Annotated in this window: 174 protein-coding genes, 3 tRNA genes and 2 pseudogenes; 66 read left to right on the top strand and 113 right to left on the bottom strand. The window is 74.2% G+C overall.

Annotation, left to right across the window (positions count from 1 at the left end):
- Positions 1 to 271, top strand: a 271-nt coding sequence (locus tag MY526_RS04095) for a hypothetical protein (RefSeq protein WP_436703298.1), incomplete at its 5' end; no start/stop codon positions are given.
- 29 nt (positions 272 to 300) lie between these two features.
- On the opposite strand, the gene MY526_RS04090 is transcribed toward MY526_RS04095, so the two are convergent.
- From MY526_RS04090 to MY526_RS04080, 3 genes are all read right to left on the bottom strand, one after another.
- Positions 301 to 663: a DUF3263 domain-containing protein gene (locus MY526_RS04090; RefSeq protein ID WP_436689339.1), complete on the bottom strand. Its 363-nt coding sequence runs from the start codon at positions 661 to 663 to the stop codon at positions 301 to 303.
- Positions 664 to 776: 113 nt separating this feature from the next.
- A complete protein-coding gene (rarD, locus tag MY526_RS04085) occupies positions 777 to 1,694 on the bottom strand; it encodes an EamA family transporter RarD (RefSeq protein WP_436689338.1) in 918 nt (305 codons plus the stop codon).
- Positions 1,695 to 1,759: 65 nt separating this feature from the next.
- On the bottom strand, positions 1,760 to 2,191 hold the full coding sequence (locus MY526_RS04080; protein ID WP_436689336.1) for a CBS domain-containing protein: 432 nt from the start codon (positions 2,189 to 2,191) through the stop codon (positions 1,760 to 1,762).
- 88 nt (positions 2,192 to 2,279) lie between these two features.
- On the opposite strand from MY526_RS04080, the gene MY526_RS04075 reads away from it, so the two are divergent.
- On the top strand, positions 2,280 to 2,693 hold the full coding sequence (locus MY526_RS04075) for a DUF5313 family protein (protein ID WP_436689334.1): 414 nt from the start codon (positions 2,280 to 2,282) through the stop codon (positions 2,691 to 2,693).
- A gap of 4 nt (positions 2,694 to 2,697) precedes the next feature.
- Here MY526_RS04075 and MY526_RS04070 read toward each other — a convergent pair whose 3' ends face one another.
- From MY526_RS04070 to MY526_RS04045, 6 genes are all read right to left on the bottom strand, one after another.
- Entirely contained in the window at positions 2,698 to 2,907 is a 210-nt protein-coding gene (locus MY526_RS04070; protein WP_436689332.1) for a dodecin, read from the bottom strand.
- A gap of 122 nt (positions 2,908 to 3,029) precedes the next feature.
- Positions 3,030 to 3,105, bottom strand: a tRNA-Thr gene (locus MY526_RS04065).
- A gap of 100 nt (positions 3,106 to 3,205) precedes the next feature.
- On the bottom strand, positions 3,206 to 3,577 hold the full coding sequence (locus MY526_RS04060; RefSeq protein WP_436703297.1) for a hypothetical protein: 372 nt from the start codon (positions 3,575 to 3,577) through the stop codon (positions 3,206 to 3,208).
- Between the two features lie 188 nt (positions 3,578 to 3,765).
- Positions 3,766 to 6,339 carry a polynucleotide kinase-phosphatase gene (locus MY526_RS04055; protein WP_436703296.1) on the bottom strand — a complete coding sequence of 858 codons (2,574 nt, stop codon included), beginning with the start codon at positions 6,337 to 6,339 and terminating at the stop codon, positions 3,766 to 3,768.
- Positions 6,336 to 7,793, bottom strand: coding sequence for a 3' terminal RNA ribose 2'-O-methyltransferase Hen1 (locus MY526_RS04050; protein WP_436703295.1), 1,458 nt, complete (start codon positions 7,791 to 7,793; stop codon positions 6,336 to 6,338). Before MY526_RS04050 ends, MY526_RS04055 begins: the two co-directional genes overlap by 4 nt.
- Before the next feature lie 134 nt (positions 7,794 to 7,927).
- Entirely contained in the window at positions 7,928 to 8,554 is a 627-nt protein-coding gene (locus tag MY526_RS04045) for a hypothetical protein (RefSeq protein ID WP_436689326.1), read from the bottom strand.
- A 189-nt stretch (positions 8,555 to 8,743) separates the two neighbouring features.
- Here MY526_RS04045 and MY526_RS04040 point away from each other — a divergent pair, with 189 nt between their 5' ends.
- The 4 genes from MY526_RS04040 to MY526_RS04025 all read left to right on the top strand — a co-directional run bounded on the left by MY526_RS04040 (position 8,744) and on the right by MY526_RS04025 (position 13,283).
- Positions 8,744 to 9,643 carry a universal stress protein gene (locus MY526_RS04040; protein ID WP_436689324.1) on the top strand — a complete coding sequence of 300 codons (900 nt, stop codon included), beginning with the start codon at positions 8,744 to 8,746 and terminating at the stop codon, positions 9,641 to 9,643.
- 36 nt (positions 9,644 to 9,679) lie between these two features.
- Positions 9,680 to 10,456, top strand: coding sequence for an ABC transporter permease (locus tag MY526_RS04035; protein WP_436703294.1), 777 nt, complete (start codon positions 9,680 to 9,682; stop codon positions 10,454 to 10,456).
- 105 nt (positions 10,457 to 10,561) lie between these two features.
- On the top strand, positions 10,562 to 11,956 hold the full coding sequence (locus MY526_RS04030; RefSeq protein WP_436703293.1) for a trypsin-like peptidase domain-containing protein: 1,395 nt from the start codon (positions 10,562 to 10,564) through the stop codon (positions 11,954 to 11,956).
- Between the two features lie 46 nt (positions 11,957 to 12,002).
- Entirely contained in the window at positions 12,003 to 13,283 is a 1,281-nt protein-coding gene (locus MY526_RS04025) for a DUF445 domain-containing protein (RefSeq protein ID WP_436689318.1), read from the top strand.
- 18 nt (positions 13,284 to 13,301) lie between these two features.
- Here MY526_RS04025 and rlmB read toward each other — a convergent pair whose 3' ends face one another.
- From rlmB to MY526_RS04000, 5 genes are read right to left on the bottom strand one after another with little or no spacing between them, the layout of a single operon-like run.
- On the bottom strand, positions 13,302 to 14,279 hold the full coding sequence (rlmB, locus tag MY526_RS04020) for a 23S rRNA (guanosine(2251)-2'-O)-methyltransferase RlmB (RefSeq protein ID WP_436689316.1): 978 nt from the start codon (positions 14,277 to 14,279) through the stop codon (positions 13,302 to 13,304).
- Positions 14,261 to 15,661 carry a cysteine--tRNA ligase gene (cysS, locus tag MY526_RS04015; RefSeq protein ID WP_436703292.1) on the bottom strand — a complete coding sequence of 467 codons (1,401 nt, stop codon included), beginning with the start codon at positions 15,659 to 15,661 and terminating at the stop codon, positions 14,261 to 14,263. Before cysS ends, rlmB begins: the two co-directional genes overlap by 19 nt.
- 26 nt (positions 15,662 to 15,687) lie before the next feature.
- Complete coding sequence (gene ispF, locus MY526_RS04010; protein ID WP_436703291.1) at positions 15,688 to 16,185, bottom strand: 2-C-methyl-D-erythritol 2,4-cyclodiphosphate synthase; 498 nt, start codon at positions 16,183 to 16,185, stop codon at positions 15,688 to 15,690.
- Positions 16,182 to 16,856 (bottom strand): 2-C-methyl-D-erythritol 4-phosphate cytidylyltransferase, encoded by a 675-nt coding sequence (gene ispD, locus MY526_RS04005; protein WP_436703290.1) that lies wholly within the window; start codon positions 16,854 to 16,856, stop codon positions 16,182 to 16,184. Before ispD ends, ispF begins: the two co-directional genes overlap by 4 nt.
- A gap of 41 nt (positions 16,857 to 16,897) precedes the next feature.
- Positions 16,898 to 17,380: a CarD family transcriptional regulator gene (locus MY526_RS04000; RefSeq protein ID WP_091929357.1), complete on the bottom strand. Its 483-nt coding sequence runs from the start codon at positions 17,378 to 17,380 to the stop codon at positions 16,898 to 16,900.
- A gap of 131 nt (positions 17,381 to 17,511) precedes the next feature.
- On the opposite strand from MY526_RS04000, the gene MY526_RS03995 reads away from it, so the two are divergent.
- Entirely contained in the window at positions 17,512 to 18,360 is an 849-nt protein-coding gene (locus MY526_RS03995) for a UbiA family prenyltransferase (protein ID WP_436703289.1), read from the top strand.
- Between the two features lie 20 nt (positions 18,361 to 18,380).
- Here the strand turns inward: MY526_RS03995 and MY526_RS03990 are convergent, their stop codons facing one another.
- Positions 18,381 to 19,274, bottom strand: coding sequence for a hypothetical protein (locus MY526_RS03990; RefSeq protein WP_436703288.1), 894 nt, complete (start codon positions 19,272 to 19,274; stop codon positions 18,381 to 18,383).
- A gap of 10 nt (positions 19,275 to 19,284) precedes the next feature.
- The gene (locus tag MY526_RS03985; RefSeq protein ID WP_436703287.1) at positions 19,285 to 19,878 is read right to left on the bottom strand and encodes an RNA polymerase sigma factor; all 594 of its coding nucleotides are present in this window, start codon (positions 19,876 to 19,878) and stop codon (positions 19,285 to 19,287) included.
- Positions 19,879 to 20,084: 206 nt separating this feature from the next.
- Between MY526_RS03985 and MY526_RS03980 the strand changes: the two genes are divergently transcribed.
- From MY526_RS03980 to disA, 3 genes are all read left to right on the top strand, one after another.
- The gene (locus MY526_RS03980) at positions 20,085 to 20,798 is read left to right on the top strand and encodes a hypothetical protein (protein ID WP_436689303.1); all 714 of its coding nucleotides are present in this window, start codon (positions 20,085 to 20,087) and stop codon (positions 20,796 to 20,798) included.
- A 59-nt stretch (positions 20,799 to 20,857) separates the two neighbouring features.
- Complete coding sequence (radA, locus tag MY526_RS03975; RefSeq protein ID WP_436689302.1) at positions 20,858 to 22,225, top strand: DNA repair protein RadA; 1,368 nt, start codon at positions 20,858 to 20,860, stop codon at positions 22,223 to 22,225.
- 106 nt (positions 22,226 to 22,331) lie between these two features.
- On the top strand, positions 22,332 to 23,417 hold the full coding sequence (gene disA / locus MY526_RS03970) for a DNA integrity scanning diadenylate cyclase DisA (protein ID WP_436703286.1): 1,086 nt from the start codon (positions 22,332 to 22,334) through the stop codon (positions 23,415 to 23,417).
- Between the two features lie 94 nt (positions 23,418 to 23,511).
- On the opposite strand, the gene MY526_RS03965 is transcribed toward disA, so the two are convergent.
- A complete protein-coding gene (locus MY526_RS03965; protein WP_436689298.1) occupies positions 23,512 to 24,192 on the bottom strand; it encodes a MucR family transcriptional regulator in 681 nt (226 codons plus the stop codon).
- A gap of 77 nt (positions 24,193 to 24,269) precedes the next feature.
- Between MY526_RS03965 and MY526_RS03960 the strand changes: the two genes are divergently transcribed.
- A complete protein-coding gene (locus tag MY526_RS03960) occupies positions 24,270 to 25,169 on the top strand; it encodes an A/G-specific adenine glycosylase (protein WP_436689296.1) in 900 nt (299 codons plus the stop codon).
- 191 nt (positions 25,170 to 25,360) lie between these two features.
- Here the strand turns inward: MY526_RS03960 and MY526_RS03955 are convergent, their stop codons facing one another.
- The 9 genes from MY526_RS03955 to MY526_RS03915 form a co-directional block, all read right to left on the bottom strand.
- Positions 25,361 to 27,898 carry an ATP-dependent Clp protease ATP-binding subunit gene (locus tag MY526_RS03955; protein WP_436689294.1) on the bottom strand — a complete coding sequence of 846 codons (2,538 nt, stop codon included), beginning with the start codon at positions 27,896 to 27,898 and terminating at the stop codon, positions 25,361 to 25,363.
- Positions 27,899 to 28,268: 370 nt separating this feature from the next.
- Complete coding sequence (locus MY526_RS03950; protein ID WP_436689292.1) at positions 28,269 to 28,622, bottom strand: histone-like nucleoid-structuring protein Lsr2; 354 nt, start codon at positions 28,620 to 28,622, stop codon at positions 28,269 to 28,271.
- A gap of 149 nt (positions 28,623 to 28,771) precedes the next feature.
- Positions 28,772 to 30,280 carry a lysine--tRNA ligase gene (gene lysS, locus MY526_RS03945; RefSeq protein WP_436703285.1) on the bottom strand — a complete coding sequence of 503 codons (1,509 nt, stop codon included), beginning with the start codon at positions 30,278 to 30,280 and terminating at the stop codon, positions 28,772 to 28,774.
- Between the two features lie 11 nt (positions 30,281 to 30,291).
- Complete coding sequence (locus tag MY526_RS03940) at positions 30,292 to 31,098, bottom strand: type III pantothenate kinase (protein WP_436689288.1); 807 nt, start codon at positions 31,096 to 31,098, stop codon at positions 30,292 to 30,294.
- A 2-nt stretch (positions 31,099 to 31,100) separates the two neighbouring features.
- Complete coding sequence (gene nadC, locus MY526_RS03935) at positions 31,101 to 32,015, bottom strand: carboxylating nicotinate-nucleotide diphosphorylase (protein WP_436703284.1); 915 nt, start codon at positions 32,013 to 32,015, stop codon at positions 31,101 to 31,103.
- On the bottom strand, positions 32,009 to 33,682 hold the full coding sequence (locus tag MY526_RS03930; RefSeq protein WP_436689284.1) for an L-aspartate oxidase: 1,674 nt from the start codon (positions 33,680 to 33,682) through the stop codon (positions 32,009 to 32,011). The genes nadC and MY526_RS03930 overlap by 7 nt, the downstream gene beginning before the upstream one ends.
- Complete coding sequence (gene panD / locus MY526_RS03925) at positions 33,679 to 34,098, bottom strand: aspartate 1-decarboxylase (RefSeq protein ID WP_436689282.1); 420 nt, start codon at positions 34,096 to 34,098, stop codon at positions 33,679 to 33,681. Before panD ends, MY526_RS03930 begins: the two co-directional genes overlap by 4 nt.
- Positions 34,095 to 34,970 carry a pantoate--beta-alanine ligase gene (gene panC, locus MY526_RS03920; protein ID WP_436703283.1) on the bottom strand — a complete coding sequence of 292 codons (876 nt, stop codon included), beginning with the start codon at positions 34,968 to 34,970 and terminating at the stop codon, positions 34,095 to 34,097. The genes panD and panC overlap by 4 nt, the downstream gene beginning before the upstream one ends.
- A complete protein-coding gene (locus tag MY526_RS03915) occupies positions 34,967 to 35,917 on the bottom strand; it encodes a Rossmann-like and DUF2520 domain-containing protein (RefSeq protein ID WP_436689278.1) in 951 nt (316 codons plus the stop codon). Before MY526_RS03915 ends, panC begins: the two co-directional genes overlap by 4 nt.
- Positions 35,918 to 36,181: 264 nt before the next feature.
- On the opposite strand from MY526_RS03915, the gene MY526_RS03910 reads away from it, so the two are divergent.
- Complete coding sequence (locus MY526_RS03910) at positions 36,182 to 36,934, top strand: SDR family oxidoreductase (RefSeq protein ID WP_436703282.1); 753 nt, start codon at positions 36,182 to 36,184, stop codon at positions 36,932 to 36,934.
- Positions 36,935 to 36,940: 6 nt separating this feature from the next.
- Here the strand turns inward: MY526_RS03910 and MY526_RS03905 are convergent, their stop codons facing one another.
- From MY526_RS03905 to MY526_RS03890, 4 genes are all read right to left on the bottom strand, one after another.
- Complete coding sequence (locus MY526_RS03905; RefSeq protein ID WP_436703281.1) at positions 36,941 to 38,224, bottom strand: hypothetical protein; 1,284 nt, start codon at positions 38,222 to 38,224, stop codon at positions 36,941 to 36,943.
- A 133-nt stretch (positions 38,225 to 38,357) separates the two neighbouring features.
- Entirely contained in the window at positions 38,358 to 39,377 is a 1,020-nt protein-coding gene (locus MY526_RS03900; protein WP_436703280.1) for a glycine betaine ABC transporter substrate-binding protein, read from the bottom strand.
- A gap of 186 nt (positions 39,378 to 39,563) precedes the next feature.
- On the bottom strand, positions 39,564 to 40,295 hold the full coding sequence (locus tag MY526_RS03895) for an ABC transporter permease (RefSeq protein WP_436703279.1): 732 nt from the start codon (positions 40,293 to 40,295) through the stop codon (positions 39,564 to 39,566).
- Positions 40,292 to 41,011 (bottom strand): ABC transporter permease, encoded by a 720-nt coding sequence (locus MY526_RS03890; RefSeq protein ID WP_436703278.1) that lies wholly within the window; start codon positions 41,009 to 41,011, stop codon positions 40,292 to 40,294. The genes MY526_RS03895 and MY526_RS03890 overlap by 4 nt, the downstream gene beginning before the upstream one ends.
- A gap of 3 nt (positions 41,012 to 41,014) precedes the next feature.
- Between MY526_RS03890 and MY526_RS03885 the strand changes: the two genes are divergently transcribed.
- Complete coding sequence (locus tag MY526_RS03885) at positions 41,015 to 42,193, top strand: ABC transporter ATP-binding protein (protein WP_436689267.1); 1,179 nt, start codon at positions 41,015 to 41,017, stop codon at positions 42,191 to 42,193.
- A 30-nt stretch (positions 42,194 to 42,223) separates the two neighbouring features.
- On the opposite strand, the gene MY526_RS03880 is transcribed toward MY526_RS03885, so the two are convergent.
- The 10 genes from MY526_RS03880 to dacB all read right to left on the bottom strand — a co-directional run bounded on the left by MY526_RS03880 (position 42,224) and on the right by dacB (position 51,441).
- Positions 42,224 to 42,721 (bottom strand): DUF3180 domain-containing protein, encoded by a 498-nt coding sequence (locus MY526_RS03880; RefSeq protein WP_436689265.1) that lies wholly within the window; start codon positions 42,719 to 42,721, stop codon positions 42,224 to 42,226.
- A 5-nt stretch (positions 42,722 to 42,726) separates the two neighbouring features.
- A complete protein-coding gene (gene folK / locus MY526_RS03875; protein ID WP_436689263.1) occupies positions 42,727 to 43,233 on the bottom strand; it encodes a 2-amino-4-hydroxy-6-hydroxymethyldihydropteridine diphosphokinase in 507 nt (168 codons plus the stop codon).
- Entirely contained in the window at positions 43,230 to 43,604 is a 375-nt protein-coding gene (gene folB / locus MY526_RS03870) for a dihydroneopterin aldolase (RefSeq protein ID WP_436689261.1), read from the bottom strand. The genes folK and folB overlap by 4 nt, the downstream gene beginning before the upstream one ends.
- Complete coding sequence (folP, locus tag MY526_RS03865) at positions 43,597 to 44,454, bottom strand: dihydropteroate synthase (protein ID WP_436703277.1); 858 nt, start codon at positions 44,452 to 44,454, stop codon at positions 43,597 to 43,599. The genes folB and folP overlap by 8 nt, the downstream gene beginning before the upstream one ends.
- Complete coding sequence (folE, locus tag MY526_RS03860) at positions 44,451 to 45,071, bottom strand: GTP cyclohydrolase I FolE (protein WP_436689257.1); 621 nt, start codon at positions 45,069 to 45,071, stop codon at positions 44,451 to 44,453. The genes folP and folE overlap by 4 nt, the downstream gene beginning before the upstream one ends.
- Positions 45,068 to 47,056, bottom strand: a complete 1,989-nt coding sequence (gene ftsH, locus MY526_RS03855) for an ATP-dependent zinc metalloprotease FtsH (RefSeq protein ID WP_436689255.1) — start codon at positions 47,054 to 47,056, stop codon at positions 45,068 to 45,070. Before ftsH ends, folE begins: the two co-directional genes overlap by 4 nt.
- 216 nt (positions 47,057 to 47,272) lie before the next feature.
- Positions 47,273 to 47,857, bottom strand: a complete 585-nt coding sequence (hpt, locus tag MY526_RS03850; protein ID WP_436689253.1) for a hypoxanthine phosphoribosyltransferase — start codon at positions 47,855 to 47,857, stop codon at positions 47,273 to 47,275.
- Complete coding sequence (tilS, locus tag MY526_RS03845; RefSeq protein ID WP_436689251.1) at positions 47,854 to 48,876, bottom strand: tRNA lysidine(34) synthetase TilS; 1,023 nt, start codon at positions 48,874 to 48,876, stop codon at positions 47,854 to 47,856. The genes hpt and tilS overlap by 4 nt, the downstream gene beginning before the upstream one ends.
- Positions 48,877 to 48,886: 10 nt before the next feature.
- Positions 48,887 to 49,972, bottom strand: a complete 1,086-nt coding sequence (locus MY526_RS03840; RefSeq protein ID WP_436689249.1) for a zinc-dependent metalloprotease — start codon at positions 49,970 to 49,972, stop codon at positions 48,887 to 48,889.
- 41 nt (positions 49,973 to 50,013) lie between these two features.
- Positions 50,014 to 51,441 (bottom strand): D-alanyl-D-alanine carboxypeptidase/D-alanyl-D-alanine endopeptidase, encoded by a 1,428-nt coding sequence (gene dacB, locus MY526_RS03835; protein WP_436689247.1) that lies wholly within the window; start codon positions 51,439 to 51,441, stop codon positions 50,014 to 50,016.
- A gap of 55 nt (positions 51,442 to 51,496) precedes the next feature.
- On the opposite strand from dacB, the gene MY526_RS03830 reads away from it, so the two are divergent.
- Positions 51,497 to 51,988 (top strand): inorganic diphosphatase, encoded by a 492-nt coding sequence (locus tag MY526_RS03830; RefSeq protein ID WP_436689246.1) that lies wholly within the window; start codon positions 51,497 to 51,499, stop codon positions 51,986 to 51,988.
- 97 nt (positions 51,989 to 52,085) lie between these two features.
- Here MY526_RS03830 and MY526_RS03825 read toward each other — a convergent pair whose 3' ends face one another.
- The 4 genes from MY526_RS03825 to tmk all read right to left on the bottom strand — a co-directional run bounded on the left by MY526_RS03825 (position 52,086) and on the right by tmk (position 54,966).
- Positions 52,086 to 52,832: an SAM-dependent methyltransferase gene (locus tag MY526_RS03825; protein WP_436689244.1), complete on the bottom strand. Its 747-nt coding sequence runs from the start codon at positions 52,830 to 52,832 to the stop codon at positions 52,086 to 52,088.
- 111 nt (positions 52,833 to 52,943) lie between these two features.
- A tRNA-Thr gene (locus MY526_RS03820) sits at positions 52,944 to 53,016 on the bottom strand.
- 91 nt (positions 53,017 to 53,107) lie between these two features.
- On the bottom strand, positions 53,108 to 54,286 hold the full coding sequence (locus MY526_RS03815) for a DNA polymerase III subunit delta' (protein WP_436689242.1): 1,179 nt from the start codon (positions 54,284 to 54,286) through the stop codon (positions 53,108 to 53,110).
- Positions 54,283 to 54,966 carry a dTMP kinase gene (gene tmk / locus MY526_RS03810; protein WP_436689240.1) on the bottom strand — a complete coding sequence of 228 codons (684 nt, stop codon included), beginning with the start codon at positions 54,964 to 54,966 and terminating at the stop codon, positions 54,283 to 54,285. Before tmk ends, MY526_RS03815 begins: the two co-directional genes overlap by 4 nt.
- A gap of 164 nt (positions 54,967 to 55,130) precedes the next feature.
- On the opposite strand from tmk, the gene MY526_RS03805 reads away from it, so the two are divergent.
- Together MY526_RS03805 and MY526_RS03800 are read left to right on the top strand one after the other, a co-directional pair.
- A complete protein-coding gene (locus tag MY526_RS03805; protein WP_436689238.1) occupies positions 55,131 to 55,559 on the top strand; it encodes a hypothetical protein in 429 nt (142 codons plus the stop codon).
- Entirely contained in the window at positions 55,556 to 55,882 is a 327-nt protein-coding gene (locus tag MY526_RS03800) for a winged helix-turn-helix domain-containing protein (protein ID WP_436689236.1), read from the top strand. Before MY526_RS03805 ends, MY526_RS03800 begins: the two co-directional genes overlap by 4 nt.
- On the opposite strand, the gene MY526_RS03795 is transcribed toward MY526_RS03800, so the two are convergent.
- The 5 genes from MY526_RS03795 to MY526_RS03775 all read right to left on the bottom strand — a co-directional run bounded on the left by MY526_RS03795 (position 55,861) and on the right by MY526_RS03775 (position 63,983).
- Positions 55,861 to 56,625, bottom strand: a complete 765-nt coding sequence (locus MY526_RS03795) for a class I SAM-dependent methyltransferase (protein WP_436689234.1) — start codon at positions 56,623 to 56,625, stop codon at positions 55,861 to 55,863. The genes MY526_RS03800 and MY526_RS03795 overlap by 22 nt on opposite strands.
- A 7-nt stretch (positions 56,626 to 56,632) precedes the next feature.
- Positions 56,633 to 59,533, bottom strand: coding sequence for a type I DNA topoisomerase (topA, locus tag MY526_RS03790; protein ID WP_436689232.1), 2,901 nt, complete (start codon positions 59,531 to 59,533; stop codon positions 56,633 to 56,635).
- A 195-nt stretch (positions 59,534 to 59,728) separates the two neighbouring features.
- Positions 59,729 to 61,237, bottom strand: coding sequence for an alpha/beta hydrolase (locus MY526_RS03785; RefSeq protein ID WP_436689230.1), 1,509 nt, complete (start codon positions 61,235 to 61,237; stop codon positions 59,729 to 59,731).
- Positions 61,234 to 61,551: a hypothetical protein gene (locus MY526_RS03780; protein ID WP_436689228.1), complete on the bottom strand. Its 318-nt coding sequence runs from the start codon at positions 61,549 to 61,551 to the stop codon at positions 61,234 to 61,236. The genes MY526_RS03785 and MY526_RS03780 overlap by 4 nt, the downstream gene beginning before the upstream one ends.
- Positions 61,552 to 61,718: 167 nt before the next feature.
- Positions 61,719 to 63,983, bottom strand: a complete 2,265-nt coding sequence (locus MY526_RS03775) for a sodium-translocating pyrophosphatase (RefSeq protein ID WP_436689226.1) — start codon at positions 63,981 to 63,983, stop codon at positions 61,719 to 61,721.
- Positions 63,984 to 64,176: 193 nt separating this feature from the next.
- Between MY526_RS03775 and MY526_RS03770 the strand changes: the two genes are divergently transcribed.
- Positions 64,177 to 66,711 (top strand): DEAD/DEAH box helicase, encoded by a 2,535-nt coding sequence (locus MY526_RS03770; RefSeq protein ID WP_436689224.1) that lies wholly within the window; start codon positions 64,177 to 64,179, stop codon positions 66,709 to 66,711.
- Here the strand turns inward: MY526_RS03770 and MY526_RS03765 are convergent.
- The 3 genes from MY526_RS03765 to MY526_RS03755 all read right to left on the bottom strand — a co-directional run bounded on the left by MY526_RS03765 (position 66,708) and on the right by MY526_RS03755 (position 67,659).
- Positions 66,708 to 67,103, bottom strand: coding sequence for an Rv3654c family TadE-like protein (locus MY526_RS03765; RefSeq protein WP_436689222.1), 396 nt, complete (start codon positions 67,101 to 67,103; stop codon positions 66,708 to 66,710). The genes MY526_RS03770 and MY526_RS03765 overlap by 4 nt on opposite strands.
- Entirely contained in the window at positions 67,100 to 67,477 is a 378-nt protein-coding gene (locus MY526_RS03760) for a TadE family type IV pilus minor pilin (RefSeq protein ID WP_436689220.1), read from the bottom strand. Before MY526_RS03760 ends, MY526_RS03765 begins: the two co-directional genes overlap by 4 nt.
- Before the next feature lie 68 nt (positions 67,478 to 67,545).
- Positions 67,546 to 67,659 (bottom strand): DUF4244 domain-containing protein, encoded by a 114-nt coding sequence (locus MY526_RS03755; RefSeq protein WP_436703299.1) that lies wholly within the window; start codon positions 67,657 to 67,659, stop codon positions 67,546 to 67,548.
- A 365-nt stretch (positions 67,660 to 68,024) separates the two neighbouring features.
- Here MY526_RS03755 and MY526_RS03750 point away from each other — a divergent pair, with 365 nt between their 5' ends.
- The 4 genes from MY526_RS03750 to MY526_RS03735 all read left to right on the top strand — a co-directional run bounded on the left by MY526_RS03750 (position 68,025) and on the right by MY526_RS03735 (position 74,343).
- Positions 68,025 to 69,299 carry a type I restriction-modification system subunit M gene (locus MY526_RS03750; RefSeq protein ID WP_436703276.1) on the top strand — a complete coding sequence of 425 codons (1,275 nt, stop codon included), beginning with the start codon at positions 68,025 to 68,027 and terminating at the stop codon, positions 69,297 to 69,299.
- Positions 69,300 to 69,320: 21 nt separating this feature from the next.
- A complete protein-coding gene (locus MY526_RS03745; protein WP_436703275.1) occupies positions 69,321 to 69,992 on the top strand; it encodes a hypothetical protein in 672 nt (223 codons plus the stop codon).
- Positions 69,993 to 70,105: 113 nt separating this feature from the next.
- The gene (locus MY526_RS03740) at positions 70,106 to 71,380 is read left to right on the top strand and encodes a restriction endonuclease subunit S (protein ID WP_436703274.1); all 1,275 of its coding nucleotides are present in this window, start codon (positions 70,106 to 70,108) and stop codon (positions 71,378 to 71,380) included.
- Positions 71,377 to 74,343 carry a type I restriction endonuclease subunit R gene (locus MY526_RS03735; protein WP_436703273.1) on the top strand — a complete coding sequence of 989 codons (2,967 nt, stop codon included), beginning with the start codon at positions 71,377 to 71,379 and terminating at the stop codon, positions 74,341 to 74,343. Before MY526_RS03740 ends, MY526_RS03735 begins: the two co-directional genes overlap by 4 nt.
- A 154-nt stretch (positions 74,344 to 74,497) precedes the next feature.
- Here the strand turns inward: MY526_RS03735 and MY526_RS03730 are convergent, their stop codons facing one another.
- From MY526_RS03730 to ssd, 8 genes are all read right to left on the bottom strand, one after another.
- Positions 74,498 to 74,944, bottom strand: a complete 447-nt coding sequence (locus MY526_RS03730) for a hypothetical protein (RefSeq protein WP_436703272.1) — start codon at positions 74,942 to 74,944, stop codon at positions 74,498 to 74,500.
- A gap of 146 nt (positions 74,945 to 75,090) precedes the next feature.
- On the bottom strand, positions 75,091 to 77,583 hold the full coding sequence (locus MY526_RS03725; RefSeq protein ID WP_436703271.1) for a tyrosine-type recombinase/integrase: 2,493 nt from the start codon (positions 77,581 to 77,583) through the stop codon (positions 75,091 to 75,093).
- Complete coding sequence (locus MY526_RS03720) at positions 77,580 to 78,707, bottom strand: tyrosine-type recombinase/integrase (RefSeq protein ID WP_436703270.1); 1,128 nt, start codon at positions 78,705 to 78,707, stop codon at positions 77,580 to 77,582. Before MY526_RS03720 ends, MY526_RS03725 begins: the two co-directional genes overlap by 4 nt.
- Positions 78,708 to 78,715: 8 nt before the next feature.
- The gene (locus tag MY526_RS03715) at positions 78,716 to 79,060 is read right to left on the bottom strand and encodes a DUF4244 domain-containing protein (RefSeq protein ID WP_436703269.1); all 345 of its coding nucleotides are present in this window, start codon (positions 79,058 to 79,060) and stop codon (positions 78,716 to 78,718) included.
- A 38-nt stretch (positions 79,061 to 79,098) separates the two neighbouring features.
- Positions 79,099 to 79,827, bottom strand: a complete 729-nt coding sequence (locus MY526_RS03710) for a type II secretion system F family protein (RefSeq protein WP_436689216.1) — start codon at positions 79,825 to 79,827, stop codon at positions 79,099 to 79,101.
- Positions 79,824 to 80,612 (bottom strand): type II secretion system F family protein, encoded by a 789-nt coding sequence (locus MY526_RS03705; RefSeq protein ID WP_436703268.1) that lies wholly within the window; start codon positions 80,610 to 80,612, stop codon positions 79,824 to 79,826. The genes MY526_RS03710 and MY526_RS03705 overlap by 4 nt, the downstream gene beginning before the upstream one ends.
- Positions 80,609 to 81,760, bottom strand: a complete 1,152-nt coding sequence (locus MY526_RS03700) for a TadA family conjugal transfer-associated ATPase (protein WP_436703267.1) — start codon at positions 81,758 to 81,760, stop codon at positions 80,609 to 80,611. The genes MY526_RS03705 and MY526_RS03700 overlap by 4 nt, the downstream gene beginning before the upstream one ends.
- The gene (gene ssd / locus MY526_RS03695) at positions 81,757 to 82,851 is read right to left on the bottom strand and encodes a septum site-determining protein Ssd (protein WP_436689210.1); all 1,095 of its coding nucleotides are present in this window, start codon (positions 82,849 to 82,851) and stop codon (positions 81,757 to 81,759) included. The genes MY526_RS03700 and ssd overlap by 4 nt, the downstream gene beginning before the upstream one ends.
- Positions 82,852 to 82,977: 126 nt before the next feature.
- On the opposite strand from ssd, the gene MY526_RS03690 reads away from it, so the two are divergent.
- Positions 82,978 to 83,820, top strand: a complete 843-nt coding sequence (locus tag MY526_RS03690; RefSeq protein WP_436689208.1) for an HAD family hydrolase — start codon at positions 82,978 to 82,980, stop codon at positions 83,818 to 83,820.
- A 130-nt stretch (positions 83,821 to 83,950) separates the two neighbouring features.
- Here the strand turns inward: MY526_RS03690 and MY526_RS03685 are convergent, their stop codons facing one another.
- Positions 83,951 to 84,736 carry an oxidoreductase gene (locus tag MY526_RS03685; protein WP_436689206.1) on the bottom strand — a complete coding sequence of 262 codons (786 nt, stop codon included), beginning with the start codon at positions 84,734 to 84,736 and terminating at the stop codon, positions 83,951 to 83,953.
- Positions 84,737 to 84,799: 63 nt separating this feature from the next.
- Between MY526_RS03685 and MY526_RS03680 the strand changes: the two genes are divergently transcribed.
- Together MY526_RS03680 and MY526_RS03675 are read left to right on the top strand one after the other, a co-directional pair.
- Positions 84,800 to 85,351: a histidine phosphatase family protein gene (locus MY526_RS03680; RefSeq protein WP_436689204.1), complete on the top strand. Its 552-nt coding sequence runs from the start codon at positions 84,800 to 84,802 to the stop codon at positions 85,349 to 85,351.
- Positions 85,352 to 85,456: 105 nt separating this feature from the next.
- Positions 85,457 to 86,182 (top strand): adenosylcobinamide-GDP ribazoletransferase, encoded by a 726-nt coding sequence (locus MY526_RS03675; RefSeq protein WP_436703266.1) that lies wholly within the window; start codon positions 85,457 to 85,459, stop codon positions 86,180 to 86,182.
- Between the two features lie 306 nt (positions 86,183 to 86,488).
- On the opposite strand, the gene MY526_RS03670 is transcribed toward MY526_RS03675, so the two are convergent.
- The gene (locus MY526_RS03670) at positions 86,489 to 87,118 is read right to left on the bottom strand and encodes a TetR/AcrR family transcriptional regulator (protein WP_436689198.1); all 630 of its coding nucleotides are present in this window, start codon (positions 87,116 to 87,118) and stop codon (positions 86,489 to 86,491) included.
- A gap of 60 nt (positions 87,119 to 87,178) precedes the next feature.
- Here MY526_RS03670 and MY526_RS03665 point away from each other — a divergent pair, with 60 nt between their 5' ends.
- Positions 87,179 to 87,898 carry a hemerythrin domain-containing protein gene (locus MY526_RS03665; protein WP_436703265.1) on the top strand — a complete coding sequence of 240 codons (720 nt, stop codon included), beginning with the start codon at positions 87,179 to 87,181 and terminating at the stop codon, positions 87,896 to 87,898.
- A 134-nt stretch (positions 87,899 to 88,032) separates the two neighbouring features.
- Here the strand turns inward: MY526_RS03665 and MY526_RS03660 are convergent.
- Positions 88,033 to 88,344, bottom strand: a pseudogene (locus tag MY526_RS03660) (substrate-binding domain-containing protein); the annotation flags it as partial.
- Positions 88,345 to 88,588: 244 nt separating this feature from the next.
- Complete coding sequence (locus MY526_RS03655; RefSeq protein WP_436689194.1) at positions 88,589 to 88,918, bottom strand: tetratricopeptide repeat protein; 330 nt, start codon at positions 88,916 to 88,918, stop codon at positions 88,589 to 88,591.
- A gap of 101 nt (positions 88,919 to 89,019) precedes the next feature.
- Here MY526_RS03655 and MY526_RS03650 point away from each other — a divergent pair, with 101 nt between their 5' ends.
- From MY526_RS03650 to MY526_RS03640, 3 genes are all read left to right on the top strand, one after another.
- A complete protein-coding gene (locus MY526_RS03650) occupies positions 89,020 to 89,694 on the top strand; it encodes a DUF4383 domain-containing protein (RefSeq protein ID WP_436689192.1) in 675 nt (224 codons plus the stop codon).
- A 190-nt stretch (positions 89,695 to 89,884) separates the two neighbouring features.
- A complete protein-coding gene (mftD, locus tag MY526_RS03645) occupies positions 89,885 to 91,054 on the top strand; it encodes a pre-mycofactocin synthase MftD (RefSeq protein WP_436689190.1) in 1,170 nt (389 codons plus the stop codon).
- Between the two features lie 59 nt (positions 91,055 to 91,113).
- Entirely contained in the window at positions 91,114 to 92,340 is a 1,227-nt protein-coding gene (locus MY526_RS03640) for an MFS transporter (protein WP_436703264.1), read from the top strand.
- A gap of 3 nt (positions 92,341 to 92,343) precedes the next feature.
- On the opposite strand, the gene MY526_RS03635 is transcribed toward MY526_RS03640, so the two are convergent.
- Together MY526_RS03635 and MY526_RS03630 are read right to left on the bottom strand one after the other, a co-directional pair.
- Positions 92,344 to 92,955 carry a flavodoxin family protein gene (locus tag MY526_RS03635; RefSeq protein ID WP_436689186.1) on the bottom strand — a complete coding sequence of 204 codons (612 nt, stop codon included), beginning with the start codon at positions 92,953 to 92,955 and terminating at the stop codon, positions 92,344 to 92,346.
- A 30-nt stretch (positions 92,956 to 92,985) separates the two neighbouring features.
- On the bottom strand, positions 92,986 to 93,630 hold the full coding sequence (locus MY526_RS03630; RefSeq protein WP_436689184.1) for an HAD hydrolase-like protein: 645 nt from the start codon (positions 93,628 to 93,630) through the stop codon (positions 92,986 to 92,988).
- Between the two features lie 96 nt (positions 93,631 to 93,726).
- Here MY526_RS03630 and MY526_RS03625 point away from each other — a divergent pair, with 96 nt between their 5' ends.
- Positions 93,727 to 94,119: a hypothetical protein gene (locus MY526_RS03625; RefSeq protein ID WP_436703263.1), complete on the top strand. Its 393-nt coding sequence runs from the start codon at positions 93,727 to 93,729 to the stop codon at positions 94,117 to 94,119.
- Between the two features lie 14 nt (positions 94,120 to 94,133).
- Here the strand turns inward: MY526_RS03625 and def are convergent, their stop codons facing one another.
- Both def and MY526_RS03615 read right to left on the bottom strand, forming a co-directional pair.
- On the bottom strand, positions 94,134 to 94,691 hold the full coding sequence (gene def, locus MY526_RS03620) for a peptide deformylase (RefSeq protein ID WP_436703262.1): 558 nt from the start codon (positions 94,689 to 94,691) through the stop codon (positions 94,134 to 94,136).
- A gap of 78 nt (positions 94,692 to 94,769) precedes the next feature.
- Positions 94,770 to 95,051: a hypothetical protein gene (locus tag MY526_RS03615; RefSeq protein WP_436703261.1), complete on the bottom strand. Its 282-nt coding sequence runs from the start codon at positions 95,049 to 95,051 to the stop codon at positions 94,770 to 94,772.
- Positions 95,052 to 95,112: 61 nt separating this feature from the next.
- Here MY526_RS03615 and MY526_RS03610 point away from each other — a divergent pair, with 61 nt between their 5' ends.
- The 3 genes from MY526_RS03610 to MY526_RS03600 all read left to right on the top strand — a co-directional run bounded on the left by MY526_RS03610 (position 95,113) and on the right by MY526_RS03600 (position 98,296).
- The gene (locus MY526_RS03610) at positions 95,113 to 96,564 is read left to right on the top strand and encodes a PLP-dependent aminotransferase family protein (RefSeq protein WP_436689177.1); all 1,452 of its coding nucleotides are present in this window, start codon (positions 95,113 to 95,115) and stop codon (positions 96,562 to 96,564) included.
- Between the two features lie 224 nt (positions 96,565 to 96,788).
- Positions 96,789 to 97,526 (top strand): ANTAR domain-containing protein, encoded by a 738-nt coding sequence (locus tag MY526_RS03605; RefSeq protein WP_436689175.1) that lies wholly within the window; start codon positions 96,789 to 96,791, stop codon positions 97,524 to 97,526.
- Between the two features lie 104 nt (positions 97,527 to 97,630).
- Positions 97,631 to 98,296 carry a lysophospholipid acyltransferase family protein gene (locus tag MY526_RS03600; protein ID WP_436689173.1) on the top strand — a complete coding sequence of 222 codons (666 nt, stop codon included), beginning with the start codon at positions 97,631 to 97,633 and terminating at the stop codon, positions 98,294 to 98,296.
- 7 nt (positions 98,297 to 98,303) lie between these two features.
- On the opposite strand, the gene MY526_RS03595 is transcribed toward MY526_RS03600, so the two are convergent.
- Positions 98,304 to 98,690, bottom strand: coding sequence for an acyl-CoA thioesterase (locus MY526_RS03595; RefSeq protein WP_436703260.1), 387 nt, complete (start codon positions 98,688 to 98,690; stop codon positions 98,304 to 98,306).
- A gap of 34 nt (positions 98,691 to 98,724) precedes the next feature.
- Here MY526_RS03595 and MY526_RS03590 point away from each other — a divergent pair, with 34 nt between their 5' ends.
- Both MY526_RS03590 and MY526_RS03585 read left to right on the top strand, forming a co-directional pair.
- Positions 98,725 to 99,315, top strand: coding sequence for an MSMEG_1061 family FMN-dependent PPOX-type flavoprotein (locus MY526_RS03590; RefSeq protein ID WP_436703259.1), 591 nt, complete (start codon positions 98,725 to 98,727; stop codon positions 99,313 to 99,315).
- Positions 99,316 to 99,346: 31 nt separating this feature from the next.
- Positions 99,347 to 99,772 (top strand): VOC family protein, encoded by a 426-nt coding sequence (locus tag MY526_RS03585; RefSeq protein ID WP_436689167.1) that lies wholly within the window; start codon positions 99,347 to 99,349, stop codon positions 99,770 to 99,772.
- A gap of 49 nt (positions 99,773 to 99,821) precedes the next feature.
- Here the strand turns inward: MY526_RS03585 and MY526_RS03580 are convergent, their stop codons facing one another.
- Complete coding sequence (locus tag MY526_RS03580) at positions 99,822 to 100,019, bottom strand: hypothetical protein (protein ID WP_436689165.1); 198 nt, start codon at positions 100,017 to 100,019, stop codon at positions 99,822 to 99,824.
- Positions 100,020 to 100,199: 180 nt separating this feature from the next.
- On the opposite strand from MY526_RS03580, the gene MY526_RS03575 reads away from it, so the two are divergent.
- Together MY526_RS03575 and MY526_RS03570 are read left to right on the top strand one after the other, a co-directional pair.
- Entirely contained in the window at positions 100,200 to 100,736 is a 537-nt protein-coding gene (locus MY526_RS03575; RefSeq protein WP_436703258.1) for a type II toxin-antitoxin system PemK/MazF family toxin, read from the top strand.
- A 79-nt stretch (positions 100,737 to 100,815) separates the two neighbouring features.
- Positions 100,816 to 101,547, top strand: a complete 732-nt coding sequence (locus MY526_RS03570; protein ID WP_436689161.1) for a class I SAM-dependent methyltransferase — start codon at positions 100,816 to 100,818, stop codon at positions 101,545 to 101,547.
- 4 nt (positions 101,548 to 101,551) lie between these two features.
- Here the strand turns inward: MY526_RS03570 and MY526_RS03565 are convergent, their stop codons facing one another.
- From MY526_RS03565 to MY526_RS03545, 5 genes are all read right to left on the bottom strand, one after another.
- A complete protein-coding gene (locus tag MY526_RS03565) occupies positions 101,552 to 101,815 on the bottom strand; it encodes a hypothetical protein (RefSeq protein ID WP_436689159.1) in 264 nt (87 codons plus the stop codon).
- A 64-nt stretch (positions 101,816 to 101,879) separates the two neighbouring features.
- Positions 101,880 to 102,926 (bottom strand): LLM class flavin-dependent oxidoreductase, encoded by a 1,047-nt coding sequence (locus tag MY526_RS03560; protein ID WP_436689157.1) that lies wholly within the window; start codon positions 102,924 to 102,926, stop codon positions 101,880 to 101,882.
- A gap of 63 nt (positions 102,927 to 102,989) precedes the next feature.
- A complete protein-coding gene (locus tag MY526_RS03555; RefSeq protein WP_436689155.1) occupies positions 102,990 to 104,051 on the bottom strand; it encodes an AbrB family transcriptional regulator in 1,062 nt (353 codons plus the stop codon).
- A gap of 48 nt (positions 104,052 to 104,099) precedes the next feature.
- Positions 104,100 to 104,393, bottom strand: a complete 294-nt coding sequence (locus tag MY526_RS03550; RefSeq protein WP_436689153.1) for a transcriptional regulator — start codon at positions 104,391 to 104,393, stop codon at positions 104,100 to 104,102.
- Positions 104,390 to 104,854 (bottom strand): hypothetical protein, encoded by a 465-nt coding sequence (locus MY526_RS03545; protein ID WP_436703257.1) that lies wholly within the window; start codon positions 104,852 to 104,854, stop codon positions 104,390 to 104,392. Before MY526_RS03545 ends, MY526_RS03550 begins: the two co-directional genes overlap by 4 nt.
- Positions 104,855 to 105,048: 194 nt before the next feature.
- Here MY526_RS03545 and cobA point away from each other — a divergent pair, with 194 nt between their 5' ends.
- Complete coding sequence (cobA, locus tag MY526_RS03540; RefSeq protein WP_436689149.1) at positions 105,049 to 106,302, top strand: uroporphyrinogen-III C-methyltransferase; 1,254 nt, start codon at positions 105,049 to 105,051, stop codon at positions 106,300 to 106,302.
- On the opposite strand, the gene MY526_RS03535 is transcribed toward cobA, so the two are convergent.
- Positions 106,292 to 106,861 (bottom strand): hypothetical protein, encoded by a 570-nt coding sequence (locus MY526_RS03535; protein WP_436703256.1) that lies wholly within the window; start codon positions 106,859 to 106,861, stop codon positions 106,292 to 106,294. The two genes, cobA and MY526_RS03535, sit on opposite strands and share 11 nt — an antisense overlap.
- 84 nt (positions 106,862 to 106,945) lie before the next feature.
- Between MY526_RS03535 and MY526_RS03530 the strand changes: the two genes are divergently transcribed.
- The 3 genes from MY526_RS03530 to MY526_RS03520 are packed head-to-tail and all read left to right on the top strand — an operon-like array spanning position 106,946 to position 108,986.
- On the top strand, positions 106,946 to 107,869 hold the full coding sequence (locus tag MY526_RS03530) for an ABC transporter ATP-binding protein (RefSeq protein ID WP_436689146.1): 924 nt from the start codon (positions 106,946 to 106,948) through the stop codon (positions 107,867 to 107,869).
- Positions 107,866 to 108,723: an ABC transporter permease gene (locus tag MY526_RS03525; RefSeq protein ID WP_436689144.1), complete on the top strand. Its 858-nt coding sequence runs from the start codon at positions 107,866 to 107,868 to the stop codon at positions 108,721 to 108,723. The genes MY526_RS03530 and MY526_RS03525 overlap by 4 nt, the downstream gene beginning before the upstream one ends.
- Positions 108,720 to 108,986 carry a helix-turn-helix transcriptional regulator gene (locus MY526_RS03520; RefSeq protein ID WP_436689142.1) on the top strand — a complete coding sequence of 89 codons (267 nt, stop codon included), beginning with the start codon at positions 108,720 to 108,722 and terminating at the stop codon, positions 108,984 to 108,986. Before MY526_RS03525 ends, MY526_RS03520 begins: the two co-directional genes overlap by 4 nt.
- Before the next feature lie 39 nt (positions 108,987 to 109,025).
- Here the strand turns inward: MY526_RS03520 and ygiD are convergent, their stop codons facing one another.
- Together ygiD and soxR are read right to left on the bottom strand one after the other, a co-directional pair.
- Complete coding sequence (ygiD, locus tag MY526_RS03515) at positions 109,026 to 109,877, bottom strand: 4,5-DOPA dioxygenase extradiol (RefSeq protein ID WP_436703255.1); 852 nt, start codon at positions 109,875 to 109,877, stop codon at positions 109,026 to 109,028.
- 94 nt (positions 109,878 to 109,971) lie between these two features.
- Complete coding sequence (soxR, locus tag MY526_RS03510; protein WP_436689138.1) at positions 109,972 to 110,442, bottom strand: redox-sensitive transcriptional activator SoxR; 471 nt, start codon at positions 110,440 to 110,442, stop codon at positions 109,972 to 109,974.
- A gap of 70 nt (positions 110,443 to 110,512) precedes the next feature.
- Between soxR and MY526_RS03505 the strand changes: the two genes are divergently transcribed.
- Entirely contained in the window at positions 110,513 to 111,205 is a 693-nt protein-coding gene (locus MY526_RS03505; RefSeq protein ID WP_436703254.1) for an SDR family NAD(P)-dependent oxidoreductase, read from the top strand.
- Entirely contained in the window at positions 111,202 to 112,221 is a 1,020-nt protein-coding gene (locus MY526_RS03500) for an S-adenosylmethionine:tRNA ribosyltransferase-isomerase (protein ID WP_436689135.1), read from the top strand. Before MY526_RS03505 ends, MY526_RS03500 begins: the two co-directional genes overlap by 4 nt.
- Before the next feature lie 3 nt (positions 112,222 to 112,224).
- Here the strand turns inward: MY526_RS03500 and MY526_RS03495 are convergent, their stop codons facing one another.
- Positions 112,225 to 112,932: a (2Fe-2S)-binding protein gene (locus MY526_RS03495; RefSeq protein ID WP_436689133.1), complete on the bottom strand. Its 708-nt coding sequence runs from the start codon at positions 112,930 to 112,932 to the stop codon at positions 112,225 to 112,227.
- A 116-nt stretch (positions 112,933 to 113,048) separates the two neighbouring features.
- Here MY526_RS03495 and acs point away from each other — a divergent pair, with 116 nt between their 5' ends.
- From acs to MY526_RS03480, 3 genes are all read left to right on the top strand, one after another.
- Positions 113,049 to 114,998, top strand: a complete 1,950-nt coding sequence (gene acs, locus MY526_RS03490) for an acetate--CoA ligase (RefSeq protein ID WP_436689131.1) — start codon at positions 113,049 to 113,051, stop codon at positions 114,996 to 114,998.
- Between the two features lie 199 nt (positions 114,999 to 115,197).
- A complete protein-coding gene (locus tag MY526_RS03485; protein ID WP_436689129.1) occupies positions 115,198 to 115,701 on the top strand; it encodes a phage holin family protein in 504 nt (167 codons plus the stop codon).
- A gap of 28 nt (positions 115,702 to 115,729) precedes the next feature.
- Positions 115,730 to 116,659: an alpha/beta fold hydrolase gene (locus tag MY526_RS03480; protein WP_436689127.1), complete on the top strand. Its 930-nt coding sequence runs from the start codon at positions 115,730 to 115,732 to the stop codon at positions 116,657 to 116,659.
- Between the two features lie 132 nt (positions 116,660 to 116,791).
- Here the strand turns inward: MY526_RS03480 and MY526_RS03475 are convergent, their stop codons facing one another.
- From MY526_RS03475 to nth, 5 genes are read right to left on the bottom strand one after another with little or no spacing between them, the layout of a single operon-like run.
- A complete protein-coding gene (locus MY526_RS03475) occupies positions 116,792 to 117,973 on the bottom strand; it encodes a MarP family serine protease (protein WP_436689125.1) in 1,182 nt (393 codons plus the stop codon).
- A 3-nt stretch (positions 117,974 to 117,976) separates the two neighbouring features.
- A complete protein-coding gene (locus tag MY526_RS03470) occupies positions 117,977 to 118,423 on the bottom strand; it encodes a plastocyanin/azurin family copper-binding protein (RefSeq protein ID WP_436689123.1) in 447 nt (148 codons plus the stop codon).
- Positions 118,420 to 119,178: an NUDIX hydrolase gene (locus MY526_RS03465; RefSeq protein ID WP_436689121.1), complete on the bottom strand. Its 759-nt coding sequence runs from the start codon at positions 119,176 to 119,178 to the stop codon at positions 118,420 to 118,422. The genes MY526_RS03470 and MY526_RS03465 overlap by 4 nt, the downstream gene beginning before the upstream one ends.
- Positions 119,175 to 119,756, bottom strand: coding sequence for a TlpA family protein disulfide reductase (locus tag MY526_RS03460; protein WP_436689119.1), 582 nt, complete (start codon positions 119,754 to 119,756; stop codon positions 119,175 to 119,177). The genes MY526_RS03465 and MY526_RS03460 overlap by 4 nt, the downstream gene beginning before the upstream one ends.
- Complete coding sequence (gene nth, locus MY526_RS03455) at positions 119,753 to 120,538, bottom strand: endonuclease III (protein ID WP_436689117.1); 786 nt, start codon at positions 120,536 to 120,538, stop codon at positions 119,753 to 119,755. Before nth ends, MY526_RS03460 begins: the two co-directional genes overlap by 4 nt.
- A gap of 173 nt (positions 120,539 to 120,711) precedes the next feature.
- Between nth and MY526_RS03450 the strand changes: the two genes are divergently transcribed.
- Complete coding sequence (locus MY526_RS03450) at positions 120,712 to 120,954, top strand: hypothetical protein (protein ID WP_436689116.1); 243 nt, start codon at positions 120,712 to 120,714, stop codon at positions 120,952 to 120,954.
- 208 nt (positions 120,955 to 121,162) lie between these two features.
- A complete protein-coding gene (locus MY526_RS03445; protein ID WP_436689114.1) occupies positions 121,163 to 121,837 on the top strand; it encodes a Crp/Fnr family transcriptional regulator in 675 nt (224 codons plus the stop codon).
- A 159-nt stretch (positions 121,838 to 121,996) separates the two neighbouring features.
- Here the strand turns inward: MY526_RS03445 and MY526_RS03440 are convergent, their stop codons facing one another.
- Genes MY526_RS03440 through MY526_RS03430 form a run of 3 tightly spaced genes read right to left on the bottom strand, consistent with a single transcriptional unit; the run spans position 121,997 to position 123,445 of the window.
- Positions 121,997 to 122,794: an NUDIX hydrolase gene (locus MY526_RS03440; RefSeq protein WP_436689112.1), complete on the bottom strand. Its 798-nt coding sequence runs from the start codon at positions 122,792 to 122,794 to the stop codon at positions 121,997 to 121,999.
- Positions 122,791 to 123,264, bottom strand: coding sequence for a RidA family protein (locus MY526_RS03435; RefSeq protein ID WP_436689110.1), 474 nt, complete (start codon positions 123,262 to 123,264; stop codon positions 122,791 to 122,793). The genes MY526_RS03440 and MY526_RS03435 overlap by 4 nt, the downstream gene beginning before the upstream one ends.
- A gap of 7 nt (positions 123,265 to 123,271) precedes the next feature.
- A complete protein-coding gene (locus MY526_RS03430; RefSeq protein WP_436689108.1) occupies positions 123,272 to 123,445 on the bottom strand; it encodes a hypothetical protein in 174 nt (57 codons plus the stop codon).
- Between the two features lie 360 nt (positions 123,446 to 123,805).
- Here MY526_RS03430 and MY526_RS03425 point away from each other — a divergent pair, with 360 nt between their 5' ends.
- Genes MY526_RS03425 through MY526_RS03415 form a run of 3 tightly spaced genes read left to right on the top strand, consistent with a single transcriptional unit; the run spans position 123,806 to position 128,438 of the window.
- Positions 123,806 to 124,798 (top strand): ArsA-related P-loop ATPase, encoded by a 993-nt coding sequence (locus tag MY526_RS03425; protein ID WP_436689106.1) that lies wholly within the window; start codon positions 123,806 to 123,808, stop codon positions 124,796 to 124,798.
- On the top strand, positions 124,795 to 126,060 hold the full coding sequence (locus tag MY526_RS03420) for an ArsA family ATPase (protein WP_436689104.1): 1,266 nt from the start codon (positions 124,795 to 124,797) through the stop codon (positions 126,058 to 126,060). The genes MY526_RS03425 and MY526_RS03420 overlap by 4 nt, the downstream gene beginning before the upstream one ends.
- 41 nt (positions 126,061 to 126,101) lie before the next feature.
- Positions 126,102 to 128,438 (top strand): penicillin-binding protein, encoded by a 2,337-nt coding sequence (locus MY526_RS03415; protein WP_436689102.1) that lies wholly within the window; start codon positions 126,102 to 126,104, stop codon positions 128,436 to 128,438.
- A gap of 12 nt (positions 128,439 to 128,450) precedes the next feature.
- Here the strand turns inward: MY526_RS03415 and MY526_RS03410 are convergent, their stop codons facing one another.
- On the bottom strand, positions 128,451 to 128,903 hold the full coding sequence (locus MY526_RS03410) for a GatB/YqeY domain-containing protein (RefSeq protein ID WP_436689100.1): 453 nt from the start codon (positions 128,901 to 128,903) through the stop codon (positions 128,451 to 128,453).
- A gap of 54 nt (positions 128,904 to 128,957) precedes the next feature.
- On the opposite strand from MY526_RS03410, the gene MY526_RS03405 reads away from it, so the two are divergent.
- The 5 genes from MY526_RS03405 (at position 128,958) to MY526_RS03385 (ending at position 134,370) form a co-directional block, all read left to right on the top strand.
- Entirely contained in the window at positions 128,958 to 129,869 is a 912-nt protein-coding gene (locus MY526_RS03405) for a metallophosphoesterase (protein WP_436689098.1), read from the top strand.
- A 31-nt stretch (positions 129,870 to 129,900) separates the two neighbouring features.
- Positions 129,901 to 129,974: transfer RNA gene (locus MY526_RS03400), tRNA-Pro, on the top strand.
- 83 nt (positions 129,975 to 130,057) lie between these two features.
- Positions 130,058 to 131,365, top strand: coding sequence for a hemolysin family protein (locus MY526_RS03395; RefSeq protein ID WP_436689097.1), 1,308 nt, complete (start codon positions 130,058 to 130,060; stop codon positions 131,363 to 131,365).
- A complete protein-coding gene (locus tag MY526_RS03390) occupies positions 131,362 to 132,441 on the top strand; it encodes a hemolysin family protein (RefSeq protein ID WP_436703253.1) in 1,080 nt (359 codons plus the stop codon). Before MY526_RS03395 ends, MY526_RS03390 begins: the two co-directional genes overlap by 4 nt.
- Positions 132,442 to 132,522: 81 nt before the next feature.
- The gene (locus MY526_RS03385; RefSeq protein ID WP_436703252.1) at positions 132,523 to 134,370 is read left to right on the top strand and encodes a prolyl oligopeptidase family serine peptidase; all 1,848 of its coding nucleotides are present in this window, start codon (positions 132,523 to 132,525) and stop codon (positions 134,368 to 134,370) included.
- Between the two features lie 39 nt (positions 134,371 to 134,409).
- Here MY526_RS03385 and MY526_RS03380 read toward each other — a convergent pair whose 3' ends face one another.
- Both MY526_RS03380 and MY526_RS03375 read right to left on the bottom strand, forming a co-directional pair.
- Positions 134,410 to 135,462, bottom strand: coding sequence for an aspartate-semialdehyde dehydrogenase (locus tag MY526_RS03380; protein WP_436689091.1), 1,053 nt, complete (start codon positions 135,460 to 135,462; stop codon positions 134,410 to 134,412).
- A complete protein-coding gene (locus tag MY526_RS03375; RefSeq protein ID WP_436703251.1) occupies positions 135,459 to 136,727 on the bottom strand; it encodes an aspartate kinase in 1,269 nt (422 codons plus the stop codon). Before MY526_RS03375 ends, MY526_RS03380 begins: the two co-directional genes overlap by 4 nt.
- A 72-nt stretch (positions 136,728 to 136,799) precedes the next feature.
- Between MY526_RS03375 and MY526_RS03370 the strand changes: the two genes are divergently transcribed.
- The 4 genes from MY526_RS03370 to MY526_RS03355 all read left to right on the top strand — a co-directional run bounded on the left by MY526_RS03370 (position 136,800) and on the right by MY526_RS03355 (position 141,913).
- A complete protein-coding gene (locus MY526_RS03370; RefSeq protein ID WP_436689087.1) occupies positions 136,800 to 138,392 on the top strand; it encodes a phospholipase D family protein in 1,593 nt (530 codons plus the stop codon).
- A gap of 208 nt (positions 138,393 to 138,600) precedes the next feature.
- The gene (locus tag MY526_RS03365; RefSeq protein WP_436703250.1) at positions 138,601 to 139,236 is read left to right on the top strand and encodes a helix-turn-helix domain-containing protein; all 636 of its coding nucleotides are present in this window, start codon (positions 138,601 to 138,603) and stop codon (positions 139,234 to 139,236) included.
- A gap of 161 nt (positions 139,237 to 139,397) precedes the next feature.
- Complete coding sequence (gene leuA, locus MY526_RS03360; RefSeq protein ID WP_436703249.1) at positions 139,398 to 141,143, top strand: 2-isopropylmalate synthase; 1,746 nt, start codon at positions 139,398 to 139,400, stop codon at positions 141,141 to 141,143.
- A 29-nt stretch (positions 141,144 to 141,172) separates the two neighbouring features.
- Positions 141,173 to 141,913 (top strand): VOC family protein, encoded by a 741-nt coding sequence (locus tag MY526_RS03355; RefSeq protein ID WP_436703248.1) that lies wholly within the window; start codon positions 141,173 to 141,175, stop codon positions 141,911 to 141,913.
- A gap of 21 nt (positions 141,914 to 141,934) precedes the next feature.
- Here the strand turns inward: MY526_RS03355 and mnhG are convergent, their stop codons facing one another.
- The 8 genes from mnhG to MY526_RS03315 all read right to left on the bottom strand — a co-directional run bounded on the left by mnhG (position 141,935) and on the right by MY526_RS03315 (position 150,222).
- Positions 141,935 to 142,360 (bottom strand): monovalent cation/H(+) antiporter subunit G, encoded by a 426-nt coding sequence (gene mnhG / locus MY526_RS03350; protein WP_436689079.1) that lies wholly within the window; start codon positions 142,358 to 142,360, stop codon positions 141,935 to 141,937.
- A complete protein-coding gene (locus tag MY526_RS03345; RefSeq protein ID WP_436703247.1) occupies positions 142,357 to 142,686 on the bottom strand; it encodes a monovalent cation/H+ antiporter complex subunit F in 330 nt (109 codons plus the stop codon). The genes mnhG and MY526_RS03345 overlap by 4 nt, the downstream gene beginning before the upstream one ends.
- The gene (locus MY526_RS03340) at positions 142,683 to 143,255 is read right to left on the bottom strand and encodes a Na+/H+ antiporter subunit E (protein WP_436689074.1); all 573 of its coding nucleotides are present in this window, start codon (positions 143,253 to 143,255) and stop codon (positions 142,683 to 142,685) included. Before MY526_RS03340 ends, MY526_RS03345 begins: the two co-directional genes overlap by 4 nt.
- A complete protein-coding gene (locus MY526_RS03335; RefSeq protein WP_436689073.1) occupies positions 143,252 to 144,937 on the bottom strand; it encodes a Na+/H+ antiporter subunit D in 1,686 nt (561 codons plus the stop codon). Before MY526_RS03335 ends, MY526_RS03340 begins: the two co-directional genes overlap by 4 nt.
- On the bottom strand, positions 144,934 to 145,431 hold the full coding sequence (locus MY526_RS03330; protein ID WP_436689071.1) for a Na(+)/H(+) antiporter subunit C: 498 nt from the start codon (positions 145,429 to 145,431) through the stop codon (positions 144,934 to 144,936). Before MY526_RS03330 ends, MY526_RS03335 begins: the two co-directional genes overlap by 4 nt.
- The gene (locus MY526_RS03325) at positions 145,428 to 148,307 is read right to left on the bottom strand and encodes a Na+/H+ antiporter subunit A (protein ID WP_436703246.1); all 2,880 of its coding nucleotides are present in this window, start codon (positions 148,305 to 148,307) and stop codon (positions 145,428 to 145,430) included. Before MY526_RS03325 ends, MY526_RS03330 begins: the two co-directional genes overlap by 4 nt.
- A 74-nt stretch (positions 148,308 to 148,381) precedes the next feature.
- On the bottom strand, positions 148,382 to 149,041 hold the full coding sequence (locus MY526_RS03320) for a response regulator (RefSeq protein ID WP_436703245.1): 660 nt from the start codon (positions 149,039 to 149,041) through the stop codon (positions 148,382 to 148,384).
- Positions 149,038 to 150,222 carry a sensor histidine kinase gene (locus MY526_RS03315; protein WP_436703244.1) on the bottom strand — a complete coding sequence of 395 codons (1,185 nt, stop codon included), beginning with the start codon at positions 150,220 to 150,222 and terminating at the stop codon, positions 149,038 to 149,040. Before MY526_RS03315 ends, MY526_RS03320 begins: the two co-directional genes overlap by 4 nt.
- Positions 150,223 to 150,410: 188 nt before the next feature.
- On the opposite strand from MY526_RS03315, the gene MY526_RS03310 reads away from it, so the two are divergent.
- A complete protein-coding gene (locus tag MY526_RS03310; protein ID WP_436703243.1) occupies positions 150,411 to 151,112 on the top strand; it encodes a hypothetical protein in 702 nt (233 codons plus the stop codon).
- 154 nt (positions 151,113 to 151,266) lie between these two features.
- On the opposite strand, the gene MY526_RS03305 is transcribed toward MY526_RS03310, so the two are convergent.
- The 6 genes from MY526_RS03305 to MY526_RS03280 all read right to left on the bottom strand — a co-directional run bounded on the left by MY526_RS03305 (position 151,267) and on the right by MY526_RS03280 (position 158,506).
- Positions 151,267 to 153,087: an ABC-F family ATP-binding cassette domain-containing protein gene (locus MY526_RS03305; protein ID WP_436703242.1), complete on the bottom strand. Its 1,821-nt coding sequence runs from the start codon at positions 153,085 to 153,087 to the stop codon at positions 151,267 to 151,269.
- Positions 153,088 to 153,199: 112 nt separating this feature from the next.
- Positions 153,200 to 154,114: a transglutaminase family protein gene (locus MY526_RS03300; protein WP_436703241.1), complete on the bottom strand. Its 915-nt coding sequence runs from the start codon at positions 154,112 to 154,114 to the stop codon at positions 153,200 to 153,202.
- Positions 154,111 to 155,061 carry an alpha-E domain-containing protein gene (locus tag MY526_RS03295; protein ID WP_436689057.1) on the bottom strand — a complete coding sequence of 317 codons (951 nt, stop codon included), beginning with the start codon at positions 155,059 to 155,061 and terminating at the stop codon, positions 154,111 to 154,113. The genes MY526_RS03300 and MY526_RS03295 overlap by 4 nt, the downstream gene beginning before the upstream one ends.
- Complete coding sequence (locus tag MY526_RS03290; RefSeq protein ID WP_436703240.1) at positions 155,055 to 156,680, bottom strand: circularly permuted type 2 ATP-grasp protein; 1,626 nt, start codon at positions 156,678 to 156,680, stop codon at positions 155,055 to 155,057. Before MY526_RS03290 ends, MY526_RS03295 begins: the two co-directional genes overlap by 7 nt.
- 45 nt (positions 156,681 to 156,725) lie before the next feature.
- Positions 156,726 to 157,490 (bottom strand): class I SAM-dependent methyltransferase, encoded by a 765-nt coding sequence (locus tag MY526_RS03285; RefSeq protein ID WP_436689053.1) that lies wholly within the window; start codon positions 157,488 to 157,490, stop codon positions 156,726 to 156,728.
- A complete protein-coding gene (locus MY526_RS03280) occupies positions 157,487 to 158,506 on the bottom strand; it encodes a methylenetetrahydrofolate reductase C-terminal domain-containing protein (protein WP_436703239.1) in 1,020 nt (339 codons plus the stop codon). The genes MY526_RS03285 and MY526_RS03280 overlap by 4 nt, the downstream gene beginning before the upstream one ends.
- Before the next feature lie 119 nt (positions 158,507 to 158,625).
- On the opposite strand from MY526_RS03280, the gene MY526_RS03275 reads away from it, so the two are divergent.
- From MY526_RS03275 to MY526_RS03265, 3 genes are read left to right on the top strand one after another with little or no spacing between them, the layout of a single operon-like run.
- Positions 158,626 to 159,621 carry a pirin family protein gene (locus tag MY526_RS03275; RefSeq protein WP_436689049.1) on the top strand — a complete coding sequence of 332 codons (996 nt, stop codon included), beginning with the start codon at positions 158,626 to 158,628 and terminating at the stop codon, positions 159,619 to 159,621.
- Positions 159,622 to 159,659: 38 nt separating this feature from the next.
- Entirely contained in the window at positions 159,660 to 160,628 is a 969-nt protein-coding gene (locus MY526_RS03270) for a pirin family protein (RefSeq protein ID WP_436689047.1), read from the top strand.
- Positions 160,628 to 161,056, top strand: a complete 429-nt coding sequence (locus MY526_RS03265) for a PPOX class F420-dependent oxidoreductase (protein ID WP_436689045.1) — start codon at positions 160,628 to 160,630, stop codon at positions 161,054 to 161,056. Before MY526_RS03270 ends, MY526_RS03265 begins: the two co-directional genes overlap by 1 nt.
- Positions 161,057 to 161,107: 51 nt before the next feature.
- Here MY526_RS03265 and MY526_RS03260 read toward each other — a convergent pair whose 3' ends face one another.
- The gene (locus MY526_RS03260) at positions 161,108 to 161,887 is read right to left on the bottom strand and encodes a VOC family protein (RefSeq protein WP_436703238.1); all 780 of its coding nucleotides are present in this window, start codon (positions 161,885 to 161,887) and stop codon (positions 161,108 to 161,110) included.
- 93 nt (positions 161,888 to 161,980) lie between these two features.
- The gene (locus tag MY526_RS03255; protein ID WP_436689041.1) at positions 161,981 to 164,026 is read right to left on the bottom strand and encodes a TPM domain-containing protein; all 2,046 of its coding nucleotides are present in this window, start codon (positions 164,024 to 164,026) and stop codon (positions 161,981 to 161,983) included.
- Between the two features lie 103 nt (positions 164,027 to 164,129).
- Between MY526_RS03255 and MY526_RS03250 the strand changes: the two genes are divergently transcribed.
- Positions 164,130 to 164,486, top strand: a complete 357-nt coding sequence (locus MY526_RS03250; RefSeq protein ID WP_436689039.1) for a Rieske (2Fe-2S) protein — start codon at positions 164,130 to 164,132, stop codon at positions 164,484 to 164,486.
- A 59-nt stretch (positions 164,487 to 164,545) separates the two neighbouring features.
- Here MY526_RS03250 and MY526_RS03245 read toward each other — a convergent pair whose 3' ends face one another.
- The 6 genes from MY526_RS03245 to MY526_RS03220 form a co-directional block, all read right to left on the bottom strand.
- Positions 164,546 to 166,237: a dipeptide ABC transporter ATP-binding protein gene (locus tag MY526_RS03245; RefSeq protein WP_436689037.1), complete on the bottom strand. Its 1,692-nt coding sequence runs from the start codon at positions 166,235 to 166,237 to the stop codon at positions 164,546 to 164,548.
- On the bottom strand, positions 166,234 to 167,301 hold the full coding sequence (locus tag MY526_RS03240) for an ABC transporter permease (RefSeq protein WP_436689035.1): 1,068 nt from the start codon (positions 167,299 to 167,301) through the stop codon (positions 166,234 to 166,236). The genes MY526_RS03245 and MY526_RS03240 overlap by 4 nt, the downstream gene beginning before the upstream one ends.
- A complete protein-coding gene (locus MY526_RS03235; protein ID WP_436689033.1) occupies positions 167,301 to 168,398 on the bottom strand; it encodes an ABC transporter permease in 1,098 nt (365 codons plus the stop codon). The genes MY526_RS03240 and MY526_RS03235 overlap by 1 nt, the downstream gene beginning before the upstream one ends.
- Before the next feature lie 110 nt (positions 168,399 to 168,508).
- Positions 168,509 to 170,152 carry an ABC transporter substrate-binding protein gene (locus MY526_RS03230; RefSeq protein WP_436703237.1) on the bottom strand — a complete coding sequence of 548 codons (1,644 nt, stop codon included), beginning with the start codon at positions 170,150 to 170,152 and terminating at the stop codon, positions 168,509 to 168,511.
- 188 nt (positions 170,153 to 170,340) lie between these two features.
- Entirely contained in the window at positions 170,341 to 170,940 is a 600-nt protein-coding gene (gene recR, locus MY526_RS03225; RefSeq protein WP_436689029.1) for a recombination mediator RecR, read from the bottom strand.
- 34 nt (positions 170,941 to 170,974) lie between these two features.
- Positions 170,975 to 171,310: a YbaB/EbfC family nucleoid-associated protein gene (locus MY526_RS03220; RefSeq protein WP_436689027.1), complete on the bottom strand. Its 336-nt coding sequence runs from the start codon at positions 171,308 to 171,310 to the stop codon at positions 170,975 to 170,977.
- Positions 171,311 to 171,453: 143 nt separating this feature from the next.
- Between MY526_RS03220 and MY526_RS03215 the strand changes: the two genes are divergently transcribed.
- Positions 171,454 to 171,822 carry a metalloregulator ArsR/SmtB family transcription factor gene (locus MY526_RS03215; protein ID WP_436689025.1) on the top strand — a complete coding sequence of 123 codons (369 nt, stop codon included), beginning with the start codon at positions 171,454 to 171,456 and terminating at the stop codon, positions 171,820 to 171,822.
- Positions 171,819 to 172,304 carry an SRPBCC family protein gene (locus MY526_RS03210; protein ID WP_436703236.1) on the top strand — a complete coding sequence of 162 codons (486 nt, stop codon included), beginning with the start codon at positions 171,819 to 171,821 and terminating at the stop codon, positions 172,302 to 172,304. The genes MY526_RS03215 and MY526_RS03210 overlap by 4 nt, the downstream gene beginning before the upstream one ends.
- Before the next feature lie 6 nt (positions 172,305 to 172,310).
- On the opposite strand, the pseudogene MY526_RS03205 reads toward MY526_RS03210, so the two are convergent.
- Positions 172,311 to 172,969, bottom strand: a pseudogene (locus MY526_RS03205) (DNA polymerase III subunit gamma/tau); the annotation flags it as partial.

Raw genomic sequence — 172,969 nt, 5'->3', positions numbered from 1 at the left:
GTCGCGGCGCGGCCGGTGCGGCGACACGGGCACCGCCGGGAGCTGCGACCCGCGGGCCGGCCGGGCGGGCGGGGCCCGGCGGGACCTGGCGCCGGCCGGGGTCCGCCGCCGCCTCCAGCAGACCGTCGCGGCGACGGTCGGCACGGCTGCGGCCCGGCGTGGTCGGGTGGTCGCTCAGATCCGGGTCGGCGAGGGCGGGCGCCGGACCGTCGGTGCGGCGGCGTCCATGCGGAACCGGGGCGGTCCCCCGGTCCGGTACGTCACTGCCTGACGCGGCATGCCTGCCCACGGTGACCAAATCTAGACGCCGCGGCCCCGGTTGCCCAGTGATTGGGAGGAACGCCGCTGTCCTCGTGCCGCGCGCAACCGGCGCAGCCGCCGGACGAGCAACGGGTCGGCCTCCAGCGCGGCGGGTCGGTCGACGAGCGCGTTGAGGACCTGGTAGTAGCGGGTCGGCGGGAGGCCGAAGCGGTCACGGATCGCCGTCTCCTTGGCGCCGGGCCGCCGCCACCACTGCCGCTCGAAGGCGAGCATCTCGTGCTCGCGCCGGGTGAGGCCGCCGGCGGGGACCGGCGCCACCTCCGTCGCGTGCGGTGCGGGGTCGGGCGGAGGGAGCACCTCGCCCCCCGGCGGGGAGACCGCGGGAGCTGGTTCGGCAGGCATCGGACGTCCTTCTCTGTGGTGCGGAGGACCCGACCGTAGCCCCGCCCACCGACATCCGCGGGCGCCCGCGCGACGAGGGGACGGCGTGCCGTGACGCGGGGATGACGTGCCGTCTAGACCGGTGCGGGCGCAGCCTCCGCCGCCCGCCGCCGCGCCCCGGCGCGGGCCTGTCGGAGGCTGTCGGCGGTGAACACCGCCAGGGCGACCCAGACGATGACGAATCCGGCGAGGCGGGCCGGCGGCATCGGCTCGTGGTAGACGAAGACGCCGATCGCCAGCTGCATGAGGGGGGTGATGTACTGCAGCAGGCCGACGGTCGACAGCGGGATCCGGCGGGTCGCGGCGGCGAACAGCAGCAGCGGGATCGCGGTCGCGATCCCGGAGCTCATCAGCAGCAGCAGGTGCCCGGTCCCGGCGTTGCCGGCGGTCCCCTCGCCCTGCGCGTGCAGCACGGCGACCACCACGGCCGCGGGGACGGCGACCAGCGCCGTCTCGACGAACAGGCCGGGCGCGGCCTCGACCCGGACCAGCTTCTTCATCAGGCCGTAGAGACCGAAGCTGACCGCCAGCGCCAGCGCGATCCAGGGCGGTCGGCCGTAGTCCACGGTGAGCACGGCGACGGCGACCGCGGCGATGCCGACCGCGGTCCACTGCAGGGGGCGCAGCCGCTCGCTGAAGACCACCACCCCCAGCAGCACGCTCACCAGCGGGTTGATGAAGTAGCCGAGCGAGGTCTCCACCACGTGCCCGGAGTTGACCGCGTAGACGAACACCAGCCAGTTGACCGCGATGAGCAACGCGGCGCCGAGCAGGACCAGCAGCGCGCGGCGGTCGGTGAGCACGGCACGGACGTGCGACCAGCGGCGGACGACGGTCAGCAGCCCCGCGACGAAGACCAGCGACCACAGCACCCGGTGGGCCACGATCTCCAGCCCGCCGGCCGGCTCCAGCAGAGGGAAGTAGAGCGGGAACAGCCCCCACATGCCGTAGGCGGCGAGCCCGGAGACGACCCCCGCACGCCGCTCGTCCACGGCCGCACCGTACGCCCGGCGGGACCGGCCTCGTCGACCGGACCGTGAGCCGGGCTCACGACCTGTCAGACGGTCTGGATGTAGTCGACGAGCTTCGCCCGCTCCTCCTCCAGCTCGTCGAGCCGGGCCTTGACGACGTCGCCGATCGAGACGATGCCGACCAGGACGCCGCCGTCCACCACCGGCACGTGGCGGACGCGGTGGTCGGTCATGGTGCGGGCCAGGTCCTCCACCCCCGACGACGGGACGCAGGTGTGCACGTCGGCGGTCATGAGGCTGGACACGGGATCGGTGAGCAGTTCGGCGCCCCGGTCGTGCAGGGCGCGGACGACGTCCCGCTCGGAGACGATGCCCTCGACGGTCTTCCCGTCGCCGGACACGACGAGGGCACCGACGCGGTGCTCGGCCAGCAACGCCAGCGCCTCGCGGACGCTGGCCGAGGCCTCCACGGTGGCGACCTCCGAGCCCTTGCGACGCAGCACCTGGCGGATGTGCACGAGACCTCCCTGACCTGCTGGACGCGAGGTTGGAGTGTGCTCCCGATCGCCTCTGCCGGGCAACGCCGCGGCGGCCTACCGTCGTGGTGTGCCGACCACCCGGTCCGCCCGCCGCCGGCCCACGCCGCTGCAGTGGGTGCGCTACGCGCTCGGCGGGGGGTTGCCCGCCGAGCTCTCGCCGTGGGTGCTGGCCGACACGACCGAGCGGGGCTGGATCCGCCGGCACCTGACCCGCGCCGTCGTCCAGCTCCTGCCCGTGCTGGTGCTCTGCGTGGTCGTGGTGCCGGTCCCGCTGGTCTACCGGCTGTCGGTCGCCGTCGGCGGTCTGCTGATGGCGCTGATCTTCTCGATCGCCTTCATGACCGAGACCATCGAGCACCGGGTGGCCAAGGCCGGCTACCCCGCGGGGACCGCCGCCCGGCTGCGCGAGGAGCGCGCCGAGCGGGAGGCCCTCGAGCGCCGGTCGCCCTATCGCCAGGGCGGCGCCGGCAGCTTCGACTGAGGGCTCAGTCCTCGACCCGGAACCCGATCGACACGCGCACCTGGAAGTAGGCGACGTCGCCGTCGGCGACCATCCCGCGGATCTCCTTGGCCTCGAACCACTCGATGTGGCGCACCGTCTGCGCTGCCTTGCGGATCGCGGTGCGGATCGCGTCGTCGACGCTCGTCGCGCTGCTGCCGACGATCTCGCTGAGCCTGTACACGTGGTCGCTCACGGCTGCCTCCCGGCCCTGCCACCTCGGTCCGACCCCGGGCCGCCGGTGCGGCCGGGCGCTCGAACGCTAGCGACGGCGCGGCATCGCCACCACGCGAGCGGTCCGACGCCGGGAACCGCCCGTGGAGCCGACGGGGGGACTCGAACCCCCAACCGCCCGATTACAAGTCGGGTGCGCTACCAGTTGCGCCACGCCGGCGGGACATGGGGGACCAGCCCCGGCACAAGGATAGGGACAACGCAGGGACGACCCGCGGCTCCCTCGACGATGCGCGGTGGGTCGGGTGTTCGGACGGCCCCTACCCGCGCCGCCGCGCCAGGGAGGTGTCGTAGTTCGACGCGCCGAAGAAGGTCCCGTTCCCGACCGCGCTGCGCTGGGACGCCGGCCACCGGTCCGCCGCGTCGGGTGGGATCCGGCCGAACCGCTTCAGCACGACTCCGTAGGCCTCGGCTGCGTTGGGCCAGAAGTCGCCGGAGCCGACGTCCGCGTACAGGACGCCGTCGGCTTCCACCAACTCCAGGTCAGCCGCCTGCAGCAGGTACGGCATGTGGCGCATCACCCGGGGATTGGCCACGAGCACGTTCCGCAGCTCCCGCTCGACCGTCTCGGCGAGGGAGTCGTCCGGGTAGGCGAAGGTCAGCGAGGCGTAGTCGCCGTCGAAGACCGCCACGCGGTGCGGGCGGTCCCCTCCGTCATCGTCGCCTCCGCTCGCGCCCCGGGTACCCGACGAGCAGATCATCCCCCGCCGCAGCACCCCGGTGACGCGTTCGGAGTTCGCCTTGCGGTGTCGTGCGCGCTCTTGCGGCCGTGCGGCACCGCAGAGGCGACGCCGACACCGCACGTGCGTGCGCGGAGACGTCAGAGGCGCGGGTCCACCGGCTCGGACTCCAGCGCCAGGACGGCGAAGACGCACTCGTGCAGCCGCCACAGCGGCTCCCCCCGGGCCAGCCGCTCCAGCCCCTCCATGCCGAGCGCGTACTCCCGGAGGGCGAGTCCGCGCTTGCGGCCGAGCGAGCGCTCCCGCAGCCGGTCCAGGTGCTGCGGCTCGGTGTAGTCCGGGCCGTAGATCAGCCGCAGGTACTCGCGCCCGCGGACCTTCAGGCCGGGCTGCACCACACCGCCGCGGCCGCGGGTCAGGTTGGCCGCGGGCTTGACGACCATCCCCTCGCCGCCGGCCGCGGTCATCTCCTCCCACCACGCGGTCGCCGTGCTCTCGCCGGCCGGGTCGGTGACGTCGACGGTGAGCCAGCGGGTCCCGCGGACCAGCTCGGGGTCGGCGTCGACGAGGCGGTCGGCGATGGCCAGGTGCCAGGCGTGCGGCCGGTCGGCGTACGTGGCTCCGGTGGAGGCGAGCAGCTGGAAGGGCGCGAAGGAGACGCCGGTCAATCCGTCGGTCGGCCAGCAGTAGCGCCGGTACACCGCCGTGAACGCCTCGGCGTCGTCGGCTCGCCGCCGCTGGCGGTCGAGCACCTCCGCCACGTCCAGGCCCCGCCCGGCCGCCTGCTCCAGGGCGGCGAGAGCGGCGGGGAGCGCCGTCCGCGCGGCGGCCCCCACCGCGGCGTACTGGCTGCGGATCAGGTCGCCGGCCTTGACCGACCACGGCAGCAGCTCGGCGTCGAGCAGCAGCCAGTCGGCGCCGAGCTCCTCGAACACGCGGGCCTCCTCGGCGGCGGCAGCGAGCCGGGCCAGGAACGCGGCGGTGAGCTCGGGGCCGAGGAACGACCGGCCGGTGCGGGTGTGCAGCACCCCCGGCACCTCCTCGGCGGATCCCGGCCGGCGGACGAGGGCGACCGCCCGGGAGCCCATGTGCTTCTCCTGGCAGACGACCTCGGCCACGCCCTCACCGCGGAAGTAGGCGAACGCCTCGGCCGGGTGCTCGAGCAGACCCGGCCGGGTCGAGGTGGCCGAGGGGCTCATCGTCGGCGGCAGGTAGAGCAGCTGCTCCGGCGCCACGGCGAACCGGCTCATCACCTCGATCGCCGCCGCGGCGTTCTCCTCGCGCACCGTCACCCGGCCGGCGAGCCGGGTCTCCACGACCCGCTTGCCGAGCACGTCACCGACGTCGAGGACGTCGTCGCGCCGCCGCGCCTCGGCCGGCGGGGCGGCGTCCCCCTCGGGCAGGAACGGGCGGGCCGGCTCGTAGTAGGTCTCCTTCGCCGCGACGCCGACCAGCTCGCGCTCGGGATAGCGCAGCGCGGTGAGCCGACCGCCGAACACGCAGCCGGTGTCGAGGCAGAGGGTGTTGTTGACCCACTCCGGCGTGGGGACCGGGGTGTGCCCGTAGAGCACCATCGCGCGGCCGCGGTACTCGGTCGCCCACGGGTAGCGCACCGGCAGGCCGAACTCGTCGGTCTCCCCGGTCGTCTCGCCGTAGAGCGCGAAGTCCCGCACCCGGGCGCTCGACCGGCCCTGCAGCGACTCCTTGAGCCCGGCGTGCGCGACGACCAGCGCTCCGCCGTCCAGGACGTAGTGACTGACCAGGCCGTGGCAGAACTCCTCGACCTGACGCCGGAAGTCGTCGTCCTCCGCCTCGAGCTGGGCCAGCGTGCGCTCCAGGCCGTGGGTGCGCTGCACGTTCCGCCCGCGCAGGGCACGCACGAGTTTGTTCTCGTGGTTGCCCGGCACGCACAGCGCGTGTCCGGCGGAGACCATGCCCATGACCAGGCGCAGCACGCCGGGTGAGTCCGGCCCGCGGTCGACCAGGTCACCGACGAAGACCACGCGGCGCCCGGCCGGGTGCTCGGCGTCCACGGCACGTCCGCGCTCGTCCCGGCGCAGGTCGTAGCCGAGCTCGCCGAGCAGCTCCTCGAGTTCGGTGCGGCAGCCGTGCACGTCGCCCACCACGTCGAACGGGCCGGCGTCCTCGCGCCGGTCGTTGTACTGCTTCTCGTAGGTGATGACTGCGCGCTCGATCTCCTCCGTGCTCATCAGCAGGTGCACCTTGCGGAAGCCCTCGCGGCCCAGGCCACGCAGGCCGCGCCGCAGGTCGGACCTCTGCCGCCGGATCACCGCGGGTGAGAGGTCCCGGTCCGGCCGGGCGGCGTTGCGGGCCAGGCACTCCCCCTCCGGCACGTCGAGCACGATCGCCACGGGCAGCACGTCGTGCTCGCGCGCCAGCCGCACCAGGGAGGCGCGGTCCTCGGACTTGACGTTGGTGGCGTCCACGACCGTGAGCCGGCCCGCGGCCAGCCGGATGCCGGCGATGTGGTGCAGCAGGTCGAAGGCCGCCGGCGTCGCCGACTGGTCGTTCTCGTCGTCGGCCACCAGGCCGCGGCAGAAGTCGCTGGAGAGCACCTGGGTCGGCCGGAAGTGCCGGCGCGCGAAGGTGCTCTTGCCCGAGCCGCTGACCCCGACCAGCACGACCAGGGCCAGGTCGGGCACGACGACGGTGCGCGGCTCGGCGGCCGGGCGCTCCCCGGTCGCGGTGGTCACGCGGCCACCTCCGTTCCCGCTGCGCGGCTGAAGACGGCCATCTGCGTGGGCGTGCCGACCTCCGGGTCCTGCTCGCCGACGCCGAGCAGCCGGACGGCGTACCCGCGCCGGTCGCCGACGGCGGCCGCCCAGTCGGCGAACTGCTGCCGGGTCCACTCGAACCGGTGGTCCCGGTGCCGGAACGTGCCGGCCGGCAGGCTCTCGAAGCGGACGTTGTACTCGACGTTGGGCGTGGTGACGACGACGGTCGCCGGGGCCGCGGCGGCGAAGACGGCGTGCTCGAGCGCCGGCAGCCGGTCGAGGTCGAGGTGCTCGATGACCTCCATCAGCACCGCCGCGTCGTAGCCCCGCAGGCGGGCATCGGTGTAGGTCAGGCCGCTCTGCAGCAGCCCGATCCGCGCGCGCTGCCGCTCGGGCAGCCGGTCCAGCCGGAGCCGCCGGGCGGCCACCTCCAGCGCCCGGGCGCTGACGTCGACGCCGAGGACCTCGGTGAACGCCGGTTCGGCCAGCAGCGCGTGGAGGAGCGCACCGGCGCCACAGCCGAGGTCGACGACCCGCCGGGCGCCGGCCGAACGAAGCGCGGACAGCACCGCCCCGTGCCGCTGCAGGGCCAGGGGCACCGGCCGGTCGGCCGCATCCTCGCCGTCCGTGCCATGCGGGCCGCCGGCAGCCGCGCGCGGCGGCGCCATAGCGTCGTCCAGGTCCTCGGCCTCGGCGTCGTCCACCTCGGCGAGCCGCTCGATCGCGCGGCGGGTCAGCGCGGTCCGGTGACCCAGGTACCGGCGCGTGATCAGGTCCCGCTCGGGGTGGGTGGCCAGCCAGCCGTTTCCGGCTCGCAGCAGCTTCTCGATCTCGTCGGATCCGATCCAGTAGTGCTTCGCGTCGTCGAGCACCGGCAGCGCCACGTAGAGGTGGTTGAGCGCGTCCGCCAGCCGCAGCTCACCGCTGAGCCGCAGCTCCACGTACCGGGAGTCGCCCCACTCCGGGAGCGTCTCGTCCAGCGGCACCGCCGTCGCATCGACCCGCCAGCCCAGCGGCGCGAAGAACCGGTGCGCCATCTCCCTCCCGCCGCGGCACGACAGCGCGGGGATGTGCACCTCCAAGGGGAGAGCGACGTCGACCAACTCCGGCCGCTCCTTGCTCACCCCTCGGCGGGCGCTGGAGAACGCCTTGCCGAGCGCCACCGCCAGCAGGCTCGACGCCGCGTACGGGCGGTCGTTGACGTACTGGGCGAGTGCGCCGTCATCTCCGCCGGCCCGGGCGGTGCGCACCAGGCCGATCGGGTCGACGTCGAGCAGCAGGGCAACGGTGCAGCGGTGCTCGTCCGCCTCCGGGTAGAACACGTGCGCCGTGCCGGTCGACACCTCCACCTGCTGCGCCCGCGCGGGGTTCTTGTGCAGCAGGAAGCCGAGGTCCGTCGCGGGCACGTGCGTGGTGGACAGGGTGACGAGCACGCCGAAGTGTCACGGAGCGACGGCGCGGAGTCGACCACCTTTCGCCGACCGCGTCGGCGCCGTCGACCGTCGCCGCGTCCGCGGTCGTCGCCTGGGGCCGCTCCGGCGCGTACGCCTTATGACCCGTCCCGGGCTCAGGCGGCCGGGTCCCCGTGGCGCAGGTGTCCGGCCGGGTCGCTGCCGGGCAGCGGGACGCCGCTCAGCCACCGCGCGAACCCGGCCGGGTCGCGGCGCTCCAGCTCGTCGAGGGTCTCCTGGCGGCGGACCACGATCGCGTGCCGGGTGCGCGCGTCCAGCCGGCCGGCCAGCGCCTCGGTGCTGTGCACCCACTCGCGGCCCAGGTCTCCGTTGCCCATCGTCGACACCGGAGGCAGCGGCCCGGCCGGCGGCTGCGGCACGGGCCGGACCGACGGCGTCCGCCCTGTGCGCACGGACCAGGCCGCCAGCACGGCCGCGACCCCCGCGGCCGCCACGAGCAGGGTCAGCATGGCTCCCCCGAGGGCGGTGGTGCCCGACAGCACGAGCAGCACCGTCACGGTCCCCACCGCCGCCTTCCACGCGGCGTCCACCGTCGCGCTCCGCTGGGGCCGGGCGGACTCCCGGGCGATGCCCCCGGCGAGGGCGCCGGCGACGACGCCGGCCAGGCCGATGGCGACCAGCCCGCTGGGCGGCAGGGCCAGGCCGCCGAGGACGGCCAGGGCGGCGGCGGCGAGGAGGCCGATCCCCAGCAGGAGTCGGGCGAACGGTCCGCGGTGGGGCACGGGGCAGCCTCCAGGGAAGTTCCGGACACGGGGGGCCGGGCCGCTGCCGAGCGGCGGCGGCCGTTCCGTCCCTACCCCGGCCCCGGCCTCCTTGCACACACCGTGGTCAGCGGGGGTCTTCCCTGCGGCGGCCCGGGGTAGGACGCTCGGAGGAGACACACGGGGGACGACCCAGTTCCGGAGGTGCCCGTGTCAACGACGACCCCCACGCCTGCCAGCACGCTGTCCCAGCGCCAGCCGGAGGACGGCGATCCGCCCGTCCTGCCTGTCGTGGTCGGCGCCGACGGCAGCGAGTGCGGGCTGCGAGCCGTCCGGTGGGCAGCCGAGGAGGCCGCGCGCCGCGCAGCGCCACTGAGGATCGTGCACGCCTCGACCAACGTCGGGCGCAAGCGCGATGCCGGGGGGTCGTCGTCGGAGCAGGCCCGCGGGATGACCGCGACGGCGTACACGGTCGCCAAGCACACCGCGCCGACGGTGCCGGCGTCGACCGAGGTCGTCGGCGGCGACCCCGTCACCGCGCTGCTCCAGGCCGCCGAGAACGCGCAGCTGGTCGTCCTCGGCATCTCCACCACCGGAGCCGCCGACGAGATGGTCCTGGCCTCGGTGGCCCAGAAGGTCGCGGCGCGCTCGCCGCGGCCGGTCGTCGTCGTGCCCCGGCCGCAGCGCACCACCGGCGGCACCCGGCCGCACGTCGCCCTCCTCGGCCTCGGGGAACCGGGCGACGACGAGCCGGTGGCCACCTTCGCCGCCGCAGAGGCGATGCGCGCGAGCGTGCCGCTGACCGTGCTGCACAGCCGGCCGGACGACGCCTCGGACTGGACGGCGGACGAGCAGGCGTGGTCGGAGCGCTTCCCCGACCTGCGGGTGACCCACCAGCCGCTGCCCCACGCCACCGGCGGCCGGGTGCTGGCCGCGGCCTGCCCGACCCCGCTGCTCTCGCTCAGCGCCGGCCACGGCGGCCTGCTGCACCGCCCCATGGACGCGATGCACCGCTGGCTCCTCCGCCACAACACCTCGCCGATGGCCTTCCTGCCTCCGGCGGACCGGATGCCCCGCGAGTCGCGGGAGGGCAGCAGCGCCATGGGGTGATCGGCGCCCGGCGGGCCCTCGGCAGGATCGGCGCCCGTGGGTTCCTCCGTCGTCGACCTCGGTCCACGCCTGGCCGCCGTCCTTGCGGTGCTCACCGCCCTGGCGGCGGTGGGCGGCCGGCTGTCCGGCCTCGGGCAGGACCGCCCGGTCGTCGTCGCGGCCCTGCGGGCGACCGTGCAGCTGGCCGTCGTCTCGGCGCTGCTGCTGGCGGTCGTGCGGTCGCTCCCGCTGTCGGTGGCGTTCGTCCTGCTGATGGTGGGGGTGGCGGCGGCCACGGCGGCCGGGCGGGTGACGGGGCTGCCGGTCCGGGCCGCCGGCGCGCCCCGGCGGGTGGCCGCCGCGGCCCTGCCGGTGCTGGCCGGAGCGGTGCCGGTCGTGGCGCTGGTGCTGGCCAGCGGGGCGGTACCGCTGCGCGGTGAGGCGGTCATCCCGGTCGCGGGCATCCTGGTGGGCGGGGCCATGACGGCGACGTCCCTGGCCGGGCGCCGGCTGCGCGAGGAGCTGACCGGACGGCGCGGCGAGGTCGAGGCCGCGCTCGCCCTGGGGCTCCAGCGGCGGGACGCCGTCCTGGAGGTCGCCCGTCCGGCCGCGGCGACCGCGCTCGTCCCGGGGCTGGACCAGACCCGCACCGTCGGCCTGGTCACGCTCCCCGGCGCCTTCGTCGGCGTGCTGCTCGGCGGCGGCAGCCCGCTCGAGGCGGGAGCCGCCCAGTTGCTCGTGCTCATCGGCCTGCTCGCCACCCAGGTCACCGCCGTGTGGGCGGTCACCGAGCTGATCGCGCGGGGCCGGCTCCTCCCCGACGTCCCCTGCTAGGGCGTCCAGGGACCTCACAGCGAGCCCCCAGCACCGCGCCAGCGGGCCGGATGACAGTGGTCGGCGTGGGCAGCGGACCGTTGCCCGTGGAGGAGGACTCGAACAGTGAGTGAGCACGGCATCCCCCGCCCGGCGCCCGGCACGTGGGCGCCCCCGCCGGCGTGGCAGCACCCCGTCCCCGGCCAGCCGGCCGGTGAGCACCCGACCGCGACCCAGCCCGCCGCGGGCCCGTACGCGGCACCATCGGACACCGCGGAGCAGCCGCACGTCGGCCAGCAGCCGTACGCCACCGCGCAGCAGCCGTTCCCCGGCGCCGCGGACCACGCGCAGTCGTTCCCGGGCTCCCCCGGGTCCGCGCCGTTCACCCCGGCACCGCCCGTGCCGCAGCCGGGCCGGCGGTCCGGCCGGCTCCGCATCGGCGTGGCCGGGCTGCTCGCCGGCGCGCTCATCGGCGGTGGCGCCGGTGCGGGCGTCGTCGTGCTGGCCGACGGGTCGGACGCCGCCGGCGGTGGGACGGTCGCCACGCAGAACGTGACCATCACCAACCCGGAGACGGCCACCGCCGTCACCGCCGCGGCGGCCAAGGCGGCCCCCAGCGTGGTGACCGTGTACGTCACCGGCGCCTCGGGGGCGGGCAGCGGCTCGGGCGTCGTCCTCACCGAGGACGGCTACGTCCTCACCAACAACCACGTGGTGAGCCTCGACGGCGCCGGCGGCTCGACGACCGTGTCGGTGCGCACCAGCGACGGCACGCTGCACGACGCGACCGTCGTCGGGACCGGCGCCGTCTACGACATCGCGGTGCTGAAGCTCGACGACGCCTCCGGCCTCACCCCCGCCACCTTCGCCGACTCCGACGACGTCCAGGTCGGCGACCTGGCGGTCGCCATCGGCGCCCCGCTCGGCCTGTCCGACACCGTGACCGACGGGATCATCAGCGCCACCGGCCGGGCTGTGGCCACCGGCTCCACCGAGGGCGACGCCACGGTGATCGACGCGCTGCAGACCGACGCGGCCATCAACCCCGGCAACTCCGGCGGCGCCCTCGTCGACGGCGCCGGCCAGGTCGTCGGCATCAACACCGCGATCGCGACGGTGGCCGCGGGCGGCCCCGGCGGGCAGTCCGAGAGCGGCAGCATCGGCGTCGGCTTCGCCATCCCGGGCAACACTGCCCAGCGGATCGCCAAGGAGATCATCGAGAGCGGGTCGGCCCGGACCACCTACCTCGGGGTCAGCGCGCAGACCGCCGCCGCCGACGACAACGCCGAGATCGGCACCGGGGCGGAGGTCGTGCAGGTGCAGCCCGGCACCCCCGCGGCGGACGCCGGGCTCCAGGTCGGCGACGTCGTCACCGCCGTCGGCGACCGGGTGGTGACCACCTCGGCGGAGCTGACCGCCGCCGTCCGGAGCGCCACGCCCGGCGACGCGGTGACCGTCAGCGTGCGGCGCGGCGGGGAGACCACGCAGGTGGAGGTCACGCTGGGCAGCACCACCGGCTGACCCGGCCGTGCGGGCCGATGTCGGCGGGGTGCCTAGGCTGGGTCGGGTGCCGGCACCCCGCCCGACCGCGCCCCTCGCCAGCTCGCTGGACGACCCGGCGCGGGCCCGCGACCTCGCGCGGATGAAGCGGCTGGCGACCGGCCTGTTCGCGGTCGCCGGCGCCGTCTTCCTCGGCTGCGTGCTCCTCGGGCCGGACGCCGGCGCGTGGGTGGGCTACGTGCGGGCCACCGCCGAGGCCTCGATGGTCGGGGCGCTGGCCGACTGGTTCGCCGTCACCGCCCTCTTCCGGCACCCCCTGGGGCTGCCGATCCCGCACACCGCGATCATCCCGCGCAAGAAGGACCAGATCGGCGCCAGCCTCGGCAGCTTCGTGGAGGAGAACTTCCTCACCCGCGCGGTGGTCGAGGAGAAGCTGGCCACCATCGACGTCCCCGGCCGGCTCGGCGCCTTCCTGGCCGCGCCGGGGCGGGCCGAGCGGCTGGCGGGTGACGCCTCCGGGGTCCTGCACTCGGTCGCCGACCTGCTCCGCGACGAGGACCTGCAGCCGGCCGTCGCGGCCCTGGTGGACCGCAAGCTGCACGCCACCCCGGCCGCACCGGTGGTGGCGCGGGCCCTGGAGCTGGTCGTCGACGGCGAGCGGCACCAGGAGGTGCTGTCGGCGGCGCTGCGCGGGCTGGCCCACTTCCTCGAGGACAACCGGGTCGTGTTCCGGGCCCAGCTCGGCGACGCCTCGCCGGCCTGGGTGCCCGACTGGGTCGACGACCGGGTCTTCGACCGCGCCTTCTCCGCGGTGCAGCACTTCCTCGAGGAGGTCGGCGAGGATCCGCGGCACGAGCTGCGCCGGGTCTACGACGCCCGGCTGCGCACCTACGTGCACGCGCTGCGGACCGACCCGGCCACCGCGGCCCGCGTGGAGGAGCTGAAGAAGGAGCTGCTCGAGCACCCCGCCGTGCGGACCTGGTCGGGCTCGCTCTGGAGCAACCTGAAGAACGGCGTGCTCGCCGCGGCCGCCGACCCGGACTCCGCGCTGCGCACCCGCGTCACCGTGCTCATCCGGGACGTCGCGACGATGCTGCAGACCGACCCGCGGGTGCGCGAGCTCGTGCAGCGGCACGCGCGCAGCACCGCCGGTCACCTGGTCGAGCGGTTCTCCGGCGACCTGGCCGACCTGGTCGGCGGCACGGTCGCCCGCTGGGACACCGAGGAGACCAGCCGGCGGATCGAGCTGCAGGTGGGGCGCGATCTGCAGTGGATCCGGGTCAACGGCACCGTCGTCGGCGGGCTGGCCGGCCTGCTGATCTACACCGTCGCCCAACTGCTCGGCTGACGGAGAACCCGCCCGGCGTCAGCGGCGCGCGGCCGCGGCCTGGTACAGCGCGATGCCCGCCGCGACGCTCACGTTGAGCGACTCGGTGTCCCGCGCGATCGGGATGCGGACGACGACGTCGCAGCGCTCCCGCACCAGCCGGGAGAGCCCCGCTCCCTCCGCGCCCACCACCAGCGCGACGGGGTCGGCGAAGCCGTCGAAGTCGTGCACGTCGACGTCGCCGTCCCCGGCCAGGCCGACGGTCATCAGCCCGGCGTCCTGGTAGCCGGCCAGCGCCCGCGCCAGGTTCACCGCGCGGGCGACTGGCAGCCGGGCCGCCGCGCCCGCGCTGGTGCGCCACGCCGAGGCGGTCATGCCGACGGCCCGCCGCTGCGGCACGACGACGCCGTGCGCGTCGAACGCGGCGGCCGAGCGGACGACGGCGCCCAGGTTGCGAGGGTCGGTGACGCCGTCCATCGCCACGACCAGCGGGGGCCGGCCCGAGTCGTGGGCCAGGTCCAGCAGGTCCTCGGGGTGGGCGTACTGGTAGGGCGGCACCTGGAGCCCGATCCCCTGGTGCAGCGCGCCTCCGGACATCCGGTCGAACTCGGCCTTGCCGACCTCCAGCAGCGGCAGGCCGCGGTCGTTGGCCAGGTGCAGCGCCTCGGTGATCCGCTCGTCGGTGGTCCCCCGGGTGTCGCCGGTGACCACGTAGAGGGCCGTCGCCGGGATCTGCGCGCGCAGCGCCTCCACGACCGGGTTGCGCCCGAGCAGCAGCTCCGGGGTCTCGTCGGCGCGCTGGCGGCTGCGGTCGCGCTCGGTCCGCCGCCGGGCATCGGCCTGCGCCCGCCGCTGCGCCGGGTGGCCCGGGCGCATCTCGGCCGGTGGCGTGGCGCCGCGTCCGGCGAGCGCCCGGCGGCCCTTGCCTCCGGTGCCGGCGCTCGCGCCCTTCTTGCCGGCGCCGCTGGTGCGGCCCCGTCGCTGGCTGTTGCCGGCCATCAGCGGCTCAGCTCCCATCGGGGTCCGTTCGGGGTGTCCTCGACCTGGACGCCGAGGGCGCCCAGCCGGTCGCGGATCGTGTCGGCCGCGGCGAAGTCCTTGCGGGCGCGGGCGGCCTGCCGCTGCTCCAGCGCCAGCGCGACGAGCCCGCCGGTCACCGCGCTCAGCCGGTCGTCGGTGCCGGCGGCCCAGCGCGGGTCGAGCGGGTCCAGGCCCAGCACGCCGAGCATGGCCCGCACCGAGCCCAGCGCCGCGGCCGCGCCGTCGTCGTCGCCCGCCGCCAGGGCGGAGTTGCCCTGCCGCACCGCCTCGTGGACGACGGCCACCGCGGCGGGCGTGCCGAGGTCGTCGTCGAGGGCGGCGACGAACTCGGGCGCGAGGTCGGGCTTCCCGGCGTCCGGTCCGAGCCGCTCGGCGGCGCGCTTCACGAACGACTCCAGCCGCCGGTAGGCGACGCCGGCCTCGTCCAGTGCGGCGTCGGTGAACTCCACCGTCGACCGGTAGTGCGGAGCGACCAGGTAGTAGCGCAGCTCCACCGGCCGCACCCGCTTGACCACCTCGTCGACCAGCGCGGTGTTGCCCAGCGACTTGCTCATCTTCTCGCCGCCGAGGGTCACCCAGCCGTTGTGCAGCCAGTAGCGCGCGAACCCGTCGCCTGCCGCCTGCGACTGCGCGCGCTCGTTCTCGTGGTGCGGGAAGCGCAGGTCCAGCCCGCCGCCGTGCACGTCGAACTCGGCGCCGAGGTAGCGCCCGGCCATGGCGGAGCACTCCAGGTGCCACCCGGGCCGGCCGCGGCCCCACGGGGTGGCCCACGACGCGGTCTCCGGCTCGCCGGCCTTGGCCGCCTTCCACAGCGCGAAGTCGCGGGGGTCGCGCTTGCGCTCGTCGCTGTCGGTGTCGGCCGCCGGCTCGAGGTTCTCCAGCCGCTGCCCGGTGAGCTCTCCGTAGCCGGCGAACGAGCGGACGTCGAAGTAGACGTCGCCGTCGGCCGTGTAGGCGTGCCCCCGCTCGATCAGGCGGTCCATCAGCGCGACCATGTCCGGCACGTGACCGGTGGCCCGGGGCTCGTAGGTGGGCGGCAGCACCCCGAGGACGTCGTAGGCACGGGTCACGGCCAGCTCGTTCGCGTACGCCCAGGCCCACCACGGGACGCCGGCGTCGGCGGCCTTGGCCAGGATCTTGTCGTCGATGTCGGTGACGTTGCGGACGTAGGTCACCTCCAGCCCGCTCGCGGTCAGCCAGCGGCGCAGCACGTCGAAGGCGAGCGCGGACCGCACGTGGCCGACGTGCGGGGGGCCCTGCACGGTGAGCCCGCAGACGTACACGGAGGCCTGGCCGGCACGCAGGGGCGTGAAGTCGCGGACCGCGCGGGCGGCCGTGTCGTACAGGCGGAGGCTCACCGCCAGGAGTCTACGGAGGGCGGCGCTCAGCCCTGCTCGGCGTGCGCCGCGGCCGTCCGCACGACCAGCGCCGTCGCCATCGCCGCCCGGCCCTCGCCGCGGCCGGTGAGACCGAGGCCGTCGGTCGTGGTGGCGGTGACGCTGACCGGGGCGCCCAGGGCGGCCGACAGGACCGCCTCGGCCTCGGTCCGGCGCGGGCCGACCTTCGGAGTGGCGCCGACCAGCTGCACGGCGGCGTTGCCCACCTGCCAGCCGGCCGCGGTCAGCACCTCGCGGACGTGCTCGAGCACCGCCGCGCCGCGCGCCCCGGCCCAGCGCGGCTCGTCGGTGCCGAGCAGCCCGCCGATGTCGCCGAGCCCGGCGGCGGACAGGACCGCGTCGGTGAGCGCGTGCGCGACGACGTCGCCGTCGGAGTGGCCGGCGCAGCCGTCGACGCCCGGCCACTCCAGCCCGGCGAGCCAGCAGGGGCGCCCGGCCTCGATCGGGTGGACGTCCACGCCGATGCCGACCCTGGGCGGGCTCACCCGCGGACCTGCAGCTCCGCCAGCGCGAGGTCGTGCGCGACGGTCACTTTGGCCGACCGCTCGTCGCCGGCCACGGTCGTCACCGGGATCCCGGCGGCGCGGACCACAGCGGCGTCGTCGGTGAGCTCGGCGCCGGCCGGGAGCCGGTCGTAGGCGTCGACGAGAGCGGAGCGGCCGAACCCCTGCGGCGTCTGGACCCGGCGCAGCGTCTCGCGGGCCAGCGTGCCGGTGAGGACGCCGTCGTCGCCCACGGTGACCGTGGTGTCGACGACCGGCAGGACCGGCACGACGGCGCCGGCGCCGTCGGCGAGCGCGGCGAGCACCCGGGCGACGACGTCGGGCGGGGTCAGCGGCCGGGCGGCGTCGTGCACGAGGACGGCGTCGGGCGCGGGGCGGGCGGGATCGGTCACCGCGGCCAGCGCGGCCCGGACCGACGCCGTGCGGGTCGCGCCGCCCACGACGAGCCGCACGTCGGGCGGGAGCACCGAGCCGAAGGCGCCGAGCTCCGCCGCCGGGACCGCGACGACGACCTCGGCCACCCCGCCGTCGCGGAGGGTGTCGACCGCCCAGCAGACCAGCGGACGGCCGGCCAGCGGGACCAGTGCCTTGGGTCGTTCCGCCCCCAGACGCAGACCACTCCCGGCCGCTGCGACGATGCCGACAGCGTGCACGGGAGTGGTCTGGACGTGCGGGAGAGGTGCCGAGCCGGAACTCAGCTGGCGAGGACCTCGTCGAGGAGGACCTCGGCCTTGTCCTCGTTGGTGCCCTCGGCGAGCGCGAGCTCGCTGACGAGGATCTGGCGGGCCTTGGAGAGCATGCGCTTCTCGCCGGCGGAGAGACCCCGGTCCTTGTCGCGGCGCCACAGGTCGCGGACGACCTCGGCGACCTTGTTCACGTCACCGGACGCGAGCTTCTCGAGGTTCGCCTTGTAGCGGCGCGACCAGTTGGTCGGCTCCTCGGTGTGCGGGGCGCGCAGGACCTCGAAGACCCTGTTCAGCCCCTCCTGACCGACGACGTCACGGACGCCCACGATCTCTGCGTTGTCAGCCGGCACGCGCACGGTCAGATCGCCCTGGGCGACCTTGAGCACGAGGTAGGCCTTCTCTTCACCCTTGATGGTCCGCTTCTCGATCGCCTCGATGAGCGCGGCACCGTGGTGCGGGTAGACAACGGTCTCGCCGACAGTGAAGCCCATGTGTGTGTGACCCCTTTCGCTGTCCACAGGTTACCACGGCAGACTGACGAACGGTTCTGCCCGGATTCGTAAATCCGCAGGTCAGCGGCCACATGAAGTAGTCGGGAGGGGTTGACACCAGCGTGGTCGATGTGCCTGCACACCCCTCCCGCCCGGCCGCCACGGCCCGCGCGCTGGTGCTCGCGACGCACCCCGGACCGACGGTGGCGGTGACCGTCGTGGCGACCCTGCTGGCCGTCGCGGCGGGGACACCGGCGGACCGCGTGGCGCTGGTGGCCGCGGCCGTCCTCGCAGGTCAGGCATCGATCGGGTGGAGCAACGACTGGCTCGACGCCGACCGCGACCGGGCCGTCGCGCGCGCCGACAAGCCGGTCGTCCAGGGCGCGGTCGCCCCCTCGCTGCTGCGGACGCTCGCCCTCGGCTCGGCGGCCGCGGCCGTCGTCCTGTCGCTCGTGCTCGGTGTCGTCCCCGGCGTGCTGCTGCTCGTCCTGGTCGCCAGCGGCTGGGCATACAACGCGGGCCTGAAGCGCACCGCCGTGTCCGTCGTGCCGTACGTGACCGGGTTCGGGGCGCTGCCCGCCGGCGTGGTCGCCGCCGCCCCGGGTGCACCGGTCGCGCCCTGGTGGCTCGTGGCGGCCGGTGGCGCGCTGGGCGCCGCGGCACACTTCGCGAACGTCGCCCCCGACATCGAGGACGACCTCGCCACCGGCGTCCGCGGGCTGCCGCACCGACTGGGCGCCCGGGCGTCGGCCGTCACCGGGGCGGCGCTTCTCGGGTCGACCTCGCTCCTGCTCGTGCTCGGCCCCGCCGGCCCGCCGACGGCAGCCGGCTGGGCCGGGCTCGCGCTGGCCGTGCCGGCCGTCGCGGTCGCTGCCCTCGCCGGCACCGCCCGCTTCCGCCGGGCGGCGTTCCCGGCCGTGATGCTCCTGACCGTCCTGGACGTCGTGCTGCTGCTGGCGGGCGGGGCCGCGGTCACCTGAGCGCGGCCCAGCCCGGCGGGTCACTTCCGGCCGTTGCCGTTCCCGTCGCCGTTGCCGTTCCCGGGCCGGCTGTCCGAGACCGCCGGGGCCTCCGCGACCGGCTCCTCGGCCGCGGGCTCCTGCACGACCGGCGCCGGCACGGGCGCGGGGGCGGCCTCGCGGGCCTCGCGGCGCTGCTGGTTGCGCTGGTGCGCCTGGGCGCTGACGGTGCCGCCGTCGACCCAGCCCTCGCGGGCGCCCTCGCTCACCCAGTCGCCGTGCGACTGGCCCTCGTCGGGGCCCTCCTGCCAGGCCTGCTGCGGCGTCAGCTCGGGAGTCGGCGTCACCACCGGCTCGTCGGGCGTCCCGACGGGCGCCTCGGACGGCGTCTCGGAGGGCGTCCCGGACGGCGTCCCGGCGGTGCTGCCGCCCGGGACGTCGGTGTCCGTGCCGTCGCCGGCACCGGGGTCCGTGCTCGTGAGCGGGTCGGGGTCGACCGTCGGGTCGGGATCGACGTCCTCCTGCGTCACGGGGGACTCGACGACCGGAGTCGTCTGGTCCTGGGAGGTGACGACGCCGGCGGTCGTGGCGCCGGCGAGCGCGACGACGACGACACCGGTGCCGGCGGCGGCCTTGGCCAGTGCGCCGGCACCGATGATCTTGGCGACGAGGGTGGAGAGCAGCATGCGTGGCCTCTTCCGTGAGGTCCGGGCGGGGAGCCCGGCCGTCCCGCGGGACGGTTCCTGGTGGGTGGTGAGGAGACCGGTCGCCAGCAGTTCGGCCAGGGCCGCGTTCGGCCGCCCGGGGGCGGCGCCCTCGCCCCGCACCGCGTCGGTGAACGCGGCCAGGCCGGAGGCGCCGTCGGGTACGGGACGGCCGGCGAGGGCGGCCTCGAAGGCCACCTCCGCGGCGCGGGCGTCAGCTGGACCGGTCATCTCGTCCTCGTCATCGCCGCAGGGCCGGAAAAGGGTGCGCGCCGGCCGCCACCCCTTCGGGGGAACCGTTCTCGAGCGCCGTCCGCAGGCTCGCCAGCCCGCGGCGCTGCAGGGCCTTGACCGAGCCCACCGAGCGCCCCAGCACCTGCGCGACCTGCTCGACGGTCAGGTCGGCGAGGATCCGGAGGAGCAGCACCGCGCGCTGGTCGGCGGGCAGGAGACCGCACAGCCGGTGGACGTCGTCGGTGCCGAGCCGGACCAGTGCGTCGTCCTCGGTGTCGCCACCCGGTCGCGTGGTGAGCGGCCCGTCGTCGTCGGTGACCTGTGGGCGGCGTCCCCGCCGCCGCCAGTCGTCGACCAGCCGGCGGTGCGCGATCGTGAAGACCCACGCGCGCAGCGCCTCCTCGTCGCCCCGGAACCCGCCGAGCCCGGTGAGGACGCCGATGAAGGTCTCGCTGGCCAGGTCGTCGGGCTCGGCCGAACCGTGCAGCCGCAGGTACCCGGTGACCGACGGGGCGAGGTCGCGGTAGAGCACCTCGAACGCCCAGGCGGCACCGGCCTGGGCCGCGGCCAGGACGTCGTCGAACGGCAGCCCCGTCCGCATCCGGTCTCCCCTCGCCGCGCTCCGCCGTCCCCTTGGCATCGGCAGGAGCGGGCCCGGACCGGACCGCGGTCACCCGGTCGGGGGTGGGTCCCGGCGTGGGCACGGTGTCCCCCGGCCTCCGGGCGGTCCCATCGGGCGGGCGTTAGGCTCCCCCCGACTCGGGCCATCGACGTGCGGTGGCCGCACGTCCCTGGAGGTCGACGGCTGTGAACCGCGCACTGCGCGCCGCCACTGTGGGTGTCCTGCTCGTGAGCCCCCTCGCGCTGGGCGCGTGCAGCGCCGGGCAGGTCTCCCAGACGGCGACCCAGAACCGGGACAAGGTCGGCGCCGAGGCCGCGATCGGCGACATCACCCTGCGCGCGATCACGCTCGAGTACCCCGACGAGGGTCGCTACGACCGGGGCGACGACGCCGCTCTGAACATGGCCGTCATCAACAGCGGCACCGAGGAGGACACGCTCGTCGGCATCGAGGGCGAGTTCTTCGACGGCGTGGTCGTCACCGGCCAGGCCACCCCCTCCCCCGCCGCGCCCGCCTCGCCGTCGGCGACGCCGCCCGGGACGGCACCGGTGCCGCCCACCACGCCGGCCACCCCCACCACCACGCCGGCCACCCCCACCACCGCGGCGGCCAGCTCGACGGTCGACATCCCGGTCCCGGCCCGGTCCACCGTCTTCCTGGGCGGCGCCGACGGGCCCACCGTGGAGCTGTCCGACCTCTCCGAGGTGCTGACCGCCGGCCAGACGGTCGAGCTCACCCTGACCTTCGAGCTGGCCGGCGAGGTCACCGTGTCGGCGATGGTCGCCAACCCCGACCGGGTGCTGCCGCGCGAGGAGGGCTTCGACTTCCACACGGAGGAGGAGTCCGAGGAGCAGGACACCGAGGTCGCCGGCGGGGGCAACCCCGAGTCCGGCGGCTGAGCGCGACGCCTCCCCCTGGGTTGCCCGGAACCGTCGTACCGGGCGGTTAGCGTCGCCGCGTGCCCCCCGCAGGAGTGAAGTCCGCCCGGCCCGCCCACCGCTGCACCGAGTGCGGCCACGCCTCGGCCAAGTGGGTGGGCCGCTGCCCGGAGTGCCAGGCCTGGGGCACCCTGCAGGAGGTCGGCGTGCCGGCGTCGCCGCTGCGGGCCGTGGCCGCCGGCCCGGTCAGCGCGCCGGCCGTCCCGATCGCCCAGGTCGAGCTCGGAGGCGCCCGCGCCGTGCCGACCGGCATCGAGGAGTTCGACCGCGTGCTCGGCGGCGGGCTGGTGCCGGGCGCCGTGCTGCTGGTCGCCGGTGAGCCGGGCGTGGGCAAGTCGACGCTGCTGCTCGAGGTCGCCCACCGGGTGGCGGCCGTGAACGGCCCGGCCCTGGTCGTCTCCGGCGAGGAGTCCGCCGCGCAGGTGCGGCTGCGGGCCGAGCGGATCGGCGCGCTGCACGAGCGCCTCTACCTGGCCGCCGAGACCGACCTGTCGGCCGTCCTCGCCCACGTCGAGCAGGTCGCCCCGTCGCTGCTGGTGCTCGACAGCGTGCAGACCGTCCGCTCCCCCGCCGTCGACGGCACCGACGGCGGCGCCACCCAGGTGCGGGCCGTCGCCAGCGCGCTGACCGGGGTGGCCAAGAGCCGCGGGATGACCACGATCCTGGTCGGGCACGTCACCAAGGACGGCGCCATCGCGGGGCCGCGCGCCCTCGAGCACCTCGTCGACGTCGTCGTCTCCTTCGACGGGGAGCGCCACTCCACGCTGCGACTGGTCCGGGCCACCAAGAACCGGTTCGGGCCTGCCGACGAGATCGGCTGCTTCGAGATCGGCGACCGCGGCGTCGTCGGCGTGCCCGACGCCTCGCACCTGTTCGTCTCCCGCCGCACCGCACCGGTCCCGGGCAGCTGCGTCACGGTCACCCTGGAGGGCAGCCGCCCGCTGCTGGCCGAGGTCCAGGCGCTCGTGGCCGGCACCGGAGGGGGCGGCTCGCCCCGGCGGGCGGTGAGCGGGCTGGACTCCCAGCGTGTGGCGATGGTCAACGCCGTCGTCGAGCGGCGCGGCGGGGTGCGGCTGGCCGACGCCGACGTCTTCGCCGCCTCGGTCGGCGGGGTGCGCATCGGCGAGCCGGCGGCCGACCTGGCGCTGGCCCTCGCGATCGCCTCGGCCGCCAAGGACATCCCGCTCCCGCAGGGGCTGGTCGCGCTCGGCGAGGTCGGGCTGTCCGGTGAGATCCGGCGGGTCGGCGGCACCGGGCGCCGGCTGTCCGAGGCGGCCCGCCAGGGCTACAAGGTCGCCCTCGTCCCCGAGGACTCCGGCAAGGCGCCCCGGGGCATGCGGTTGATCGAGGTCTCCGACCTCGGGGCCGCGTTCGCCCGGCTGTTCTGAGCGCGCCGCACCAGACCCGGGACGGTGAGCCGACTCACCGCCGCCCGCCACCAGGTTCGGCTCCACGTAGACTCAGCCGCCACGACACCGACCGTCAGGAGCACTCGTGCCCCCCGCTGTGGACCCCGAGATCGCGCTCCGCGATCTGCTCGGCCGCATCGCCCCGGGGACCGCACTGCGTGACGGTCTGGAACGCATCCTGGCCGGGCGGACCGGCGCCCTCATCGTGCTCGGCTACGACCGGGTGGTCGAGTCCATCTGCACCGGCGGCTTCGCCCTCGACGTCGCCCTCTCGGCGACCCGGCTGCGCGAGCTGGCCAAGATGGACGGCGCCGTCATCGTCTCCTACGACGGGACGCGGATCGTCCGCGCGGGCGTCCACCTGATGCCCGACCCGACCGTGCCGACCGAGGAGTCGGGCACCCGGCACCGCACCGCCGAGCGCGTCGCGATCCAGAGCGGCTTCCCGGTCATCTCGGTCAGCCAGTCGATGCACATCATCAGCGACTACGTCGCCGGCCGCCGGTACACCCTCGAGCACCCGACGACCATCCTCGCCCGGGCCAACCAGGCCCTGGCGGCGCTGGAGCGGTACAAGCTGCGGCTCGACGAGGTGGCCAGCACCCTCTCGGCGCTGGAGATCGAGGACCTCGTCACGATCCGCGACGCGATGAGCGTCAGCCAGCGGCTGGAGATGGTCCGCCGGATCGCGGACGAGATCGAGGGCTTCGTCGTCGAGCTGGGCACCGACGGACGGCTGCTGGCACTCCAGCTCGACGAGATGCTGGCCGGCGTCGAGGAGGACCGCGGCCTCCTGGTCCGCGACTACCTGCCCGGCGGTGCCCGGCGCCCCCGCACGATCGAGCAGGTCCTCACCGACCTGCGCGCGCTGTCGGCCACCGAGCTGCTCGACCTCTCCGCGGTGTCCCGCTGCTACGGCCTGCCCACCTCGGCCGACGCGCTGGACTCGCCCGTGAGCCCCCGTGGCTACCGGCTGCTGGCCCGCGTGCCGCGGCTGCCCGCCGGCATCATCGAGCGCCTGGTCGACCACTTCGGGGGCCTGCAGAAGCTGCTCGCCGCCACCATCGAGGACCTCCTGGCCGTCGAGGGCGTCGGCGAGGCCCGGGCCCGGGGCATCCGGGAGGGCCTGTCCCGCCTGGCCGAGACCTCGATCCTCGACCGCTACAGCTGATCGGCCTCCTCCAGGGGCCTGGCCGCTTGCAGGGGCCTGGCCCCCTGCAGGGGCCCACCGCGAGCCTGCGAGCGGTGGGGGCAGGGGTCCTTCGTCAGACGACGGCGAACGGGGCGTCCGGGCTGACCTTGGTGTCCAGCCGCCCCCGGACGACGTACTGCCCCGGGGCCAGCGGCTCGCGGTCGGCGGTGCAGGACGGCTCGCTGATGAGCCCGCCCCAGACCAGCGGGAAGGCGACCGACTCCCCCGGGGCGAGGGTGCGGGTGTCGCTGCTCGCCTCCGGGAAGCAGTCGTTGCTGCCCCACAGCCGGGTGCCGGCGCCGTCGAGCAGGAGGATCTCCTGCAGGCCCTTGTCCAGGGTCCGCACGCACGGCACCGCCGAGACGTTCGTGACCACCAGCTCGAAGGTCGGCTTGCCGCCCACCGGCGCACTGCCGGGCGTCCGCACCTCCAGGCCGATCAGGTCGTCGCCGCACGGACCGCCCGGGACAGGGCCGGCCGGCTCGGGGGCGGGAGCGGCCGGCTCCGGGGTGACGGGCAGCGTCGGCGTCTGGACGCTGGCCAGCGACGGGACCACCTGCTCGAGCGCCGGCGGCTCGGCCGGTTCGGTCGGCTCGGCCGACGCCGCGGCCGCCGTCGAGCCCGCGGTGCTCCCGGTCGACGCGGCCACCACCAGCCAGGTGCCACCGCCCAGGACGGCCACGACCAGGGCCAGCACCAGGACGCGCCGCCGCCAGTAGACGCCCGCGGGCAGGGGGCCGACCGGGTGCAACACGCCGAGAACGGTAGTGCGCCGCGGACGGCCGACCTGCGGCGGCACGCCGTCCCCGGTGGACGGCACACTGGGTCCCCGTGAACAGCTCCGCCCGCCCAGCCCCGGCCCCGAGGGACGACGTCGGCGAGGTCCTCGTCGACTGGTTCACCACCGCCGCCCGCGACCTGCCGTGGCGCCGTCCGGAGGTGGACCCGTGGGCGGTGCTCGTCAGCGAGGTGATGCTGCAGCAGACCCCGGTGGCCCGCGTCGAGCCGGTGTGGCGGGCCTGGATGGACCGCTGGCCCACGCCGGCCGCGCTGGCGGCGGCCTCACCCGCCGAGGTCATCCGGGCGTGGGGCAAGCTCGGCTACCCGCGGCGGGCACTGCGGCTGCGCGAGGCCGCCGTCGCGCTCACCGAGCGGCACGGCGGTGCGGTGCCGGCCGACGTCGCGACCCTGGAGGCGCTGCCCGGCATCGGCACGTACACCGCCCGGGCCGTCGCGTGCTTCGGCCACGGGCAGCCGCAGCCGGTCGTCGACACCAACGTGCGGCGGGTGGTGGCGCGGCTGGTGCACGGCCGGGCCGAGGCGGGCACCGCGCGGGCCGCCGACCTGACCGACGTCGCCGCGCTGGCCCCGGCCGATCCGGCCCGGGCGGTGCGGTTCTCGGTGGCGGTCATGGAACTGGGCGCGCTGGTCTGCGTGGCCCGGACGCCGCGCTGCGCGGTCTGCCCGGTGCGGGAGGACTGCGCGTGGCGGCTGGCCGGCGCACCGGCGTCCGTCGGTGCGCCGCGCAGGGTGCAGAAGTTCGCCGGGACCGACCGGCAGGTGCGGGGGCGGCTGCTCGACGTCCTGCGGGCCGCTTCCGGCCCGGTGACGGCTCCCGAGCTGGACGACGCCTGGGACGACGCGGCCCAGCGGTCCCGGTGCCTGGACTCGCTGCTGGTCGACGGCCTGGTCGAGCAGACCCCCGACGGCCGGTTCCGCCTCCCCCACTGACCGCCTCGGCACGAGGCAGAGGAAGCAACACCCACGTCAGGGACCCCTCGACGCGGGTAGAGCTTCCTATGCCTCGTGAGCCTGTTCCTCGGGTGCCCCGGGCGGGTGCGGGCACGACGAAGGGGCCGCCCCCGCTCGCGATGAGCGGGGACGGCCCTTGTGCGGCCCCGTCCTCGGGACGGAGCCCTCGTTCAGTCGGCGGACGTCCCGGTCGCCGGCGGCTCCTCGTCGCCCACCGACAGCGCGACCGGCGGGGTGTCGGGGAGGTCGATCGGCTTGGTCTCGCCGCGGAAGGTGAACTTCTGCGCCGCGCCCTCCGCCTCGTCGACGTCCACCACGATGATCTGACCCGCGGTCAGCTCGCCGTAGAGGATCTTCTCCGACAGCGCGTCCTCGATCTCGCGCTGGATGGTGCGGCGCAGCGGCCGCGCACCCAGCACCGGGTCGAACCCGCGGGTGGCCAGCAGCTTCTTGGCCTCGGTGGTCACCTCGAGGGACATGTCCTTGTTCGCCAGCTGGCCCTCCACGCGGGCGAGCATGAGGTCGACGATCTGGATGATCTCGGCCTCGGTCAGCTGGTGGAACACCACGATGTCGTCGATGCGGTTGAGGAACTCAGGCCGGAAGTGCTGCTTGAGCTCGTCGTTCACCCGCGCCTTCATGCGCTCGTAGTTGGACTGGGTGTCGTTCCCGGCCTGGAAGCCGAGGCCGACCGCCTTGGAGATGTCCCGCGTCCCGAGGTTGGTCGTGAGGATCAGGATCGTGTTCTTGAAGTCCACGATCCGGCCCTGACCGTCGGTGAGCCGGCCGTCCTCGAGCACCTGCAGGAGCGTGTTGAACACGTCCGCGTGCGCCTTCTCGATCTCGTCGAAGAGGACCACCGAGAACGGCTTGCGCCGCACCTTCTCGGTCAGCTGGCCGCCCTCGTCGTAGCCGACGTAGCCGGGAGGGGCACCGACCAGCCGCGACACGGTGAACCGGTCGTGGAACTCGCCCATGTCGATCTGGATGAGCGCGTCGTCCTCACCGAAGAGGAAGCTCGCCAGCGCCTTCGCCAGCTCGGTCTTACCGACACCCGAGGGGCCGGCGAAGATGAACGAGCCACCGGGACGGCGCGGGTCCTTGAGACCCGCCCGCGTCCGCCGGATCGCCTGGCTGACGCTCTTGATGGCCTCTTCCTGGCCGATGATCCGCTTGTGGAGCTCGTCCTCCATGCGCAGGAGGCGGGTGGTCTCCTCCTCCGTCAGCTTGAAGACGGGGATGCCGGTCCAGTTGGCCAGCACCTCGGCGATCTGCTCGTCGTCGACCTCGGCGACGACGTCCATGTCGCCGGCCTTCCACTGCTTCTCGCGCTCGCTCTTCTCGGCGAGGAGGGTCTTCTCCTTGTCGCGCAGCGACGCGGCCTTCTCGAAGTCCTGCGCGTCGATCGCCGACTCCTTCTCGCGGCGGATGGCCGCGATCCGGTCGTCGAACTCGCGCAGGTCCGGCGGGGCGGTCATCCGCTTGATCCGCATGCGGGCGCCGGCCTCGTCGATCAGGTCGATCGCCTTGTCCGGCAGGAAGCGGTCGGAGATGTAGCGGTCGGCCAGCGTCGCGGCGGCCACGAGGGCGCCGTCGGTGATGCTGATCCGGTGGTGCGCCTCGTAGCGGTCGCGCAGGCCCTTGAGGATCTCGATCGTGTGGGTGAGCGTCGGCTCCCCCACCTGGATCGGCTGGAAGCGGCGCTCGAGCGCGGCGTCCTTCTCCAGGTGCTTGCGGTACTCGTCGAGCGTGGTGGCACCGATGGTCTGCAGCTCACCGCGGGCCAGCATCGGCTTGAGGATGCTGGCGGCGTCGATCGCGCCCTCGGCGGCACCCGCCCCGACGAGGGTGTGGATCTCGTCGATGAACAGGATGATGTCGCCGCGGGTGCGGATCTCCTTGAGGACCTTCTTCAGCCGCTCCTCGAAGTCACCGCGGTAGCGGGAACCGGCGACGAGCGCGCCGAGGTCCAGCGTGTAGAGCTGCTTGTCCTTCAGCGTCTCGGGGACCTCGCCCTTGACGATCGCCTGGGCCAGGCCCTCGACGACGGCGGTCTTGCCGACGCCGGGCTCGCCGATGAGGACGGGGTTGTTCTTGGTCCGCCGCGACAGGACCTGCATGACCCGCTCGATCTCCTTGGCCCGCCCGATGACCGGGTCGAGCTTGGAGTCGCGCGCGGCCTGGGTCAGGTTGCGGCCGAACTGGTCGAGCACCAGCGAGGTCGACGGCGTGCCCTCGGCGGGGCCGCCGGCGGCGGCCGGCTCCTTGCCCTGGTAGCCGGACAGCAGCTGGATGACCTGCTGGCGGACCCGGTTGAGGTCGGCGCCCAGCTTCACGAGGACCTGGGCGGCGACGCCCTCACCCTCGCGGATCAGGCCGAGCAGGATGTGCTCGGTGCCGATGTAGTTGTGGCCGAGCTGCAGCGCCTCGCGCAGCGACAGCTCGAGCACCTTCTTGGCCCGCGGGGTGAAGGGGATGTGCCCGGACGGGGCCTGCTGGCCCTGGCCGATGATCTCCTCCACCTGCTGCCGGACACCCTCCAGCGAGATGCCCAGGGACTCGAGAGCCTTGGCGGCGACACCCTCACCCTCGTGGATCAGGCCCAGGAGGATGTGCTCGGTGCCGATGTAGTTGTGGTTGAGCATCCGGGCCTCTTCCTGGGCCAGGACGACCACGCGGCGGGCTCGGTCGGTGAACCGTTCGAACATCTGCTGCTTCTCCTCTGACCGGCTGGTCCGGCACTGCCCTCCCCGTGGTGGAGAGGAGCACCCGACGTCCGTCGGCGCACGGGGCACCGGTCTTTCCACTGTAGTCGCGGACTCCGACCCTCCGTCGGCGCGAGACCGTGCGGTGGAGCAGGAGCTGCCCGGTCCAACCGATCGTGACCGAACGGTGTTCCGGCGCGGTTACGCCGTGAGCGGACGGAGTGGCGAGTGACTCGTGTGACCGGAGGTGCGCCCGCGCCGCCCCGTGGGACGACGACGGCCCGGCACCTCAGTGAGGTACCGGGCCGCCAGGCCCCGTCCGGGCGCTCACCCTGAGCCAGCGAAGGGGTGAGCCCCCGGACGGGGTCCTTCTTCAGTGCGCGGCCTCGTAGGCCTCGACGACGCTGGCCGGGATGCGCCCGCGGTCGCTCACCGCGTGACCGTTCTTCCGGGCCCAGTCGCGGATCGCGCCGGCCTGCTCGCGGTCCATCCGGCCACCACCGGTGGCGCGGGAGCGCCCGCCGCCGGAGGCCCGCCCGCCGCCGGCGCGGCCGACCTTCCGAGCCGCCTGCACGTAACGAGAGAATGCGTTCCGCATCTCCTCGGCGTTGTTCTCCGAGAGGTCGATCTCGTAGTTCGTACCGTCGAGCGAGAAACTCACCGTCTCGTCGGCCGGAACGTTCTCGTCGAGGTCGTCACTGAGGATCACCTGGACCTTGCGAGCCATTCCTGTTCCCACTCCTCACCGCGCCCCGGATTCCGGGGCGGTTAGTCAGTCACCGCAGAAGGCGAGTTCCTCTGCCACTCGCGACCATAGTGCATTCGGCGCGATTTTCGGAACACCGCACCTAATGGGGTGAAACGGGTCGGGTCGGTTCAGGAGGGAGAAAGCGGGCGGACGAGCGGGAAGAGGATGGTCTCGCGGATCCCCAATCCGGTGAGCGTCATCATGAGCCGGTCCATGCCCATGCCCATCCCGCCGGTCGGCGGCATTCCGTACTCGAGTGCCTCGAGGAAGTCCTCGTCGAAGGCCATGGCCTCGGGGTCACCGGCGGCGGCGAGCGCGGCCTGCGCGGTGAAGCGCTCCCGCTGCGCGACCGGGTCGACGAGTTCCGAGTAGGCCGTGGCGCGCTCGACGCCGGCGATGTACAGGTCCCACTTCTCGGCCAGCCCCGGCGTCGACCGGTGCGCCCGGGTCAGCGGCGAGGTGTCCAGCGGGTAGTCGATCACGAACGTGGGCGACTGGAGGGAGTCCTGGACCAGCGCCTCGAACAGCTCCTCGACCACCTTGCCGGCGATCCAGGCGGGGTCCACGCCGATCTCGTGCCGCCCGGCGATCTCCCGCAGCCGCTCGACGGGCGTCTCCGGCGTCACCTCCTCGCCGACGGCGTCCGACACCGCCGTGTAGAGCGGGATCTGCGGCCACTCCCCCGACAGGTCGATCTCGGTGCCGTCGTTGTGCCGGGCCACGTGGTCCCCGAACAGCGCCGCACAGCATTCCTGGGTGAGCTCGCGGGTGAGGGTCGCCATCACCTGGTAGTCGGCGTAGGCCTGATAGGTCTCCAGCATCGCGAACTCCGGCGAGTGGGTGCTGTCGGCGCCCTCGTTGCGGAAGTTGCGGTTGATCTCGAAGACCCGGTCCAGCCCGCCGACGATGCAGCGCTTGAGGAACAGCTCCGGGGCGATCCGCATGTACAGGTCGAGGTCGAAGGCGTTCATGTGCGTGCGGAACGGTCGCGCGGCGGCACCCCCGTGCACCGTCTGCAGCATCGGCGTCTCCACCTCGAGGAAGCCGCGGGAGGCCAGCCCGGTGCGCAGCGTCGACATGACGGCGGCCCGCTGGCGCACCGTGCGGCGGGCCTCGTCGCGGACGATGAGGTCGACGTACCGGCGGCGGACCCGGAGCTCCTCGCTCATCGGCTTGTGCGCGACCGGCAGCGGGCGCAGTGCCTTGGCGGTCAGCTGCCAGGAGTCGGCGAACACCGACAGCTCCCCGCGCCGCGACGTCCCGACCTCGCCGGTGACCAGCACGTGGTCGCCGAGGTCGACGTCGGACTTCCAGGCGGCGAGGGACTCCTCGCCCACCCGGTCGCGGGAGAGCATGACCTGCAGCTCGGCCTCCCCCTCGCGGAGGGTGGCGAAGCAGAGCTTGCCGGTGTTGCGGCTGAACAGCACCCGCCCGGTGACCCCCACCTGCACGCCGGTCATGGTGTCCGGGGGCAGGTCCGGGTGCTCGGCGCGGACGTCGGCCAGCGTGGCGGTGCGGGCGACGGTGACTGGGTAGGGGTCGACCCCCGCCGCGCGGAGCCGGTCGAGCTTGGCCCGCCGCACCCGGAGCTGTTCGGGGAGTTCGTCGACGTCGTCAGCCACGGGTGCCTCACTCACGGACACCGAGCCTACGGGGAGGCCGGACGGCGTCCCGCGGCCTGCTGCCGGTCGAAGGCCAGCCGCAGCCCGTGCACCGTGAGGTCCGGCTCGCGCTCCCCGATCGTCCGGCAGCTGTCGGCGACCAGCGGCGCCAGGCCCCCGGTGGCGACGACGACGGGCGCCGCCCCGAACTGGGCGACCAGCTCGGCGGCGATCCGCCCCACCAGCCCGTCGACCAGGCCGGCGAAGCCCAGCACCAGGCCGGACTGCAGCGCCGCGACGGTGTTCTTGCCGATCGCCTGCGTCGGCACGGTGAGCTCCACCGAGCGCAGCTGCGCCGCCCGGCTGGCCAGCGCCTCGAGGCTGACCTCCACGCCCGGGGCGAGCGCCCCGCCGAGGAACTGCCCGGCCGGGCCGACGGCGTCGACGTTGGTGGAGGTGCCGAAGTCCACGACCACGACCGGTCGCGCCCCACCGTCGGGCGCGCGGCCGAACAGCTCGTGCGCGGCCAGCGCGGTGACCACCCGGTCGGCGCCGACCTCGCGGGGGTTGTCCACGTGCAGCGGGACGCCGGTGCGCACGCCCGGTCCGATGAGCACGACCGGCACCTCGAGGGAGTCCAGCAGCTGGCGCAGCGCGGGCAGCAGCGCGGGGACCGTGGAGCAGGCACAGACCCCGGTGACGACGGTGTCCTGGAGCAGCCCGCGCCACAGCAGCCGCAGCTCGTCGGCGGTGGCCCGGGGGGAGGTGGTGACCCGCCAGCACCCCACGCGCCGGTCGCCGTCGAAGGTGGCGAGGACGGTCTGGCTGTTGCCGACGTCGACGGTGAGCAGCACGGTCAGGCCCGCAGGTCCAGCGCCAGGTCGAGGATGGGGGCGGAGTGGGTGAGCGCGCCGACCGACAGGTAGTCCACGCCGGTCTCGGCCACGGCGCGGGCGACCTCCAGCGTGAGCCCGCCGGTGGCCTCCAGCTCGGCGCGGCCGGCGACCAGCGCGACCACCTCGCGCAGCGCCGCCGGGGCCATGTTGTCGCAGAGCAGGAAGTCCGCGCCGGCCTCGACCGCCTCCACCGCCTGCTCCGGCACGTCCACCTCCACCTGTACCGCGACCCGCGGCGCCCGCTCGCGGACGGCTGCCACGGCGGCGGCCACCGAGCCGGCGGCGGCCACGTGGTTGTCCTTGACCATGGCCACGTCGTAGAGGCCCATCCGCTTGTTGGACCCACCGCCGCAGCGGACGGCGTACTTCTCCAGCGGCCGCAGCCCCGGCGTGGTCTTGCGGGTGTCCAGCACCACGGCTCGGGTCCCTGCGACCGCGTCGACCCACCGGCGGGTCAGCGTGGCGACGCCGCTGGCCCGGCTGGCGATGTTCAGGGCGCTGCGCTCGGCGGCGAGCAGGGCGCGCACCGGTCCCCGGACGGTCAGCAGCACGTCGCCGCGGGTGACCCGGTCGCCGTCGGAGGCGCCCGCGGTGAGCGTCGCGCCCGGGGCCAGCCGGGTGAACACCCGGGCGGCCACCGGCAGGCCGGCGACCACGCCGTCGGCGCGGGCGACCAGGTCCGCGGTGCCCATCTGGCCGGGCGGCACCGTGGCGGCGCTGGTCACGTCGTGGGCCACGGCGAGGTCGGGGGCGCCGGGCAGCGGCGCGCCGCCGGTGAGGTCCTCCGCGAGGGTGCGCTCGACCAGCTCCTCGACCCAGGCCTCGGTCAGCCCGGTGCCGGCGAGGTCCCGCGGGTCGGTCGCCGAGGTCACCACGGCTGCACCACCGGCGTGCTCACCGGGCGGCGGGTCGTCCGCAGCTGCCCGCCGTCGTCGAGCCGGACGTCGAGGTGCACGCGCCATGCCTCCTCGGTCTCCGGGTGGTCCTCCCGCCAGTGGCACCCGCGGGTCTCCTCGCGGGCAGTGGCCGCCACGGTGACCGCGCTGGCGACGGTGAGCAGGTCGGTGGCCTCCCAGCCGGCCACGCCCGGCGGGGCGTCGCCGAGCCCGGCCGCCAGCGCGGCCAGCGCCGCCGTCGCCTCGTCCAGCCCGGCGCCGCTGCGCAGCGCGCCGACGCGGGCGGACATCGTGTCGGTGACCTGCCGGCGACCGTCCGGGTCGAGCAGCCCCGACGCCGACGGCGGCACGGCTGCGCCCGCCAACGGCGGCGGCAGCGAGCCGGCCAGCTGCTCCCCGATGCGGGCGGCGAACACCAGGCCCTCCAGCAGCGAGTTCGACGCCAGCCGGTTGGCGCCGTGCACGCCGGTGCAGGCCGCCTCGCCGCAGGCGTACAGCCCGGGCACCGTCGTCCGGCCGGCGAGGTCGGTGACCAGACCGCCCGAGGCGTAGTGCGCGGCCGGGGTGACCGGGATGAGGTCGGTGACCGGGTCGATGCCCGCGGCTCGGCAGCTGGCGGTGATCGTCGGGAACCGCTCGACGAGGTGCGGGACCTCGCGGGCGTCGAGCCAGACGTGCCGGACGCCGTCGCGCAGCTGCACGCGGGTGATGGCCTTGGCCACGACGTCGCGCGGGGCCAGCTCGGCCAGCGGGTGCACGCCGAGCATGAACCGCTCCCCCGCGCCGTCGCGCAGCACCGCGCCCTCGCCCCGCAGCGCCTCGCTCACCAGCGGCTGCTGGCCGCGGACGTCGGGGCCCAGGTACAGCGAGGTGGGGTGGAACTGGACGAACTCGAGGTCGGTGGCGACCGCGCCGGCGCGCAGGCCCAGCGCCACGCCGTCCCCCGTGGAGACCTCGGGGTTGGTGGTGGCCGCGAAGACCTGGCCCATCCCGCCGGTGGCCAGGACGACGGCGCGGGCGCGCACCGCACCGACGCCGTCCGCGCTGCCCTCGCCGAGCACGTGCAGGGTGACGCCGGCGGCCCGGCCCGCGGCGTCGGTCAGCAGGTCCAGCACCATCGCGTGCTCGACGAGGGTCACCTCCGGGTCGGCCCGGACGGCGTCCTGCAGCGCCCGCTGCACCTCGAAGCCGGTGGCGTCGCCGCCGGCGTGCACGATCCGGTCGGCCGAGTGCCCGCCCTCGCGGGTGAGCAGCAGCCGGCCGGAGGGGTCGCGGTCGAAGGCGGCTCCCCAGTCCATCAGCTGGCGCAGCCGCCCGGGGCCCTCGTGGACCAGCACGGAGACCGCGTCCGGCTCGCACAGCCCGACCCCTGCGACCTCGGTGTCCCGGGCGTGCGCCTCGGGGGTGTCCGCGGGGTCGAGGACGGCGGCGATCCCGCCCTGCGCCCAGCGGGTCGACCCGGCGTCCACCCGGACCTTGGTGACGACGGCGACCGACAGCCCGGCCGCCCGGGCGTGCAGCGCGACGCACAGGCCGGCGACGCCGGAGCCGACGACGCAGACGTCGGCGGAGAGCTCCCAGCCGGGTGAGGGCGCCGCCAGGCGCAGTGGGAGCCCGGTCGTGCGGTCGGCCGCCAGCGTGGTCACCGGGCGATCGTGTCGCCCCGGACCTGGCCCTGGACACCCGGGGACGGCGCGGCCGGGTCGCCGCCGAGCTCGACGATCCGGTTGGCGCCGTCGACGTGCACGACCTTCGGGATGTAGCTCTTGGCCTCGGTCTCGTCCATGACCCCGTAGCTGATCATGATGACGAGGTCGCCGGGGTGCACCAGGTGCGCGGCGGCCCCGTTGATGCCGATCACGCCGGTGCCCCGCTCGCCGGGGATGACGTAGGTCTCCAGCCGGGCGCCGTTGGTGACGTCGACGATCGCGACCTGCTCACCGGGCAGCAGGTCGGCGGCGTCGAGGAGGTCCTCGTCGATGGTCACCGAGCCCACGTAGTGCAGATCGGCCTGGGTGACCGTCGCGCGGTGGATCTTGGACTTGAGCATCGTGCGCATCATCGGTCTGCTCCCAGCAGGACGGGGACGTTGTCCAGGAGTCGGGTGCTGCCGGCGCGGGCCGCGACCAGCAGGCGGGCCGGACCGGCGGCGGGCACCGGGCCGAGGTCGGGGTCGGTGAGCTCGAGGTAGTCGGGGACCAGCTCGGGGGCGGTGTCCAGCACGGCGCGGGCGGCCGCGAGGACGGCGTCGGCGCCCCGCGGCCCGGCCGCCGCACCCGCGCGCAGCGCTCGCGACAACGCGGCGGCGGTGGCCCGCTGTTCCGGGTCGAGGTAGCGGTTCCGCGAGGAGAGCGCCAGGCCGTCGTCCTCCCGGACGGTGGGCACGCCGACGACCTCGACCCCGAGAGCCAGCTCGCGGGCCATCGCCCGGATGAGGGTCAGCTGCTGGTAGTCCTTCTCGCCGAAGAGGGCCAGGTCGGGGCGGACCAGGCCGAACAGCTTGGCGACGACGGTCAGCACGCCGGCGAAGTGCCCGGGGCGGACGGTGCCCTCCAGCACGTCGCCCAGCGGGCCGGGTGCGACCGTCACGCCGGCCGCGCCGGGCGGGTACACCTCGTCGACCCCCGGGTGGAAGACGACGTCGGCGCCCTCCTCGGCGAGTGCGGCGAGATCGGCGTCCCAGGTGCGGGGGTAGCGGTCGAAGTCCTCGCCCGGTCCGAACTGGGTCGGGTTGACGAAGACCGAGACGACGACGCTGCCGGCCCGCTGCCGGGCGGCGCGGACCAGCGTGCGGTGGCCCTCGTGCAGCGCGCCCATGGTCGGCACGAGCGCCACGGGGCCGGGCAGCCCCGCCCGCAGCCGGACCAGCTCGGCGGCGGACTCGGCGACGGTGGGGCTGCCCGGCAGCGTCCGGGTGGGGGATCCCACGGTCACCGCGATCCCGCCGGGTCGGCGTCGCGCGCGGCCTGCAGCAGCTCGACCAGGGGGGCGCCCTCGTGCCGCTTGAGCCGCCCCGACGCCAGCGCGCGCTCGGAGGTGCGCTGGGCCATCGCGACGTAGGCGCCCACCGACTGCGGCGCCCGCTCGGTGAGCACCTCCAGGTGGCTGCGCACGGTGCCGACGTCCCCGCGACTGACCGGGCCGGTGAGCCCGCGGTCGCCGCGGCGCAGCCCGTTGTCCAGGGCGGCGGTGAGCAGCGGTCCGAGGACCTGGGCGGGGTCGGAGACGCCGGCCGTCCGCAGCAGGTCGGCGGCCTCGGCGACCAGCGTGACCAGGTGGTTGGCGCCGGTCACCAGCGCCGCGTGGTACAGCCGCCGGTCGGACTCGGCCACGAAGAACGGCTCGCCGCCCATCTCCAGCACCAGCGTCTCGGCGACCGGCCGGTGCTCCGGGGCGCTGGTGACGCCGAACGGGGCGCCGGCCAGGCGGTCGACGTCCTCGGGGGCACCGGTGAAGGTCATCGCCGGGTGCAGGGCCAGGGGCAGCACGCCGGCCCGCGCGGCGGGCTCGAGGACGGCCAGGCCGTGCGCCCCAGAGGTGTGGAAGGCCAGCTGGCCGGCCCGCCAGCCGCCGGTCTCGGCGAGGCCGGCGACCAGGCCGGCGAGGGTGTCGTCGGGGACCGCGAGGACCACGAGGTCGGCGGCCGCGACCACCTCGTCGGTGTGGAGCAGCGGCACGCCGGGCAGCAGGCGGGCGGCGCGCTCGGCGGAGGCGGCGGAGAGGCCGGCGGCGGCGACCACGTCGTGGCCGGCGGCGGTGAGGGCGGCGCCCAGGACGGCGCCGACACGTCCGGCGCCGACGACGCCGACGCGGAGACGGGCGGGAGCGGAGTCCGCCGGGCGGAGGCCGGCAGCGCGGGGCGTCCTGCGGACAGCAGGCATCGGTGCACCTCTCGTTCCAGTCCCTCGCGGGTACCGGACTGTCAGGTCCCGGCCCCTCCCTCGGAGGCCGGCGGGTCGTGCCGGTGGTGCGGGTCGTGCTGTGGCGCCGGCGCCGCTGCGACCAGTTGTGTCACGCGGGTGAAGCGCCGAAGGCGAGTGTGTGACCGGCCGGCGGCCGGTGCAACGGCTGGGACCTGTGGGGTGCGTCACCGCGGGCCGCCCCTACGGTGTGCGGCGGCACCGGACGACAGCAGGAGGAGACGCGTGGGCAGCCTCGAGGGACGCACCGCACTGGTCACCGGCGCCAGCCGGGGCATCGGACTGGCGATCGCGAAGAGCCTGGTGGACCGCGGGGCGCGCGTCGTCGTGACCGCCCGCAAGGCCGAGGCGCTGGCCGAGGCGGTGACCGCACTGGGCGGCCCCGAGGTGGCCGTCGCGGTGGCGGGCAACGCCGGTGACGCCGAGCACCGGGCCGAGGCGGTGCGCACCGCCGTCGACACGTTCGGCAGCCTGGACATGCTGGTCGGCAACGTCGGGATCAACCCGCTCTACGGTCCGATGGTGGAGCTGCCGCTGGACGGGTTCCGCAAGATCCTCGACACCAACGTGGTCTCCACCCTCGGGCTGGTCCAGGAGGCCTGGCGGGCGTGGATGGCCGAGCACGGGGGCTCGGTGCTCGTCGTGGCGTCGGTGGCCGGGCTCAAGGCCTCGCCGATGATCGGCGCCTACGGGGTGAGCAAGGCCGCCCTGATCAACCTGGTCACCCAGCTCGCCGTGGAGCTCGGCCCGAAGGTGCGGGTCAACGCCGTCGCCCCGGCGGTGGTCAAGACCCGCTTCGCCACGGCGCTGTACGAGGGCCGCGAGGCGGAGGTGTCCGCGCAGTACCCGGTGGGCCGGCTCGGGGTGCCCGAGGACGTCGGCGAGGCGGCGGCCTACCTGCTCGGGGACACCGCCGGCTGGGTGACCGGCCAGACGCTCGTGCTCGACGGCGGCTCGCTGTCCCGCGGTCCGGCCTGAAGCAGGTCAGCCGTTCCGGCCGAGGACCCGCGACAGGACGTCGTCGGACTCGTCGTCGTCCCGGTAGCGGCGCCGCCGCCGACCTCCGGACGACGGGCTGACCCCGCCCTCGGCGAGGATCTCCGCCAGTCGCGAGGAGCCCTCCCCGGGCTCGGCCACGGGCGAGGGGGCCGGCTCCGCGAGCGCCGACCACGAGGGCACGGGCGGGCGCTCGCGCTGGGCGACCGGGCGCTGCTCGGTGGGCTGGTCCACCGGGGCCGCCCGGAACGGGTCGTCGGTGTGGCGACGGCGCGGCTCCAGCGTCACCTCCGGGGCCGCGGGCGCCTCCGGCTCCACCAGGGAGCGCTGGGCCAGCCAGTCCCGCGGCGGCGGCGGCGTCGCGGCGTAGGCGGGCTCGGGCCGGGGCTCCTCGGCGGGGAGCGCCGTGAACTGCCGCGTCCCCCCGGTGAGGTCGTCGAGGGACACGGCCGGCGCGGCGGCGGTCAGCTCGGCCGACGGCTCGCCCCAGCTGACCGCCTCGATGGTGCGGGTGGCCGGGGACTCCGCCGTCGACGGGCCGGTGCGGGTCGACTGGGTGCGCAGCATGATCCGCTCGATCAGCATCTCGCCGGAGAGCTGCTCGGTCAGCTCGGCGCGCAGCCGGCCGACGTCGGCGCGCAGCTCGGCCAGCTGGGCGAGGTCGCCGCGCAGTTCCTGGAGCTGGGCCAGGCCGGCCCGCAGCTCGGCGAGCCCGGCGAGGTCGCGCCGGAGCGCGGGGACCTCCGCGAGCTCCCCGCGCAACTCGGCGACCTCGGCGAGCCGGCCGCGCAGTCCGGCGACGTCGGCGACGTCGCGGCGCAGGTCGGCGACCTGCCCGAGCTCGCCGCGGAGGGCCGCCAACTCGGCCCGCATCGCCCGCTCGGCCTCCCGGCGCGCGTCGTTCTCCCGCCGCTGCTCGGTCTCCCGGCGGGCCGCGGCCTCGCGCTCGCGCTCGGCGGCGGCCCGCTCGCGCTCGGCGGCTCGCTCGGCGGCGGCCGTCCGGGTGGCCGCCCGGTCGTCGGCGACCCGGCCGACGTCGTCCCGGTCGGCGCCGTTCCCCGGCCCGCGGCGGCTCGCGGCCAGCGCGGCCAGCACGAACGCCCAGGCCGCGCCCACCACGGCCAGCCGAAGGACCTGCGGGTCGTCGGTGACGAACACGACCACCGTGGCACCGACGGCCAGCAGGAACCCGACGACCAGCCCGACGGTGCGCAGGACCGACGAGCCGGCGGACCCGTGGCCGGCCATCGCGTCGTCCCGGTCCCTCGGCATGGAGTCCAGGGTAACGGTGGGAGACCTCCCGATCACGTCGTGAAACGGGAGTCGCCCGGCACGTCGCGACTTGGGACGGCCCCCTGCAGGGTCCCGCCGCGAGCTTGCGAGCGGTGGGGGGCAGGGGGTCCTCCTACTGTGCCAGGGCCCCGTCGGAGCTGAAGACCAGTCCGATGGAGACCTCGCCCTGCTGCAGCGCCGCCTTGGTCAGCGGGCCACCGGCGTCCAGCGCGCTGAACTCGGCGAACTGCAGGCCGTAGGTCTCCTCGAGGCCCGACTGGCAGAACGGCCGGTCCGGGCACTCGGCGGGGCCGCCGAGGACCAGCGAGCCGTCGCCGCAGGCGTCGGCCAGCTCCGACAGCGTGCTGACCCCCAGCTCGTCGGCGAGGGCCTGGGTGACGGCGAAGGCGTTCTGGTCGGCGGCCTCCGACGGCTGCCCGAACACCAGCCCGACCTGCTCGGCCAGCGGCTGCAGCGCGCTCACCGTCGCCTGCACGTCGCCGCTGGCCACGGGCTCGGCGTCGGGGCCGTTGACCTGGCGGTTGAGGAACTCCGTCGCCGTCGACAGGTACTCGGGGAAGACCTGGATGTCCGAGCCGGAGATGAGCGCGGGGAGGTAGAGCTCCCGGTTGCCGACCTCGCGCACGGAGGCGTCGAAGCCCGCGGCCGTGAGGACGCCGGCGTAGACGTTGGCCAGGACCGTCGACTCGGTGAAGTTGGCCCCGCCGACGGCGACGGTGCCGCTGCCCTGCTCGAGCCCCTCGGTCACGCCGCTCTCCTCGACCCAGCCGGCGGCGACGTCCTCGGCGGTCTGCCGGTCCACGTCGACGGCGGCGTTGAGCTCGATGAGGTCCTCGGTCGTGAGCGCCGCCGAGACCGCGTCGAGGGCCGCCACGAGCGCCGGGTTGGCCTGCGCGGTCGCGACGTTCACCGCGGGGACGACGTTGTCGGCGTTCTGCAGCTGCTGGTCGTCCTCGAGGACGACCAACTGGTCGCCGGCGACCGGGGCGCAGGCGTCGCCGGAGGCGCTGGCGGCCCCCTCGCCGCTGCCGCCCCCGCCGTTGCCCGAGGAGCCGGACTCGCCGCAGGCGGTCGCGGTGAGCAGCACCGCCGCCAGGGCGAGGGGAGGGAGGATCCGGATACGGCTGCGCATGTCGCCCGCCTTCTGTGTCCCGTGCGGCCGGCCGGCCGCGACGCGTGTCTGGCGGGAGGGACCCCGCGCGGGACATGCAACCCCGCGGCCGCGCCCGGGGCCACGCCCGGGGCACAGCTGTTGCCCGGTTGTTACGGACGGCCCCCTGCGGGGTCCCGCCGCGAGCCTGCGAGCAGGGGTCCTTCCTCAGAGCGGGACGCCGGACGCGGTCGGCTCCGGCTGCCCGGCCGGCCCCCGGCGGACGACGAGCAGCGGGAGCCGGCGCGGGCCCGGCGTCACCGCCCAGGACACGACCACCAGCACCAGCTCGGTGAGCAGCGCGAGCAGGGCCACGAGCAGCGCGCCGGCGAGGATCTGGCCGAGGTCCTGCTGGCCGTACCCGAGGTTGATGATCTGGCCCAGGCCGCCGCCGCCGACCAGCGCCGCGAGGGTCGCCGTCGCGACCACCTGCACCGCCGACGTCCGGACGCCGGTCATGACCAGCGGCAGGGCCAGCGGGAACTCGACCCGGCCGAGCATCTGGCGGCCGCTCATGCCCATCGCGCGGGCGGCCTCACGCACGTCGCGGTCGACCTCGCGGAAGCCGACGAAGGTGTTGGTGAGCATCGGCGGGACGGCGAAGACGGCGAGGGCGACGGCGGTCGCGGTGTCGCCGAAGCCGATCGGCGTCACGGCGAAGACGGTGAGCAGCGCCAGGGTCGGCACCGCGCGGCTGACGTTGGAGAGGACGACGATCGCGCCGGCGCCGCGGCCGGTGCGGCCCAGGAGCACCCCGGCCGGGATGGCGACGACGGCGGCGGCCAGCACCGCGGCGGCCGAGACGGCGAGGTGCGCGGCCAGCAGGTCGAGGATGCCGCCCCGCCGGGTCCAGTTCAGCGGGTCGTTGAGGTAGACGAGGGCGTCGCCGAACGCGCTCACGCCCGCGCCGCCCTCGTCCACGGCGTCAGCAGCCGCTCGACCCCGGCGAGCAGCACGTCGGCGATCAGCGCCAGCAGCACGCACCCGACGGCGCCGGTGACGATCTCGGCGCGGTAGAAGTTCGCGTTGAACCCGCCCACGATCAGTTGCCCCAGCCCCCCGTTGCCGGTGATCACCCCCACGGTGACCAGGGCGACGGTGGAGACGGTGGCGATCCGCAGCCCGGCCATGAAGGCCGGCAGGGCCAGCGGCAGGTCCACCCGCAGGAACAGCCGCGCGGACCCGTACCCCATGCCGCGGGCCGCCTCGCGGACGTCGGCGGGTACCGACGCCAGCCCGGCGAGGAAGTTCCGCACCAGGATGACCAGCGTGTAGAGCGTCAGCCCGAGGAGCACCGTGGTGGCCGACAGCGGCCCGGTGACCGGCGCGAGTAACGAGAACATCGCCAGCGACGGGATCGTGTAGACCACCGACGACAGGCCCAGCACCGGCCCCGACAGCAGCCGCGTGCGCCGGGCGAGCAGCGCCAGCGGCAGCGCGATCAGCGCCCCGAGCAGCACCGCGCCCACGGTGAGCCTGACGTGCTGGCCCAGGTGGCCCACAATGGTGTCCCAGTTGTCGGTCACGTACGACGGGTCGAACCAGGGGTTCGGCGCCTCGTCCGCCGCGAGCACGTCGCGGTCGCTCGCCGCGCTCAGCGCACCCAGGGAGGCCACGTCGTGGACGCTACTGCCGCTCGCCCCGCACCGATCACGAGGCACCCGGCGGGGGCGGACGGGGAGGGCGCCGCCCGGGAGATCCGCCTGGAGGGGGTCAGCAAGGTCTACCCGGACGGGACGGTCGGGGTCGCCGAGCTGGACCTCACCTTCGCGGCCGGCGAGCTGACGGTGCTGGTCGGGCCCTCCGGCTGCGGCAAGACGACGACGATGAAGATGATCAACCGGATCATCGAGCCCTCGACCGGACGCATCCTGATCGGCGGGGAGGACGTCACCCGCGTCGACGCCGACCAGCTGCGCCGCCGGATCGGCTACGTCATCCAGAGCGTGGGGCTGTTCCCCCACCAGACGGTGCGCACCAACGTCGGCACCGTGCCCCGCCTGCTCGGCTGGGACAAGCGGCGCACCCGCGACCGCGTCGACGAGCTGCTGTCGACGGTCGGCCTCGATCCCGCCGTCCACGGGGACCGGTACCCCGCCCAGCTCTCCGGCGGGCAGCGGCAGCGGGCCGGGGTGGCGCGGGCGCTGGCCGCCGACCCCGCCGTCCTCCTGATGGACGAGCCGTTCTCCGCCGTCGACCCGGTGGTGCGCGAGCGGCTGCAGGCGGAGTTCCTGCGGCTGCAGGAGACGGTGCGCAAGACGATCGTCTTCGTCACCCACGACATCGAGGAGGCGGTGCGGCTCGGCGACCGCATCGCGGTGATGAGCGCCGGTGGCCGGGTGGAGCAGTTCGCGCCTCCCGCCGAGCTGCTGGGCCGGCCGGCCAACGACGTGGTGGCCGACTTCGTCGGCGCCGACCGCGGGCTCAAGCGGCTGGCGGTGACCGCCGTCGAGCCGGCCGACCTCGAGCAGCCGCCGGTGCTGGGCGTCTCCGACCGGCTGGCCGACGCCGGAGCCCTGCTGGACCGCTGCGGTGCCGACTGGGGAGTCGTGCTCGACGGGTCCGGCCGGCCGGCCGGGTGGCTGCCGGCCGCGCGGGCCGCGGGCGGCGGGACGGTGGCCTCGGCGGCCACCGCCGGCGGGGACACGGTGCCGGTGGGCGCGACGCTGAAGACGGCCCTCGCGACGATGCTGCGCTCCGACGCCGGCTGGGTCGCGGTGGTGGACGGCGAGCGCTACCTCGGCGTCCTCACCCCCGACGGCGTGCACGCCGCGCTGCGCCGCTCGATCGGCCGCTGACGAGGGCCGACGTGGCCACGTCGGCCCTGCTCAGCCGCGGGCGGCAGCGGGCGGTTCGTCGTCCGGGCCGGCCGGCGGGACCCGGCAGACCGACTCCAGCCACAGGGCGGCCACCACCAGCGCGGCCGCGCAGCCGACGCCGACGACGGCGGTGACCGTGTCGCCACCGGCTGCCTGCAGCCGCCCGACCGACGGCGCGACGTACGCCAGGACACCGAGCCAGATGCCCACGAAGACCGCCCCGACGTAGGCGCTGGCCTGGGCCAGCACGGCCAGCCGGGCGACCAGCATCGGCTCGACCGGGCGCACCGGGGCCGTGCCGCGCTCGGCCGGCGGACGGCGGTCCCGCTGGGCGGCCAGCCGGGCGCGCAGCGTGCGGGCACCCAGCAGCTCGGCGACGGCCAGCACGCCCAGCGGCACCGGCAGCCACCAGCGCAGCGCGGGGAGGGAGCCGTAGGTCGCGCGCACCACCAGCCAGGCCGCCACCGCCACCCCGGCGGCCAGGACGGCGAGGTCGCGCCTGCTCACCGGTCTCACTGCAGGTGCTCCCAGCGGACGACGGCGTCGACGTCCCCGGGCGGAAGCGCGGCGACCAGGTCGGCGACCCGGCCCCGTCCGGGCAGCGCCGCGGTCGGGTCGAGACTCAGCCACGGCACGAGGACGAACGCCCGCTCGTGGGCCCGCGGGTGCGGCAGCGTCAGGACCGGGTCGTCGGAGAGCACCGGCTGCCCGTCCTCCCCCGTGACCGCGACGACGTCGACGTCCAGCGTGCGCGCCCCCCACCGGACCTCGCGGGTCCGCCCGGCGGCCTGCTCCAGCTCGTGCGCGCGGGCCAGCCACCCCGCGGCGTCGACCGGGCCGCGCACGATGACGACGGCGTTGAGGTACGGCCTCTGCTCGACCGGGCCCCACGGCGGGGTCTCGTAGAGCGTCGAGCGGGCCACGAGCACGCCGTCGTCCCCCAGCGCGGTGATCGCCCCGCGGAGGGCGCCGGCGCGGTCGCCCAGGTTGGCGCCCAGCGAGAGGACCGCACGCGTCATGTGCGCTGCCGCCGGATGGCCACGGTGACGTCGTCGAAGGGCACCCCGAGGTCGGCCTCGGGCTTGTGCACGGTGATCTCGACGGCGTCGACCAGCGGGTCGGCCAGACAGGTGTCGGCCAGCCGCTGGGCGAGGGTCTCCAGCAGGTCGACCGGCTCGCCGGTCAGGACGGCGTGCAGCCGCTTCGCCAGCTCGGCGTAGTTCACCGTCTTCGCCAGGTCGTCGCCGACGGCAGCAGGTGCGGTGTCCAGCTCCAGGACCGCGTCGACGCGGAAGGTCTGGCCCTTCTCCCGCTCGACGGCGTAGACGCCGTGGTGGGCGTGCGCGGTGAGCCCGCGGACGGCGATGCGGTCGGGACGGGAACTAGGCACGGCGGTTCCTCTCCCGCCGCGCGGTCTGGACGGCGGCGACGGTGCGGACGGCGTCGACCGAGGCGGCCGCATCGTGCACCCGCACGCCCCAGGCTCCGGTCTCGGCGGCGAGCACGGTCGTGGCCAGGGTGGCGGCGTCGCGCTGCTCGGCGGGGCGCACCGCGCCGTCGGCGTCGGCCAGCAGCCGGCCGAGGAAGGTCTTGCGGGAGGCGCCGACGAGCACCGGCAGGCCGAGGTCGACCAGCCGGTCCAGCCCGGCCAGCAGCGCCCAGTTGTGCTCGGCGCGCTTGGCGAACCCGAGGCCGGGGTCCAGGACGAGCTGCTCGGGGGCCACCCCGGCGGCGACGACGTCCTCCACCCGGGCGGTCAGCTCGGCGCGGACCTCGGTGACCACGTCGCCGTAGCGGGCGGCGGCGTACATCTCGCGGCTGTGGCCGCGCCAGTGCATCAGCACCCACGGCACGCCGGCGTCGGCGACCAGCTTGGCCATGCCGTCGTCGGCCAGCCCGCCGCTGACGTCGTTGACCAGCACCGCACCGGCGGCGATCGCGGCCTCGGCGACCTCGGCGCGGGTGGTGTCGACGCTGACCCGGACGCCCGCCGCGGCCAGCTCGGCGACCACCGGCACCACGCGGCGGCACTCCTCGTCGGCGTCGACGCGGTCCGCGCCCGGCCGGGTGGACTCGCCGCCGACGTCCACGTAGTCGGCACCGGCGGCGTGCATCGCCAGGCCGTGCGCCACCGCCGAGGCCGCGTCGGCGAAGCAGCCGCCGTCGGAGAAGGAGTCGGGCGTGACGTTGAGGACGCCCATCACGACGCAGCGTCCGGGGGTGGGCAGGCGGGTGGTCACCGGCCCAGCACGAGGCTCATCGCCTCGCTGCGCGTCGCCGGGTTGTCCCGGAAGATGCCCCGCACCGCGGAGGTCACGGTCGTCGAGCCCGGCTTGCGGATGCCCCGCATGGCCATGCACAGGTGCTCGGCCTCGATGACCACCAGCGCGCCGCGCGGCTTCAGGACGTCGGCCAGCGCGTCGGCGATCTGACTGGTCATCCGCTCCTGCACCTGCGGACGGCGGGCGTAGACCTCGACCAGCCGGGCCAGCTTCGACAGCCCGGTCACCTTGCCGTCGTCGCCGGGGATGTAGCCGATGTGCGCGACCCCGTGGAAGGGCACCAGGTGGTGCTCGCAGGTGGAGTACATCGGGATGTCCTTGACCAGGACCATCTCGTCGTGGTCCTCGTCGAAGGTCGTGGCGAGGATGTCCGCCGGGTCCTGCCAGAGGCCGGCGAAGGTCTCGGCGTAGGCGCGGGCCACCCGGCGCGGGGTGTCCTGGAGGCCGGGGCGGTCCGGGTCCTCGCCCACCGCGATGAGCAGCTCCCGGACCGCTGCGGCGGCCCGCTCCTGGTCGACCCCGGCGTGCCGGGCCGACAGCAGCACGTCGTCCGGCTCGGCCGGCACCTCGCTCACCGCTGCACCGGCGCGCCGACGTCCCCCACCGCGGTGGAACCGCCCTTGAGCAGGCCGTTGCCGTTCTGCGCCGCGCGCTCGGCGGGCGTGAGCACCGGCGGCTGGTCGGACGGCGTCCGCTTGCCGAAGCCGTTGTAGGGCGCCAGGGAGGGCCGCTTGGTGACCGGCTCGCAGATGCGGGCCATGTCCTCCTTGGAGAGGGTCTCCTTCTCCATCAGCTCGAGCACCAGCTGGTCCAGCACGGCGCGGTACTCGACCAGGATCTCCCACGCCTCGTCGTGCGCGGCCTCGATGAGCGCCCGGATCTCGGCGTCGATGTCGGCGGCGACGGCGTCGGAGTAGTCCGGCCTGGTGTGCATGTCCCGGCCCAGGAAGGGCTCGGCGTCGTTGCTGCCGTACTTCACCGCGCCGAGCTTGGCGCTCATGCCGTACTGGGTGACCATCGCCCGGGCCAGCGTGGTGGCCTTCTCGATGTCGTTGCCGGCACCGGTGGTCGGCTCGTGGAAGACCAGCTCCTCGGCGGCCCGCCCGCCCAGGGCGTAGGCGAGGGTGTCGATCATCTCCGACCGGGTCTGGGTGTACTTGTCCTCGGTCGGCAGCACCAGCGTGTGCCCGAGCGAGCGGCCGCGCGGCAGGATCGTCACCTTGTGGACCGGGTCCAGGTTGGGCAGCGCGTGCGCCACGAGCGCGTGGCCGCCCTCGTGGTAGGCGGTGACCTTCTTCTCCTTCTCGCTCATCGCCCGGGTCTTGCGCTCGGGACCGGCGATGACGCGGTCGATCGCCTCCTCCAGGGTGGCGTCGGTGATCATCGTGCCGTTGTTGCGGGCGGTGAGCAGCGCGCCCTCGTTGAGCACGTTGGCGAGGTCGGCGCCGGTGAAGCCCGGCGTCCGGCGGGCGAGGGTCTCGAGGTCGACGTCGGGCGCGAGCGGCTTGCCCTTGGCGTGGACGGCGAGGATCGCCTTGCGCCCGAGGAGGTCGGGCCGGTCGACGGCGATCTGCCGGTCGAAGCGGCCCGGGCGCAGCAGCGCGGGGTCGAGGATGTCCGGCCGGTTGGTGGCGGCGATCATGATGACGCCGCCCTTGACGTCGAAGCCGTCCATCTCGACGAGCATCTGGTTGAGGGTCTGCTCGCGCTCGTCGTGCCCGCCGCCCATGCCGGCGCCGCGGTGCCGCCCGACGGCGTCGATCTCGTCGACGAAGATGATCGCCGGGGCGTTCTGCTTGGCCTGCTCGAACAGGTCGCGGACCCGGCTGGCGCCGACACCGACGAACATCTCGACGAAGTCCGAGCCGGAGATCGAGAAGAACGGCACCCCGGCCTCGCCGGCGACCGCGCGGGCCAGCAGGGTCTTGCCGGTGCCGGGCGGGCCGAACAGCAGCACGCCCTTGGGGATCTTGGCGCCGACGGCCTGGAACTTGACCGGATTGGCCAGGAAGTCCTTGATCTCGTGCAGTTCCTCGATCGCCTCGTCGGCGCCGGCGACGTCGGCGAACGTCGTCTTCGGGGTGTCCTTGCTGACCACCTTGGCCTTGGACTTGCCGAAGGCCATGACGCCGCGGCCGCCGCCCTGCATGGAGTTGAACAGCCAGAACAGCAGCAGCAGGAGGATCACGAACGGCAGGAAGCTGATCAGGATGCTGACCAGGACGCTGTCCTGCGTGACGTTGGTGTCGAAGTCGACGCCGTCACCGCTGTCGAGACCCGACACGAGGTCGAAGACGTCGTCGGAGGCGCCGAGCGGGTAGGACGCGGTGACCTTGTCGCTGCCCGCGACCGGGTTGCGCAGGTCGAGGTCGAGCGTCTGTTCCTTGTCGTTGATCGTGACCTGGTCGACGTTGCCGCTGGTGATCTGCTCCAGGGCCGTCGCGGTGCTGACCTCCTGGTAGCCACCGTTGCCACGGAACAGCGAGGAGAACGCCAACGCCAGGAGGACGACGAGGACGACCCAGAACCACACGGAGCGGAAGATCTTCTTGCGTTCCATACACCGATGCCGGGCGGCCGGAGTTCCGGCCTGGCCCGTCGACCCTCCTGATCGTCCGGGGGACGCGCCGCGCGACCCGGGCGGGCACCCCGGCGCTCGGGCAGCGTCGTTGCGATCGACGGTACACCGGGCAGCCTGCACGACAGCTGTGCAACGACCGGGTCTCACCTGACAACACCCGGGCGGGTGGACCGCCCCCGCCCGGGTCAGCCGGCGTCAGGCATAGACCTCCCGGCGCAGCGTCGCGATGTAGGGCAGGTCGCGATAGCGCTCGGCGTAGTCCAGGCCGTAACCGACGACGAACTCGTTGGGGATGTCGAAGCCGATGTAGCGGACCGGCACGTCGACCTTCACCGCGTCGGGCTTGCGCAGCAGCGCGCACACCTCGAGGGACGCCGGGCGCCGGCTGCCGAGGTTCTTGAGCAGCCAGGACAGCGTCAGCCCCGAGTCGATGATGTCCTCGAGCACGAGCACGTGCAGGTCGCTGATGTCGCGGTCGAGGTCCTTGAGGATGCGGACGACGCCGGAGGAGCTGGTCGACGACCCGTACGAGGAGACCGCCATGAACTCCATCTGGGTGGGAAGCCGCAGCGCCCGGGCGAAGTCGCTCATGAACAGCACCGCGCCCTTGAGGACGCCGACCAGGAGCACCTCGCGGCCCTCGTAGTCCGCCTCGACCTGGCGGGCCAGCTCGGCGATCTTGGCCTCGATCTGCTCCTCGCCGATCAGCACGTGGTCGATGTCGGGGCCGTAGCCGTGGTGGTTGTCGGAGTCTCCGGCAGCGCTCGCGGGCTCACTCACGCGTCCTCCTCGCGGGTTGCTGGTGCGTCCCCGGGTCGGGGGCCCCGCGCGTCAGGGGGCACGAACCCCAGCCTGCCAGACGCCCGGACCACGCCCGCGCCACCGGGGAGGTCCACCCGGCCCTGTCCCCGCCAGCGGGTCAGGAGCGCGTCGACGGCGGCCAGGTGCACCGCCTGCAGGTCGGCCACGCCCTCCCGCCGCAGCCAGCCCCGGAGCACCCGCCGCCGCAGCGCCGCGGGCAGCCCGGCCAGCGGGTCCGCCGGGAGGCTGTCGGCGCCGGCCAGCCGGGACAGCTCGGCCGCGGCCAGGGCGTCGAGGGCGTCGAGGTCCTCCCGGAGCATCGCGGCGGTGCGGGCCAGGGCCGGCGCCACCCCGCCGCCCAGCACCTCCTCCATCAGCGGCAGCACCTCCGACCGCAGCCGCACCCGGGTGTAGGCCGGGTCGGCGTTCCACGGGTCGTCCCACACCGGCAGGGCCTGGGCGGCGCAGGCGGCGCGGGTGGTCTCCCGGCGGACGCCGAGCAGCGGCCGCCACCAGGTCACGGGCCCGTCCACCCGGAGCTCGACCATGCCGGCCACGCTGCGCGGACCGGACCCCCGCCCCAGACCGAGCAGCACCGACTCGGCCTGGTCGTCGAGGGTGTGACCCAGGGCGACGCGGGCGCCGTGCTCGGCGGCCGCCGCGCCGAGCGCCGCGTACCGGGCGGTGCGGGCGGCCGCCTCGGGACCGCCGGTCCGCTCGACCCGCACGGTGCGCACGGTGACCGGGTCGAGGCCGAGGCCGGTCAGCAGCGCGGCGGTGGCGGCGGCACGCTCGGCCGAGCCGGGCTGCAGGCCGTGGTCGACGGTCACCGCCCCGGCGGGGACGCCGGCCCGCGGCGCCTCGAAGGCGACCGCGGCGGCCAGGGCGAGGGAGTCCGCTCCCCCGCTGACCGCCACCAGCACCGGCCCGGACCCCGCGGTCAGGTCGGGGCGCACCGCGCTGCGGACGCGGGCGACGGCGCGGTGCGGGCCGGGCACGGTCCCGGCGTCAGGCGGGGATGGCCGGGCGCCCGTGCACCCGCTCGACCCACCGGACGGGGTCGGTGAGCTCCTCGATGCGCGGCAGCGTCTCCGGTCCCGACCACACCCGGTTGAAGCCCTCCATGCCGACGAGGTCGACGACCCCGCCGACGAAGTGCCGGCCGTCGGCGTACTGCTTCATCTTCTGCTCCAGGCCCAGCAGCCGGCGCAGCACGCGGTCGAGCGGGCCCCGGCCCTTGCGCCGCTGGGCGAACCGCTTGCGCAGCGTCTTCACCGACGGGACGACGTCCGGCCCGACGCCGTCCATGACGAACTCCGCGTGGCCCTCCACCAGGCTCATCACCGCGGTGACGCGGTCGAGGACGGCGCGCTGGGCGGGGTCCTGGATGAGCGCCATCAGGCCGCTGTCGTCGCCGCCGTCGGTGCCGCGGACGGCGTCGCCGACGCTGCGCAGCACGTCGCGCAGCCGGTCGCGCAGCACGTCGGGGGTCAGGTCGGTGGCCTCGACGAACTCGGCGACCTGCCCCTCCAGGTGGTCGCGCAGCCACGGCACGGCGGTGAACTGCAACTGGTGGGTGACCTCGTGCAGGCAGACCCACAGCCGGAAGTCGGTGGGGTCGACGCCCAGCCGGCGCTCGGCGTCGACGATGTTCGGGGCGACCAGCAGCAGCCGGCCGCCGGTGCCGAAGACCTCGTACTGGCCCAGCACCCGGGAGGAGAGGAAGGCCAGGATGCCGCCGGCCTGCACGCCGGTGGCACGCGAGCCGATCGCGGTGGCCAGCGGGCCGGGCCGGGAGTCCTGCTTGGCGGCCAGCGCCTCGACCAGCGGGTCCAGGAGGGCCGCCATGCCGGCGGTGTTGGCGTCCACCCAACCGGGCCGGTCGACGACGGCGACCTCCGGTGCCGGGCCGCCGGGGACCGCGCGCAGGCCGGTCAGCCCCTCGACGTGGGAGACGGCGGCGGCGGCCGCCTCGTGCAGTTCGCGGACGACGGCGGCGGCATCCTCCCGCGTCGTCTCCGGGCCGGGGCCGACCAGACGGCGGGCCGTGCGTCCGGCGAGGTCCCAGTCGACCATCGAGGAGGCGCTGCTCATCGCCTCACCGTACGCGGAAGCGGCCTACCCGCGCCGTGGGTTCAGCGGCAGCCGCACCCGGCCAGCGCAGCGGCGACGTCGTCCAGCGCCGCCTCGGCGGCCGCGCCGTTGGCCGGGGCGCCGTCGGCGAGCACCGCGAAGACCAGGAGCCGGCCGTCGAGGGTGACCACGGTGCCGGCCAGGCCGTGCACGCCGAGCAGGGTGCCGGTCTTCGCCCGGACGACGCCCGGCGCGGTGGCCGGGTCGTCGTCACCGCGCTCGGCCAGGGTGCCGTCGTAGCCGGCGACCGCCAGCCCGGACAGGACCGCGGACGCCTCGGGCAGCGAGCCGTCGGCGGCACCGGTCAGCAGGTCGGCGAGCAGCGCGACGGGGAGGCGGTCCTCCATCGACAGGCCGCTGCCGTCGGACAGCTGCACCCCGGTGACGTCGAGGCCGGCGTCGGCCAGCGCGTCGGTGACCGCCTGCGCCGCGCCCTCGAAGGTGGCGGGCTGGTCGCGGGCGATCGCGACGTGCCGGGCCAGCGCCTCGGCCAGGACGTTGTCCGACTGCGACAGCGTCTGCTCCACCAGCCGGGCGACCGGCGCCGACGACACGGTGCCGAGCACCTGGGCCCCCTCCGGGGCTGTCGCGAGGGCCACCGGGACCCCGGGGACGCCGAGGGCGGTGGCCAGCGCGGCGCCGGCGTCGGTGCCCGGCTGGCCGCTGCGCGCGGGGTCACCCGAGCGCACGCGGGCGCCGTCGACGGCGGTGGCGGTGATCGGCGCGGCGTAGCTGGAGGGCGCGTCGCCGGCGCCCCACCCGGAAGCGGTGAGCGGGCCCTCGAACAGCGAGTTGTCGACGACGACCCGGGTGACCGGGGTGCCGGCCGGCAGCGCCGACTCCACCTGGGCCGCGAGGTCGGCGAGGGTGGGCGCGCCCGGGTAGGTCAGCGACGGCACGGTCCGCGAGAGGGTGGGGTCGCCACCGCCGACGAGGACCACCTCGCCGGGCGTGGTGCCCTCGACGACCGTCGTCTCGAGGGTGGCCTCCGGCCCGAGGGTGGTCAGCGCCGCGACGGAGGTGAGCAGTTTCGCGGTGGAGGCGGGGACCGCCGGCGTCGCGGCGTCCTGCGCGAGCAGCACCTCGCCGCCGGCGACGTCGACGACGCCGGCGGAGACGCCGGTGCCGAGGGCGGGTGAGGAGAGCAGCGGCGCCAGCTCGGCGGCGAGGGCGTCGGCGTCGGGGGCGGGGGCCTGCGACGTCAGGCCGACGAGCACGGGCGGGGCGACGTCCACCTCCGGCAGCTCGGCGGCGGCGACGGCCTGCTCGGTGGCGTCTCCGTCGTCCCCGGAGCCGCCGGGGCCGACGAGGAACCAGGCCCCGGCGGCGACGACGAGCAGCACCGCGAGGGCGCTCAGGACGAGGCGCCGACGGAGCCGCGAGTACTTCGGCGTGACGGTCGTCGACCCGTGCGACGCGATGGTGCCCACCCCCCGGAACGACCTCCGGCGGTCGGCCGGGGTCCGGTGAGCCACACTACGACCCGTGCAGTTCGACGTGACGGTAGAGATCCCGAAGGGCCAGCGGAACAAGTACGAGCTGGACCATGCCACCGGACGCATCCGCTTGGACCGGATGCTCTTCACCTCCACCCGCTATCCGGCCGACTACGGCTACATCGAGAACACCCTGGGACAGGACGGCGACCCGCTCGACGCCCTGGTCCTCCTGGATGAGCCCACCTTCCCCGGGTGCCTCATCACCTGCCGCGCCATCGGCATGTTCCGGATGACCGACGAGAAAGGCGGGGACGACAAGGTCCTCACCGTTCCGGCGACGGACCCGCGGATGGCGCACCTCGTGGACATCAGCGACGTCTCGGAGTTCGACCGGCTGGAGATCCAGCACTTCTTCGAGACCTACAAGGACCTCGAGCCGGGCAAGTCCGTCGAGGGGGCCGAGTGGGTCGGCCGCGACGAGGCCGAGGCCGAGATCCTGGCCTCCCTGGAGCGCGCCAAGGACGAACCACACCACTGAGAGAGGACCCCGTCCCACCCACCCTTCGCAGGCTCGGGGCGGGACCCGGGACGGGGCCGGATGAGGCCTCGTCCCGGGTGCACCGCCTTCGGTGTCCTCAGCGCCGGAGGTCGTGCAGGACGACGGTGGCGAAGCCCAGCTGGCCGCGGTACCCGGCCAGCCACTCCCGGCGGTGCGTGCGGGCCATCTCCAGGGCGGCCTCCCGGTCGGCGCCGGCGGCCTCGTCCAGGGCCCAGCCGGTCAGCGCACCGGTCCAGCACCACTCGTACTCGTCCCACTCGGCCGTCGTGCTCAGGTGCCCGTAGCCGGGCTCGTACCCCTGGCGGGCGATCTCCGCGGACAGCCCGGCGAGGTCGGGCAGCTCGCCGGGCTCGGCGCCGATGCCGGCCAGCGCCTCCGGCGTGGGGCCGGCCTCCCAGAAGCCGTCGCCGAGCAGCACCCGGCCGCCGGGGCGCAGGTGGTCGCGCAGCGCGGTCAGCGCGCCGGGCAGGCCGCCGAACACGTGGGCGGCCCCGACGCAGAGGACGACGTCGAACGCGCCGCCGGTCCAGGTGGCGGCGTCGGCCTCGGCGAACTCCACCCGGTCGGCGAGCCCGCGGGCGGCAGCCCGCTCCCGGGCCTCGGCCAGCGCCGGTGCCGACAGGTCGACGCCGACCCCGCGCACCCCGGGGTGCGCCTCGAGCAGCCGCAGCAGCCACTCCCCGAAGCCGCAGCCGAGGTCGAGCACGCGGGCGCCGTCGGGCGGTGCGAGCCGCTCGAGCAGCAGGCGGACGGCGTCATCGGCGATCGGGGCGGCGACGGGGTGCCAGCGGTGCGCGATCGCGCTGGCCAGGGCTCGGTCCACCGCGGCATCCTGCTGTGCCGCGGGCGTCGGCGTCACGTGCACTGCGCCGCAGCGGATCGCGCCCGGGACGACGGCGGGCCCGTCCTGGTGGACGGGCCCGGTGTCGGTGTGAGCCGCCTGTCGGAATCGAACCGACGACCTTCTCATTACGAGTGAGATGCTCTACCGACTGAGCTAAGGCGGCGGACGTGCGGCACACAGCCTACGACACCGCCGTCGGCCGGCCGTCCCGGCCCCGTCCAGGGCACCGACCCGAGCCTGGACGGTGTCCTCGATCAGCCCGGGAGCCGCAGGGCCACGGTCAGCGCCTCGACGGCGATCTGCGGCTTCACGTTCTGCTCCAGCGCCACCCGGCAGGCCAGGACGGCGTCGATGCGCCGCAGCGCCCCCTCGGCCCCGATCCGCCGCCCCAGCTCCTCGGCGTCGGCCCGCCGGTCGGGGTGCGCCAGCGTGGGCTGCTCGCCGACGCCCGCCTCCCGGTACGCGGCCAGCACGAGCGCGTCACGGTACAGCGCGGCGAGGTCGACCAGGGCGCGGTCGAGGGAGTCCCGGCCCAGCCGCGTGGCCCGGGATTTCTGCCGCTTCTCCAGTTCCTTGAGCTGGCCGGCGCCGCGGCTGGCCGCGGCCACCCCGGGCCCGCGGGCCCCGACGCCGAGGCTCTGCTTGACCGCCTCGGTCTCCACGCCGTCGAGCTCGGCGCTGGTCCGGTCGGACTCCTCCTTGGCCGCACCCACGAGGTCGTCGGCGGCGTTGAGGCAGGCGGCCAGCGAGACCAGCGCGAGCGGGACGTCGAGCACCGCCTTGCGCGCCAGCCGGGCGTCCTCGTCGCGGGCGAGGTGCCGGGCCCGGCCGACGTGCCCGCCCGCCGCCGCGGCCGACCAGGCGGCCAGGGCCGGGTCGATCCCGTCGCGCTGGACCAGGACGTCGGCGACGGCGTCCACCGGCGGCGTCCGCAGGTTCACCACGCGGCAGCGCGAACGGACGGTCACCGGCACGTCGTCGGGGTGCAGGCTGGGGGCGCACAGCAGGAAGACGGTGCGGGCCGGCGGCTCCTCCAGCATCTTGAGCACGGTGTTGGACGCCTGCTCGGTCATCCGGTCGGCGTCCTCGACCAGCACCACCTGCCACCGCCCCTGGGACGGCGCCCGCCCCGCCATGCGGACCATCTCGCGCACGTCGGCCACGCCGAGGGACAGCCCCTCGGGCACGACCGTCTGCACGTCGGCGTGGGTGCCGGCGAGCACCGTGCGGCAGGCGTGGCAGGTGCCGTCGCCGCCGTCGGGGCACTGCAGGGCGGCGGCGAACGCCCGTGCGGCCACCGAGCGGCCCGAGCCCGGCGGGCCGGTGAACAGCCAGGCGTGGGTCATCGCGGCGGGCTCGGCCACCGCGGCGCGCAGCTCGGCGACGACCGCCGGCTGGCCGATCACCTGCGCCCAGACGCCGTCCCCGCTCACAAGTCCCTCTCCAGCAGCGCGCTCACCCGGGCGCGGACGTCGGCGGCGAGCTCCTCGACGCCGCGGGTCGCGTCGAGCACCAGGTAGTGCTCGGGATCGCCGCCGGCGAGGGTGCGGAACGTCGCGCGCACCCGCTGGTGGAACTCCAGCGACTCGGACTCCAGCCGGTCGGCGACCGCCCGGCCGCGGGCGCGGGCCAGACCGGTCTCCGGCGGGAGGTCCAGCAGGACGGTGAGGTCGGGCCGCAGCCCCTCGGTGGCCCACCGCGAGATCGCCGCGACGTCGTCGAGCGGGATGGTGCGGCCGGCGCCCTGGTAGGCCAGGGAGCTGTCGATGTACCGGTCGGTGACGACGACCTCGCCGGCGGCGAGCGCCGGGCGGAGGACGGCGGCGGCGTGCTGGGCACGGTCGGCGGCGTAGAGCAGTGCCTCGGCGCGGGCCGCCAGGCCGGTGTGCGCCCGGTCGAGGACGATCGACCGGACGGCGGCCCCCGCGGGCGTCCCGCCCGGCTCGAAGGTGGCCCGCGCGGCCCGCCCCTCCGCGGTGAGCCACTGGCAGAGCCGCCGCACCTGGGTGGACTTGCCGGCACCCTCGCCACCCTCGAAGGCGATGAACAGGCCGGGCCGGACGGCCGCTCCCCCGGTCGGGACGGGCAGGTCGAGCGGGCCGTCGTCGGACACGGGGATCGGAGGCTCCCAGGCGTTCGGTGGGTGGCGGTGCGGGCGCCACGGTACCGGGCTCGACGGACGATCCCGGGCGCCCGCGGGCTCGACGTGGCAACTACTTGACGATTGGGAAAGTACTTGCCAGTTTCCCGCCACCGCCGCTCCGGAGAGGGAAGCCGATGACCGTCCCCACGCCCCAGACCGCCGCCGCTCTGCTCGCCGAGGCCGCGGCCGCCGACGCCCGCGTCCGCCGGGAGGCCAGCCCCGCGTCGTCCGGTTTCCTCGCCACCCTCGGCTGCGCCAGCGCCGGCTTCTTCCTCGCCCCGCCGGTGGCCGACGGCGACCGCGGCGTGCTGGCCGCCGCCGCGGTCTTCGCGCTCGCCGTGCTGGGTGCCGCCGTCGCGCTGGTCTCCGGGCTGCGCTCCACCCGGCACGGTTTCGGCCGCCGCTTCGGGCTCACCATGGGCGCCTGGTCGGCGGTGTTCGCGGTGGGGCTCACGGTCGGGACGACGACGGACCTCGCGCGCAGCTGGGCCTTCCGGGCGCCGGCCGCGCTGCTGGTCGTGCTGCCCTGCCTCGTCGGGGCGTGGCGGGAACTGCCCCGGTGAGCGACGCGCCGGGCGGCCACCCGCGGCACGCGCTGGACGAGGTGATCCACGCGCCGGTGCGCTTCTCGGTGATGGCCACGCTGGCCTCGGCCGAGGAGGCGGAGTTCGGCTTCGTGCGGGACGGCGTCCAGGTGAGCGACTCGCTGCTGTCCAAGACCGTCAGCGCGCTGGAGAGAGCCGGCTACGTCGAGGTGCGCAAGGGCTACGTGGGCAAGCGGCCGCGCACCTGGCTGCGGCTCAGCCGCAGGGGCCGCGAGGCGTTCGCGGCGCACGTGGCGGCCCTGCGCGCGATCGCCGACGGTCAGCCGGGAGTGAGGCGGTAGGCGTCCGTGCGGTAGGGCAGGTCGACCAGGTCCCGGCCGCGGGTGTCGGGGTGGGTGGCCAGCACCTCGCGCACCCGGTCCAGGAACTCCGTCCGGTGGGCGTCGTCCATCGTGGCCACGTAGCTGCGGGTGGCGATGCCGGCCACCACCTGCTCCGAGGTGAGCCGCTGGACGACGGCGGACCGGAACCGCTCCACGCGAGCGTCCAGGGACGCGGCCAGGTCGTGGACGACCGCCTGGTCCGCCTCGTGGTCGCGGGACTCGGCCACCAGGACCGCCCCGAGCGCCCCCACCCAGGGCACCTGCTCGTCGCGGGTGTTCCAGACCAGCCCGACGACGCCGCCCGGCCGCAGCACGCGGCGCATCTCCGCCGCGGCCGGCTGCGGCTGGAACCAGTGCGCGGCCTGACCCGCCACCACCGCGTCGACGCTCCCGTCGGGCAGGGGGATCTCCTCAGCGCCGCCGGCCAGCGCCTCGACGTCCGCGTGCCGCGCCTGCAGCTCGGCCAGCATCTCCTCGGCCGGGTCCACCGCCACGACCTCGTGGCCCGCCGCCAGTACGACGCCGGTCAGCAGGCCGGTGCCGGCACCGAGGTCGAGGACCCGCAGCGGCCGGTCGCCGAGCAGGAACCCGACGGCGTCGGCCGGGTAGCCCGGCCGCAGTGCCGCGTAGCCCGCCGCGACCGAGCCGAACGAGCGTCGCCGCTCCTGCCAGGTCCCCGGGTCGAGGTCGCCGGTCGGCACGGGGACCTCAGCCGGCGGGGACCGCGTCGGTGCCGGCGGCCGTCTTCTTGGCGGTCTTCTTCGCGGCGGTGGCCTTGGTGGCCGTCGTCTTCTTGGCGGCGGTCTTCTTCGCCCCCGTCGCCTTTGCGGCGGTGGTCGTCTTCTTCGCCGCCGCCTTCTTCGTGGTGGCCTTCTTCGTCGTCGGGTTGGCGCGCCGGTCCGCGAGCAGCTCGGCCGCCCGCTCGAGCGTGATGCTCTCGACGTCGTCGCCCTTGCGCAGGCTCGCGTTGGTCTCGCCGTCGGTGACGTAGGGACCGAAGCGTCCCTCCCGCACGGTGATCGCGCCCTCACTGACCGGGTCGGGGCCCAGTTCCTTGAGCGGGGCCGCGGCGGCCCGGCGGCCCCGCTGCTTGGGCTGGGCGAAGATGGCCAGCGCCTCGTCGAGGGTGACGGTGAAGAGCCGGTCCTCGCTCTCCAGGGAGCGGGAGTCGGTGCCCTTCTTCAGGTACGGCCCGTAGCGGCCGTTGAGCGCCTGGATCTCCTCGCCGTCCGGCGCCGCGCCGACCGTGCGCGGCAGCGTGAGCAGCTTGACCGCGTCGTCGAGGGTGACCGTCTCCGGCGACATCGACGAGAACAGGCTCGCCGTGCTCGGCGCCTCCTTGCTCCCCTCCGGCACGACCGTGGTGACGTACGGGCCGTAGCGGCCGGCCTTCACCACGACCGGCAGCCCGGACTCCGGGTGGGTGCCGAGCTCGCGGTCGCTCGACGGCGCGGCGAGCAGCTCCTCGACCTTGTCCTGGACCAGCTCGTCGGGGGCGAGGTCCTCGGGCAGGCTGACCCGGGGGCCGTCCTCGCCCCCGACCTGCAGGTAGGGGCCGTAGCGGCCGACCCGCACGAGGACCGGCTCCCCGCCGGGACCGGTGGCGCGCAGCGGGATGGAGTTGACCCCGCGGGCGTCGATCTCCTCCAGCCGCTGGCCGATGACCTGCTTGAGGCCGCCGGACTTGGCGATCCCGCCGGCGTGCCGGCCCTCGCCACCGAAGTAGAACTCGGTGAGCCAGTCGACCCGCTGCAGGGTGCCGCCGGCGATCTCGTCCAGCTCCTCCTCCAGCGAGGCGGTGAAGTCGTAGTCGACGAGCTGGGCGAAGTGCTGCTCCAGGAGGTTCACCACGGCGAACGCGATGAACGTGGGGACGAGCGCGTTGCCCTTCTTCCACACGTACCCGCGGTCCTGGATGGTCTGCATGATGGAGGCGTAGGTCGACGGCCGGCCGATGCCGAGCTCCTCGAGCCGGGCGACCAGGCTCGGCTCGGTGTACCGGGACGGCGGCGTCGTCGAGTGGCCCTTGGCCTCGAGCGCCTGGGTGGCCAGCTGCTGGCCCCGCTCGACCCGGGGCAGCCGGCGCTCCGCGTCGTCGGTGCCGGGGTCGTCGTCGCCGGCCGCACCCTCGTCGCGGGACTCGACGTAGGCCCGCAGGAAGCCGGGGAAGGTGATCGTGCGCCCGCTGGCGGTGAACTCGACGGCCTCGTCGGTGCTGCTGCGCCCGGCCAGCCGGATGCTCACGGTCTGACCCACGGCGTCGGCCATCTGCGAGGCGACCGTGCGCTGCCAGATCAGCTCGTAGAGCCGGAACTCGTCGCGAGCGAGCTGACCGGCGAGCTGACCGGGCGTGCGGAAGCTGTCCCCGGCGGGGCGGATGGCCTCGTGCGCCTCCTGCGCGCCCTTGGCCTTGCTCTTGTAGCGCCGGGCCTCCGCGGGCACGAACGCGTCGCCGTAGAGCTGGCGGGCTTGGGTCCGTGCGGCGTTGATCGCCTCGTCGGAGAGGTTGGTCGAGTCGGTCCGCATGTAGGTGATGTGGCCGTTCTCGTACAGCCGCTGGGCCACCCGCATGACCTGCGCCGAGGACCAGCCGAGCTTCCGGCCGGCCTCCATCTGCAACGTCGAGGTGGTGAACGGCGCGTACGGACGACGCCGGTAGGGCTTCTCGTCGACCCGGCTGACGGTGACCTGACCGCCCTCGAGCCGAGCGGCCAGCCCGCGGGCCCCGGCCTCGTCGAGGTGGACGACGTCGCCGGAGACCCGGCCGGTGGCGGGGTCGAAGTCGCGGCCGGTGGCGACCCGGCTGTCGTCGACGCTGACCAGCCGGGCGCGCAGGGTCGTGGGCTCACCCTCGTCCGCGCCGCGCTGTTCGGTGACGGCGAAGGTGCCCTCCAACGACCAGTAGTCGGCCGATCGGAAGGCCATCCGCTCGCGCTCGCGCTCCACGACGATGCGGGTCGCGACCGACTGCACGCGGCCGGCCGACAGCTTGGGCAGGACCTTCTTCCACAGCACGGGGCTGACCTCGTAGCCGTAGAGCCGGTCGAGGATGCGGCGGGTCTCCTGCGCGTCGACCAGGGCGGTGTCGAGCTCGCGCGGGTTGGCGACCGCCCGGGCGATCGCCTCGGGCGTGATCTCGTGGAAGACCATGCGGCGCACCGGCACCCGGGGCTTCAGGGTGTCCACGAGGTGCCACGCGATGGCCTCGCCCTCGCGGTCCTCATCGGTGGCGAGGTAGACCTCGCTGGCCTCCTTCACCAGCTGCTTGAGCCGGCTGACCTGCTGCCTGCGGTCGGGGCTGACGACGTAGAGCGGCTCGAACGCGTTGTCGACGTCCACCCCGAGCCGGGCCCAGGAGGCGCCCTTGTGCTCGGCCGGCACGTCGGCGGCGTTGCGCGGGAGGTCCCGGATGTGCCCGACGCTGGCCTCGACGACGTAGCCGCTGCCCAGGTAACCGGCGATCTTCCCGGCCTTGGTCGGGGACTCCACGATGACCAGTGGCCGCCCGCCCCCGGTCGCGGCGGGGCGACGGCGGGCAGGGGTGCTCGTGCCACCGGCCGTTCGGGCGGCGGTCGGGCTGCCGTTCTTCACGGTCTTCGTGGGGGCCACGGTGCTCCTGTCGGTGCTGCTCGGTGCGGGCGCCGGGAGGCCGGCGCCGGATGGCGCGGTCGCGGCGCGTACGCCCTCGGCGACGCCACGGTAGGCCACGACTCCGACGAGGAGGCGTTCGGCGACCCACCGTGGGCGTGCCGTCACCCGCTCCAATGGCCCGGCGAGGCCCCGTGTTCCCAGGGCCCGGCGTCGTCAGTCCGGTGGCCGGGGACCGGCGACCACCTCCCCGATCGCCGCCAGGGTCGGGAAGTGCTCGGCGTAGTACTCACTGTGCGTCATCACCCACTCGGTCGGCAGCTCGATGGCCCCGAACCCGTCGTCCCACGTCGGATACCTGCCGTGCCAGTCCACCCAGCCGATCGGGTCCAACCCGGCTGACGCCTCGTACACCTCGGCGGCCTCCAGGCTCCCGGCGTCCCCGTTCATGCCCGGGCTCCCGTTGAGGACCACCGCATCGGCGGCCAGCTCCCCGGGCGCCGCGGCGGCCTGCTCCACCACCGTCGTCCCGTAGCTGTGCGCGCTGACGACGACGCGCGCCGGATCGGTGGCGCGGGCGGTGGCGAGACCGTCCAGGGCACGGTCGAGTGCGCGACCGCCCTCCCGGCTCGCTGACGTGCCGACCGCACCGAGAACTCCCGGCGGCCGGTAACCGAACCAGGCCACGCCGGCCACGGTGAGCCCTGGCTCGGCAGCGCGGGCGGCGTCGGCCACCGCGTCGGCGTTCTCCACCAGGTCGTCGAGGTCGTCCTGCGGCTCGTTCAGGATGCCCGGGACCAGGAGCGCGACCGAGTCGGCGGTGTCGACGTCCCCCAGTGCGAGCCCGACCAGCCCCTCCGACGGCCGGAGCTCGTACAGCTGGACGGACTCGCCCTGCTCCTCCCGCTCGGTGAGCTCCGCCGCGACCGAGACGGCGACGGGGTGCCCCGCCGCCGAGGAGTCGGCGAGGACCTCCTCGAGGCGCAGCCGGTTCGCCCGGTCGCGGGCCCAGGCGGGCAGTCCCTCCAGACCGCCCGCGAGCACCGGGGTGCGCTCGATGACGGTCTCCCGTTCGGCCGTGGACAGGCCGGCCCACCAGGCGGCCACCTCGCCGGGCGGGCGGTTCAGCACCAGCGTCGCCGGCGGTGCGGACGGCGGGGGAACGAGGTCGGCGAGGGCGGCGAAGGTCGCGGGGCCGGAGGGCCCGCCGATCCCCGGCCCGGTCAGCGCGTCGGCCGCGGCGGTCGCGGCCAGGCCGGCCCGCGCCGCGGCGTCCAGGGCCTCGGCCGCCAGCTCCTGGGCGCGCCAGACCGCTGCGGTCTGGTCGGCGTCGAGACCGGCCGCTGCCGCGCCCAGCGGCGGGATCGCGACGAGCCGCCCGGTCCCGTCGAGGACCACCGGTACCGCCGCGGCTGCCGCCAGTGCCCGCTCCGCGGAGTCCTGCGCCGCGTCGGCCTCGGTGAGCAGCCGGTGGGCCTGCTCGAGCGACTCCGTCAGCGCCGTGGTGACCGCGGTGGCCACCGTGGACACCTCGACGAGGGCGGTCCCCGCGGCCTGCGCGGCCGGGCCGTACCAGCACTCCGCGTCGGTGAGCGACCGGCCGACGGACTCCATTCGGGCCCGCCAGGAGGGCAGCCGGTCGGCGACGGTGACGAGGGTCGAGACGGCGCCGCGCAACCGCGGGACGTCCCAGCCGGCGACCTCGGTCAGCGGCGGAGCGCTCATCGCGGCGCCGTCCCGCGCCGGCTCTCGAGCACGCGGTCGGCGAGGACCGCGTCGGTCATCCGGTAGGAGGCGACCGCCTCGTGCAGCGTCGTGGCCAGCCGGCCGGTGTGCCCGGCCACGAGGTCGAGCACACCGCCCCAGCCGGAGCCCGCGGCGCCCGCCTGCTCCCCCGTCTCGCCGGTGACCGCCGTCCCCAGGGAGACGGCGGTCGACCGGCAGAGCTGGGCGTCCTCGCCCAGCTCCGCCGCGAGCAGCGTCAGCTCGACGGCCAGCGTGTCGATGGCGTCGAGCTGCGCGGTGATGGTCACGGACACGGAGACCTCCCGGCGTCGTGCCGGGCCACGGTGGACCGGCGCGGCCGGACGCTAGGCGGCCGGCCCGACGGCTCGCCGGTGCTCGTCCACAGCCGGCACCGCCGTCCACAGACCACCGCCGCCGTCCTCCGGCCGGCGGGGACCGGCCGGAGGATCGGGGCGTGCGCTCAGGGAACGCTGGTGGTCAGGGAGGTGCTGGGGTTGTCCGCCCCGGCCCCGCCCACGACGACCGACCGCCGCTTGGAGACGATGACGGCGCCCACGATGATCAGGGTCGCCACGACCGCGATGACGATCCGCAGGGTCGTGTTCTGGTCCTCCCCCACCGACATGCCGACGATGGCCGGCGCGATCAACAGGGCGACCAGGTTCATGACCTTGATCAGCGGGTTGATGGCCGGACCGGCGGTGTCCTTGAACGGGTCGCCGACGGTGTCGCCGATGACCGTGGCGGCGTGCGCCTCGCTGCCCTTCCCGCCGTAGGCGCCGTCCTCGACCATCTTCTTGGCGTTGTCCCAGGCACCGCCGGAGTTGGCGAGGAAAACGGCCATGAGGGTGCCTGCCGCGATGGCGCCGACGAGGTAGGCCGCCAGCGGCCCGAACCCGAGACCGAACCCGACGGCCACCGGTGCGAGCACCGCCAGGAGCCCGGGGGTGGCGAGCTCGCGCAGGGAGTCCTTCGTGCAGATGTCGACCACGGCGCTGTAGTCGGGCCGCTCGGTGTAGTCCATGATCCCGGGCCGGGTCCGGAACTGCTCCCGCACCTCGAAGACCACCCGGCCGGCGGCGCGGGAGACCGCGCTGATCGCCAGGCCGGAGAAGAAGAAGACGACGGCCGCACCGAGCAGGGCCCCCACGATGTTGTTCGGGTTCACCAGGCTGAAGGCGGAACCCAGGGTGTCCCCGGCCTCGTCGAGCGCGACGCCGATCTGGGCGTTGTAGGAGCCGAACAGCGCGGTGGCCGCGAGCACGGCCGTGGCGATCGCGATGCCCTTGGTGATGGCCTTGGTGGTGTTGCCGACCGCGTCGAGGTCGGTGAGCACCCGGGCGCCCTCCTCGTCGATGTCGCCCGACATCTCCGCGATGCCCTGCGCGTTGTCGCTGACCGGGCCGAAGGTGTCCATCGAGACGATGACGCCGGCCGTGGTCAGCAGGCCGCAGCCGGCCAGCGCGACCGCGTACAGCGCGGCGCCGCCGCCGACCAGGAACGCCGCGTACACCGCGCCGCCGATGAGCAGCGCCGCGTAGACCGCGGACTCCAGGCCGAGCGAGATCCCCGAGAGGATGACGGTGGCCGGGCCGGTCAGCGAGCTGCGCCCGACGTCCTGAACGGGCTTGCGCGCCGTCTCGGTGAAGTAGCCGGTGAGCAGCTGGATCGCCGCGGCGAGCACGATGCCGACGAGCACGGCGACGAAGCCGAGGACCTGCGGGCTGACGACCGTGTCGGGGACGTCGGCGACGCTGGGCAGCACGGTGAAGGCGGCGGCCGCGACCAGGACCAACGAGACGACGGCGGAGGTGAAGAAGCCGCGGTTGATCGGCGCCAGGCCGTTGGCGTCGTTCTTGCCGGGGTTGCTGGCGAGGATCCCGACGACCGAGGCGATCACGCCGATGGCGGCGACCACCAGCGGGAAGACCATCCCGACCGCTCCGAAGAAGACCTGGCCCAGGATCAGCGCCGCGACGAGCGTGACGGCGTAGGACTCGAAGAGGTCGGCGGCCATCCCCGCGCAGTCGCCCACGTTGTCGCCCACGTTGTCGGCGATGGTGGCCGCGTTGCGGGGATCGTCCTCCGGGATGCCGGCCTCGACCTTGCCGACCAGGTCGGCACCGACGTCGGCGGCCTTGGTGAAGATGCCGCCGCCGACACGCATGAACATGGCCAGCAGGGCCCCACCGAAGCCGAAGCCCTCCAGCACGACCGGCGCGGTCTCGTCGAACAGCAGCAGCGCGAGGGCGGCGCCGAACAGGCCGAGGCCGACGGTGATCATCCCGCAGACCCCGCCCGTGCGGTACGCGATGCGGAAGGCCGGCCGGTAGCCGCCGGTGCGGGCCGCCGCGGCCACCCGGACGTTGCCGCGGGTGGCCAGTGTCATCCCGATGAACCCGACCATCGCCGAGAAGAGCGCCCCGACCAGGAAGAACAGCGCGCGACCCACCCGGGTGCCCCACCCTCCCTCGTGGACCGGCAGCACGAGCAGCAGGACGAAGACGATGATGGCGAAGACGGCGAGCGTGCGGAACTGTCTGCGCAGATAGGCCGCCGCACCCTCCTGTACCGCCCGCGCGATGTCGCGCATCGTCGTGGTGCCTTGGTCGGCCGCCATGACGGCGCGGACCAGGTAGGCGGCGAAGGCGAGGGCGGCGATCGAGATGGCGAGGACGATCGTCACCAGTACGACGTCCCCGCCGGAGAGTGCACTGTCCGGCATGTGTTTCCTCCCAAGCGGTCGGCTGCCCCCGGCACGTGCTCCGGTCGGCGGAGGTCCTGTCCGGGCGCACGGATTCGTTCCGTGTGCCCGAGCGTCGCGTGAGTGTAAGGGGAATCACACGCCGCACAGGTAGCCCGACCGTCCGCTCTCGATCGGGCGCCCACGGGTTGCCCGGAGGTGTGACAGTGGAGGGGTGACCACGCTCCACCCGGTCCGGTCGGCTCCCCCTCCCGGCACGGACCCTGGTCCAGGGGGTGGCATCCTCCCCGGCGGCGACCTGCTCGCCGCCGTCCTCGCCGGCACGCCGGAGGAGGAGCAACCGGTCACCCACGTCCACCGGCTGGCGGTGCGGGAGAGCCGCACCCTGCCGTGGCCGGAGTGGGTGGGACCCGCGCTGCGGGCACGGCTGGAGGCCAACGGCGTCGCGTCTCCGTACCGGCACCAGGTGGAGGCCGCGCAGCTCGCGCACGACGGCCGGAACGTGGTCGTGGCGACCGGGACGGCGTCGGGCAAGTCCCTGGCCTACCAGCTGCCGGCGCTGACCCGGCTGAGCGAGGACCCCCGCGCCTGCGTGCTGTACCTCGCGCCGACCAAGGCCCTGGCCCGGGACCAGCTCGCCTCGGTGGCCGCGCTGGCCGACCCGACGGTGCGTCCCGCCGCGTACGACGGCGACACCCCGATGGAGGAGCGCGAGTGGGTCCGGCGGCACTCGCGCTGGATCGTCACCAACCCCGACATGCTGCACCGCGGTGTCCTGCCGGCTCACCAGAAGTGGTCGAGCACCCTGCGCCGGCTGGCCTACGTGGTGGTCGACGAGTGCCACTCGTACCGAGGGGTGTTCGGCTCGCACGTCGGTCACGTCCTGCGCCGGCTGCGACGGATCTGCCGCCGCTACGGCGCCGAGCCGGTGTTCCTGCTGGCCTCGGCCACCGTCGCGGAGCCGGCCGCCGCCGCCTCCCGGCTGGTGGGCGCCCCGGTGGTCGCCGTGACCGAGGACGGCTCGCCGCGGCCGGGCGCCACCTTCGCCCTCTGGGAACCTCCGTTGACCGAGCGCACCGGGGAGCACGGCGCGCCCCTGCGCCGCTCGGCGGCCGCGGACGCCGCGACGCTGCTGGCCGACCTGGTCGAGCGCAACGCGCGGACGCTGGCGTTCGTCCGGTCCCGCCGCAGCGCCGAGTCCGTCGCCGAGCAGGCCCGCCGGATCCTGCTCGACCGCGGCCGCGGCGACCTGGCCCGCCGGGTTGACTCCTACCGCGGCGGGTACCTGCCGGAGGAGCGCCGGGAGCTGGAACGGGCGCTGTCGGCCGGTGAGCTGCTCGGCGTCGCGACGACCAACGCCCTGGAACTGGGCATCGACATCGCGGGCCTGGACGCCGTCGTGCTCGCCGGCTATCCCGGGACGCTGGCCTCCCTGTGGCAGCAGGCCGGCCGCGCCGGGCGCGCGCAGCGGGAGTCGCTGGTCGTCTTCGTCGCCCGCGACGACCCGCTGGACCACTACCTGGCCCACCACCCGCGGGCGGTGTTCGGGCGGCCGGTGGAGGCCACGGTCACCGACCCCACCAACCCCTACGTGCTCGGGCCCCAGCTGTGCTGCGCCGCCGCGGAGCTGCCGCTGGTGCCCGACGACCTCGCCGACTTCGGCGGGCCCGCCGCCGAGGCACGGGTCGAGGAACTGGTCGCCGATGGGCTGCTGCGGCGGCGCCCGACGGGCTGGTACTGGGCCGGCCGGGGGCGCCCGGACGTCGACATCCGAGGCAGCGGCCTGGAGCCGGTGACGATCATCGAAGGCGCCACCGGGCGGCTGCTGGGCACCGTCGACGGCGACGCCGCCCACGCGACGGTGCACACCGGCGCCCTCTACGTGCACCGCGGCGAGACCTACGTCGTCGACGAGTTCAGCGTGGACGACGCGATCGCCGTGGTGCACCCGGAGAGCCCCGAGTGGACGACGGTCGCCCGGGACGTCACCGACCTGTCGATCGTCTCCACCGACAGCTCGCGGCGGCTGGGGACCCTCACCGCGCACACCGGCGTCGTCGACGTGACCAACCAGGTGGTGGCCTACCAGCGCCGGCGGCTGGGCACCGGCGAGGTGCTGGCGGAGTTCCCGCTCGACCTGCCGGCGCGACAGCTGCGCACCCGCGCGGTCTGGCTCGCGCTCGACGAGCAGGCGGTGGCCCGCGCGGAGGTGGACGAGGTCGGGCTGCCCGGCTCGTTGCACGCGGCCGAGCACGCCGCGATCGGCATCCTCCCGCTCCTGGCGACCTGCGACCGCTGGGACCTCGGCGGCGTCTCCACCGCCCTGCACCCCGACACCGGTGCGGCGACGATCGTCGTCTATGACGGCCACCCCGGGGGCGCCGGCTTCGCCGACCGGGGCTTCGCCGTGCTCCGGCGCTGGCTGCAGGCGACCCGGGCGACGGTCGCCAGCTGTGAGTGTGAGAGCGGCTGCCCCTCCTGCGTCCAGTCACCCAAGTGCGGCAACGGCAACGACCCGTTGGACAAGGCGGGGGCGGTGCGCGTGCTGGACGTCGTCCTCGACGAACTGGCCGCCGCCGAGGCGTCGACGGGGGCACAGCCCGTGGAGCTCGGCGAGCCCGAGCCCGAGCCCGCGAGCGGGCCAGGTGCGGCGGACGTCCCCGGCCCGGTCTCCCGGGACAGCCGTGCTGCGGCGGGCGGGCAACCGGCCCCCGTACCCCCACACACGGAGGACGACCTCGTCTTCTAGGGCCCACCGGAGCCTGCGAGAACCGACGGCGGGACCGGACCGGCCCGGGCCCGGGCGTCCGCCCGGTGCACGCCGAGGGGCCCGAGGGCGACCGGGACCTCGACGGCGACCGAGACGACGGCCCCCGCGTCGACGGAGCACGCGGTGAGGTGTGCACCGTTGGCCGTCGCGACCTGCGCCGCCACGCTGCACGCTGCGGAATCCCCCCGGACGGCCCGCTCGGCCGCTGCCAGTGCTGCCAGGTCGGCGGCGGACGTGGCCCGGTGCCGCGCGACGACGGCCCCTCCGACCAGGACGGCGGCGACCCCGATGGCCGCGAGGACCCCGGACAGGGCGACGACCCAGACGGTCGCCGAACCGCGCTCCGGGTCGGTCCCGGTCGCGTCGGTCATCCGTCGTCCCCGTTCGGGACCGCTGCCCGGCCGGCCGCAGCATCCACCTCCGTGCCCGGCTCCCGTTGGGCCGTCGCGGAGGCCGACACCCGCACCCGGAGCGGCACGGGCCCGAGCGGCGCGACGTCGGCGGCCACGGTGACGACGACCGTCGACCCGGCCGCCGCGGTGGTGACCGCCGCGCCGTCGGGTGCGGCCCGGCCGGCGACGGCGATCACGACCGCCGCCTCCTCGCCCCGGGCGGCGGCGCGGGCGCCCTCCCGAGCCGCGTCCACGCACCGGAGCTGGGCGCCGACGACGGTGACCGCGGCGACCGCGCCGGCGAGGACGAGCAGGAGCACGGGGAGCACGACCGCCGTCTCCGCCGTGACCATGCCCGCCTCGGGGCCACCCCGGGCCCGCCCCGGTCGCGCTCGGCGGGCCCGGCCGATCGGCGTCACGGTCAGGAGAGGGTGGCCAGCGCGGATGCGACCAGCTCGCTGAGCCCGTCCACGACCGAACCCCCGGTGACCACCCGGTAGAGCACGGCGGCGAACGCGCAGGCAGCGACGGTTATCTGCGGGAAGGCGCGTGGTCAGCCGCTGTCACTGTAGACACTGAGGTCGGCGCGGGCCAGGGCGGCAGTCTCCAACCACGACTGCGCCGGCCCTCGGATGGCACCGCGAGGCGCACCGCGTGCTCCGGCGCGACGTTCAGCGAGACGACGTAGGCCTGGGGCAGTTGATGAGGGTGTGGTGCAGAGCTGGAGTCCCGACGAGGGGTGAGCGCGGCGCAGGGGGCCGTTGCCGCGCTGACCCAGAGACTGGCGGCACGGAGTCCGGCGATCGCTGTCCGACACGCAGGTCTCCGATCAGACCGTCAGAAGGATCAGTCAGACTCATACTGCGCCCCGCACCGCATCACCACACAAGGAATGGCTGAATGAGCCCCACTGCGAACACTCAGAAGATCGCCTCCTTCATCTGGGGCATCGCCGACGATGTACTGCGGGACCTGTATGTGCGGGGCAAGTACCGCGACGTGATTCTCCCCTTTACTGTGCTACGTCGCCTCGACGCCGTACTTGAGCCCACGAAGCGCAAGGTCCTTGAGCTCAAGCAGGTTCTCGACGCCGAGGGCATCGTCGATCAGGACCACGCGCTTCGCGCGGAGGCTGGCCAAGCGTTCTGGAACACCTCGCCGTTCACGTTGCGTGAGTTGCGAGGGCGTTCTTCGCAGGCTCGCCTGCGGCAAGACTTCGAAGCGTACCTGGACGGATTCAGCCCTAACGTCCAGCGCATCATCGAAAACTTCGAGGTTCGCCAACAGATCCCAAGGCTCGCTAAGGCGGACGTCCTCGGCTCCGTGATCGAGAAGTTCCTAGATCCGGGAATCGATCTCAGCCCCGCCGGCCTGGATAACCACGCGATGGGGACCGTCTTCGAAGAACTCGTGCGCCGCTTCAACGAGGCGAACAATGAGGAAGCAGGTGAGCACTGGACGCCACGCGACGCGGTCCGACTCATGACCCGCCTCGTCTTTGACCCGATCGCCGATGACATCCCCGACGGCTTGTACACACTATATGACGGCGCCATGGGTACTGGCGGAATGTTGACCGTCGCCGAAGAGACTCTGCAAGGGTTGGCCAAGGCCAGCGGCAAGCGGGTCACCACAAACCTGTTCGGGCAGGAGATCAACGCCGAGACCTACGCCATCGCAGTCGCCGACCTTCTGCTCAAGGGCGAAGGCGCCAACGCGGATGGACTGCGCGGCGGGCCGGAGTACTCGACCCTGTCGAACGACGCGTTCGCTGGGCGCACATTCGACTTCATGCTGTCGAATCCCCCGTACGGCAAGAGTTGGAAGACGGACCTGGATCGAATGGGAGGCAAGGCGGGGATTATGGACCCGCGCTTCATTGTCGACCACGGCGGTGACGCTCAATACAGCCTCATCACGCGCTCCAGCGACGGGCAGATGCTCTTCCTGGCCAACATGGTTTCGAAGATGAAGAAGAGCACACCGTTGGGCAGTCGGATCGCCCAGGTGCACAATGGCTCATCGCTGTTCACGGGTGACGCGGGCCAGGGTGAGTCGAACATCCGCCGGTGGATCATCGAGAAGGATCTGCTAGAAGCGATCGTCGCCCTGCCGCTCAACATGTTCTACAACACCGGCATCGCTACCTACATCTGGGTTCTCACCAATCGCTAGCCCGCCCATCGACAGGGCAAGGTGCAGCTCATTGACGCGACAGAGTGGTACACGCCCCTCCGCAAGAACCTAGGCGATAAGAGCCGCGAACTAGGGCCAGATGACATCGACCGTGTTGTCCGCACGTTCCTTGACTTCGAGACCGGATCTGATAGGGGCGAGCGGTCCAAAGTTTTCAAGAACGAGGACTTCGGCTACTACAAGGTTCAGGTGGAACGACCTCTACGCCTCGCCGGCGTCGACTCAAGCAGTGTCTACACCACCGCTCAGCTCAACCAGCTACTCAAAGACGGAGCAAAACGCGACCCGGACGCCGACCCCATCATGACCAAGGTGCACCCAAAAGGCACAGTCGCCGATCCCCACCGCGGTCGGTTCGAGGTGCCGCTTCGTGGACAGATGCGAGTGGTTTCCTATGCGCCCGATCCTGAACTGCGCGACGCGGAGCAGGTCCCACTGCTCGAGCCTGCCGGAGATTGCCGCGACGGCATCGAGGCCTTCATCCGCCGTGAAGTGCTGCCCTTCGCGCCGGACGCATGGATCGACGACTCGAAGACCAAGGTGGGCTACGAGATTAGTTTCACCAAGCACTTCTACAAGCCGACCCCCCTGCGCACCCTCGAAGAGATTCGCGCAGACATCCGCGCCCTCGAAGTGGTGTCCGACAATCTGATCGCCGAGATCGCTCGCTGATGTTCCAGGGTCTTGAGCCATATCGGGAGTACGCAACCCTCACCGAGTCACCCTGGCTTGCCCACGTTCCGAGCCACTGGGCCACGCCGCGCATGAAGAACGTGCTACGCGAGATGAGTGACAAGGGGCACCCCGACGAGCCCTTGCTGACTGCAACGCAATCCCATGGCGTCATCCTCAAGGAGCAGTATGCGACTCGCACGGTCGAGGCGACTAAGGCGTTAGAGACTCTTAAACTTGTGCGAGTCGACGACTTCGTCATCAGCCTTCGATCGTTCCAAGGCGGGATCGAGCGAGCGCACGCTCGCGGAATCATAAGTCCTGCCTACACGATTCTGCGCGCCATCCGTGAGGTAGACCGTGACTACCTCACGCTTCTCTTCAAGACACAACCCTTCATCGACGCGTTGCGACTTGCCGTGACTGGAATCCGCGAGGGGCAGAACGTCGAATATCCGCGCCTCGCGCGGCAGCACATACCCGTGCCTCCGCCGCGAGAGCAGGAAGCGATCGTCGCATATCTCGCTCACGCCCAGGAGCGGATCACGAAGGCGATCGTCGCAAAGCGTCGGCTCGTCGCCCTCCTGGAGGAGCAAAAGCGGGCGATCGTCAACCACTTTGTCACACGAGGAACCAACCCCAGTCCTCACCTCGTCGACTCGGGCATTCCGTGGATCGGAGCCATCCCTGCACACTGGGAGCTCAGCCCCGCTCGGTACCTATTCCGGCCGGTTACGCGCCAGGTGGCAACGAGCTCACTCCCACAGCTTTCACTCACCCGATTCGCCGGCCTCATACGAAGCGGAACGGGAGGGTCGAACACAAAGGCTGCTGAGGGAGGAGGGAATCTGCAAGAGTGCGAGTGGGGAGACTTTGTACTGAACAAGTATCGCGCGCACATGGGTCTCTTCAGGTGGTGTCGGGAGCCGGGACTCGTTACGCGCAACTACACCGTCTTGGTGCCGAGCGAGCGTGTCGACCGGGACTACTTCGAGTACCTCTTCCTAGACCCTGTGTTCGCAGATGGACTCCGGATCAACGCCCGCGGTGTTGGCGATGGCATGAGTCCTCTGTACACATCGACCCTTATGTCGATGAAGATGCCACTCCCTGCCCTGGATGAGCAGAGAAGCATCGCGAATCGGATCTCTTCGGAGACGGCTCGGATAGATAGCGAGATGGGGCTGGTCCGACGCGAGATCCAGCTCCTTGAGGAGTTCAAGGTCCGCCTTGTGGCCGACGTGGTGACGGGGCGGGTGGATGTGCGCAGGATCGCTGCCAGGCTGCCCGCAATTGATGTGGCGCAGGCGTTAGCCGCGGGGGCTGGCGCCACGGACGATGACGATGAGGTCGAGCACGCCATGGAGAACGACCAGGAGGATTCGTGAACCAGGCCCCCCTGATGGACGAGGAGAGCCTGGAGGCCTTGATCGTCAGGCAGATGGTCCAGGTCGGTTGGATGCAGGGTGTCGCGTCTGACTTCAACGCGAGCTACGGACTCGACGTGAAACACCTTGCTGCGTTCCTGCTTGAGACTCAACCAGCGGTCGCAGAAGCGGTAGGCCTCGGCGAAGCCTGGGATTCAGAGAGCCCGATGCGCACCAAGTTCCTTGCCAAGTTGCAGGGTGAGATTACGAAGCATGGAATCGTACATGTCCTTCGGCACGGCTTCGGGCACGGCGCTGTTCCGCACATTGACTTCTACTACCCAACGCCCACCCAAGGCAACGCGATGGCCGCCGCCCGGCATCAAGCGAACCGATGGGTCGTAACTAGACAGGTCCACTATTCCCCTGTCGACACGGGCAAGTCAGTCGACCTTGTCGCCTTCGTCAACGGTCTGCCCGTGGCAACGTTCGAGCTGAAGAACTACATCACAAAGCAGACGGTGGCCGACGCGATCGAGCAATACCAGCTGACCCGCGACCCGAAGGAGCTGCTCTTCGCTCCTCGCAGGTGTGTGGCGCACTTCGCCGTTGATGACCAGCGCGTGAGGTTCTGTGCCGAGTTGTCTGGCCCCAAGTCATGGTTCCTGCCGTTCGACCGCGGCTATAAGGATGGGGCCGGTAACGGTCCTAATCCAAACGGGATGATAACGGACTACCTGTGGCGCGAGATCCTGGCGCCGTCATCACTGGCCGACATCATCGAGAACTACGCCCAGGTCGTCACGCGTAAGGATGCGAAGACGGGAAGAAGGTCGCAGACGACCATCTTCCCTCGCTACCACCAACTAGACGTCGTGCGCCGACTTCTTGCGGACGTCGCAGCCAAGGGTGTTGGTCACCGCTATTTGATCCAACACTCAGCGGGCTCTGGGAAGTCCAACTCGATTGCATGGCTGGCACACCAGTTGACAGAGCTTCAGTACAACGGGCGCTCCGCGGTCGACTCAGTGCTTGTCGTTACCGATCGGCGGGTGCTGGACGGGCAGATCAAGGAGACAATCAAGTCCTTCACGCAGGTCGGGTCCACTCTGGCGCACGCCGAGCACGCAAGTGACCTGAAGGCGGCAATTGAGCACGGCAAGAGGATCATCATCACGACGGTGCAGAAGTTCCCCTACATTGTGGGGAGCCTAGGGGCCGATCACCGGGAGCGGAAATTCGCGGTCATCATCGACGAGGCGCACTCATCGCAGACCGGTAAGGCCGCCGCCGCACTGTCGGGATCGCTCTCGGCACACGGCGAGAAGGATGAGGACGAGACCGGCGAAGACATCCTGCTTCGCTTGGCCGAACAGAAGAAGCTGCCAGCCAACGCATCATACTTCGCTTTCACCGCTACACCGAAGAACAAGACGCTGGAAATGTTCGGCGAGCCTATCCCCGGTGAAACGCGCAAGCGACCTATCCACTCATACACCATGAAACAGGCGATCCAGGAGAAGTTCATCCTTGACGTATTGGCAGGGTATGTGCCTGTCAACAGCTATTACAAGCTTGTCAAGACAGTGGAGGACGACCCGGAGTTCGACGTCAACAGGGCCGGTAAGAAACTCCGCGCCTTCGTCGAGGGTCACGAGACGGCCATACGTAAGAAGGCCGAGATCATGGTCGACCACTTCCATGCCCAGGTCATCGGGAAGCACAAAATCGGCGGCAAGGCCCGGGCGATGGTGGTGACCAAGACTATTGCTCGCGCGATCGACTACTATGAGGCGGTCCGCGACTACCTCGTCGAACGAGGTAGTCCGTACAAGGCGATCGTTGCGTTTTCGGACTTTGAGCGGGACGGAAAGAAGGTAACCGAGGCCGACTACAACGGCTTCCCCGGCAAGGACATACCGGACCGGATCCAGGAGGACCCGTTCCGAATCCTGATCGTGGCGGACAAGTATCAGACCGGGTACGACGAGCCACTCCTGCACACGATGTACGTCGATAAGCCGCTTTCGGGGGTGCTTGCTGTGCAGACCTTATCCCGGCTGAACCGAGCAGTTCCGGGCAAGACGGACACGGCTGTGCTCGACTTCGCGAACACTGCCGACCAGATTGAGGCCGCTTTCGCGGATTACTACCGCACCACCATATTGGCGGGGGAGACAGACCCCGACAAGTTGCACGAACTCCAAGCGGCGCTCGCGCAGTCTGGCGTGTACGGGTCAGAGCACGTGGATCGCTTCATCGAACTGTTCCTAGGAGATGCCGATCGATCGCAGCTGGATCCCATCCTCGACCACTGCGCGGCGGTGTACATCGAGCAGTTGGACGAAGACGGCCAGATTGAGTTCAAGAGCATGGCCAAGGCGTTCTTGCGTACTTACTCGTTCCTGTCGCTCGTTCTGCCCTTCACGAACGTCGGATGGGAGAAGCTGTCCATCTTCCTGGGGCTGCTCATCCCTAAGCTGCCGGCGCCCAAGGAGGTCGATCTCGCGGCCGGCATCCTGGAGACGATCGACATGGACTCCTACCGCATCGAGAAGCGTGAGGAGATAAAGATCGTTCTCGCAGACGAAGAGGGCGAGCTGGCTCCGGTTCCGACCGGGGGCATCGGGCACATCGCGGACCCGGAGCTTGAGCGGCTCTCGGCTATCCTGGACCAGTTCAATGATCTGTTTGGGAACATCAACTGGCAGGACGTCGACCGCATCCGTGAACGTATCGCGACGGAGATCCCGAGCAAGGTTCTTGCCGATGAGGACTACGCAAACGCGCGGGCGAACAACGATGCTGACAACGCCAGGCTCGCCCTCGATCAAGCGCTGCAGAAGGTAATGCAGGGGATGCTTCGAGACGAGACGCAGTTGTTCAAGCAGTTCGTTGACAACCCCGACTTCAAGGCGTGGCTTACTGACGCCATCTTCAAGACCACCTATAAGAGGCCGCCGGACCGCGATTCGCCGGCCTGATTGAACCTCGTTTCGAGGCTCGTGCAGGATCGACGGCGCCCAGCGCCGACGGTCGTAGCTGAGGCGGCCCTCGTAGGCCTTCGCGCGCTGCGGCGGGCTGTCGACATCGAAATCTACTGCAGACGACTGGATCCGCCGTACCTTCCAACCCGCCTCACGTAGGGTCGGAGGATCCTCCCGCGTTCGCCTGGCGAATGACCTTCTTCATCGCCGCGCGTGCCGCTGTCAGATCTGCCTGCAACTCTGCGATTTCGTCCTGCTGCTGACGGGATTGAAGTCTTGCAGCGTCTAGATCGCGCTGCAGGCTGTGGTTTCGTTCGCTCAGGCCCTCAATGCGAGTGACCAAGTCGTCGTGGGAGGTGGTGTCCAACTTGCTGCCCAATTGAAGCCGGAGCCGCGCCTTGAGATGGTCTCTCTCCTTACGGGTCTCGCGAAGTTCGGCTCGTGTCAGCGCGAGGTCGTTGAGCAAGCTCTGCCGAGATACGGACGGTTGCGCTGCAGGCGCTGGAGGTGATGGGGCTGGGCCATGCGCAACCTGCTCTCGCATAGCGCCCTCGATCGCCTCCCGGAGGCCGGGGGCCTTGACCAGCCAGATCGACACCTGCGCTTCCCGTGCGACGCCCGCGAAAGTGATGGGCACGCCGTGGGATACCTGGCGGTCAAGCGCGGCCAAGACGCGGGTCCGCTTGCCGGCGCTGTCGGCTCGGCGGGCAGCTGTGAGAGCCGCTGCATTGCCCGGCCTCGGATTCATGGGTCCTCCCTGTGCCGCTCGGCGACGGTAAGGGGAAGCATCTGCCGTCCCTTGCCCTCGCCCGCGCGAGCCTTACGCAGTACCACCGTGGCCTGCTCGATCTCGACTCGTTCTTCGTGGGGAAGCCGGGCGAGGTCGGCAGCGATGCGCTCCAAGACCGTCTTGTAGCCCTCGATCTGCGCCGCGAGATTGTCAATGACGAATTGACTCGCTTCCATGGCCAGTGCTTCCTCGTGGTTCACCCTCAGGCGGGCGATCTCGTCCTCGACGGCTGCGCGATAAGACGGATCGGGCCGGTAGAACCCGCAGCCAGCGCACTGGAAGCGAATTGGGCAGGACTGGCCGCCCGCGGCAACGTTGCGGGGCTCAGTGCAGTTGCCATAGGGGACGGCGACGCTCTGCAGCTCGTAGCTCGCACCTGCCGCTCCTGGGGTCGGGTTCCCGTAGCGGTCGCGCGCGTGCTTCGCCACGACCTTCTGGGCCTGGCGCTTCCTCTTCGAGGAAACTTGGTAGTACGTCTGGGTCGTCTGCAGGTCCTTGTGATCCATCAGGTCACGCAGGGTTTCGGGGTCCACGCCCGCGTCTGCGTGGCGCTGGGCGTACGAGTGCCGTAGCGCGTAGGGGAAGATAAGGGCCTTGTCGAACGGGACCCCGTCCCCGCTCGGGTCGATCAACTCGCTCAGGAGCGTTGGAACCTGCCGCAACCACACCCGCCAAGTGTTGGAGATGGTTCCAGGCCACAGGTGGTGCAATTGCGCTCTCGTTGTGGCTGCCGGAAAGAGCCACCTGGCGTGTGCCTCAGGCAACTCGACTGCCTCGATTGCAGCCCTCCACCGGAGGATGTTCTCTGCCTCGGATTGTCGGATGGGCAGTCGTCTTCCCATCCGCTTAGCTTTGTGGTTGTCGTATATGAGCCAGTAGCCGCCGGCGTCCTGACTGATGCATTCGCGTCTTAAGGCGGCAATCTCGAGCGGCCGGCGCCCCGTGTCACGGAGTATGCGATAGATCGTCTGGTGCATGTGTTGAACGAGGTGTGGGGGAAGCGTCCCGTGCGGGATTCCAACGCCGAGCCAATCCAGGTGCTTGTCGAGCTGGTCGATGACGCTCTCTGGCAGGGACTTTCCGATGTTGTCCTCGTCTTGCTCAGGCTCCTTGATGTTGTGGATGTTGAGCCGTGCGAAGGAGCCGGGAAGAGTCTTGAGGCTGTCGGTTCGACGCCCGTAGTCGACAAGTGCGACGAAGGAGGCGAACCTCTGCGACCGCATTCGAGCGGTGTAGAGTGTGCCGTCCTTTTTCGTCATGGCAACAAATGCTTGAAAGACGAGACTCATGTCAGCGGCGGTGAGAACCGCGGGGTCGTTGCCGCCGTCGGCTCGACTTCCTAGTACGTGTGACGCCACGGACGCGGCACGGACCATCTCGCGGAGGGCGGGGCTATGAGGTCGGACAACTCGACCCCAGTCGAGCGCCAGCTCGCGTAGCCACGGCTGCCGGATTCCACCGAAGTCGAGGGTCCCCTGGTTTACCCTCCGCCCGTAACCGATGTTTCGCGGAAGCCCAACTTCTACGAGATCCCACCGTTCGGATGCAGTGGGGTCGACGCCGCGGAAAGCCCGGTGACCACGCTGAATCAGGGCGCTCAGAGTGCTCCACACTGCGCGCTCATTCGCCGTTGGGAGCTGGCCGTCGGTCACTGCACGGGTCAGACGGTCATCCAGACAGGTCTGGACGACGGAGAGCATGGCGACGATCCCCCGTAGCGCGGTCGGGTCGAGCGGTCGGTTGTTGGAATCCCGCTCAGCCAGTGCGTACAGGGGTTCTGCACGGACCTGAGGGTGCAGCGTTCTCAACGAGAACATGTGAGCGCCGAGGAAGGGAGTCCCCCTCGCGATGAAGTTCGTGAGACTCAGATCCGGGTCCCGCCCCAGGTCACGCTTCCATCGCCCCCGGTGGTAGGCGCAGAGCACGTAGGTGTTCTCGCTCGTGTTCGGGCACCCGGCCACCCGACAGGAGGGTGCTGGCGGTAGCGGCTCTTGCGCGAGCAGCCAGTCAGCGAAGACGGCGCCTTGACGGGCCTTCCGTCTCCACCTGGCGTAGTGCCGGCGGCACACTTCCAGTGCGTGCCGCCCTCGGGTGCACCCTTCGACGAGGCATGTTCCCGTTCGCTGCGTCGGACGGCGGCCCTCATAGCTGGACCGGTGGATGGCGTCGAAGGCTTCGTCGGTGAGGCCGCTCTTTCGCTTCGCCTTGCCGCAGGAAGTGCAGCGGGTCATGGCCCCCACGATGGCGTCACAGTCTGGCGTGAGGCAGCGAAATGCTCGGGTCATTGGGTTGTCCAGATCCCCGATGAACAGCAGCGTGTCCGAATCCCACTCACCCGGGCGCCAAGGTGTCGATGTGTGCTCCGCGAGCCAGGCTTGCCAGCCCGTCTCGACCTTGGGCGCGGCCCCGTCGTTCGGGAAGAGAGCAACCGTCTCGGCGCGAATCATGAGCGGGTCCTGGCGGCCTTCTCAACGGCGGCGCGCATCTCGGTACTTGACACGTCGCGGTACATCGACATGGAGTGCGGGGACATGTGTCCAAGAATCCGCTGAACAACATCCCGGTCTACCCCGTTGCGGAGCCAATTGGTCGCTGCCGTGTGGCGTAGCGCATGTGGGTGGACGCGGACGCCGCTTCGCTTCTGCAGCGACTGAAATAGATCTCGCACGTTGCTGTAGGACACTGCCGCGCCGCGGGGTTCTCGGTAGAGGTTCACCAACACCATGTCGTTGGCCTCGGCCTCCGCAACTCGATCCCTTTCCGCTTGGTACACGGCGTAGAGCCCCACCAGGTCGGCGGTTACAGGGACGTGTCGGGCTTTGCGCGACTTGGCGAGCGCCCCGTTCGGGTTGCGCCGCCGGCGAACGTGGACATGTGCCCCCGTGACGGCACAACCAAGAGAGCGGGAGTCGGGGAGAAGGTGCATGTCCTCCCGCCGCAATCCCAACGCCTCGCCGATGCGCAGGCCGGTCTCAAGGAGGAGGTGGAACAGAAAGCGATCACGAACGTTGTGGATGACACCAACGATGGCGTCGACGTCAGCGTCGTCGAGCACATGGATCGGCCGCTCGACGGTGTTGGCCCTAAGAAGACGGGCGCGAACAATCGGAGGGGAGCTGCTCTCGCCCAGGGGCATCCCCTGCGGCAGGAGGTGGAGGGATCGGGGCTCCGAAAGCTGGTTCGCCGTAGCCTCTGGAATACGGCCGCTGCGTGCGCAGTGCCGCAGGAATCCGCACAACGCTATCAAGTGCTGATCCACCGTCTTGCCCACTATGAGCTGTGGTTCGTGTCGCTTCGAACCTGGCCTCGCGGTTGCTTGAAGGGCTCGCTTATACCTGATCAGGTCCTTCAGAGATATCGTCCGGTAGTCGACGTGCTCGTCGGCGCACCAGCTCAGGAAGCGGGCGATCCGACCGGCGTAGGCCCGCTGAGTGTTGATCGAGTGGCCAGCAGCTGAGAGCGCCGTTAGGTAGTGCACACCATCCTCATGCAGACCCCAGTCCTCGTCGATGACCACCCACGAGACGTCGCCAGATGAGTGCACCGCTCGCTCCGCGCTGTACCTGACCACACGGCCTCCTATGACTGCACCTGTTGGATAGCAGCACCCACTGACACAACGCGGGGATCAGCTCCAGTGCCCACAGCTCTGATCCGCCCGCAGATAACGACGGTGCCCACCGCGTACTCGGCAGTGCTCATCCCGGCCTCACCGGTGGCGCGGACACGGGCCCAGCGGGCCCGCAACCAGCCGGCGTGCGGAGTCGCCCCCTCGGTGGCCGCGGAGCTGTCGGGCAGTGCCAGGGAGTCGGGCTGGGGCGCGGCGTTGCTGGTCACGGTGCCTCCTCGTTCTCGGCCCGCCGTCCGGGCCGTCGCCTCCGACCCTCGCGGTGGGCGCTCCGCACCTCCATGAGCCGGCGGCATCTGTGGATCCCGCGACCGCCTGTGGACCGCGGACCGGCTCAGCCGAAGACGTCGGCCGCGATGCCGAGGACGAGGGGCACCACACCGAGGCAGAGGAAGGCCGGCAGGAAGCAGGCCCCGAGCGGGGCCAGCACCCACACACCGGCCCGGCGCACGGCGGCGTCGGCGCGGCTGCGCGCCTCCGCGCGGAGGTCGGCGGCGAGCGCCTGCACCGCGGGCACCACCGCGGACCCGGACTCCCCCGCCCGCACCAGCACCCGGCCCAGCCCATCGAGGTCGGCAGGGACGTCGGACCACGCGCGCGACGGTGGCGCTCCCATCCGGTAGAGGGCGGCGACCGTCGCCAGGGCGGGTCCCGGAGCGCCGGGGAGCACCGAGGCCACGGCGGCGACGGCTCCGCCCACGGGCATCCCCGCCCTCAGGCAGACGGCGAGCAGGTCACAGGCCACCGGCAGGTCCGCGGATGACCCGACGCCGGCCGACCGTTCGTCCCCGCCTCGGCGCAGCAGGCGCTCGATGCCCGCGGCGACCACGGCCGCGGTCACCGCTCCCAGGAGCCCACCCACCAGGAGCCCGGTCGCGACCCCCGCCGTGCCGGCGAGCGCCCAGCGGCGGCGGGGGCCGACATCGGCGCCTCCCGCGGGAGGACCCGCCTCCGCCACCTGCGGCACGGAGAGGCGCCGCACGCGGCGGAGGACCAGCGTCCGCCGAGGCGGCCAGACCAGCACCGCCGCCGCCAGGAGCAGTGCGGCGGCGTGCCCGCTCACCGCACGGCCCGGCTGACGAGACGGTCCGACCAGGCCAGGCCCGCGACCTCCAACCCCACCCCGGCCACGAGCAGCACCTGACCGGTCCCCGTCGTCGTGAGCACGCGCCACGGGTCCGCGCCGACCCCACCGCCCATCGCCAGCGCGAGCAGGGGGAGTCCGGCCAGCAGCACCGTGCTCGCCCGGGACCCCGCCGTGGCCGCCCGGAGGTCCAGCCGGTACCGGCGGCGGGCCCGCAGGTCGTCCTCCACCGCTCCGACGACGGCCGCCAGGGAACAGCCGGAGCGCTGGCTGAGCAGGGTCGCCGCCGAGACACGCTCCAGGGCATCGCCCAGGAGCCCGGCGTCCGCCGGCGCCGGGGCCGTGGGTGCGCGGACGGCGCGGGCCAGGGCCCTCCCGCTGTCGGCGTCCGCGCAGGCGGTCACGGCCGCCGCCGTCGCACCCTCCAGCGACCGGCCGCTGCGCAGCTCGGCAGCGAGGGCACCGAGCGCCTCGGCCAGCGCCAGCACGCGCGCTTCCTCCCGGTTGCCGGCGCGGCGTCGTTCTCCGGCCCGCGCCGCCAGGGACGCGACCACCCCGGCGAGCCCGGCGACCAGCGGGGTGCTGAGGAGGGCGCCTCCGGCCGCCGCCGCGACCCCGCACAGCAGGGGCACCGACGCGGCAGGCACCGACCACGGCGTGCGCCACCGGGGGCGCACGCTCGCCACGCGCCGCGCACGGAGCAGCGCCCGGTTCCCCGGCCACGTCACCAGGGCGGCACCGAGCAGGAGCAGTGCGGCGGTCACCCCGACGCTCCGGACACATGGTCCAGCAGCGCGGCCAGCCGGTCCGCGCCGGGACACGCGCCACCGTCTGCGCGCCAGCCGGCCTCGACGACGACCAGCTCCCCGGATCGGCGGACCACACCGATCTCCTCGACCCGCCGTCCGGACGGCGTCCGGCGCAGGTGCACGACGACGGCCAGCGCCGCGGCCGCCTGGCTGTGCACGGCCAGGCGGTCGAGACCGGCGGCGACACCGAGCGCCTCCAGCCGGGCCGGCACCTCGGCCGGCCGGTTGGCGTGCAGGGTGCCGCAGCCGCCGTCGTGGCCGGTGTTCAGCGCGGCGAGCAGATCGGTGACCTCGGCACCGCGCACCTCGCCCACCACCAGCCGGTCCGGGCGCATGCGCAGGGCCTGCCGCACCAGGTCGCGCAGGGTCACCTCGCCCACCGACTCCACGTTCGGCGGCCGCGTCGAGAGCCGGACGACGTGCGGGTGCGCGGGGGCCAGTTCCGGCGCGTCCTCGCACAGCACCAACCGCTCGCCCGCAGGGACGACGCCGAGCAGCGCGGACAGCAGCGTCGTCTTGCCCGACCCGGTGCCTCCGGTGACGAGGAAGGCGTGCCGGCCGGCGATGAGGGCGTGCAGCAGGGTCGCGCTGCTGCCGGGGAGGGTGCCACGCTCGGCCAGGTCGCCCAGGGACAGCGAGGCCCGGCGCAGCACCCGCAGGGACAGGCAGGTCCCGCTCCCCGACACCGGCGGCAGCACCGCGTGCAGCCGGGTGCCGTCGGGCAGCCCGACGTCGACCCACGGAGCTGCGTCGTCGAGCCGCCGCCCGGCCGCGGCTGCCAGCCGGACGGCGAGCCGGCGCACGGCGTCCTCGTCGGCGAACCGGACATCGCTGCGCTCGAGGCCTCCGCCGCGGTCGACCCACACCTCCTCGGGCCCGTTGACCAGCACGTCGGTGACCCCGGGCGCACGCAGCAGTACTTCGAGCGGTCCGGCGCCGGCCAGCTCGTCGACGGTGTCCCGCACCGCCCGCAGCACGTCGTCGTCACCGAGCAGACCGCCGGACTCCTCGCGCACCAGTGCGGCGACCGAGGCTCGGGTCGGCACTCCCGGCTCGAGCGCGAGGCGGGCACGGACCCGGTCGACCAGGGGCGGTCCGCTCACGCCGCGACCCCGGCCGTCCGGGAGACCTGCGCCAGCACCCGGCGGGCCACCGCTCCCAGCGGGGAGCGCGCACCGACACCGGGCGGCTCGCCACGCTCGCCGCGGGGAACCGCGCTCCGGTCGTGACCGAGCTCCGCGAGCACCGGCAGCCCCGCCACGTCGGCGACCTCGTCGACCGACAGCCCTCCGGTGACGCGACGGACGACGAGCTGCGCCCCCGCCCACGCCGCGGGGCGACCGTCCAGGCCGGGACCGCCCAGGAGGCGGGCCACCGACGCGGCCCGCAGCCGTCCCGGGACGACGAGCACCGCGAGGTCGGCCTCGGCCAGCACCGGATCGGCGAGCTCGGGACGGGCCGCGCGGGGCAGGTCCACGACGACCGGCCACCCGCCGGCTCGGCCGGCCTCGACCACCGACTGCAGCGCCTCCGCGGGGACGTCGTCCGGTACCGAGCGGGAGGCCGCCAGGACGGAGACGCCGCAGACCTCGGGCAGGGCGGCCATGAGGGCGTCGCCGGCGACGCGACCGCGCAGCCCGGCGAGCTCCGGCCAGCGCGGCCCCTCGGTGTGCTCCGCGCCGAGGAGCAGGTCCAGTCCACCGCCCCAGCCATCGGCGTCGACGAGCAGCGCTCCGTCGTCGGCGGCCGCGGCCAGCGCAACCGCCGCGGCCACGGTGCTGGCCCCCGCGCCGCCACAGCTGCCCCCGACGACGACCAGCGCCCCCCGGTCGACCGGGGAGCGCAGCGCCGCGGCGACCCGCGCCACCAGCCACCCCTCGTCGTCGGGCAGGACCGCCACCCGCTCGGCGCCCAGCTCCACCGCCGCCGCCCATGCACCGGGCGGCGGCTCGCCGGGAGCGACCACGACGACGCCCGGGCGCCGGGGCAGCGCCCGGACGGCGGCGGCCGCGAGGACGTCGGTACCGAGCAGGACCAGCGGCGCGTCGCGGTGGGCCCGGCGCAGTGCGGGCCCACCGGAGGGCACCTCGGGCTCGGCACCGGCGGCGGCCAGCAGCCGCAGGAGGTCGTCGAGGAGCTCCTCGTCGGCGGCGACGACGAGCGGGCGGTGCGGGAGGGGACGGAGAGCTGCCACCGCCCCAGCGCACAGTCATCGCCCCCGGTGGCGGGAGGGGCGCACGGGATCTGTGGACAACCCGAACGGGTGTGGACAGGAAGCGATCCCCGTCACCGTCGCCCTGTCCACTTACAGTCGTGAACCGTGACCCGCGCAGCGGCGTTCTTCGACCTGGACAAGACGGTCATCGCCAAGTCCAGCACCCTGGCCTTCGGCCGGCCGTTCTTCCAGGGCGGGCTGATCAACCGCCGCGCCGTGCTCAAGGGCGCCTACGCCCAGTTCGTCTTCTCCCTGTCCGGCGCCGACGCCCAGCAGATGGAGCGGATGCGCGCGCAGATCACGCAGATGTGCACCGGCTGGGACGTCACCACGGTGCACGAGATCGTCCGCGAGACGCTGCACGACATCGTCGACCCGCTGATCTACGCCGAGGCCGCCGACCTGATCGAGGAGCACCGGGCGGCGGGCCGGGAGATCGTGATCGTCTCCAGCAGCGGTGCGGAGATGGTGGAACCGATCGGCGAGCTGCTGGGGGCCGATCGGGTGGTCGCCACGCGCATGGTGACCGTCGAGGGACGCTACACCGGGGAGATCGACTTCTACGCGTACGGGGAGAACAAGGCGGTCGCGGTCCGCGAGGTGGCCGCCGAGAACGGCTACGACGTGGCCGACTGCTACGCGTACAGCGACTCGATCACCGACCTGCCGATGCTGTCGGAGGTCGGCCACCCGACGGCGGTGAACCCCGACCGAGGGCTGCGCAAGGCCGCCGTCGAGCGCGGCTGGCCGGTTCTGGAGTTCACCCGGCCGGTGTCCATGCGTTCGCGGTTCGCCGTGTCCTCGGCGCCGGTGGTGACCGGCGCGGCGATGGGCGTCGGTGCCGCGGTGGTCGGGCTGGCCTGGTACGCCCGGCGGCGCGCCCTCCGCGAGGGCGCTGCCGGTCCCTCCACCCCACTCCCCGGCCGGCGTCGGCGCCGCGGCGCCTGACGAGCCGACCGGCGCCGCGGCGCCTGACCAGCCGACGGCCGCCGCGATGCCTGACGCGGGCGCCGCTTCGCCCGGCCACCGCGGCTCACGGTCACCACCGGCCGGTCCCACCGCGGACCCGCGGACGAGGTCAGCCGCGGAGCAGGCTCTCGCAGATCGCCAGGCCCTCCACGGCGCCGTGCTCGGTGGCACGGCAGCAGTGCACCAGCCATCTCGCCACGCCCTCCGGCCGTCCGGAGGCGTACCCGGCCAGCGCCGCCGCGTACGCCTCCCGCCCCAGCTCGACGAAGCCCACCTCGGGCACCGACACCGCCTTGGGGTCCAGCCCGCGGGCGATGCCGGTCAGCCGGGCCGCCGCCCGCGCCACGATCCCGTCGGCGACGCCGAACGGCGCCAGCGCCGCCAGCTCGCCGTGGACGAGCGCGGCGAGGACCACTGCAGGCACCTCGGTCGTCCCGGTGACGAGGGAGAACAGCCCGCTCAACCGCGGGCCGGCGTGCTGGGCCGGCCGGCCGAGGGCGGCCCGGTCGGTGAGGTCCGCCGCGGCCAGTACGTGCAGCCGGGCCAGCACCTGCCCCGGTGCCCGTGACCAGGTGTCGACCATCGACCCCAGCGCCACCGAACTGCGCAGCGCGCCCTGCACGACCGGGTCGTCCACCTGCCCGGCGCGCAGGCCGGACAGGGGCACGTCGACCCCCTCCAGCGCGGCCGAGGCGCGCGCGCCTCGCAGCGCGGACTCCGCACTCACGCCCGCGGACTCGCGCCGCAGCACCCGGTGGCCGAGCAGCCGGTCGATTCCGCTGCGGGCGGCCAGGGCCGCGTCCCGGACGCCGGGCAGGTCCAGCAGCGGCATCAGCGGGTCGGGGGCGCCCGGACGGGCGGGCCGGGCGGCGCCGGGGCGGACGGGGATGGTCACGACCACGACGGTACGAGGGAGCCGGCGGTGACCCGCGGCAGGCTGGCTACCCTCGCTCCCACCATGGCCCGGCCGCTGACCCTGCTCCTCGTCCGCCACGGGCAGAGCGAGTGGAACGCCGCGGGCCTGATGCAGGGGCAGACGGCCCACGTGCCCCTGACCGACCTCGGGCACGCGCAGGCCTCGGCGGCGGCCCGGGAGCTGCGGGACCTGCGGCCGGGCGTCCTCGTCTCCAGCGACCTGCGGCGCGCCGTGCAGACCGCCGAGCACTGTGCCCGCGCGACCGGTCTGCCCTTCACCACGACCGCCGCGCTGCGCGAGCAGGCCTACGGGGTGCTCGAGGGCCGCCCGTCCCGCGACCTGTGGGACGTCGTCGACTGGGACGACCCGCACTGGGCGGCCGACGGCGGGGAGAGCCTCGCGGAGCTGCACGGCCGGGTCGCGGCGTACCTGGAACACCTGTGCGCCGAGCCGCCGGCGGACGTCGTCGCGCTGGTCACCCACGGCGACACGATCCGGGCCGTGCAGGCGGTCGCCACGGGGCTGGGCCCCGACGCACTGCCGGCGGTCACGCCGCACAACGGCAGCGTGACCCGGCTCGAGGTCCAGCTGTGAGGCCCACCGGATGACACGGGCCCGGGCCGACCGGGGAGCCGCCGGAGCCCGCGACGGAACGGCCGCCCGCCGGTGAGGTGGACGGGTCCGCTCGAGGCCGCCGCGATGCTGACGGTCCTGCCGGTCCCGGCTCGCGCGGCGGCGGGGACCCGGGGCGTGCTGCCGTGGGCTCCCCTCGTGGGCCTGCTGCTCGGCGGCGTCGCCACCGGGGTGGCCGTGGCGGGCGCACACCTGGTCGGCCCGCTGGTGGGCGCGGTGCTGGGGGTGGCGACCCTGGCGGCACTCACCCGCGGACTGCACCTGGACGGCCTCGCCGACACCGCAGACGGGCTGGGCCCGCTGCGCGGGCGGGAGCGGGCACTGCAGGTCATGCACCAGGGGGACGTCGGTCCGTTCGGCGTCGTGACCCTGGTCCTGGCCGTGCTGCTGCAGGTCTCGTGCGCGGCCGTGCTGCTGGCCGACGACCACGGGTGGCTCGGGCTCTGGACGTCGGTGCTCACCGCCCGGATCGCGATGGCGCGCACCGGCCTGCGGGGGGTCGCGCCGGCGGAGGGTTCCGCGCTGGGCCGCGCGGTCGCCGGCACCGTGTCCGGGCGGTGGTTCGGCGGCTGCCTCGTGGTCTGCGTCGTCCTCATCGGGGTCGCGGCCGCCGGCGACCCGGTGCTCGCCGGTCAGCTCCTCGGCGGCGCCGCAGCGGGCCTGGCCACAGCCGAACTCCTCCTGCGCCGGGCGCGGACCCGCCTCGGCGGGGTCACCGGCGACGTCATGGGCGCGATGGGCGAGACGACGGCCACGGTCACCCTACTGGTGGCCGCGGCCGTCGTCCCCTGATCGTCAGCGGCGGCGGAGCAGCCCGCTCAGCATCCCGCTGATCCCGGAGGCGGCGGTGGTGGGTCGTCCGCGACCGGTCGACCGGGCCGTCGTGCGGCCGAAGCCGCGGCTGGTCGAGGCCCGCCCGGCGGCCGACCGGCCCGTCGTCGCGCGTCCGGCGGTGCGCCCCGTCTTCCGCCCGGCGGCGCCGCCGCCACGCGCGGCGCTGCGTGCAGTGTTCTCTGCCGTGCCCATCAGTCGTCCGAGGATGCTCATGCCGAGGGGTTACCCGGGCCCGGCTGGTCGATGCACGCGTTCGACGGCAGGTCAGCGCAGCAGCAGCCGCCGCACCGACCCGACGAGCCAGTCGACGTACTCCTCGAGGCTCCAGCCGCGGACGCCGATGAGCGCGTCGGACAGCTCGTGGGTGAACACCGCCCACCAGATGTCGGTGGCGCGGTCGACGTCCAGGTCGGGCCGCAGCCAGGCGGCGAGGGCCTCGACCAGCGCCCGGTTGTCCTGGTAGCGGCGGCGCCCGTACTCGGTCCACGCGGCGGCGATCTCCGGATCGGCGGCCGCGGCGGCGGCGAAGACCGCCAGCATGGGGGCGGTCAGCGGCACGTAGCGCAGCGCGATCTCCCGCAGCGCCGCGAGCTTCTCCTCGAGCTCGGGGGCGCCGAAGAACCGCTGGAACCGCTCGCGGGCCAGCAAGGGAGCGTCCTCGTCGTCCCCGGCGACGGAGCGGTCGACGCAGGCGAGGAGCAGCGCCGCCTTGCCGCCCTGCGCGAACACGGTCGGCACGGAGACGCCGGCGGCCGCCGCGACGTCCCGCATGGTCGTCCCGACGTACCCGCACTCGAGGAAACAGCGGCCCGCCGCGTCGAGCACCGCGATCCGCGTCTGCTCGGCCTGCTGGGCCCGCAGCGCTGAGCGGTAGACCCTCTTGCCCTCCGTCACAGGTTCACCATAGCATCGCTTTATTCGTTTTATTGTCACTCAGCTCAAAGGAGAGCACCCGTGACCGCCACCGCCTCCGTCGACCAGCTGCTGCTCCCCGGCCAGGCCGCCGCCCCCGACGGGCCGATCGACCTGGCCGCGATGTACCTGATGCACCGCGCCTTCCGGCGCGACCTGGACGCCTTCACGAGGGTCACCGCCGACGTCCCCGTGGCCGACCGGCGACGCTGGCGGCTCGTGGCCCGCCGCTTCGGGCTGTTCGCCAGCGTGCTGCACAAGCACCACACCGGTGAGGACGCCGGCCTGTGGCCGCTGCTGGCCGAGCGCGGTGCGGACCGGGCCGTGCTCGACGCCCTCGAGGAGGAGCACGCCGTCGTCGACCCGTTGCTCGCCGCGTGCCGCACCCACCTCACTGCGCTCGCCCGCGGGCAAGCCGGGGAGGACGCCCGCCGGGCGCTGACCGACCGGACCGCCGAGCTGCGCGACGCGCTCTGTGCACACCTCGCGCACGAGGAGCGCGACGGGATGGCGCTGGTGCAGGCCCACCTCACGCAGGAGGACTGGGACCGGCTCGACCACGAGGTGTTCGCCAAGGAGTACCGGCCGCACGAGATCCCCGCCGTGCTCGGCTGGGTGGTCTCGGGCCTCACCGACGAGCAGGTCCGCCGGCTGCCCGGGGCCACGCCGCTGCTGATCCGCGCCGGCCGGCTCATGGCCCGCCGGCTGGAGCGCGGGGACGCACGCGTCTTCGGCGCCGCGCCCGGCCGCACCACCGCCTGAGCGGCCCGCGGATCACGCCCGCGGCGGCGGCCCGGACGAGCCGCGCACCACGAGCCCGGTCGGCAGCACCGTGACCGTCTCGGCCGCTGCCCGCGGAGCAGGTCCGGCAGCGCACCGGCGGCCACCTCGCCCTTGCGCCGGTGCGGCTGCGCCACCGTGGTCAGGCCCAGCCGGACGGCGGGCTCGGCGTCGTCGACGCCCACGACGGTGAGGTCGGACGGCACCCGCAGGCCCAGCCGGGACGCCGTCCGCAGCGCGCCCTCCGCCGGCCGGTCGCTGAGGCAGAGCAGGGCCGTCGGCCGGGGCATGTGCGCCAGGACGGCGGCCACGCCCGCCTCTCCATCCTCGACGGTGCTGCCGGTGCCCTCGGCGACCGGGACGCCGGACCGGTCGACCCCGGCCGCCTCGGCCGCCGCCCGGTAGCCGGCCAGCCGGTCCCGGGTCACCGCGTAGGTGGCCGCCTCCTGCGCGGGCAGGTCCACCAGCCGGCGCTCGGCCCGCCGGGTCAGCCCGAACGCGACCACGCCCAGGCCCCGGTGCCCCAGCCCGCCCTTACGACGGAGGAGAGCGGTCTGCTCCTTGCCGGCACGCCGCTGGGCTGGGCCACCGCGGCCGCGGGCGCGGCGGTCGCCGTCGTCCTCCGGCGTCACGAGCGGACGCGCTCGTGACGCCGAGAGGTGCCGGGGAGGCTCAGTCGGCGCCGAGGGCGTCGGCCATCCGGTGGTGCGGCACCGCCTCGTCGGCCCGGCTCTGCCGCTCCAGCGTCCGCGCGAGCGCCCGACGCGCCCACCCGTTGGCCGGGGCGAGCTCGACCAGCCGGCCCAGCGCCTCCTCGGCGCGGCCGAGCTGCGCGGAACCGAAGTAGGCGCGGGCCAGGAGCTCGAGCGCCGCCTGGTTCGCCGGCTCCGCCTCGACGACGGGCACCAGCACCTTGGCCGCCTCGATCGGCTGCCCCATGGAGAGGAACAGGTCGGCGCGGAGGAACTCGGAGTGCAGGTCCATATCGAACGGGCGGGTCATGCCCCGGTCAACGACGGCGGGCCCGGTGACCTTCCCGCATCCGGACGCCGCACCCAGGCCGAAGAGCAGGCACCAGCACCCCTCCCGCGAGGAGCGTCCCGATGGTCCTGCGTCCCCACTCCCGGCAGCGGACGACGAGCGCGACGCCCGACCCAGGTGCGCGCGTCCTGGTCGTGCACCGGATCGGCGCCGTCGTCGTCGGGCTGGTCATCGCCACCTTCGGCCTGCTCGGCTTCGCCGGCGGGCTGCCCTTCTTCTCCACCGAGGGGGAGCCGATCCTCGGGCTGTCGTCCAACGGCCTGCTGTCGGCGGTCTCCGTCGTCACCGCGCTGGTGCTGTTCGCCGCCGCCGCGCACGGGCCGCGGATCGCCTCGACGGTGATGATCGTCGTCGGGTCGCTGTTCCTCGTCTCGGCGCTGGCCAACCTGGCGGTGATGCGGACGAGCTACAACCTCCTGGCCTTCGAGTTCCCCAACGTGGTCTTCTCCGTCGTCGCGGGGCTCGTGCTGCTGCTGCTCGGGGCCTACGGCCGGGTCAGCGGCAACCTGCCGCCCGAGAGCCCCTACGCCCGCGCGCAGGAGCCCGTCGACGTCGCCGACGAGCGCCCCTCGACCGAGGCCGAGCACGCCGCCGAGCGGGCGATGCGGGACGCCGAGGTGGCCGTCGTCCAGCACACCGCCACCGGCGACCAGCGCCGCCGCGTCGAGGCGATGGCGCTCGTCTCCGGCCGGGCCGAGCGGCGCCGGATCTGGATGTCCTTCGACGCACCCGGCTGACGGCGGGGGGCGCGGCGGGGGGCGCGGCGGGTCCCGGGGCCCGCCGCCGGCGCCCCGTCGTCCCTTCCGCGGACGAGAAGCCGCGCGTGACACTCAGTGCCACCTCCTGGCACCATGTCGCGGGACGTGGCGGGCGTCACCGGCGCAGACCGGTCCCGCCGCCGGTGAGCAGCGAGTCGCGGAGGACGTCATGGCGAGCACGAAGGACTGGTTCGAGACCGTCGAGGAGGCCCAGCACCGCGCGAAGAAGCGGTTGCCGCGGTCGGTCTACCTGGCGCTGGTCGCCGGAACGGAGAAGGGCCTGACGGCGAACGACAACGTCGCCGCCTTCGACGAGATCACCTGGCGCCCGCACGTGGCCGACCTGGCCGCCAAGCGCGAGACGGCGACCACGGTCATGGGCCAGGAGGTCTCCATGCCGGTGCTCGTCTCGCCCACCGGCGTCCAGGCCGTGCACCCCGACGGCGAGGTCGCCGTCGCGCGGGCCGCGGCCGCCGAGGACGTCGCGATGGGCCTGTCCTCCTTCGCCAGCAAGCCGGTGGAGGAGGTCGGCGCCGCGCACGAGAAGATGCTGTTCCAGATGTACTGGGTCGGCTCGCGGGAGACGATCCTCGCCCGCGCCGAGCGGGCCCGCGCCGCGGGTGCCAAGGGACTGATCATGACGCTGGACTGGTCGTTCGCGTCCCGCCGCGACTGGGGCAGCCCGCCGATCCCGGAGAAGATCGACGTCAAGAACGCGCTGAAGTTCGCGCCCGAGGTGCTGCGCAAGCCGCGCTGGCTGGCCACCTACCTGCGCACCGGTGCGATCCCCGAGCTGAGCGTCCCGAACCTCGCCCTCGAGGGGCAGGAGCCGCCCAACTTCTTCGGCGCCTACGGCGAGTGGATGGGCACCGCCCTCCCGCGCTGGGAGGACGTCGCCTGGCTGCGGGAGCAGTGGGGCGGGCCGTTCATGCTCAAGGGCATCACCCGGGTGGACGACGCCCGCCGGGCGGTCGACGCCGGCGTGAGCGCGATCTCGGTCTCCACCCACGGCGGCAACAACCTCGACAGCACCCCCGGCGCGATCCGCTCGCTGCCGGCGATCGCCGAGGCCGTCGGTGACCAGGTCGAGGTGCTCATGGACGGCGGGGTGCGGCGCGGCGGCGACGTCGTCAAGGCGATGGCGCTGGGTGCCAAGGCCGTGATGATCGGCCGCGCCTACCTGTGGGGCATGGCCGCCAACGGGGAGCGCGGCGTGCAGAACGTGCTGTCGATCCTCCGGCAGGGCATCGACGAGGCGCTGCTCGGCCTGGGCAAGTCCTCGGTGCACGACCTCAGCCGCGAGGACGTCGTCCTGCCGGCGGGCTTCACGCGCAGCTGACCCGGGCGACCCGCCGGGCGGCGGGAATGACCCCGCGGCGGGAGGGCTTGCTCGTGGTCGTGCCCTCCCGCCGCCTGCGCCCGACCGCAGCCTTCTGGTCGGCGGCCACGCTGCTGGTCCTGGTCCTCGCCGCGTCGGGGGTGCCCTCGCCGCTGTACCGCGTCTACCAGGAGCGGTTCGGCTTCTCGGCCGGGGTGCTGACGACGGTCTTCGGCATCTACGCGATCGCGCTGCTGGCGGCCCTGCTGGTGGTCGGCCGGCTGTCCGACCACGTGGGGCGGCGCCCGGTGCTCGTCGTCGGCCTGCTCCTCCAGGTCGTCTCCGGCGTGCTGTTCCTGGCGGCCGACGGCGTGGGGTGGCTGCTGGTCGCCCGCGTGGTGCAGGGGCTGTCCGTCGGCACGCTGACCGGCACGCTGGGCGCGATGCTGCTCGACCTGCAGCGCCGCGACCGGCCGCTGGCCGCGATGCTCAACAGCGCCTCGCCGACGATCGGCCTGTCCATCGGGGCGGTCGGCGCCGGCGTCCTCGTCGAGTACACCGGCGAACCGACCCGCTGGGTGTTCGCCCCGCTCGTGCTGGCCTTCCTCGTCGCCACCGCCGCCGTCGCGGTCCTCCCGGAGACCTCACCGCGGATCCCGGGGTCGCTGGCGTCCCTGCGCCCGCAGGTGGGAGTACCGCGCGCGCACCGGGCTCCCTTCCTCGTCGCTCTCCCCTGCCTGGTCGCCACGTGGGCCCTGGGCGGGCTCTACCTCTCCCTCGGCCCGTCGCTGGCGGTCGGCGTGTTCGGCGTCGAGGGCCACCTCGTCGGCAGCCTGCTGATCCTGGCGATGCAGGGCAGCGGCGCGATCGGCTCGATCAGCATGTGGCAGGTGCTGCCGCACCGGTCGATGCTCACCGGGGCGCTGCTGTTCGCGGTCGGGGTCGGCATCACGATCACCGCGCTGGCCACCGGTTCCCTGACCCTGTTCTTCGTCGCCTCGGCGGTCTCCGGCTTCGGCTTCGGGGTGGGGTTCCTCGGCGCGCTCGGCACGATCACCGCCGGTGTCGCGCCCAGCGACCGGGCGGGGCTGCTCTCCAGCGTCTACGTCGCGGGGTACCTGGCGTTCAGCGTCCCGGCGGTCGTCGCGGGCATCGCCGTCGGGCACGTGGGACTGCGGCAGACCGCCGAGGTCTACGGCGCGGTGCTGATCGTCCTGACGCTGATCGCGGTGGCCGGGCTGCTGCGGCGGCGGCGCGTGGTGCGGCAGGAGACCGCCGTGGAGCAGGCCGAGCCGGTCGCCGCCTGACCCTCAGCCGTAGGGGTTGGCTTTGAGCAGCCGGGCCAGGTGCGCGGTGTTGGCCGCCAGCGTGGCGGTCGTGGACGCCACGGCCTCCGGCGTCTCCTCCAGGTCGATGTAGTCGGTGCCGCCCATGGCCTGGTCGTTCCAGTAGGTCCCGGCCTGCGACGGGATGGTGAAGCCGACGTCGTCCAGCGCCTGGAACAGGTCGGCGATGATCTTGTGCGCGCCGTCCTCGTTGCCCACGACGGCGGCCGCGGCGACCTTGCCCGCGACCAGCGGCCGGCCGGAGTCGTCGGTCTCCGACAGCTCGGCGTCGAGCCGTTCGAGGACGCGCTGGGCGACGCTGCTCATGTGCCCCATCCACGTCGGCGTGGCCACCACGAGGATGTCGGCCGCCATGATCTGCGCGCGGATCGCCGGCCACGCGTCGCCGTCGCCCATGTCCAGCTCGACACCCGGCTGCACGTCGTGGTCGACGACGCGGACGACCTCGCCGGTGACGCCGTGCCCGCCGAGCGCCTCCAGTACCTGGCGGGCCATGAGGTCACTGCTGGACGGCGCCGGGGACGGCTTGAGGCTGCACACCAGGGCGACGGCACGGAGGGGCGGGTCGTCGGTCACGACCGGCCCATGCCCGCCCCGCCTGCGGGTTCACACATGCACGAGGGCGGCGGGCACCTCTGCCGGGGTCGCGACGACGACCGCCGCGCCGGCCGCCGCCAGCTCGCCGTCCTCCGCCGGACCCCAGCCGGCCCCGATGCACGGCAGCCCGTGCGCGGCGGCGCCGAGCACGTCGTGCGCGCGGTCGCCGACGAGCACCGGCGCCCGGCCGTGCGGGTGGGCGGCCAGCGCGGCACCGACCACCTGGTCCTTGTGGCGCACCGCCCCGTCCAGCGTCGCCCCGTGGACGCTCGCGAACGCGGCCAGCAGGCCGGTGTGCTCCAGCACCCGGACGGCGAACGGCTCGGGCTTGCTCGTGGCCACCGCCAGCGTCGCGCCGCCGGCCCCCAGGACCGCCAGCAACTCGTCGACGCCGTCGTGGACGGTGACGTCGAGCAGGGCGCCGGCGGTGTAGTGCGCGCGGTACGCGGCGACCGCCCGCGGGACGTCGCCCGGCGGCACGCCGAGCACCAGCGCGAAGCCGTCCTGCAGCGGCGGCCCGACCATCCCGCGGAGCTGGCCGGGCGTGGGCGGGGGCAGCCCGAGCTCCGCGGCCGCGTGCCGCACGGAGGCCCAGATGCCGGGCGTGGAGTCGACCAGCGTGCCGTCGAGATCGAAGAGGACGAGGCGATTCACAGAGAACCCCCAGCTCCGGGGGCTGGCGCCACCCATACGCAGGTGCTGCAATCTTCAAGCACCAGCCGCCGAACCGCCCGAGCCCCGGAGGCCCCGATGACCCGGACCCGCGACGCAGCCGTCGCCAGCCAGACGTCGACCATCCGGCTCGCGCAGGCCGCGGCCGTGCTCTCCGTGCTCGTCGTGCTCTGGCAGTTCTTCTCCGCCGGCCGGCTCCTGGAGGGCGCGGACGCCCTCGGCGGGCACGGCGGCGGGGCGATCGTCCTGCACGTGGCCACCGGGCTCCTGCTGGTCGTCGCCGTCCTGTACGGGCGGCAGTCAGGGCTCTGGTGGCCCGCCGGCCTGGCCGCGGCCGTCTTCGTGCTGACCTTCGTGCAGGGCGCACTCGGCAGCTCCGGCAACATCGCCGCACACGTGCCGGTCGCCGTGGTCGTCACCATCGGCATCGTGTGGCTCACCGCCTGGGCGTTCTGGCCCACCTCGATCTGAGTTCCCCCGACCGGTCAGGCCGGCAGGTCCCCGCCGGGGCCGGCCGCCTCGGCCAGCAGCCGCTCGCGCTGCTCCTCGGGGAGCTTGTCGACGTAGACGGTGCCGTCGAGGTGGTCGACCTCGTGCTGCAGACAGCGCGAAGCCATCCCCGTCGCCTCGATGGACACCGGGGAGCCCGCCGCGTCGACGCCGTCCACGCGTGCCCGGAAGGCCCGCGGCAACTCGGCGTAGGGCCCCGGCACCGACAGGCAGCCCTCCTCGGTGACCTCCTCCGCCGGCTCCCCCTCGTGCGGCTCGAGCACGGTCAGCCGCGGGTTCACCACGTAGCCGACGACGTCCTCCCCCGCCGCGTCGGGACAGTCGATCACGAAGACGCGTGCGTCGACACCGATCTGGTTGGCCGCCAGGCCGACCCCGTCCGCGGCCTCCATCGAGGCGAACATGTCGAGGACGAGGTGCCGCAACTCCTTGCCGAACTCGGTCACCGGCGCGCACGACCGGTGCAGCACCGGGTCGCTCCCGTAGGTCACGATCGGCCGGGCAGTGCCGGAGTACCGGCCGGGCAGGCGCATGACCGCCGATCCTAGGGACGACGGGCCGCGCCGTCCGGCTCGGGGACGGCGCGGCCCGCCCGGTCGGCTGCCGGCCGGTCAGCGCGCGGGCGAGGTCCGCCGCACTCCCCGGACGAGCCGGACTCCCCGGGCGAGTCGTGCCGGCGGGCGCGCGGTCCCGGGGCGGGCCCGGCGCGGCACCCGGTGCAGCGCGCCGCGCGGCGCGGACAGGACGGGGAAGCCGGACGGGTCGGTCCGGAGGTGACTGGCCGGGGGGTCGGCCGGGCCGCGGCCTCCGCGGACGGCGGTCACCAGGGTGGCCACCGACAGGCCGGCCACCGCGAGCAGGACGAGCAGGACGAGCGCACCACCTGGAGTCATGCCGCAAGAGTGGCAGCACGAAGGCTGGCAGAAAGCAGTCCACTGCGGCATGGTGGACCGCATGCCACCGCGACCGGACCAGTCCACCTGGGCACGCGAACTGGCCACCCTGGTCGGGCCGGTCGAGGCGGTGCCGGGTCCGCGGTATGCCGGTCTGGCCCGGCGGATCCGCGAGCTGGTCACCACCGGCACCCTGCCCAGCGGCACGCGGCTGCCCGCCGAGCGGGAACTGGCCGCAGCGCTGGGGGCCAGCCGGGTCACCGTCGCCTCGGCCTACCGGCTGCTGCGCGCCGAGGGGTTCGCCGTCACCCGGCACGGCTCCGGCACCGTGACCGAGCTGCCGGCCGCGACCAGTGCCTGGGGGGCGCCGGTCACCGACCCGGAGCTGCTCGACCTCGCGCACGCGGCCCCGGAGGCGGTGCCCGACCTGCTCGACGCCTACCGGCAGGCCGTGGCCGCCCTGCCCGGGCAGGTCGCCGGTCACGGCTACGCGCCCAGCGGCCTGCCGGAGCTGCGGGCGGCGATCGCCGACCGGTTCACCGCCCGCGGCCTGCCCACCGACCCCGACCAGGTGGTCGTCACCGCGGGCACCGGCGACGCCACCTCGATCGTCTTCCAGACGCTGCTGCAGCCCGGCGACCGCGTCCTCGTCGAGCACCCGACCTATCCCGGCGCACTCGGCATGGTCGACGCCGCCGGGGGCCGCTGCGTCCCGGCACCGGTCGACCCGGACGACCCCGACGCCCTGGTCACCTCCGCCGCGCTGGTCACCCGCCAGAGCAGCTCCCGGATGGCCTTCCTCATGCCCGACTTCTCCAACCCGTCGGGCGCCCGGCTGTCGGCGGCGGGGCGGCGCCGGTTGTCGGCAACGCTCTGGCAGCACGGCGTCCTGGCCGTCGTCGACGAGGTGACCGCGGAGCTGCACCTGGACGGCGGCCCCCTCCCGCCGTTCGCCGCCGGGCTGCCCGACGCGGCCACGGTGACCGTCGGCGGGCTGTCCAAGGCCGTGTGGGGCGGTCTGCGGATCGGCTGGCTGCGCACCGACGCGGCGCTGGCCGCCCAGCTGGGTGCCTCGCTGGGCCGGCGGCAGCTGTCGGTGGGCGTCGTCGACCAGCTGGCGGCCGTCGTGCTGATGGCACGCCTGGACGCGATCCTCGAGGAGCGGCGCCGGGTGCTGCGGGAGCGTCGCGAGGCGCTGCTCGCCGAGCTGGCCGTCGCGCTCCCGGGGTGGACCGCCCGCCGGCCGGCCGGCGGGCTGTCGGTGTGGTGCGAGCTGCCGCCCGGGACCAGTTCGGCCGCCCTGACCGCGGCCGCCGCGCCGCACGGACTGGTGCTGGCGGAGGGGCGGGCGTTCGGGACGGGGCACGCGTTCGACGACCGCCTGCGGCTGCCGTTCACCCTGCCGCCGGACCGGCTGCGGACCGCGGTGCGGCTGCTGGCCGGGGTGGCCGCGGGGCTGCCCAGCCGCGGCTCGGGGCACCTGGCCCCCGCCCGCCCGGCCACCGTCGTCTGAGCGGTGCGTCCGACGCACCGGGGTGCCGCGCGCGGACAGCGGGTGGCGACGCGACGCGGCGTGCAATCGCGTCGTCGCTGGGCGTGCGCCCCCGCGACCGACGACGTACCGTCCCCTGAACGGAGCGGCCGGTGGTCCCGCCACCGCCGGCGTACCGCAGAGGTCGAGCACCCGGCCTGCGGCGCCCGAGCCGGGTCCGCCCGGAGGCACCCCGTGGAGTCGAGATGACGACGCCTTCCCCCACCCTCGCCCGGCCGGCTCCTCCCGCGAGCCACCCGTCGGTCGCCGCTCCCCGGCCGGCACCGGCCGGCCGCCGCCTGGCCGGGCGGTACCGGTACGACCGGCGCACCGGCACCTGGACCTGGTCGCCCGAGATGTCCGCGCTGCTCGGGCTCGGCCGGGGCGGCTCGCACCCCTGCACCGAACTGCTGGTGCGGTCGCTGCACACCGCCGACCGCGCCCGGACGCTCGAGTCGATCGCCACCGCGTGCACCAGCGGGCTCCCCTTCGCCCTGCGCGTGCGGCTGTGCAGCCGCGGTGGCATCGAGCGCACCGCCGTCCTCGTCGGTGAACCGGTGGTCGACGCCGTCGGGACCGTCGACGCCCTCGAGGGCCTGTTCGTCGAGGTGCCCCCCGACGTCCACCGTGGCGCGCCGACCGCGCCCCCGGGCCGGGACGACGGCGACCTCGTGCAGGCGCTGGAGACCGAGGTGTCCCAGCTGCGCACCGCGATGAGCAGCCGGGCGGCGATCGAGCAGGCGAAGGGCATCCTCATGCTGCTCACCGGCTGCGGCGACCAGGTGGCCTTCGAGACGCTGGCGCACATCTCCAGCAACTGTCACCGCAAGGTGCGCGACGTCGCCGTGACGATCGTCGAGTCCGCCTGCGGCCGGGCGCCGCTGCCCGACGACATCCGCGGGCTGATCCGGGACGTGTGCCCGCCCACACCGCGGATGCACTGAGCCCGGATGCCCTGGGTCACAGCACCGGGGCCCGGGCGCACGGGAGAATGCCGCTGCCGCCGGCGCCCGCCGGCGGCCCCCCGACCCGAGAGGGGAAGCGCGGCGTGCTCTACCTCGTCGTCCGGTTCCTGCTGCGCCCGCTGTTCCGGATCGTGCTGCGCACGCACGTCACCGGGCGGCAGAACGTCCCGGCGACCGGCCCGTTCATCCTGGCCAGCAACCACCTGTCGTTCATCGACAGCATGGTCATCCCGCTCTCCGCCCCGCGCCGGGTCGGCTACCTGGCCAAGGCCGAGTACTTCACCGGGTCAGGCGTGACCGGCTGGCTCACCCGGACGCTGTTCACCGCGCTCGGGGCGCTGCCCGTCGAGCGGCAGACGCACCGGGCCGCGCAGGAGGCGCTCGACACCGCGCTGGGCGTGCTGCGGGAGGGCGGCGGCTTCGGCATCTACCCCGAGGGCACCCGGTCCCGGGACGGCCGGCTGGCCCGGGGCAAGACCGGGGTGGCCTGGCTGGCGCTGACCGCCGACTGCCCCGTGGTCCCGGTCGCGGTGGCCGGCACCGACAAGGTCCAGCCGGTCGGCTCGCGGTGGCCCCGCCCGCACAAGGTGTCGGTCACCTTCGGCAAGCCGCTGACGTTCGACGAGTACCGGGGCATGGCGGGCAACGGCCGGGCCCGGCGCGCGGTGACCGACCAGATCATGGAGGCCATCGCCGACCTCTCCGGTCAGGAGAAGTCCGGCTGGGGCCGGCCGAGCGAGGCCGCCTGAGCGGCCCTCAGGCGGCCAGCCGCGCCCGGACGTCGTCCGGCCAGGGGGTGGAGCGCCCGTTGGTGATGGCGACGTAGGTGGTCCGGACGACGCAGCACACCCGGTCGCCCACCCGCACGGTGAACCGCGCCGTCACGCTCGTGCGGCCCACCTGCTCGGTCTCGGCGTCCACCGTCACGGTGTCGCCCCAGCGGGCCGAGGCGGACCACTCCAGCGAGCTGGCCTTGACCAGCGGGTCGATGCGGCGCTCGACCAGCTCCTCCCAGGACAGGCCCATCGAGGCCCACCACCCGTTGGACGCCTCGTCGGCCCAGGTCAGGTAGTGGGCGTTGAAGACGACGCCCTGCTGGTCGCACTCGACGTACCGGACCGGGGCGCTCCACTGTGCGGGCACGGTGCTGCACGGTAGCCGGGATACCGTCGTCGGCATGGACGGCGTACTGGAGAGGTACCGCGACCCCTCGCAGCTGGTGCAGGACAAGGTCATCGACCACCTCGACCGCCACTGCCGGGCGTTCGTGGAGCTCGCACCGTTCGCGACGCTGTCCACGGCGTCCCCCGACGGCTGGCCGGACGTGTCGCCGCGCGGAGGTGACCCGGGCTTCGTGAAGGTGCTCGACCAGCACCGGCTGGCGCTGCCCGACCGGCCGGGCAACAACCGGGTGGACAGCCTGCGGAACGTGGCGGGCAACCCCCGGGTGGCGCTGCTGTTCCTCGTGCCGGGCATCGAGGAGACGCTGCGCGTCTACGGCACCGCCGAGCTGGCCGCGCCGGAGGACCTCGGGGTGGACCTCACCGAGTTCGGCCGCGCCCCGCGATCGGTCCTCGTGGTGACGGTGGCCTGGGCCTACTTCCAGTGCGCGAAGTCGGTGATGCGCTCGGGCCTCTGGGACCCGGCGCGGCAGGTCGAGCGCTCGGCGTTCGCCCCGATGCGCGAGGTCTTCGGCGACCACTGCCGGCTCACCACGCCGCTGCCCGACGACGCGGTCATGCGGGCGGGCCTGGCCGAGGAGCTCTGAGACCGTCGGTGGGCCGTCCTAGGGTGCGGCCATGGCGACCGACGTCCAGATCGTGATCGACAGCGCCGACCCGCACGGGCTGGCCGACTGGTGGGCCGAGGCGCTCGGCTGGCAGGTGGAGGCGCAGGAGGAGGCGTTCATCCGCCGGATGGTGGAGTCGGGCGCGGCGACCGAGGCCGACACCACCACCCACCGGGGCGCGCTGGTGTGGAAGACGGGGGCGGCGGTCACCTCGCCGGACCCGGGCCGGCCGCGGGTGCTCTTCCAGCTGGTCCCGGAGGCGAAGACGGTGAAGAACCGGGTGCACCTCGACCTGCACGTGGGACCCGAGCGCCGGGACGCCGAGGTGACGCGGCTGGTCGGCATGGGCGCGACCGAGCAGTACCGGGAGTCGCAGGGGCCGTTCACCTGGGCGACGCTCACCGACCCGGAGGGCAACGAGTTCTGCGTCGCCTAGTCGCCCCCTGCAGGGGCGCTCCGCGAGCGGTCGGGCAGGGGGTCCTTCGTCAGCTGGCACGGAGGTCCCGGGCGAGCTTGCGGTAGGCGACGGTGCGTTCCGCGAGCGCCCGCCGACGGTCCTGCCGGCTGCGCCGGTCGGTTCCGAGGTAGCGGGCGTCCTCCACCAGTTGGAAGGCCGCGAGCACGCTGGCCTTCACCTCACGGGGCCACGGTGCCGCGGGCAGGACCGGCTCGGCCGAGGTCATGGGAGACCCCCCTCTCCCGGGAGGGCCACTCCTGACCGCCCCGTGCGCTCATCGTTGCCCCCCCATCGGCAGTTCGAAGCTTCTTCGTGACGGATTGGTACCTGTGTGTCACATGCGACGCATGGTGTTCACCACCGGCCCCCGCGCGGCCGCCCAACGGACGTTCCGTACCGTGCCGCCATGGCAGGTCCCGGGCTCGGCCGACGTCTCTCCGGACTGCTGCGCGCGGCGCTGCAGCCGACCGCACGGGCGAGCCGGTCACCGGTCCGCCGGGCGGCGCCGGCAGCAGCGCCCGCACCCGGAGGCGTGCGGGATCTCACCGGCGGGCTGGCCGGCGTCGAGCTGGCCTACCGGCCGCAGGACGACGACCGGCCCGACCCCGGCGAGGTCGTCTGGGCCTGGGTGCCCTTCGACGAGGGCGACGGCCGGGGCAAGGACCGGCCGGTGCTGGTGATCGGGCGGCGCGGGGCCGACCTGGTCGGGCTGATGCTCTCCAGCCAGGACCACGACCGGGATGCCGCCGACGAGGCCCAGTTCGGCCGCGTGTGGATGGACGTCGGCACCGGTGCGTGGGACGCCCGAAGCCGGCCCAGCGAGGCCCGGCTGGACCGGCTCCTGCTGCTGCCGCCGGGCTCCGCCCGCCGCGAGGGCGCCGCGCTCGCGCGGGGGCGGTTCGACGAGGTCGTCGCCGCCGTCCGGTCGCAGCACGGCCGCTGACGACGGGCTCCGTCGGCCCACTCCGTCGACCCCCGATGCGGTCGACCGGACCGGCACCGGCGGGCCATGCTCCCCCGTGATGGACGCCGCCGAGGTCTTCTGGGCCCTGCACCGCGACCTGCCGCGGGAGGGGGTCGGCTCCGACGCGACCACCCGCAGGCTGCTCGACCTCGCCCGCCCGCTGCCACCGGAACCGCGGGTCCTCGACATCGGCTGCGGCCCCGGGCGGGCGTCCCTCGTCCTCGCCGGGTCCGGCGCCCGGGTCATCGCCCTGGACCTGCACGAGCCGTTCCTCCGCCGGGCGCGGACGGCGGCCGACGCGGCCGGGCTCGGCGACCGGATCGCCGTCGAGCGCGCGTCGATGACCGCGCTCCCCCACCCCGACGGCGCGTTCGACCTGCTGTGGTGCGAGGGCGCCGCCTACCTGATGGGGGTGGACGCGGCGATGCGCGAGTGGCGCCGGCTGCTCCCGGCCGGGGGTGTCCTGGTGCTCACCGACGCGGTGTGGACCACGGCTGCGCCGTCCCCGGAGGCCGCCGCGTTCTGGGCCGGGTACCCCGCGATGCGCGACGAGGCGGCGACCGTCGCCGCCGCCGACGCCGCGGGCTACGCCGTCCTCGCCACCCACCTGCTCCCGGACGCCGACTGGGAGGACGAGTACCACCGGCCGCTGGAGGCGGCCATCGACGCCTGGCCCGACCCCGACGAGGCGACGTCCGCCGCGCTGGCGGCCGTGCGCACCGAGATCGAGGTGCGCCGCGCCCACCCCGGCGAGTTCGGCTACGCCGGGGTCGTGCTGCGGCGCCGGTGACGGGTCAGTCGGCGACCGAGCGGTCCCGGACCGACGGGGAGGGCCGCACCGTGTACACACCGGCCGAGCCGCTCAGCGTGGTCAGGTCGTAGCGGTGCACCACCTTGGGGCCGCCGTGGAGGTGCACGTGGGTGATGGTGGGCAGCGGCTCACCGTGCCGGGCCTCGCGGATCTCCACCCGCCCGTCCAGCGGGCCACCCACGAACAGCAGGACGGCGTCTTGCGTGCCGGCGTCCGTGCCGGTCGTCTCCTCGGACAGCTCCCTCACCTCCCTGCACCCCGGGCCAGGGTAGGCGCGTCCCGGGACGGAGGGGGACCCCACGGACGGCCGGTCAGACCGTCGCCTTCGACCGCGACGCCAGCTCGGCCCGCACGATCGGGGCGACCTCGGTGCCCAGCAGCTCGATCGAGCGCAGCACCTCCCGGTGCGGTGCCGCGCCCAGCGAGGACTGCACGAGGAACCGGTCGTGACCGAAGACCTCGTGCTGGAACAGGATCTTCTCGGCCACCTGCTGGGGGCTGCCCACGACCACCGCGCCGTGCAGGCCGGCGAGCGCGTCGAAGTCCGCGCGGGTCATCGCGCCCCAGCCCCGCTCGCGGCCGAGCCGGGTCATGACCTCGGCGTAGGTGTCGTAGAAGCTGTCGGCGGCGGCCTGCGAGGTGTCGGCGACGAAGCCGTGCGAGTTGATCGAGACCGGCAGCGGACCGTGCCCGTACTGCGCCGCCGCCCGGCGGTGCAGCTGCGCGAGCGGCGCGAACCGGGCCGGCTCGCCGCCGATGATGGCCAGGGCCAGCGGGAGTCCGAGCGCTCCGGCGCGCACCACCGACTGCGGGTTGCCCCCGACCGCGACCCACACCGGCAGCGGGTCCTGCACCGGGCGGGGGAAGACCGGCTGGTCGACCAGTCCCGCGCGGTGCCGGCCGGACCAGGTCACCCTCGTCGAGTCGCGCAGCTGCAGCAGCAGGTCCAGCTTCTCGGCGAAGAGCTCGTCGTAGTCGTCGAGGTCGTACCCGAACAGCGGGAACGACTCGATGAACGAACCCCGCCCGGCCATGATCTCGGCCCGGCCGTGCGAGAGCAGGTCGACGGTGGCGAACTGCTGGAACACCCGCACCGGGTCCTCGGAGGAGAGCACGGTGACGGCGCTGGACAGCCGGATGCGGGAGGTGCGGACGGCGGCCGCGGCGAGCACGGTGGCCGGCGAGCTGACCGCGTAGTCGGGCCGGTGGTGCTCGCCGACGCCGAAGACGTCGAGGCCCACCTGGTCGGCGAGCGCGATCTCCTCCAGCAGGTTCGCCAGCCGCCGCTCCGGGCTGATCGTCGTCCCGGTGCGCGGGTCCGAGAGGACGTCGCCGAACGTGTAGACCCCGAGCTGCACTGCCACTCCCTCGCCGCCGACCAGTTGAACGCACAACGACCCACGGTCACCCGTGGATTCCCGTCAGGCCGAGCGGCGCAGCCACCGCGCCAGCAGCGGCGCGGACAGCAGCATCACGAACAGCCGCAGCACCTGGACGGCGAGGACGAAGGTGGCGTCCGCGCCGCCGTCGCGGGCCGTGGCCAGCACCGCGTAGAGGCCGCCCGGCGTGGTGGCGAGGTAGGCGTCGAGGGCGCTGGCCCCGGTCGTGGCGGTGAGCACGGCGCCCAGCCCGGCGCAGGCGGCGATCAGCCCGAGGATGATCGCCAGCGCGAGGGGCAGCGCCCGCCCGATGGTGCGCAGGCTGTCCCGGGTGAAGTTCAGCCCGACGGCCAGGCCGATCGCCAGGAACGCGGCCAGCTCGAGCGCCACCGGCACCTGCGCGCCGCCGGACAGCCCGCTCAGGTCGAGCCCGGCCGCGATCAGCATCGGCCCCAGCAGCGCCGGCACCGGGATCCGGAGCAGCCGGGCCAGGGGGATGCCGGCGAGCACGCTGACCGCGGCATACAGCAGTCCGGCCGGCCACCCGGGTCCGGCCTCGGCGACCGTCGTCCCGCCGGATCCCGGCTCGGCACCGAACAGCGCCGTCGCCACCACCGGCATGAGCACGACGATGATCAGCACCCGCAGGTACTGGAGGACGGCGACCATCCGGTCGTCGGCGCCCAGCTCGCGGGACATCGCGGTGATCCCGGACGCGCCCCCGGCGATCATCGCGAACGCGCCGGTGACCGGCGTGATCCCCGGCTGCAACCGCATGAGCAGCCCGGCCAGCACGGTCAGCGCCAGCGTGCCGACGACGACCAGGAGCACCGGCAGCCAGTCCCGGCCGATCGCGGCGAGGGTGTCGACGTCGACCAGAGCCCCGACGGAGACGCCGATGAGGGCCTGCGCCGCCATCATCCCCGGCCGCGGGACGACCAGCCGCCGGCGGCCGGCCAGGCCGCGCACCAGGCCGGCGAGCAGGCCGCCGAACAGCGAGGGCGAGGGCAGGTCGAGGGCGTCGAAGACCACCGTGGCCACGAGGGCGCCGGCGACGACGAGCACCCCGTCGACCAGCCGGGCGATCCGCCCCTCCCCGCCCACGCGCACCACTCTGCCGGGCGTCGTCCCGCGCAGGCGCACGCGGGTCGTTCAGGCGCCGGTGATCCGCCGCAGCTCCGCGACGTGCGCGTCGAACGCGGCCCGGCCGGCCCGGGTGAGGGCGAGGCTGGTGCGCAGCCGGGAGGCGCGGGTCGCCTTGCGCACCGTCACGTAGCCCGCCTCCTCCAGCTGCCGGACGTGCTTGGAGAGGACCGAGTCGCTCACGCCGACCTCGTCCCGCACCGCGGCGAAGTCCATCGTGTCGACGGCGGCGAGCAGGCCGCAGATCTGCAGCCGCGGCGGCGGGTGGATGACCGCGTCGAAGCGCGGGGCGACCGCGGTCACGCCTGGCCCCGGAGCTCGGCGACGTAGATCCGGGTCCACCACCGGCTGGTCAGGGCGACACCCACCCCGAGGACGATCCCCGCCACCACCATCGCGCCGCGGATCCCGAGGAGGAACTCGGCCAGGGCGCCACCGGCGAACACGACCGCGTAGAGGACCGTGAACGCCCGGATCGCCTTCCGCGTCGGTCCCGGGCGGTGGCCGCTCAGCCACAGCCCGGTGCGTCGCTGGTAGACCGCCACCAGGCCGAGGCACCCGGCCATGAAGAGCACGAGCGCGACCGTGATCCAGACGGCGCTGCGCGTGGCGTAGGAGCTGATGAACCCGGCCATCAGCACCCCGAGGGCGACGTCGTACCACCAGGGCTGCACCACCCGGTCGGCGAGCGCGGCGCGGCGGTCCGCGAGGGCGGCCAGGTCTGCCCGGGCGGCGGCGGTGTCGAGCGCCTCGTTGCTTTCCACATCGGAAAGTGTGACCCGCCACTTTCCGATCCGTCAAGTGACGCGGCCGCGGCACCTCGCGCGCGGCGGCGGCGGGCCCGCTGCGATCCTGGAGCGGATCGCCCCCGCGCCACCGACGTCGCGGCTCGTGCCCCGCCTCCCCGAGGAGATCCGCTGAGCACCGACCCGACCCGGCTCCGTCGCGCGGAGCCGACGTGAACGCGACCCCCGTCGACCCCGCCAGCGGGGTGGTCTACCCCGTCGGTCTGCGCCTGTTCGACCGGCTCGTGGTCGTCGTCGGCGGGGGGCAGGTGGCCCACCGGCGCGTCGCCGGACTGCTGGAGGCGCGCGCCCGGGTGACCGTCGTCAGCCCGGACGTGACGCCCGCACTGGAGGCCCTGGTCGAGCCCGGGTCGGTGACGTGGGTGCGCCGCCGGTACCGGACCGGTGACCTGGACGGCGCCTGGTACGCGGTGGCCGCCACCGACGACCCCGCGGTCAACGCCGCGGTCACCGCCGAGGCCGAGCGGTCGCGGGTGTTCTGCGCCCGCGCCGACGACCGCTCGGCGTCCAGCGCCTGGACCCCGGCCGTGGGCCGTCTGGGCGACCTCGTCGTCGGCGTGCACGGCGGCGGGGACCCGCAGCGCTCGGTGGGTGTCCGCGACGCGGTCGTCGCCGGGCTCACCGACGGCACCATCCGCGACGTGGCCGGTCGCACGCCGGCCGGCGGGCACCGCGGCGGCGTCGTGCTCGTCGGCGGCGGGCCGGGCGACCCCGGCCTGGTCACCGTCAGGGGGCAGCAGGCGGTGGCGCAGGCCGACGTCGTGGTCGCCGACCACCTCGCGCCGCAGTTCCTGCTGGCCTCGCTGCCGTCCGACGTCCTGGTCATCGACGCCTCGAAGCTGCCCCGCGGCCGCTCCATGGCGCAGGAGGAGATCAACGAGCTGCTGGTCGAGCACGCCCGGGCCGGGAAGCGGGTGGTGCGGCTCAAGGGCGGCGACCCGTTCGTCTTCGGCCGGGGCATGGAGGAGGTGGAGGCCTGCGTCGCCGCCGGCGTGCCGGTCGAGGTGGTGCCCGGGGTGACCAGCGCGATCGGCGTCCCCGCACTGGCCGGCATCCCGGTCACCCACCGCGGGCTGACCCACGAGTTCGTCGTCGTCTCCGGCCACGTGCCCCCCGGCCACCCGGCCTCGCTGGTCGACTGGCCGGCGCTGGGGCGGCTGCGCGGCACCCTGGTCGTGCTCATGGGCGTGGACACCGCGCCGGCCATCGCCGCGGCGCTGGTGCAGCACGGGCGCCCCGCCGACACCCCGGTCGCCGTCATCGCCGACGGGTCGACCGCGACCCAGCGCACCGTGCGCACCACCCTGGCCGGGCTGGCGCAGGCCCTGGCCGACGAGGAGATCCGGCCGCCGGCGGTCTGGGTCGCCGGCGAGGTCGTCGGCCTCGCGGCCGCCCTCAGGCGCTGAGCACGCGCGACCGCAGCTCCCGCACCGCGGCAACGGGGTCGTCGGCGGAGAAGGCCACGGTGGCCACCGGCCGGGGCTGCCCGGCCACCTGAACCGGCGGGTCGAACCGCAGCTCGACGTCGGTGTCCCCCATGAAGGAGACGGCCAGCCGGTCGCCCTCGAGGACCGTGGTGCGGCGGTGGCCGCCCCGGTGGCGCCGTCCGGCGGACACCAACGACGCCAGCGGCACGACGATCCGGTCGGAGTGGGCGAAGCGCAGCACCAGCTGGTCGCGCTGGAGCAGGTGGGGGTTCTGGGCCAGCGCGAGCACGAACCCGGCGAACCACACGAGCGCGCACACGCCCACGCCGAACAGCAGCCAGCGGACCACGGGCCACGGGGTGATGACGTGGACGACGACGACCTCGAGCACCCCGAGGACGGCGAGCACGGGGACGACCGGGCCGGTGCGCCCGGCGTAGGAGATCGCCACGTCACCCGGACCGACGTCCCGCCGGTGCCGCACGCCCCGCCACAGGGCCCTGAGGATTCCGGCCTGCGACCGCAACACCTGGCGCATCGTCCCGCTCCCGTCCGAAGCACTTGTCGTGCAGATGTAGCAGTTCTACTGTCTCGACCGCACCAGCGCTACGAGGAGGTGGCGATGTCCGTCGAACCGGACACCGACCCGGTCGTGCAGGTCCGGGGCCTGCGGATGGCCTACGGCCCGCACGAGGTCCTGACCGGCGTGGACCTCGCCGTCCACCGCGGCGAGGTGGTCTGCCTGCTCGGGCCCAACGGCGCCGGCAAGACGACGACGATCGAGGTCCTCGAGGGCTTCCGGCTGCCGTCGGCCGGGGAGGTCCGGGTGCTCGGCACCGATCCGGCGCGCGCCGGCCACGAGTGGCGGGCCCGCGTCGGCGTCGTCCTGCAGTCCTGGCGCGACCACGCCCGGTGGACACCGCGCAAGCTGCTCACCCAGCTCGGCGGCTTCTACCGGCCCTACGCGACGCCGGAGCACCCCCGGCCCCACGACGTCGACTGGCTGCTGGACACCGTGGGCCTCGGCGACGACGCCGACCGGAAGATCGCCACGCTCTCGGGCGGGCGGCGACGCCGGCTGGACGTCGCCGTCGGCATCATCGGCCGGCCCGAGCTGCTGTTCCTCGACGAGCCCACCGCCGGCTTCGACCCGCAGGCGCGCCGCGACTTCCACGACCTCGTGCACCGGCTGTCGGACCTGGAGGGCACGAGCATCCTGCTCACCACGCACGACCTCGCCGAGGCCGAGCGGCTGGCCGACCGCATCCTCATCCTCGCCGGCGGGCGGATCGTCGCCGACGGCAGCGCCGAGCAGCTGACCCGGCAGGTGGCCGGCACCAGCGAGGTGCGGTGGACCTGCCGCGGCGAGCGCTTCGTGCACGCGACCGACGACGCCACGCCGTTCGTCCGGCAGCTGTTCGAACAGCACGGCGACGAGGTCGCCGACCTCGAGGTGCACCGCGCCGGCCTCGAGGACACCTACATCGCCATGGTCGCCCGGCACGAGTCCGGCGGCCGCACCGAGCTCGTGGAGGTGGCCCGGTGACCGGCAGCACCCCGTACGCCGTCCGGCTCGGCGTCCAGCGGGGCTGGACGGAGTTCCTGCTCAGCCTGCGCAGCCCCCAGGACCAGGGCTTCTACCTGCTCACCGGGCTGGCCACCCTGCTCTACCTGTGGTTCAACCGCGACACCGAGGTCGAGGGGACGTCGCTGCTCTACCCCTCGGTCGCGCTCCCGAGCATCCTGGCCGCCCTCGCCGCGTTCGGCGTGGTCATCGGCCCGGCCTTCGCGCTGGCCATGGAGCGCGAGGACGGCACCCTGCTGCGGCACAAGGCGCTGCCGCACGGCATGGAGGGCTACGTCACCGGCCAGGTGGTCTACCACTCCCTCGGCCTGCTGCCGATGCTCCTGGTCATCCTTCTTCCCAGCGCGCTGCTGTTCGAGGACGTCATGCCCAGCGGGCTCGGCGGGTGGCTCACCGTCGCCTGGGTGCTCGCGCTCGGCCTGCTGGCCACGTTGCCGCTCGGGATGATCCTGGGCTCGGTGGTGCCGGGCACCCAGAAGGTCGGCACCTGGGGGATGCTGCCGGTCATCGTGGTCACCGCGATCTCCGGCATCTTCTTCCCGATCCAGGCGCTGTGGGGCTGGGTGCAGGTGGTGGCGCAGGCCTTCCCGGTCTACTGGATCGGCCTGGGGATGCGCTCGGCCTTCCTGCCGGACGCGGCGGCCGCGAGCGAGCTCGGCGGCTCCTGGCGCACCGGCCAGGTGGTGCTCGTGCTGGCCGCGTGGGCCATCGCCGGACTGCTCCTGACGCCGGTGGTGCTCCGGCGGATGGCCCGCCGGCAGTCCGGCTCCCAGGTCGCCGCGGCCCGTGACGCGGCCCTGCAGTGGGTGCGGTGAGCGCCGACCGGGGCGGGGACGCGGTCTACAACCGGATCGCGCTGCTGCGGGCCGAGCAGGGCGTGACCCGCCGGGAACTGGCCGACGCCCTCGGCGTGCACTACCAGACCGTGGGCTACCTGGAGCGCGGCGAGTACAACCCCAGCCTGTACCTGGCCCTGCGCATCGCCGAGTTCTTCGGGCTGCCGGTGGAGGTGGTCTTCTCGACCACCCCGTTCCCGAGGATCAGCGACGCCGCCCGGTCGTCGTCCGAGGCGAGCTGAGGGGAACCGGACTTCCTCTGAGCACTGCCGGCCCCTCTGTCAGATGTTGGCGCCGTCCGGCGGCGGCTCGTCGGGCAGCGGCGCGGCGAAGCCCGCCCCGTCGGAGGCCGGCGGGGTCATGCCGACGGTGTAGGCGGTCATCGACAGCGAGCCGTAGGCGTACCCGTCGACCAGCACGTCCGCGGTCGTGCCGGTCGCCCCGGCCACCCCGGCGAGGTAGAGCAGCGGCAGGAAGTGGTCCGGCGTCGGGACGGCGAGGTCGAAGTCGCGGTGCCCGTCGAGCCTGGCCACCTCGGTGGGGTCGAGCTGCATGAGCTCGCGCGCCTCCTCGTCGAACCGGCGCGCCCAGTCGAAGCCGGCGTCGGGCAGCGCCCGGCTGACCCCGCCGAGGTTGTGGACGACGTTGCCGCTGCCGATCACCAGCACGCCGTCCTCCCGCAGCGGCGCCAGCGACGCGCCCAGCTGCAGATGGTAGTCGAACCCCTTGAGCGCGTTGATCGACAGCTGCACGACGGGGATGTCGGCGTCGGGGAAGGCGTGCCGCAGCACCGACCAGGTGCCGTGGTCGATGCCCCAGCTGTCGACGTCGGCGCCGACCCACGTGGGGCGGACGACGTCGGCGATCTCCTCGTACAGCTCCGGCAGGCCCGGCGCGTCGTAGCGGACGTCGAACAGCTCCCGGGGGAACCCGAAGAAGTCGTGGATGGTCCGCGGGCTGGGCATCGCCGTCACCGCGGTCGCGTGCACGTACCAGTGCGCCGAGACCACGAGGATCGCCCGCGGCCGTGGCACCGATCGGCCGAACGCCCTCCACGCCTGCGTGTAGCGGTTCTCCTCGAGGGCGTTCATCGGGTTGCCGTGACCGATGAACGCGGCGGGCATGACCGGCATGCGGCCCCTCCCCTCGTCGACAGCGACCCGCCGATCATCTCCCGCCCCCCTGCCGGAAGCGAGACCGCGCGGGTCACCAGGCGCGCGGTGCGGGTCAGCCCGCGTTCGACGTCGGCGGGACCCGCCGCAGCGTCGGCGACAGCCAGCGCGCCCCGGGCCCCTCCCAGCCGGCGACGTCCCCGGGGTTCGACAGCCGGCAGCGGGTCAGCGACAGGCAGCCGCAGCCGATGCAGGACGACAGCCCGTCCCGCAGCTGGACCAGGGCCGCGATCTGCTCGTCGAGCCGGTCCCGCCAGCCCTGCGAGAGCCGGGCCCAGTCCCGGGCCGACGGCGTCCGGCCCTCGGGCAGCGCCGCCAGCGCGTCCCGGATCTCCGGGAGGGACAGCCCCACGTTCTGCGCCGCCCGGATGAACGCCAGCCGGCGCAGCACGCTGCGCGGGAACCGGCGGGCTCCCCCGGCGGTGCGGGACGCCGTCACCAGGCCCTGCGCCTCGTAGTACCGCAACGCCGACGCCGCGACGCCCGAGCGCTCGGCCACCTGGCCGATGGTCAGCAGGTCCGTCATCGCGCCTCCTCGCCCTGAAGTGAACTCGAACGCTTGACCTCAAGTCAACTAGAGGTTGCACGGTGGCGTCATGAGCACCCCGACCGCGCTCGTCACCGGAGCGTCCCGCGGCCTCGGCGCCGCCCTCACCGAGGCCCTCGACCGGCGTGGCTGGCGGCTGGTCGTCGACGGCCGCGACCCCGACCGGCTCGCCGCAACCGTCGCCGCCCTCCCCCGGCCGGACCTCGTCACCGCGATCCCGGGGGACGTCGCCGACCCGGCCCACCGGGCGGCCCTCGCCGCCGCCGTCCCCGACCGCCTCGACCTGCTGGTCAACAACGCCAGCGACCTCGGCCCCACCCCGCTGCCCCGGCTGGCCGACCTCCCGCCGGAGGCGCTGGCACGGGTCCTCGCGGTCAACACCGTCGCGCCGCTGGCGCTGCTGCAGGCGGTGCTCCCCGCGCTCGAGCGGGCCGGGGGCCGGGTGCTCGACATCAGCAGCGACGCCGCCGTCGAGGCCTACCCGGGCTGGGGCGGGTACGGCGCGAGCAAGGCCGCCCTCGACCAGCTGACCGCCGTCCTCGCCGTCGAGCTCCCGGACCTGCGGGTCTACGCCGTCGACCCGGGCGACATGGCCACCGACATGCACCGGGCGGCCGATCCCGACGCCACCGGCCTGCCGGACCCGCGGACCGTCGTCCCCGCGCTGCTCCGGCTGGTCGACGGCGACCTGCCCAGCGGCCGCTACCGCGCCGCCGACCTCGCGGTGGAGGTGTCCCGGTGAGCACCCTCGCCATGGGCAGCGAGGCAACCGCACCGCCGGAGCGGCGCGGCGTGGCCCGCGACGGCGTCCGGCTGATGGTGGTCCGGCCGGACCGGATCGGGCACGCCGTCTTCCGCGACCTCCCCGACCTGCTGACGCCCGGCGACCTCGTCGTGGTGAACACCTCGGCGACGCTGCCGGCGCGGCTCGACGTCCGGCGCGCCGACGGCACCCTGGCCCCGCTGCACGTGTCGACCGCGCTGGACGACGGCGACTGGGTGGTCGAGCTGCGCCGTCCGGACAACGACGGGCCCGACCGCGGCGTGGAGCCCGGCACCGAGCTGGCCCTCCCCGGCGGGGTCCGGCTCCGGATGCTCGCCGGCTTCCCCGACCCGGCCCGGCCCTCGCGGCTGTGGCGTGCACGGCCGGAGCCGGAGGTGGCCGCCGCCGCGCACCTGCAGCGGCACGGCAGCCCGATCCGCTACGGCTACCTCGGCGCCGCCGTCCCGCTGTCGGACGCGCAGAACGTCTACGCCACCGAGCCCGGCAGCGCAGAGAACGCCAGCGCCGGGCGGCCGTTCACCGAGCGGCTGCTGGTGCGGCTCATGGCCCGCGGGGTGCCCGTCGTGCCGGTCGTGCTGCACGCCGGCGTCTCCAGCCCCGAGCTGCACGAACCGCCGGCGCCGGAGCGGTTCGCCGTCCCGGAGGGAACCGCGCGGCTGGTGACCGGCACCCGGGCGGCCGGCCGCCGGGTCGTCGCCGTCGGGACGACCGTCACCCGGGCCCTGGAGACCGCGACCGGCGAGGACGGCGTCACGCGGGCCGCCGCGGGCTGGACCGACCTGGTGCTCGGCCCGGAGCGCCCGGCCCGCGCGGTCACCGGCCTGGTGACGGGGCTGCACGCCCCCGACGCCAGCCACCTGCTGCTGCTGGAGGCGGTCGCCGGCCGCCGGCTGGTGGAGGAGGCCTACGCCGCCGCGGTGGCCGGCGGGTACCTCTGGCACGAGTTCGGCGACACGATGCTGTTCCTGCCCTGACGGTCAGGAGAGGCGGGCGGCGGCCCCTTCGAGCAGCGCCAGCCGCTCGGCGGCGGGGCGGCGCGGGCAGGAGGTGCACAGCTGCTGGCCGGGCAGCCGGTACAGCTGGCAGCACGACACCCGCCGGACGAAGCGGACGCCGCCGACGTCCACGTACCGCGGCGCGGGCAGCGGGCCCCCGACGGCCGCCGCGAGCGGGCCGGCCGGCGCCGTCGCCCGCTCCACCTCGCCCAGCGCCCGGCCCAGGGCCAGCAGCCGCTCGGCCAGCGCGTCGGCGGCCACCGCCCACAGCGGCCGCGGCCGCATCCCCCCGGCCGCGGCGACCGCCCCCACCACCGCCGTCAGCGTCGACCGCAGCTCGGCGGCGAGGTCCCCGCCCGCCGCGGCGGAGGTGGCCGCCACGAGCAGGCCCCCGGGCCGCGCCGACAGCGCGAGGTCGGCCAGCCGCGCCGACAGCGGCCGGCCGGTGACCAGCCCGGCCAGCGGCGGGGTGAGCAGCACCGTCGAGGCCGAGTACCACCAGACGGTCGCCAGCACCCACCGGTCCCCGCCCCGGTGCCGCACCCGGAGCTCGGCCAGGCGGGCCGCGGTCCAGTCCGGGTCGGCGAGCAGCGCCGCGGGGACGACCTGCGCGGACGCCGGTGCCAGCAGGCCGAGCGCGGCCGCTCCGGGCACCCGCGCGACCACCTGCGCCTGCGGCTGTCCGGTCACCGGCCCAGTCTCGTCCGCGGGCGGGCGCCCGGGGCAGACGAAGACCGGCCCGGGCCCATACGGTGTGGCGGGGAGCACGTCGCGTCGTCGCGACGCCGAGAACGGGAGGAACCCGCATGAGCGAGTCGACCGAGGTGGAGGGCCGGCGGTTCCCGGTGCCGGAGCAGCTGGCCGGGCAGGCCAACGCGGGTCCCGACGTCTACGAGCAGGCGTCGCGCGACCGGCTGGCGTTCTGGGCCCAGCAGGCCGAGCGGCTCAGCTGGAGCCGGAGGTGGGACGAGGTCCTCGACTGGTCCAACCCGCCGTTCGCCAAGTGGTTCGTCGGCGGCAAGCTCAACGTCGCCTACAACTGCGTCGACCGGCACGTGGAGGCCGGCCACGGCGAGCAGGTCGCCTACCACTGGGAGGGCGAGCCCGGCGACACCCGCACCATCACCTACGCGCAACTCAAGGACGAGGTCTGCAAGGCGGCCAACGCCCTCACCGAGCTCGGCGTGCAGGCCGGTGACCGGGTCGCCATCTACATGCCGATGATCCCGGAGACGGTGATCGCGATGCTCGCCTGCGCCCGGATCGGCGCGGTGCACATGGTGGTCTTCGGCGGCTTCTCCGCCGACGCGCTGGCCAGCCGGATCACCGACGCCGGCGCGCAGGTGGTGATCACCTCCGACGGCGGCTACCGGCGCGGCGCCCCCAGCGCGCTCAAGCCCGCCGTCGACGACGCCGTCGGCCGGGTGGAGGGCGTGCGGCACGTGCTCGTCGTGCGGCGCACCGAGCAGGACGTGGCGTGGACCGAGGGCCGCGACCTGTGGTGGCACGACGTGGTCGAGCGCCAGTCCGCCGAGCACACCCCCGAGTCGTTCGACGCCGAGCACCCGCTCTACATCATGTACACGTCGGGGACGACGGCGAAGCCGAAGGGCATCCTGCACACCAGCGGCGGCTACCTCGCGCAGGTCGCCTACACCCACTGGGCCACCTTCGACCTCAAGCCCGACACCGATGTCTACTGGACCGCCGCCGACGTCGGGTGGGTCACCGGCCACAGCTACATCGTCTACGGGCCGCTGGCCAACCGGGCCACCTCGGTCATGTACGAGGGGACGCCGGAGACCCCGCACCGCGGTCGCTGGTTCGAGCTGATCCAGAAGTACGGCGTGACGATCCTGTACACCGCGCCGACGGTGATCCGCACCTTCATGAAGTGGGGCGAGGACATCCCGGCCGGGTTCGACCTGTCCAGCCTGCGGCTGCTCGGGTCGGTGGGCGAGCCGATCAACCCCGAGGCCTGGCTCTGGTACCACGAGCACATCGGCGGCGGCCGCTGCCCGATCGTGGACACCTGGTGGCAGACCGAGACCGGCGCGCACATGATCACCCCGCTGCCCGGCGTCACGAATCTCAAGCCCGGCTCGGCGCAGACGCCGTTCCCCGGCATCTCGGCCAAGGTCGTCGACGACGAGGGCAACGAGCTCGGCGACGACACCACCGGCCTGCTGGTGCTCACCGAGCCCTGGCCGTCGATGCTGCGCACCATCTGGGGCGACGACGACCGCTACGTCGACACCTACTGGTCGAGGTTCGGCAAGGACGTCTACTTCGCCGGGGACGGCGCCAAGAAGGACGCCGACGGCGACATCTGGCTGCTCGGCCGGGTGGACGACGTCATGAACGTCTCCGGCCACCGGATCTCGACCACCGAGGTGGAGTCCTCCCTGGTCGCGCACCCGGCGGTGGCCGAGGCGGCGGTCGTCGGCGCCAGCGACCCCACCACCGGCCAGGGCATCGTCGCCTTCGTCATCCTGCGCGGAACGGCCGAGGACTCCGGCGACGACCTCGTCCAGACGCTGCGCACCCACGTGGCCAAGGACATCGGCCCGATCGCCAAGCCCCGCCAGATCATGGTGGTGCAGGAGCTGCCGAAGACCCGCTCGGGCAAGATCATGCGGCGGCTGCTGCGCGACGTGGCCGAGAACCGCGAGCTGGGCGACGTCACCACGCTCACCGACTCCTCGGTGATGAACCTGATCAAGGACAAGCTGCCGACGTCGTCCTCCGAGGACTGAACCGGGCAAAGGAAGCTCTACCCACGTCCAGCGCCCTCCGACGTGGGTAGAGCTTCCTTTGCCTCGCGCGGCGGTCGGGCTCCGCGGCGTCTCCGTTCGGGGGACGCGGGGACGCGCTCCCGGCGATCATGAGGCACGATCACCCCAACCCGCGTCCGCGCGGGGGACGTCCGACAGCCCAGCTCAGGAGGGAGCCCTCGTGGCCCACAGCGCATCGTCGACCCCGGCCCAGGGCCGGCCCGCCGGCGCGGAGGAGCCCTCGATCGGCGTGCTCGTGCAGAGCGCCATGGCCGACGTGTCCACGCTGATCCGCAGCGAGATCGAGTTGGCCAAGGCCGAGGTCGGGAAGTCGGCGAAGAAGGCCGGCATCGGCGTCGGCGCGTTCGGCGCCGCCGGTGTCCTGCTCGGCATCTCCCTGGTCTTCCTCTTCATCACCATCGCCGAGTTCCTCACCTGGCTGGGCCTCCAGCGCTGGATCTCCTACCTGATCGTCTGGGCGTTCTACGTCCTGCTCGCCGCGATCGCCGCCCTGGTCGGCCGCGCGCAGCTCAAGAAGATCGAGAAGCCGGAGCGGACGCTCGAGACGCTGCGCGAGCTGCCCGAGGTCGTGCGCCGCGAGGCCCCCGGCGAGCGCCGCCGCGAGGTCCCGACGGTGGCCAACGGCCGGGTGCAGCTGCGCGGCAGCGACAACTACACCGTCTGACCGGGCCCACCGGCCCGGGCCCGCGCCGGTGAGCGCCCCCGAGGACGAGCCGCCGGACGCCACCAGCGTCCTGCTGCCCGGTCCCTGGACCCACCGCGACATCTCCGCCAACGGCGTCCGGCTGCACGTCGCCGAGGCGGGCGACGGTCCGCTGGTGCTGCTGCTGCACGGCTTCCCCGAGTTCTGGTGGAGCTGGCGGGCCCAGCTGCCCGCGCTGGCCGCGGCCGGCTTCCACGCCGTCGCCCCCGACCTGCGCGGCTACGGGGGCAGCGACAAGCCGCCACGCGGATACGACCTGCCGACGGCGGCCTCCGACGTCGCCGCCCTGGTGCGCGCCCTGGGCGAGCGGGACGCCGTCGTCGTCGGGCACGACTGGGGTGGGCTGGTGGCCTGGTCGGTGGCCGCCCTGCACCCGCGCAGCGTGCGCCGGCTGGCCGTGCTGTCGATGGCCCACCCCCGGCAGCTGCGGGCGGCGCTGCGGGACCGCACCCAGCGTCGGGCCCTCCGGCACGTGGTCGGCTTCCAGCTGCCCCGGCTGCCCGAGCGGCGCCTGACCCGTGCCGACGACGACCCGGTGGCCGAGCTGATGCGCCGCTGGGCCGGCCCCGACTGGACCTCCACCGTCGACTTCGCGCAGGCCGTGGAGCGCTACCGCTCGGCCGCCCGCATCCCGCAGGCCGCCTACGGGTCGATGGAGTACTTCCGCTGGGCCGGGCGCTCTCAGCTGCGCCCCGACGGGTGGCGCTACGCCCGCCGGATGGCCGCCCCGGTGACCGCACCGACGCTGCAGCTGCACGGCGACCTGGACCGCTGCGTCCTGCCGTCGTCCGCCCGCGGCTCGGGCCGCTACGTGGCCGGCGCCTACCAGTGGCGGGAGCTGCCCGGGGTGGGGCACTTCCCGCACGAGGAGACCGCCGACGAGGTCAGCCGCACCCTGGTCGCCTGGGCCGCCGGCTGATCCTGTCGATCCGGCCCGGACTCGTGGGTCGGACGGTGGCCCCCCTGCAGGGGCCCGCCGCGAGCTCGCGAGCGGTGGGGGGCAGGGGGGTCCTCTTAATCGCAAGCTCGGGGCGGCGCCCTGGACGGAGGCTCACTCGCAGGCGCCGGTGGACGCCGCCGCGGTGGCGGTCTGACCCAGCCGGGCGGCGTCCTCGACCTCGTCGAGGGTCAGCGCGTAGCCGGTCTGCGGGTCGTCGATCGCGGAGGCGAAGACGACGCCCAGGACCTGGCCCTGGGTGTCGAACAGCGGTCCGCCCGAGTTGCCCGACCGCACGTCGCCGAACAGGGCGTAGACGTCGCGGACGACGGTCGTGGTGTCGCGGAAGTCCGGGCCGCTGATGTCGCCGCGGTCACGCACCCGCGCCGCCCCGATGAACAGGTCCCCGCCGCCGGGGTAGCCCATGATGATCGCGTCGTCGCCGGACTCGGCGTCCTCGGCCGCGAAGGTCAGCGGGACCTGCGGCAGCCCCGGGACGGCGAGCACCGCGATGTCGGTCGCCTCGTCGACGTACACCGGCGTGGCCTCGTACTCCTCGCCCTCGGCGGAGACGACGACGTCGGTGACGCCGGCCAGCACGTGCGCGTTGGTCATCACCCGCTGCGGGGCGTAGACGAAGCCCGAGCCGTCGATCTGCCGCGAGCAGGACGGCGCCACCCCGCTGATCTGGACCACCGAGCCCTGCACCGAGGTCACCACCGGACCGGCCGCCAGGGTGGGGTCCGGCGAGGGGACGTCGGGGACGTCGGTGGGGGTGAGCGGGTCGAGGACGTCGGGCAGGCCGCGCCGGTCGATCGCCTCCCGGAGGGAGTCGTAGACCGACCGGACGCTCTCGGGCACGCTCCGGTCGACCGCCTGCACCAGCGCCGACTGCCGCACCTGCCCGGCGACCTGCGGGAACGGCGCGGTCGCGAGCGGGGTGGCCACCATCCAGGCGACCAGCAGCACCGCCGCCGCCGAGAGGACCGCCCCGGCCACGGCGTCGACGATCTTCACCGGCTCCCAGGTGATCTTGCGGCGCACCGCCCGCCCGACCGCCCCGGCCAGCACCTGCCCCAGCAGCGCCCCGGCGAGGACGACGACCAGCGCGGCGAACACCCGGGTCACCGGCGAACCGTCGACGCGGTCGGCGACCGGGCCCGACAGCTGGGCGCCGAGCACGGCCCCGCCGAAGAAGCCGAAGAACGACGCTGCGGAGACGATCAGCCCCTGGCGGAAGCCGGAGAACGCGAACGACAGGGCCAGGACGATGAGGACGAGGTCGACGATCGACACGGCTCAGCCCTGCACCGTCATCGTGCCGGTCTGGCCCAGCTGGAGGTGGAAGGTGCAGTCGAAGAGGTAGTCGCCGGGCGCGCCCACGTCGAACTCGATGGTGCGGCTCTCCCCCGGCTGCAGCAGCGGGATCTCCTCGGCGATCGGCTGGGGCAGCGCCTCGGGCCGGAACCGCAGGTTGTGCACCATCTGCTCGGCGGCGTTCTCGACGGTCAGCCGCACCCGGCCCGGGGCGACGGTGAAGGTGGCGGGCACGAAGACGTAGTCGTCCTGCGTCCGCAGGGTGACCTCCTGGACGCCGTCGGCTGCCGTGGTGACGGTGCCCGGTGCGGTGCCCTCCGGTGCGGCCGATGCGGGCGCCGCCTCCTCGCCGCACCCGGCCAGAACGCCGGCCAGCACCACCGCGGCGACCAGCGCCCCGCCCCGTCGCCGCACTCCCTGCCCCCTCATCGCGGGGGAACCGTACGCGTCGGAGGGCCGTCCGGTGGTGGGTCGGCGACCGTCGGCGCGGCGGCCTCCTCCTCCTCGGCCGGCTCGAAGGTGCCCGGCAGCCGGGGCCGCCGCACGCCGAGCGCCGGCAGTGACCGCACGTCGTCGGTGTCCCAGGGGCGGGCCAGTCCCGCGGCCTCGAGGATCGCGTCGAGCAGGGCCGCGGTGAACCCCCAGACCACCATGCCGGCCACCCCGAACGCCGGGCCGACGTAGCCCGACGGGTGCCGGGTGCGGAACCGGTTGGCCGGGTCGGCGAGGTCGGCCAGCGGCACCCGGGCGACCCGGGCGACCTCCCGGGGGTCGCCGACGGTCACGTCCCGCGGGTCGTCCCACCACCCCACCACCGGAACCACGAGGTTGTCCGACGGGCCGAGGAACAGCTCGGGCAGGGTGGCCAGCACCCGCACGCCGTCGGGGTCGATGCCGGCCTCCTCCTCGGCCTCCCGCAGCGCGGTGCCCACCGGGTACTCGTCGCCGGGGTCGACGCCGCCGCCGGGGAAGGCCGGCTGGCCGGCGTGCGTGCGCAGGTGCGCGGACTTCTCGATGAGCAGCACGTCGGCCCCGCGCGGGCCCTTGCCGAAGAGGATGAGCACCGCCGAGCGGCGGGCGGTCGCCGTCGGCCGGGGCATGCGGTGCTGCAGCGGCAGGTCCGCGCCGGCGTCGAGCAGCCGGTGCAGGTACTCCGGCAGGTCGTCGTCCGCCGGCGCCGTCACAGCGCCACCCCGAGGTGCTCGGCGACCAGGCCGCGCAGCTCCTCGTAGGAGGTGACCGGGCGCAGCTGCAGGTGGGCGATCGAGCCGTCGGCGCGCAGGAGATAGGTGTAGGGCAGCCCGCGCAGGCCCTGCTCGATGGCCAGCTCGCCCTCCTCGTCCACGCCGGTCGGCATCGTGATGCCCGCATCGGCGGCGAAGGAGAGCCCGTTGCTCGCGGGGTCCTGGCTGACCAGCCCGACGACGCGCAGCCGGTCGCCGGCGGCGTCGGCCAGCTGCTGCACCAGGGGCAGCTCCTCCCGGCAGGGCCCGCACCAGCTGGCCCAGAGGTTGACGACGGTGGGCACGCCCTGGGCCCGGCCGAAGGCGAGCCGGCCGCCGCCGAGGCAGTCCACGGTCACGTCGGCCAGAACCTCGCCGCCGGCGGCCGGCTCGACGGGCTGGGGCTCGCACGGCGCGGTGGTGTTCTCCACGGCGGGCTCGACGGGGCCCGCGGCACCGTCCGGGCCGTCGCCGGCGCCGCACCCGGCGAGCGCCGCGACGAGGAGGGCGGCGCCCACCACGCGGCCGCGGGCGGTCATTCGGTGTCGGAGGCGGCCGGCGTCTTCACCAGCGTCAGCGCGACCTCCGGGTCGGTGGGGCCGATGCCGTAGGAGGGGCACCAGCGGGCCAGGCCGCACGCCCCGCAGGCCGCCTTCTTGGCGTGGCAGACCCGCCGGCCGTGGAAGATCACCCGGTGGCTGAACATCGTCCACTCCCGCTTGGGGATCAGCTCGGCGATCTCGGCCTCGACCTTGACCGGGTCCTCCTCGGCGGTCCAGCCGAAGCGCCGGACCAGCCGGCCGAAGTGGGTGTCGACGGTCAGCCCCGGGACGTCGAAGGCGTTGCCGAGGACGACGTTGGCCGTCTTGCGCCCGACCCCCGGCAGCGTTACCAGGTCGGCCATGCGGCCCGGCACCTCGCCGTCGAACCGCTCGACCAGCGCGCGGGCCAGGCCGAGGGCCGAGTTGGCCTTGGCACGGAAGAAGCCGGTGGGCTTGAGGATCTCCTCCAGGTCGGCCCGGTCGGCGCCGGCGAGGGCGGGGGCGTCGGGGTACTTGGCGAACAGCACCGGGGTGACGCGGTTGACCATCTTGTCGGTGGTCTGCGCCGACAGGACGGTGGCGACCAGCAGCTCGAAGGCGTTGGTGAAGTCCAGCTCGCAGTGCGCGTCGGGGTGGATCTCGGCCAGCTCGCGCGCCATCCGCCGTGCCCTGCGGGTGCGGGCCAGCGGGGTCTCCTCCGGGTCGAACGGCGAGCCGCCACGGGCGGCGGCACGGCGCGCGTGCGGGGGGACCGGGCGTGCGTAGGCGGGCGAGGACACGCGGTCGAGGGTAGGCGGACCCGCTGACGGGCCGTGCCATCATCGCTGCCGCCGCCGGTGGGCATCGACGCCGCGGGACGGGGTACACAGGAGTGCGTGCGGGAACCGGCCGGCCGGTCCCGCCCCCGAGACGACGACACCGCGCTCCGGACGTCGAGATGGAGGAGGTACCGGTGGTCGCCCTCATCGTCATCCTGTTCCCACCGCTGCTCATCGCCTTCCTGCTGGTGATGGAGCGGGTCGAGGAGCCGCTGCGGCGCCCGACCGGCCCGCGCGAGGTGGCCGAGTTCCTCTCGACCGCCAGCCCCGGCGAGGTCGACACCCTCGCCACCTCCGGCATCCGCCGGGCGATGGCCCGCTGGCGCCGGCGGCGGCACGCGCGCGTGCTGCAGGAGGCCGAACCGCCGATCGTCTGAGCGGCGGCGTTCCGCGCCCCTCGCACGCCGCGGTGGGGGTCGGCGGACCGACGCCGTCCTCCCCCCTTCGGGGCGGGGCACCTCCCACCGATCGGGTGACTATCCGCACAGGCCCCTAGACTCACCCCGGACAGCGCCGCCGAGGCGTGCGCTGCACCGGGAGCGGCCGGCAGTCGGCGCTCTCTGCGGTCGTGCGAGAGGACGCGTAGTGGACGAGGTGCTGGGTCAGTCCGGGCTCTTCCAGGGGCTGTCGGCAGACGCCGTGGACCCGGTCGCCAGCCGGCTGGAGACGGTGACGCTCCCGCGGGGCCGAGTGGTCTTCAACGAGGGCGAGCCGGGCGACAGCCTCTACATCGTCATGTCCGGCAAGATCAAGCTCTCCCGCCGGTCCCCGGACGGCCGGGAGAACGTGCTGGCCGTGATGGGCCCCTCCGACCAGTTCGGTGAGCTGTCGGTCTTCGACCCGGGCCCGCGCACCGCGACGGCGACGGCGGTCACCGACGTCAAGCTGGCGCGGATGCCGCAGTCGGTGCTCCGCCCGTGGATCGAGGCGCACCCCGAGGTCGGCGAGCGGCTGCTGCACGTGCTGGCCCGCCGGCTGCGCCGCACCAACGACTCGGTCGCGGACCTGATCTTCACCGACGTCCCCGGCCGGGTGGCCAAGGCGCTGCTGCAGATGGCCGACCGGTTCGGCAGCCGCGAGGGCGAGGGCCTGCGCGTGAAGCACGACCTCACCCAGGAGGAGCTGGCCCAGCTGGTCGGCGCCTCCCGCGAGACGGTCAACAAGGCGCTGGCCGACTTCGTGCACCGCGGCTGGATCCAGCTGCAGGGCAAGTCGGTCGTCGTCCTCGACGAGGAGCGTCTGCGCCGCCGCGCACGCTGAGAGCCGCTCGACGGGGGCCCCGCACCGGTCGGTGCGGGGCCCCCCGCGGTTCCGGGGGTCACCGGAGCCGCCGTGCACCCCCCGCAGCCGCCCCACACCGCGGCTCCGCGCCGTGAGGGGTGTTGCGTGCGACGGCTCAGCGCGGTGGGACCCGCAGGCTCAGGACGGAAGCGGCACGACGAGCCGGATCCGGGTGCCGTCGGGCAGCACCGCCCAGCGGCCGTCCGGCAGGTCCTCGAAGGTCGGGCTGATCGGCTGCAGCGGCTCCGGCGGGGAGCCGGCCAGCACCGCGGCGACGTCGGCGAAGGGCGCCAGCTGGCCGAGCGTGTGGATGGTCGGCGGCAACATCGGCCGGGTGCCGCCGCGCATCTCGGTCAGCGCGGCCTCCGGCGTCAGCCAGCTCGCCTCGTCGGCCTCGCCGGTGACGTGCCGGGCCTCCTGCCCGACCGGCAGCGCGGCGACGAAGAACTTGGTGTCGTAGCGCCGCGGCTCCACCGGCGGCGTGACCCAGTGCGCGAAGGGCCGCAGCAGGTCCGACCGCAGCGCCAGCCCGCGGTCGGCCAGCAGCTCGGCGAGGGACAGCTCGCGGGTCAGCAGCGCCTGGCGCTGCGCCTCCCACTCGTCACCGGACACGTCCGGCACCACATCGTTGCCGTCCGCGGACCCGGCCAGCAGGACGCCGGCCTCCTCGAACGTCTCGCGGACCGCGGCGCAGACCAGCTCGCGGGCCATCCGCTCGTCGCAGCCGAACGCCTCGGCCCACCGGGCGGGTGGCGGGCCGGCCCAGGCGGTCTCGACGTCGCCGTCCCGCGGGTCCACACCGCCGCCGGGGTAGGCGGTCATGCCGCCGGCGAAGGGCATCCCCTTCGTGCGGCGCAGCAGGTAGATCTCCAGTCCGGGCGTGCCGTCCCGCAGCAGCAGCACCGTCGCCGCCTGCTTCGGCTCGGCCGCGCTCACCGCAGCTCGACGGTGAGCTCGACCTCGACCGGGGCACCGAGCGGCAGCTCCGCGACGCCGACCGCGCTGCGGGCGTGCCGGCCGGCGTCGCCGAAGATGCGGCCGAGCAGCTCGCTGGCCCCGTTGACCACCCGCGGCTGGCCGGTGAAGCCCTCGGCACTGGCCACGTAGCCGACCACGCGGACGATGCGGGCGACCGAGTCCAGGCCGACCAGGTCGTCGATGGCGGCCAGGGCGTTGAGGGCGCAGACCTTGGCGTCGTACGCGGCCTCCTCCGGGTCCACCGAGCCGCCGACCTTGCCGGTGCGGCGCAGGCCGCCGTCGACGAACGGGAGCTGGCCGGAGGTGTACACCAGCTGCCCGCTGCGCACCGCCGGCACGTAGGCGGCCACCGGCGGGGCCACGACCGGCAGGCGGATGCCGAGCTCGGCCAGCCGGGCGTGCCAGCCCTGGGTCTGCGGGGCGGTCACGACGGCCTCAGCCCGCGGGGCGCTTGAGGTACGCGACCGGCTGGTCGGAGCCGGCCGGGCCGGGGAGCACGGTCACGAGCTCCCACCCGTCGACGCCCCAGGAGTCGAGGATCGCCTTGGTGTTGTGGATCAGCAGCGGGATCGTGGCGTACTCCCACTTGACGCGGGCCGGTTCGCTCATGGCGCGACGCTAGCGCAGCCCGCCGCCGCGTCCCCGGCCCTCCTGCGAGGCGTGGGGAGGACGGGGTCCGTCCAGGCCCTCGGCCCCGTCCCGGGTCCCGCCCCCGAGCCTGCGAGGGGGTGCGGCCGACGGGGTCCCGCCCAGGCCCTCGGCCCCGTCCCGGGTCCCGCCCCCGAGCCTGCGAGGGGGTGGGGAGGACGGGGTCCCGCCCAGGCCCTCGGCCCCGTCTCGGGTCCCGCCCCCGAGCCTGCGAGGGGGTGGGGAGGACGGGGTCCCGCCCAGGCCCTCGGCCCCGTCTCGGGTCCCGCCCCCGAGCCTGCGAGGGGGTGGGGAGGACGGGGTCCTTCTAGGCTGAGCTCCGTGGCCTCCGAACCCTTTCCCGTGCGCTGCCACGTCGTGACCGGGAAGGGCGGGACGGGCAAGACCACGGTCGCCGCCGCACTCGCACTGGCCCTGGCCGCCGACGGGCGGCACGTGCTGCTGGTCGAGACGGAGGGCCGGCAGGGCATCGCGCAGCTGTTCGACACCCCACCGCTGCCCTACGAGGAGCGGCGGGTCGCCGTCACCCGCGGCGGGGGCGAGGTCAAGGCGCTGGCGATCGACGTCGAGGAGGCGCTCCTCGAGTACCTCGAGATGTTCTACAACCTCAAGCGGGCCGGCCGGGCGCTGCGCAAGATGGGCGCCATCGACTTCGCCACGACGATCGCCCCGGGCCTGCGCGACGTGCTGCTGACCGGCAAGATCAAGGAGGCGGTCACCCGCCGACGCGACGGCCGGCGGGTCTACGACGCCGTCGTCGTCGACGCCCCGCCGACCGGCCGGATCACCCGCTTCCTCAACGTGACCGGGGAGATGGCCGGCCTGGCCCGCTCCGGCCCGATCAAGACCCAGAGCGACGGCGTCATGGCCGTGCTCAAGTCCCCGCAGACCGCGGTGCACCTGGTGACCCTGCTCGAGGACATGCCGGTGCAGGAGACCGCCGACGCGATCGCCGAGCTGACCGCCGCCGGGCTGCCGGTCGGCTCGGTGATCGTGAACATGGCGACCGAGCCGCTGCTGCCCGAGGACGACCTGGTCCGCGCCGCCGAGGGCGGGCTGACGGGCGCGGAGCTGTTGCCCGCCCTCGCCGCGGCGCACGTGCACGACGGGACGGCGCTGGCCGAGGCGCTGGCCGCCGAGGCGGTCGAGCACGCCCGGCGCTGGGCGGCCCAGGACGAGCTGCGCGACGAGGTCGAGGAGCTCGGCCGGCCGACGGTCGAGCTGCCGCTGCTGCCCGGCCCGATCGACCTCGGCGCGCTCTTCGAGCTCGCCGACCGGATCGGGGACCACCTGCGCGAGGAGGTGGCCGCATGAGCGCCGCGGAGGGTACGGCGACGCCGGCCGGCCGGGCGCACCGCCACCACGCCCGCCCGGCCCCGCACCCCGCGCCCCAGGCCCGCCCACTGGACCTCGCGGCGCTGATCGCCGACCCGGACACCCGCATCGTGGTGTGCTGCGGCGCAGGCGGGGTGGGCAAGACCACGACGTCGGCCGCGCTGGCCCTGGCCGCCGCCGAGGCCGGCCGGCACGTCGTCGTCCTGACCATCGACCCGGCCCGGAGGCTGGCGCAGTCCCTGGGTCTGGTGGAGCTCGACAACGAGCCCCGGCAGGTCGACGTCCCCGGGGCGGCCGGCGAGCTGCACGCGATGATGCTGGACATGAAGCGCACGTTCGACGACGTCGTCTGTGCGCACTCGACGCCCGAGCGGGCCGAGCAGATCCTCGCCAACCCCTTCTACCAGGCGCTCTCGTCCTCCTTCGCCGGCACGCAGGAGTACATGGCGATGGAGAAGCTGGGCCAGCTGCGGGCCAGCGAGAGGTGGGACCTGATCGTCGTCGACACCCCGCCGTCGCGGTCCGCGCTGGACTTCCTCGACGCGCCCAACCGGATGAGCCGGTTCCTCGACGGCACGATGATCCGGCTGCTGACCGCCCCGGCCCGCGCCGGCGGGCGGGCCGGCATGCGGCTGGTCGGCGCGGGCTTCCTGGTGTTCAGCCGGATCATCAGCAAGATCCTGGGCGGCCAGCTGCTGCGCGACATCTCCGCGTTCGTGTCGGCTCTGGACACGATGTTCGGCGGGTTCCGGGAGCGCGCCACCGCCACCTACGAGCTGCTGCGCCGGCCGGGCACCTGGTTCGTCGTCGTCGCCACGCCGGAGCCGGACGCCCTGCGCGAGGCCTCCTACTTCGTCGACCGGCTGTCGGCCGAGGGGATGCCGCTGGGCGGGCTGGTGCTCAACCGCACCCACCCGCCGGCGACCACGGTGCTCACCTCCACCCGCGCCGACGGCGCCGCCGAGGAGGTGCTCGAGGCCGGCGGGGCCGGCGCCGAGCTCGCCGCCGGGGCGCTGCGGGTGCACGCCGACCGGATGGCGGTCGCCGCCCGCGAGCAGCGGATGGCCGACCGCTTCACCAGCGCCCACCCGGAGGTCGCCGTCCGCACCGTCCCGGCCGCCGCCGGCGACGTGCACGACCTCGACGGGCTGCGGCTCATGGCCGACGCGCTCACCGGCCCGGACGGCGACACGCCGACGGGCGTGCCGCGAACCCGCGTGCTGCCCGCGCGCCGTAGCTGACGGCGACGTCGGGGGCACGTCGGCACGTACATTTGCTCGCGATGTCTCCCGCCGCCCCTGCCCGCGCCCGGGTCCTCGCGAAGCTCGCCGCGACGATCGTCCTCGCCGGAGCCCTGCTCGCCGCCATGATGCTGCCGTTCGTCGGCGGCACCGGCATGGCCGCGCGCAACTCCGCGTCCCTGCTCGACGCCCTGCCGGTGGAGCTCACCGACGAGGCGCCGGCGGGCAACACGCGGGTGCTGGCCGCCGACGGGTCGCTGATCACGAACTTCTACACGAACAACCGCACGCCGGTCGCGCCCGACCAGATCTCCGAGATCATGAAACAGGCGCTGGTCGACATCGAGGACTCGCGGTTCTACGAGCACAACGGCCTCGACGTGCAGGGCACCGTGCGCGCGCTGGTGACCAACGTGGCCGCCGGGTCGGTGCGCGAGGGCGGCTCGACGCTCACCCAGCAGCTGGTCAAGCAGACCCTCGCCGAGACCGCCGACACCCCCGAGGAGCGGCAGGCGGCGACCGAGGAGAGCCTGGGCCGCAAGCTCCGGGAGGCCCGGCTCGCGCTGGCCCTGGAGGAGACCTACTCCAAGGACGAGATCCTCACCCGCTACCTGAACATCGCCTACTTCGGGCAGGGCGCCTACGGCATCCAGGCCGCGGCGCAGCGGTACTTCAGCGTCAACGCCGTCGACCTCACCCTGCCGCAGGCGGCCATGCTCGCCGGCCTGGTGCAGAGCCCGGCCAACGACGACCCGATCGCCAGCCCGGAGAACGCGCAGGTCCGGCGCAACCAGGTGCTGCAGCGGATGGTCGACCTCGGGCACGTCACCGAGCAGGAGCGGGCCGACATCTCCGCGACGCCGGTGGCGGTCGCCCCGGGTGCGCCCCCGGCCAACGGCTGCATCGACGCCTCGATCGGCGGCTTCTTCTGCGCCTTCGTGCACCAGTACCTGGTGCAGACGCTCGGCATCGACGACTCGACCCTGCAGAACGGTGGCCTGACGATCCAGACCACGCTGCGGCCGGACATGCAGGCCGCCGGCGACCAGGCCGTGCTCAACACCCTCCCGATGGGCGACCCGCTGGCCGGCATGTACACCGCCGTCGAGCCGGGCACCGGCCACGTGCTGGCGATGAGCGTCAACCGCCGCTACGGGTGCTCGGACGCCGACTGCGAGTCCGTCGTCCTCAACACCGCCCAGAGCCAGGGCTCGGGCTCGACGTACAAGACCTTCGTCGCCGCGGCCGCGCTGGCCGAGGGGTACTCGCAGTACTACACGCTCACCACCGGGGACCCCTACGTCTCCCGCGTCTACAAGGACGGCCGCGCGCCCTACGACGTCGAGAACGCCGGCAACTACCCGGCCACGCTGGACATGGAGCGGGCGCTCTACATGTCCTCCAACACCTACTTCCTCGCCCTCGAGGACGCCCTCGGCAGCGTGGAGAAGCCGGTCCGCATGGCCGAGGCGATGGGCATGGACTTCCGCTCGACCTCGTCCGACCAGATCATCGAGGAGAACCGGGGGTCGTTCACCTTCGGCTCCGAGCCCACCAGCCCGCTGGACCTGGCCGAGGCCTACGCCACCCTGGCCGGCAACGGCACGCAGTGCGACCCGACGCCGGTCACCGCCGTCCTCGACCGCGAGGGCCAGCCCCTCACCGGCGACGACGGGCAGCCCGTCGTCCGCGGCGACAACTGCACCGCCGAGGCGATCCCGCCGGGCGTGGCCAGCACGCTCAACCAGATGTTGCGCAAGGACGTCGAGCCCGGCCACGCCGGCCAGACCGGCGCGCGGGCCTACGTCGACGGTCACCAGATCGCCGGCAAGACCGGGACGTCGCAGAACAACTTCTCGGTGGCCTTCGTCGGCTACACGCCGCAGTACGCGGCCAGCGTGATGGTGCTCAACCCCAAGGAGAACCAGAACGTCGGCGGCTTCGGTGGCGGCAAGGGCGCCACGATCTGGCACGACGCGATGCAGCCGATCCTGCGCGGGCAGCCGCTGGTGCCCTTCCCGGCGGCCGACCCGGTCACCCAGAACGGCAACACCCGGCCGGTGCCGGCCTGCGCCTCGGAGAGCGAGTGCCGCGCCGCCCTGCAGGCCGCCGGGCTCCAGTCGACCGTCGTCTCGGTGGACAGCGACCAGCCGGCCGGGACGGTGCTCGGCACCGACCCCGGGGCCGGTGCCCGGGCCACCCCCGAGCAGGTCGTGTCCATCCAGGTGAGCAACGGCTCGCAGGTCGTCGCGCCGGCGCCCGACCCCGGCGCCGGGACGGCACCGCCGGCCGACGGTGCGACTCCCCCGCCTGCCGCCCCCGCTCCCGGGGTCCCTGCTCCCGGGGTCCCCGCTCCCGGCACCCCGGCCGGCGGCTGACACCCGATCCGGTCAGCCCAGCTGGCGGCGCACCTCGGCGGCCACCCGGCCGCCGTCGGCGCGGCCGGCCACCTCGGCCTGCACCGCACCCATCACCTTGCCCATGTCCCGCATCCCCGACGCGCCGGTCCGGGTGACGACGTCGGCGACCAGCGCGGCCAGGTCGGCGTCCTCGAGCTGGGCGGGCAGGTACGCGGCGACGACGTCGCCCTCGGCGCGCTCGCGGTCGGCCTGCTCAGCGCGCCCGGCGGCGGCGAAGGCGTCCGCGGCCTCACGGCGCTTCTTGGCCTCCCGGCGCAGCACCGCCTGCACCTCGTCGTCGCTGAGCTCGCGGGCCTCCTTGCCGGCCACCTCCTCCGCGCTGACGGCGGTCAGCACCATGCGCAGCGTCGCGGTGCGCAGCTCGTCGCGGGCCTTCATCGCGGTGGTCAGGTCGGCGCGCAGCTGTTCCTTCAGGTCGGACACGGGCCCAGCCTGGCACGGCGGCCGCCGGAGGGCCGCTGCGTACCCTGGGCTGTCGTGCGCCCGACCATCGCCGTCCCCGCGGCCCTCCTCGCGTCCGCGACCGCCGGGGTCGCCTACGCCTCCCTCTACGAGCGCAACCGCTGGACCCTGCGCCGGTTCGTCGTCCCGGTGCTGCCGCCCGGGTCGGAGCCGCTGCGGGTCCTGCACCTGTCCGACCTGCACATGACCGCGCCGCAGCGGTCGAAGCAGGAGTGGGTGGCGGGGCTCGCCGCCCTGGCGCCGGACGTCGTCATCGACACCGGCGACAACCTGGCCGGGATGGACGCCGTGGCGCCCACCCTGCGGGCGCTGGACCCGCTGCTGGACCTCCCGGGCGCGTTCGTGCTGTCCAGCAACGACTACTACGCCCCGCGGCCGAAGAACCCGCTGAAGTACTTCAAGCGCAACCACAAGCGGGTGCACGGCGACGAGCTGCCCTGGCGGGACCTGCGCGACGGCCTGGCCCGGCGCGGCTGGCTGGACCTCACCAACGGGCGGGGCGAGCTGGTCGTGCGCGGGCACCGGATCTCCCTCACCGGCGTCGACGACCCGCACCTGAAGCGGGACCGGTACGACGACGTGGGCGGGCCGGCCGACGCGGGCGCGCACCTGCGGATCGGGCTGTCGCACTCCCCCGAGCCCCGCGTGCTCGACCGCTTCGCCGCCGACGGCTACGACCTGCTGCTGTGCGGGCACACCCACGGCGGGCAGCTGCGGGTGCCCGGGTACGGCGCCCTGGTGACCAACTGCGGGATCGACCGGGCCCGCGTCCGCTGGCTGCACCGCTGGGCCCCGCCGGCCGCGGACCGGCCCGCCGGCACCTGGGTGCACGTCTCCGCGGGGCTGGGCACCAGCCCCTACGCGCCGGCCCGGTTCGCCTGCCCGCCGGAGGCGACGCTCCTCACCCTGACCGCCCGTCAGAGCTGAGACGGCGGTCGGCTAGACTCGTCGGGTACCTCGGGGTGTGGCGCAGCTTGGTAGCGCGCGTCGTTCGGGACGACGAGGTCGCAGGTTCAAATCCTGTCACCCCGACAGAGGGCTCAGGGGCCGCCGCGAGGCGGCCCCTGAGTCGTTCCCGGGGTTGGTGACCCGGTCGAGGGGGCACCGAGGGTCCGATGACCGAGTGGTTGCTCCTCCTCGCCGCCGTGGTGCTCACGGCGTTCACCGGCTTCTTCGTCGCCGCCGAGTTCTCCCTCACCACGGTCGACCGAGGCCAGGTGGAGGAGGCGGCCGCGGCCGGTGACCGCCGGGCCGGCGGCGTGGTGAAGGCGCTGCGCGGGCTGTCCACCCAGCTGTCCGCCGCCCAGCTGGGCATCACGATCACCACTCTCGTCGTCGGCTACCTGGCCGAGCCGGCGCTGGGTCACCTGCTGCACGGTCCCCTGGAGGCGCTCGGCCTGCCCGCCGGTGCGGTCGCCGGCGTCTCCTACGGCCTGGCCCTGGCCCTGGCCACCACGCTGCAGATGCTGCTCGGCGAGCTCGGCCCGAAGAACCTGGCGATCGCCAACCCGCTGGCCGTCGCCGCCGCCGTCGCACCGGGCATGCGGGCCTTCACCCGGGTCACCGGCGTGCTGGTCACCGCGCTGCAGCGGGTGGCCAACGCCATCGTCCGGCGGCTGGGCATCGAGCCGAAGGAGGAGCTCGACTCCGCGCGCGGCGCCGAGGAGCTGGCCGCCGTCGCCCGGCGCTCGGCCGAGGAGGGCGACCTCTCCCCCGTCGCGGCCCGCCTGCTGGAGCGGTCGCTGGGACTGCGGCAGAAGTACGCCACCGACGTCATGACCCCGCGCACCCGCCTGTGGGCACTGCGGTCGGACGCCACCGCCGCCGACGTCATCACCGCCGCCGTCGAGTCGGGCCGGTCCCGCTTCCCGGTCCACGGCTCCGATCTCGACGAGGTGACCGGCGTGGTGCACGTCAAGCACGCCGTCGCCGTCCCGGAGGAGGAGCGCACCGCGCGCACCGCCGCCGAGCTGGCCGCCCCGGTGCTGGCCGTCCCGTCGTCGCTGCAGCTGGAGCGGCTGCTGGACCTGCTCCGGGAGCAGGGGCTGCAGATCGCCCTCGTCGTCGACGAGTGGGGCGCCACGCACGGCGTGGTGACCCTGGAGGACATCGTCGAGGAGCTCGTCGGGGAGATCTCCGACGAGACCGACCGGCCGCTGCGCACCCTCCGCCGGGCGGACGACGAGACCTGGCTGCTGTCCGGGCTGCTGCGCCCGGACGAGGTCCGCGACCGCACCGGGGTGCCGGTGCCGGAGGGCCGCTACGAGACGCTCGCCGGGTTCCTCGCCGAGCGGCTGCAGCGGCTGCCGGAGGTCGGTGACCGCGTGGACGTGGAGGGGGCGCGGCTGATCGTCGAGACGCTGGAGGGACGGCGGGTGGCGCGGGTGCGCGCCGAGCAGGTCCCGGCGGAGGTGGCGGCATGAGCGACGTCGTCAGCCTGCTGGTGCTCGTCGCGCTGCTGATGGGCAACGCGTTCTTCGTGGCCGCGGAGTTCGCCCTGGTCACCGCCCGCGTCGACCAGCTCGAGCCGCGCGCGCAGGCCGGCTCGCCGCGGGCCGTGAAGACGCTCGCCGCCATGCGCAACGTCTCGCAGATGATGGCCGCCGCCCAGCTCGGCATCACGCTGTGCTCGCTCGGGCTCGGCGCGGTGGGCGAGCCGGCGGTCGCCCACCTCATCGAGCGGCCGATGGCGGCCCTCGGCGTCCCCGAGGGGTTGCTGCACCCGATCGCGCTGGTCATCGCCCTGGCGATCGTGACCGTGCTGCACATGGTGCTCGGCGAGATGGTGCCCAAGAACGTCACCATCGCCGGCCCCGACCGCGCCGCGCTGGTGCTGGGGCCACCCCTGGCCACCTTCGCCCGGCTGCTCAAGCCGGTCATCTGGCTCTTCAACACCGTCGCCAACGGCTTCGTGCGGCTGTTCGGTGTGCAGCCGACCGACGAGGTCGCCGCCAGCTTCGACGAGGCCGAGATCCGCTCGATGATCACCCAGTCCCGGCGCGAGGGCCGGCTCGGCAGCGAGGTGAGCGAGCTGGCCGCCGGCGCCCTCACCTTCGAGCAGCACGACATCGACTCCGTGCTCCTGCCGATCGAGCGCGTGGTCACCGTGCCCCGGTCGACGACACCGCGGGAACTGGAGGCCGTCGTCGCCGAGCACGGCTTCAGTCGCTACCCGGTGCGCGGCGAGGACGACGCGCCGGCCGGCTTCGTGCACGTGAAGGACGTCCTCGGGCTGGCCGGGGCCGACCGCGACCGGCCCATCCCCGACGACCGCGTCACCCCGCTGGTCCGGCTCGCGCCGGACGCCGCGCTGCCGGAGGTGCTCGCGGAGATGCGCGTGCAGGGCGCGCACCTGGGCCGGGTCGTCCGGGACGGCGTCACCGTCGGCGTGGTCGCGCTCGAGGACGTCTTGGAGCGGCTGATCGGCGACGTCCGGGACGCCACGGTCGTGCACCCCGGGGGCTCTCCGCAGGTGGGCGCGGGCGCCGGGGGAAGATGAGCAGGCGGGCGCGCACCCGAGCACGCCCGTGGACAGAGCACCGCCGCAGGAACGCGGCGACGAGCGACAGCGAGGAGCCCGTTGACTGCCGAGCCCGCCGCCACGCGGTCCCCCCACGCCAGCGTCATCACCCCGGCCACGCCGACGCCCTACGCGGCCGCGCTGCCGGCCGAGGTGACCGCCCGCTGGCAGGCCCGGTTCCGGGCGCCGCGGGTGAGCCTGCCCGACTGGGCGCTGGAGGCGCCGCACCGCTGCCTGTACTCCTCCGACGTCAGCGGCGTCGTCGAGCAGTACGCCTGGGACCGCACCACCGACGTCCACCGGCAGGTCACCGACCGGGCCAACGGCACGCTGATCGCCACGATCAGCCCGGACGGCGAGACCATCTGGTGGTTCGCCGACACCGACGGCGACGAGTTCGGCATCTGGATGGTGCAGCCGTTCACCGGTGGCGAGGACCGCGTCGCCCTGCCGGAGGTCGGGCCGGCCTACCCGGCGGGGCTGGAGGTCGGCACCCGGGTGGTCGCCGTCGGCCGCTCCACCGACGACGGCTCCGAGCTGTGGCTGGACCCTGTGGGCGGCACCGCGCGGGTCGTCTACCGGCACGAGGACCCGGCGTCGGTCGACGCGCTCACCCACGACGAGGACCTGCTGGTCATCTCGCACTCCGAGCACGGCGACCCGCGCTACCCGGCGCTGCGCGTGCTGCGGACCGACGACGACACGATCGTCGCCGAGAAGTGGGACGGCGAGGGCCGCGGGCTGCACGCGCTGGAGTTCGCCCCGCTCCCCGGCGACCGGCGGCTGCTGGTCGGCCACGAGCGGCGCGGGCGGGAGGAGCTGCTGGTCTGGGACGTCGGCACCGACACCGAGACCGAGCTCGTCCTGGACCTCCCCGGCGACGTGACCGCCGGCTGGTACCCCGACGGCTCGGCACTGCTGGTCGGGCACGACCACGCCGCGCGCAGCGAGCTGTACCGCTACGACCTGGCCACCGGGACGCTGGAGGCGCTGGACACCCCGCGCGGCGTCGTCCGCGGGGCCACCGCCCGCCCCGACGGCACCGTCGAGCTGGCCTGGTCCAACGCCGAGCTCCCGCCGGTGATCCGCCGGGCCGACGGGCCGGTCGTGCTGGCCGCCCCCGGCGAGGAGCCGCCGGCGGCCTACCCGGTGGAGGACCGCTGGGTGCCCGGACCGGGCGGGGAGGTTCACGCGCTGCTGGTGCGCCCGGCCGGTCCCGCCCCGTACGCGACGGCGTTCCTGGTGCACGGCGGGCCGGAGTCCGCCGACGACGACTCCTACCGCGCCCGCCGCGCGGCCTACGTGGACGCCGGCTACGCGGTCGTGCACGTCAACTACCGGGGCTCCACCGGCTACGGCAGCGCCTGGCGGGACGCGCTGACCGGCCGGCCGGGGCTGACCGAGCTGGAGGACGTCGCGGCGGTCTACGACGCCCTGGTCGACGAGGGGGTCGTGGACCCGCGCCGCGCGCTGCTCACCGGCGGCTCGTGGGGCGGCTTCCTCACCCTGCTGGGCCTCGGCACCCAGCCCGAGCGCTGGGCCGCCGGGATCGCCGAGGTGCCGGTCGCGGACTACCTGGCCGCCTACGAGGACGAGATGGAGGGCCTGCGGGCCTACGACCGCGCGCTGTTCGGCGGGTCACCCGAGGAGGTGCGCGACGTGTACGTGCGCTCCTCGCCGATCACCTACGTCGACGCCGTCTCCGCCCCGGTGCTCGTGGTGGCGGGGGCCAACGACCCGCGCTGCCCCATCCGGCAGATCGACAACTACCTGGGCGAGCTGGAGCGGCTCGGCAAGCGGCACGAGGTGTACCGGTTCGACGCCGGCCACGGCTCGCTGGTCATCGAGGAGACCATCCGCCAGGTCGAGGTCGCGCTGTCCTTCGCCCTCCGCCACGTCCACCCCTGACCCCTCGGGGGCAGAAATGGCCATTTCTGCCCCCGAGGGTCAGCGGGAGGCGGCGATCAGTTCGGCGATCTGGACGGTGTTGAGCGCGGCGCCCTTGCGCAGGTTGTCGTTGCTGACGAACAGCGCCAGCCCGCGGCCGTCGTCGACACCCGGGTCCTGCCGGATGCGCCCGACATAGCTCGGGTCCTGCCCGGCGGCCTGCTGCGGGTTCGGGACGGCGGTGAGCTCGACCCCGGGCGCGCCGGTCAGCAGCTCGGTGGCCCGCTCGACCGACAGCGGCCGGGCGAACTCGACGTTGAGCGACAGCGAGTGCCCGGTGAAGACCGGGACACGGACGCAGGTGCCCGACACCCGCAGGTCGGGGATGCCGAGGATCTTGCGGCTCTCGTTGCGGAGCTTCTGCTCCTCGTCGGTCTCGTTGCTGCCGTCGTCGACCAGCGAGCCGGCCATCGGCAGCACGTTGAACGCGATCGGCTTCACGTACTTCACCGGCTCGGGGAAGGTGACCGCCGTCCCGTCGTGGGTGAGCTCCGCGGCCTTGTCCGCGACCGCCTTGACCTGGGTGTCGAGCTCCTCGACGCCGGCCAGGCCGCTGCCGGACACCGCCTGGTAGGTACTGGCGACCAGGCGGACGAGCTGGGCCTCGGCGTGCAGCGGGGCGAGCACCGGCATCGCGGCCATGGTCGTGCAGTTCGGGTTGGCGATGATGCCCTTGCGCATCTCGCCCAGGGCGTGCGGGTTGACCTCGGCGACGATCAGCGGGACGTCGGGATCGCGCCGCCACGCCGAGCTGTTGTCGATCACCATGACGCCGGCCTCGGCGAACCGCGGCGCCTGCACCCGCGAGGTGGTCGCGCCGGCGGAGAACAGCGCGACGTCCAGCCCGGTGGGGTCGGCGGTCGCGGCGTCCTCGACGGTGATCTCGCCGCTGCCCCAGGGCAGGGTGCTGCCGGCCGAGCGGGCCGAGGCGAAGAACCGCAGCTCGGCGATCGGGAAGCCCCGGTCGGCGAGGATCTGGCGCATGACGCCGCCGACCTGGCCGGTGGCGCCGACGACGCCGACCCGCAGCCCGTCCTTCGGGAAGAGGCTCATCGTCCGGTCCCTCCGTAGACGACCGCCTGCTCGTCGTCGGTGCCGAGGTCGAAGGCGTCGTGCACCGCACGGACGGCGACGTCCACGTCGGTGTCGCGGCACACAACGGAGATGCGGATCTCCGAGGTGCTGATCAGCTCGAGGTTGACGCCGGCGTCGGCCAGCGCGCCGAAGAAGCGCGCCGAGACGCCCGGGTGCGAGCGCATGCCCGCGCCCACCAGCGACACCTTGCCGATGTGCTGGTCGAACCGCACGTCGGTGTATCCGACGGTGTGCTTGACCTTCTCCAGCGCCGAGATCGCGGCCGGCCCGTCGCTCTTGGGGAGGGTGAAGGAGATGTCGGCCAGCTTGCTCGCCTCGGCCGACACGTTCTGCACGATCATGTCGATGTTGATCTCGGCGTCGGCGAGGACCCGGAAGAGCTGCGCGGCCTCGCCCGGCCGGTCCGGCACCCCGAAGACGGTGATCTTCCCCTCGGAGCGGTCGTGCGCGACGCCGGTGATGATGGCCTGTTCCACCGTGAGGTCCTCCATCGAGCCGGTCACGATCGTGCCGGGGAGCTGGGAGTAGGAGCTGCGGACGTGCACCGGGATGCCGTAGCGGCGGGCGTACTCGACGCAGCGGAGCATGAGCACCTTCGCCCCCGAGGCGGCGAGCTCGAGCATCTCCTCGTACGTCACCGTGTCCAGCCGCCGGGCGTTGGGCACGATCCGCGGGTCGGCGGTGAACACGCCGTCGACGTCGGTGTAGATCTCGCAGACGTCGGCGCGCAGCGCGGCGGCGACCGCGACGGCGGTGGTGTCGGACCCGCCGCGGCCGAGCGTCGTGACGTCCTTGGTGTCCTGGCTGACGCCCTGGAACCCGGCCACGATGACGACCGCGCCCTCGTCGAGGGCGTCGCGCAGCCGGCCGGGCGTGACGTCGATGATCCGCGCCTTGCCGTGGCTGGAGGTGGTGATCACCCCGGCCTGGGAGCCGGTGAACGACCGCGCCTCGTAGCCGTGCGTGTTGATGGCGATGGCCAGCAGCGCCATGGAGATGCGCTCGCCGGCGGTGAGCAGCATGTCGAGCTCGCGGCCGGCCGGGTCGTCGGTGATCTGGCCGGCCAGGTCGAGCAGCTCGTCGGTCGTGTCACCCATCGCGGAGACCACGACGACGACGTCGTTGCCGTCCTTCTTGGCCGCGACGATGCGCTCGGCGACGCGCTTGATGTGCGCGGCGGAGGCGACGGAGGAGCCGCCGTACTTCTGGACGACGAGGGCCACGGGTCCACAGGCTACCGACGTCCCGCGCCGACCGTGGTTGCGTCCCCCCGGACGGGACGCTGTGATCACGGAGTGGACGATCCCGAGCGCTGGCTGCTGACCGCCGAGGAGCGTGGCAACCCCGCGACGTCGCTGCCCGCGTGGACGGCGGGCAACCTCGCCGAGCCACTGGTGCACGGCGCCACGTACTTCGACCGGCTGGTCGAGGCGGTGCAGGGCCTCGACGAGGGCGACCACCTCTTCTTCACCGACTGGCGGGGCGATCCGGACGAGCAGCTGCGCCCCGGCGGGCCCACCGTCGCCGAGCTGTTCACCGCGGCCGTGAGCCGGGGAGTGTGCGTGCGCGGGCTCGTCTGGCGGTCACACATGGACCGGGTGTCGTTCAGCAAGGAGGAGAACCGCGCCCTCGACGACGAGATCGAGCACGGCGGGGGCGAGGTGATCCTCGACCAGCGGGTGCGCCGCATGGGCAGCCACCACCAGAAGTTCGTCGTCCTGCGCCACGACCAGGACGCCACGCGCGACGTCGCCTTCGTCGGCGGCATCGACCTGTGCCACGGCCGCCGGGACGACTCCACCCACGCCGGCGACCCGCAGGCGCTGCCGATGGCGGCGGCCTACGGCCCGCGCCCGCCGTGGCACGACGTCCAGCTGATGCTGCGCGGGCCGACGGTGGGTGTGCTGGACACGGTGTTCCGGGAGCGCTGGAACGACCCGAACAGCCCGGACACCGACCACCCGCTCGCCTGGATCCACGACAAGCTGCACCACACCCGGCTGCACGCCGACCCGCTGCCGGACCAGCTGCCCCCGCCGCCCGAGTGCGGCCCCGTCTACGTGCAGAACCTGCGCACCTACCCGGCGATCCGTCCGCCGTACGACTTCGCGCCGCGCGGCGAGCGCTCGGTGGCCCGGGGCTACTCCAAGGCGATCAAGCGGGCCCGCCGGCTGGTCTACCTCGAGGACCAGTACATGTGGTCGGCCGACGTCGCGCGGATGTTCGCCCAGGCGCTGGCCGAGCACGAGGGGCTGCACCTGGTGGTCGTCGTCCCCCGGGTGCCCGACCAGGACGGTGCGGTGGCCCAGCGGTCGCAGTACGTCGGCCGGTGGCAGGCGCTGGAGATGTGCCGGGTCGCCGGCCGGGACCGGGTGCACGTCTTCGACGTGGAGAACCACGAGGGGACGCCGGTCTACGTGCACGCCAAGGTCTGCGTGGTCGACGACGTCTGGGGCAGCGTCGGCAGCGACAACTTCAACCGCCGCTCGTGGACGCACGACAGCGAGCTGTCCTCCGCCGTCCTCGACACCACCCGGGACCCCCGGGAGCCCCGTGACCCGGCCGGCACCGGGGACGGCGCGCGGGTGTTCGCCCGGGACCTGCGGCTGGAACTGGCCCGCGAACACCTCGACCGCGCCGCCGACGGCAGCGAGGACGCCGACCTGATCGACCCGGACGCGTTCGTCGCCGCGCTCGAGGCGAGCGCCGAGGCGCTGGAGGGGTGGCACGCCGGCGGTCGCCGCGGGCCGCGGCCCCCCGGTCGGCTGCGGCCGCACCGGACCGAGCGGCTGTCGCTGCCCGCCCGGCTGTGGGCCACCCCGGTCTACCGCTTCTTCGACGACCCCGACGGGCGCCCGTGGCGGATGCGCCTGGCGAAGAGCTGGTGACCTGACCGCAGGCCCGCGAGCTCCGCGCCGGCAGTCCCTCCACGGACGCTCGTGCTCTGCCCACCCTCGTGGGCAGAGCACGAAGGCGAGCCCCCCAGTACACCTCCACGGGCGCTCGTGCTCTGCCCAGCCCTGTGGGCAGAGCACGAGCATCCCCAGGTACGGGTGGTCGGCCCCGACGCCGGCGGGAGGCGGCGACGCTCGCCGGGTGACCGACAGCGACCTCGGCGGTGTGCTCCGGCGGATCCGCCGGATCGCCGACCTGTCCCAGCGGGAGCTCGCCGGGCACCTCGGGATCTCGAAGTCCGCGGTCGCCGCCGCGGAGAGCGGACGGTCCGGGCTCGACGCCCGCGCGCTGGCCCGCGCCGCCGAGCTGGCGGGGCTGCGCCTGACCCTCGTGGACGGCACCGGCGCGGAGGTGCCGGCGATGGACCCCGACGCCGTCCGGGACATGGGCGACCGGCGCTTCCCCGCCCACCTGGACACCCGCTACTCCGACGAGGGCTGGTGGCACGACGAGCACCGCTACAGCCGGGACCGGGTCTGGTACACCTTCGACCGGGACCGCCGGCGCCGCGACGCCACCCGCCGGGTGCGGGGCACGCCCGCCGACCACCAGCTCCCGCGGCCGGGCGACGCGCCCGAGCAACGGGCCGAGGCGCGGCGGCTGGAGCAGTGGCGCGCCCGGACGGCGGAGCGGCAGCGGAGGTTCCTCGCCGGCGAGCTGAGCAGCATCGACGACGGCTTCCGCTGCGACTGCCCACCCCGCTGCGACGAGCTCGACGACGGCTCCGGTCGGCCCGTGCACGCGCCGGACTGCCCGTGTGGCTGCGACCTGGGCTGAGCCGCTGCTACCGTGGGGGCGTGCGCGGCAGCCTCCTGCTTACCCGCCGCGGCGAGGCCCTCTCCTAGGTCGGCCCCCTCGCCGCGGAGTCCGCGCGTTCCCGGCGCACTGCTGACCGCCCCACCGGAGCTGAGTCCAGCCCGCGCCAGAGGAGCGACCCCGTGAGCAGGAACATGAGCGAGAACCACCCGCACGTCCGCAACCCCCAGCGGCCCTCGGGCATGCCGATCCACCGGTACGCCCCCTTCGCGCCGATCGTGCTGCCCGACCGCACCTGGCCGGAGACCGTCACCACGGTCGCCCCGCGCTGGTGCGCCGTCGACCTGCGGGACGGCAACCAGGCGCTGATCGACCCCATGACGCCCGACCGCAAGCGGCGCATGTTCGAGCTGCTGGTCCGGATCGGCTACAAGGAGATCGAGGTCGGCTTCCCGGCGGCCAGCCAGACGGACTTCGACTTCGTCCGCCAGCTGATCGAGGACGACCTGGTACCCGACGACGTCACCATCCAGGTGCTCACCCAGGCCCGTGACGAGCTGATCGAGCGGACCTTCGAGTCGGTGCGCGGCGCGAAGCAGGCCATCGTCCACCTCTACAACTCGACGTCCACGCTGCAGCGGCGGGTGGTGTTCGACTCCGACCGCGCCGGCATCGTCGACATCGCCGTCCACGGCGCACAGATCGTGCGCAAGCTGGCCGAGCAGATGCCCGACACCGACATCTCCTACCAGTACTCCCCCGAGTCGTTCACCGGCACCGAGCTGGACTTCGCCGTCGAGGTCTGCAACGCGGTCACCGACGTCTGGGAGCCCACCCCCGACCGGCCGACGATCATCAACCTGCCGGCCACCGTCGAGATGGCCGAGCCGACCGTCTACGCCGACCAGATCGAGTGGATGCACCGGAACCTGGGCCGGCGCGACGCCGTCGTCCTGTCCCTGCACCCGCACAACGACCGCGGCACCGCCGTCGCCGCCGCCGAGCTGGGCTACCGCGCCGGCGCCGACCGCATCGAGGGCTGCCTGTTCGGCAACGGCGAGCGGACCGGCAACGTCGACCTGGTCACCCTGGGGCTGAACCTGTTCAGCCAGGGCATCGACCCGCAGATCGACTTCTCCGACATCGACGAGATCCGGCGCACCGTCGAGTACTGCAACCAGCTGGGCGTCCACGAGCGGCACCCCTACGGCGGAGACCTGGTCTACACGGCCTTCTCCGGCTCGCACCAGGACGCGATCAACAAGGGCTTCAAGGCCCTCGCCGCCGACGCCGAGGCCGCCGGCAAGCGGGTCGATGACATGCCGTGGGCCGTGCCGTACCTGCCGATCGACCCCAAGGACGTCGGCCGCAGCTACGAGGCCGTGATCCGGGTGAACAGCCAGTCCGGCAAGGGCGGCGTCGCCTACATCATGAAGACCGAGAACCACCTGGACCTGCCCCGCCGGCTGCAGATCGAGTTCAGCGCGGTGATCCAGCGGCACACCGACAACGAGGGCGGCGAGGTGACCGCCCAGCAGATGTGGGCGGCCTTCTCCAGCGAGTACCTGCCCGACCCCCACGCGCCGTGGGGCCGCTTCTCGCTGGCCGGCCACCGGCACACCGCGCACGGCGAGCAGCTGGACGAGATGGTCGTCGAGCTGGTCGACAACGGCGTCCCGACGACGATCCACGGTCGCGGCAACGGCCCGATCGCGGCGTTCGTCGACGCGCTGAAGTCCGTCGACGTCGACGTCCGCGTGCTGGACTACGCCGAGCACGCGATGTCCTCCGGCGGCGACGCGCGGGCCGCGGCCTACGTCGAGTGCGCCGTCGGCGACCGGGTGCTGTGGGGCGTGGGCATCGACCCGAACATCGTCAGCGCGTCGCTGCGCGCGGTCGTCTCGGCGGTGAACCGGGCCCAGCGGTAGGAGAAGGACCAACTGCCGGAGGGCCCGCGATGTCGCAGCTGATCCCCTACCTCGCCGTCCGTGACGCGCGCGCGGCGATGTCCTGGTACGCCGACGCGCTCGGTGCCCGCGTCGTGGGCGAGCCGTACGTCTCCGACGACGACCGCATCGGCCACGCCGAGCTCGACGTCGGCGGGGCGACCCTGTACCTGGCCGACGAGTACCCGGAGCTGGGGCTGGGCGGGCCGGAGAGCGGCCGGGTGAGCGTCTCCCTGCACCTGACCGTGCCCGACGTGGACAGCGCCGTCGCCCGGGCGGCCGCGGCCGGCGGGACCGTCGAACGCGAGCCGGACGACGCCCCGTACGGGCGCATCGGCGTCGTCGTCGACCCGTTCGGGCACCGCTGGATGCTGCAGACGCCCGGCGCGTCGCCGTCGACGTCCCGGCCACCGGTGCGCCCCGGCGACGCGGTCTACCTGACCGTCCGGGTGCCCGACGGCGCCCGGGCCCGCGACTTCTACGAGGCGGTCCTCGGCTGGTCGATGAGCCCGGGCAAGGTGGACGACGGCTGGGAGGCGCAGGGCCAGACCCCGATGGTCGGGCTGCACGGCGGGCAGACCCAGGACCTCGGCGCCGTGCCGATGTACGCCGTCGACGACATCGAGGTCGCCGTGGCCGCGGTGCAGACCGCCGGCGGGCAGGCCGGGGAGATCGAGCAGGAGTCCTACGGCTCGTCGGCGTACTGCCGCGACGACCAGGGGCTGCCGTTCTGGCTCGGCCAGCTGAGCTGACGAAGGGCCCCGTCCCGAGGCTCACCCCTCGCGAGCTCGGGGTGAGCCTCGGGACGGGGCCGCGTCCTCGGGCGGGGCGTCCCCGGGCTCGTCGCCCTTGTAGACCGCGTCCTGGTACCGGCCGTCGGCGAGCTCGTCGACGAGCAGCAGGTCCCGGCGGACGTGCCGGCGGCGGTAGGCCACCCGGCTGATCATGTGCGCGCTCACGGGCGCGGTGAGCAGCTGGAAGGCGGCGACCAGCAGGAGCATCCAGGCGGCCGACCAGCTGCTGAGCCGGATCGCGCCGCCCACCATGATCAGCAGCACGCCGAGCACCTGCGGCTTGGTGCCGGCGTGCATCCGCGACAGGACGTCTGGGAAGCGCACCAGGCCCAGCCCCGCGGTCAGGCAGAGGAACGCGCCGGCCAGCAGGCAGCCGATCGCCACGACGTCCGCGACGGCGGTCACGCGCCGGCCTCCCTCTCCTCGGCGGCGACCGGCAGGCGGGCGTCCCGGCCGGCGTCCGTGCCGGTCCGCACCAGCATCCCGCCGACGTAGCGGGCGATCGACACCGAGCCGACGAACGCCAGCAGCGAGACGACGACCAGCACCGGCACCACCGTCGGGTCCCGCTCGAGGGCGGCGTACACGGCCAGCCCCGCGGCGATGATCACCAGCAGCGTGTCGGTCGCGACGACCCGGTCCAGCAGGGACGGGCCGCGCGCCAGCCGCACCAGGGCGAGCAGCGCGCCGCCGCCGATGAACGCGTAGAGCACGTAGGCGACGACGGTCACGGCACCCGCTCCCCGGTCGTCCGGCGCTCGGCGGACTCCAGCGCCTCGACGTCCGCGGCGGCCCCGAACGCGCGGACCAGCCGCTCCTCGGTGCGCAGCACGTGGGCCCGCTCCCGCTCGACGGCCGCCCGGTCGCGCACGTGCAGCAGGTGCACGGTGATCAGCTGCTCCTCCCGGTCGAGGTCGAGCACCAGGGACCCGGGGACCAGCGAGGTCGCCTCGGCGACCATCGTCAGCAGCAGGTCGGAGTCGGCCCGCAGCTGCACCCGCACGATCGCCGATCCGCCGTCACGGGCCGGCCGCAGCGCCAGCCAGGCGACCTGCGCGCCCGACACGACCAGGTCGACGACGAAGTGGCCGAGGAAGGCCAGCAGCGGCACCGGGCGCACCCGGACGCCCCCGACCACGTGCGGCAGCGGCAGCACGACCAGCACGACCAGGGCCACGAGCAGGCCGCTGAGCACGTTCGCCCAGGACCAGGTGCCCCACAGCAGGATCCAGACGAGCACCAGCCAGACGACCAGCGGCACCTGGTGCCGCAGCCGGGTGGCGGCCGGTTCGACGCTCACGGTCCCTCCGGTCCGAACACGGCGGAGATGTAGGGAGTGCGGTCGACCAGGTCCGCCGCGGCCCGGTCGGCGATGCCGTAGAGCGGGCCGGCCAGCCCGGTGAGCGCCACGGTGAGCGCGACCAGCGCCGCCGTCGCGGCCACCATCGTCGACGGCAGCGGCCGCAGCGCCCGGGTGCTGGACGCCGCGGGCGGGAGGTCGGGCTCGGCGGCGGTCGCCACGCGGGTGTGCCGGCGCCAGGCGTCCTGGAAGGCGGTCCGCGGCCCCTCGCCGTCGGGCGACGGGCCGCCGTCCGGGGTGCGCCCGTTGCCCGAGCCGGCGTCGGCCGCGGCCGCGGCGGCGGTGTCGTCGGCCGGGGCCTGCGTCGGGGACCGCCAGAAGGCGCGGGTCCAGACGCGGGCGATGGCCAGCAGGGTGAGCAGGCTGGTGACCACACCACCCGCGACCAGCACCAGCGCCATCGCGCTGCCCTCGGCGACCCCGGCCTGGAGCAGCCCGAGCTTGCCGATGAACCCCGACAGCGGCGGGATGCCGGCCAGGTTCATCGCCGGCACGAAGAACAGGACGGCCAGCAGCGGCGAGCGCCGGGCCAGGCCGCCCAGCTTGTCCACCGAGGTGGTGCCGCCCTGCCGCTCGACCAGCCCGGCCACGAGGAACAGCGTGGTCTGGATGGCGATGTGGTGGGCGACGTAGAACACCGCGCCGGCCAGCCCGCCCGCCGTCCCCAGGGCGATGCCGAAGACCATGTAGCCGATGTGGCTGACCAGGGTGAACGACAGCAGCCGCCGCAGGTCGGTCTGCGCGACCGCGCCGAGGATGCCGATGAGCATCGTGGCCAACGCTGCCCACATGAGCAGGTCGTCGAGCGCTCCGTTCGGGAACAGCAGCGTCTGGGTGCGGATGATCGCGTAGACGCCGACCTTGGTGAGCAGGCCGGCGAAGACCGCGGTGACCGGCGCCGGGGCGGTCGGGTAGCTGTCGGGCAGCCAGGCCGACAGCGGGAAGACCGCCGCCTTGATGCCGAACGCGATGAGCAGCATCGACTGCAGCAGCACCTGGGTGCCCTCGGGCAGCTCGGCGAGCTTGATCGCGAGGTCGGCCATGTTGACCGTGCCGGTCGCGGCGTACACCAGCCCGATGGCGGCCAGGAAGATCAGCGAGCTGGTCAGGCTGACGATGACGTAGGTGATGCCGCCGCGGATGCGGGGCGCCGTGCCGCCCAGGGTGAGCAGCACGTAGGAGGCCACGAGCAGGATCTCGAAGCCGACGTAGAGGTTGAACAGGTCCCCGGCGAGGAAGGCGTTGCTCACGCCGGCCACCAGCACGAGGAACGTCGGGTGGAAGATCGACAGCGGCGTCTGCTCCGATCCGTCGGCCGAGCCCTGGCCGACGGCGAAGACGAGGACGCCGAGGGCCACGGTCGAGGCGACGACGAGCATCAGCGCCGACAGCCGGTCGACGACGAGCACGATGCCCAGGGGGACGGGCCAGTCACCGACCGAGATCGCGTTCGCGCCGTCGGCGTCGGCCATGAGCAGCAGCACCACGGAGACGACCAGCACCGACGTCAGGACGGCGAGGCTCAGGGCCCGCTGGAACCGGGGGTGCCCGGAGATGAGCAGGGCGCCGGCCGCCCCGAGCAGGGGCAGCAGGACCGGCAGCGGGACGAGGACGCGGCTCACCGGGCCCCCGTCCCGGCCGGCAGGTCGACGTCGTCGGCGGGCAGCTCGTCGGCGTCGGGGCCGTGCAGGCTGTCGGCGTGCCCGGCGATGCGGTCGTCGGGGGACAGCTCGTCGGGGTCCAGCTCGTCGGCGTCGGTGGCCGAGCGGGCGGCGACCCGGCGGTCCTCCTCGTCGGTGCCGACGACCTCCTGGTGCACCAGCCGCCAGGAGCGGTGGATCATCGCCAGCACGAACGCCGAGACGCCGAAGGTGATCACGATCGCGGTGAGGATGAGCGCCTGCGGGAGCGGGTCGTTCATCTCCTCCGGCTCGGAATAGCCCAGGATCGGCGCCAGCCCGGCCGGGCCCCCGGCCGACAGCACCAGCAGGTTCGTGGCGTTGCCCAGGAGCAGGAAGCCCAGCAGGACGCGGGTGAGGCTGCGGTCGAGCAGCAGGTACACCCCCGCCGCGTAGAGGCCGCCGATGATCACCGGCAGCACGATCGTCGGGGTCATCGGACCACCACCTCCCCGGGTGTGAGCTCGATCGGGTCCTCCTCGTCCTCCTGGCGGTCCAGCTCGGCGCCGAGGCTGCGCAGCACGTCGAGGACCAGGCCGACGACGATGAGGTAGACCCCCATGTCGAAGAACAGGGACGTCACCAGCTTGATGTGGCCGAGCACCGGGACGTCGATCTCGAGGATCGCCGTCTGCAGCACCTCGCCCCCCAGCAGCAGGCCGGCCGCGCCGGTGCCGCCGGCGAACAACAGCCCGGCGCCGAGCAGCAGGCCGGGCGCGACCGGGGCGGCCTCACCCAGCTCGTAGCGCCCACCGGCGAGGTAGCGCAGCACGAGGGCGAGCCCGGCGACCAGCCCGCCGGCGAACCCGCCGCCGGGCTCGTTGTGCCCGGAGAACAGCAGGTAGACGGAGAAGACCGTGATCGTGTGGAACAGGATCCGGGTGATCACCTCGAGCACCACCGAGCGACGGGCCGGGTCGAGGGTGCCGGTCGCGGCCAGCCACCGGTTCCGCGGCGCCCGGGCGGCCCGTGGGCCGCCGGCCCGGGACCGCTCGGAGGGGTCCGCCCGCTCCACACTGCCGGTGCGACCGCGCAGGAAGACCAGGCTGGCCACGCCGGTCGCGGCGACGACCAGCAGCGAGATCTCGCCCATGGTGTCCCAGGCCCGGATGTCGACCAGGATCACGTTGACGATGTTCTTGCCCCCGCCGAAGGCGAACGCCTGCTCGGGGTAGTCGGCCGACACCGGGGTCGCGGTCCGGACGGCCAGCGCCACGGCACCGACGGCGGCCATGAACGCCCCGACCGCCACGGCGATCACGCCGCGGACGGCGCGCTCGCGGGGCAGGTGCCGCTCGGTGATGTCCTTGGGCAGCTTGCGCAGCACGAGGACGAAGACGACGAGGGTGAGCGTCTCGACGAGGAACTGGGTGAGCGCGAGGTCCGGCGCACCCTGCAGGGCGAAGAGGACGGCGGTCCCGTACCCGGTCACCCCGACGACGAGCACCGCCGAGAGCCGCTGCCGGATGCGCAGCGCGAGCAGCGCGGCGGTGATGACGACCACGCCGACCATCGCCTGCACCGGGGTGTCCCACGCCCGCCACTCGCCCGGCCACGGTGCCCGGGTGAGCAGGATCGTGCCCGGCAGCGCGAGCACCGCGACCAGGATCGTGCCGAGGTAGGCCGGGAGCGAGCCGCGCTGGGTGGTGCCGGTGACCAGCACCGAGAGCCGGTCGAGGCCCTGGATGACGTTCCAGTACCCCTCGTCGGCCGACGCCCCGACGGCCAGCCGGCGCTGCAGCCGGTTCAGCGGGGTGCGGGCGGCGAACAGCGCGGCACCGCCGGCAAGTGTGACCGCCGTCAGCGCGAGGGCGGGCTGCAGGCCGTGCCAGAGCGCCAGCTCCTCGTACTCGGGGGCCAGCAGCGGCAGCGCCTCGGCGTACGCACCGACCAGGGGCTCGAGCAGCGGGCTGGCCGGCCCGGCGACCAGCCCCGCTCCGGCGAGGACGGCGGGCCCGGCCAGGAACAGCGCGCCGGGCGGGTGGGCGACCTCGCTCTCGGCGACCCCCGGCTTGCGGGCGAAGGCGCCCCACAGGAAGCGGAAGGTGTAGGCGGCGGTGAGCACCGAACCGACCAGCAGGCCGGTGAGCTCGACCGCGGCCACACCGCGCGAGGCCAGCCCGCCCTCCCACAGCGCGGTGAAGGCGGCCTCCTTGCCGACGAAGCCGAGCAGCGGGGGCACCCCGGCCATCGACGCCCCCGCCAGCAGCCCGATGACGGCCAGCACCGGCAGCCGCCGGCCCAGCCCGGAGAGCTTGCGCAGGTCCCGCGTGCCGGTGGCGTGGTCCACGATGCCGACGGTGAGGAAGAGCGTCGACTTGAACAGCGCGTGGGCGATGGTCATGGCCAGGCCCGCGGCGGCCATCTCCCGGCTGCCGGCACCGACCAGCACCAGCAGGAAGCCCAGCTGGCTGACGGTGCCGAAGGCCAGCAGCAGCTTGAGGTCGTTCTGGCGCAGCGAGCGGTACCCGCCGACGAGCATCGTCGCCAGGCCCAGCCCGAGCACGACCGGCCGCCACCCGGGCACGTCGGCGAAGCCGGGCGCCAGCCGCGCAACCAGGTAGATGCCGGCCTTCACCATCGCCGCGGCGTGCAGGTAGGCGCTGACCGGGGTCGGCGCCTCCATGGCCGCGGGCAGCCAGAAGTGGAACGGCACCATCGCCGACTTGGTGACCGCGCCGGCGAGCACCAGCGCCGTCCCGGCGACCATCGCGGTGCCGCTGCCCGGGTCGGCGACGACCTCCGAGAGCAGGAACGAGCCGCTGGCCTGCCCGATCAGGATGAGCCCGACCAGCATGGCCAGTCCGCCGGCGGTGGTGAGGATCAGCGCCTGTGACGCCGCCCGCCGCGCCGCCAGCCGCCGCCCGGACCCGCCGATGAGCAGGAAGGAGAAGACGGTGGTGAGCTCCCAGAACACGTAGAGGAGCAGCAGGTCGTCGGCGAGGACGAGGCCGAGCATGGAGCCGGCGAAGGCGGTCAGGCTCCCGGCGAAGCGGCCGGTGCCCTCGTCGTCCGGCCCGAAGTAGCGCGCGCAGTAGACGAAGACGAGGGCGCCGACGCCGGTGACCAGCGCGGCGAAGGCGAGGGCGAGGGCGTCGAGCCGCAGCGCGACGTCGAGGTCGAGGGCGGGGATCCACGGCACGGTCTCGCGGACGTCGTCGCCGGCCAGCACCCGGCCCAGCTGCGCCATGGTCCAGGCGAAGCCGGCGGCCGGGACCAGCGCGAGGGCCAGGAACGCCTGCCTCCCCCACCACCGCACGAGGAGCGGCGCCAGGACGGCGGCCAGCAGGTGGAGGAGGAGCAGAACTAGCACGGGTCTCCCGGGAGTCGGAGGGCGGCTCGGGGACCACAGACGTCGGTCGTCGACGGCCGGCGGTGCTGCCCACTTTACCTGCCAGGCGTGACCAGCCCGCTCTCGTAGGCGAAGGCGACCGCCTGCACCCGGTCCCGGAGACCCAGTTTCAGCAGCAGCCGGCTCACGTGCGTCTTGACCGTCGCCTCGCCGAGGTGGAGCCGGGCGGCGATCTCGGCGTTGGACAACCCGGCGGCGACCAGCGCGAGGACGTCGGTCTCCCGATCGGTGAGCTGGGCCAGCGCACCGGCCCGCTCGGGGTCGGGGGCGGGGGCCGCGGCGAAGGACTCGATGACGCGCAGCGTCACCGCGGGGTCGAGCAGCCCGTGCCCGGCGGCGACGGTGCGGACCGCGGCCACCAGGTCCTCGGGCGGCGCGACCTTGAGCAGGAACCCGCTCACCCCGGCGCGCAGGGCGGCGGCCACGTACTCGTCCTCGTCGAAGGTGGTGAGCACGATGACGCGGGTCGGCAGGTCGGCGGCGGCCAGCCGGCGCGCGGTCTCGAGGCCGTCCATGCCCGGCATGCGGACGTCGAGCAGGACGACGTCCGGCCGCGTCTGCGTGATGACCCGCACGCCGGAGGCTCCGTCGGCCGCCTCGCCGACCACCTCGATGTCGGGTTCGGCGGCGAGCACCATGCGCAGCCCGGTGCGCACCATCGCCTGGTCGTCGACCAGCACCACCCGGATCGTCACGCGGGGACCCCGGCCCTCGGGACGGCCGGCACCGCGAGTGGGAACGTGGCGCGCACGCGGTACCCGCCGCCGCGGACCGGCCCCACCTCCAGCCGCCCGCCCGCGACCGCCACCCGCTCCCGCATGTGCAGCTGCCCGTGCCCGCCGCGGCCGGGGGACGGCGGCGGCGTCGCCACCCGGGGCCGGCCGTCGTCGGTGACGGTGACGGTGACGGTGACCCGGTCGGGCGCGTGGTCCACCGTCACGGTGGTGGCCGCGGCGCCCGCGTGACGGACGACGTTGGACAGCGCCTCCTGGACCACCCGGACGGCGGAGACGTCGACCAGCTGCGGCAGCTCCACCGGCTCACCGGTGACCACGAGGTCGATCGGCATGCCGCCGGTCCGCAGCTCGCCCAGGACGGCGTCGAGGCGGGACAGCGACGGCAGCGGGGCCGGCTCGCCGTCCGGCTGCTCGCGGAGGATGCCGACGACCCGGCGCATCTCGTCGACCGAGTCCCGGCCGAGCCGCTCCAGGCCGCGCAGCACCTCCTGCGCCTCGGGGTGGTCGGGCAGCAGCCGGCGCAGGCCACCCATCTGCAGCACCATAACGCTCACCGCGTGCGCGACCGAGTCGTGCACCTCGCGGGCGATGCGGGCCCGCTCGGCGGTGGTGGCCGCGGCGGCGATGGTCTCCTGCTGCCCGGCCAGCCGAGCGGCGAGCACCTGCAGCTCCGACGCCCGGTGGCGGGACTGCGCGACCAGCGCCCCCACGACCGCGGCGGCACCGAGCACGAGCACGTAGAAGACCGACTCCCAGGCGTTGGGTGCGAAGGCGGCCGCGAAGCCGGTCACCAGGACGATCGACGTGCCCGCGGCGACGGCACCGCGCCGGGGCGGCAGCACCGCGACGGCGTGGCCGACGAGCAGGCCCATGCCGATCAGCTGGGCGCCGCCCGGCCCGGGTGCGCCGCCCGTGACGTTGAAGGCCACGGTGAGCACGCCCAGCACGGGGGCGAGGGCCGGCAGCTGCGGGCTGACGGCCAGGAGCACCCCGGTCAGCAGGCCCGGCACGACGAACAGCCAGTCCTGGCGGGTCACGTCGTCGATGAGCCACTCGAACACCGACATCGCACCCAGCAGCGCCCCCACGGCCGGCCAGAGCAGACGACGGGTGCGCGGGGGAACCGACCAGCGGGGCACGAGGGAGCACGCTAGGAGCCGCGCGCCCCCCGGGGGATCCCCCGCACGGCCGAACGCGGACGTGTCGGACTCCGTCGTACGGCGGAGGCGGGTCGGTGCGTCCCGGCGGACGCGCTGGTGAGGGTGCCGTTCCTAGTTTTCTCGGCGACGCCGCACCCAGGCGGCGCATCCCGACCTGACGAGGAACGATGACCACCGACGTCCGCACCACCCCTGCTCCCTCCGTCTCGACCGAGACCCCGCGCAGTGCCGGGTCGCTGCTGCTGCCGATCGCCGGCGGTGCCCTGATCGCCGGTTCGCTGCTGTACGTGGCCGGCATGGCCACCTCGCCGCCGCAGGACTCGATGGCCGACGCCGACTACATCGCCGCGCTGGCCCGGGACGAGGGGCAGACCACGCTGTCGGCGGTGCTGCTGCACTACGGCAACCTGCTGGCCGGCCTGGCCTGGCTGGCCGCTCCCGCGCTGGTGCGGGGCCGCCGCGGGCGGATCGCGACCGTCGTCGGCGCGCTGATGGCCGCCCTCGGCCTGGTCACGGTGGCCGGCTTCGTCCTGTACGACTACTGGACCGCCGCGGTGGGCCGGGAGCTGGACCCCGAGGTCGCCCTGTCCCTGTTCGACAGCGTGTCCGCCGATCCCGCGGTGGCCGTCGTCGGCATCGTGACGCTGTTCGGCATCCTCGGCCCGCTGGTGGCCCTCACCGGCTTGGCCCGCGCCGAGGTGACCGGCTGGTGGCTGCTGCTGCCCGCCGTGGCGAGCATCGCGGCGTCGATGGCGATGGCCTTCTCGCCGCTGCCCTTCGCCGGCTTCGCGCTGGTCGGCGCCGTGCCGCCGGTCGTCGTCGGCCTGCGGATGATCGCCCGCCGCCGCGCCGAGCGGTCCGCCGCCTGACCGGCACACCCTCTCCGCGGGTGCTCGTGCTCTGCCCACCACCGTGGGCAGAGCACGAGGTCGTCTTCGTGCTCTGCCCAGCACGGTGGGCAGAGCACGAGCACCGGCGAAGCAGGTACCGGACCCGAGCGCGGCTCCGGGACGGGCCGGCGGCTCAGCCCTCGGCGATCTCCGTGGCGGCAAGCCACTCGTTCTCGACCTGCTCCTTCTCGGCGTGCACGGCCTTGAGCTCGGCGTCCAGGGCGGCCGCCTTCGCGTAGTCGGTCGCGGCCGCGGCGAGCTGCCCGTGCAGCTTCTTCTCGTCGGCGTCCAGCTTGAGCATCCGCCGCTCGAGCCGGCTGGCCTCCTTCTTCGCCGCCCGCGCCTCGGCCGCCGAGACCGCCGGGGCGGCGGTCGACGGCGACCCGACCGGACGGGTCCCGCCGTCGCCGGCCGCCGTGGTCAGCGGCGCACCGCCCGCGGCCCGCCGGCGGAGGTACTCGTCGACCCCGCCCGGGAGCTCGGCGAGCGAGCCGTCACCGAGCAGCGCGACCACCTTGTCGCACACCCGGTCGACGAAGTACCGGTCGTGGCTGACCACGAGCACCGTGCCCGGGAAGCTGTCGAGCAGGTCCTCGAGCGCGGTGAGGGTGTCGATGTCGAGGTCGTTGGTGGGCTCGTCGAGCACCAGCACGTTCGGTTCGGCCATCAGCAGGCGCAGCAGCTGCAGGCGGCGCCGCTCGCCACCGGAGAGGTCACCGACCGGCGTCCACTGCCGGTTGGCCGCGAAGCCGAACCGCTCGGCGAGGGTGGACGCCGAGATCTCCTGGTTGCCGATCCGCGCGATGCGTGCGACGTCCTGCACCGCCTCGAGCACCCGCGCCCGCGGGGGCAGCTCGGTGACGTGCTGGGAGAGGTAGGCCGCGGCGACCGTCTGGCCGACGACGACGGTCCCGGCGTCCGGCTTCGTCTCCCCCACGAGCAACTTGAGCAACGACGTCTTCCCGGCGCCGTTCACCCCGACGATGCCGATCCGGTCGCCCGGGCCGACGTTCCAGGTCAGGTCCTTGAACAGCGTGCGCGGTCCGTCGTCGGTGGGGACGGCGTAGTCGACGTCCGCCACGTCGTAGACGGTCTTGCCGAGCCGGCGGGCGGCGAAGCCCTTGAGCGCCATCGAGTCCCGGGCGGGCGGCTCGTCGGCGATCAGCGCCTGGGCGGCCTCGATGCGGAACTTCGGCTTGCTGGTCCGGGCCGGCGGGCCGCGGCGCAGCCAGGCCAGCTCCTTGCGGACCAGGTTCAACCGGCGCTCCTCGGTCACCGCCGAGATCCGGGCCCGCTCCGCCCGGGCCAGGGTGTACGCCGAGTAGCCGCCGTCGTAGGCGTGCACGTTCCCGTCGGCGACCTCCCACGTGGTCGTGCAGACCTCGTCGAGGAACCACCGGTCGTGGGTGACGACCACGAGGCCACCGGCGCGCTGGTTGACGTACTCAGCCAGCCAGGCGACGCCCTCGACGTCCAGGTGGTTGGTGGGCTCGTCGAGGACGAGCAGGTCCAGCGGCCGGATCAGCTGCGCGGCGAGCGCCACGCGGCGTCGCTCGCCGCCGGACATCGGGGCGACCGGGGCGTCGAGGCCGAGCCGGTCGAGCTCCAGGCCGGTGAGCACCGAGCGGACGGCGGGGTCACCGGCCCACTCGTGCTCGGCGGCGAACATCGACGGCGGCAGGACGACGTCGCGCACCGTCGTCCCGGCGGGCAGCGTGCCGGACTGGTCGAGCACGCCCATGGCGAGGTCGCCGCGGCGCGTGACGCGTCCGGAGTCGGGCTCGTCGGTGCCGGTGAGCAGCGACAGGAGGGTGCTCTTGCCGCCGCCGTTGCGGCCGACGACGCCGATCCGCTCGCCCGCGGCGACGCCGAGGGAGACGTCGTCGAGGATCACGGTCGTGCCGTGTGCCTTGTGCACCCGCTCGAGGTTGACCAGGTTGACGGGCGCGCTCATCGGCTGCTGGGAGAGGTCATGGGACGCCCAGTATCCGCCCGGGCCGGGAGCGGGTGTCGACCGCCTCGGGACACGCGCCGGACGTCACTGGCGGTCCCCGCGAAAACCGTCGCTAGGCCAGGCGGGTGACCTCGACGGTGACCGTGTGCCCCTCGCTGCCCGGGCCGGAGAAGATGCCCTTGAACGGGGGGACGTCGCCGTAGTCCCGGCCGCGGCCCAGCGTCACGTGCCGGTGGCCGACGTCGACGGCGTTGGTCGGGTCGAAGCTGCACCAGCCGCCGTCCCACCACTCCACCCAGGCGTGGCTCTCCCCGGTGACGGTCTGCCCGACGCCGGCCTCGCGCTTGGGGTGCAGGTAGCCGGAGACGTAGCGGGCGGGCAGGCCGAGGGCGCGCAGGAGGCCGACGGTGACGTGCGAGATGTCCTGGCAGACGCCCTTGCCGGAGCGCCAGGCCTGCATGGCGTTGGTCTTCACGTTGGTCGAGCCCGACAGGTACTCCATGCGCTCCCGCACCAGCCGGCAGACCGCCGCTCCGGTGGCGTGCGGGTCGACGTCGCCCACGGCGGTCCGCACCTCGGCCAGGACGTCGTCGTCGACGGCGGTGAGCGCGGTCGGGGCGAGCAGCTCGCCGAACCGGTCGCGCACGTCCCGACCCTGCAGCTGCGCCCAGCCGACGTGCTCGTGCTCGGTGGGTTCGCGCCCGGCCTCGACGATCGAGGTGCCGGTGACCACGAGCTCGGTGTGCGGGGTGTGCAGGTCGAAGGCGGTGACCGTGGCGCCCCAGTAGTCGCGGTAGGCGAAGGCGGTGGCGCCCGGCTCGATCTCCACCCGCGACCGCAGCGTGGTCTGCCGGGTGCTGTTCTCCGGGGTCAGCCGCGCCTCGTTGTAGGACGAGCGCACCGGACCGCCGTAGTGGAAGCGGGTGCGGTGCACGACCTGCAGGCGCCACCGGTCGCCCGGCGGGCGCGGGCCGGACCGCTGCACCTGCGCCTGCAGCCCGGACGTCTGGCTCTGCGCCTGGCTCACGCCACCCCCTCCGGGACCCACACCTGCGGCGCCTGCTCGGTGAAGAACCGGTTGGTCACCGCCGCGCTCGCCGCCGAGCAGGTGCGCTGCAGCTCCTCCAGCCGCGCGGGCAGCTGGGCCAGCAGCTCGGGGGTACCCATGAACTCGAGCATGGTCCGCGCCCGGCCGACGATGCGGTGCGCCTCGCCGGCGACGCCGATCCGGGTGGCGTCGCGCACCGGCGCGCGCTCCAGCTCGGCCAGGCACGCCTCGGCCTGCTCCAGCGCGGCGAACACCGAACGGGGGAACAGCCGGTCCAGCAGCAGGAACTCCGAGGCGCGGCTGGAGTCGACCACGCCGCGGTAGGTGCGCAGGTAGGGCTCGTAGGCGCCGGTCGAGCGCAGCACCAGCGTCCAGGACGGCGCGGCGTCGCCGGCCAGCACCCGCGTGGAGATGATCCGGGTGGTCATGTCCACCCGCTCCAGCGAGCGGCCGAGGATGAGGAACAGCCAGCTCTCGTCGCGGCTCATCGTCGAGTCGGCCAGCCCGAACACCATCGCCGAGCGCTCCCGGACGAACCGGAACAGCGAGTGCGGGCCGTACCGGCGGGCCATCGTCCGCTGCTGGGGCAGCGCGTTGTGCGTGACGTTCAGCGACTCCCAGATCTCGGCGGAGAGCACCTCGCGGGCGCCGCGGGCGTTCTCCCGGGCCGCGGACAGGGCGCCGACGATCGAGCTCGGGCTGCCCCGCTCGAAGGCGAGGGTGGCCAGCACCCGCTCGGTGTCGGCCTCGTCGTCGGGCACCGGCGACCCCATCAGCGACAGCAGGTTCGCGCAGGCCCGCCGCTCGTCGATCCACGGGTCCTCGACCAGCCGCTGGGTGTGCACGTCGAGGATGCGGGCGGTGTCGTCGGCCCGCTCGACGTAGCGGCCGATCCAGAACAGCGACTCCGCGATCCGGCTCAGCACGACGCCTCCCGAGGGGCAGAGACGGCCATCTCTGCCCCTCCCTGTTGCTGTTGTTGCTGGGACTGGTCGACCAGCACGTCGCCGGCCGGGCCGGGGTCGGGCGCGGGCGGGTCCTCGGCCAGGTCGGCGGTGGTGAACTCGATGCGGGTGAGGTCGGGCCCGGGCTCGCCGGGCTCGGCGGCGGGCCGGGGCGGGCTCAGCACCCAGGTGTCCTTGGAGCCGCCGCCCTGGCTGGAGTTGACGACCAGCTCCCCCTCGGGCAGCGCGACGCGGGTCAGCCCGCCCGGCAGCACCCACACCTTGTCGCCGTCGTTGATCGCGAACGGCCGCAGGTCGACGTGCCGCGGCGCGATCCGGCCTCCGATCAGGGTCGGGCAGGTCGAGAGACCGATGGGCTTCTGGGCGATCCAGTCGCGCGGCCGCGCCCGCACCTTGACCGCGAGCTCCTGCAGGGTCCGCTCGTCGGCGCGCGGGCCGATGACGATGCCCTTGCCGCCCGAGCCGTCCACCGGCTTGAGCACCAGCTGGTCCAGCGCCTGCAGCACCCACTCCACGACGTCGGGCTCGTCGAGCCGGTGGGTCTCGGCGTTGGCCAGCAGCGGTTCCTCCGCCAGGTAGTAGCGGATCAGGTCGGGCACCCAGGTGTAGAGCAGCTTGTCGTCGGCCACGCCGTTGCCCACGGCGTTGGCGATGGTGACCCGGCCGGCGCGGGCGGCGTTGAGCAGGCCGGCGCAGCCGATCACCGAGTCCGGCCGGAAGTGCACCGGGTCGAGGAACTCGTCGTCGATCCGGCGGTAGATGACGTCGACGCGGCGCTGGCCGTCCGTCGTCCGCATGCTGACCTGGTTGCCCGCGCAGACCAGGTCGCGGCCCTCCACCAGCTCGACGCCCATCTGGCGGGCCAGCAGCGCGTGCTCGAAGTACGCCGAGTTGTAGACGCCCGGTGTGAGGACGACGACCGTCGGGTCGGCCACGTGGGAGGGTGCGGAGGCCTTCAGCGCGGCCAGCAGCTGGGTCGGGTAGTCGGCGACCGGCTGGATGCGGTGGTCGGCGAACAGCTCGGGCAGCACCTGGCTCATCGCCGCCCGGTTGGTGATGACGTAGCTGACCCCCGACGGCGAGCGCAGGTTGTCCTCGAGCACCCGGAAGTCGCCGGCCTCGTCGCGCACCAGGTCGATGCCGGACACGTGGACGCGCACCCCGTTGGGCGGCACCAGCCCGTGCGCCTGCCGGTGGAAGTGCGCGCTGGTGGTGACCACGCTGCGCGGCACCACCCCGTCGGCGAACACCTGGCCGGCGCCGTAGACGTCGTCGAGGAAGGCCTCCAGTGCCAGCACCCGCTGGGCGACGCCGCGCTCGATCCGCGACCACTCCTCGGCCCCGATGACCCGGGGGACGATGTCGAGCGGGAACGGCTGCTCCTCGCCGGCGTGGGCGAAGGTGACCCCGGCGTCCCGGTAGGTCTGGGACAGCAGGTCGGCCCGCGCGGAGAGCTCCTCCCCGGCCATCGGTTGCAGCGAGGTGTGCAGGCCGGTGTAGGCCGACCGCGGCTGGCCGACCTCACCGAACATCTCGTCCCACTGCTCCCCGAGGGGGTAGCCGTCGAAGAGGTCAGCCATGGCGACGAACCTAGTTCCGGCGTGTGTCCCGCGCGTTTCGGCGCGTCACCGGGCCACCGCGACGCACAACCACGGCCGCAGCGCCCCCTCGGACAGCAGCCGTCCCACCCGGCTCGACTGCTCCTGGGCCTCCAGCCAGCGCGGGTCCTCGCCGTGCCGGCGGGCGACCTCCGCGTCCACCGCGTCGGCCCGCTCGGCCCACTCCGGCGGGCTGTCGCCGAGGTCGGCGGTCGCGGCCTGTTCCACGTGCAACCCGGCGGCGTCGAGCAGGCCGCGCACGTCGGCCTCGGACGGGAACTCGTTGCCCTCCGGCAGCGGCGGCGGCAGCGGTCTGTCGGCGACGAACACCAGCAGCCCGAGCCGGCCCCGGTCGCGCAGCACCCGGCGCAGCTCGGCGAGCACGGCGGCCTTCTCCGACGTGGTGCACAGCACCCCGAGACACCAGGCCGCGTCGAACTCGCCGTCGGGGAACGGCAGCCGCTGGGCCAGCGCCGTCACCGCGGGCAGGCCGAACAGCCGCCGCGCCGCCCGCGTCGCGGGGTGCATCGGCTCGGCGCACACCGCCCGCACGCCGCGCTCGGCGGCCAGCCACCCGGCCGGCCCGCCGACGCCGGCGCCGTCGTCGAGCACCCGGCTGCCGGCGGTGAGGTCGAGCCGGTCGGCCAGCCAGCGCAGCGCGCCCTCGCTCCCGCTGCCGCGGCACCCCGCCGGGACGGCGAACTCGGGCCCCAGCGCCCGCACCGCCTCCTCGGTCCACCCGGCGACGGTGCCGAACTCCGACTCCATCGCCGCGCTCTCCAGCTCTGTCACGCTGCCTCCCTGATCCGGGCGGCCACCTCGGCCTTGACCCGCGCGCCGGCGTCCTCCCCGCCGGCCGAGGCCAGGCCGGAGAGGTTGACGCCGACCACCCCGGGAACGGCGAGCAGCGCCCGGGCCTCGGCCACCGCGGCGGCGATGCCGGCCTCCCGCGGATCGGGCGCGGCGAGCACCCGCTCCACCTCGTCGTCGTCCACCTGCAGGCCGGGGAAGAGCTGCAGGACGCGGGCCGATGTCTCGTCGGTGTAGACGGCGACCGCGGCGAGGAACGGCAGGGTGGCACCCGCGGCGCGGGCTGCGACGACGAAGGCGGCCACCTGCGCCGGCGCGCGCACGTGGTTGAGCACGCACACCCGCGCTCCGGCCCGCTCCTTGGTCACCACCCGGGCCGGCCGGAGGTGCACCGGCGGCGCGATCGGCGACTCCGGCACGGCGACCGGCAGCCCGAACCCGTTCGCCAGCGCCGCCAGCCGCGGCCCGTCGAGGTCGAACACCTGGGTGACCCCCGACCGGACGCCGGGCCCGCGGGCGTCGCCGGTCACGCAGAGGACGCCGTCGACGCCGACCGCGGCCAGCCCGGCGAGCTCCTGCTCGAGCACCACGCGGTTGCGGTCGCGGCAGGCCAGCGTCGTCCAGGGGCGGCCGCCGGCCTCCAGGACCTCGGCGGCGAGCAGCGTCGGCGGCAGGTCGGGGCGGTTGGCGTGCTCCCCGGTCAGCAGCCCGTCGGAGACCGGCCCGAGCACGCGCACGACGCGGCGGACGGACGACGCGTCGTACGGCGCCACGGTGAGGTCGGTCAGGACGACCGGCCGGGTACGGGCCCGCTCGAGCAGGCTGCCGGGCGGGAGCGGGGCCGTCGGCGACGGCGCACCGTCCCACTCCGGCGCCGGGTCGTCGAGGAAGACGCAGCGGTGCTCGGCGACCTCGCACCCGCCGTCCTCCCGGACGCCGCCACAGGGCCCGAACACCATGCGCTTCGGGCAGCCCGGCCGGCGGGGGACGTCGTCCACCCCCGCAGCCTGACCGCGGCCGGCAGCGGCCAAACCCGCCGGGGCGGAGGCGGGAAGACAATCGGGTGGCGGAGCGCTACAGTCGTCGCTAGTTGAGCTCTCAACCACAGGAGGCCGGCATGCCCGCCGTGACCGTCGAGGACACCACCGCCCTGCCCCGCGTCCCCGCGCCCGCACCGGGGACGGTGCGCCGCCGGGTCCGGTCGGTGACCACCGCGCCGTCCGGGTTCGAGGGCGAGGGCTTCCCCGTCCGCCGGGCCTTCGCCGGGGTCGACCTGCGCGACCTCGACCCGTTCATCCACATGGACCAGATGGGCGAGGTGGAGTACGCGCCGGGTGAGCCGAAGGGCACCTCCTGGCACCCGCACCGCGGCTTCGAGACCGTCACCTACATCATCGACGGCACCTTCGAGCACGCCGACTCCCACGGCGGCGGCGGCACGATCAGCAACGGCGACACCCAGTGGATGACCGCCGGCGGCGGCGTGCTGCACATCGAGCGGCCGCCGGAGCACCTGGTGGTCAGCGGCGGCCTGTTCCACGGCCTGCAGTTGTGGGTCAACCTGCCGAAGGCGCAGAAGTGGGTCGAGCCGCGCTACCAGGACCTGCGCGCCGACGAGTCGGTGCTGCTGGCCAGCCCGGACGCCGGTGCCTTCCTGCGGGTCATCGCCGGGGACGTCGCCGGCCACCGCGGACCGGGCTCGACGTACACGCCCATGGCGATGGTGCACGCGACGATCGCACCCGGCGCGACCCTCGACCTGCCGTGGCGGCCGGACTTCAACGCGCTGGTCTACGTGCTCTCCGGCGCCGGGTCGGTCGGCGTCGACGCGCACCCGGTCCGCACCGGGCAGCTCGCCGTCTTCGGCCCGGGAGACACGGTCACGGTCAGCGGCGCGGTCGCCCAGGAGTCGCGGACCCCGGCGCTGGACGTCGTCGTCCTGGGCGGGCAGCCGATCCGGGAGCCGATCGCCATGTACGGGCCGTTCGTGATGAACACCCGGCAGGAGGTCATGGACGCGTTCACCGACTTCCAGGCCGGCCGGCTGGGCACGATCCCCGCCCAGCACGTCCCGCACGGCGGCGTGCGGGGAGAATCCGGCCAGGACGCGTAGGGCTCGAGATGGCCGTCCCCGGCCTCGAGGAGGACGTCGTGAGCAACCTCGACCGCCGCCCGCCCGCCCAGGAGCTGGGCGGGCTGGACGGCACGCCCGCCGGCCCGGTGCTCGACCTGCTGCCCGGCAGGGAGGTCGTGCTCGGGGAGAGCACCCGCGTGCGCCGGCTGCTGCCGACGCTGGGCCGGCGGCTGGTCGGCGCGTGGGCGTTCGTCGACCACTACGGCCCCGACGACATCGCCGCCGGCTCGGGCATGCAGGTGCCGCCGCACCCGCACACCGGCCTGCAGACGGTGTCCTGGCTGCTGGAGGGCGAGATCCACCACCGCGACTCCCTCGGCAGCGACGCCCGCGTGCGGCCCGGGGAGCTGGCGCTCATGACCGCCGGCCACGGCATCGCGCACTCCGAGCAGTCCCCTCACCCGCACCCGCGCTTCCTGCACGGCGCGCAGCTGTGGGTGGCGCTGCCGGACGCCGCCCGCGACACCGCGCCGGCCTTCGCCCACCACGACGCGCTGCCCGGCTTCACCTCCGACGGGCTGACCACCACCGTGCTCATGGGGTCGCTCGGCGGGGCCACCTCCCCCGGGACGGCGCACACCCCGCTGGTCGGCGCCGACCTCGACCTCTCCCCCGGTGCCGACGTCGAGCTGCCGCTGGAACCGGACTTCGAGTGCGCGGTGCTCGCCTCGTCGGGCGCGGCGTCGGTCGAGGGCGCGCCGCTGGACCACGGGGCGATGCTCTACCTGGGCACCGGACGGCGGTCGATCCGGGTGCGCGCCGGCGAGGCCGCCCGCCTGCTGCTGCTCGGTGGGGAGCCGTTCGAGGAGCGGATCGTCATGTGGTGGAACTTCGTCGGGCGCAGCGGCGAGGAGATCGCCGACTACGCGCAGCGGTGGAACGCCGAGGACGACCGGTTCGGCGCCGTCGTCGGCTACGAGGGGGAGCGACTGTCGGCGCCGCCGCTGCCGCCGGTGCCGCTCAAGCCGCGCGGGAGGGAACGCTGATGACCGTCGACCCCCGGATGCTCGACGTCGTCGCCGACCACCGCTGGGGCGTGCTCGTCACCGTCAAGCGCGACGGCCGCCCCCAGGTCTCCAACGTGGGCTACGCCTACGACCGCGAGACCCAGCTGATCCGCGTCTCGGTGACCGCCGACCGCGCCAAGACCCGCAACCTGCAGGCCGACCCGCGGGTCACCCTGCACGTCGCGTCGAAGGACTTCTGGACCTGGGTGGCCGTCGAGGGGACCGCCGACCTCACCCCGGTTGCCGCCGAGCCGCACGACGCCACGGTGGAGGAGTTGATCACCTACTACCGGGGCGTCTCCGGCGAGCACGAGAACTGGGACGAGTACCGCACGGCGATGGTCGCCGACCGCCGGCTGGTGGTCCGCTTCCGGCCCGAGCACACCTACGGCCAGCTGCGCGGGTGATCGGCCCGTGGCCGGGCGCCGTGACGTGCGCCCGGCCACCGACCGCGGACCTCAGCCCTGTGCCGCCTCGGCGGTCACCTCGCCCATCACCTCGAACGGGGCGCCCCACGGGTCGGCGAGCACGGCGAACCGGCCCCACGGGGTGTCCATCGGCGGCATGAGCACCTTCCCGCCCGCGGCCTCCACCGCCGCGGTGGCGTCGTCGGCGGAGTCGACGGAGAAGCAGGTCAGCCAGCCCTTGGGCAGGTCCGGTGAGGCCGCCCCCAGCCCGCCGAGCGGGTTCCCGCCGGTGGAGAAGGTCGTGTAGTCCATGTCGCCGCCGCCGTCCACCGCGTCGTAGGTGAAGCCGAAGACGGCGGTGTAGAACTCGCGGGCCGCGGCCGCGTCGTCGGCCATCGCCTCGTTCCAGGCCAGCGCGCCGGCCTCGTTGTGGATCCGTGCGCCGGTGTGCGTGCCGGACTGCCAGAGCCCGAACGAGTTGCCCTGCGGATCGATCGCGATGGTCATCGTGCCCATCGGCCCGACCTCCATCGGCTCGACGACCACGGTGCCGCCGGCCTCCCGGATGCGGGTGGCGCTCGCCTGCGCGTCGTCGGTGGCGAAGTACGTCGTCCAGCTCGGCGAGTCACCGGGGTTCATCAGCGGGCCCATCCCCACCGCGGCCTCGCCGTTCTTCGTCGCGTTGAGGTAGCCCCCGAACTCGGGCTCGCCGCCGGTGTACTCCCAGCCGAACAGCCGGCCGTAGAAGTCCTTCGCCGCGTCCATGTCGGAGGCGCCGTAGTCGACCCAGCACGGGGTGCCGGCGGGCCACGGGGTGTTCCGAGTGGGCATGTCTCCTCCTGGTGGTGTGGGGAGGACACCGTTCCACCGGGGTCCGACAGTTCCCAGGGGGGCGCGGGCCCCTTCGCCACGATTTCCACCGGCTCAGAAGCGACCGCCCCCGGACCGGCCACGGCTGCGCGACCCACCGAAGCTGCCCGACCGCCGTCCGCCACCGCCGCCGGACCCGCCGCTCCCGAAGCCGCCGCCACCGAAGCCGCCGCTCCCGAAGCCGCCGCCACGCGACCCGCCGCCGCCACCGAAGAGGATGCCGCCGAGCACCAGGCTGCCGAGGTCCACGCCGCCCCGGCCACCGCCGTACCCCCCGCCGGCGAACCCGCCGGGCCCGTAGCCGCCACCGGGCCCGTAGCCGCCGGGGCCGGAGCCGCCGGACCAGCGCGAGACGTCGGACTGCGCCTGCCCCAGCGCCTGCTGGGCCAACGAGTCGGCCTGGTGGGCCTCGCGCAGCGCGCTCACCGGGTCGGCCGCGCCCTGGGCGACGGCCAGGTCGAGGTGGCGCTGCGCCTCGGCCAGCCGGGTGCGCGCCTCGGCTCCCACGGCGCCCCGGCGGGTGCTGATGAAGTCGCCGGCGGCCGCGATCCCGGACCGCGCGGCCAACAGCGCCTGGTCCAGGGACGCCGCGGCCCGGCGGGCCTGGGTGGCCGCGTCGCGGGCGACCGAGAGCGCCTGCTCGAGCGCGATGTCGGCCTCCTCCAGCTGGCGGAGTGCGGCGAGCGGGTCGGGCAGCGAGCCGTCCGGGGGCCGCAGCGCGGCGTCGGCCGAGGCGAGGGCGGTCTCGGCGCGGGCGATCTGGGGGCGCAGCCCGCCGTCCGTGCCGCCGCTGAGCAGCGCCCGGGCCTCGGCGAGGTCCTTCTCGGTCTCCGCCCGCACCTCGGCGACCCGGGTGCCGGCGGTGTCCAGGTCCGTCGCCAGCCGGCCGACGGCGTCGAGCAGCGTGCCGGTCTGCGCGACGGCGTCCTCGGCCGCGCGGATGTCGCCCACCGCGGAGCCCGCGCGGCCGGCGGCCAGCTCCGCGCGGGCCTCGGCCACCTCCTGCTCGGCGGCGGCCAGCCGGGCCCGCGCCTCGGCCGGGTTGTCGGCCACCGGAGCGAGCGCAGCGGGTGCGTAGCGCCGCTGCAGGACGGCGAACCGCTCCTCGTCGGCCGGCAGCCGCCCGCGCAGCGCCGTGATCCGCGAGTCCAGGGCGTCGAGGGCCTGCGGCGCCGTGCGCTCGAGGTCGCGCAGCCGGTCGAAGGCCTCGGCCTGCTCGTCCAGCCGGGCGTCCGCGGCCGCGGTGAGCTGCAGCATCTCGGCCAGGATCCGCCGGGTCTGGGGCTCGTCCTCGGGGATCTCGTCGTCCAGCTGCTGGCGGAGGGTGAACGCCCGGGTCAGCTCCTGCGTGGAGGTGGTCAGCGCCTCGGCGAACCCGGCGACCGCCTCCTCCCCGTACTGCAGCCGGGCGAAGTCGAGGTCGAGCTGGGAGGTCTTGACCGCCTCGTCGAGCTCCAGCAGCGCGGTGCTGGCCTGCGCCTGCAGCTGCTCGGTGGGGACGCCGGCGTGCGGGTCGGGTTGCTCCAGCCGGCGGGTCTCGGGCGCCCGCGCCCTGCGCCGCCGCGACCGCGCGACGAGGTAGGCACCGCCGGCGACCGCCGCCAACCCGCCGACCAGCAGGACGGTGCCGGCGCCGCTCCGGCTCTGCCCCGCGTCGAGCCCGTCGGCGAACGCGATCGCCGCGCCGGCCCAGTCGTCGTCGGCCAGCCGCGGCTCGACGTCGGACACCAGCAGCTCGTCGATCTCGGCGTTCGACATCGGGAACTCGTCGTCGACCCAGTAGGCGTAACGCCGGTCGTCGACCGCGACCGCGTACAGCGCGTCGGTGCGGCCGAGGCCGGACGCCGCGGCGGTCTCCTGCGCCCACAGCCCGGGCTCCACCCCGCCGAACGTGGACACGTGGACGACGAACAGCTGGGTGCCCTCGTCGGCCTGCAGCTGGTCGAGCGCGTCCTGCACCTCCGCCTCGTCCCCCGACAGCGCGCCCACCCGGTCGGTCACCTGCGCCGGCACGTCGAAGGGCGGCTCGGCCAGCGCGGCGCCGCCGCCGAGCAGCACCACGGCAGCCAGCGAGGCGAGGACGACGGACAGCCGGCGCACAGGGGACCTCCGGGAGGGGAACGTGCGGCGACCCTACCCAGCCGGGCACGTGGATCCGGCCCGCGCGGGGTAGGACCCCGGCCCCGAGCCCGTGGAGGTCCTCATGACCGAGCCCGACCGCATCCCCGCCGCCGACCTGCCACGGGGGGCGGTGCGCCGCGTCGGCGACTGGGCGGTCGGCAACCGCGACGGGGACTACTTCGCCGTCTCCCGGCGCTGCCGGCACCAGCTGGCCGACCTGTCGGAGGGCAGCATCGACGCGGACGGCTGCCTGGTCTGCCCGTGGCACCAGAGCCGCTACGACGTCCGCACCGGGGAGATGGTCCGGGGCCCGCGCGGCTTCCTCGGCTACCACGGACCGACGCCGGGCTACACGCAGTTCGTCCGCGCCTACGGCCGGGTGCTGCGGCTGCGGGTGCGCCGGGCGCTGCGCCGCGGGGACCACGTCGTCGTCGAGTGAGGCACAGGAAGCTCTTCCCACGTCCCGGCGGCCACGACGTGGGCAGAGCTTCCTTTGCCTCAGCGCAGCTGCTGCCAGACCGCCCGGCGGCGGGCCTGCTCGTCGGGGTCCGGCACCGGCAGCGAGGCCAGCAGCCGCTGCGTGTAGGGGTGCTGCGGCGCGCCGAGCACCTCCGCCCCCGTCCCCTCCTCGACCAGCCGGCCGCGGTAGAGCACCGCGATCCGGTCGGCGAGCAGGTCGACGACGGCCAGGTCGTGGCTGATGAACAGGCAGGCGAAGCCCAGCTCCCGCTGCAGCTCGGCGAACAGCTCCAGCACGCGGGCCTGCACCGACACGTCCAGCGCCGAGGTCGGCTCGTCGGCGATGAGCAGCTCGGGATCCAGCGCCAGCGACCGCGCCAGGCTGGCCCGCTGGCGCTGCCCGCCGGAGAGCTCGTGCGGAAAGCGGTCCCCGAAGCTCTTCGGCAGCTGCACCGCCTCCAGCAGCTCGTCCACCCGCTCGCGCGCGGACCCCGGGTCGTCGGCCTTGCCGTTGACCACCAGCGGCTCGGCGACCGCCTCGGCGATGGTGAGCAGCGGGTTGAAGCTGGACGCGGGGTCCTGGAAGACGAACCCGATCCGCCGGCGCACCGGCCGGAAGGTCCGCTGCTTGACGCCGTTCATCTCGGTGCCGAGGACCGACAGCGACCCGCCGGTGACCGTGGTCAGCCCGGCGATCGCCCGGCCGATCGTCGTCTTGCCGCTGCCGCTCTCCCCGACGAGCCCGAGCACCTCCCCGGGCCTGATCGCGAAGCTGACCCCGTCGACGGCGACGAAGTCCGGACGCCGCAGCCGCCCCGGGTACACGATCCGCAGGTCGCGGGCCTCGACCACCGGCGCCGACGCACTCCAGCCCACGGGCCGCCGCGCGGCCCGCTCGACCGCCCGCGCCCGGCCCTCGCCGAGCCGCGGCACCGAGCCGAGCAGCTGCCGGGTGTAGTCGTCCTGCGGCGTGGCGAACAGCGTCCGGACGTCGGCCTGCTCCACGATGCGGCCCTGGAACATGACCGCCACCCGGTCGGCGAGGTCGGCGACGACGCCCATGTTGTGCGTGATCAGCACGATCGCCGCCCCGAACTCGTCGCGGCAGCGGCGCAGCAGGTCGAGGATCTCGGCCTGAACGGTCACGTCCAGGGCGGTGGTCGGCTCGTCGGCGATGATCACGCCGGGGTCGAGCACGAGCGCCTGCGCGATGACGATGCGCTGCTTCTGCCCGCCGGAGAACTGGTGCGGGTAGTGGTCCACCCGCTCCTCGGGGTCGGGGATGCCGACCCGGCGCAGGACGTCGATCGCCTTGGCGCGGGCCTCCTTGCGGCTGTACTTCCCGTGCGCGCGCAGGCCCTCGGCGATCTGCCAGCCCACCGGGTAGACCGGGTTGAGCGCGGTCGACGGCTCCTGGAACACCATGGCGGCGTCGCGACCACGCACGTCCCCCAACTGCCGGCGGGACAGCGTGACGACGTCGTGTTCCGCCGTTCCGTCCTTGCTGCGCAGCACCACCGCGCCGCGGGTGGTGGCGGTCTCCGGCAGCAGCCCGAGGATGCTGCGCGCGGTCACCGTCTTGCCGCTGCCGCTCTCCCCCACGACGGCGAGCACCTCGCCGGACGCGACGGACAGGCTGACGTCCTGGACGGCGGTGATCGTGCCGGCGTCGGTGGCGAAGCTGACCGACAGGTTCTCGATGCCCAGGACGTCGTCGCCGGTTGTGGTCACCAGCTCACCCCTCCTGCGCCCAGGACCCGGGCGACGTCCACACCGGCGGGATCCAGCGGACCGCCGGGCACGACCGGCGTCTCCGCCGTCTCTCCGGCCTCGGCGGCCCGCCGGCTGCGCAGCCGTGGGTCGGCGAGGTCGTTGAGGCTCTCCCCGACCAGCGTCAGGCCGAGCACGACGAGCACGATCGCCGAGCCCGGGAAGACCGCCGTCCACCAGATCCCGCTGCTCACGTCGGACAGCGACCGGTTGAGGTCGGCGCCCCACTCCGCGGCCGCGGTCGGCTCGATGCCGAAGCCGAGGAAGCCCAGCCCGGCGAGGGTGAGGATCGCCTCGGAGGCGTTGAGCGTGAGGATCAGCGGCAGCGTGCGGGTGGCGTTGCGCAGCACGTGCCGGGTCATGATCCGCCAGTGGCCGGCGCCGACGACGCGGGCGGACTCCACGAACGCCTCGTTCTTGATCCGCACCGTCTCGGCGCGCACCACCCGGAAGTACTGCGGGATGAACACCACGGTGATCGCGATCGACGCGGCCAGGATGCCGCCGATCAGGCTCGACTGCCCGCCGCTGATCACGATCGCCACGATGATGGCCAGCAGCAGGGAGGGGAACGCGTAGACCGCGTCGCAGACGACGACGAGCACGCGGTCGAGCCAGCCGCCGAAGTACCCGGAGAGCAGGCCGATCAGGACGCCGACGAAGAACGACAGCACGAGCGCGGTCACGATCACCAGCAGCGCGGTCCGGGACCCGTAGAGCAACCGGCTGAGCACGTCGTAGCCTCCGACGGTGGTCCCGAGCCAGTGCTCCGACGAGGGCGGCTGCTGGGCGCCGAACGGCCCGTCGGCGTCGCGCAGCTGGCTGTAGCCGTAGGGAGCCAGCAGCGGCGCGAACAGCGCGGTGAGCAGGAAGACGCCGGTCAGGGCCAGCCCGGCGACGAGCATCCCGCGCTGCAGCCCGACGCTCTGCCGCAGCTGGTGGACGACGGGCAGCCGCCGCCAGCCCCGGCGGGCGGGGTCGGGAACGGGGGCCCGGTCGTCGAGGCCGGTCACGGCGGTGGCCATCAGTACCTCACCCGGGGGTCGATGAGCGCGGCGATCACGTCGACGACGAAGTTGGTCACCGCGACGATGACCGCCAGCAGGGCGACGATGCCCTGCACGGCCACGAAGTCGCGCGCCTGCAGGTACTCGGCCAGCTGGAAGCCCAGGCCCTTCCACTCGAACGTGGTCTCGGTGAGCACCGCCCCACCCATGAGCAGCGCCACCTGCAGGCCGATGACGGTGATGATCGGGATCAGCGCAGGCCGGTAGGCGTGCTTGCGCAGCAGCCGCCGCTCGGCGACGCCGCGGGAGCGGGCCGCCTCGACGTAGCCCATGCCGAGCGTGCCGATGACGTTGGTGCGCACCAGCCGCAGGAAGACCCCGGCGGTGAGCAGGCCCAGCGCGATGGCGGGCAGGACGGCGTGCTCCAGCACGTCCCGGATCACCTCGGGGTCGCCCAGCCGGATCGCGTCGATCAGGTAGATCCCGGTCGGGTTGTCGAGGAACTGCAGCTCGATCTCGGCACGGGTCGATGCCCGGCCCGCGACCGGCAGCCAGCCCAGCCCGCTGGCGAAGACGAGCTTGAGCACCAGGCCGGTGAAGAACACCGGCGTCGCGTAGCAGAAGATCGCGAAGACCCGCATGATCGCGTCGGGCCACCTGTCCCGCGTGTAGGCGGCCAGCCGGCCCAGCGGGATGCCGACGCCGAACGCGACGAGCAGCGCGTAGAACGTCAGCTCGAGGGTGGCCGTCCCGAAGGTCGTGAGCACCTCGAGGACCGGGCGGCGGTCCGACAGCGTCGTCCCGAAATCGCCGGTGAAGACGTTGCCCAGGTACTCGACGTACTGGACCAGCAGCGGCCGGTCGTAGCCGGCCTCCGCCACGCGCTCCGCGAGCTGCGCCGCGGTCAGCCGACCACCCAGTGCGGCGGTGATCGGGTCACCGGTCGAGCGCATGAGGAAGAAGACCGTCGTCACCAGGATGAAGACGGTGGGGATGATCAGCAGGAAGCGGATCACGAGGTAGCTGCCCAGGCCCCCGCCGCCGCGGCGCTTCCGCGACGCCGGTGCGTCCTCCTGGGCCGGGTCGCCGGGCGCGAGCTCGGTCGCTGTGGTCATGCCTTCACTTCCGTCCGTGCGGCGGTGCGCACATGGGAGGCCCCGGGTGGCCCCGCCGTGGCGGCGGGGTCACCCGGGGCCGGTGGCGCTACCTTCTCAGGCCGCTGCGGTCAGCCCCGGCTGAGGGCGCCGTAGCGGAACTTGAAGGACGCGTCGAGCGTGTCCGACGCACCCTCCACACCCGTCCGGACGACGGCGACCTGCGCGCCCTGCAGGTACGGCACGGTGGAGAGGTCCTGCGCCACCATCTGCTGGATCTGCTCGATCAGGGCGGTGCGCTGGGCCGGGTCGGGCGTGGCCAGCTGCTGCAGGATCATGTCGTTGACCTGCTGGTTGGTGTAGTGGTTGCCGAGGAAGTTCTCCGTGCGGAAGAACGGCGACAGGTAGTTGTCGGCGTCGGAGTAGTCCGGGAACCAGCCCAGCTGGTAGGCCGGGTAGACGTCGGCGACGCGGTCCTCGGAGTACTGCACCCACTCGGTGGTCTGCAGGTCGACCTGGAACAGGCCGGTGGACTCCAGCTGGTCCTTGATCAGGGCGTACTCGTCACCGGAGGACGGCCCGTAGTGGTCGTTGGAGTACTGCAGGCTCAGCTGCACCGGGGTGGTCACGCCGGCCTGCTGGAGCACCTGGGCCGCCTTGTCGGCGTCCGGGCCGCCGTTGCCGTCGCCGTAGAGGTCGCGCAGCGGGGTGGCGGCGCCGGTCAGGCCCTCGGCGACGAAGGAGTACAGCGGGGTGTACGTGCCCCGGTAGACCTGCTCGGCCAGCTCGTTGCGGTCGATCAGGTGGGCGACGGCCTGGCGGACGGCGAGCGCCTTGGCCGGGTCGGCGTCGGGCTGGGTGGCGCCGAAGGGCTGGGTGTTGAAGTTGAAGACGATGTAGCGGATCTCGCCGCCGGGGCCGTCCACGACCTCGACCTCGTCGTTGCCGCGCAGGTCGTCGATGTCGGTCGCGCTGAGGCTGCGGAAGGCGACGTCGATGTTGCCCTCCTCGATGTCCAGCTTGAGGTTCGACGCGTCGGCGTAGTAGCGGACGTTGACCTGCTCGGTCTTCGGCGCGCCCAGGAGGCCCTGGTAGTCGGGGTAGGCCTCGTAGGAGATCAGGTTGTTCTGGTCGTAGTTGGTGATCGTGTACGGGCCGTGGAAGGCGTTGCCGTCGACGATCTCCTGGTCGGGGGTCAGCTCGGTCGCCGAGAAGACGTCCTCGTCGACGATGGGGCCGACCGGGCTCGACAGGATCTGCGGGAACGTCTGGTCGTTGCCCGAGTTCAGGTTGAAGACGACGGTCGTCTCGTCGGGGGCGTCGACGCTGGCGAGGTTGGCCAGCAGCGCGGCCGGGCCGTTCGGGTCGTTGATCGCGACCATGCGGTCGAACGAGAACTTGACGTCCGAGGAGGTCAGGTCGTTGCCGTTGGCCCAGTTCAGGCCCGACTTCAGGGTGACCGTGTACTGGGTCGGCGAGGTGAACTCGGCCGACTCGGCGATGTCGGGCTCGACGTCCGGGCTGCCGTAGTCGGTGTTCATCAGGAACGGGAACACCTGGTTCATGACGGCGAACGAGCCGTTGTCGTAGGAGCCCGCCGGGTCGATCGTGGTGATCTTGTCGCTGGTGCCGATCGTCAGCGCGTCGCCGCTGCCGCCGCTGCCCGAGCCACCGCCGTCACCGTCGCTGCCACCGCACGCGGTCAGCGCCAGCGCGGTGACCGCGAGACCCGCCGTGGCGGTGCGCACGCGCCGCCCGGTCGAAACGGGAGTCATCCGCCTACCTTCGTTCTTCCTGAGAACCGCCGCGCACGCCGGACAACGTCCAGTTCCAGCGGGGTATGGGTGTTGGTTACCCATGCGTAGCACAGAGCCGACGGGGCTCAGGAATCCCGGCGACCACTGTTATCGCCTCGTGACTCCGCGGCCTGGACCGGCGGTTTCCGCGGAAACCGCCGGGAGGTTCAGGCGTCGATGCGGCGACGGCCCTCGAACGCCCGGCCGAGGGTCACCTCGTCGGCGTACTCGAGGTCCCCACCCACCGGCAGGCCACTGGCCAGCCGGGAGACCGCCAGCCCCATCGGGCCGACCAGCCGCGCGAGGTAGGCGGCGGTCGCCTCGCCCTCCAGGTTGGGGTCGGTGGCGATGATCAGCTCGGTCACCGTCCCGCTCATCAGCCGGGTCATGAGCTCCTTGACCCGCAGGTCGTCGGGGCCGACACCCTCGATCGGGCTGATCGCGCCGCCGAGCACGTGGTAGCGGCCGCGGAACTCGCGGGTGCGCTCGATGGCGACGACGTCCTTGGGCTCCTCGACGACGCAGATGACGTCGTCGGTACGCCGCGGGTCGCGACAGATCCGGCACTGCTCACCCTCGGCGACGTTGTAGCAGGTGACGCAGAAGCGGACCTCGGCCTGCACGCGCTGCAGCGCCGACACCAGCCGGCTCACGTCGGCGGACTCGGACGCGAGCAGGTGGAAGGCGATGCGCTGCGCGCTCTTCGGCCCGACGCCGGGCAGCCGGCCGAGCTCGTCGATGAGGTCCTGGACGGCCCCCTCGTACACGGTGTTCCTCTCCTCGGGGAGGGGTCGCCGCGGCTCAGAGGCCGGGCAACCCCAGGCCGCCGCCGAGGCCGCCGGCGAGCGGCCCCATCCGGCTGGCGGTGAGTTCGTTGGCCTGGCGGGAGGCGTCGCGGACCGCGGCGACCACGAGGTCCTGCAGCGTCTCGACGTCGGCGGGGTCGACCGCCTCGGGGGCGATGGTGACCGCGGCGAGCTCGCCCTGGCCGGTCATCGTCGCGGTGACCAGGCCGCCACCGGCCGAGCCGGTGACCGTCTCGTGCGCCAGCTGTTCCTGCGCGGCAGCCAGTTGCTGCTGCATCTGCTGCGCCTGCTGGAGCAGCTGCGACATGTCGGGCTGGCCACCGGGGAACATGACCCGAGCCTAGGCCGCGGGTACGACGAACGCCGGGACGACGAGCCGCGGACCGTTCTTCAACCAAGGGGTTGACAACGCCACGGCAGGGGTTCACCCTCATTTTCAACCGATTGGTTGAACGAAGAGGGGAGGTCCACCCGATGGCCGCCGATCCGCTGTCCCGGGTCTTCGCGGCCCTGGCCGATCCGACCCGGCGCGACATGGTCGCCCGGCTCGCGGTTGCCGACGCCACGGTCGGCGAGCTCGCCGAGCCCTACGACGTCAGCGTCCAGGCCGTCTCCAAGCACCTGCGGGTGCTGGAGGACGCCGGCCTGGTCAGCCGCAGCCGCGACGCCCAGCGTCGCCCGGTGCACCTGGAAGCCGAGGTCTTCGACCTCATGACCAAGTGGATCGAGCGCTATCGCCGCCAGGCCGAGGAGCGCTACCGCCGTCTCGACGACGTCCTCCGGTCCATGCCGGACGACGTCGGGCCCGTGCCACCCACATCCCCGGAGGGAAACCCGTCATGACCACCACCCAGCACCACGAGACCCGGATCGTCGTCGACCAGGAGGTGCCGGCCGTCCGGATCATCCGCGAGTTCGACGCCCCGCCGTCGAAGGTCTTCCGCGCGCACACCGACCCCGAGCTGGTGGCCCAGTGGATGGGTCCGCGGAGCACGCAGAACCGGATCGACGAGTGGGACTGCCGCACCGGCGGCTCCTGGCGGTACGTGTCCCTCCACGAGGGCCAGGAGTACGGCTTCCGCGGCTGCTTCCACGAGGTGCGCCCCGACGAGCTGATCGTGCAGACCTTCACCTTCGAGGGCATGCCCGACGGCGTCGCGCTGGAGAAGCTCGTCCTCGAGGACCTCGGCGACGGCCGCACCCGGCTGACCGCGACGTCGCTGGTCGACTCCTTCGCCGACCGGGACGCCTTCGTCGCCAGCGGCATGGAGGTCGGGGTCCGCGAGGGCTACGAGCGCCTCGACGAGATCCTCGCCCGCGGCTGAGCGAGGTCAGTCGTCGATCGGCCGGGCCCCGAGCTGGGTGCGCAAGAGTGACAGCGCCGCCTGCTCGGGGTCGACGGCCGGGGCCGCCTCGGCGTCCCCGCCGGGATCCTCCGCCGCCCGCTCGGCCATGAGCTCGCGCGCCTCCGCGGCCTCGGCGGCGCGGGCGGCCTCCCGCGCGACCTCCGGGGCCACCGGCGGCGCACCGCTGCGGGCCGCGCCCTCGACGACGACCTGCACCTTCCAGCGCACGCCGAGCAGCTCCTGCAGCGCCTGGCGCACGACGTCCTTGTTCAGGTCGTCGCCGAGCATCTTGGCCAGCGCCGGCGAGGTGGCGGCCAGGGTGAGGGTGCCGTTGCCCAGGTCGTGCACCTGGGCGCTCTTCAGCAGCGCCTCCGTCGTCCGCTTGTGGCCGCGCACGACCTTCAGCAGCTCCGGCCACACCCGGCGGACGTCGGTGGTGGTCAGCTCGCCGTCGGCGGCCGGCTGCGCCAGGTTGGCCGAGACCACCGGCGTCGGCTCCCCGCCGCGCGGCGCGGGCGAGGACTCGGCCGCGGCGCGCGGTGCGGCCGCCTCCGGGCGGGGCTGCTCGACCCGGGTCGCCGCCGCGGCGGGCGCCGCGGGACGCGCGGGGTGCGGCCAGTCCTCGTCGTCGGTCGGCTCGGGCG

The organism is Geodermatophilus sp. CPCC 205761 (assembly GCF_051383655.1).
GTDB lineage: Bacteria > Actinomycetota > Actinomycetes > Mycobacteriales > Geodermatophilaceae > Geodermatophilus.
Note: the sequence above shows the minus strand (reverse complement) of the source record. Positions and strands in the feature narration are given on the sequence as shown.

Excerpts from the sequence above, each read along its gene's own strand:
- MY526_RS04090 (WP_436689339.1), bottom strand. The coding sequence starts at position 663 with ATGCCTGCCGAACCAGCTCCCGCGGTCTCCCCGCCGGGGGGCGAGGTG.
- rlmB (WP_436689316.1), bottom strand. The coding sequence starts at position 14,279 with ATGGGAGCTGAGCCGCTGATGGCCGGCAACAGCCAGCGACGGGGCCGC.
- MY526_RS04000 (WP_091929357.1), bottom strand. The coding sequence starts at position 17,380 with ATGGGCTTCACTGTCGGCGAGACCGTTGTCTACCCGCACCACGGTGCC.
- MY526_RS03990 (WP_436703288.1), bottom strand. The coding sequence starts at position 19,274 with ATGACCGGTCCAGCTGACGCCCGCGCCGCGGAGGTGGCCTTCGAGGCC.
- MY526_RS03985 (WP_436703287.1), bottom strand. The coding sequence starts at position 19,878 with ATGCGGACGGGGCTGCCGTTCGACGACGTCCTGGCCGCGGCCCAGGCC.
- MY526_RS03955 (WP_436689294.1), bottom strand. The coding sequence starts at position 27,898 with ATGTTCGAACGGTTCACCGACCGAGCCCGCCGCGTGGTCGTCCTGGCC.
- MY526_RS03950 (WP_436689292.1), bottom strand. The coding sequence starts at position 28,622 with ATGGCTCGCAAGGTCCAGGTGATCCTCAGTGACGACCTCGACGAGAAC.
- panD (WP_436689282.1), bottom strand. The coding sequence starts at position 34,098 with ATGATGCGCACGATGCTCAAGTCCAAGATCCACCGCGCGACGGTCACC.
- MY526_RS03915 (WP_436689278.1), bottom strand. The coding sequence starts at position 35,917 with ATGCCTGCTGTCCGCAGGACGCCCCGCGCTGCCGGCCTCCGCCCGGCG.
- MY526_RS03905 (WP_436703281.1), bottom strand. The coding sequence starts at position 38,224 with ATGCCGAGGGACCGGGACGACGCGATGGCCGGCCACGGGTCCGCCGGC.
- MY526_RS03900 (WP_436703280.1), bottom strand. The coding sequence starts at position 39,377 with ATGCGCAGCCGTATCCGGATCCTCCCTCCCCTCGCCCTGGCGGCGGTG.
- folK (WP_436689263.1), bottom strand. The coding sequence starts at position 43,233 with ATGACGCGTGCGGTCCTCTCGCTGGGCGCCAACCTGGGCGACCGCGCC.
- ftsH (WP_436689255.1), bottom strand. The coding sequence starts at position 47,056 with ATGGAACGCAAGAAGATCTTCCGCTCCGTGTGGTTCTGGGTCGTCCTC.
- MY526_RS03840 (WP_436689249.1), bottom strand. The coding sequence starts at position 49,972 with ATGAGCAGCGCCTCCTCGATGGTCGACTGGGACCTCGCCGGACGCACG.
- MY526_RS03805 (WP_436689238.1), top strand. The coding sequence starts at position 55,131 with ATGACCGTCCCCACGCCCCAGACCGCCGCCGCTCTGCTCGCCGAGGCC.
- MY526_RS03785 (WP_436689230.1), bottom strand. The coding sequence starts at position 61,237 with ATGAGCGCTCCGCCGCTGACCGAGGTCGCCGGCTGGGACGTCCCGCGG.
- MY526_RS03775 (WP_436689226.1), bottom strand. The coding sequence starts at position 63,983 with ATGCCGGACAGTGCACTCTCCGGCGGGGACGTCGTACTGGTGACGATC.
- MY526_RS03765 (WP_436689222.1), bottom strand. The coding sequence starts at position 67,103 with ATGACCGACGCGACCGGGACCGACCCGGAGCGCGGTTCGGCGACCGTC.
- MY526_RS03760 (WP_436689220.1), bottom strand. The coding sequence starts at position 67,477 with ATGGTCACGGCGGAGACGGCGGTCGTGCTCCCCGTGCTCCTGCTCGTC.
- MY526_RS03750 (WP_436703276.1), top strand. The coding sequence starts at position 68,025 with ATGAGCCCCACTGCGAACACTCAGAAGATCGCCTCCTTCATCTGGGGC.
- MY526_RS03740 (WP_436703274.1), top strand. The coding sequence starts at position 70,106 with ATGAGTGACAAGGGGCACCCCGACGAGCCCTTGCTGACTGCAACGCAA.
- MY526_RS03725 (WP_436703271.1), bottom strand. The coding sequence starts at position 77,583 with ATGATTCGCGCCGAGACGGTTGCTCTCTTCCCGAACGACGGGGCCGCG.
- MY526_RS03715 (WP_436703269.1), bottom strand. The coding sequence starts at position 79,060 with ATGCCGCCGGCTCATGGAGGTGCGGAGCGCCCACCGCGAGGGTCGGAG.
- MY526_RS03680 (WP_436689204.1), top strand. The coding sequence starts at position 84,800 with ATGGCCCGGCCGCTGACCCTGCTCCTCGTCCGCCACGGGCAGAGCGAG.
- MY526_RS03675 (WP_436703266.1), top strand. The coding sequence starts at position 85,457 with ATGCTGACGGTCCTGCCGGTCCCGGCTCGCGCGGCGGCGGGGACCCGG.
- MY526_RS03655 (WP_436689194.1), bottom strand. The coding sequence starts at position 88,918 with ATGACCCGCCCGTTCGATATGGACCTGCACTCCGAGTTCCTCCGCGCC.
- MY526_RS03650 (WP_436689192.1), top strand. The coding sequence starts at position 89,020 with ATGGTCCTGCGTCCCCACTCCCGGCAGCGGACGACGAGCGCGACGCCC.
- mftD (WP_436689190.1), top strand. The coding sequence starts at position 89,885 with ATGGCGAGCACGAAGGACTGGTTCGAGACCGTCGAGGAGGCCCAGCAC.
- MY526_RS03625 (WP_436703263.1), top strand. The coding sequence starts at position 93,727 with ATGACCCGGACCCGCGACGCAGCCGTCGCCAGCCAGACGTCGACCATC.
- def (WP_436703262.1), bottom strand. The coding sequence starts at position 94,691 with ATGCGCCTGCCCGGCCGGTACTCCGGCACTGCCCGGCCGATCGTGACC.
- MY526_RS03615 (WP_436703261.1), bottom strand. The coding sequence starts at position 95,051 with ATGACTCCAGGTGGTGCGCTCGTCCTGCTCGTCCTGCTCGCGGTGGCC.
- MY526_RS03610 (WP_436689177.1), top strand. The coding sequence starts at position 95,113 with ATGCCACCGCGACCGGACCAGTCCACCTGGGCACGCGAACTGGCCACC.
- MY526_RS03605 (WP_436689175.1), top strand. The coding sequence starts at position 96,789 with ATGACGACGCCTTCCCCCACCCTCGCCCGGCCGGCTCCTCCCGCGAGC.
- MY526_RS03590 (WP_436703259.1), top strand. The coding sequence starts at position 98,725 with ATGGACGGCGTACTGGAGAGGTACCGCGACCCCTCGCAGCTGGTGCAG.
- MY526_RS03585 (WP_436689167.1), top strand. The coding sequence starts at position 99,347 with ATGGCGACCGACGTCCAGATCGTGATCGACAGCGCCGACCCGCACGGG.
- MY526_RS03580 (WP_436689165.1), bottom strand. The coding sequence starts at position 100,019 with ATGACCTCGGCCGAGCCGGTCCTGCCCGCGGCACCGTGGCCCCGTGAG.
- MY526_RS03575 (WP_436703258.1), top strand. The coding sequence starts at position 100,200 with ATGGCAGGTCCCGGGCTCGGCCGACGTCTCTCCGGACTGCTGCGCGCG.
- MY526_RS03570 (WP_436689161.1), top strand. The coding sequence starts at position 100,816 with ATGGACGCCGCCGAGGTCTTCTGGGCCCTGCACCGCGACCTGCCGCGG.
- MY526_RS03535 (WP_436703256.1), bottom strand. The coding sequence starts at position 106,861 with ATGCGCCAGGTGTTGCGGTCGCAGGCCGGAATCCTCAGGGCCCTGTGG.
- MY526_RS03530 (WP_436689146.1), top strand. The coding sequence starts at position 106,946 with ATGTCCGTCGAACCGGACACCGACCCGGTCGTGCAGGTCCGGGGCCTG.
- ygiD (WP_436703255.1), bottom strand. The coding sequence starts at position 109,877 with ATGCCGGTCATGCCCGCCGCGTTCATCGGTCACGGCAACCCGATGAAC.
- soxR (WP_436689138.1), bottom strand. The coding sequence starts at position 110,442 with ATGACGGACCTGCTGACCATCGGCCAGGTGGCCGAGCGCTCGGGCGTC.
- MY526_RS03505 (WP_436703254.1), top strand. The coding sequence starts at position 110,513 with ATGAGCACCCCGACCGCGCTCGTCACCGGAGCGTCCCGCGGCCTCGGC.
- acs (WP_436689131.1), top strand. The coding sequence starts at position 113,049 with ATGAGCGAGTCGACCGAGGTGGAGGGCCGGCGGTTCCCGGTGCCGGAG.
- MY526_RS03470 (WP_436689123.1), bottom strand. The coding sequence starts at position 118,423 with ATGAGGGGGCAGGGAGTGCGGCGACGGGGCGGGGCGCTGGTCGCCGCG.
- MY526_RS03460 (WP_436689119.1), bottom strand. The coding sequence starts at position 119,756 with ATGACCGCCCGCGGCCGCGTGGTGGGCGCCGCCCTCCTCGTCGCGGCG.
- MY526_RS03430 (WP_436689108.1), bottom strand. The coding sequence starts at position 123,445 with ATGAGCGAACCGGCCCGCGTCAAGTGGGAGTACGCCACGATCCCGCTG.
- MY526_RS03420 (WP_436689104.1), top strand. The coding sequence starts at position 124,795 with ATGAGCGCCGCGGAGGGTACGGCGACGCCGGCCGGCCGGGCGCACCGC.
- MY526_RS03415 (WP_436689102.1), top strand. The coding sequence starts at position 126,102 with ATGTCTCCCGCCGCCCCTGCCCGCGCCCGGGTCCTCGCGAAGCTCGCC.
- MY526_RS03395 (WP_436689097.1), top strand. The coding sequence starts at position 130,058 with ATGACCGAGTGGTTGCTCCTCCTCGCCGCCGTGGTGCTCACGGCGTTC.
- MY526_RS03390 (WP_436703253.1), top strand. The coding sequence starts at position 131,362 with ATGAGCGACGTCGTCAGCCTGCTGGTGCTCGTCGCGCTGCTGATGGGC.
- MY526_RS03380 (WP_436689091.1), bottom strand. The coding sequence starts at position 135,462 with ATGAGCCTCTTCCCGAAGGACGGGCTGCGGGTCGGCGTCGTCGGCGCC.
- MY526_RS03355 (WP_436703248.1), top strand. The coding sequence starts at position 141,173 with ATGTCGCAGCTGATCCCCTACCTCGCCGTCCGTGACGCGCGCGCGGCG.
- MY526_RS03330 (WP_436689071.1), bottom strand. The coding sequence starts at position 145,431 with ATGACCCCGACGATCGTGCTGCCGGTGATCATCGGCGGCCTCTACGCG.
- MY526_RS03310 (WP_436703243.1), top strand. The coding sequence starts at position 150,411 with ATGACCACCGACGTCCGCACCACCCCTGCTCCCTCCGTCTCGACCGAG.
- MY526_RS03305 (WP_436703242.1), bottom strand. The coding sequence starts at position 153,087 with ATGAGCGCGCCCGTCAACCTGGTCAACCTCGAGCGGGTGCACAAGGCA.
- MY526_RS03290 (WP_436703240.1), bottom strand. The coding sequence starts at position 156,680 with ATGGCTGACCTCTTCGACGGCTACCCCCTCGGGGAGCAGTGGGACGAG.
- MY526_RS03275 (WP_436689049.1), top strand. The coding sequence starts at position 158,626 with ATGCCCGCCGTGACCGTCGAGGACACCACCGCCCTGCCCCGCGTCCCC.
- MY526_RS03265 (WP_436689045.1), top strand. The coding sequence starts at position 160,628 with ATGACCGTCGACCCCCGGATGCTCGACGTCGTCGCCGACCACCGCTGG.
- MY526_RS03260 (WP_436703238.1), bottom strand. The coding sequence starts at position 161,887 with ATGCCCACTCGGAACACCCCGTGGCCCGCCGGCACCCCGTGCTGGGTC.
- MY526_RS03250 (WP_436689039.1), top strand. The coding sequence starts at position 164,130 with ATGACCGAGCCCGACCGCATCCCCGCCGCCGACCTGCCACGGGGGGCG.
- MY526_RS03240 (WP_436689035.1), bottom strand. The coding sequence starts at position 167,301 with ATGGCCACCGCCGTGACCGGCCTCGACGACCGGGCCCCCGTTCCCGAC.
- MY526_RS03235 (WP_436689033.1), bottom strand. The coding sequence starts at position 168,398 with ATGACCACAGCGACCGAGCTCGCGCCCGGCGACCCGGCCCAGGAGGAC.
- MY526_RS03230 (WP_436703237.1), bottom strand. The coding sequence starts at position 170,152 with ATGACTCCCGTTTCGACCGGGCGGCGCGTGCGCACCGCCACGGCGGGT.
- MY526_RS03220 (WP_436689027.1), bottom strand. The coding sequence starts at position 171,310 with ATGTTCCCCGGTGGCCAGCCCGACATGTCGCAGCTGCTCCAGCAGGCG.
- MY526_RS03215 (WP_436689025.1), top strand. The coding sequence starts at position 171,454 with ATGGCCGCCGATCCGCTGTCCCGGGTCTTCGCGGCCCTGGCCGATCCG.
- MY526_RS03210 (WP_436703236.1), top strand. The coding sequence starts at position 171,819 with ATGACCACCACCCAGCACCACGAGACCCGGATCGTCGTCGACCAGGAG.